The 230,686-nt window shown below is 47.7% G+C and carries 209 protein-coding genes, 9 tRNA genes, 3 rRNA genes, 1 pseudogene and 1 riboswitch (1 of these 223 running past the window's edge); of the genes and pseudogenes, 108 read left to right on the top strand and 114 right to left on the bottom strand.

Annotation, left to right across the window (positions count from 1 at the left end):
- Together BGX14_RS09045 and BGX14_RS09040 are read right to left on the bottom strand one after the other, a co-directional pair.
- Positions 1 to 1,531, bottom strand: partial view of a right-handed parallel beta-helix repeat-containing protein gene (locus tag BGX14_RS09045; RefSeq protein WP_143394205.1) — the 5' portion only. It extends 176 nt beyond the left edge of the window; 1,531 of the gene's 1,707 nt are visible here — the first part of the coding sequence; it begins with the start codon at positions 1,529 to 1,531; its stop codon lies off the left edge, out of view.
- A 17-nt stretch (positions 1,532 to 1,548) separates the two neighbouring features.
- A complete protein-coding gene (locus tag BGX14_RS09040; RefSeq protein ID WP_233126470.1) occupies positions 1,549 to 3,600 on the bottom strand; it encodes a family 43 glycosylhydrolase in 2,052 nt (683 codons plus the stop codon).
- 648 nt (positions 3,601 to 4,248) lie between these two features.
- On the opposite strand from BGX14_RS09040, the gene BGX14_RS09035 reads away from it, so the two are divergent.
- Positions 4,249 to 5,292, top strand: coding sequence for an Rpn family recombination-promoting nuclease/putative transposase (locus BGX14_RS09035; protein WP_158223280.1), 1,044 nt, complete (start codon positions 4,249 to 4,251; stop codon positions 5,290 to 5,292).
- 165 nt (positions 5,293 to 5,457) lie between these two features.
- Positions 5,458 to 5,682 (top strand): hypothetical protein, encoded by a 225-nt coding sequence (locus tag BGX14_RS15290; protein ID WP_143394204.1) that lies wholly within the window; start codon positions 5,458 to 5,460, stop codon positions 5,680 to 5,682.
- A 146-nt stretch (positions 5,683 to 5,828) separates the two neighbouring features.
- Here BGX14_RS15290 and BGX14_RS09025 read toward each other — a convergent pair whose 3' ends face one another.
- The 6 genes from BGX14_RS09025 to BGX14_RS09000 all read right to left on the bottom strand — a co-directional run bounded on the left by BGX14_RS09025 (position 5,829) and on the right by BGX14_RS09000 (position 9,657).
- A complete protein-coding gene (locus tag BGX14_RS09025) occupies positions 5,829 to 6,353 on the bottom strand; it encodes a YARHG domain-containing protein (protein ID WP_095879664.1) in 525 nt (174 codons plus the stop codon).
- The gene (locus tag BGX14_RS09020; protein WP_143394203.1) at positions 6,326 to 6,781 is read right to left on the bottom strand and encodes a toxin-antitoxin system YwqK family antitoxin; all 456 of its coding nucleotides are present in this window, start codon (positions 6,779 to 6,781) and stop codon (positions 6,326 to 6,328) included. The genes BGX14_RS09025 and BGX14_RS09020 overlap by 28 nt, the downstream gene beginning before the upstream one ends.
- A gap of 29 nt (positions 6,782 to 6,810) precedes the next feature.
- A complete protein-coding gene (locus BGX14_RS09015) occupies positions 6,811 to 7,479 on the bottom strand; it encodes a zinc ribbon domain-containing protein (protein ID WP_095879662.1) in 669 nt (222 codons plus the stop codon).
- Between the two features lie 138 nt (positions 7,480 to 7,617).
- Positions 7,618 to 8,268, bottom strand: coding sequence for a hypothetical protein (locus BGX14_RS09010; protein ID WP_073305708.1), 651 nt, complete (start codon positions 8,266 to 8,268; stop codon positions 7,618 to 7,620).
- 55 nt (positions 8,269 to 8,323) lie between these two features.
- Positions 8,324 to 8,533 carry a hypothetical protein gene (locus tag BGX14_RS09005; protein ID WP_143394202.1) on the bottom strand — a complete coding sequence of 70 codons (210 nt, stop codon included), beginning with the start codon at positions 8,531 to 8,533 and terminating at the stop codon, positions 8,324 to 8,326.
- 44 nt (positions 8,534 to 8,577) lie between these two features.
- Entirely contained in the window at positions 8,578 to 9,657 is a 1,080-nt protein-coding gene (locus tag BGX14_RS09000) for a site-specific integrase (protein WP_095879660.1), read from the bottom strand.
- Positions 9,658 to 10,006: 349 nt separating this feature from the next.
- Between BGX14_RS09000 and BGX14_RS15550 the strand changes: the two genes are divergently transcribed.
- Positions 10,007 to 10,168, top strand: coding sequence for a hypothetical protein (locus BGX14_RS15550; RefSeq protein WP_158223279.1), 162 nt, complete (start codon positions 10,007 to 10,009; stop codon positions 10,166 to 10,168).
- A gap of 379 nt (positions 10,169 to 10,547) precedes the next feature.
- Here the strand turns inward: BGX14_RS15550 and rpsG are convergent, their stop codons facing one another.
- From rpsG to BGX14_RS08910, 16 genes are all read right to left on the bottom strand, one after another.
- Positions 10,548 to 11,024, bottom strand: coding sequence for a 30S ribosomal protein S7 (gene rpsG / locus BGX14_RS08985; RefSeq protein WP_073305712.1), 477 nt, complete (start codon positions 11,022 to 11,024; stop codon positions 10,548 to 10,550).
- 12 nt (positions 11,025 to 11,036) lie between these two features.
- On the bottom strand, positions 11,037 to 11,420 hold the full coding sequence (rpsL, locus tag BGX14_RS08980) for a 30S ribosomal protein S12 (protein ID WP_073305713.1): 384 nt from the start codon (positions 11,418 to 11,420) through the stop codon (positions 11,037 to 11,039).
- A 72-nt stretch (positions 11,421 to 11,492) separates the two neighbouring features.
- Positions 11,493 to 15,968 (bottom strand): DNA-directed RNA polymerase subunit beta', encoded by a 4,476-nt coding sequence (gene rpoC, locus BGX14_RS08975; protein WP_095879657.1) that lies wholly within the window; start codon positions 15,966 to 15,968, stop codon positions 11,493 to 11,495.
- A gap of 1 nt (position 15,969) precedes the next feature.
- On the bottom strand, positions 15,970 to 20,346 hold the full coding sequence (gene rpoB, locus BGX14_RS08970; RefSeq protein ID WP_095879656.1) for a DNA-directed RNA polymerase subunit beta: 4,377 nt from the start codon (positions 20,344 to 20,346) through the stop codon (positions 15,970 to 15,972).
- A gap of 103 nt (positions 20,347 to 20,449) precedes the next feature.
- The gene (rplL, locus tag BGX14_RS08965; RefSeq protein WP_078776963.1) at positions 20,450 to 20,824 is read right to left on the bottom strand and encodes a 50S ribosomal protein L7/L12; all 375 of its coding nucleotides are present in this window, start codon (positions 20,822 to 20,824) and stop codon (positions 20,450 to 20,452) included.
- A gap of 60 nt (positions 20,825 to 20,884) precedes the next feature.
- Positions 20,885 to 21,400: a 50S ribosomal protein L10 gene (gene rplJ, locus BGX14_RS08960; protein ID WP_073305716.1), complete on the bottom strand. Its 516-nt coding sequence runs from the start codon at positions 21,398 to 21,400 to the stop codon at positions 20,885 to 20,887.
- A 10-nt stretch (positions 21,401 to 21,410) separates the two neighbouring features.
- Entirely contained in the window at positions 21,411 to 22,097 is a 687-nt protein-coding gene (gene rplA, locus BGX14_RS08955; protein WP_073305718.1) for a 50S ribosomal protein L1, read from the bottom strand.
- A gap of 37 nt (positions 22,098 to 22,134) precedes the next feature.
- Complete coding sequence (gene rplK / locus BGX14_RS08950; protein ID WP_095879655.1) at positions 22,135 to 22,560, bottom strand: 50S ribosomal protein L11; 426 nt, start codon at positions 22,558 to 22,560, stop codon at positions 22,135 to 22,137.
- Positions 22,561 to 22,584: 24 nt separating this feature from the next.
- Complete coding sequence (nusG, locus tag BGX14_RS08945) at positions 22,585 to 23,124, bottom strand: transcription termination/antitermination protein NusG (RefSeq protein ID WP_073305722.1); 540 nt, start codon at positions 23,122 to 23,124, stop codon at positions 22,585 to 22,587.
- 5 nt (positions 23,125 to 23,129) lie between these two features.
- Complete coding sequence (gene secE, locus BGX14_RS08940) at positions 23,130 to 23,318, bottom strand: preprotein translocase subunit SecE (RefSeq protein WP_073305724.1); 189 nt, start codon at positions 23,316 to 23,318, stop codon at positions 23,130 to 23,132.
- 24 nt (positions 23,319 to 23,342) lie between these two features.
- A tRNA-Trp gene (locus BGX14_RS08935) sits at positions 23,343 to 23,415 on the bottom strand.
- A gap of 10 nt (positions 23,416 to 23,425) precedes the next feature.
- Complete coding sequence (gene rpmG, locus BGX14_RS08930) at positions 23,426 to 23,578, bottom strand: 50S ribosomal protein L33 (protein WP_073305726.1); 153 nt, start codon at positions 23,576 to 23,578, stop codon at positions 23,426 to 23,428.
- Positions 23,579 to 23,587: 9 nt separating this feature from the next.
- Entirely contained in the window at positions 23,588 to 24,772 is a 1,185-nt protein-coding gene (gene tuf / locus BGX14_RS08925; protein ID WP_095879654.1) for an elongation factor Tu, read from the bottom strand.
- A 25-nt stretch (positions 24,773 to 24,797) separates the two neighbouring features.
- Positions 24,798 to 24,869: transfer RNA gene (locus tag BGX14_RS08920), tRNA-Thr, on the bottom strand.
- A 42-nt stretch (positions 24,870 to 24,911) separates the two neighbouring features.
- Positions 24,912 to 24,994, bottom strand: a tRNA-Tyr gene (locus BGX14_RS08915).
- 8 nt (positions 24,995 to 25,002) lie between these two features.
- Positions 25,003 to 25,075: transfer RNA gene (locus BGX14_RS08910), tRNA-Thr, on the bottom strand.
- 315 nt (positions 25,076 to 25,390) lie between these two features.
- Here BGX14_RS08910 and BGX14_RS08905 point away from each other — a divergent pair.
- Positions 25,391 to 25,840 carry a thioesterase family protein gene (locus BGX14_RS08905; RefSeq protein ID WP_073306004.1) on the top strand — a complete coding sequence of 150 codons (450 nt, stop codon included), beginning with the start codon at positions 25,391 to 25,393 and terminating at the stop codon, positions 25,838 to 25,840.
- 55 nt (positions 25,841 to 25,895) lie between these two features.
- Here the strand turns inward: BGX14_RS08905 and BGX14_RS08900 are convergent, their stop codons facing one another.
- Entirely contained in the window at positions 25,896 to 26,108 is a 213-nt protein-coding gene (locus BGX14_RS08900; RefSeq protein ID WP_073306005.1) for a hypothetical protein, read from the bottom strand.
- Between the two features lie 413 nt (positions 26,109 to 26,521).
- Here BGX14_RS08900 and BGX14_RS08895 point away from each other — a divergent pair, with 413 nt between their 5' ends.
- From BGX14_RS08895 to BGX14_RS08880, 4 genes are read left to right on the top strand one after another with little or no spacing between them, the layout of a single operon-like run.
- Positions 26,522 to 27,349, top strand: a complete 828-nt coding sequence (locus tag BGX14_RS08895; protein WP_073306006.1) for an LOG family protein — start codon at positions 26,522 to 26,524, stop codon at positions 27,347 to 27,349.
- Positions 27,350 to 27,363: 14 nt separating this feature from the next.
- Positions 27,364 to 28,473, top strand: coding sequence for a protein kinase (locus BGX14_RS08890; RefSeq protein WP_073306007.1), 1,110 nt, complete (start codon positions 27,364 to 27,366; stop codon positions 28,471 to 28,473).
- A 19-nt stretch (positions 28,474 to 28,492) separates the two neighbouring features.
- Complete coding sequence (locus tag BGX14_RS08885) at positions 28,493 to 29,899, top strand: hypothetical protein (RefSeq protein WP_095879653.1); 1,407 nt, start codon at positions 28,493 to 28,495, stop codon at positions 29,897 to 29,899.
- A 16-nt stretch (positions 29,900 to 29,915) separates the two neighbouring features.
- The gene (locus BGX14_RS08880) at positions 29,916 to 30,308 is read left to right on the top strand and encodes an NADH-quinone oxidoreductase subunit A (protein WP_078776791.1); all 393 of its coding nucleotides are present in this window, start codon (positions 29,916 to 29,918) and stop codon (positions 30,306 to 30,308) included.
- A gap of 176 nt (positions 30,309 to 30,484) precedes the next feature.
- On the opposite strand, the gene BGX14_RS08875 is transcribed toward BGX14_RS08880, so the two are convergent.
- Together BGX14_RS08875 and hemH are read right to left on the bottom strand one after the other, a co-directional pair.
- Entirely contained in the window at positions 30,485 to 31,573 is a 1,089-nt protein-coding gene (locus BGX14_RS08875; protein WP_143394201.1) for a BamA/TamA family outer membrane protein, read from the bottom strand.
- Complete coding sequence (hemH, locus tag BGX14_RS08870; RefSeq protein WP_158223278.1) at positions 31,563 to 32,543, bottom strand: ferrochelatase; 981 nt, start codon at positions 32,541 to 32,543, stop codon at positions 31,563 to 31,565. Before hemH ends, BGX14_RS08875 begins: the two co-directional genes overlap by 11 nt.
- Before the next feature lie 54 nt (positions 32,544 to 32,597).
- On the opposite strand from hemH, the gene BGX14_RS08865 reads away from it, so the two are divergent.
- A complete protein-coding gene (locus tag BGX14_RS08865) occupies positions 32,598 to 34,127 on the top strand; it encodes a hypothetical protein (protein ID WP_073306014.1) in 1,530 nt (509 codons plus the stop codon).
- 12 nt (positions 34,128 to 34,139) lie between these two features.
- On the opposite strand, the gene BGX14_RS15840 is transcribed toward BGX14_RS08865, so the two are convergent.
- Genes BGX14_RS15840 through BGX14_RS08855 form a run of 3 tightly spaced genes read right to left on the bottom strand, consistent with a single transcriptional unit; the run spans position 34,140 to position 35,462 of the window.
- Positions 34,140 to 34,292, bottom strand: a complete 153-nt coding sequence (locus BGX14_RS15840; RefSeq protein ID WP_198951182.1) for a hypothetical protein — start codon at positions 34,290 to 34,292, stop codon at positions 34,140 to 34,142.
- Positions 34,293 to 34,302: 10 nt separating this feature from the next.
- Positions 34,303 to 34,644 carry a DMT family protein gene (locus BGX14_RS08860; protein ID WP_181949982.1) on the bottom strand — a complete coding sequence of 114 codons (342 nt, stop codon included), beginning with the start codon at positions 34,642 to 34,644 and terminating at the stop codon, positions 34,303 to 34,305.
- A complete protein-coding gene (locus BGX14_RS08855) occupies positions 34,638 to 35,462 on the bottom strand; it encodes a hypothetical protein (RefSeq protein WP_095879650.1) in 825 nt (274 codons plus the stop codon). The genes BGX14_RS08860 and BGX14_RS08855 overlap by 7 nt, the downstream gene beginning before the upstream one ends.
- 148 nt (positions 35,463 to 35,610) lie before the next feature.
- Here BGX14_RS08855 and BGX14_RS16290 point away from each other — a divergent pair, with 148 nt between their 5' ends.
- On the top strand, positions 35,611 to 35,745 hold the full coding sequence (locus BGX14_RS16290; RefSeq protein WP_255404494.1) for a hypothetical protein: 135 nt from the start codon (positions 35,611 to 35,613) through the stop codon (positions 35,743 to 35,745).
- Between the two features lie 72 nt (positions 35,746 to 35,817).
- Here the strand turns inward: BGX14_RS16290 and BGX14_RS08850 are convergent, their stop codons facing one another.
- A complete protein-coding gene (locus BGX14_RS08850; RefSeq protein WP_095879649.1) occupies positions 35,818 to 37,314 on the bottom strand; it encodes a hypothetical protein in 1,497 nt (498 codons plus the stop codon).
- A gap of 62 nt (positions 37,315 to 37,376) precedes the next feature.
- Between BGX14_RS08850 and BGX14_RS08845 the strand changes: the two genes are divergently transcribed.
- On the top strand, positions 37,377 to 39,236 hold the full coding sequence (locus BGX14_RS08845; protein ID WP_095879648.1) for an ABC-F family ATP-binding cassette domain-containing protein: 1,860 nt from the start codon (positions 37,377 to 37,379) through the stop codon (positions 39,234 to 39,236).
- A 24-nt stretch (positions 39,237 to 39,260) separates the two neighbouring features.
- On the opposite strand, the gene thiM is transcribed toward BGX14_RS08845, so the two are convergent.
- From thiM to BGX14_RS08830, 3 genes are all read right to left on the bottom strand, one after another.
- Complete coding sequence (thiM, locus tag BGX14_RS08840; RefSeq protein WP_095879647.1) at positions 39,261 to 40,082, bottom strand: hydroxyethylthiazole kinase; 822 nt, start codon at positions 40,080 to 40,082, stop codon at positions 39,261 to 39,263.
- Positions 40,075 to 40,180: riboswitch (TPP riboswitch) on the bottom strand. It overlaps the preceding gene by 8 nt.
- Before the next feature lie 305 nt (positions 40,181 to 40,485).
- Positions 40,486 to 44,637 carry a fibro-slime domain-containing protein gene (locus BGX14_RS08835; protein WP_233126469.1) on the bottom strand — a complete coding sequence of 1,384 codons (4,152 nt, stop codon included), beginning with the start codon at positions 44,635 to 44,637 and terminating at the stop codon, positions 40,486 to 40,488.
- Between the two features lie 184 nt (positions 44,638 to 44,821).
- Entirely contained in the window at positions 44,822 to 45,010 is a 189-nt protein-coding gene (locus BGX14_RS08830) for a hypothetical protein (RefSeq protein ID WP_073306020.1), read from the bottom strand.
- Positions 45,011 to 45,090: 80 nt separating this feature from the next.
- On the opposite strand from BGX14_RS08830, the gene BGX14_RS15545 reads away from it, so the two are divergent.
- Positions 45,091 to 45,261, top strand: coding sequence for a hypothetical protein (locus BGX14_RS15545; RefSeq protein ID WP_158223277.1), 171 nt, complete (start codon positions 45,091 to 45,093; stop codon positions 45,259 to 45,261).
- A gap of 196 nt (positions 45,262 to 45,457) precedes the next feature.
- On the opposite strand, the gene BGX14_RS08825 is transcribed toward BGX14_RS15545, so the two are convergent.
- A complete protein-coding gene (locus tag BGX14_RS08825) occupies positions 45,458 to 45,700 on the bottom strand; it encodes a hypothetical protein (protein WP_083545898.1) in 243 nt (80 codons plus the stop codon).
- 27 nt (positions 45,701 to 45,727) lie between these two features.
- Between BGX14_RS08825 and BGX14_RS08820 the strand changes: the two genes are divergently transcribed.
- Complete coding sequence (locus BGX14_RS08820; RefSeq protein WP_095879646.1) at positions 45,728 to 46,552, top strand: prolipoprotein diacylglyceryl transferase; 825 nt, start codon at positions 45,728 to 45,730, stop codon at positions 46,550 to 46,552.
- A 111-nt stretch (positions 46,553 to 46,663) separates the two neighbouring features.
- Here BGX14_RS08820 and rrf read toward each other — a convergent pair.
- From rrf to BGX14_RS08775, 9 genes are all read right to left on the bottom strand, one after another.
- Positions 46,664 to 46,778, bottom strand: a 5S ribosomal RNA gene (gene rrf / locus BGX14_RS08815).
- Between the two features lie 116 nt (positions 46,779 to 46,894).
- A 23S ribosomal RNA gene (locus BGX14_RS08810) occupies positions 46,895 to 49,831 on the bottom strand.
- 180 nt (positions 49,832 to 50,011) lie between these two features.
- A tRNA-Ala gene (locus BGX14_RS08805) sits at positions 50,012 to 50,084 on the bottom strand.
- Between the two features lie 15 nt (positions 50,085 to 50,099).
- Positions 50,100 to 50,173, bottom strand: a tRNA-Ile gene (locus BGX14_RS08800).
- 90 nt (positions 50,174 to 50,263) lie between these two features.
- A 16S ribosomal RNA gene (locus tag BGX14_RS08795) occupies positions 50,264 to 51,791 on the bottom strand.
- Together the 16S, 23S and 5S rRNA genes with 2 tRNA genes alongside form the textbook arrangement of a ribosomal RNA operon.
- A gap of 695 nt (positions 51,792 to 52,486) precedes the next feature.
- Positions 52,487 to 53,446, bottom strand: coding sequence for an IS30 family transposase (locus BGX14_RS08790; RefSeq protein WP_095878741.1), 960 nt, complete (start codon positions 53,444 to 53,446; stop codon positions 52,487 to 52,489).
- A gap of 293 nt (positions 53,447 to 53,739) precedes the next feature.
- Positions 53,740 to 54,507, bottom strand: coding sequence for a sulfite exporter TauE/SafE family protein (locus tag BGX14_RS08785; RefSeq protein WP_073304774.1), 768 nt, complete (start codon positions 54,505 to 54,507; stop codon positions 53,740 to 53,742).
- Positions 54,504 to 55,682 (bottom strand): hypothetical protein, encoded by a 1,179-nt coding sequence (locus BGX14_RS08780; protein WP_073304772.1) that lies wholly within the window; start codon positions 55,680 to 55,682, stop codon positions 54,504 to 54,506. The genes BGX14_RS08785 and BGX14_RS08780 overlap by 4 nt, the downstream gene beginning before the upstream one ends.
- 14 nt (positions 55,683 to 55,696) lie before the next feature.
- Positions 55,697 to 58,864 (bottom strand): transglycosylase domain-containing protein, encoded by a 3,168-nt coding sequence (locus tag BGX14_RS08775; protein WP_233126468.1) that lies wholly within the window; start codon positions 58,862 to 58,864, stop codon positions 55,697 to 55,699.
- 105 nt (positions 58,865 to 58,969) lie between these two features.
- Between BGX14_RS08775 and BGX14_RS08770 the strand changes: the two genes are divergently transcribed.
- Positions 58,970 to 59,057: transfer RNA gene (locus BGX14_RS08770), tRNA-Ser, on the top strand.
- A gap of 111 nt (positions 59,058 to 59,168) precedes the next feature.
- Here the strand turns inward: BGX14_RS08770 and BGX14_RS08765 are convergent.
- The 4 genes from BGX14_RS08765 to BGX14_RS08750 all read right to left on the bottom strand — a co-directional run bounded on the left by BGX14_RS08765 (position 59,169) and on the right by BGX14_RS08750 (position 61,890).
- On the bottom strand, positions 59,169 to 59,837 hold the full coding sequence (locus tag BGX14_RS08765; protein ID WP_095879645.1) for a histidine phosphatase family protein: 669 nt from the start codon (positions 59,835 to 59,837) through the stop codon (positions 59,169 to 59,171).
- Positions 59,834 to 60,394 (bottom strand): phosphatase PAP2 family protein, encoded by a 561-nt coding sequence (locus tag BGX14_RS08760; protein WP_233126467.1) that lies wholly within the window; start codon positions 60,392 to 60,394, stop codon positions 59,834 to 59,836. The genes BGX14_RS08765 and BGX14_RS08760 overlap by 4 nt, the downstream gene beginning before the upstream one ends.
- A gap of 68 nt (positions 60,395 to 60,462) precedes the next feature.
- Positions 60,463 to 61,383, bottom strand: coding sequence for a hypothetical protein (locus BGX14_RS08755; RefSeq protein WP_095879644.1), 921 nt, complete (start codon positions 61,381 to 61,383; stop codon positions 60,463 to 60,465).
- 15 nt (positions 61,384 to 61,398) lie between these two features.
- A complete protein-coding gene (locus BGX14_RS08750) occupies positions 61,399 to 61,890 on the bottom strand; it encodes a hypothetical protein (RefSeq protein WP_078777183.1) in 492 nt (163 codons plus the stop codon).
- Between the two features lie 110 nt (positions 61,891 to 62,000).
- Between BGX14_RS08750 and BGX14_RS08745 the strand changes: the two genes are divergently transcribed.
- On the top strand, positions 62,001 to 62,738 hold the full coding sequence (locus BGX14_RS08745; RefSeq protein WP_095879642.1) for an SIMPL domain-containing protein: 738 nt from the start codon (positions 62,001 to 62,003) through the stop codon (positions 62,736 to 62,738).
- 2 nt (positions 62,739 to 62,740) lie between these two features.
- Here the strand turns inward: BGX14_RS08745 and BGX14_RS08740 are convergent, their stop codons facing one another.
- Both BGX14_RS08740 and BGX14_RS08735 read right to left on the bottom strand, forming a co-directional pair.
- Positions 62,741 to 63,922, bottom strand: a complete 1,182-nt coding sequence (locus BGX14_RS08740) for a glycosyltransferase family 4 protein (protein WP_233126466.1) — start codon at positions 63,920 to 63,922, stop codon at positions 62,741 to 62,743.
- Positions 63,923 to 63,931: 9 nt separating this feature from the next.
- On the bottom strand, positions 63,932 to 64,369 hold the full coding sequence (locus tag BGX14_RS08735) for a hypothetical protein (protein WP_073304759.1): 438 nt from the start codon (positions 64,367 to 64,369) through the stop codon (positions 63,932 to 63,934).
- A gap of 60 nt (positions 64,370 to 64,429) precedes the next feature.
- Here BGX14_RS08735 and BGX14_RS08730 point away from each other — a divergent pair, with 60 nt between their 5' ends.
- The 3 genes from BGX14_RS08730 to leuS all read left to right on the top strand — a co-directional run bounded on the left by BGX14_RS08730 (position 64,430) and on the right by leuS (position 69,702).
- Positions 64,430 to 66,307 (top strand): DUF4954 family protein, encoded by a 1,878-nt coding sequence (locus tag BGX14_RS08730; RefSeq protein WP_095879641.1) that lies wholly within the window; start codon positions 64,430 to 64,432, stop codon positions 66,305 to 66,307.
- On the top strand, positions 66,308 to 66,892 hold the full coding sequence (locus BGX14_RS08725; protein WP_095879640.1) for a M48 family metalloprotease: 585 nt from the start codon (positions 66,308 to 66,310) through the stop codon (positions 66,890 to 66,892).
- A gap of 101 nt (positions 66,893 to 66,993) precedes the next feature.
- A complete protein-coding gene (gene leuS, locus BGX14_RS08720) occupies positions 66,994 to 69,702 on the top strand; it encodes a leucine--tRNA ligase (protein ID WP_095879639.1) in 2,709 nt (902 codons plus the stop codon).
- A gap of 114 nt (positions 69,703 to 69,816) precedes the next feature.
- On the opposite strand, the gene BGX14_RS08715 is transcribed toward leuS, so the two are convergent.
- Together BGX14_RS08715 and BGX14_RS15835 are read right to left on the bottom strand one after the other, a co-directional pair.
- Positions 69,817 to 70,890 carry a Fic family protein gene (locus BGX14_RS08715; protein WP_095879810.1) on the bottom strand — a complete coding sequence of 358 codons (1,074 nt, stop codon included), beginning with the start codon at positions 70,888 to 70,890 and terminating at the stop codon, positions 69,817 to 69,819.
- Positions 70,891 to 70,983: 93 nt separating this feature from the next.
- Positions 70,984 to 71,136 (bottom strand): hypothetical protein, encoded by a 153-nt coding sequence (locus tag BGX14_RS15835; protein WP_178348746.1) that lies wholly within the window; start codon positions 71,134 to 71,136, stop codon positions 70,984 to 70,986.
- Between the two features lie 271 nt (positions 71,137 to 71,407).
- Here BGX14_RS15835 and BGX14_RS08710 point away from each other — a divergent pair, with 271 nt between their 5' ends.
- A complete protein-coding gene (locus tag BGX14_RS08710) occupies positions 71,408 to 72,418 on the top strand; it encodes a type I restriction enzyme HsdR N-terminal domain-containing protein (RefSeq protein ID WP_095879638.1) in 1,011 nt (336 codons plus the stop codon).
- Here the strand turns inward: BGX14_RS08710 and BGX14_RS08705 are convergent.
- Positions 72,402 to 73,361, bottom strand: coding sequence for an IS30 family transposase (locus BGX14_RS08705; protein WP_095878741.1), 960 nt, complete (start codon positions 73,359 to 73,361; stop codon positions 72,402 to 72,404). The genes BGX14_RS08710 and BGX14_RS08705 overlap by 17 nt on opposite strands.
- 134 nt (positions 73,362 to 73,495) lie before the next feature.
- Between BGX14_RS08705 and BGX14_RS08700 the strand changes: the two are divergent.
- From BGX14_RS08700 to BGX14_RS16110, 10 genes and pseudogenes are all read left to right on the top strand, one after another.
- A pseudogene (locus BGX14_RS08700) lies at positions 73,496 to 74,557 on the top strand (class I SAM-dependent DNA methyltransferase); the annotation flags it as partial.
- A 240-nt stretch (positions 74,558 to 74,797) separates the two neighbouring features.
- Positions 74,798 to 75,757, top strand: a complete 960-nt coding sequence (locus BGX14_RS08690) for an IS30 family transposase (protein WP_095878741.1) — start codon at positions 74,798 to 74,800, stop codon at positions 75,755 to 75,757.
- A 29-nt stretch (positions 75,758 to 75,786) separates the two neighbouring features.
- A complete protein-coding gene (locus tag BGX14_RS08685; RefSeq protein ID WP_095879635.1) occupies positions 75,787 to 77,028 on the top strand; it encodes a restriction endonuclease subunit S in 1,242 nt (413 codons plus the stop codon).
- A 23-nt stretch (positions 77,029 to 77,051) separates the two neighbouring features.
- Positions 77,052 to 81,173 (top strand): protein kinase, encoded by a 4,122-nt coding sequence (locus BGX14_RS08680; protein ID WP_095879634.1) that lies wholly within the window; start codon positions 77,052 to 77,054, stop codon positions 81,171 to 81,173.
- A gap of 13 nt (positions 81,174 to 81,186) precedes the next feature.
- Positions 81,187 to 82,743 (top strand): hypothetical protein, encoded by a 1,557-nt coding sequence (locus BGX14_RS08675; protein ID WP_095879633.1) that lies wholly within the window; start codon positions 81,187 to 81,189, stop codon positions 82,741 to 82,743.
- A 9-nt stretch (positions 82,744 to 82,752) separates the two neighbouring features.
- The gene (locus tag BGX14_RS08670) at positions 82,753 to 88,266 is read left to right on the top strand and encodes an ATP-binding protein (RefSeq protein WP_095879632.1); all 5,514 of its coding nucleotides are present in this window, start codon (positions 82,753 to 82,755) and stop codon (positions 88,264 to 88,266) included.
- 26 nt (positions 88,267 to 88,292) lie between these two features.
- Entirely contained in the window at positions 88,293 to 88,832 is a 540-nt protein-coding gene (locus BGX14_RS08665) for a HEPN domain-containing protein (protein ID WP_088637352.1), read from the top strand.
- Positions 88,833 to 88,837: 5 nt separating this feature from the next.
- A complete protein-coding gene (locus tag BGX14_RS08660) occupies positions 88,838 to 89,518 on the top strand; it encodes a hypothetical protein (protein WP_095879631.1) in 681 nt (226 codons plus the stop codon).
- A 189-nt stretch (positions 89,519 to 89,707) separates the two neighbouring features.
- The gene (locus tag BGX14_RS16115; RefSeq protein WP_233126463.1) at positions 89,708 to 90,163 is read left to right on the top strand and encodes a hypothetical protein; all 456 of its coding nucleotides are present in this window, start codon (positions 89,708 to 89,710) and stop codon (positions 90,161 to 90,163) included.
- Between the two features lie 185 nt (positions 90,164 to 90,348).
- Positions 90,349 to 90,918, top strand: a complete 570-nt coding sequence (locus BGX14_RS16110) for a class I tRNA ligase family protein (RefSeq protein WP_233126462.1) — start codon at positions 90,349 to 90,351, stop codon at positions 90,916 to 90,918.
- Positions 90,919 to 91,084: 166 nt separating this feature from the next.
- Here the strand turns inward: BGX14_RS16110 and BGX14_RS08650 are convergent, their stop codons facing one another.
- The 3 genes from BGX14_RS08650 to BGX14_RS08640 form a co-directional block, all read right to left on the bottom strand.
- Positions 91,085 to 91,459: a type II toxin-antitoxin system VapC family toxin gene (locus BGX14_RS08650; protein WP_095879630.1), complete on the bottom strand. Its 375-nt coding sequence runs from the start codon at positions 91,457 to 91,459 to the stop codon at positions 91,085 to 91,087.
- Positions 91,459 to 91,677 (bottom strand): DUF2281 domain-containing protein, encoded by a 219-nt coding sequence (locus BGX14_RS08645; RefSeq protein WP_073304744.1) that lies wholly within the window; start codon positions 91,675 to 91,677, stop codon positions 91,459 to 91,461. The genes BGX14_RS08650 and BGX14_RS08645 overlap by 1 nt, the downstream gene beginning before the upstream one ends.
- Positions 91,678 to 91,851: 174 nt before the next feature.
- Entirely contained in the window at positions 91,852 to 92,139 is a 288-nt protein-coding gene (locus tag BGX14_RS08640; protein ID WP_073304742.1) for a hypothetical protein, read from the bottom strand.
- Between the two features lie 86 nt (positions 92,140 to 92,225).
- On the opposite strand from BGX14_RS08640, the gene BGX14_RS16285 reads away from it, so the two are divergent.
- From BGX14_RS16285 to BGX14_RS08610, 7 genes are all read left to right on the top strand, one after another.
- Positions 92,226 to 92,354 carry a hypothetical protein gene (locus BGX14_RS16285; RefSeq protein WP_255404493.1) on the top strand — a complete coding sequence of 43 codons (129 nt, stop codon included), beginning with the start codon at positions 92,226 to 92,228 and terminating at the stop codon, positions 92,352 to 92,354.
- Positions 92,355 to 93,148: 794 nt separating this feature from the next.
- Positions 93,149 to 93,850 carry a hypothetical protein gene (locus BGX14_RS08635; protein ID WP_095879629.1) on the top strand — a complete coding sequence of 234 codons (702 nt, stop codon included), beginning with the start codon at positions 93,149 to 93,151 and terminating at the stop codon, positions 93,848 to 93,850.
- Positions 93,838 to 94,443 (top strand): ClpP family protease, encoded by a 606-nt coding sequence (locus BGX14_RS08630; RefSeq protein ID WP_233126461.1) that lies wholly within the window; start codon positions 93,838 to 93,840, stop codon positions 94,441 to 94,443. The genes BGX14_RS08635 and BGX14_RS08630 overlap by 13 nt, the downstream gene beginning before the upstream one ends.
- Positions 94,443 to 95,345, top strand: a complete 903-nt coding sequence (gene ftsY, locus BGX14_RS08625; protein WP_095879628.1) for a signal recognition particle-docking protein FtsY — start codon at positions 94,443 to 94,445, stop codon at positions 95,343 to 95,345. The genes BGX14_RS08630 and ftsY overlap by 1 nt, the downstream gene beginning before the upstream one ends.
- Positions 95,326 to 95,685, top strand: coding sequence for a hypothetical protein (locus BGX14_RS08620; RefSeq protein ID WP_095879627.1), 360 nt, complete (start codon positions 95,326 to 95,328; stop codon positions 95,683 to 95,685). The genes ftsY and BGX14_RS08620 overlap by 20 nt, the downstream gene beginning before the upstream one ends.
- On the top strand, positions 95,682 to 96,143 hold the full coding sequence (locus tag BGX14_RS08615; protein ID WP_073304732.1) for a thioredoxin family protein: 462 nt from the start codon (positions 95,682 to 95,684) through the stop codon (positions 96,141 to 96,143). The genes BGX14_RS08620 and BGX14_RS08615 overlap by 4 nt, the downstream gene beginning before the upstream one ends.
- Positions 96,128 to 97,777: a glycosyltransferase family 2 protein gene (locus tag BGX14_RS08610; RefSeq protein ID WP_233126460.1), complete on the top strand. Its 1,650-nt coding sequence runs from the start codon at positions 96,128 to 96,130 to the stop codon at positions 97,775 to 97,777. Before BGX14_RS08615 ends, BGX14_RS08610 begins: the two co-directional genes overlap by 16 nt.
- A 113-nt stretch (positions 97,778 to 97,890) precedes the next feature.
- On the opposite strand, the gene BGX14_RS08605 is transcribed toward BGX14_RS08610, so the two are convergent.
- Positions 97,891 to 98,175, bottom strand: coding sequence for a hypothetical protein (locus tag BGX14_RS08605; protein ID WP_073304730.1), 285 nt, complete (start codon positions 98,173 to 98,175; stop codon positions 97,891 to 97,893).
- Between the two features lie 24 nt (positions 98,176 to 98,199).
- On the opposite strand from BGX14_RS08605, the gene BGX14_RS08600 reads away from it, so the two are divergent.
- Positions 98,200 to 99,009, top strand: a complete 810-nt coding sequence (locus BGX14_RS08600) for a menaquinone biosynthetic enzyme MqnA/MqnD family protein (RefSeq protein WP_073304728.1) — start codon at positions 98,200 to 98,202, stop codon at positions 99,007 to 99,009.
- 59 nt (positions 99,010 to 99,068) lie between these two features.
- On the opposite strand, the gene BGX14_RS08595 is transcribed toward BGX14_RS08600, so the two are convergent.
- The gene (locus BGX14_RS08595; RefSeq protein WP_095879625.1) at positions 99,069 to 99,707 is read right to left on the bottom strand and encodes a bifunctional 4-hydroxy-2-oxoglutarate aldolase/2-dehydro-3-deoxy-phosphogluconate aldolase; all 639 of its coding nucleotides are present in this window, start codon (positions 99,705 to 99,707) and stop codon (positions 99,069 to 99,071) included.
- Between the two features lie 236 nt (positions 99,708 to 99,943).
- Here BGX14_RS08595 and BGX14_RS08590 point away from each other — a divergent pair, with 236 nt between their 5' ends.
- The 4 genes from BGX14_RS08590 (at position 99,944) to BGX14_RS08575 (ending at position 105,046) form a co-directional block, all read left to right on the top strand.
- Complete coding sequence (locus BGX14_RS08590; protein ID WP_143394200.1) at positions 99,944 to 100,687, top strand: hypothetical protein; 744 nt, start codon at positions 99,944 to 99,946, stop codon at positions 100,685 to 100,687.
- Positions 100,671 to 101,276, top strand: coding sequence for a hypothetical protein (locus BGX14_RS08585; RefSeq protein WP_095879623.1), 606 nt, complete (start codon positions 100,671 to 100,673; stop codon positions 101,274 to 101,276). Before BGX14_RS08590 ends, BGX14_RS08585 begins: the two co-directional genes overlap by 17 nt.
- A gap of 503 nt (positions 101,277 to 101,779) precedes the next feature.
- Entirely contained in the window at positions 101,780 to 104,140 is a 2,361-nt protein-coding gene (locus BGX14_RS08580) for a ribonuclease R family protein (RefSeq protein ID WP_233126459.1), read from the top strand.
- Between the two features lie 3 nt (positions 104,141 to 104,143).
- Positions 104,144 to 105,046, top strand: coding sequence for a rhamnan synthesis F family protein (locus BGX14_RS08575; RefSeq protein ID WP_095879621.1), 903 nt, complete (start codon positions 104,144 to 104,146; stop codon positions 105,044 to 105,046).
- Here the strand turns inward: BGX14_RS08575 and BGX14_RS08570 are convergent.
- Positions 105,043 to 105,984: a hypothetical protein gene (locus BGX14_RS08570; RefSeq protein ID WP_143394199.1), complete on the bottom strand. Its 942-nt coding sequence runs from the start codon at positions 105,982 to 105,984 to the stop codon at positions 105,043 to 105,045. The genes BGX14_RS08575 and BGX14_RS08570 overlap by 4 nt on opposite strands.
- A gap of 138 nt (positions 105,985 to 106,122) precedes the next feature.
- Positions 106,123 to 107,226: a glycoside hydrolase family 9 protein gene (locus tag BGX14_RS08565; protein ID WP_233126458.1), complete on the bottom strand. Its 1,104-nt coding sequence runs from the start codon at positions 107,224 to 107,226 to the stop codon at positions 106,123 to 106,125.
- A 134-nt stretch (positions 107,227 to 107,360) separates the two neighbouring features.
- Here BGX14_RS08565 and BGX14_RS08560 point away from each other — a divergent pair, with 134 nt between their 5' ends.
- Positions 107,361 to 108,320, top strand: coding sequence for an IS30 family transposase (locus BGX14_RS08560; RefSeq protein WP_095878741.1), 960 nt, complete (start codon positions 107,361 to 107,363; stop codon positions 108,318 to 108,320).
- Here the strand turns inward: BGX14_RS08560 and BGX14_RS08555 are convergent.
- Positions 108,304 to 109,062, bottom strand: coding sequence for a glycoside hydrolase family 9 protein (locus tag BGX14_RS08555; RefSeq protein WP_095879618.1), 759 nt, complete (start codon positions 109,060 to 109,062; stop codon positions 108,304 to 108,306). The genes BGX14_RS08560 and BGX14_RS08555 overlap by 17 nt on opposite strands.
- 336 nt (positions 109,063 to 109,398) lie before the next feature.
- Between BGX14_RS08555 and BGX14_RS08550 the strand changes: the two genes are divergently transcribed.
- Entirely contained in the window at positions 109,399 to 110,466 is a 1,068-nt protein-coding gene (locus BGX14_RS08550) for a glucokinase (RefSeq protein WP_073304714.1), read from the top strand.
- A 186-nt stretch (positions 110,467 to 110,652) separates the two neighbouring features.
- Here the strand turns inward: BGX14_RS08550 and BGX14_RS08545 are convergent, their stop codons facing one another.
- On the bottom strand, positions 110,653 to 111,405 hold the full coding sequence (locus BGX14_RS08545) for a hypothetical protein (RefSeq protein WP_073304712.1): 753 nt from the start codon (positions 111,403 to 111,405) through the stop codon (positions 110,653 to 110,655).
- A 138-nt stretch (positions 111,406 to 111,543) separates the two neighbouring features.
- The gene (locus BGX14_RS08540) at positions 111,544 to 112,494 is read right to left on the bottom strand and encodes an aldolase catalytic domain-containing protein (protein ID WP_095879809.1); all 951 of its coding nucleotides are present in this window, start codon (positions 112,492 to 112,494) and stop codon (positions 111,544 to 111,546) included.
- Positions 112,495 to 112,890: 396 nt separating this feature from the next.
- Between BGX14_RS08540 and BGX14_RS08535 the strand changes: the two genes are divergently transcribed.
- From BGX14_RS08535 to BGX14_RS08525, 3 genes are all read left to right on the top strand, one after another.
- A complete protein-coding gene (locus BGX14_RS08535) occupies positions 112,891 to 114,483 on the top strand; it encodes a hypothetical protein (RefSeq protein ID WP_095879617.1) in 1,593 nt (530 codons plus the stop codon).
- Positions 114,484 to 114,501: 18 nt separating this feature from the next.
- Positions 114,502 to 115,494 carry a Fic family protein gene (locus BGX14_RS08530; RefSeq protein WP_095879616.1) on the top strand — a complete coding sequence of 331 codons (993 nt, stop codon included), beginning with the start codon at positions 114,502 to 114,504 and terminating at the stop codon, positions 115,492 to 115,494.
- Positions 115,495 to 115,635: 141 nt separating this feature from the next.
- A complete protein-coding gene (locus tag BGX14_RS08525; protein ID WP_095879615.1) occupies positions 115,636 to 116,916 on the top strand; it encodes an O-acetylhomoserine aminocarboxypropyltransferase/cysteine synthase family protein in 1,281 nt (426 codons plus the stop codon).
- Positions 116,917 to 117,013: 97 nt separating this feature from the next.
- On the opposite strand, the gene BGX14_RS08520 is transcribed toward BGX14_RS08525, so the two are convergent.
- Positions 117,014 to 119,251 carry a M6 family metalloprotease domain-containing protein gene (locus tag BGX14_RS08520; RefSeq protein ID WP_158223276.1) on the bottom strand — a complete coding sequence of 746 codons (2,238 nt, stop codon included), beginning with the start codon at positions 119,249 to 119,251 and terminating at the stop codon, positions 117,014 to 117,016.
- A gap of 472 nt (positions 119,252 to 119,723) precedes the next feature.
- Here BGX14_RS08520 and BGX14_RS08515 point away from each other — a divergent pair, with 472 nt between their 5' ends.
- From BGX14_RS08515 to BGX14_RS08500, 4 genes are all read left to right on the top strand, one after another.
- Positions 119,724 to 119,969 carry a hypothetical protein gene (locus BGX14_RS08515; RefSeq protein WP_095879613.1) on the top strand — a complete coding sequence of 82 codons (246 nt, stop codon included), beginning with the start codon at positions 119,724 to 119,726 and terminating at the stop codon, positions 119,967 to 119,969.
- 9 nt (positions 119,970 to 119,978) lie between these two features.
- Positions 119,979 to 121,214: an IS256 family transposase gene (locus BGX14_RS08510; protein ID WP_095879753.1), complete on the top strand. Its 1,236-nt coding sequence runs from the start codon at positions 119,979 to 119,981 to the stop codon at positions 121,212 to 121,214.
- Positions 121,215 to 121,483: 269 nt separating this feature from the next.
- Positions 121,484 to 121,741: a hypothetical protein gene (locus tag BGX14_RS08505; RefSeq protein WP_095879612.1), complete on the top strand. Its 258-nt coding sequence runs from the start codon at positions 121,484 to 121,486 to the stop codon at positions 121,739 to 121,741.
- A gap of 17 nt (positions 121,742 to 121,758) precedes the next feature.
- Entirely contained in the window at positions 121,759 to 122,073 is a 315-nt protein-coding gene (locus BGX14_RS08500; protein WP_143394197.1) for a hypothetical protein, read from the top strand.
- A 25-nt stretch (positions 122,074 to 122,098) separates the two neighbouring features.
- On the opposite strand, the gene BGX14_RS08495 is transcribed toward BGX14_RS08500, so the two are convergent.
- The 8 genes from BGX14_RS08495 to rsmG all read right to left on the bottom strand — a co-directional run bounded on the left by BGX14_RS08495 (position 122,099) and on the right by rsmG (position 127,342).
- On the bottom strand, positions 122,099 to 122,530 hold the full coding sequence (locus BGX14_RS08495; protein ID WP_369833009.1) for a hypothetical protein: 432 nt from the start codon (positions 122,528 to 122,530) through the stop codon (positions 122,099 to 122,101).
- 25 nt (positions 122,531 to 122,555) lie between these two features.
- Positions 122,556 to 122,628 (bottom strand) — tRNA-Met (locus tag BGX14_RS08490).
- A gap of 57 nt (positions 122,629 to 122,685) precedes the next feature.
- Positions 122,686 to 123,420 (bottom strand): metallophosphoesterase, encoded by a 735-nt coding sequence (locus BGX14_RS08485; RefSeq protein WP_095879610.1) that lies wholly within the window; start codon positions 123,418 to 123,420, stop codon positions 122,686 to 122,688.
- Positions 123,421 to 123,848: 428 nt separating this feature from the next.
- Positions 123,849 to 124,208, bottom strand: coding sequence for a polymer-forming cytoskeletal protein (locus BGX14_RS08480; RefSeq protein WP_073304694.1), 360 nt, complete (start codon positions 124,206 to 124,208; stop codon positions 123,849 to 123,851).
- Positions 124,209 to 124,212: 4 nt separating this feature from the next.
- On the bottom strand, positions 124,213 to 125,010 hold the full coding sequence (locus BGX14_RS08475; protein ID WP_073304692.1) for a M23 family metallopeptidase: 798 nt from the start codon (positions 125,008 to 125,010) through the stop codon (positions 124,213 to 124,215).
- Positions 125,007 to 125,912, bottom strand: a complete 906-nt coding sequence (locus BGX14_RS08470) for a ParB/RepB/Spo0J family partition protein (protein WP_095879609.1) — start codon at positions 125,910 to 125,912, stop codon at positions 125,007 to 125,009. The genes BGX14_RS08475 and BGX14_RS08470 overlap by 4 nt, the downstream gene beginning before the upstream one ends.
- A gap of 1 nt (position 125,913) precedes the next feature.
- Complete coding sequence (locus BGX14_RS08465; protein ID WP_078776586.1) at positions 125,914 to 126,699, bottom strand: ParA family protein; 786 nt, start codon at positions 126,697 to 126,699, stop codon at positions 125,914 to 125,916.
- Entirely contained in the window at positions 126,692 to 127,342 is a 651-nt protein-coding gene (gene rsmG, locus BGX14_RS08460; RefSeq protein WP_158223275.1) for a 16S rRNA (guanine(527)-N(7))-methyltransferase RsmG, read from the bottom strand. The genes BGX14_RS08465 and rsmG overlap by 8 nt, the downstream gene beginning before the upstream one ends.
- 679 nt (positions 127,343 to 128,021) lie before the next feature.
- Between rsmG and BGX14_RS08455 the strand changes: the two genes are divergently transcribed.
- Entirely contained in the window at positions 128,022 to 128,408 is a 387-nt protein-coding gene (locus BGX14_RS08455; RefSeq protein ID WP_095879607.1) for a hypothetical protein, read from the top strand.
- A gap of 1,265 nt (positions 128,409 to 129,673) precedes the next feature.
- Here the strand turns inward: BGX14_RS08455 and BGX14_RS08445 are convergent.
- Both BGX14_RS08445 and BGX14_RS08440 read right to left on the bottom strand, forming a co-directional pair.
- The gene (locus BGX14_RS08445) at positions 129,674 to 130,201 is read right to left on the bottom strand and encodes a GNAT family N-acetyltransferase (RefSeq protein WP_233126457.1); all 528 of its coding nucleotides are present in this window, start codon (positions 130,199 to 130,201) and stop codon (positions 129,674 to 129,676) included.
- Positions 130,202 to 130,525: 324 nt separating this feature from the next.
- Positions 130,526 to 131,332 (bottom strand): lysophospholipid acyltransferase family protein, encoded by an 807-nt coding sequence (locus BGX14_RS08440; RefSeq protein ID WP_095879605.1) that lies wholly within the window; start codon positions 131,330 to 131,332, stop codon positions 130,526 to 130,528.
- Positions 131,333 to 132,066: 734 nt separating this feature from the next.
- Between BGX14_RS08440 and BGX14_RS08425 the strand changes: the two genes are divergently transcribed.
- Positions 132,067 to 132,456 carry a hypothetical protein gene (locus tag BGX14_RS08425; RefSeq protein WP_143159347.1) on the top strand — a complete coding sequence of 130 codons (390 nt, stop codon included), beginning with the start codon at positions 132,067 to 132,069 and terminating at the stop codon, positions 132,454 to 132,456.
- A gap of 101 nt (positions 132,457 to 132,557) precedes the next feature.
- Here BGX14_RS08425 and BGX14_RS08420 read toward each other — a convergent pair whose 3' ends face one another.
- From BGX14_RS08420 to rsmA, 3 genes are all read right to left on the bottom strand, one after another.
- Positions 132,558 to 133,232: an SDR family NAD(P)-dependent oxidoreductase gene (locus tag BGX14_RS08420; RefSeq protein ID WP_095879602.1), complete on the bottom strand. Its 675-nt coding sequence runs from the start codon at positions 133,230 to 133,232 to the stop codon at positions 132,558 to 132,560.
- Complete coding sequence (locus tag BGX14_RS08415) at positions 133,229 to 133,993, bottom strand: VUT family protein (RefSeq protein ID WP_095879807.1); 765 nt, start codon at positions 133,991 to 133,993, stop codon at positions 133,229 to 133,231. Before BGX14_RS08415 ends, BGX14_RS08420 begins: the two co-directional genes overlap by 4 nt.
- A 591-nt stretch (positions 133,994 to 134,584) precedes the next feature.
- Positions 134,585 to 135,367: a 16S rRNA (adenine(1518)-N(6)/adenine(1519)-N(6))-dimethyltransferase RsmA gene (gene rsmA, locus BGX14_RS08405; protein ID WP_095879600.1), complete on the bottom strand. Its 783-nt coding sequence runs from the start codon at positions 135,365 to 135,367 to the stop codon at positions 134,585 to 134,587.
- A gap of 180 nt (positions 135,368 to 135,547) precedes the next feature.
- Here rsmA and lptC point away from each other — a divergent pair, with 180 nt between their 5' ends.
- From lptC to BGX14_RS15825, 7 genes are all read left to right on the top strand, one after another.
- The gene (gene lptC, locus BGX14_RS08400) at positions 135,548 to 136,207 is read left to right on the top strand and encodes an LPS export ABC transporter periplasmic protein LptC (RefSeq protein ID WP_095879599.1); all 660 of its coding nucleotides are present in this window, start codon (positions 135,548 to 135,550) and stop codon (positions 136,205 to 136,207) included.
- Entirely contained in the window at positions 136,204 to 137,481 is a 1,278-nt protein-coding gene (locus BGX14_RS08395) for a hypothetical protein (protein ID WP_073303466.1), read from the top strand. The genes lptC and BGX14_RS08395 overlap by 4 nt, the downstream gene beginning before the upstream one ends.
- Positions 137,478 to 138,215: an LPS export ABC transporter ATP-binding protein gene (gene lptB, locus BGX14_RS08390; protein ID WP_073303464.1), complete on the top strand. Its 738-nt coding sequence runs from the start codon at positions 137,478 to 137,480 to the stop codon at positions 138,213 to 138,215. The genes BGX14_RS08395 and lptB overlap by 4 nt, the downstream gene beginning before the upstream one ends.
- A gap of 12 nt (positions 138,216 to 138,227) precedes the next feature.
- A complete protein-coding gene (gene rpoN / locus BGX14_RS08385; protein ID WP_073303462.1) occupies positions 138,228 to 139,745 on the top strand; it encodes an RNA polymerase factor sigma-54 in 1,518 nt (505 codons plus the stop codon).
- A gap of 233 nt (positions 139,746 to 139,978) precedes the next feature.
- Positions 139,979 to 141,256, top strand: a complete 1,278-nt coding sequence (locus tag BGX14_RS08380) for an ATP-binding protein (protein ID WP_073303584.1) — start codon at positions 139,979 to 139,981, stop codon at positions 141,254 to 141,256.
- A 199-nt stretch (positions 141,257 to 141,455) separates the two neighbouring features.
- A complete protein-coding gene (locus BGX14_RS15830; RefSeq protein ID WP_073303460.1) occupies positions 141,456 to 142,025 on the top strand; it encodes a transposase in 570 nt (189 codons plus the stop codon).
- On the top strand, positions 141,995 to 142,801 hold the full coding sequence (locus tag BGX14_RS15825) for an IS3 family transposase (protein ID WP_198951191.1): 807 nt from the start codon (positions 141,995 to 141,997) through the stop codon (positions 142,799 to 142,801). The genes BGX14_RS15830 and BGX14_RS15825 overlap by 31 nt, the downstream gene beginning before the upstream one ends.
- Before the next feature lie 3 nt (positions 142,802 to 142,804).
- On the opposite strand, the gene BGX14_RS08370 is transcribed toward BGX14_RS15825, so the two are convergent.
- Positions 142,805 to 144,121: an ISL3 family transposase gene (locus tag BGX14_RS08370; RefSeq protein ID WP_158223236.1), complete on the bottom strand. Its 1,317-nt coding sequence runs from the start codon at positions 144,119 to 144,121 to the stop codon at positions 142,805 to 142,807.
- A gap of 557 nt (positions 144,122 to 144,678) precedes the next feature.
- Between BGX14_RS08370 and BGX14_RS08360 the strand changes: the two genes are divergently transcribed.
- The 7 genes from BGX14_RS08360 (at position 144,679) to murJ (ending at position 152,939) form a co-directional block, all read left to right on the top strand.
- Positions 144,679 to 145,545 (top strand): FISUMP domain-containing protein, encoded by an 867-nt coding sequence (locus BGX14_RS08360; RefSeq protein ID WP_073303455.1) that lies wholly within the window; start codon positions 144,679 to 144,681, stop codon positions 145,543 to 145,545.
- A complete protein-coding gene (locus BGX14_RS08355; RefSeq protein ID WP_143394196.1) occupies positions 145,509 to 145,979 on the top strand; it encodes a hypothetical protein in 471 nt (156 codons plus the stop codon). Before BGX14_RS08360 ends, BGX14_RS08355 begins: the two co-directional genes overlap by 37 nt.
- Positions 145,980 to 146,224: 245 nt before the next feature.
- Positions 146,225 to 146,551 (top strand): ribosome hibernation-promoting factor, HPF/YfiA family, encoded by a 327-nt coding sequence (hpf, locus tag BGX14_RS08350; protein ID WP_073303451.1) that lies wholly within the window; start codon positions 146,225 to 146,227, stop codon positions 146,549 to 146,551.
- A complete protein-coding gene (gene hprK / locus BGX14_RS08345; protein ID WP_095879596.1) occupies positions 146,551 to 147,585 on the top strand; it encodes an HPr(Ser) kinase/phosphatase in 1,035 nt (344 codons plus the stop codon). The genes hpf and hprK overlap by 1 nt, the downstream gene beginning before the upstream one ends.
- Entirely contained in the window at positions 147,578 to 148,495 is a 918-nt protein-coding gene (locus BGX14_RS08340; RefSeq protein ID WP_095879595.1) for an MlaD family protein, read from the top strand. The genes hprK and BGX14_RS08340 overlap by 8 nt, the downstream gene beginning before the upstream one ends.
- Positions 148,496 to 148,594: 99 nt before the next feature.
- The gene (locus tag BGX14_RS08335) at positions 148,595 to 151,324 is read left to right on the top strand and encodes a CotH kinase family protein (RefSeq protein WP_095879594.1); all 2,730 of its coding nucleotides are present in this window, start codon (positions 148,595 to 148,597) and stop codon (positions 151,322 to 151,324) included.
- A 40-nt stretch (positions 151,325 to 151,364) separates the two neighbouring features.
- Positions 151,365 to 152,939 (top strand): murein biosynthesis integral membrane protein MurJ, encoded by a 1,575-nt coding sequence (gene murJ, locus BGX14_RS08330; RefSeq protein WP_095879593.1) that lies wholly within the window; start codon positions 151,365 to 151,367, stop codon positions 152,937 to 152,939.
- A 631-nt stretch (positions 152,940 to 153,570) separates the two neighbouring features.
- Here murJ and mscL read toward each other — a convergent pair.
- A complete protein-coding gene (gene mscL / locus BGX14_RS08325; protein ID WP_095879806.1) occupies positions 153,571 to 154,017 on the bottom strand; it encodes a large-conductance mechanosensitive channel protein MscL in 447 nt (148 codons plus the stop codon).
- A gap of 79 nt (positions 154,018 to 154,096) precedes the next feature.
- Here mscL and BGX14_RS08320 point away from each other — a divergent pair, with 79 nt between their 5' ends.
- The gene (locus BGX14_RS08320; RefSeq protein ID WP_073303582.1) at positions 154,097 to 154,969 is read left to right on the top strand and encodes an EamA family transporter; all 873 of its coding nucleotides are present in this window, start codon (positions 154,097 to 154,099) and stop codon (positions 154,967 to 154,969) included.
- A 16-nt stretch (positions 154,970 to 154,985) separates the two neighbouring features.
- On the opposite strand, the gene BGX14_RS08315 is transcribed toward BGX14_RS08320, so the two are convergent.
- The 3 genes from BGX14_RS08315 to BGX14_RS08305 all read right to left on the bottom strand — a co-directional run bounded on the left by BGX14_RS08315 (position 154,986) and on the right by BGX14_RS08305 (position 157,635).
- Positions 154,986 to 155,912, bottom strand: coding sequence for a hypothetical protein (locus tag BGX14_RS08315; RefSeq protein WP_095879591.1), 927 nt, complete (start codon positions 155,910 to 155,912; stop codon positions 154,986 to 154,988).
- A gap of 68 nt (positions 155,913 to 155,980) precedes the next feature.
- Complete coding sequence (locus BGX14_RS08310) at positions 155,981 to 156,451, bottom strand: TraR/DksA C4-type zinc finger protein (protein WP_073303437.1); 471 nt, start codon at positions 156,449 to 156,451, stop codon at positions 155,981 to 155,983.
- A 227-nt stretch (positions 156,452 to 156,678) separates the two neighbouring features.
- Positions 156,679 to 157,635 carry an aldose 1-epimerase gene (locus BGX14_RS08305; RefSeq protein ID WP_095879590.1) on the bottom strand — a complete coding sequence of 319 codons (957 nt, stop codon included), beginning with the start codon at positions 157,633 to 157,635 and terminating at the stop codon, positions 156,679 to 156,681.
- A gap of 608 nt (positions 157,636 to 158,243) precedes the next feature.
- Here BGX14_RS08305 and BGX14_RS08300 point away from each other — a divergent pair.
- The 3 genes from BGX14_RS08300 to BGX14_RS08290 all read left to right on the top strand — a co-directional run bounded on the left by BGX14_RS08300 (position 158,244) and on the right by BGX14_RS08290 (position 159,592).
- Entirely contained in the window at positions 158,244 to 158,477 is a 234-nt protein-coding gene (locus tag BGX14_RS08300) for a hypothetical protein (RefSeq protein ID WP_095879589.1), read from the top strand.
- Complete coding sequence (locus BGX14_RS08295) at positions 158,470 to 158,877, top strand: PIN domain-containing protein (RefSeq protein WP_198951180.1); 408 nt, start codon at positions 158,470 to 158,472, stop codon at positions 158,875 to 158,877. Before BGX14_RS08300 ends, BGX14_RS08295 begins: the two co-directional genes overlap by 8 nt.
- Positions 158,878 to 159,022: 145 nt before the next feature.
- Complete coding sequence (locus tag BGX14_RS08290; protein ID WP_073303581.1) at positions 159,023 to 159,592, top strand: flavin reductase family protein; 570 nt, start codon at positions 159,023 to 159,025, stop codon at positions 159,590 to 159,592.
- Positions 159,593 to 159,599: 7 nt separating this feature from the next.
- On the opposite strand, the gene BGX14_RS08285 is transcribed toward BGX14_RS08290, so the two are convergent.
- Positions 159,600 to 160,442 carry a flavodoxin gene (locus BGX14_RS08285; protein WP_095879587.1) on the bottom strand — a complete coding sequence of 281 codons (843 nt, stop codon included), beginning with the start codon at positions 160,440 to 160,442 and terminating at the stop codon, positions 159,600 to 159,602.
- Between the two features lie 598 nt (positions 160,443 to 161,040).
- Here BGX14_RS08285 and BGX14_RS08275 point away from each other — a divergent pair.
- Positions 161,041 to 162,501: a phosphomannomutase gene (locus BGX14_RS08275; RefSeq protein WP_073303492.1), complete on the top strand. Its 1,461-nt coding sequence runs from the start codon at positions 161,041 to 161,043 to the stop codon at positions 162,499 to 162,501.
- A gap of 36 nt (positions 162,502 to 162,537) precedes the next feature.
- Complete coding sequence (locus tag BGX14_RS08270; RefSeq protein ID WP_143159349.1) at positions 162,538 to 163,458, top strand: PorV/PorQ family protein; 921 nt, start codon at positions 162,538 to 162,540, stop codon at positions 163,456 to 163,458.
- A 27-nt stretch (positions 163,459 to 163,485) separates the two neighbouring features.
- Here the strand turns inward: BGX14_RS08270 and BGX14_RS08265 are convergent, their stop codons facing one another.
- The 3 genes from BGX14_RS08265 to BGX14_RS08255 all read right to left on the bottom strand — a co-directional run bounded on the left by BGX14_RS08265 (position 163,486) and on the right by BGX14_RS08255 (position 164,956).
- Positions 163,486 to 163,869 carry a hypothetical protein gene (locus BGX14_RS08265; RefSeq protein ID WP_095879585.1) on the bottom strand — a complete coding sequence of 128 codons (384 nt, stop codon included), beginning with the start codon at positions 163,867 to 163,869 and terminating at the stop codon, positions 163,486 to 163,488.
- Between the two features lie 68 nt (positions 163,870 to 163,937).
- Positions 163,938 to 164,717 (bottom strand): hypothetical protein, encoded by a 780-nt coding sequence (locus BGX14_RS08260; protein WP_095879584.1) that lies wholly within the window; start codon positions 164,715 to 164,717, stop codon positions 163,938 to 163,940.
- The gene (locus BGX14_RS08255; RefSeq protein WP_106198257.1) at positions 164,714 to 164,956 is read right to left on the bottom strand and encodes a hypothetical protein; all 243 of its coding nucleotides are present in this window, start codon (positions 164,954 to 164,956) and stop codon (positions 164,714 to 164,716) included. The genes BGX14_RS08260 and BGX14_RS08255 overlap by 4 nt, the downstream gene beginning before the upstream one ends.
- Positions 164,957 to 165,415: 459 nt before the next feature.
- On the opposite strand from BGX14_RS08255, the gene BGX14_RS08250 reads away from it, so the two are divergent.
- From BGX14_RS08250 to BGX14_RS08230, 5 genes are all read left to right on the top strand, one after another.
- Positions 165,416 to 166,249, top strand: coding sequence for a DUF2334 domain-containing protein (locus BGX14_RS08250; RefSeq protein WP_158223274.1), 834 nt, complete (start codon positions 165,416 to 165,418; stop codon positions 166,247 to 166,249).
- An 18-nt stretch (positions 166,250 to 166,267) separates the two neighbouring features.
- Positions 166,268 to 167,953: an AMP-binding protein gene (locus tag BGX14_RS08245; protein ID WP_073303515.1), complete on the top strand. Its 1,686-nt coding sequence runs from the start codon at positions 166,268 to 166,270 to the stop codon at positions 167,951 to 167,953.
- Positions 167,954 to 169,204 carry a beta-ketoacyl-ACP synthase II gene (fabF, locus tag BGX14_RS08240; protein WP_073303517.1) on the top strand — a complete coding sequence of 417 codons (1,251 nt, stop codon included), beginning with the start codon at positions 167,954 to 167,956 and terminating at the stop codon, positions 169,202 to 169,204.
- 14 nt (positions 169,205 to 169,218) lie between these two features.
- Entirely contained in the window at positions 169,219 to 170,412 is a 1,194-nt protein-coding gene (gene fabV / locus BGX14_RS08235; protein ID WP_073303519.1) for an enoyl-ACP reductase FabV, read from the top strand.
- 76 nt (positions 170,413 to 170,488) lie between these two features.
- Positions 170,489 to 170,854, top strand: coding sequence for a hypothetical protein (locus BGX14_RS08230; protein WP_078776690.1), 366 nt, complete (start codon positions 170,489 to 170,491; stop codon positions 170,852 to 170,854).
- A gap of 57 nt (positions 170,855 to 170,911) precedes the next feature.
- Here the strand turns inward: BGX14_RS08230 and BGX14_RS16510 are convergent, their stop codons facing one another.
- On the bottom strand, positions 170,912 to 171,049 hold the full coding sequence (locus tag BGX14_RS16510) for a DUF4372 domain-containing protein (RefSeq protein ID WP_078776691.1): 138 nt from the start codon (positions 171,047 to 171,049) through the stop codon (positions 170,912 to 170,914).
- Between the two features lie 379 nt (positions 171,050 to 171,428).
- On the opposite strand from BGX14_RS16510, the gene BGX14_RS08220 reads away from it, so the two are divergent.
- From BGX14_RS08220 to BGX14_RS08210, 3 genes are all read left to right on the top strand, one after another.
- Complete coding sequence (locus tag BGX14_RS08220; protein ID WP_095878741.1) at positions 171,429 to 172,388, top strand: IS30 family transposase; 960 nt, start codon at positions 171,429 to 171,431, stop codon at positions 172,386 to 172,388.
- 632 nt (positions 172,389 to 173,020) lie between these two features.
- Positions 173,021 to 174,064, top strand: a complete 1,044-nt coding sequence (locus BGX14_RS08215; protein ID WP_095879581.1) for an IS1595 family transposase — start codon at positions 173,021 to 173,023, stop codon at positions 174,062 to 174,064.
- Between the two features lie 231 nt (positions 174,065 to 174,295).
- Positions 174,296 to 177,106, top strand: coding sequence for a TIGR02171 family protein (locus tag BGX14_RS08210; RefSeq protein ID WP_158223273.1), 2,811 nt, complete (start codon positions 174,296 to 174,298; stop codon positions 177,104 to 177,106).
- 120 nt (positions 177,107 to 177,226) lie between these two features.
- Here the strand turns inward: BGX14_RS08210 and BGX14_RS08205 are convergent.
- Positions 177,227 to 177,298: transfer RNA gene (locus BGX14_RS08205), tRNA-Gly, on the bottom strand.
- Positions 177,299 to 177,450: 152 nt separating this feature from the next.
- On the opposite strand from BGX14_RS08205, the gene infC reads away from it, so the two are divergent.
- From infC to rplT, 3 genes are read left to right on the top strand one after another with little or no spacing between them, the layout of a single operon-like run.
- Entirely contained in the window at positions 177,451 to 178,062 is a 612-nt protein-coding gene (infC, locus tag BGX14_RS08200; RefSeq protein ID WP_073303592.1) for a translation initiation factor IF-3, read from the top strand.
- The gene (rpmI, locus tag BGX14_RS08195; RefSeq protein ID WP_073303525.1) at positions 178,055 to 178,252 is read left to right on the top strand and encodes a 50S ribosomal protein L35; all 198 of its coding nucleotides are present in this window, start codon (positions 178,055 to 178,057) and stop codon (positions 178,250 to 178,252) included. Before infC ends, rpmI begins: the two co-directional genes overlap by 8 nt.
- Positions 178,253 to 178,264: 12 nt before the next feature.
- Complete coding sequence (rplT, locus tag BGX14_RS08190) at positions 178,265 to 178,612, top strand: 50S ribosomal protein L20 (protein WP_073303527.1); 348 nt, start codon at positions 178,265 to 178,267, stop codon at positions 178,610 to 178,612.
- A gap of 34 nt (positions 178,613 to 178,646) precedes the next feature.
- Here the strand turns inward: rplT and BGX14_RS08185 are convergent, their stop codons facing one another.
- Entirely contained in the window at positions 178,647 to 179,852 is a 1,206-nt protein-coding gene (locus tag BGX14_RS08185; RefSeq protein ID WP_143394195.1) for a sensor histidine kinase, read from the bottom strand.
- Positions 179,853 to 180,038: 186 nt separating this feature from the next.
- Between BGX14_RS08185 and BGX14_RS08180 the strand changes: the two genes are divergently transcribed.
- On the top strand, positions 180,039 to 180,863 hold the full coding sequence (locus BGX14_RS08180; RefSeq protein ID WP_073303530.1) for an RNA polymerase sigma factor RpoD/SigA: 825 nt from the start codon (positions 180,039 to 180,041) through the stop codon (positions 180,861 to 180,863).
- A 138-nt stretch (positions 180,864 to 181,001) separates the two neighbouring features.
- Entirely contained in the window at positions 181,002 to 182,435 is a 1,434-nt protein-coding gene (gene mnmE, locus BGX14_RS08175) for a tRNA uridine-5-carboxymethylaminomethyl(34) synthesis GTPase MnmE (protein ID WP_083545734.1), read from the top strand.
- A 272-nt stretch (positions 182,436 to 182,707) separates the two neighbouring features.
- Here mnmE and ahcY read toward each other — a convergent pair whose 3' ends face one another.
- Positions 182,708 to 184,168 (bottom strand): adenosylhomocysteinase, encoded by a 1,461-nt coding sequence (gene ahcY / locus BGX14_RS08170; protein ID WP_095879578.1) that lies wholly within the window; start codon positions 184,166 to 184,168, stop codon positions 182,708 to 182,710.
- A 400-nt stretch (positions 184,169 to 184,568) separates the two neighbouring features.
- On the opposite strand from ahcY, the gene rpmH reads away from it, so the two are divergent.
- From rpmH to yidC, 4 genes are read left to right on the top strand one after another with little or no spacing between them, the layout of a single operon-like run.
- Positions 184,569 to 184,724, top strand: a complete 156-nt coding sequence (gene rpmH, locus BGX14_RS08165; protein WP_073303535.1) for a 50S ribosomal protein L34 — start codon at positions 184,569 to 184,571, stop codon at positions 184,722 to 184,724.
- Between the two features lie 8 nt (positions 184,725 to 184,732).
- Positions 184,733 to 185,071, top strand: a complete 339-nt coding sequence (gene rnpA / locus BGX14_RS08160; RefSeq protein ID WP_073303537.1) for a ribonuclease P protein component — start codon at positions 184,733 to 184,735, stop codon at positions 185,069 to 185,071.
- Entirely contained in the window at positions 185,068 to 185,325 is a 258-nt protein-coding gene (yidD, locus tag BGX14_RS08155) for a membrane protein insertion efficiency factor YidD (RefSeq protein WP_073303539.1), read from the top strand. Before rnpA ends, yidD begins: the two co-directional genes overlap by 4 nt.
- Positions 185,322 to 187,154, top strand: coding sequence for a membrane protein insertase YidC (gene yidC / locus BGX14_RS08150; protein ID WP_095879577.1), 1,833 nt, complete (start codon positions 185,322 to 185,324; stop codon positions 187,152 to 187,154). The genes yidD and yidC overlap by 4 nt, the downstream gene beginning before the upstream one ends.
- A 208-nt stretch (positions 187,155 to 187,362) precedes the next feature.
- Here yidC and BGX14_RS08145 read toward each other — a convergent pair whose 3' ends face one another.
- The 5 genes from BGX14_RS08145 to BGX14_RS08130 are packed head-to-tail and all read right to left on the bottom strand — an operon-like array spanning position 187,363 to position 192,119.
- A complete protein-coding gene (locus tag BGX14_RS08145) occupies positions 187,363 to 188,547 on the bottom strand; it encodes an ABC transporter permease (RefSeq protein WP_095879576.1) in 1,185 nt (394 codons plus the stop codon).
- Entirely contained in the window at positions 188,532 to 189,677 is a 1,146-nt protein-coding gene (locus BGX14_RS08140; protein ID WP_158223272.1) for an ABC transporter permease, read from the bottom strand. The genes BGX14_RS08145 and BGX14_RS08140 overlap by 16 nt, the downstream gene beginning before the upstream one ends.
- A gap of 17 nt (positions 189,678 to 189,694) precedes the next feature.
- Positions 189,695 to 190,435 (bottom strand): HlyD family secretion protein, encoded by a 741-nt coding sequence (locus tag BGX14_RS08135; RefSeq protein WP_233126455.1) that lies wholly within the window; start codon positions 190,433 to 190,435, stop codon positions 189,695 to 189,697.
- On the bottom strand, positions 190,324 to 190,671 hold the full coding sequence (locus BGX14_RS16105; RefSeq protein ID WP_233126454.1) for a biotin/lipoyl-binding protein: 348 nt from the start codon (positions 190,669 to 190,671) through the stop codon (positions 190,324 to 190,326). The genes BGX14_RS08135 and BGX14_RS16105 overlap by 112 nt, the downstream gene beginning before the upstream one ends.
- Positions 190,668 to 192,119, bottom strand: a complete 1,452-nt coding sequence (locus tag BGX14_RS08130; protein WP_073303547.1) for a TolC family protein — start codon at positions 192,117 to 192,119, stop codon at positions 190,668 to 190,670. The genes BGX14_RS16105 and BGX14_RS08130 overlap by 4 nt, the downstream gene beginning before the upstream one ends.
- A gap of 225 nt (positions 192,120 to 192,344) precedes the next feature.
- Between BGX14_RS08130 and BGX14_RS08125 the strand changes: the two genes are divergently transcribed.
- Together BGX14_RS08125 and BGX14_RS08120 are read left to right on the top strand one after the other, a co-directional pair.
- Entirely contained in the window at positions 192,345 to 193,877 is a 1,533-nt protein-coding gene (locus BGX14_RS08125) for a glycosyl hydrolase family 5 (protein ID WP_233126453.1), read from the top strand.
- A gap of 54 nt (positions 193,878 to 193,931) precedes the next feature.
- A complete protein-coding gene (locus BGX14_RS08120; RefSeq protein WP_095879574.1) occupies positions 193,932 to 194,771 on the top strand; it encodes a hypothetical protein in 840 nt (279 codons plus the stop codon).
- A gap of 6 nt (positions 194,772 to 194,777) precedes the next feature.
- On the opposite strand, the gene BGX14_RS08115 is transcribed toward BGX14_RS08120, so the two are convergent.
- Positions 194,778 to 195,656: an IS30 family transposase gene (locus BGX14_RS08115; protein ID WP_095879463.1), complete on the bottom strand. Its 879-nt coding sequence runs from the start codon at positions 195,654 to 195,656 to the stop codon at positions 194,778 to 194,780.
- Between the two features lie 359 nt (positions 195,657 to 196,015).
- Here BGX14_RS08115 and BGX14_RS08110 point away from each other — a divergent pair, with 359 nt between their 5' ends.
- From BGX14_RS08110 to BGX14_RS16095, 3 genes are all read left to right on the top strand, one after another.
- On the top strand, positions 196,016 to 196,912 hold the full coding sequence (locus tag BGX14_RS08110) for a hypothetical protein (protein ID WP_233126452.1): 897 nt from the start codon (positions 196,016 to 196,018) through the stop codon (positions 196,910 to 196,912).
- Between the two features lie 412 nt (positions 196,913 to 197,324).
- Positions 197,325 to 198,356 (top strand): endo-1,4-beta-xylanase, encoded by a 1,032-nt coding sequence (locus BGX14_RS16100; protein ID WP_233126451.1) that lies wholly within the window; start codon positions 197,325 to 197,327, stop codon positions 198,354 to 198,356.
- The gene (locus BGX14_RS16095; RefSeq protein WP_233126450.1) at positions 198,353 to 199,180 is read left to right on the top strand and encodes a carbohydrate-binding protein; all 828 of its coding nucleotides are present in this window, start codon (positions 198,353 to 198,355) and stop codon (positions 199,178 to 199,180) included. Before BGX14_RS16100 ends, BGX14_RS16095 begins: the two co-directional genes overlap by 4 nt.
- 306 nt (positions 199,181 to 199,486) lie before the next feature.
- Here BGX14_RS16095 and BGX14_RS08100 read toward each other — a convergent pair whose 3' ends face one another.
- From BGX14_RS08100 to BGX14_RS08090, 3 genes are read right to left on the bottom strand one after another with little or no spacing between them, the layout of a single operon-like run.
- Positions 199,487 to 200,452 carry an HAD family hydrolase gene (locus tag BGX14_RS08100; RefSeq protein ID WP_073303556.1) on the bottom strand — a complete coding sequence of 322 codons (966 nt, stop codon included), beginning with the start codon at positions 200,450 to 200,452 and terminating at the stop codon, positions 199,487 to 199,489.
- Between the two features lie 26 nt (positions 200,453 to 200,478).
- Positions 200,479 to 201,309 carry a M23 family metallopeptidase gene (locus BGX14_RS08095; RefSeq protein WP_073303558.1) on the bottom strand — a complete coding sequence of 277 codons (831 nt, stop codon included), beginning with the start codon at positions 201,307 to 201,309 and terminating at the stop codon, positions 200,479 to 200,481.
- Between the two features lie 8 nt (positions 201,310 to 201,317).
- A complete protein-coding gene (locus BGX14_RS08090) occupies positions 201,318 to 201,593 on the bottom strand; it encodes a hypothetical protein (protein ID WP_078776551.1) in 276 nt (91 codons plus the stop codon).
- Between the two features lie 66 nt (positions 201,594 to 201,659).
- Between BGX14_RS08090 and BGX14_RS15540 the strand changes: the two genes are divergently transcribed.
- Together BGX14_RS15540 and dnaN are read left to right on the top strand one after the other, a co-directional pair.
- Entirely contained in the window at positions 201,660 to 201,806 is a 147-nt protein-coding gene (locus tag BGX14_RS15540; RefSeq protein ID WP_158222164.1) for a hypothetical protein, read from the top strand.
- A 9-nt stretch (positions 201,807 to 201,815) separates the two neighbouring features.
- Positions 201,816 to 202,934, top strand: coding sequence for a DNA polymerase III subunit beta (gene dnaN / locus BGX14_RS08080; protein ID WP_078776553.1), 1,119 nt, complete (start codon positions 201,816 to 201,818; stop codon positions 202,932 to 202,934).
- 4 nt (positions 202,935 to 202,938) lie between these two features.
- Here the strand turns inward: dnaN and BGX14_RS08075 are convergent, their stop codons facing one another.
- The 4 genes from BGX14_RS08075 to BGX14_RS08060 form a co-directional block, all read right to left on the bottom strand.
- Complete coding sequence (locus tag BGX14_RS08075) at positions 202,939 to 204,711, bottom strand: ATP-dependent endonuclease (protein ID WP_073303564.1); 1,773 nt, start codon at positions 204,709 to 204,711, stop codon at positions 202,939 to 202,941.
- 260 nt (positions 204,712 to 204,971) lie between these two features.
- Positions 204,972 to 205,628, bottom strand: a complete 657-nt coding sequence (locus tag BGX14_RS08070; protein ID WP_073303565.1) for a TrkA family potassium uptake protein — start codon at positions 205,626 to 205,628, stop codon at positions 204,972 to 204,974.
- Between the two features lies 1 nt (position 205,629).
- A complete protein-coding gene (locus BGX14_RS08065) occupies positions 205,630 to 206,244 on the bottom strand; it encodes a potassium transporter TrkG (protein WP_158223271.1) in 615 nt (204 codons plus the stop codon).
- A gap of 23 nt (positions 206,245 to 206,267) precedes the next feature.
- Positions 206,268 to 207,020, bottom strand: a complete 753-nt coding sequence (locus BGX14_RS08060; protein WP_158223270.1) for a potassium transporter TrkG — start codon at positions 207,018 to 207,020, stop codon at positions 206,268 to 206,270.
- A 34-nt stretch (positions 207,021 to 207,054) separates the two neighbouring features.
- Between BGX14_RS08060 and BGX14_RS08055 the strand changes: the two genes are divergently transcribed.
- Entirely contained in the window at positions 207,055 to 207,993 is a 939-nt protein-coding gene (locus tag BGX14_RS08055) for a bile acid:sodium symporter family protein (protein ID WP_143394194.1), read from the top strand.
- A 100-nt stretch (positions 207,994 to 208,093) separates the two neighbouring features.
- Here BGX14_RS08055 and BGX14_RS08050 read toward each other — a convergent pair whose 3' ends face one another.
- Positions 208,094 to 208,468, bottom strand: a complete 375-nt coding sequence (locus tag BGX14_RS08050) for an Hsp20/alpha crystallin family protein (RefSeq protein WP_073303569.1) — start codon at positions 208,466 to 208,468, stop codon at positions 208,094 to 208,096.
- Positions 208,469 to 208,508: 40 nt separating this feature from the next.
- Entirely contained in the window at positions 208,509 to 208,871 is a 363-nt protein-coding gene (locus tag BGX14_RS08045; RefSeq protein WP_073303570.1) for an Hsp20/alpha crystallin family protein, read from the bottom strand.
- A 115-nt stretch (positions 208,872 to 208,986) separates the two neighbouring features.
- Here BGX14_RS08045 and BGX14_RS15535 point away from each other — a divergent pair, with 115 nt between their 5' ends.
- Positions 208,987 to 209,148 (top strand): hypothetical protein, encoded by a 162-nt coding sequence (locus BGX14_RS15535; RefSeq protein ID WP_158223269.1) that lies wholly within the window; start codon positions 208,987 to 208,989, stop codon positions 209,146 to 209,148.
- A gap of 503 nt (positions 209,149 to 209,651) precedes the next feature.
- Here BGX14_RS15535 and BGX14_RS08040 read toward each other — a convergent pair.
- A complete protein-coding gene (locus BGX14_RS08040; RefSeq protein ID WP_095879568.1) occupies positions 209,652 to 211,190 on the bottom strand; it encodes an Rne/Rng family ribonuclease in 1,539 nt (512 codons plus the stop codon).
- Positions 211,191 to 211,559: 369 nt separating this feature from the next.
- Between BGX14_RS08040 and BGX14_RS08035 the strand changes: the two genes are divergently transcribed.
- Positions 211,560 to 211,748 (top strand): 4Fe-4S binding protein, encoded by a 189-nt coding sequence (locus BGX14_RS08035; protein ID WP_073303573.1) that lies wholly within the window; start codon positions 211,560 to 211,562, stop codon positions 211,746 to 211,748.
- Positions 211,745 to 212,920 (top strand): NAD(P)/FAD-dependent oxidoreductase, encoded by a 1,176-nt coding sequence (locus BGX14_RS08030; protein WP_095879567.1) that lies wholly within the window; start codon positions 211,745 to 211,747, stop codon positions 212,918 to 212,920. The genes BGX14_RS08035 and BGX14_RS08030 overlap by 4 nt, the downstream gene beginning before the upstream one ends.
- Positions 212,921 to 213,280: 360 nt before the next feature.
- Here BGX14_RS08030 and BGX14_RS08020 read toward each other — a convergent pair whose 3' ends face one another.
- The 4 genes from BGX14_RS08020 to BGX14_RS15530 all read right to left on the bottom strand — a co-directional run bounded on the left by BGX14_RS08020 (position 213,281) and on the right by BGX14_RS15530 (position 215,780).
- Entirely contained in the window at positions 213,281 to 213,493 is a 213-nt protein-coding gene (locus tag BGX14_RS08020; RefSeq protein WP_095879565.1) for a hypothetical protein, read from the bottom strand.
- A complete protein-coding gene (locus BGX14_RS08015; protein ID WP_198951137.1) occupies positions 213,490 to 214,842 on the bottom strand; it encodes an IS5 family transposase in 1,353 nt (450 codons plus the stop codon). The genes BGX14_RS08020 and BGX14_RS08015 overlap by 4 nt, the downstream gene beginning before the upstream one ends.
- Before the next feature lie 103 nt (positions 214,843 to 214,945).
- Positions 214,946 to 215,368 (bottom strand): outer membrane beta-barrel protein, encoded by a 423-nt coding sequence (locus BGX14_RS08010; RefSeq protein WP_143394192.1) that lies wholly within the window; start codon positions 215,366 to 215,368, stop codon positions 214,946 to 214,948.
- A 268-nt stretch (positions 215,369 to 215,636) separates the two neighbouring features.
- Complete coding sequence (locus BGX14_RS15530; RefSeq protein WP_158223268.1) at positions 215,637 to 215,780, bottom strand: hypothetical protein; 144 nt, start codon at positions 215,778 to 215,780, stop codon at positions 215,637 to 215,639.
- Between the two features lie 53 nt (positions 215,781 to 215,833).
- Between BGX14_RS15530 and BGX14_RS08005 the strand changes: the two genes are divergently transcribed.
- The 7 genes from BGX14_RS08005 to BGX14_RS07970 all read left to right on the top strand — a co-directional run bounded on the left by BGX14_RS08005 (position 215,834) and on the right by BGX14_RS07970 (position 225,477).
- The gene (locus BGX14_RS08005; RefSeq protein ID WP_095879563.1) at positions 215,834 to 218,311 is read left to right on the top strand and encodes a glycogen/starch/alpha-glucan phosphorylase; all 2,478 of its coding nucleotides are present in this window, start codon (positions 215,834 to 215,836) and stop codon (positions 218,309 to 218,311) included.
- A 108-nt stretch (positions 218,312 to 218,419) separates the two neighbouring features.
- On the top strand, positions 218,420 to 219,586 hold the full coding sequence (locus BGX14_RS08000; RefSeq protein ID WP_073305980.1) for a ribose-phosphate pyrophosphokinase: 1,167 nt from the start codon (positions 218,420 to 218,422) through the stop codon (positions 219,584 to 219,586).
- 361 nt (positions 219,587 to 219,947) lie between these two features.
- On the top strand, positions 219,948 to 221,321 hold the full coding sequence (gene nhaA / locus BGX14_RS07990; protein ID WP_233126449.1) for a Na+/H+ antiporter NhaA: 1,374 nt from the start codon (positions 219,948 to 219,950) through the stop codon (positions 221,319 to 221,321).
- A gap of 213 nt (positions 221,322 to 221,534) precedes the next feature.
- Positions 221,535 to 222,218, top strand: a complete 684-nt coding sequence (locus BGX14_RS07985; RefSeq protein ID WP_073305978.1) for a DUF4956 domain-containing protein — start codon at positions 221,535 to 221,537, stop codon at positions 222,216 to 222,218.
- A gap of 9 nt (positions 222,219 to 222,227) precedes the next feature.
- Positions 222,228 to 223,325, top strand: coding sequence for an HlyD family secretion protein (locus tag BGX14_RS07980; protein WP_143159488.1), 1,098 nt, complete (start codon positions 222,228 to 222,230; stop codon positions 223,323 to 223,325).
- A complete protein-coding gene (locus tag BGX14_RS07975) occupies positions 223,322 to 224,629 on the top strand; it encodes a TolC family protein (protein ID WP_073305976.1) in 1,308 nt (435 codons plus the stop codon). The genes BGX14_RS07980 and BGX14_RS07975 overlap by 4 nt, the downstream gene beginning before the upstream one ends.
- The gene (locus BGX14_RS07970) at positions 224,626 to 225,477 is read left to right on the top strand and encodes a polyphosphate polymerase domain-containing protein (protein ID WP_095879562.1); all 852 of its coding nucleotides are present in this window, start codon (positions 224,626 to 224,628) and stop codon (positions 225,475 to 225,477) included. The genes BGX14_RS07975 and BGX14_RS07970 overlap by 4 nt, the downstream gene beginning before the upstream one ends.
- Before the next feature lie 73 nt (positions 225,478 to 225,550).
- Here BGX14_RS07970 and BGX14_RS07965 read toward each other — a convergent pair whose 3' ends face one another.
- Positions 225,551 to 226,759 (bottom strand): IS4 family transposase, encoded by a 1,209-nt coding sequence (locus BGX14_RS07965; RefSeq protein ID WP_095878730.1) that lies wholly within the window; start codon positions 226,757 to 226,759, stop codon positions 225,551 to 225,553.
- A 147-nt stretch (positions 226,760 to 226,906) separates the two neighbouring features.
- On the opposite strand from BGX14_RS07965, the gene BGX14_RS07960 reads away from it, so the two are divergent.
- Positions 226,907 to 228,472, top strand: coding sequence for a lamin tail domain-containing protein (locus BGX14_RS07960; protein WP_095879561.1), 1,566 nt, complete (start codon positions 226,907 to 226,909; stop codon positions 228,470 to 228,472).
- A gap of 228 nt (positions 228,473 to 228,700) precedes the next feature.
- Here the strand turns inward: BGX14_RS07960 and BGX14_RS07955 are convergent, their stop codons facing one another.
- From BGX14_RS07955 to BGX14_RS07945, 3 genes are all read right to left on the bottom strand, one after another.
- Positions 228,701 to 229,249, bottom strand: coding sequence for a hypothetical protein (locus tag BGX14_RS07955; RefSeq protein WP_095879560.1), 549 nt, complete (start codon positions 229,247 to 229,249; stop codon positions 228,701 to 228,703).
- Positions 229,250 to 229,257: 8 nt separating this feature from the next.
- Positions 229,258 to 229,788, bottom strand: coding sequence for a hypothetical protein (locus BGX14_RS07950; protein ID WP_143394190.1), 531 nt, complete (start codon positions 229,786 to 229,788; stop codon positions 229,258 to 229,260).
- A gap of 112 nt (positions 229,789 to 229,900) precedes the next feature.
- Positions 229,901 to 230,203: a hypothetical protein gene (locus tag BGX14_RS07945; RefSeq protein WP_143394189.1), complete on the bottom strand. Its 303-nt coding sequence runs from the start codon at positions 230,201 to 230,203 to the stop codon at positions 229,901 to 229,903.
- Positions 230,204 to 230,686: the final 483 nt, after the last annotated feature.

Genomic DNA, 230,686 nt, shown 5'->3' with positions numbered 1-230,686 from the left:
ACGAATTTTCCCCAAATCCTTGAGAACTCGACGATTCTACCGCAGAAGAACTTTCGGGCACAAGCGCTTCTGAGCTAGAAGAAAATTCAATCGAAGAGGAACTCTGCAAAACGATTCCGAATTCATAAGCTCCTAAATCCGGCGCGTTTCCCATGTAAGGCAAACCCACATCAACACCTTTGTCAATCATTTGACTGTTTTCTCGGAGCTTCAGGAAATCGAGATCCGGCAAACTGCCGTCGCTTTGGCGAGGTCCCAACATTCCGGCAATAAGGGAGAGGCCTTGACCGGTGATGGTCATACTGGGATCGTCCACGCTCAAAAAATCCGATTCTGCCGACGTGATGTTCAAATTCCAGGTATTGTATTCTCCGCTGACATAATCCCCGCCGATGTATGCGGTTTTATTGGGAAATGCGATATTGTTTTTCATGATATGGGCTTTGTCACCCGTGAGAATCACACCGTCGGTTCGGTTGTCGGATTCGTCCCAAGTGCTTGCCCACATGTTAAAAGCGGTGCCGTTGCTATAAGCGGTATTGTTATACCAGTAATTGCCGACGCTGCTGTGGTTTGCGTAAAAGCCGGATGCTTTGTTTTTCCAAGCGATGCAATTTTTGATGATGTGCCGACCGTTGCCAGTTTTGCTGCTGCCCGCCTTGAAACCGTTGCCATTGGCATTGGCGGGTTTCGCGGTTCCGTAATTGCTGTAGCCATGTCCCATCGCCCAACTGTTTTCCACGATTACCGGAAATTCCTGGCTGATAAAATCCCAGCCATCATCGCTATTCCACCAAGCGCGACAACCGTAAAAACGGGTGGTGTCCCCGGAACTCTGGTAATGTACGCCAAAGCCGTCTGCATTTTCACCGTCGCCCTGACGACCGTTAGGATCGTAATTGTCATGGCTATCGCAATTCAAGAAGTAATGACCGCCGCCGCTTCCTGTGCCTTTTTCGTTTACAAAGAAACCCGCTCCCTTGTTATGGTGGCTGTTAATTTGTTCTAAAAAGATATGCTTACTGCGGGCGATATAGACCCCCACATTGGAGTTGTATTTCATGGGGACGTTTCGGAATTCCAATCCCTTCAAATGCAAGTAGCGGGCTTGAATTAAAATGCCCGGCGTGTACATGATGCTGTCCACGCTGCCAATGTGACTGTAGGCCTGGCCAATTTTTAAATTCGAAAAATCAAAAATCGGTTGCTCGCCCGGATAAGCCATGTAATGGATTCGATTGTCGTCGCTGGTGCCGCTCTTGTTCAAAAAAATGCCGGCGGACATACCGTCATTTCGCACATAGGTAGTGTCCACAATGTTGTAAACACCGCCTCGAATCCATACCGTATCACCAGCGGTAACGATTGCGTTGGCCTTTGCCAAAGATGCAAAGGGCAGCTCCATGGTTCCCGAATTAAGGTCGTTACCGTCCACTGCGACATAGTAGGTAGATCCATAGGCATGGGCGACCGCCAAAATACCGACTGCAGCCCAAAGGCGAACGCCTCCGATTAAATGATTTTTCTTCATACAAACACTCCAAAAACTTATTTTAAATATACCTTCATTTTTGAAGGAAGGGGACGATTTTCATTAACCGTACGTCCGTTGATATAGAATGCACGGGCGTTTTTTCGCATTTTTAAACCAGCCGAAATATTTCTTTTTCGTATAGCGGTAACATTTTCGATTACATATTCGATGCGGTCTAAATTCGGAGTGCCCTCTGCCGTAAGGGATTGTATGGTAATGATGCTTTTGCCTTTAGGCAGTTCCAGCGAAAATCTTTCCTCGGTCCAATCCGTCCAAGAGCTGGTGATTGCCAAATCCAGCGAGTCTATCTGAAGGGTATCGTTAACAAGAATTTGTATCAGCCTGGAAGTTTTGCCACCGTTGGCATAAATCATTTTGAAATCCCGCTTGCCGGAAGTAGAATTCCATACGGCGATTTGTAAGAAACTTCCGACCTCGTTATCCAAATTCACATAGGCATCTCCCGAAAATCCTTCGTGCAAAGATTCTACAACCCCATTGCCGATGTAGCCTTCTTCCGCTTCATAAATCACAGAATCTTTACTGACTACGTCCAAATCCTTGATTTCGGGGGGATTTATTTCTGCGCTTTTTTCTTGAATCAGTTCCACATCGTCGATAGCGATCCATTGATCAGAAGAACCGTTCACCTCTAATCCCAAGGTCACCTTTCCCGAAGTTACTTCAAAAGAGTTCGTTTGAACTTTTACCCAGTTGGAGTTTGCGGTTATATTGGCTGCCGCTTCTCCACTTCCCATATCTTTAGCAAATAACTTGGCAGAATTTTGTCCTCCGCTACTTTGTACATAACCGCTTAATTTATATGTACCATTGGGAACATTTACCGTTTGATAAGCCGTCTGTTTCCCTGTCAAATAAAGGCTCCAGCGACCAGTGCGCTTTTTCTTGGAGTTATTGATGTTTTCACTGCTAGTACTTGCCAATTTCCATCCCGTTAGCCACGTTTGATTTACACGATCCGCTTCAAAAGAAGGATTCAAGCAATAATTGTTTCCTTGTCCCACCGACCATGTTCCTTCTTTCACATTGATATTCCATTGACTTAAGGAATGGAAAACCGGCTTTCCGCTTTCAAAAGAAATGGGAAGCCATTGGTTAAAGCCGAGACCGTTTCCTGCAAAGTCGCTCCAACGATCACCCGCATTCACGACAAAAGAACCCTTCGTGCCATTGACCATAATGAAGAATCCCGTTTGCGTCACATGGCTAAAATCGTGTTGCGTGCCTTCCAATACAAATTCCTCGCTATAAGGCCCAAAGATATTCGTCGCCGACATACAGTACGTTTGCGAGGTGTTCCAACCGTGCAAATCGGAGGAACAGAAATAATACACGCCATCGTGTTTGAACATGGCATTCCCTTCACGACCGCCCACGCGGCTCTTATGGATATTCACTGTTTTGGACGCCTCCATTTCCAAAAAATCGGAATCCCGGAGTTGGGATACATACAAATTAGTTCGACCTTTCACATTGGAGCAGATGATGTAAGCTTTTCCATCATCATCTTGAAAAACGGTCTGGTCACCTGTTCCGCCATTCACCAAGAAACTCAAATCCGTTTGAACGCGAGCGAATTTAAACGGACCTGTAGGAGAATCGCTGGTGGCAAAATATTCGCCAAATTCCCAACTGGGGCTTCCTCCTTGACCAGCCAGCACGTATTTTTTGGAATTCTTGTTATAAGCAACACCAATGCGACCAAACCACCCCGCAGCAGCCTGATCCGGTTTTAAAACAATACCTTCAAATTTCCAATTGACCAAATCCTTGGAAGAATAGCAAGTCACACCCGCAAAACCGATGTCGCTATTTTTACTCGTCGGGTTTGCCGCATAAGTGACCGCACCGTTATATTTGACGCCATACCAATAATAGGTATCGCCCACTTGCAATACTCCCCCACCCTGCGAGTAGATAAAATTTCCATCGGTATCTTTCCAAAATTCATCATTCTGTATCGTTTGCGCCATCGAATTCGTCGCAAGCGCAAGCCCTAGAAAAAGCACCGATTTCATCATTGCCGATTTTATAGACAACCACATTCCCATTGAATTACCCTTTTGATGTTAAATTTTTAGTTTAAAATTTTTGAAAAAAATGCCGACGTTTCTGCGGAATTTCCGCCACTTCGTTTTCTGATATTCATAAGCACTCCTTTTTGAACGATGAATTGTCACGTCTAATTACTACAACGTTTACTACAATCACAAAAGACAATATAAAACATTTTACTACAAATTGCACTACGTTTATAAAAATTTTCCTTTTGCCGGTTTAGACACTCTGCCCGATGTCGTAGACGCGTAACTTGTCAACAGCAAAGAAGAGAACAATTTTTCCATGGAGACCTCCTTGCATGAGTTCTTCTTTAATGTAAAAAACACACATTTGTCAATTCTTTATAAAAATCCGGTTTTGATCATTCACCAAAGGGAAGTCTCTTTTTGTGAAAGAAGTCGGCATTCTGCGTGAAACGGAAGATGCGGCTTTGCCTCTCCTTTCAGACACACGAAAATGCGCAAATCACTTTGTTGCCCACGCAGCTTGCTATAAATTCGGATGCGACATTCCCAGAAGGAACGTTGCAAAAAAAACATTTTACAGAAAAAATTTTTCCTAAAATCGCCCGTTCGCGCGTTGTACATCATGGGCTTTCGTTTGGGGAAGTCCGCATTCCAACGAGGAAATCCATGAAAGAAAACAACGCAAACGCCCGCACCGGGCACGATTCCTATTTCCGCTCCGTCTTCAAGGCTCCGGAACGCGCCGCGGAACTCCTGAGGCTCGCCGCCAGGCACAACGAAAGCCTCGCCGAATTCCTGAAGACCGTGGACCTCTCGACCCTCACGGAAATCTCCGAATCCTTCAGCGACACGGAAAGCTTCGGCTATGCGGACTTGGCGTTCACCGTCAGAATCGCCGACGGCGAAAGAAATCGCGATTCCGAACAATTCGGAAAAGAACGCACAGCCGACCTTCTCGTCGGCATCCTCGAGGAGCACAAGTCCTCAAAGGACCCGAACATCATTGCTCAGCTCGTCAAGTACTGGTACCACATCATGGCGAAAAACCAGAGGAACATCCCGACAGTCGCCATCGTCTTCTACAACGGCAGGGAAAGCTGGAATCTGGAAAATAAAACGATGTTCCCAAACTATCCGAAATACTACCGGAACATCGGATTGCCGTTCAGGCTTGAACTCGTCGATATCGGAAACGCCTTCGATCCGGAGGAAATCGGGAAGCTTTCCCCCAAAATTGCGCTCGCCCTCGTGGCGATGAAATACGTGTTCCACAGCAAGGCGATGCACGCGCACTTGCAAACGGCCATCCGAACTCTCAAGGAACTCCCCCGAGAGGAGGCGGAAAGCTTCATCACGGAAACATTTATATATTTGAAGGCGTTGATCCCCTCGGAGGAAAAGGAGGAACTCAAAATGGACTTCATCAAGACATCCGAAGCCTACGGCTACGAAACCATCGCCGAAGCCGAAGAAAAGGCCCTCGCCGCAAAATACGAGGAAGGCATCGGAATTGGATTTGAAAAGGGTCGCGACGAAGGCATCGGGATTGGTATGGAAAGGGGACGGGAGGAAGGTATTGAAATTGGTGTTGAAAAAGGCAGGTATGCAGAACGGCGGGAAATGGCGAAAGCTCTTAAAAACAATGGAGCATCTCTAGACCTCATTGCGAATGTTTCTGGCCTTTCCGAAGAGGAAATCCGAAATCTATAATTCACATTTTCAAATCCAAGCCTCGCTTTGTGCGGGGCTTTTCTCATTGGCACTCAGCTCTCTATTAAGCCGAAACTCCCCCGAAAGGAGGCGGAAAGCTTCATCACGGAAACATTTATATATTTGAAGGCGTTGATCCCCTCGGAGGAAAAGGAGGAACTCAAAATGGACTTCATCAAGACATCCGAAGCCTACGGCTACGAGAGCATCGCCGAAGCCGAAGAAAAGGCGCTTGCTGCAAAATACGAAGAAGGTCGTAACGAAGGAATTGAAATCGGCGATTTGAATGCCCGCAGGGAAATGGCGAAAGGTTTCCGCGATGCGGGAATTCCTGTAAATATTATCGCCAAGCAGACCTCCCTCTCCGAAGAAGAAATTCGAAATTTGTAACTCATATTTTTAAGACTTAAGCCTCGCTTTATGCGGGGCTTTTTTATTAAACGCGGCCCTTTTAAATAATCAAAAGATTTAGTGAGTCCCATTAAATGGAACATAACTATCTGATTTCAACGTTTTCATCTTTTATTTCGACCATTTTATACGATTTGCCAATCACGAATATTAGCTAAGCTAGATAAGTTCCCGTTATCTTCCGCTTGTTTCAGAATTTTGATGTTTTCTTTTTCAACGGAATTCAATTTATGATTAACGTTATTAAATTCCGGCTTATACCATTCAAATTGCGAAAAATACATCTTAAGATCCTCACTTTTAAATATGTATCCATGCTTGGCGAAAATGGAATTTCGTAAGATTCTAAGTTCACTTTTAGTATAACTCGATAAATCGGAACCGCTCAATCTGTGTTTTGAGAGATTCTCAAAGAGGGCTTCGCCAATTACCGGATGGGAACTATTTGTGAAAGTTTCTTTTGGTTGCTCCTTGTTGTTTGATTCTGAAACCACCTTTCCATTCTTGTAACGAATTTTCTCCCCGTTTTCATCCCATACACCATCTTTCTCATCGTTCTTGTAATTTCCTTTATAGGTCTCACCATCATAACTTTCTTCCCAAAAACCGTCTCTTTTTCCATTTACATAAGAACCTTTGACTTGTGACAAGGGAGATCTGGTCCAAACCTCTTTCCCCCTTTATATTTTCCCTTCGATTCGACTCCATTTTCTATTTCTCGCCAAAACCCTTCCTTTTCTCCATATTTAAAGGAGCCATCGTAAATGAGATTTCCTTCGCTATCCCATTTTCTCCAACGACCATGCTTCATGCCGTCTTTGTAAGCGCCCTTAGTTTTCATATTTCCATTGCTATAATAATCCGTAAATTTTCCATCTTTTTTTGTTTTTACAGTTTTATCCAAACCACGCTGAAAATTTTCCATGGCTACTACATTTACAATTTCACGCCCACAAGCCTCCCAATCGCCTTCTTTACATTTTTCTTCATCAGTTTTGCAAGCGACAAAAAGAAGCGAACTCATAAAAAACAACAGGGCTAATGACTTATTCGAAATAAAAGAAAAGATACGGATCATTTTTTCTCCATGAAGCGGTTTACCAACGATTATTGTCTTTTCTGCAGAATGAAGGACAACACGCTTGCACAAGCTAAAAGAATAATTGTTGTTACAAGCATTCCAATTAATTCAATATCAGTAACTACTCCGATTAGAATTGTGAAAATAAGCGTTAATCCGGAAAGAACAGCGAAGAGGATAAAATTGTGGCTATTTCTGGCAGTCTTTACCGCACATAGGGTGCCAAGTTCAAGAAAAACCGCAACCCAAATAACATAGATAATGTCTTCTGGAACATGATCCATCATCTTAAAAATATTGGCAATAAGTTTAAAACCATTGAACCTACAACCTGAAGCAATCATGATAAGTATTAGCAGTATTCCTAGGAGTACAAATATTGAAATTTTAAGAATCAAGTCAACATTCATATTCTGAAGTATCGGGGAATTGGCCGCAGCAGAAGATGTTCCAATTTTCCGCACTTTTTTCATTGAATCCGTTCCGCAAACAGGACAAAAACGCACACCTGATTCCAATTCTTTTCCGCATTTAAGGCAAGATGCGTTTATACCCTTCCCGCACTTAACGCAAAAATGCGATCCTTCAAAAATCGGGGATCCACATTCTGTACAAACTTTTCCCACAGATGCTCCGCAGTATGTACAAAATTCCGTTTCATTTGCAATTTCTTTTCCACATTGATTACAGTACATTTTATCTCCTTAAGATTATGAGTGAATATTTGTTTGATGTTTTATTCAATGCCCTTTGGGGAAATCTCAAAAAGTTTTGAATTGGTGAGTTAAATTTGTTGTTTCCTGATCTTTCCTTCGGCATTGGGAAGGCTGTTCCTAGAACAAGTTTTTTTTCAATACAAAATTGCGAATGCGTTTCCATAAATTCCGAATATTTTTATCACCTTCGAGGATTATGTGAATTCCCTGAGTTTGCTTTGTAACAAATGGATTTAGCCCTTTGAGGAAATTCAATTCTCTGATATCCAAATCTTTTAGACTGAGTTTTTCAAAGGATTGAATGGAGTCGTTCAACTGTACTTTCGCCGGGGAAAACGAAAACATCTCATCGAATTCCTTAAAGGTCGCACCGGAATAGAAAGTGAGGGGAATATTCGAATCGGTAAAGTTTAGGGTAACTTTTGAGTAAATGTCAAAATTCTTGCCAAGCATTTTCTTTACCTGTTCCCTATTATTTTGCCAATCGGAAATTGATTCTTTAACAACGAATACCGTATCCAAACAGAAAGTACCGTGAGAGGAGGAACCAAACAGAATTAGCGATCCGTTTGGCAAATTTCGCAAGGTTTTGAAAGCATCTTGATGACAGTTACAATAGCGAAAAGAGCTACCAAAAACGAAAGGATCCGTGTTGCAGTAATTTCCCAAATCACAAAGTTTATTCGAACCGCAGGAGTTTTTGGGTTCGCAAGCGCCCTTTTTCCCTTTTGTTTGGGCAAAGACCTTTTGGGCATCCTCGATATTCAAGTGGGGGAAAAGAACTCTACTAGAAATCTGACGGTTTTGCTTTCGAATTTGGATTTCACCATTCGCCTCCCATTCCCCCAGAACGCGAGCTTGCCCCGGAAAGTTTTCCGTCTTTTTGAACATATTTGCAGTTGTCCATGCAGATGAGGTTCCGCGTTTGCGGACCGACCTTCCATTCCTTTACATTTGGCTCTTTTTTGTTCGCATAGGGAGGGTCCGGGTGGAAGAACTGGACGACAACCGGATTTCTTTGTGTTTTATTCATATAAAGATAATTCCTTTTTTCGCAGAAGCGCACTTCTGCGAAATTCACCGTTGGGCCGGCTTGCGCCCGGAACCTCCCGATTTTCCAAAATTCCCGTCCCAATAATCACAATTTCTTTGCCCGCTATGCTTTTGTTTCCGCTTCGGGTTCTTCACGAACTCCCAGAACGCTTCCTGTACGCGCCGCTTGCTCTCGAAAGTCGGGTGCACGTAAAGATCCAGCGTGGTGTGGGTGCTGGCATGGCCGAGAAGCACCGAGAGCGTTTTCAGGTCCTTGTTAGAGGCCAGCGCATGGGTGGCGAAGGAGTGCCGCAGCGTATGGATGTGGGCGTCCACCTCAATTCCCGCCGCCTTCAGGAACTTTTTGAAATGGTTCTGCAAAGTCCGCTGGTCGTGCTTCACCAGAAAACTGTCCGGGGGATTTTCCCTCGCCATTTTCTTCAGCCATTGGAGCAGATTTTCCGGGATGGGGATTTCCCGATGGCCGCTTTCGCTTTTCGGTGGGCAGAGCTTGCGGATGGTTTTCGGGAACTTGGCATTTTCCATTTCGGCGGCGAGATTTTCGTCTGCGCCTTTTGTGTCCGCGTCATTTGCCGTTTCGCCCTTTTCATTCGGTAGCCGTTCCAGCGTCCCGTGAATTTTGATGGTGTTCCGCACAAAGTCAAAGTCCGAAAATTTCAATGCGCAGGCTTCGCCGAGGCGCATCCCGGTGAATGCGATCAGCAAGAGGCTCCGGGCCGAATTTTCATATCGTGGGTTTTTGTTCTTTTCCAGCGCACGAATCAGCGCGGCAATTTCCTCAGGCGAGAGGGGAACCGCTTCCCCCTTTCGAGGCGTCCCAGCATGGGGAAAATCCAGCGCGCCAAAATCCTCCGGCGAAAGCGACGCTTTCAAAATCTGCTGCAAAGTCGCCAGCACGAAATGCCGCGAGGAAACCGCAAGCTCTCCGAGAGTGCTTTCCGCAAAATTTCGCACGAGAGCCGAATCGAAACCGATCAACTCCACTTCGCCAAAATACGGCAGCAAATGCTTTTGCAAAATATTCCCGTATTTCGTCCGGGAACTCTCGCTCCAACTCGCACACTTCTTTTCAAACCACCTTTCCGCCGCTTCCTTGAACCGCATTGTGTCTCCTTTGTTGTATGACGGTGCAAAGTTTGCAAAAAATTCTCGGAAAAGAAACAGATTGCCACGGTGCTCTGCGCCTCGCAATGACGAGATGCCCGCAAGGATTGCCACGGCGTTAGCGCGCCTCGCAATGACGGAGCGCGCTGACGACTAGTGTTCCATTTGACAAAGGCCGGCTTTGCGTCGAAACAGGCATTTTTCATTTAATCGAAGTTCCAAAATGCGAAAAAAAGGACTTTGTTCGTTTAGTCGAAGGCCCAAAATGCGAAAAGATGCCTTTGTTCGTTTAGTCGAAGCTCCAAAATGCAAAAAAAAATGCCTTTGTTCATTTAATCGAAGACCCAAAATGCAAAAAAATGCCTTTGTTCATTTAGTCGAAGATCCAAAAAGCAAAAAAACGACTTTTTTCATAATCACTAACTTGCCGCCCCAGCCGTTTTCCAGCAAATATCAAACGATATTTATCGCCAGCGCGCCGAACAAAAGCGTACCCGTGGGGGCTGGATAGGGGGAGGCGAGCACCTCGCGACCCGCGAGAAGAAAATCATCTTGTAAAGAAACATTCCACTTTGAAGAAAAATTCTCTCTTGAGAAAAGACATTCTCGTTTTGAAAAAGAGTTCTCCTTGCGAAAGAAAATGCTCCATTTGAAAAAACGTCCTCCTTGCAAAAGAAGTTCTCTCGTTGAAAAAATTTAATTGAAATCGTTTAGTGAAGATTTGTTATAATTCTCCATTTTTCCCGCTAGAATAAATGACCTGCATTCGTCACGGTGACGAGAAATGTTCACAAATAGGGAAACTTAAACACATAAGGAAACAAGACGTTTGATAAAAAAAGCCCCGCCACAGGTGCGGAGCTTTTTCCAAAACAAGGAGTTTGATGAAATTAGAAACGGAAGTGGGCGAATGCGCGGTTCGCTTCGGCCATCTTGTGAACTTCCTGCTTCTTGCGAACGGCGTTGCCTTCATTGTTCTTGGCGGCAACAAGTTCAGCGGCAAGGCGTTCGGCCATATCCGCTTCGGTCCGATTACGAGCAGCGTTCAAAAGCCAGCGAAGGGCAAGAGCCTTGGCGCGATCCGGAGCGACTTCCATCGGAACCTGGTAGTTTGCACCACCGATACGACGGGACTTCACTTCGAGTCTCGGCTTGATGTTTTCCAAGCATTCTTCGAACTTTTCCAGCGGAGAGCCTTCGCCTTCCACCTTCTTGTTCAAAAGATCAAGAGCCGTGTAAACGATTTTTTCCGCGATGGTCTTCTTGCCCTGTTTCAACACGACGCCGATAAGTTCGGTGATTAAAACGGAATGATAACGCGGGTCAGCGATTGTGCGCTTGTGGATAGTCTTTCTTCTTCTAGACATGATGCCCTTCCTTTACTTCTTAGCCGGAGCTTTTCTCTTAACGCCGTATTTGGAACGCGCCTGATTGCGACCGTTCACCGCCTGAGTGTCGAGCGTTCCGCGGATGATGTGGTAACGCACACCCGGAACGTCCTTCACACGACCGCCACGGATAAGAACAATGGAGTGTTCCTGAAGGTTGTGGCCTTCGCCCGGAATGTAAGCGGTGACTTCCATCTTGTTGGAAAGACGGACACGCGCAATTTTACGCAGAGCGGAGTTCGGCTTTTTCGGCGTGGTCGTGTACACACGGGTGCAGACTCCACGCTTTTGCGGACTTTGTTTCAGAGCCGGCGAAGCGGTTCTGTTGAGGATTTTTTCACGGCCTTTGCGGACGAGCTGTTGTATAGTAGGCATTTTAGTTATTCCCTAATTTTGGAAATCCAAATATAGTTCTTTTTCGAATAATTTCAAGTTTACACCTTCGATTTATTCGAGATTATCTTCATTGTCTCCCGAGGCTTCGGAACCGGTATCCGGCATCGTAAAATTGACACCGCCGTTCAGGTCGTCAGCTTCCTGAGCGGCGCGACTAGCGGCATCCGCCTCAGCATCGGAATCGATGACCGTCACGCCACGCAGATGGCGAGCACCCGTTCCGCAAGGAATCAAGTGACCCATGATGACGTTTTCCTTCAGTCCCATCAACGGATCCTCACTACCTTCAATTGCAGCACGAGTAAGGATCTTGGTTGTTTCCTGGAAGGACGCCGCAGAAATGAAGCTGTCGGTTGCAAGCGAAGACTTGGTGATACCGAGGAGCATCGGGGTTCCCGTCGCTTCCTTGCGGCCTTCGGCCCTGAGCTTGTCGTTCTTCATACGCAGGCGCGCCTTGGAGATTTCTTCATCCGGAAGGAGATCGGAATCGCCAGGATCGGAAATTTTGATTTTGCGCATCATCTGGCGGACAATGCATTCGATGTGCTTATCGGCAATCGCCACGCCCTGCAAGCGGTAAACCGCCTGGATTTCATTCACCAGATGGCGCTGCACGGCTTCGGGGCCCTGCACACGGAGAATATCGTGCGGATCCACGGAACCATCGCAGATTTTTTGACCTCTGCGGACGCGGTCGCCTTCGAGAACGGCCAGATGACGGCCTCTCGGAACCAGCACGCTCGCTTCTTCTTCGGCATTCTTGATGATGACCTTCTGGTTGCCACGCTCTTCGTTGCCGTATTCCACGACACCGTCAATCGGAGCGATCACCGCGACATTCTTCGGAATACGCGCTTCAAAAAGTTCCGCGACGCGGGGCAGACCGCCGGTAATGTCCTTCGTCTTGCCGACTGCGCGAGGCAACTTGGCAAGGATTGCACCCGGAACGGCCATGTCGCCATCATGGACGGAAAGGACCGCACCATCCGGCAGGTAATAGACACCGAGGCGAGAACCGTCGCTATCGATAACGTTGATAGCCGGGCGACGCTTGCCGTGGCGGTCGCTGATGACAACCCACGTTTCCACGCCGGTCACATCGTCCTTATCTACACGGTAAGTCGTATTTTCGACCAAGTCCACAAACTGGATTTTACCGGCGGCGTTGCTGAGAATCGGGCTCGTGTACGGATCCCATTCAAACAGCTTGGCGTCCTTTTTCACCGAATCGCCATTGGCCACATAAAGCGTTGCGCCATACGGAATCTGCCAGCGGCCCTTATTGATGCCGGTAGAATCGAAAATGACCAGTTCGCCCATCCGGCTGACCACGACCTTGTAGCCGCCATGTTCCAGCGTATTGACGTTTTCCAGTTCCACTTTACCGTCAACGGGAGCGCTCTTTGAATTTTCGACCGTCAAGCGGCTAGAAGCACCACCAATGTGGAATGTACGGAGGGTCAGCTGCGTACCCGGTTCACCGATGGACTGGGCGGCAATCACGCCGACAGCTTCGCCCAAATCGACCGGACGGCCAGAAGCCAGCATACGGCCATAGCACTTGGCGCAGACACCGTTGCGAGCTTCGCAAGTCAGCACGGAACGCATGTGAATATGTTCCAGACCGGTCGCCGAAATCTTCGGGAGGTCGCGTTCCGTCACCAGTTCGCCGGCCTTGACAATGACTTCGCCCGTCACCGGATGCACAATATCTTCGACCGGAGCGCGTCCGAGCAGACGTTCTTCCAGCGTAATAATGGTATCGTCGCCGTCCTTATAGGCGGAAATGTCGATGCCCTTGTCCGTGTGACAATCTTCTTCCACAATGACCAGGTCTTGCGCCACGTCCACGAGACGGCGGGTCAAGTAACCCGCATCCGCCGTTTTCAGAGCGGTATCGGCCAGACCCTTACGGGCACCGTGCGCCGAAATGAAGTATTCCATTTCGTTCAAGCCTTCGCGGAAGCAGGACTTAATCGGGTTTTCGATAACTTCCTGACCGCCGAGCTGCTTGGTCGGCTTCTGCATCAGGCCGCGCATACCGGAAAGCTGCTTGATCTGTTCGCGGCTACCACGCGCGCCGGAATCCGCCATCATGTAAACCGGGTTGAAACCATCCCGGTCGTGAGAGAGCAAATCCCACTGTTTTGCAGAGACGTCGCTCGTCGTTTTGGACCAGACGTCGATAATCTGGTTGTAGCGTTCGCCGTCGGTAATCACACCGTCTTCGTAAAGTTCGCGAATGCGATGCACCTTTTCCGTCGCTTCATCCAAAAGCTGCTGCTTCTCGGGCGGAATGACCATTTCGGCAATCGCCACGGAAGACCCGGAAATCGCGGCCCACTTGTAACCGAGAGCCTTCAAATCGTCCAGATATTCCACCGTAACCTGGTTGCCCGTGCGGCGATACAGGTCGTCGATGGATTTCGCAATCACCTTTTTGCCGAAGGTCTCGTTCGCATAGCCCACGGCATTCGGAATGATTTCGTTCAAAATAATGCGGCCCATGGTCGTCTTGATGGTGGACGGTTCCAAAAGGGTGAGGAACTTGATTTTTTCGCCCTTCTTGACGAACACTTCGACATTTCCCTTGTCGTCGGGCTGCTCCATTTCGCAACGGGTGTCCGATTCCAATGTGCCCATATAGACTTTTCTTCCCGCAGGGAGACGCAGGTAGCATTCGGCGTTCAAATCGATACTGCCGTTGTCGTAAGCGCGGAGGGCTTCGGCGGCATCGTAGAAACGCATTCCTGCGCCCTTGCGATTGGGACGCGGCTTGGAAATGTAGTAGAGACCAAGAACAATATCCTGACCCGGAACGGCAATCGGCAAACCGGAAGCCGGGTGAAGAATGTTGTTCGAAGAAAGCATCAGCACGCGGCATTCCAGCTGCGTTTCAAAAGAAAGCGGAAGGTGCACAGCCATCTGGTCGCCGTCGAAGTCGGCGTTGAAAGCCGTACAGACGAGCGGATGAAGCCGAATGGCGTTGCCTTCGATGAGCTTCGGATAGAACGCCTGAATGCCCAAGCGGTGCAGGGTCGGCGCACGGTTCAGCATGACCGGATGGTCTTCAATGACGCCTTCAAGAATATCCCAGACTTCCGGCTTTTCGGCATCGACAAATTTCTTTGCGGCCTTCAGCGTGTAAACCGTTCCCGTTTCTTCCAGTTTCTGGATGATGAACGGCTTGTAAAGTTCCAAAGCCATGCGCTTCGGCAGACCGCACTCGTGCATTTTGAGTTCCGGCCCCACGACGATCACGGAACGTCCGGAGTAATCGACGCGCTTACCGAGAAGGTTCATGCGGAAACGTCCCTGCTTGCCCTTCAAAAGCTCGGAGAGGGACTTGAGCGGACGATTGGAACCCGCGCGGGCAACGCGACGTCCGCTGTCGAACAGCTGGTCCACCGCTTCCTGCAACATGCGCTTCTCGTTGCAAAGAATCACGTCCGGGGCCTTGATGTCGATCAGTTTTTTCAAACGGTTGTTGCGGTTGATGACGCGGCGATAAAGCTCGTTCAAATCCGAAGTCGCAAAGCGACCGCCGTCAAGCGGCACGAGCGGACGCAGGTCGGGCGGAATCACGGGAAGAACGTCCAGAATCATCCATTCCGGCTGATTGGAAAGTCCCTTGGCTTGCGCCGGATACATCTTGCGGAATTCGCAGAACGCATCGAGCAGGTTGAATTCCTTTCCTTCCGTTTTGGCAGCATAGCCGCCCTTGCGGTCGCCATCGGCATTCATCACGCCGAATTTGAAGTCTTCCACGGCGTCGGCGATATCTTTCACCCAGGGGAGGTCGCTGTTCTTTTTCCCGTCCAAATTCGCGTAATAGGAATAGAAATCGTCCATCTGGGATTTCTTGAACGCTTCGACAATCTTCAAGCGCTTAATGGCGTCGTCCCGTTTGGTTTTGGATTTCGAAGCGGCTTCCAAGCGGAGTTCGTCCGAAAGTTCGACAAAATCCACGTTGGCAAGAAGCTGTTTCAAAGCAGCAGCGCCCATCTTTGCCGAGAAATGACGGCCTTCCTTTTCCAAATCGAGATACTTGGCTTCATCGATCAATTCGTTCGGCTTCAGATCGGTATCGCCCGGATCCAGCACGATGTACTTTTCGTAATAGATGATGTTGTCCAGGGATTTGGTGTCGAGGTTCAAAATCGCTCCGAGGACGCACGGCTGGTTCTTCACGAACCAAACGTGAGCCAGCGGAATGGCCAGTTCGATATGCCCCATGCGTTCACGACGAACCTTGGAATGGGTTACTTCCACGCCGCAGCGGTCGCAGACAACGCCTTTAAAACGGATGCGCTTGTATTTTCCGCAGTTGCATTCCCAGTTTTTGACCGGTCCAAAAATGCGTTCGCAGAACAGGCCGTCGCGTTCCGGCTTGAAAGAACGATAGTTGATCGTTTCGGGCTTGGTTACTTCACCAAAGGACCATTGACGGATCAATTCTGGAGAAGCAAGGTGAATCGAAACTTCACCGCTGTTGTTTTCAGAATAATCGAAAGTTTCTTCTGACATATTACTTTTCTCCACTTGTCTTGATGTCGAGGCAGAGCGAACGCACTTCGCGGATCATCACGTTGAAGGATTCGGGGATTCCCGGTTCCGGAGTGTTCTTTCCGTGGACGATGGCGTCATAGATCTTGGAACGACCAATCACGTCATCGGATTTCACGGTCAAAAGTTCCTGCAGCGTATAGGCGGCGCCGTAAGCTTCCAAAGCCCAGACTTCCATTTCACCGAAACGCTGGCCGCCGAACTGGCTCTTACCGCCGAGAGGCTGCTGCGTCACGAGCGCATAGGAGCCGATAGAACGGGCGTGGATCTTGTCTTCGACCAAGTGACCGAGTTTGAGATAATACATATAGCCGATGGTGACCGGATTCAGGAACGCTTCACCGGTGCGACCGTCATAAAGCTTGGCCTTGCCGATAATCTGTCCGTGTTCCGGATCCATCTTGTAGGAAACGACGGGCATTTTCTGGTAAGCGCGTTCCAATTCGCCGACGATATCATCGAAAGAAGCACCGTCGAACACCGGAGTCGCTACTTTGATGCCGAGGACCTTGGCCGCCCAGCCCAAATGGACTTCGAGAACCTGTCCCACGTTCATACGGGAAGGCACGCCCAGCGGGTTCAGCAAAATCTGAATCGGACGACCGTCTTCGGTAAACGGCATGTCTTCGACAGGGACGATCTTGGAAACGCAACCCTTGTTACCGTGACGACCCGCCATCTTATCGCCGACCTGAAGCTTCTTCTTCTTGGCGATGTAAACTTTGACGGTCTGGAGAACGCCGGGCTTCAATTCGTCGCCCTTCGTCACCTTGTCGATTTCCTTTTCCATCGTCCGGGTCAAGCGATCGATCGAATCACGGGCAACGGAAAGAAGGCTGGAAGCCTTTTCCTGAACTTCCGCATCGTCCGCAGCAAACGTCGAAGACGGCGCAATCGAAAGGAAATCCAAGCTGTTCAGCATTCTTTCGTTCAAGGTTGTTCCTTCGGGAATCCGGACTTCATGCGTATCGAAATCCACGATATTTCCCGAGACCTTGCCAGAAAGCATTTCCAGCATTGCGGAAGCGCAAGTCATCTTGATCTTGTCGATATCCGCCTGGAATTTTTCCTTGATGTCGTTGATTTTTTCCTGATCTTCCGCACGGCTCTTCTTGTCGTTGTGGTCCTTGCGGCTAAAGACGCGGGTTTCCAGAACGATGCCTTTCATGCCCGGAGGCGCGACCAGAGAAGTGTCCCGCACGTCGCCGGCCTTTTCACCGAAAATCGCACGGAGAAGTCTTTCTTCCGGAGAAAGTTCCGTTTCGCCCTTCGGCGTCACCTTGCCCACGAGAATGTCGTCTGCGTGAACCTCTGCACCGACGCGAATAATGCCGCGTTCGTCAAGGTTCTTCAGCGCTTCTTCGCCGACGTTCGGAATTTCGCGGGTCAGTTCTTCCGGACCGCGCTTGGTTTCACGAACTTCCACTTCGTATTCTTCCACGTGAATCGAGGTGAAAGCGTCTTTAATCGCCAGCTCTTCGGAAACGATGACGGCGTCTTCGTAGTTGTAACCGTTCCACGGAATAAAGGCAATCAGAATGTTCTTGCCCAAAGCGAGTTCGCCGTGATCCGTCGAGGCACCGTCGGCGAGGACATCGCCCTTTTTCACAAAGTCGCCCACATTGACAACAGGCTTCTGGTTGATGCAGGAATCCTGGTTGGAACGTTCGAACTTGCGAAGAATATATTCGTCAATCGGTTCGTGATCGAGGAATTCAAAATTTTCGCCGAGGCCTTCCAACGGCTGGAATTCACCGGATGCATTCAAGGATCCGCGTTCCACGACGACGGTCATGGCATCCACGAATTTGACTCGGCCATCGTGCTTGGCGCGCACAACGGTACCCGAATCCAACGCAGCACGGCGTTCCAGACCGGTCCCGACCACAGGAGCTTCGGAACGGAGCAGCGGCACAGCCTGGCGCTGCATGTTGGAACCCATCAAAGCGCGGTTCGCATCGTCATGCTCCAGGAACGGAATCAAGCCGGCAGCGACCGAAATAATCTGCTGAGGAGAAACGTCCATCAGCTGGATGCGCCCGTCAAGAGCTTCGCTGTCCACCGAGTTCTCGTTGAACTTCGGCACAACGCCCTTTTCAAAGTCGTCGGATTCGTCGATTTCGCCGCCCGCAATCACACGGGCCTTCAACGGATATTCATCCTTTTCCCGCACCATGACGAAGTCTTCCACAAAGGAAGTCAGCTGATGCCTGTCGCGGATGTCCGCTTTTTCTTCTTCCGTAGAAGCGTTGTTCAGCATCGATTCGAAAAGCGGGTCGAACGCCGCATTTTTCAATTCGGTATTCGCCGGAGCGATGTTGAAAGCGTCTTCTTCGTCCGCCGTCAAATAAACGACAAAGGAAGAAACCACATCGTAAACCGTCGAAGATTGCAAAACGTAGTCCGCCTTGCCCTTGAAAGCTTCCAGCGGATTGCCGTTGCGAATAAAGTCGCTCGAGCCGTCTTCGTTTTTAAATTCAAAGACCTTGTTCACAAAAGAATCGAACAGAACGCGCTGATTGGCATCCAGATTCGAGCGAGCCTCGGCCATTTCCTTTGCGGAAAGTTCCAGTTGGACAAAAAGGCGCGGTTCGCGGACAAAACCTTTGAACAAGCCGAAATGCCACTTTTCTTCGGGGAAATAAAGCGTCTTCCCATTTGCCGCTTTGAACTTCTGCAATCCGACAATGCGGTAAGGCGTTTCGATAAATCCAAAGTGGTTTACCACAGCGTAAGTGGCCAGCGAGTTGATAAGACCGATGTTCGGGCCTTCCGGCGTTTCAATCGGGCAAAGGCGACCGTAATGCGTGTAGTGGACGTCACGGACTTCAAAGCCGGCGCGCTCGCGGGAAAGGCCGCCCGGACCCAATGCGGAAAGGCGGCGTTTGTGCGTCAATTCCGAAAGCGGGTTCATCTGGTCCATGAATTGCGAAAGCTGGCTGGAGCTGAAGAACGCCTGAACGACGGAATTCACCGTGCGGGTATTCACCAGGTCACGCGGCGTCGGGGTTTCATTGTCGCCCGAAGTAAAGTTTTCGCGAATGACGCGGCTCATGCGGGAAAGTCCCACCGAGAGCTGGTTGGCGACGAGTTCCCCGACAGAACGGGTGCGGCGGTTGCCCAAGTGGTCTATATCGTCCAAAACATAGCCCTCGGCACCGCAATACAAGCCGACCATGTATTCAAAAATACCGAGGAAATCGGCTTCGGTCATCGTCATCGTCGTCAGAGACGGTTTGGAAAGACCGGTGTCGGCAAGAATTTTTTCGATTGACGGCGTATAGACTTTGGCGTTCAAACGGTAACGCCCGACTTCGCCAAGGTCGTATTTACGAGGATCGTCCAGGAAAGTGCTTTCAAAAGCAATCTGCGCAGTCGCCATATTCGGCGCTTCTTCCTGCGACTGGTGCATCACAAAATAAATGAGCTTCAGGGCATCTTCCTTGGTCTTGCACTTGTCCACAAGCAAGGTGTTGTGCACCAGCATATTTTCTTCATCTTCCGCGATGAAAGAAATATCAAAAACTCCGCTTTCCGTCAAGCGAGCGGCGCACTTGTCGTCGAACACCCGGTTCGCATCCAGAAGCACTTCGCCCGACGATTCGTCAATGACGTCCGCGGCGACAATGCGGCCATAATACTCTTCCATATCACCCGCATGCAGGGTGACCTTTTCCAAATTCTTGTAGAAAAGCGAAATAATGTCGCCAGTCGTTTCAAAACCGATGCAACGAAGAAGCGCCGTCGCCGGAATCTTCTTTTTGCGGTCGATAATCAAATAGAGAACATCGCCGTCTGTATTAAATTCAACCCATGCGCCGCGATGAGGAATGATGCGGCTCTTGTAATTGGAACGTCCATTGGGAAGAATTTCTTCGTCAAAACTCACACCGGGAGAACGATGCAACTGGGAAACGACAACGCGTTCCGCACCGTTAATGATAAAAGTCCCGTTTTCCGTCATGATCGGCAAATCGCAGATCAGAACGTCATTTTTAATTTCTTCCTTCAGCTTGCGATCTTCGCCATCTTCTTCAAAAACCTGCAACGAAAGATTGGCGTGCAAAGGAACGGAATGCGTCAGCCCGCGTTCACGGCATTCCCGAAGGCTGTACTTGGGGATTCCAAAGAAGTATCCTTCGTACTTGAGGGCAAAAAGCCTTTTCAAGTCTGTGATGGGGAAAATGTCTTGAAAAACACGTTCCAAGCCTACTTTGAGACGCTTCTCAGGAGGAACGTCATTTTGGAGGAAGTGATCGTATGAAGCTTTCTGCACTTCGACCAGATATGGAAGTTCCAGTTGGAACTTATTGGAGGAATTATTCTTTCGCTCCGTCATTTTAAAACCTCATCCAGTGAAAAACTAAAACACGGGAAAAACACCAAAAGCCCACACAAGCGTGCAGGCGTTTTGGTGAATTCGAATTAGCGATTTGAAGGCATTACTTCAGAACGACCTTGGCACCAAGATCTTCGAGTTCCTTCTTCATCTTTTCGGCGTCAGCCTTCGGTGCACCTTCCTTGATGACACTGTCGGCCTTTTCGACCATTTCCTTGGCTTCCTTCAAGCCGAGGCCGGTGATGGCACGGACGGCCTTAAGAACAGCCATCTTGTTCGCACCGCATTCGGCGAGAACAACGTCGAATTCGGACTTTTCTTCAGCAGGAGCACCAGCGGCAGCTGCAGCGGCGACAACAACGCCACCAGCAGCGGCTTCAATGCCGTGCGCTTCTTTGAGGTAGTCCGCCAACTGCTTGGCTTCGAGGAGGGTAAGACCCGCGATTTGATCACCAATAGCCTTGATATCTGTTGCCATGATGTTTTTCTCCAATTATTCCGTTTTGAAAAGTTGTTTGTGAATGGTTGTGTTGAGAACTTAGGCGGATGCTCCGGCCTGTTCCTTTTCCAGTTTTTCCGTGAGAGACTTGAGCTGACCCGCAATAGTCGAACCCGGTCCAAGAATGATTGCGACCAACTGGGCAAGCATACCCTGACGATCGGGGATCTTGGAAAGTTCAACGACATCGGATCCCGGTCTGACAGCACCGTCGAGGTAAAGGCTCTTGGCAACGAGGAAATCCGGATTTTCCTTGTGGAAATTTTCGATTTCCCGGGCCGGGCTAATCGGATCATCTGCAGGACCAACCATAACAGATGTCGCACCCTTGAGCGCATCGTCAAGACCGACAACGCCCATCTTTTCGAGAACCTTCTTCAAGAGAGTGTTCTTGACAGCGAGATACTTGATGCCTTTGGACTTCAGATTCATACGGAGTTTGTTGTCGAGTTCAACCGGAATCTTCTCGTAGTTGAGAAGGAAGATTGAAGCTGCGCCTTCAAACTCTTTAACGATAGAATCAACTTTCTGTTGTTTTTTAACTACAGCTTTCATCGTTTATCTCCTATCGCGTAATGCTCAAGTCCAGCTTGAGGCTCGGCGTCATTGTTGCCGTGATAAAGAGGCTCTTGATATAAGTGCCCTTGGCGGTCTGCGGCTTGTTCTTTTGAACGGAATCGATGACAGCCTTAATGTTTTCAATCAGCTGTGCGTTCGAAAAAGACATTTTGCCGACCGGAGCGTGAATGTTCGCGCCCTTGTCCACACGGTACTGAATTTTACCAGCTTTGAGTTCCTTCACAGTCTGGGCGACGTTAATCGTCACTGTTCCGGATTTCGGGCTGGGCATAAGCCCACGAGGACCGAGAACTCGAGCGATTTTACTAATCACCGGCATCATGTCGGGAGTCGCAACGACCGCATCAAATTCAAGCCAGCCTTCCTGGATTTTTTGGACCAAGTCTGCACCACCAACGTAATCAGCTCCAGCATCCTGTGCCGCTTGGAAATTATTGTCCTTGCAGAACACGAGAACGCGAACCTGACGACCGGTACCGTTCGGAAGCACAACCGTGCCACGGACAGCTTGATCGGAGTTTTTGGGATCTACACCGAGATTGAAATGAAGCTCGACAGTCTGGTCGAACTTAACCTCGGATTTTTTAAGAATTTCGAGCGCCTGCTCCAGACCATACGCTTGCGCGCGGTCAAAAGCTTCAGCTACTTTCTTATACTTTTTTCCTCTGAACATGGTTTTCCTGTCAGAAATAGGGTTAAGGTCAGCCTGATTAGTCGACAACATCGACGCCCATAGAGCGTGCGGTGCCCGCAACCATGCGCATTGCGGCTTCAATGTCATTTGTATTCAAGTCAGGCATCTTTTTGGTAGCGATTTCCTTGACTTGCGCCTTGGTGATCTTGCCGACTTTTTTACGGTTCGGCTCGCCCGAGGCAGTTTCAATGCCGACAGCTTTCTTAACAAGAATCGCTACAGGAGGAACTTTCGTGATGAAAGTAAAGCTCTTGTCGGCATAAACTGTAATGACCACGGGGATGATCATTCCCTTTTCATTTTGAGTCTGAGCATTGAACGCCTTGCAGAACTGCATGATGTTCACGCCCTTTTGACCCAAAGCAGGACCTACCGGAGGAGACGGGTTTGCTGCCCCGCCGGGGATCTGAAGTTTAATATAACCTGCAATTTTTTTTGCCACTGTATTTCTCCGTTTCAGAATCTGCTATTGCAATGCAGCTTCCACCTGATTAAAACCCAATTCGATTGGCGTGGAACGGCCAAAAACAGAAACCGTCACACGAAGCTTGTTCTTTTCTGTGAGGATTTCTTCCACCGTGCCGACAAAGCCTTTGAACGGACCATCCTTAATGGAAACACTGTCACCGACAATATACGGATTCTGGATCACATCCTGCCCAGCGTCTTGAGTTTCGACGCCAAGCAGTCTATCGACCTCGCTCTGACGAAGAGGAATCGGTATCTTATTCAGACGACTGGTTCCTCCAAAATGGGTAACTCCCTGAACGGAGGTTACCAGGTGCTGGGTGAGCTCGTCCAGCTCCATCTCTATAATCAAATACGCCGGGAAAAGCTTCTGAGACACCGTCTTGCGCTTTCCTCGGACGTTTACTTGTACGGTTCTCTCAGGAATGAGAATCCGTCCAAACTTGTCTTGAACACCTTCGCGTTCAATCAACATTTCAATGTTTTTCTTGATGGTGCTTTCCTGACCGGAAAACGTATGGACCGCATACCATAACATAAGTATTACCCACGTCCTAACAGTTTATCGACAACAAAGGAAAGCCCTAAATCAAGCGCAGCAATATAGCAGCCCATGATTACGCTAAAAAGCATTACAACCAAAGTCGAACCTTTCAGCTCTTCCCAGCTAGGCCAATTGACCTTTTTCATCTCTTGGACAACTTCTTTGATGTATTGCTGTAATTTTTGCATATCATGACTCCGTAAGAAAGGAAGCAGGTCGGGAGGGACTCGAACCCCCAACCAACGGTTTTGGAGACCGTGACTCTACCAATTGAGCTACCGACCTAAAACCGTCCTTACTTGGTTTCCTTATGAACTGTATGCTTGCGGCAGAATGGGCAGTACTTCTTGTACTCCACGCGAGAGGGGTGAAGTCGCTTATTCTTGTCGCAATCATAGTTACGCTGATGGCAAACAGTGCATTCGAGCGTAATGAGTTCTCTTGGCATTGTTATTCCTTACTTGATGATTTCGGTTACGGAGCCGGCACCGACGGTGCGGCCGCCTTCGCGGATGGCGAAGCGGAGCTGCTGTTCCATCGCTACAGGGGCGATGAGCTCCACGTCGATGGTCACGGTGTCGCCCGGGGTCACCATCTCGACGCCTTCCGGGAGCTTGATCGTGCCTGTCACGTCCGTCGTGCGGAAGTAGAACTGCGGGCGGTACCCGTTCATGAACGGCGTGTGGCGGCCGCCCTCTTCCTTCTTCAGAACGTAGATCTGGCCCTTGAAATGGGCGTGCGGGGTGACGGACTTCGGGGCGGCGAGAACCATGCCACGGACGATGTCCTTCTTCTCCGCGCCGCGGAGCAAAAGGCCAACGTTGTCGCCAGCCTGGGCATCGTCGAGCAGCTTGCGGAACATCTCGACGCCGGTCACGACGTATTCGACCGTGTCGCCGAGGCCGACGCGCTCGACCTTGTCGTTCAGGTTGATCTTGCCGCGTTCGATACGGCCAGTCGCGACGGTGCCGCGGCCAGTGATCGTGAAAACGTCTTCGATCGGCATCAGGAACGGCTTGTCCACTTCGCGCTGCGGCTGCGGAATGTATTCGTCGACGGCGTTCATAAGTTCCATGATCTTCTCCTGGTATTCCGCGTCGCCTTCGAGGGCCTTCAGCGCGGATCCGCGGATGATCGGGGTGTTGTCGCCGTCGTAGCCGTACTGCTTCAGCAGGTCGCGGACTTCCTCCTCGACGAGCTCGAGGAGTTCCGGGTCGTCAACCATGTCGCACTTGTTCAGGAACACGACGATCTTGGGGACGCCGACCTGGTGCGCGAGGAGGATGTGCTCGCGGGTCTGCGGCATCGGGCCGTCGGTCGCCGCGACGACGAGGATGGCACCGTCCATCTGGGCGGCACCGGTGACCATGTTCTTCACGTAGTCGGCGTGCCCCGGGCAGTCGACGTGCGCGTAGTGGCGGTTCTCCGTCTGGTATTCCACGTGCGACGTGTTGATCGTGATGCCGCGGGCCTTCTCTTCGGGCGCGTTGTCGATCTCGTCGAACTTCTTCGCCGCTGCCAGGCCCTTCGCGGCAAGCGTCGTGCAGATTGCCGCCGTCAGTGTCGTCTTGCCGTGGTCAACGTGGCCAATCGTGCCGATGTTGCAGTGCGGCTTCGTTCTTTCAAACTTCTCTTTTGCCATAAAACATAGCCTCCGAATTGTTAAGAGCCCAGATCGGGATTTGAACTCGAGACCTCTTCCTTACCAAGGAAGTGCTCTACCACTGAGCTACCTGGGCATTACTCCCCTGCCGCATTCACGGCAGGGGAGATTTGAAACGTGGGCCGTCGTGGTTTCGAACCACGGTAGACGTAAGTCAACGGATTTACAGTCCGTCCCCTTTAACCACTCGGGCAACGACCCATTTGTCAAGCCAAAGATAGGAATCGAACCTACGACCGGCTGATTACAAATCAGCTGCTCTACCAGCTGAGCTACTTTGGCACGAGTAACGCCAAATCTAGATGAATCTTGCGCATTTGTCAAGGAAAATTCGCCGATTTCCCGCAAAAAAAATCTTTTTTCCCCTTTTTTCTTTTCATTTTTTTCGTTTTGTTGTGGACAAATTGTAAATATCCTCATTCATAATGTGGATAAATTTTAAAATCCTAAAATCGGAGCAAGACATTTCTTCCTTTCCTTATTTTCATGGTTGGCAAAAATTCCGACGAAACGCAGCCCTTTTCATAGCTTTATTTTTCCATTTCGAGTATATTTTGCCGGACAGCGGTCTCTCTTTTTCATTTTCAAGGAGGCGTTATGGCCACCGCCACTTCGCATGTGTTTTCTCCCAAAATCAGCCCCGTTGAATATACGGCCCACATTGAAGTCCGCTACGCCGAAACCGACGCCATGGGAATCGTTCACCATTCCGTCTATGCCATCTGGTTCGAGCAAGCCCGAACGGAAATTTTCCGGGAAAACGGAATTCCTTTCAGCCGATTTGAAGCCGAAGGCTACCACAGCCCCCTTCTTTCTATAGAAACGCAATTCATAAAGCCCTGCCGTTACGGAGAAGTCGTCGATATCCAATTACAATTAAGTCAAATCGATCGTCTGCGTTTTTGCTTTACTTATAAAGTGACCGTTGGCGGCGAGCTTCGCACGACAGGAAAAACGACGCATATCTTCACCTTCCATGACAAGCCTTGCCGTCAAGCGCCCCAGCCGGTACTCGACACCTTTTTTCCTTCCGAAAACCCGTCTTAAAAACCATGGATGGTCGGGAAACCGCCCCTCTTTGCTTCTCGCAGAAAGTTTAAAATTATTCCGCGGGCAAAATGATTTCAATATGATTCGTGCTCACATTTAAAAAATGTGTCCGAAAAAGGTCTTTTCCGGCGCGATCCGTTACATTGACCTGCGTCACCGCAATAAATTCCTTGTTCTCGCGAACGTAGTCGGTCAAGCGTTCGTCGCGCATCGTATCGATTTCACCCGTAATAATAAATGAGTCTGTCCAAATTTTTACCAGCATGGCTTAAATATAACCTTTCTGCGGTCATAAGGCCATCTCTAAAAATTCATTTTCAAAAAATCGCTTGCATTGGAGTTGTTAGTTGCCAGTGATTAGTGAAAAGCGACTAGAGCTCAAAACGGACTTTTTTCCAAACGGGGCATTTTCTTTCAGAAGCTAAATTCTTTTTCATAGGGGGATTTTTCTTCTTGCGGCCTGCGAAATGCCGCTTTTTAAACTGGCAGCCGTTTGTCGCCCATCGATTAGTTCGAAAAGCTCACTAACCAAAACTCAGAGACAGCCGGTTAGTGTGCTTCGACAAAGCCATTTTTAGAGGCGAGCATAAGAAATTTTTCTCCTTTGAAAAGGGAAGAAAAAAACTCCATCCCTCTTTTTTTGTTGTATTTTGATTTTGAATAAAAAAAGGAGTTTCTATGGCGACGAAAAAACAAGAACCCGTGTTGGCCTATCAAAATCAGCAGTTTCTAGAAAGCGATGCCGGACGGCAAATGCGGATTCTCTCTGAATTTCGGGCTCCCGGCGAAGTGCTGGACCAAGCGAACGTCCAAAACACCATCGTTATGTTCGGTTCCGCGCGGACGCTGGGAACACGGGATGTGAAAAAACAACTCAAAGCGGCGACGCAGCCCAAAGAAATCAAACGGCTGGAGCGCCTTGCCAAAGTTGCGGAATATTACGATGCGGCCAGAGATCTGGCAAAGCTTTTCGGAGCCTGGGCGAACAAGCACAAAGACGGGCATTATGGAATTTGTACCGGCGGCGGTCCCGGCATTATGGAAGCGGGCAATCGCGGCGCACATGAAGCCAAAATCCCATCCATCGGATTCAATATCAAATTGCCTTTCGAGCAGCACCCGAACCCGTATATCGACTCGCATTTGAATTTGCAATTCCGCTATTTCTTCATCCGCAAATTCTGGTTCCTGTTCAAAGCCCGCGCCCTGATCGCGTTCCCCGGAGGATTTGGCACTCTGGACGAACTGTTTGAAGCGCTGACCTTGATTCAAACCAACAAATTGCACGAACAGATTCCCATCGTCCTGTTCGGAGAAGATTACTGGAACAATCTGATTAACTGGGAATACCTTGTGGATACGGGCATGATCAGCGAAGAGGATTTGAACATCTTCCACCTGACGAGCGACATCGGCGACGCCTACGCCTACGTGACCCGCATTCTGGAAAAGCACAGCAAAGTGCCGTCCGCCACAGGAGTGCACCATTTCGGAAACCGCAAATAGCTAAATTGCGCCCCGTGATAAAAAATCGATTTGCCGAATTCTTTGACCGCTGGTCGCGAAAACTCGCCCTCCGCGAGCACTACTCGATGGACGATTACCAATGGTGGCTGGACCACAATCCGGTTTACCTGCATAGCGGAGCCGTTGAACGCATCCACCTGCAAGACCGCCTGACTCAAGACGGAACGAACGACTTGTTCCGCGCCAACTACTGGATTGAACGCCCCGGCGAAAGCGGAAAGCACGGAGAGCGACTTATCGTCGTAAAATTCTGCAAATACTATGTGACGCCCGGAGCGAACCGTCTGCATCGCCTAAATATGATCATCAGCTCCTTCGAAGACGAAATCCGCATCAACAACCTGATTCGGGCGACCAATATCGAAGGCGTGGCGCAAAGTCTGGGCGGCGGCATCGCGGGGCGGCTTCCCTACCTGAAAATGGAACTCATCAAGGGCTGTTCCCTGGACAAGATGTTCAAAACGGAACTTTCCGAAGAAGAATTGATTCCCCGCGTAGCGCAAATCGCCTACCTCGCCAACACGATAAGCCAGCTGCACTACTACCAGATTGTGCACAAGGACTTAAAGCCCAAAAATCTTCTGCTGTGCCAGGATCCGTCCCACATCAACAACCACAAGATTCTGGTCTGCGATTTCGGTTACGCGCAGGCGAAACTGCGGGAAAGCATCACGGAATATGGCGGGCAAATGACGCCGGCCTACAGCGCTCCGGAACAAGCGGTCATGGGGGAAAATCTTTCCAGCTCCGTCGATTATTTCAGCTTCGGCATCATCATGCACGAATACCTGACCGGCAAGAACCCTTTCCCCGAGACCATCAAAATTTTTGCAGAAGACAACTTCCGCATTACGGAACGCTACCTGGAATACCTGCGGACCGGACGGCAGAATGTCTTTGAAAGCGACCTGTTCCCCGAAATCCACGAATGGATTGACCAGCTGACGACTTTCGACAGCATCGAACGGATGCAAAAGAGCGAAAACCTTTTCAACATCGCCCATAAATTGCGGGAACGGGTGAACGCCCTGGGCTACCACGACGTCAATACCGACTTCCTGTGGAACCAGCTGCGAGAATACCGTGGCGAAAACAGGCAATAAATTTCAATCCGAGGTCGTTATGCTGCGCTTTTTCCATTTTTGCAAATCGCCATTCGCTTTCTATGTTCTTTTTGTCCTGCTGATTGGAGCCGTCCATTTGAACGTCCAATACGGGCCGGTTTTTGAAGAATGGTCGAAACATAGGAAGGCCGTTGCCGCATTCGATAAATATTGGGAAACCGAAGGTGCCGAGACATTCCGGAAAGTCGGCGTAGAACCAACCGAAAAAATTTACCAGGAAGAGCTGGGCGACTACCTGAAACGCTTTGACGCAGAAAATCCGTCGCGGGTGCCCGAAAAACGCATCGCCCAAATGAAAGAGGAATTCCGAGACTGGTGGGAAAAGACGGGCAAAAAATCCTACGCCGTCAATGAAATCGCTCCCGACGAAAAACTGTATCAGTCCGAACTGAAGCGTTACATCCAAGGCTACACGAAAAATGTCGCCATCTATCGGTTATCCTTTATCCCGGAAACATCGTCTTGGGTCGCGCTTTTCACCTGCTGGTTTTTATTCCCCGGCCTTCCCTCTTTTTTGCTTTTCGCCGTTGCGTTCCTGTTCGCCATCTGGATGCTCCAAAAACGCTGGGGATTTTTACAGCCCTTCCTTTTCTTTATCGCGGGAGTTTTCCTTTCCGGATTTATCTTTGCCGGGACTCTTTCCGCTTCTTATTTTGTTCGCTATGCGGACACGCCATATACGGGATGCAGCCTGGCTCTAGCTCTGCTTTTGGGAATGGTGGCTTTCGGTCCCAAGCGGGAAATCCCTAAAGCCGTGCCGTTTATCGCCATCGCCCTTTTCATCGCGGATGTCTTGCTGAACTGGAATGCCAATCCGAATTTGTTCGGCTGGGTCGCCATTCTGGAAATTCCCCTTTTCGGACTGGGAGCGTTTATCGGCTTGAAAGTCCCCAAACTGTTCGGCAATTCGAGCACGAAAAAATCGCAGAGCACCCCAAGCGGCGAAATGAGCAAGGAAAGCCCCAAAGTCCTTTTGCGGAAAAAGCTGGAAGACGCCATCGAACTGGCGAACAAGGCGGAATACGAGCACGCGTCCCAAATCTTTTCCAAAAATTTTGCTTCCCTGTTCCGGGAAAACCCCGTGGATTCGGAATTTTTGCATAAAACCGCCGAAGCTCTGCTTTACCCCCGCTACTTCTTTACCATTCCGGGAATCGAGTGGTTCGCCTGGGGTTCCGAAGCCGAAAAGAAAGGGCTTTTTGAACTCGCCGTCCAATTATTTGAAAAGGGCGCATCCGTGGAAAAGGACGAAAAAATCCGTCGGCGCGGGCTTTTTTATGCGGGCGACATCCGGCTGCGCGCGCATCTGGACGAAGAAAAAGGCAAAGAGGAAATGAAAGAGGTCCTCGAGCTGGATTCCACGGATATTTTAGCCGCCGAAGCGCAAAAATGGATCGGAAAATAACTATTTTAAAGGCATTATGAGTAACGTTCAAATTTTTGATACGACTTTTGCCATGACGATTCTCGTCATTTTGGCCGTTGCAGTCCCCCTGCTCCTGCTCCTTGCCAACTGGTTTCTGCATCCCGGAAAAATCAAACGGGTGCTTATCAAGAGTACCGCCTATGAATGCGGCCTCGCGCACGTCGCCGGTTCTGCCAACGAGCGTTATCCCATCAAGTATTACATGGTCGCCATGCTGTTCCTGGTTTTTGATATCGAAGTCGCATTTCTCTACCCGCTGGCTGTCGTCTTTTTGTCCAGCCCGTGGAGTCTGCTCTTTGTGCTGCTGGCGTTCCTGCTGATTCTGGAGAGCGGCTACCTTTATCTTTACAAAAAAGGAATTCTGGACTGGAACAAGCTGTCCGACTAAAGACTTTTGCATTTCTCCTTGGAAAAGGCTTCTGAAAGGAAGCCTTTTTTTGTTGCGGCAAAAGCGGCGATTATTTTTTGATTAGGGAAATCGACTGCCAGCAGCTTCTCCCATGCACTTTAACCACTAGCCTCTGACAACTGATAACTTCCCAACTAATTGCCGTCCACTATTCCCTAGAACGCTTCGCGAATATAAACGGTCATTCCCAGATACTTGCCGTCCACCAAGGAGAAGTCGCCCCGCACATACGTTTTTTCGCTTTTGTTCAGCAAAAAGCGTCCGCCAAATCCCGGCGCATAATGCCAGCGGTTACGGGCCAACTGCGAAAAATAGGGTCCCACTTTTCCCGCTTCGAAAAAAATCGTTCCTGCCAAACGCCAAAAAAGAGTTTTTCTCAATTCCACCTGCGCCGAAAAAACCTGCCTGTCCAAAAACATTCCCCGCTCCACGCCGCGGAAGCGTTTAATACCGTCCAACGTCGCCAGCATATCAAAAGGAACGTCGCCTTTTTTTACTTCGTAAAAAGTGCCCAGCGCCACAGAAGTTCCCCAAAACAAATAGGAATACGCCCGCAAATCCACCGTCTGCGAGAAGAAATCAAAATCGCTGCCGAACGACCCGGAATAAAACACCTGACGAAACTGCCCGAAAAATCCTGAAACCGGCCAATTCACATTATCCCGAAAGTCCAACGTAATCTGATAACCGGTGCCAAACCGCTTGCCTCCCGCATTTTCCGGCTTGTCCAAGTCTCCATGAGAAAACGAAGCGCGATTGTGCTCCAAATAAAAATAAGGGCCCACATGGAGAACCTGGGATAACGGCGAAGGAAAAAGGCGCATTTCAAAAGGAACGCTCAGCTTGAAAAGATCCATGTCGTAACGCGTGTACAAATCCCTGTCGGGGTCGTTCCCTATTCCGTAATACTTCGCACGCCAATTCCAATAGATAAACGAAATGTCCGAGTGCAAAAAGCCGGAGAACAAATACAAATCCGGCGAAACATCCACTTCCAGCTGGCCTTTGGTGGTTCCCATGACCGCAAAATCGATGGCGGTCGCATTTTCTCCCGGCGCATCCGGTCGGGTAAAAAGAATGACCATCGCACCGTATTTGAGTCCCGTTTCTTCGGCATAGCCCAAAACCGGCAAGGCGGCAAACCGCTGGAAACTTTCTTCGGATGAAGTTCCCGAGTTCTCGGCAAAAGCCACTCCCATTGCGACCAAAATCAGCAACGCCAAATACATCCATCTATTTTTCACATGGACTCCCTAAATTTTCCCGCATCATTTCTTCGGCAAACCGCTTTACCCAATTCGCGTCGTCATTCAGGCAAGAGACTCGTGTAAACCTCTGGCCTCCAGCGGCCAAAAATAAATTTCGCAATTCGACATCGATTTCATGGAGGGTCTCCAAATTCTCGGCGGTAAAGGACGGGCAGACCAGCAGCACTTCTTTTTGCTTTTGAGCGATTTGCGCAACGACATCCGTTGTGAAAGGTCCCAGCCACTTGCCATGCCCAAAGCGGCTCTGGTAAGAAAGAAGGACTTCGGCGTTCGGCGAAACTTCCCGTATTTTTTTTCGGAACCAGTCGAATTCCGCTTCGCAATCCCGGCTATACGGGTCGCCCTTTTTCGCCCAGGCAACAGGAGTTCCATGAAAGGAAAAAACGATTGGCGAAATGCCGTTCCAATGGCGCAAGACATTTTGAAAAGTTTCTTCCAGCCAGACCGGATTGAGCGCAAAGCCATCGACAAAATCCATGGAAAGCTGCGGAAATTTTTGAAAGCAGGCTGCGGCGATATCCCGGACGGCGACCGTCGTAACCAAGGAACGCTGCGGAAAAAGCGGAACGACCCGAATTTTCTTTTTCCCAAAATCGGCAAACTCTTGCAGAGCGTCCGAAATGGAAGGCTTCGTTCCAAATTCAAAAGCGTAGCGGACGGCAATGCGGGACTCCACGGCGGAAGCAATTCCTTCGGCAAATCGCCGGGTGTAATAGACCAGCGGCATTTCCCCAAGCCCCGCCTTCTGCACCATTTCTTGATATTTGCAGGCACTTTTCACCGAGCGTTTCGGCGCGATGATGCGTTTCAAAAGCCAGTTCCAAAAAAAAGGCGGATTTCCCAGAGTGTGCCAGTCACCCAAAAATTCGACCAGATACTTCTCTACGCTTTTCGGCGTAGCGTCTTCCGGGGAACCCAGCTGTACAAAAAGAATCGCATCGAACATATCGCCTATTTTAGAAAAATCGTTTATATTTTCTACAGGTTTTCTAAAAACGACATGACTACAGACCTTGGGGTTCTTGAAAATGCGCTTCAGGGAAAAGGAAATTTGATGACTCTCGCAGAACGAATGCATAAATTATTGGAAGAGCTGGATGGCGGCCTCATTGAACGGGAAGACATTTTTCGTTTGGCGTTTCTCGCCGTTCTGACAGGACAGCCCACCTATCTGTATGGGCGCGCAGGAGCGGGAAAGCGGGCGATCATCAACCATCTCCTGGCCGGATTTTCGAATTTGCAAGTCCAGACGTACGGGCTTCGCCATTTCGATTTGCCGCAAGCACCCATCGACTTGGCGATATTCACCAACTTCGACAGCGGCTTTCAGCAGATGACAAGTGCCATCGACTCTTTTCTCGGGGAACACCTTGCGCATTCGCTCATCCTTTCCGGGCGCGCAAGACCCGACGCCGCCCTTCCCGAAGCCAAACTGGCGGACAGCATCCATCTTGTCCTCACCTTTCCCGACTCGGTTTCGCCGAACGCCCTGGAAACGCTGCTTTCCAAAGCCGGAGACCCGCAGCGTTTTTCCGTCACCGAAGAGCTGAAAATTTCCAAAGAAGAAATGCGTTCTTGGGAAAAGGAACTGGAAAACGTCGCTATTTCCCAAGACTCGCTCTCCCTGCTACAGGCGATTGCCACGGAATGCGAGCAAGGCAACATCTACATTTCTGCGAGCCGCTGGCGAGGGCTTGCCAAAATCGCCAGGCTCCAAGCGCTTATCGCCAACCGATCCGAAACAAGCATTACCGATTTTCTTTTCCTTTCCAAAGATTTGTGGGGCAAGCGAGCCGCCAACGAAGCGATTCGCAAAGGATTTGACAAAGGCATAGAACATTTTTTAAACACCTACTCCCCCAATCAGGAAGATTTGAAAAAAACGTTTCAAAATCTTTTGAACCAGACCGAACATTTCAAAAATTCCAGCGGAAACCGTTATAAAACGGAAAACATCGATGGCGAAGAATACATCCGTTACAATGTCACCGTCTTCAACGAATCCATTGCGCTCTATGTCCCGCTTTCCCGGTTGGGAACCCACGAAGACTTCTTCCCTTTGAATTCCCTGCACCGCGAAGAGACGCGCGCCAAGTGCAACTTCATGGGCGGAGACATCTGCAAAATTTCCATTGACGCCAAGGCCAAGCGCAACGGTATGCGGGCCTCCAGCCTCATCGCCGGGAATCCATCCGCCAGCACCAACACCGTCTATGAAGATTACGCCAAGCTCCCCTCCGAAATTTTGCAAACCAACGTTCCGGAAATCATCGAACAAAACAAGATCGGACTGCAGAACGCCCACGAGCAACTCTTCGACATTCTCAACCAAGTGCGCCAAAGCATCAAAAATCTGAAAGCACTCTATCAAAAATACTCGGGCTACCAAAGCGACCCCTTTTTGCTCATGGGTTCCTACAAGGATTTTATGAATCTCATTTTAAAACGCTACAAAGCGTTGGGGGATTTCAGCAAGGAACTGCAACAATACGAAGCGCTTTTGGCTCAAGCATCCACGGGAATCGCATAAATCCCAAAAGGACTATCTGCTACAAAATGCGATCATCAGAAAAATCGCCACGAGCAAGAGAAACGGCAGAATTTTCAATAAGAGCGTAATCGCGCAAGCGTCTTTTGCTGTGCCAAGACCGAAAAGCGTCAAAACGCCGAGCACGATGAGAAAAGTCGTCAGCATAAATCCCCATTTAACGGAAAGCGAAATACACCGCTCCAATCAGGCACAACGCTGACCAGAGATAATCCCATTTCAGCGGCTGATTCATGACCAGCACCGCAAACGGCGCAAAAACAGTCAGCGCAACCGCTTCCTGAATCACCTTGAGCTGAACGACATTCAACGCCGAATAGCCGTAGCGATTGGCAGGTACCTGAAGCATATATTCAAAAAGGGCAATTCCCCAACTGACCACAGCGGCAATATACCACGGTCTGGAACCGAGAAACTTTAGATGCCCATACCAGGCAAATGTCATGAACAAATTGGAGCAGACCAAAACGCCCGCCGTAATCAAAGCGACTTTCAACATATTCGCGAAGCATCCTCAAGGCAGCGTCCATCCTGCCTATTTTGCTCGTCATTTTTACCGACAAAATAAAGAGCGCACAAAACAAAAAAAGCTGTCGCCATGGCAGAATGAAAAGCAATCCAAGCGGCAAAAAGCGCAGCGACCAGCGCAAACATCGAAAAGGAAACCTCTTGAATGTCAGCAAAGGATTCATCGTCCAGCGCATCAAATTCCGCCGGGGAAATCCCCCACAGCGAAAAAAGCAAGTCCCCGCCCGAAACGTCTTCGCCGACTTCTTCGGCAAGAGTGTGCTTGTCAAACAACGGCTGGATGTATTTGCAACCGTTGAAATCCGAAGCGACAGAAAGCGACGCTGTAATTCCTAAAAAGAACAGCAACCAGCGACGCCCCCGAAAAGCAGCCCGGGCAAGGCACGCGCCCATCAAAATTCCCACGAACCATTCCGCGCCAAAAAAGAAATTCCACAAGACGCGAAGCGAGACGCTTCCCTGAACAATGGAATAAAGCGGCGACAAGACCGTCAAAGTGACAGCCCCAAAGACGAACAAATTCCAAGTGTTTTGCAGCAATTTCTTTTCCCGAGTTTCTGTCGGCAAGCTCCGTAAAATCGCCCGGAACAAATAGGCAAATCCCCAAACCGAAAACAAAAACAGCAAAGGCAAAACGACATCCGCCACCGTGAACAAAGTCGAGAAAATGGAAAGCATAGCCAAAAAATCCAGAGCATAAAGCCCCGCATAATAAAGCGCGCAAATCGGGACTATCGCCGCAGAAAGCAGAGCGAGAAAAAGCGAAAATTTTACGGGATACTTTTTCATACTCTTCAAAATTAGCATTGTTTACAAAGATTTCGCCCTCTTTTTACACAAAGGCATTTTCTTTTCACCCTTATTTAAGTATACTATTTCCGTCTACTTGAGTTAAGAGACGAAATCGCCGGGAAGACAACCTCGGCAAGGAGAAAACATGAACGAAGAAAAAAACACCTATCGGGCAGAACGCCTGCTCGACAGGGAATACGAAACCTGGAACAGGGAATTTTCCGTCAAAAGCAATCCGATTGACGAAGATGACGGTTCCTGGTGGAACGACGAAAAATAGATTCGTCGTCCAAAAGCCCAAGCAGCCCTGGAGATGTTCTTCGGGGTTTGTTTTTTCTCCCTCCGGCAAAGTCTAGTTCCGGCGGGAAATTTTTCGCCATGGGGTTCCTTCTTTTCTGCCAGCCAATCCTGAATTATCTTTCGTAAAAAAAGGCTTTTTTAAAATTCCACAGCTGACGATAATCAAAGCAACGGAAACGGCCGACCAAAGAAAATAGGACTTCAGGCTCATGTAGGCTCCGAAATTCATAAAATACCGTTGAGCGGCAGGGAGTTCAAAGTTCCCCGTCTGCAATTGTCCCAAAAGATTTTCCGTATTGATCGGAAAGTAGAAATGCGAAAGCAGCAGTTGGAGAATCACGAGCGCCGCCACCTGAAATTTACCGAGATCCCACTTATCCAGAACGGTTCCAAGGGGCAAAAGTAAAACGGGGAGAAGGGACGCCAAATGGCGGCTTTCGCTGTCCAGCATCAAGACGAGAAACGCCCCAAAGAGGCATGCGAATCCGGCAGAACGGTCGACGAAGTCTCGGGAAAAATCCCGAAAACCAAAAAGAATCAGCATTGGCAAGATGCCGTAAAAAGCCACAAAACCAACGAACGAAATCAGCGGGTATTTCAAGGGGCGCAGCAGAATTTGCAGTCCGAAAATCGAACTGCTGCTGAAAAATTCATCGTTTGTATGCAACGACAAAAAATATTTGACAGCAAGCCACGCCACTAAGAAGCTTCCAAGAACTTTCCAACGGCAATTTTTCGCCGATTTCCAAAAATCCAGCGATATCGACGAAGTTTTGCGAAGCAAAAAGAAGAGTGCTACTAGAATCGAACAAAACGAAAACGCCGTCAAAGGCAAATTCGTTTCGCGCATGAGCAAATTCCGCACAACACCCAAGTGCCCAGCCAAGCACAAAGCGGTTATCGATAAAGCGGCAAAACTCCCGTAGAGAATCGGGAAAATTTTCCACAGTTCAAACTTCCTTCCTGTTTCGGATTGAGAAAGCGGCTTGTCCAACACCTGCATCAAAATGATTTGCACAGTCACGAGAGGCCACGTTATCATTCCCAAAACAGCGACAATTCCGTTGCAAAAGAGTGTGTTCTTCAAATAAAAATAAACACTCAGAAGCGAAAGAGTGACCGCGAATGCATCCGTTTGAAAGGGCTCGTATCCGCAATTTTTAAGAGTGAAAAAATTCAAGAAGAGGACAGCGAACAAAACCATTTCCGTCGCTGGTTGCCAGCGAAGGATTTTGGATATGGCAAAGAATAAAGCGATTTGCAGCAATAGATTAAATAGGTGCAGCCCGAACATGGCGGACATCAAATTTTCATCGGTCGCCGACACTCCTAAAATCTGAAAAACGTAGTGGACACCCAAAAAGGGAAACAGGCGCTGAATGCGAAATGCGTCGTATCCCGAATCCCAGAAATCAGCGGAAAAATTCTGCGCCACAGAACGGTAGAATTCGCCGTCAAAACCGGCACCGTTGTTGATCGGAATTTTTTCACCGTAAAGGCTTGCTCCAAAAAGGACAAGGAGCAATGCGACCATACAGAATTTTTTCATTTTGAACTCAGCCTCGATTTTAGAAATTTAACATTCCAACGCAATTTTCTATTTTTGTCCCCGTGATTCAAATTCAAAATATTACCAAATCTTTCGGGATTCAAGAACTTTTTAAGGACGCGAGCTTTTTGGTCGGGCCGCGGGAACGCGTTGGCATTGTCGGGCGCAACGGCAGCGGCAAATCGACTTTGTTCAAAATGATTCTCGGCGAAGAATCCTTGGACGGCGGAAAAATCGACATTCCCAAGAATTATACCCTCGGCTACTTGAAACAGCATATCGCGTTTTCGCACAAAACCGTACACGAAGAAGCCTGTTCCGTTCTGAAAAAAAACGAAGACGGATGGATGGACACGCACCAGGTGGAATCGATTTTGTTCGGTTTGGGATTCGATGCGGAATCCTTGCAAAAAGATCCGATGCTTCTTTCCGGCGGTTTCCAGATTCGGCTGAACCTCGCTAAAGTTCTAGCGAGCGAACCGAACGTGCTTTTGCTCGACGAACCGACAAACTACCTGGACATTATTTCGACACGCTGGCTCACGCGTTTTCTGCGCGGATGGAAAGGCGAAGTGCTGCTGATTACGCACGACCGCAATTTTATGGACAGCGTCTGCACACACGTCGTCGGCATTTACCGCAAGAAATTCCGCAAAATCCAAGGAACTGTAGCCAAATTCAAAGAGACCGTAGCGATTGAAGAAGAAATGGCGCAACGCACGCAGGAAAACGAAGCGCACAAGCGCGAGCAGCTGGAGCGCGTCATCGAGCGATTCCGTTTTAAGGCGAGCAAAGCGGCAATGGTGCAATCCAAAATCAAAGCGGTAGAAAAACTGGGAACGATAACCCGCCCGGAGCACGAACGCAATCTGGAATTTTCGTTCAACGAAGCGGGTTTTCCCGGCAAGCGCATGATGCAAATCAAGGATTTGCGTTTTCACTTTGACGGCGGTCCCGACCTCATCCAGAATTTGTCCGCGGAAATTTTCAAGGGCGATCGCATTGCGATTATCGGGCCGAACGGTCGCGGAAAAACGACCCTTTTGAATTTGATTGCCAACGAACTCAAACCCGTCAGCGGCGAAGTCGTCTGGAATCCGAACGTGCAGCTGAACTATTTCGGGCAGACGAATATCAACCGCTTGGACTTGACGAAAACCGTCGAAGAGGAATTGCAGTCAGCCATCACCAACGCCGAACGGGGGAAAGCCCGCAGCCTTGCCGGCCTGATGATGTTCAGCGGGGACGCCGCGCTCAAAAAAATCAACGTCCTTTCCGGCGGAGAACGCAGCCGTGTCCTTTTGGGAAAAATCCTCGCGACGCCCTGCAACCTGCTTTTGCTGGACGAACCGACGAACCACTTGGACATGGAAAGCATCGAAAGCCTGATCGACGCGTTGGAAGATTATCAGGGAACGGCGATTGTCGTTTCGCACGACGAAGAACTCCTTCACGCCTTTGCGAATAAGCTCATTGTATTTGACGGCGGGCGCAGTTTTGTTTTTGAAGGCAATTACGCCAGTTTCCTGGATAAAATCGGCTGGCAAGAAGAACGGGGCGAAAACGTTTCCAAAGTTTCCGTAGAAAAAAGCAACGGGGGATCTGCAAAGGCGGATATCCCTACTCCCAAAAGCAAGGAAAGCCGACAAGCCCGAGCTGCCTATATCGAAGAGCGGGCAAAAATTATCCGCCCACTGGAAAAAGAAATTCAAAGACTCGAAGCGGACATCCAAAAATCCGAAGAATCGGCAAAAAAAATCGAAGCCGATCTTCTTGCCGCTTCCGAAAAAGCGGACGGCGCACAAATTGCCAAGCTGGCTACAGCTCTCAATGCAGAAAAAGTAAAGGGCGAAGAATTGTTCGCCCAATGGGAAGAAACTTCTTTACGCTTGGAAGAAGCCAAAGAGAAGTATCCTCTATGACTTAAAACCGTTTTAAAAGCGAGCCTAACGGATTTTTGCCCGCTTTAAAATCGTTTCTGCTTGAAGCTGGGAAAGGGCGTCGATTAAAGAAACTCGAAAGCTTCCCGTTCCTTTGTCCGCTGATTTTTCATAAGCGATTTCTCCGGCAATTCCCATGGAAGAAACTCCCGCCAACGCCGCGACGAACATATCGTCCGAAGCACCTGCGTATGCGCCCGTAATCGCCGAAGTCATGCAGCCCGTGCCTGTCACCTTGGAAAGCAGAGCGACACCGTTATCGACTTTTGCCAAGCGGAGTCCGTCACTCACAAAATCCGTCTTGCCGGTAATCACGACAGAGCAATTTCTTTCTTTCGCTACTTTTTGGCAAATCGCCTGAGCATCATTTGCCGAGTCGCCTTCCGAAACATCGACTCCCTTCGTCGAAGCCGAAACGCCAGCGACAAAAGAAATTTCCGAAAGGTTCCCGCGCAAAATGGAAATTTTCAATTCCTGCAAAAGACGTTCCGTCGTCTTGTTGCGAAAAGCCGAAGCTCCCGCACCGACCGGGTCAAAAACAATCGGAATATTCTTTTCGTTCGCCGCACGCCCCGCGGCAATCATCGACTCAACCGTTCGGGCATTCAACGTGCCAATGTTTATCACCAACGCCGAAGAAATGGACGCGATATTTGCCGCTTCTTCTATCGCATCCGCCATGATCGGCGAAGCTCCAATGGCAAGTGTAGCATTCGCCACGTCGTTCACCGTCACATAATTGGTGATGTTGTGAACGAGGGGAGATTTTTCTCGCATCGCTGTATTCAATTTGGCAAATGCTTGCAGATAAGACTTGGTGTCTTCCATTATAACTCCTTTTTCGCTGGCATTACCCAGTTCAAGTTCGCGGGTCGAAAATCACATTTTCCTCTCAGCCGGTTGCACCAGCTCCCCGGGGGATTGTTCAGGCTTTCCGTTTGTAAAAAGCCGACACAAATATAGAAAACGACCGGCGAAAAAGAGTTCCTTTATTTTGGGTACTTATATACAGATTTGCTCGTAATCGCTTCGCGCAAGTTAGCGGTTCGTGAGCTTCGATTAGTTCGACAAGCTCACAAACCAAAACTCAGGAACCGCCTGCCGAAGGGCAGGGACCGGTTGAGAGTTGGAACTGAAAACTAATAACTGAATTCCCCTTGCGAAAAAGAAAACTCCCGCTTTGAAACAATTTTCATTGCGGGCATTTTGCGTAGAATTGTATAGAGTTTCTTTATTTTTCGGTCTTTCGACGAATGCCCCAGCTGCGCGTCACCTCTTTCTTTTGCGCATCGCCACCCAGAACGCCGATTTTCAAATCGAGCTTGGTGATGTAGGCTCCCGTAGAAACCAAGCGTCCTTTATTGCTGCGCATATTCCAAGCCAAATAGATGTAACCCGGATTTTGCGTGCAGTCGCCGCCAAAGATTTCGTCCGTGCAAAGAAGTTTTCCCTTTGCCGCATTCACATACACTCCCAAATTCGTGTAGAATGTCGCGTCGTATTTGACGTAGAGGCTTTCGGGGCTTGCTCCTGTCGATGCCGCCAGTTCGCCCAAGTCATAACGAATCAGGAATCCGGGCAGCCCGACTTCTTTTTCCATGCGTTCATAAGCGGAACCCAAAGCGACTTTGCGCGGAATGATCGTCTCCGCCTTTTCATACTCCGCAAGCTGTTCCGGGTCGGCTTCAAAAAGCTTCGCCGAAATAATATCGATGTATTGTTCGCCGACGATGCGAACCCAGCGGTTATTTTCCGCCGCCGCATTATTCGACAAGTCTTTTATTACCCCCGGAGCGAAGCGAATGCTGTCCCCCACGGAAGGAAGCGTCCCGTTTTTATTTGAATAGAAAACTTCATAGCGGGCGGTTTTCCGCGAGCCGGAAACCGGGAAAATATTCTGCGAACTTTCCAAGCCGTTTCTCCACGCTTTGAATTCAAAGATCGAATCCAACTCGAAGCTGTTCGAATCCACCGCTTCGCTAAAAACAATCGCCAGCTGGTAAATGTTTTCGCTTTTCGGGGTCACTATCGCATTGGTTATCACAGGTCCAATCCGGTCGTGAATTTTTCCAGAGACCCGGAAGTCCAACGTGTCCGTGGCTCCTGTCAAAGTGTCCGTCACCGCCTTGCGGAAAAGGCTAGAATAGCTTCCCGCATAAACCGATTTAGAAGTGTTTCCCGTAAAGAGGAACGACAGCAGAGAATCCTTTTCAAAAACCAGAAGCGAATCCCGGTAACGATGCTTTTCCACACTAGCGCGGTCGTTGCCGTGCCATGTCGAATCCCCAAACAGCCACGCAACCGAATCGGGCACATTGTCATCCACAATCGGCTCTCCGTAAGAAAGCACAAGACTGTCAGCGATACCGTCTCCATTGCGGTCGCGCATATAGCCGCCATTCGGAACAGGGACAGGCGGTTTTTCCAGCTGGATGTTCGACCACGTCAAAATGTTTTCATAGGCGGGTCCCAAAAGCTGAAAGCTACCGTCCACGACTGCAGCCGTCCCCATCACATACAGCAAAGCGCGTCCGCCGACAATTTTCACGGAATCCACAAAGCCGCCCGCTTCATCGGAAAGCACCAAAGAATCCGGAGTCAAAAAAGCCAGAGTTCCGTCACAACCGCTATCGCAAAGAGCACCCATGTAATAAGCCATCACGCGGACAGGGTAGGGAATAAACGCATACTGCCCCAAGCGAACGGAATCCGGGCTGATTTCATTCCACAGCGAATCGGCAAAGACCAGCGTCGGCAACGGATACTCCGGCACCGAGAAATGAATCGAGGAAGCCTGAGACAAATCCGATTCCAAAAAGAAGAAAAGCGTGTAAGAACCCGGAGGCAACGTCCTGGATCGCACAATCGCCGCCGTATCGATGGAGAATCCCGCCATCGTTTCCGAAACCAGAATGCCGCCGTAATTCAAACCGGGAACCAGCGTGTCTCCGTCATCGGGCAATCCCTGTCCCATCAAAATGAACAACGACGGTGCAGGAATCGTATCCACTTTCGCTACGCTGGATACGTCGCAGCTCAACGATTTATCGACAAGCATCTGCCAGATTTCGTATGAAATCGTGCCGTCCTTGGTCGGAATTTCAACAGGATAGTAGGTTTTTTCCGTTTCCAGATTGATGGAAGTGCGCATTTTGAAGTTGGAACCAGTCGCATTGCGCTCCGAGAAGAAAATGCGGAAAGGATAGGTTTCGCCTTCAATCAATCCCAGCGAATCCAAATCGACTGCGCCTTCGACAGGGCTGTGACAACCGCCGATATCGACCACCAGCCGATTGTTGATGAACACCCACACATCGTCGTCGCCGCGGAATTCAAAATACTGTCCCTTCACATATTGGAACTGCGCCGAAATTTTCATCGAAAAGCTGTAATTGTGTTTGCAGCCTTGCACGTCCCAATCGAATTTCGGATTCTTCACCGTCTTCGCCGAATCCAAGTATTCAAAATCGTCCAGCGGATAAAATCCCGGATTCACCGGGTCGTTGCAGCTGCCCGCTTCCGTAATGTCCGCAAGCCAAAAGCCTTCTTCATCCAAAGCCAAATCGATGTCCCGGCAAGTCGCATTCGTATATTTGTTTCCCGCCGCATCCGTCGCCAGCGTTTCGGGAACAAACCACCTTTCAATTTCATGCGCCGCCGCACACTGTCCCCACGGATAAAGCAAGGAATCCATCCGGGCAGGCAGACCGTCCACCAGCGTGTCCCGCACCATCCCGCGGACGTGCCCCTGGCATTTCTGGTTTGTCTGGAGGGTTCCCGTCGAATCCAGGAACGTTACCGAAGTAAAGGAATTGCCGTCGTAAATGCCGCCGAAATCCACATCGACATCGTTCGGGTGCGATTCCCCCGCCCAGTCGATAAGCATCGCCGAAATTTTCATCGTCGGGCAAATTCCCAAGCGTCCCGGAAACTCGGAATAAATCTGCGGCTTGCTAGCGCTCGTCGGATAAGGCAAAACCCACGCCATATCGGAAACGGCAAATACCGAATCCAGCGAAATCGGATCGCCTTCTTTAAGCCCATTCGCCGTATAGCGTTCAAAACCAAAAGTCTGCTTGAAGAGCACGCTCCAATCCGTCACGTGCTTGTAATAAGAAGCTTGGTACCAGCCGCAGGTATCCTTCGAGAAAGGACCCATTTTCACCGTATCGCTACCGACAAGAAGGGACGGCGTCATGTTGTCCCACGGACTCATCACCCGCACAATTTTCCGTTCCAGCGGCGCAAAGGAAATGTCCAATTGCCCGTTCACGCTTGTCGAAGTAAAAAGCCACGCTTCGTAAACACCCGTCGGGAAAAACTGCGAAATCGCCGGTTTCTCGGAATCCTTAAAATACACGACCTGCGGCCATTCGTTTTGCAGCCGATACAAATTCACCGTCGTCCCCGACGAAACCCACTCCGCTTTTGACGTCACCGAAGTCGGGAATTCGTAATGCCACCAATACGGATACTCGCCCGTCGAATCCATCGCCGTCGGATTGTTCAAAATGTTGTTGCCCACCGAAATAAAGAGCGGCTTGTCGCGGAAACTGGTATTCGTCCGCCACGGATGATAAACGTGAAGCACTCTCGTCGAATCAAAACATTCGCCCAGCGAACCCATTTGAGCGGAAACCGTCAAATCGCCCAGCGTTCCATCCACATAGACCGTGTCATTTGCCGAAAGCGCCAGCGACAAATCCAAAGTCCCCTCTGCAGGAGCCGTCAAATAAGAAGCATGCATCCGTTCAAAATACGCCGTTTTCAAAACGTTCGACTTCAACATCGCCGGCGTAATCGCCCCATAAAACCATCCGCACTGACTCGCATCATCCACGGCAAAGCGCATCATCACGGAATCCGCACCAAAAATCATCCGAGGGAGCGCCTTATTGCCCCAAGGGCTTTTGAACCAGACGACTTTAGAACCGGGCGCGATAAAACTTTTCGTGTAGCCGCCGTCCGCATCCGTCCAAAACCAGACCTCCGTATCGCTCCCGAAAGTCGAAGACATCTTGAACGCATACGCATTACCCCCGGCATCTTTCCACGGGACGCAATTGTTGTTATTGTAATTCCAATCCGAAGAATCTGGGCACGCCTTTACATCAAAGCTCTGCCAGTCCTGAAAATCGCCAACGGACTTGTCCCATGTATAAACAAACCAGCCATCGCCTTCAGAGGCCATTTTCGTCACCGATGTCGTTCCAAAGTCGGGATTATAACTCGTCGTCCCGCCCAAAATATGCAACTGATACGACGCTTTCGCCGCATCATTTCGCCACGGAAATTGAATATGAATCGTCAAAGCCGCCTGCGACGCCGAAATCAGGCACAGCAAGGCAACGCAAAATAAGCGATGCAAACGCATCCTGCCCATAAACACTCCTTTTCAAACACTCGCACCAAAAATAAATTTATTCGCCTATGCGCTCTGTAAATAATTGCAAAACCTTCCGGAGCAGGGAATCGCGGCACGAGAAAAGCAAAATGCGCCAAATGGAGAAGCGAAATGCGCTATCGTCGGAACGCCAGCCACACGACAATTCTTCTTATTCAGGATTTCATTTTCCGGACGTTGCGGCAAAATGCTTCGCCCTTTGCCGCCGCTCTCTGGCGTTATCGGCGGGAAAAAGCAAAAACGTCCCGCCCATCCGCCGTCCGTTCAGCCAAATTTCATGAAATTTGTCCGAACCCATCCGGGCTGCGGTCGCTAACGCAAAATTCGACACTCCAATCCCCCGCAAAATCATCCTCTCGAAAAATTAAGATTAACTCTTGACAATCTTTTTTTTTATTACATTATATAAAACAACTGAACAAAGAGGTTCCAATGAAAAAAATTCCCATCCTCCTTCTTGCCCTATTCATCTCCGGCTTTTTCATCGCCTGCAAATCGGATGAAGAAAGATGTCGAGATGGCGACCTAAACGCCTGTTCTAAAGTTTTAGTCAAAAAAAGCGTCAAAGCCCTCGAAGGCTTAAAAAATGAATTCAGCTTTTAACAGAAGGAGTCCCATATATGAAGAAAATCTTTATCTCTGCTCTGATTCTGACCTTCGCTGCGTTTTTTGCGCGGTATTGGTTCAACGCCAAAAAAGAACTTTCCATTTCCAAAAACAATACTCATTAGGAGAAAATCATGGCTGCAGCCTCCCTTGTCCTCAGCATCCTAGCCCTCATTTTCGCTTTTAGCCTCGTCTATGGATGGCTTGGTTTAATTTTGGGCATTCTAGCAATTATTTTTGCCGTCCTCGGGAAGAAATCGCTAGAAAACCAAAACAAATCTACAGGTGTCGCCACCGCAGGTCTTGTTATGGGAATCATCGCAACCTCTATTTGCGGAATCACATGGGGATACTGTGTTATATGCGCCGCCATTTTGTAGAGCGCTTTCTTATTCCTTTCGCCAGTTAAGAACCTTAACTGGCTTTTTATTTTCATTCTCTATCCTCCAAAAATTGACCGTTCATGTTACCCTTTCTTTCCATTGGCAGCTTAAACATCCCTTCTTACGGGATGTGCATCGTTTTCGGTATCATTCTGGCGTCCCTTTGGGTAAAAATCGACCCACATTGGAAGGACATCGACTTTGATTTTTTCATTCTGATTTCTGCCTGCATTTTTGGCACAGGCTTTTTAGGGGCAAAAATCGCTTTTATCCTCGTCTCCTTTCCCTTTTCTTTTCAGGCGTTCCTTTCTTCTTTTAGCGCGCCCGGAGGCTTCGTCTTCTACGGCGGACTTTTGGGTGGTGCACTTGGTTATTTAATCGGGATCAAAATATCCTGCCAGCGGAATGCGGATTATATCAAAATTTATGCAGTACTGATTCCGTTTTGCCATGCATTCGGGCGTATCGGGTGCTATCTTGCCGGTTGCTGCTACGGGAAACCTTACAGCGGATTCCTCGCGATTCCTTCTGAAAATGTAGCGTTTGGGAGGCCAGAAGACATTTCTTATTTTCCCATTCAGCTGGTCGAAGCTGTATTCCTTTTCGCCATTTCCGCATTCATCTATTTTTTTACATCGAAATACCAGCAAAGCCGCATGGCGAACTCCGCAGCAAAGAACGCCAACCCGTTTTTCATCTACCTTTTTCTCTATTCGCTAATCCGCTTTATCCTGGAATTTTTCCGGGGCGATTCCGTCCGCGGGATTCTTTCCTGCGGGCTGTCCATTTCGCAAGCCGTCAGCCTAATACTATTTATTCTGTCATCCTCCTACATTCTTTTCAAAATTTGGCTGGAATTCTTTGCGGAAAAACAATGCATGTTCTATAAAAATTTTTGGGAATAGGGGAAAACCCAAACGGGAACCGAGCGGGAGGGCTTCCCGGGGCGGCAAGGAACGTCGTCTTTTCGTTTTAAAACAAGGAGGGCCCCCGCGCGGATGCGCAGGGGCCCGTGGATCCGGCGGCGACCTACTCTCCCGGGCCCGAAGGCCAGGTACCATCGGCGACAGGTGGCTTGACTTCCGTGTTCGGAATGGGAACGGGTATGACCCACCGTCGATGACCGCCGAAATTGAAAACTCTCAGTACGGGATCCCAGAAAAGGAAAGTGCGGGGCGCGAAGCTCCGAACGGGCGCCTGCAGGGACCAAGCCGCCCACGCGCGGCAAAGCCACATCGCCGAAAAAAAAGGAAAAGCCTCACGGGCTATTAGTATCGCTCGGCTCAACGCGTCGCCGCGCTTACACCTGCGACCTATCGACGTCATCGTCTATGACGGCCCTTCAGGGGGTTGCCCCCGCGAGACCCTATCTTGGGAACGGCTTCACGCTTAGATGCTTTCAGCGTTTCTCCGATCCGCACATGGCTACCCGGCGGTGCCGCTGGCGCGACAGCCGGTACACCAGAGGTGCGTCCGTCCCGGTCCTCTCGTACTAAGGACAGGCTCCCTCAAGTCTCGTACGCCCACACCGGATAGGGACCAAACTGTCTCACGACGTTTTGAACCCAGCTCGCGTGCCGCTTTAATTGGCGAACAGCCAAACCCTTGGGACCTTCTCCAGCCCCAGGATGCGACGAGCCGACATCGAGGTGCCAAACCTCCCCGTCGCTATGAACGCTTGGGGGAGATCAGCCTGTTATCCCCAGAGTACCTTTTATCCATTGAGCAACGGCCGTTCCACGCTGTACCGCGGGATCACTAAGCCCTACTTTCGTACCTGCCCGGCGTGTCCGCCTCGCAGTCAGGCTCCCTTTTGCCTTTATGCTCTGCGCGCGATTACCGACCGCGCTGAGGGAACCATTGGATGCCTCCGTTACCTTTTGGGAGGCGACCGCCCCAGTCAAACTGACCATCAGACACGGTCCCCCGCCCCGGTCAGGGGCGCGGGTTAGGCCTCAAGCCTTGCAAGGGTGGTATTTCAAGGGCGGCTCCGGAAGGGCTGGCGCCCCGCCATCAAAGCCTCCCACCTATCCTACACATCCAAGGCCTAAAACCAATGTCAAAATTCAGTGAAGGTTCATGGGGTCTTTCCGTCCAGGTGCGGGATGCCGGCATCTTCACCGGCACTGCAATTTCGCTGAGTCTCAGGAGGAGACAGTGCAGAAGTCGTTACACGATTCGTGCAGGTCGGAACTTACCCGACAAGGAATTTCGCTACCTTAGGACCGTTATAGTTACGGCCGCCGTTTACCGGGGCTTCGGTTCAGCGCTTCTCCTCGCGGATGACGCCTCCCGTTAACCTTCCGGCACCGGGCACGTGTCAGACCATATACTGCCCATTGCTGGTTCGCATGGCCCTGTGTTTTTGGTAAACAGTCGCTTCTGCCATTTCTCTGCGGCCTCCCTCCGCTCGCCCTGCGCGGGGTCACGGAAGGGGGCTCCCCTTATCCCGAAGTTACGGGGTTAATTTGCCGAGTTCCTTCTCCTGGGTTGTCTCAAGCACCTTGGGCTTCTCGCCCCATCCACCTGTGTCGGTTTACGGTACGGGCTCCCTCTCGGCTCCCTTAGGGGGTTTTCCCGGCACCGGCTGGGATCTCTCGGGCTCGGGCCGAAGCCCTCCCCCGGTCCGGAGTCTGGGGCATGTGGAGGGGGGATTTGCCGCCCCTCCGCCTTGCGCTCCTTCCGCGGCGTCCATCTGCCGCTCGATCCTGCCCGATGCGTCGCCCCGTCGGTCGTATCGCCTCGAAGGAGGCCGGGGACTCTTGACCCCGTCTCCATCGGCTACGCCTCTCGGCCTCGTCTTAGGTCCCGGCTGACCCCGGGAAGATTAACTTTACCCGGGAAACCTTGGATTTTCGGTGCGCGGGCTTTCCACCCGCGTTTTCGCATACTCATGCCAGCATTCTCGTTTCCGGTACCTCCAGCGGGCATCGCCACCCGCCTTCCCAGGCCTGCGGAACGCTCTCCTACCGCTCCTTGCGGAGCCCACGACTTCGGTGACGCGCTTAGTCCCGATAATTTTGGGCGCGGGACCGCTCGACCAGTGAGCTATTACGCTTTCTTTAAAGGATAGCTGCTTCTAAGCTAACCTCCTGGCTGTCTGAGCAGTCCCACATCCTTTCCCACTCAGCGCGTACTTGGGGACGCTTAGTCGGTGGTCAGGGTTGTTTCCCTTTCGTCCGCGGATCTTATCACCCGCGGGCTGTCTGCCGCGAATCGGTGCGCCGGTATTCGGAGTTTGGTTGGGTTTGGTAAGCGGGTGTGCCCCCTAGTCCATCCAGTGCTCTACCCCCGGCGGCCTGTCGCGACGCCATACCTAAATATGTTTCGGAGAGAACAAGCTATCGCCCAGTTTGATTGGCCTTTCACCCCCACCCACAGCTCATCCGAACACGTTTTAATGTATATCGGTACGGCCCTCCACGGGGTGTTACCCCCGCTTCAGCCTGGCCATGGGTAGATCACTAAGGCTTCGTGTCTGCCGCGTACGACTGGACGCCCTGTTAAGACTCGCTTTCGCTGCGGCTCCGGCCCTTAGGGCCTTAACCTCGCCGTACACGAGCAACTCGCTGGCTCATTAAACAAAAGGCACGCCGTCAGGAGGATGAATCCCCCCTCCGACTGAATGTGCGCACACGGTTTCAGGCTCTGTTTCACTCCCCTCTCGGGGTGCTTTTCACCTTTCCCTCACGGTACTCATCGCTATCGGTCATTCGCTCGTATTTAGCCTTGGAGGGTGGTCCCCCCGGTTTCAGGCAGGGTTTCACGTGCCCCGCCCTACTCAGGATGCTGCCAAGCGCCCTACCAGGTCCCTACAGGCCTGTCACCTGCTGGGGGGGGCTTTCCAGCCCGCTTCGGTCCCCGGATGGGCGTCACGCGGCAGTCCTACAACCCCGGGATCGCTCCCGGTTTGGGCTCCTCCCCGTTCGCTCGCCGCTACTTGGGGAATCTCGGTTGATGTCTTCTCCTCCAGCTACTTGGATGTTTCGGTTCGCTGGGTTGGCTCCCCGTGGCCTATGTGTTCGGCCGCGGGGTGCCCGGGTCGCCCCGGGCGGGTTGTCCCATTCGGATCCCCGGGAGTCAATGGCTCCGTGCGCCTCGTCCCGGATTTTCGCAGCTTGTCGCGTCCTTCGTCGCCGACGAATGCCTAGGCATCCCCCGTGTGCGCTCTCTCGCTTAATTCCTCGTTCCAGCGATATAGCTCTCGCCTCGCATGAGCGGCTCGGGCCCCGTCTTCTCGACGCCCTCGCTCGAAATTGCTTCGCTTCTCGCTTGTTTCTATTCTCTGGAATTGCTTCCCGTACTGTCAAGTGGCTAACCAATTCAAAGATTGATTATTCAAAAACTTATTGCTTCAAAGAGTATGGAGCTAAGGAGACTCGAACTCCTAACATCCAGCTTGCAAAGCTGGCGCTCTACCAGTTGAGCTATAACCCCACGCTTTTCAGCGAATGGGCCTGAATGGACTTGAACCATTGACCCCCGCCTTATCAGAGCGGTGCTCTAACCAACTGAGCTACAGACCCTAGACTCATTGAAATGCTTAGAGATGTACTTGGTGACGCCGAGTCGAGGCGTGCCGGTAGCGGCCCTCTCGGAACCGCGGTTTACTCCTTAAAGGAGGTAATCCAGCCGCACCTTCCGGTACGGCTACCTTGTTACGACTTAGCCCCAGTCAAAGGTCTTGCTTTAGGCGCTGGCTCCCTTGCGGGTTGGCATCGCGACTTAGAGCACTCCCTTCTTCCATGGCTTGACGGGCGGTGTGTACAAGGCCCGGGAACGTATTCACCGTGGTGTGCTGACCCACGATTACTAGCGATTCCAGCTTCACGGAGTCGAGTTGCAGACTCCGATCCGAACTGAGGGCGGCTTTGGGGATTGGCTCGGCCTCGCGGCCCCGCTGCCCATTGTACCGCCCATTGTAGCACGTGTGTGGCCCAGGATGTAAGGGCCATGAGGACTTGACGTCATCCACACCTTCCTCCGGGTTGTCCCCGGCAGTCTCTCCAGAGAGCCCCCTTGCGGGCGGCAACTGGAAACGTGGGTTGCGCTCGTTGCGGGACTTAACCCAACATCTCACGACACGAGCTGACGACAGCCATGCAGCACCTGTGCGAACCGTTGCATTGCTGCAAAACGGCGATCTCTCGCCGCGGCGATTCCATGTCAAACCCTGGTAAGGTTCTGCGCGTTGCGTCGAATTAAACCACATGCTCCACCGCTTGTGCGGGCCCCCGTCAATTCCTTTGAGTTTCATACTTGCGTACGTACTCCCCAGGCGGCATACTTAACGCGTTGGCTGCGGCACCCCGGGTCGCCCCGGAACGCCTAGTATGCATCGTTTACCGCGCGGACTACCAGGGTATCTAATCCTGTTTGCTACCCGCGCTTTCGAGCCTCAGCGTCAGTAAGTCCCCAGCCGGCTGCCTTCGCCATCGGTGTTCTTCCTGATATCTACGCATTCCACCGCTACACCAGGAATTCCGCCGGCCTCTGGACTACTCAAGGCCGCCAGTTCGCTCTGCGGGTCCGGGGTTGGGCCCCGGGATTGCACAGAACGCTTGGCGGTCCGCCTACGCTCCCTTTACGCCCAGTGATTCCGAACAACGCTCGCACCCCTCGTATTACCGCGGCTGCTGGCACGAAGTTTGCCGGTGCTTCCTCTAATGGTACATTCAACGCCGCCGTGGCGACGCCTTATTCCCATCCGACAGTGGTTTACACACCGAAATGCTTCATCCCACACGTGGAGTTGCTGCGTCAGGGTTGCCCCCATTGCGCAATATTCCCTACTGCTGCCTCCCGTAGGAGTCTGGGCCGTCTCTCAGTCCCAATGTGGCCGATCGCCCTCTCAGGCCGGCTACCGATCGTCGCCTTGGTGGGCCGTCACCCCGCCAACTAGCTAATCGGACGCAAGCCCATCCCGCATCGATGAATCTTTCGTCAACGCCCCATGCGGGGCGCCACGGCTCCCGGCATTAGCCGCGCGTTGGCACGGTTGTTCCGGAATGCGGGGCAGGTTGCTTACGCGTTACTCACCCATTCGCCGCTCGGCTCGGCAGCAAGCTGCCGTCCTCGCTCGACTTGCATGTATAAGACACTCCACCAGCGTTCGTTCTGAGCCAGGATCAAACTCTTCATTGTTTTATAAGGTCTGTCCGGGCACGCTCTCTCTTTCCGTCAATGTTATTGACCGGAGCATCACTCAAGCACATCTCCAAATCCTTCAACGAGCACCCGGCCTCTTCGGGGCGGGCGTCCCGGACTTCTCGACCGGAACGACGCCAATTATAGAAATTCCTCGCGAACCGTCAAGGGGTCCTGGGCATTTTTTCCCGGCTTTCACGCTTTTTTTTCGCTTGCAATATGAATTCATTGAGTAACAACCGCAAAAATTCACTTTATGCACAAGATGTTCACAATCTAAATTCTCTTTTCTTCATTTTCTTTGAAAACTTTTTCTGAAACGAGGGCTTTTTCTCCGCATGATTCTCTCTATAGATGATAAAAACTCCCGATCAAAAGGCTTTTTAGCCGTCTTGTTTCGCATGACAAATCAGTGTCCGTCCGCAAATCCACCATCATTCTGCCAAATTTTTCAAATCTGCACCCAAAGACCGTCTCAAAAAATGGCTTTGATAAAGTGCTTCGACAAGCACACCAACCAGCGGCAAGGGAGAAGTGATTAGTGATTATTTCCCAAGACTCATAAGCACCTCGCAGCCCGCGAGAAAATTTCATCTTATGAAAAGAAATTTCTGCTTTGAAAAGAAGTTCACATTTTAAAGAAAAACTTAACGGCGAGTATTTCGTAGGCGGATTTTCGTCGCTAACGCGACTTAGGTTTGTAGTTTAACTTGCGTATAAATATACTCTAAAGGGGTCATAAAGTCAAGCCTTTTTCGAGGCCTGTTGTTCAGTTTATCCTGTATCCAGCGAACTTTCCGGGGAGAGATTCCCTTGAACGACTCCTTCTTGGGAAGATATTGGCGTATTAGACCGTTCATGTTCTCGTTGGCACCGCGCTCCCAGGAGTGGTACGGGTTCGCAAAGTAGTAATCCGCCTTCATAGCTTTCGCTATTTCTGCGTGACAGGCGAACTCCTTCCCGTTGTCCGAAGTGATTGTGAGAATCTTGACTTCGAACGTTTTCTCAAAGTCCTTCAGCGCCCTCACAAGCGTTCTCTTCAGGTCTTTCGCGTTCTTCGTCGGAAGATACCTTATCAGGCTGTAATTCGTCATCCTGTCGTTGATCGTGAGCAGGTTCGCGTCATGGTCCGCGCTGTTTATCAGGTCTATCTCGATGTCGCCTACGCGTGATTTCTCGTCCACGATTGCCGGACGTTCCTCGATGGGCACGCGGCCTACAATCTGGCCTCTCTTGTCCTTCTTCTCCCCGCGCTTACGGTATGGTTTCTTGCCGTGCCGCAAGTGCTTCTTCAGGTCCTCGTCCTTGTTCACATGCCTGTATATCGTGGCGACGCTAGGGACACCCATCCCATCGAGTTTCGCGCGTCCGTTCACCTGTTCGGGAGAGTAGTCTTCCTTGATTTTCCCGTCCACGATTTTCCAGTCGTCCTCGTCGTAGTCGTAATGCAGGTGACTTGTCGCGGCAAGGAGGTCTGCCCGTTCCTGCGACTTGACCGGGTCGTAATGCTGGCGGCCGCCGCCCCTGTTTAGTTCCCTGTAGATTGTGGATTTGTGGACCTTCAGCTGCAAGGCTATGTTTTTCGGGGGGATCTTTGCCGCATTGAGCGCTCGTATTTCGTATCTTTGTGCTTGGTTGAGACTCACCGCCATGTCCTTTTTTGGTAGAATCGGCAAGGTAGAAAAGTTTCGGCCAGGTTCCCCAGGGGCTAGCCCTAGGGAACTTTTTTTCTTCCCGATTCAACCTATATCAGTCGCATTGACGGTGAAAATTCGCGGTATATAAGCTCCTAATTTTACGCGAAAACCAACCACTGAGAACTAACCACACAATGCAACAATCTTTTGAAAATGAATTTTTAGAGGAGGCCATAAATCAAATTCAATCGTCCACAATTTTCTACGTCGAAACGCGCCTCTTTAAAATTGCGCACAAATTCATTTTATCACATCAATATATTTTTCAGCAGGATTACCGCCATAATCAAACTGGCGAACGAAATGAAATGCCGAATAAAAACATTTCCTTTTTTGCGCTGCAAACGACTCCCCATCAAGCCGCCCAAACAAGCCCCCACCGCAACGCAAACGGCCAAACCCCATTCCACTTTCCCTATGACAATTAGGCCCACGGTGCTGACCAGCAAAAACGTCGATGTCAAAGCGTTCTTAATCGCATTGACGTGCAAAAGATCCAGCCCCGTATAACGGGAAAGGGCAAAAATTTGCAAGAAGCCGACACCGACCTGCACAATGCAGCCATAAATGGAAATGGCAAAAAAGACGAGAAACGCCGGCAAGGAGAGTTTTTCGGGCGGATTCTCTGGCGGCTTGCCAAAAAGATTCCGATTCAAATTGCCCATCACGGCGACAGCAAAAATGGCGACCGAAAGAATGCCTTGAAAAACCTTGTCGTTTATTTTGAGCAAAAAGAATATCCCGAGAAGCGATCCGATCAAAGTGGGAAAAAATAAATTCGCATAGACCTTCTTGTTCAATAGTCCATGTTTGAACAAATTAACCGCCGACGTGCAATTTCCTACAAATAATCCAATCCGATTGGTTCCATTGGCAATCGTTGGCGGAAGTCCTAAAAAAATCATTATCGGCAAACTGATGGTACTGCCGCCGCCCGCAATGCTATTGATTACACTCGCCAGCATTCCCACCAAGAAAAAGGCGACATACATATACCATTCAAAGCCCAAAATCATTTTTGGAGTTCCGATTGCAAAAATTGCCGATTCGATATCACCGTAGAACGCTCTTTATATTCCGGCGCAAACTCCAAGCAAGCGTCCAGTTCGGCGATTGCCCGATGGAGCTTTTCCGCTTTATTTTGAACTTTGGCAGAAGCGCGCTTGTATTCCGCAAAATAGTTCGCCGCATTTTTGCGTTTTTCCGTACAATAATCCACATAAAGAGAATCCATATCCCGAAGCGCATCGCCGCGAAGATTACTCGATTTGAGTTTCTGATACATTTCCTTGGCCATCTGCCATTTTTTTTCTTTCGCCCATTTTCTGGCATTTTCAAGTTCTTTTTGTGGATCATGGGAATTCCAATAGGCAGCCGACGCCAAAGAGGTTTCCTGTTGCAAATTGGCAACGGTCACTAATGCGCCCCGCAGATTCAACGTGTCCGCAAAATCGGGAAAATGCAAAAGCAATTCCGTAAGCCGTTTTTCGGCATTGAGAAAATCCGCCTTTTCACGAGCTAAAGCCAAAGCCGAATCTCGAGCCGATTGCGCTTTTTGAAAAGAGCGAGCAAAGGCCACGTTGACCATGGAATCCAAATAAACCGATAGAGAGTCGTTGAGGGAAAAGGTGCGTACCGAATCGGCAATCTGTTTGATTTCCGCATACGCTGCTCGACGCGACTGCGCATTTTTCAAATCGATTAAAAGACGAAAGCATTTTTCCTCTTTTTGCGAATCCGACGCTTTGATTTTTTCGCTCAAGTTTTTCGCCTGCATTTGCCATTCTTCCCACAAGGGATTGAGTACCGAAAATTTTTCGAGTATCGCCAGTGCAGAATCTAAAGTTCCCGCCTTATAAAAGGAGTCCGCACGAGCCAAAGCCTGGCGCGCAAGCCTAGGAATGTCCACATAGATGTCCGCATCATCGACGGTTTCCGTCTCCGCCTCTATCCGTTTTTCTTCGGCAGGAATCGTCGGCGTCGAATCCAAAGGTGCCGCCACAACGGTATCGACACTCGAGGGGGGCAAATTTGGAGGCAATGAAATTTGCTCGGGCGTTTTAAAATCAGAAAGCGAATCCAAAGAAACCGGCACTTCGGATTTCGGAAAATTTTCCGTGCGAGGAGCCCCAGTACAAGCAGTCAGAACCAGAGCCAAGATGAGACCAAACGAAATCCACAAAGTCCGCATAAACTCCTCTATTTTTAAAATATCTCGCCCGGTTCAATCGGGACAAAGGCGTTGTCGCCCGAAAAATCCGCCGGCAATTCAAAATCGTCAACAGGCGGTGCGGAAACCGTTTCCTTTTTCAAAGAATCCATCGCGAACGATGGCATCGAAAGCGAAGTGACGATTCCGACATTTGCCGCACTTGCCGCAGCAGATTCCACTTGAGCCGGCGACGTGTAGCCCGCAATATCCAACAGAGGAATCGCTCTCAAATTTTCGGAAGCGGCGTACACGGGAAGCCCCGTCATCGGTCCTACCTGAATTTCACCCCGCTCCAATCCAAGCCGCAGCGGGACAGCACCTTTCGCCAGCATCGAAATGTCCAAAAAATCGATATGACGATTTTCTTCCCGAAGTTGAATCACCTTCTTCGCAAAATCCGCCCATTGAGGAAGCCCGCCCGAAGAACCCGCAATCCGAGTCCTTCCCGATTTCAGCGGGCGGTTATCATCAAAGCCCACATAACTGCCAATCGCTATTACGGAGTCCTGTCCGAATCCGTTTTTGTCGGGAACATAAGTCGGCATAGCTCCCAAAAAGGCCACGTTCTTATAATCGTTCGTCGTTCCGGTTTTTCCAAACACAGGGAATAAAAGCGAAGCGTCCTTTGACGGCGACAGCACAGTGAGATTTTTATACTGGCTACGAGCAGTGCCATATTCAAATACAGCGTGAAGCATCACGGCCATTTGTTCCGTCACCGAATCGGAAAGGACCTTTTTCACTTCGACGGCATTGGCAAAGATTTCCCGCCCTTCGCGATTCCGGATTTCTTTTATCAAGCACGGTTCATTCCAATCTCCGTCGGCGCACTTGTAAATGTTTCCCGAAAGCAAAGTCTGATACGCCGTCGTCATTTCCGACAAGGGTATTTCGTTCACTCCCAGCGGCATGCTCAAAACCTCGCGAAGTTCTCCCTGGATTCCAATTTCCTTGGCAAAGCGGGCAAATGCCGCCATAGAAACCGAGCGTCTAAAATCCGGCCAATAGCGGAGCGATTCCACTTTGGAATAGTCCGTTTCTTCCGAAGGAATTTCCACCATGCCGTTCAAACGCCGAATATCCGATAGTTTCAAATCCGGATAGACTTCCCGGTCCGCAATCGGTTCCGTCAGATTTTCATCGGGAGCCGTCGCCTTCAGATCTTGCTCCTTGAGAATGCCGAGATAGCGCAAAAAGTTGTGGTCAAATTCCGCAAAATACGACTTGTCTATTTTCCGATATTTCTTTTTCCCATTTTCCACGTTTCTTCCATAGAACATATTCCGCAAAGCCCGCGCGGCATTCGGGCGATTTTCGTAAATGAATTTTTCATAGAGATTTTTTTGCGCTTTGGTAAATTCCATCTCCTGTTTCGCCGTTTCGTTGAGATAGAGCCCATGTTTGTCCCGCAGACGCTTCCGGTAATCTTCCGTCGTTTCTTCTTCTCGCCTGAGGTAGCCGTTTTCTGCAGCGACTTCCGCAAATTCCTCATCGGAAAGCTTGTCCAAAAGATGATCGAGAAGCCAGATGGTCGCGATATTTTCCGAGCGGACTGTCGCCCACAAAATACTGACGGTTTCTCCCTTGTTCTTGTGATCCGGGCGCGGAAAATAAAAATCATTTTCAAATTGGAACAGGTTGAAGTCGTTTTCCAATTCATCGAGATAATGCCAATGGTACTTGAGCGCGAGCCCAAAAAGCAACGGCTTCCAGCTGGACCCCAACTGACGACGGGCTTTGAAAGAACGATCATAGCCTGTATTGTGAAATCCCGCCTGACTGGCGACAACTTCCCCATTCTGCAAAGCGACCAGCGCACCTTGCAAAACCGGCTCCGTTTCAATAGCGCAGGGAATCGCCCCATTTACAGGAACAGAATCTTTGACACTCACAAGCAATACGGAACCTTTGCCTAGCCTCGGCGCAAGGACCGTTTTCACGTCGGCGTTCATGCGCTTCCCCAAATCGACAAGTTCGTCTTTGTCCACCTGTCCGTGCAACTGCCCAAAAGAAAGGAAGATGCCCGCAAGATTTCCCTTGGCATCATACTGCACAGAATCGACAGCCCCATACAGATAGTCCCCGACGCGCGCAAACGCAGCCCTATTCGGCTGGTCGGACTTGGGAAGAGCGAAACCGCCCAACTTGACTTGCAGCTCCGAGATATTATTCTGGACAGCCCGCTTTGCCGCCATCTGATAATCCGCATCGATTGTCGTCACAATTTGCAGCTGCGCTTTACGCCAATCCGAAACGCCTTCTTTTTCAAAAAGATTCTGGTAAAATTCGGAATCGAATTTTTCTTCTATTCGGGAGAGCTGCGTCGAAAGGGAAAAACGGAATTTCCCGTGATTAAATTCCAGCGGCCTGGATAGCGCCGAATCCATTTGCGCTTGAGAAATAAAATCTTCGTCCACCATGCGACCGAGAACATATTTTAAACGTTCCTGACCACGCTTTAATGCCCGATCCCGACGTTCCTGATTCCGCTGGATGAAAGGATCATAATTGAACGGGCCTTTGACGGAACCCGCAATGAAAGCACACTCCGCCAAAGTCAAATCCTTCAACTCTTTGTTAAAAAAGTACTGGGCTGCAATCGCCACGCCCTTACCGGTTCCCGAAACATGGAACTGGTTCAAATAAAATTCCAGAATTTCTTCCTTGGAGAAAAAATGTTCCATCCGAAGCGCATTGATCAGCTCTTTCCACTTCGCCTTGACGCTTCTTTCCTCTCGCCCATAGATATTTTTGACCGTCTGTTGGGTCAGAGTGGAGCCTCCCTGCTGCAACCTTCCCGCCCGGATATTGTTGAACATCGCCCGACTAAATCCCGAGACATCAAATCCCCCGTGTTCAAAAAAACGGGAATCTTCCGCAGCGATTAGCGCATTCACAATATTTTCTGGAATTTCACCAAAGGGCACATAAATCCGATGGTTCACGTCAAAAAATGATCCGAGAAGGCGTTCGCCGTCCCGATAATACACCCGGGATTCGCCAGAAAGCTCGGAAAGAATATATCGGCGATTAAAAATGCCGTCGGGATCCTGCTTCGGCAGATACTTAAAGACAATCAGATATGCCGGAATCAGGCAAAGAAGGCCAACAATAAAGAGTGCTGCGGCAATTTTCAATAGTGTTTTTATCCAAGTCATCATGATTACCCGCTCTAAATCGGGTTAAAAAATAGATATTTGAGCCTTTTTTAAAATTTTAACTTGAAATTTTTTGAAATAATATGTAGAATTGGAATCCCCGAATTAGGGGAGGTGGCCGAGTTGGCCGAAGGCGCGTCCCTGCTAAGGACGTATAGGGGTAACCCTATCGCGGGTTCGAATCCCGCCCTCCCCGCTCTTAAAAGTCTCTGCAAAGCAGGGACTTTTAAGTTTTAAAATCCATCTCCAATAAAAATCCTCCCTCGCTTTTTTGCTTCAAAATGGCGAAACGGGCATTCACAAAGCCCTAAAAGCGCAAAAAGCCGTCGCCCAAAAATTTGACGGGGAAAATTCGCACTTTCTTTTGGGAAGAATTGAGCAGAACTGCCGCACCGCTCAAAAAATTCATCCAGCATTGCGAAGAAAAACGCAAACCGGTAAAATGCGCAAGAAACGGCACAATCCAAGCATCATGGGAACAAAATAAATTCAAATCGGCTCTGGAATTTTCCAAAAGGAAGGCCAGCAGTTTTTCGGAACCCTCTCGCACCGGCAAAAATCCGGCCAGAGTGCCTTCTTGAAGATAACGGCAAATCGCCGGATAAAAACCAGCCCGCAAATGCCTTTCGTAATCCACGCATTCGCTCACATAAAATTCCGCGAGGCAGTCAAAAGCCACGACCTTTTCCACCGAAGAAAATGGTTCGGCATCGCAAGCCTTTGCCACTAACGCCGCCGTCTGGCGACAACGAAAAACGGGACTTGCCCCAAAAAAGAAAGAACTCGCCTTAAAACGGGAAATTTCCTTTCCCGCAGCCAGAGCCTGCGATTCGCCCGTTTCCGTCAAAGGCACTTTGGAACCGTAATCTTCATCTGTCGGCAGAATATGCCGACGTTCTGCATGACGAATCAAAAACGTCACCCGTTCTTCGGGCTTCTTTTTTTCAAGGACCTGTTCCGATGTCAAAAAATTCATAGATACCCCGAAACCAGCGGCGAGAGCCCTACAACCCAAATCCAATGCCCCAACACAAAACTGACGATTCCCAACAAAAATCCGCCGACAACATCCGAAAGCCAATGCACTCCGAAATAGACACGCAAAAATCCCCAAGAGAGGGGCAAAGCCATCATCACAAGCCCCGCCGCCGGAACGGACAGCAAAAGAGTTGTCGCAATCGCCAGATTGTTCATCGTATGCCCGGAAGGAAAACTGTATTTATCCAAAGGAGGAACCCGCGCCTGAAATTCCGCAATCACTTCAAAGGGCCGCCGCCGCTTTACCGAAAGTTTCACAAGCCAATACAACGCTAGCGACATAACCAAAGAGGGAAAGACCTGTAGCAAAACCCCAAGCAAGGGTTTCCAGCCCATGCTCCACAAGATCCAAAGGACGATAACGCCCCAAACATAACCGTCTCCGAGACGCGTATAACGGCGCAACCACCGATCCGTCTTTTCCGAAAACCGATGCGAATACAACCGCCGAGAAACGTATTCATCTATTTTGGCAATTTCCTGCAACATCTTCATCAGGCCACTTTAGAGGAGACCATCATTCAATTCCGAAATGTCTATTTCCCAAAATCGCCCAGGCCGCATTACGATTCCTTTTCCAAATCCGCCAGTTGCTTTTGAATATCGGGCAAGAGTTCAAATCTTTCGTGATACATGGCGCCCACTTTTTTGCACAACAATTCCAACCGGGAACGCTCTTTGGCATTGTTTTCGTCGGCGCGCAGTTGGCAAATCGACAAACCGATTTGCTGCACATCTTTCTGTTCTTTGTAAGGTTCCATAAATTTGTAAAAGCGATCCAGACAACGCTGAAAAAGTTCTTCTCCGACCGCCTGATACAAAAGAAAAGGCACCACCCGACGTTCCAAAAGTTCCTGCAATTCGCCGACAAAAGAAAGCAGGTTTCCGTTGCCCGGAAGGAATTCGCCCGAATCGGTTTTACTCGAAATCAAATCGTTGGATTCGATTTGCGAAAGAAGTTCGTTGATATACGCCTGCTCTTCGGCATTTTGCTGTTCCCGGTATTGCGCCTGATAAAGAATGGGGACGCTCGTAATGCAAAGATGCGCCTGGCTCATGCCTGTAAATTCGCCGACATAATAGACATCGGCATTTTCCTGCAAAATTTCCTCTTCGTTATTGTAGAACATGATTTTAGCGGGAACGGGTATGATTTCCATGCTGGAAAGTTCTTCCAGACGTTCGCGGAAAGTATCCGCATCGACGCCATCGGGCAATTCGCCACCGGTTTCTTTAATATGTTCAATCAGGTTTGAAATTCCCTGATCCACGGAAGTTCCCATTTCCCGCTGCATAAAATGCTTGATGGTTCCGTTTTTTTCAAATTCGCCGCGGACGGCCAAGATCCCATTGCGAACCATCGATCCAAACGGAAAGCGTCCGGAATCCCCGTCTTTCATCGCGGACGGCGCAATCCTTGCATAAACGACAAGTCGCCCGCAAAGCCTATCGGAAGAACCTTTTTTTTGTTGAATGCCCAACATACACGCCACCTGCCATTAGTAAAGTTTTTTGGCGGAAATCAGTTCGCCGGCTTTTTCACCAAAAAGAACCGCCGAAGATCCCGGATAATTTTTGGCAAAAAATTCTTGCAGTTTTTGAACTGTCGCCGACGGTTCAAATCCGATTTCGTTCGACACATTATCGCCCATAACGATTCCAAAACGAGAAACGCCCGGAACGCGTTTTTGAATATAGGCCACAAGTTCTTCGTCGGAGTTCACCACATCTGTCGGCGCACGCCCGTCGATGTTCATCGGATCGCGAGTGCTGACGGAAAGCGGATACAGGCTTTCGGAAACCAGTTGCGAAGTCGCTATGTAAAGAGTATTCCCCACAAAAAGAGCGATCGAATCGTTCGGCATATAGCGTACTTCCACATTGAACTCGCACTCGGAAGACATCTCTTTGATTTCTAGGGCGGAAGGTCCGCACGCATAAAATACGCAGGCGGCAAAGACGAGAAGAGCCGAAAGACATAGATTTTTCATAAGACATCCTTTCCAAATTTTCCATAAAATACATTTTTTGAAAAAGCGAACAAACCCGCCCACACAAGCGGGAACAAAATTTGTATATATCCATCAAAAAGGAGGTTCCTATGAAATTTCTGGCCGCATTTATCACTTTCTGCATCACGACAGTGGCCATCGTCTATATCGTCCACTCCACCCCAAAAGCCACGCCCTCGTTTTCAAAGCGTTCCGCTCCGAGCGAAGTCATCGTTTCGGCATCGCATTCCAAAACTTACAGCCCTTCTGGCATCCTCATATCCCTAAATTACAACGCCCGCAACCAAAGCAAGGAACATCTCATCCAGGCAAGCGGCGAAAGCGTCGGAAAGCTCGTCGAATTCGCTTCCACATTGAACATCCCGCACGACAGCATTGTCGCCCAGCGCTTTTCTTTGGAAAAAGCGTGGACATGGGAAAACAACAAGCGCCATTCGGACGGTTTTGAAATTTCGCAGAATATCGCCGTCCATCTTTCAGATCCGCAAAAACTTTCCAAATTCATCGAAGGGATTGCAACCATTGCCGATTTGAGCGTTTCCAACGTGACGCCCGTCCTGAACGACGAATCCCAAAAGCGAATCGAAGTCTATCAAATCGCCATCGACGAAGCCAAAAGCAAAGCGAATGCCCTCGCCAAAGCGTCAGGGAAAAAACTCGGCAAAGTCCTATTTGTCAGCGACGGATCCGGCGATGGCCCAAAAGCCTACAGCGACGGCGTTGTCCTTGCCGCAGGCTCTTTCGCCCGCAACAGCAAAATGGCCGCGATTCCCGAACAAAAAATTCAAATCGACGCCAGCGTGCTGATGAAATTTGAATTGAAATAAATTCACCGAGAAAGCAACCGTCGATAAACGGCGATCTGCTTTTCGGCAATGCGATTCCAATTAAAATATTCGGCGATGCGATTCTCGGCTCCTTTGAGCAAAGCGGCTTCCATTTCGGGGTCGCTTTCCAATTTTTGAAACGCATCCGCCAGAGCTTGCGGATTTTTTTCGGGAACGAGAATTCCCGTTTCGCCCGACACCACCACATCGGGAATTCCTCCGACATCGGAAGCAACGACCGGCAAGCCGTACTGCATCGCTTCAATCAAAACGACGCCGAGTCCCTCGGTATCGCCCTTGGAGTCCACTATCGCCGGCAAGGCAAAGCAGTTGCATTCCGCATATTCCTTGCGCAATGCGTCCGGGGAAAGCGCACCCGTAAACACCACATTTTTCGGAGCGATTTGCTGCGTCAATTCCCGCAAAGACTCCGTCAAATTTCCCTTGCCGACAATCCGAATTTCAAATTTTTCGGCATCGAGCAATGCGGCGGCACGAATCAAAAATTCGATTCCCTTGCGTTCGATGTGCCTGCCGACAAAAAGAATTTTATAGCGTCCGTTCCGCGGATGCGCAGGCGGAACCTTGCCCGAAAATAACGGCGAACCGTAAGGACTCCAATCGATTTGCGCCGGTCGAAGCGCCGAAATTTTTTCCGCGGTAAAGCGACTGTTCGCAAAAATGGCACTCGCCCTTCCGATGATAAATTTCATTATCGGGCGAATCCATTTCTTTTTCCGAATCAAAAGCAGCTCCGCTCCGTGAAAATTCAGCACCAGCGGAATTCGGAAAATTTTGCAAGCACCCAAAGCGATTAAAGCGTGCGGAAAGGGCCAGTGCGCATGAATAATGTCAAACTTTTTTTGGCGAGCCAAGCGGATGCAGGAAAAAAATCCGCTGATACAATAGGGAATCGCAAGAAGCTGCATCGAAGGATGCTTGGCCATTTTGGTCGGCGCCCCTTCGTCATGGGTCAAAATTTCCAGCTGCTTGGGTGCATAGCGAAAACGATGAACCGGAACGCCATCAATCTCGTGGGATTTCAAACCCTTATAAGAAGGAGCCAGCACTTCGACTTCCACGCCCGATTCCCGCAACGTGGCGACGGACTTCCGAAGCCATGGAACTTCGTTGTCCTCCTGAAAGCGCGGATAGACCGAGCCGACGACCAAGACTTTTATCACTCCGCCCCCTTAGACCGCAGCAGACGCCGGATCGATATAAGCCGGATAAACAAACGCTTTAACGGTTCCCAGCAACTTGCCAAAATCCGTGACGCCATCCCTTCCAAATTCACGGATGCGACCAACAAGTCTGTCCCAGCCGTCCATTTTGGAATCCAGCAAAATCAATCCAAGACCCGAATCTTTTTCCAATAATCCCAAAACGTCGGAACCGCGTCCTTTGGTCGCCAGAGTTTTAAAAAAGGCTTCCCAAAATTTTTCTTCCTGGTCCGCAGGCAAATTCTTCCGGACGGATTCAAAATCCAACTCCGCATAGACGAAATAGCTTTTGTATTCGTCGGTGCGAATCATTTCTTCTTGTACGCGCTGTTCAAACAAATCGTTAGGGTAAACGACGATTTCCCTTTTTTGCTTACGGATGCAGGTCTTCAGATATTCAGAAATCATATAAGGAATTTAAGCTAAAAGAATTGGTTCATCACGGAAAATAGTATTTTATCAATACCTATGCAACGCTTGTTCAAATTAAAAAAAGTATTAAAGACCAGTTCGATGAACAGCTATGCGGAAAATTTTCGCACAAGCCGCGCTTCTATCAAAAGCCGCCCCCTTTCTCCGCAAGAAATCGAAACGTTGGAAAAAAACGGCAACCGCTGTGAAGACTGGTCCCAGATTTCCGTCGATCCCGCTTTTACGCCCAACCGCATTTCCGGATCTTCTTTTTCGGGAAAAGTCCACTTGCCCGCTTTTTACGGCACGCTTTTGATGCCTGGCGACGTTTCCGCGCCCACCGGAATTTATTCCAGTTCCATTCACGACAGCATTATTGAAAATTCGCTGATTCACCATGTGAGCCTTATGTCCAACATCTGGGTGATGCAAGGCGCGGTCGTGCAAAACGTCGGATCCCTTGTCGCCAATGGGAAATCCCACTATCAGATCGGTGCAGAAATCGCCGTCGGAAACGAGATGGGCGGACGCACGGTCCGAATTATCCCGGACATCACCCCCGAATTGGTCAAGATGCAGCTTTTTTCCAAAGTGGATTCCGAGACAAGCCGAGCCTTCATCCAGCAGATGGAAACCTGGCGGAACGAAGTCCTGCTGCCTTACGGAATCATTGGAAAGAACGCCATTGTCGCCAACACCAACATCGTCCGAAATTCCTGGATCGGCGAACAAGTGCGCATTGACGGTGCTTCCAAAATTCGCAACTCCGTCGCCCTGGGCAATCTGGAAAATCCGACATATATCTATGACGGCGTGATTCTGGAAAACAGCTGCGTACAAGAAGGCGCCAAAATTCATTCGACGGCTCTGGTCAAAGATTCCGTCTTGATGAAGCGGACCAAAGTCGGCAACAAGGCGATTATCAATTCGTCCATCATTTGCCCCTGCGTCCACATCGACGAAGCGGAAATCACCCATAGTTTTGTGGGGCCTCTCACCCAGGCGCACCACCACTCCCTACTCATTGCAGCACTTTGGCCAGAAGGTCACGGCAATCTGGGATACGGCGCGAACGTCGGTTCCAACCACACGGGAAGAATGCCCGACCAGGAAGTCATGCCCGCGCTGGGAATGTTTTTCGGTCTGGGTTCCAACATCAAATTTCCCGCCAATTTTTCGGAATCGCCCTATACGATAGTCTCCACGGGTGTCACCGCGTCCCCTCAGCGCCTACGCTTTCCCTTCAGCCTGATTTTGCCCGGAGATCCGCAGATTCGCGTCATCCGCTCCGACTTGAACGAGCTTCGCCCCGGCTGGTGCTATGGGAAAAACGCCTACGCTATCGCCCGCAACGCCTACAAATACGCTCTCCGGGGAAAAGGATTTGTCGCTCCGGAAGATTCGCAGGTTCTAAGCGACAAAAACGCTTCCTTGGTTTTGGACGCCCTTCGGCGGCTGCAAGTCCCGCAAATCCGCGAAATCTACACCGAAGAAAACATTCCGGGTCTGGGGAGCAACTACCTCAAAGAATCCGCGCGCCATTTTGCCAAAAGTACTTACCGCCAATTTCTGGAACGCTATGTGGCGACAAAAATGGCAATGGCCGCCGAACAAGACCGCAGCCTCCTGCTACAAAATCCTCTGGAAATCCGAAAGATTTTCCCCGGCGACTTGCTCCGGGAAATTCTCAAGGAAATCGCCCTTCCCAATTCCTTTGAAGAACTGTTGAAAACATATCGCGCTTTGGAAAAGCAATGGTCGGAATCCGTTTTGCACGGAACGGACAAGGACTTTGTCCGCGGCAGGGAAATTTTTGACGACTACGACGCTTCGCACCCGATTGATGTCGCATTCATCGAATGGGAAAAAATGCGTTTTGAAGAAGTCCTCCATCGGGTATCGACGCTTTCCAAAGAATTGAAAGGCGAAAATTAAATGACGATCGGCTGGGTCATCTGGGGATTTCTTGCGCTGGAAGTTTTTCTGCGGGCAGCTCTGGAAATCGCCGAAATCCGAAAATCGGGACAAAAGAACGACCGATTCGCCCTTGTTCGCATAATTCCTCTGCTGAACGATTTATTGCCTCCGGAATCGCTTTCGTCAAAGCCGCAAGCTCCGGAAAGCGCCTTTGCAAAAGCCCATGAAAGGGCGCATCAAAAATTTCATCACGGCATCATTCGTCAATTTTTCTGGGCCGGAATTCTTATCGCTATCGCTGTTTTTCTAGGAAGCGTCGGCATTCTGTTCCAATTAGGCCTCGTCGAACTTCTTCTGCTTTTTCACCTGCTGTTTGCCGCATCCCGAATTCTTTTCCATTTCGTCTGCTTTTCCCAAGAATACGAAGCGGACACTTTCGCCGCCAAATGCGTTTCCAAAAAAGTCGTCCTTCGAGCGATGAACACGCTTATCGCCGAAGAATTTCCCCGTTCGCCGCTTTTCGCCTATGTCTATAGAACGCACCCGACAGCCGTCATGCGCAAAAAACACCTGACAAAAAGGCAAATGCCCAAGTCATTTTAGCGACATCACCAAGGCCGTAGGCAAATTCATGCCGCTTCATTTATTAAATTAAAGGGCAAAAAACGCCCACAGCGTTCACGATTTTATTTCGGAGTCATAAAATGGCAAAGTATAATCCGCAACAAATAGAAACCAAATGGCAGTCCTACTGGGAAGCCCAAAAGACATTCAAAACAGGCGAAGACAAATCCAAGCCCAAGTATTATTGCCTCGACATGTTTCCGTATCCCTCCGGCGCGGGCCTGCATGTAGGACACCCGGAAGGTTACACAGCAACAGATATCATTTGCCGTTACAAACGCGCTCAGGGATTCAACGTATTGCACCCGATGGGCTGGGACGCGTTCGGGCTTCCGGCGGAGCAATACGCGATTCAAACGGGCACGCACCCGGCTATCACCACCCAAAAAAACTGCGACAATTTCCGTCGGCAAATCAAACGGCTCGGTCTGTCTTACGATTGGGACAAGGAAATCAACACGACGGATCCCAAGTATTACAAGTGGACCCAGTGGATTTTTACCCGCCTGTATAACACATGGTTCGACGAGGCCTTGCAAAAAGGTCGCCCCATCGCCGAACTTCCGATTCCCGCTGACGTGGAAGCCAAGGGAACTGCCGAAATTCGCAAGTACAAGGACTCCAAGCGTCTCGCTTACTACGCCGACGCTCAAGTATGGTGGTGCAAGCACTGCAAAATCGTGTGCGCCAACGAAGAAGTCCTGAACGACGGTTCTCACGAAAAGTGCGGCACCAAAGAAGTGGAACGCCGTAACCTGAAGCAATGGCTTATGCGCATTCCGCTGTATGGCGACCGCCTGCTAAAAGGCCTGGATAAACTGGATTGGCCTCAAGGCGTCAAGGACATGCAGAAAAACTGGATCGGCAAGAGCCTGGGCGCAGAAGTTGATTTTGCAATCGCTGATGCAAATGGCAACGCTACCGAAAACAAGCTCCGTGTTTATACTACCCGTTGCGATACCTTGTTTGGTGCAACCTACATGGTGGTGGCTCCGGAACACGCACTCGTTCCCACCCTCACTACTCCCGAACAGAAGGAAGCTGTGGAAGCCTACGTTCACGCCGCTGCTCTCAAGAGCGACCTTGACCGTACCGAACTCGCCAAGGAAAAGACCGGCGTTTTTACAGGGTCTTACGCAGTCAATCCGTTGACGGGTTCCAAAATTCCGGTGTGGGTAGCCGATTACGTTTTAACAGGCTACGGCACCGGCGCTATCATGGCTGTGCCCGCTCACGACACCCGGGACTTCGAATTTGCCAAGAAGTTCAACCTGCCCGTTGTCTGCATTATGACACCCGACGATTCCTGCCCGGCGGAAACCAAGGAACTGGTGCTGAAGGGCGAAGCCTGCTGGGCAGCCGACGGCACCTACATCAACAGCCAAAATGACACCCTCTGCCTGAACGGCCTGAATAAGGAAGCGGGCAAGGCCAAAGTCATCGAATGGCTCGAAGCCAACAAAATCGGTAAAGCCACCGTGAATTACAAGCTCCGCGACTGGCTCTTTAGCCGCCAGCGTTACTGGGGGGAACCGTTCCCCATTATCCACTGGGGAGATGGCGAAATCTCTACCGTCGATGATTCCGAACTGCCGGTGCTGTTGCCGGAACTCAAGGACTACAAGCCGGGTGACGGCGGACAGTCCCCGCTCGCAAACGCCACCGAATGGCTCCAGGTGACCGACAAGAACGGCCGCAAGGGTATCCGCGAAACGAACACCATGCCGCAGTGGGCTGGCTCCTGCTGGTATTACCTCCGCTACATCGATGCCTGCAACGGCGACGCATTTGTGGCAAAGGAACTCGAAAAGTACTGGATGCCCGTGGACCTCTACGTGGGCGGCGCCGAACACGCCGTGCTCCACTTGCTCTACAGCCGCTTCTGGCACAAGGTTTTGTTCGATCTCGGCCTCGTCTCTACCGACGAACCGTTCCAGAAACTCTTCAACCAGGGCATGATTCTCGCCTTCGCTTACGAAGATGCTGTTGGCTCCAAGGTCCCCACCGACGAAGTCGAAGAAAAGAACGGCAAGTTCTTCAAGAAGGGAACCGACATCGAGCTCAAGCAGATTGTGGCGAAGATGAGTAAGTCTTTGAAGAACGTGGTGAACCCGGATGATGTCGTTGCGAAATACGGGGCGGACAGTCTTCGTTTGTACGAAATGTTCATGGGCCCGTTGGATGCCGTGAAGCCGTGGCAGACCAAGGGAATCGAAGGCATGAACCGCTTCCTCAACCGCGCTTGGCGTTCCGTGGTGGGCGACGACGATGCTACTCCGGTCTATGTTGACGATGCTTCGACAGGCTCAGCAACCGGCATTCCGGAAGCGATCGAGAAGGTCATGCACCAAACGGTTATCAAGGTCACGAACGACATCGAGAACATGAGCTTCAACACCGCCATCAGCCAGCTGATGATCTTCAACAACGAAATGATGAAGATGGACAAGCGCTACCGCGAACCGTGTGAAACCTTCGTGAAGCTCTTGCACCCGTTTGCCCCGCACATCGCCGAAGAAATGTGGAGCATTCTCGGTCACAACGAATCGCTCACGAACGTCGCCTGGCCGGAAGCCGACCACTCCAAGGCCGTGGAAAACACCGTGGAAGTCGTGTTCCAGGTGAACGGCAAGGTCCGCGCGAAGGCAAGTGTTGCCAAGGACATGGACAAGGCTGCCCTCGAAAAGCTCGCCATGGAAAATGAAAGGATGAAGGAATTCATGAACGGCAAGACTGTCGTGAAGTCCATCGTGGTCCCCGGCAAGCTCGTGAATATTGTGGTTAAATAAAACCCGCTGTCATCCTGAGCGGAGGCGCATCGCGCCGAAGTCGAAGGATCTCGTGCTTTACAAAAGACCGTAGCTTAACCGCTGCGGTCTATTTTTCTATCAGAAAAAAGATTCCTAGCAAGATGGCACAATAAATACGTGCCAAGAACCTTCGTCTTTCCCTTTTTCAACATAGTGTTTGTCTATAAGGCTCTGCACCAGTTTCTTGACTGAAGTCGGCTGCAAACCGAGCTTGCGTTGTATGTCGGCTAGAGTCAATATGGGTTCGCTTTGCATCATGCTCAATATTTTTCCGTAGTTCGGCGTACGGAACTCGATGCATTCGCCGTCGTACCACCAGCGATTTTCTCCGCGCTTTGTCACGAATAAAACATCCGCATAGACTTCTTGAGCGACGGTGCTGCGGAAGTACCGAAGGAAAGGGCTGATGGATTGAATTGATGCTTTTGCTCCGTCACTTGGAGCTGACCCAACAGCCAAATCTGTTGAGTGCAAGGCTTCTAGGTATTCCGTTTTTTTGCGACTCCGAATGACAATCATCGGAATATCGTGCTTTGCCAAGATGTAGTTCACCAATAGTCGCGCGATGCGTCCGTTTCCATCTTCGAACGGGTGGATTCGAATATAACGGTAATGGAACAGCGCCGCCAATTCGATAGGCGAAAGCTTTCCCTCTTTTTCAGCCTCGTTGTACCAATCAACAAGATCGGTCATCAGGGCGGGAGTCTCTTCCGGCGACGCATATTCGAACCTGTCGCCGTAGTGAGTGATGACGCTGTTCGGGCGCGTCTTGTATTGCCCTGCGTGAACAGTGTATCCGATTTGCATCCCGTCGGGCAGGGTGCGGTGGACTTCGTAATCTTCGCGCAAAAGGGTACGGTGCAGACCTCGAATAAAGTTTTGAGTGAGCGGAGATTCCTTGATGCGGGATTCCGCTTCCATCATCTTGAGAGATACTTCACTTGCGACCATCTCCTGCACGCTTCTTACGTTCGCTTCGCCAATGACCTTTCCGAAGAGCAGAAGAATTTCGGTCTGCCCGTAGGTGAGCGTGTTGCCCTCGATATGGTTGCTGTTGTAGTTGAAATCCACCGAAAAACGGCGGGCAAGCCTTGCCTTGTCGTCGTCGGAAATGGGTTGGATTTTACGCCATGCATCGAGTGCCTTGTCTAGGGTCAGGTATCTCATATCCATAAATATAACCAAAATGTTGCTAAAAAGGTAGTGTAATACAGCCCTTTTTGATAACATTTTTATCAAAAAGGGCTAAAAAGCTCCTTTTTACCCTCCGCAGAACGCAAGCGACGCCACAATCCCCACGATAATCAGGAACGGCAGAACTTTCAACAGCAGCGTGATGGCGCATGCGTCTCCTGCGTCGCCAGCCCCGAAAAGGGCCAAAATCCCGAGCACGATAAGGAATGTTACCAGCATAGAACCTCGCCCTTACAAATATACATACCGCAAATGTCAGATTATGACAATTGGGTGCTTCGCGAGAAAAATTGCCTATTTTGACCTGTTTTCGCCACTTTTCGTTAATTATGCCCTTTTTACCCCCTTTTTTAGGCTAAGACATTCTTTGTCATGCACTTTTATTAAATTAAAAGCACATAGAGTTTTTGCTCTTGTTCCTGTAATCGAAATCGGCAAAAGTTCAAGTTCAATGACAAGTGCAATTCCTATTACGCATATTGGAGTTCCCATGGCTAAACGTTCCTCAGAACAAGAAACGGCTGAAGAAATCGTTCTAAACGAAGACCAGCTTATTTGCATCTTGACCAATAAAATTGTCAAGGCGACCGAAAAAGAGCGGAACTTGCAATACATGATTCAGATGATGTCAGAAGAATATGGCTTTGACATGTCTGACTTGCAAAGGGATTTCCAGATTGCGTTTGAAAACGACGAAGGCAAGAAACGTCGCGTCAAAATAGATTTGGCAGTTTTCGAAAATGGACGAGAACACGACCAAGCAAATTTGATTCGTGCAATCGTTGTCGTAAAAGATTCCAAAGTCAAAACAAATGATGCCAAGGCCGGTGTACATATTGTTCTAGACGATGTACTTTCCTATACGGATTGTGACTTTGGGTGCTGGACGAATGGCGAGGATTTGGCGTTTGTCTCGAAGACGGAAGATGCTTTCGGTCAAGTCGAAATCGAGGACATTTCTGATTTCCCGGCGGCAGGGCAAACTCTGGAAGATTTGGAAAAAGCGGGTGACCACGCGATGCCGCGAAAACCCGCCAACGAATCTTTAGTGAAGGCTTTCAAGCGTTGCCACGATTACATCTATGGTAACGAAGGAATGAAGAAGACTGCTTTCTGGGAATTGTTGAATTTAATTTTCTGCAAGCTCTACGATGAAAAGCGTCGTTTTACGGATGCTCGCGAAGGAAAATCTTATCGTCGCCAATTTTGGGTGGGTGTCAAGGAACAGAATACTCCTGAAGGTCAGAAGGCTGTTGCCGATAGAATCAAGGGTATTTTCCGCAAGCTGAAAGAAGATGGCTTGTATAGCGATGTCTTTGATGGGAACGAATCCATCAATCTGTCTGATCGAGGTTTGGCTTTTGTTGCGGCAGAACTTTCCAAGTATTCCTTTTTGGACGCCACTGTCGATGTAAAGGGAACTGCATACGAGACAATTGTGTCGAATACGCTAAAGCAAGGCGGATTTTCGTCGCTAACGCGACTTAGGTTTGTAGTTTAACTTGCGTATAAATATACTCTAAAGGGGTCATAAAGTCAAGCCTTTTTCGAGGCCTGTTGTTCAGTTTATCCTGTATCCAGCGAACTTTCCGGGGAGAGATTCCCTTGAACGACTCCTTCTTGGGAAGATATTGGCGTATTAGACCGTTCATGTTCTCGTTGGCACCGCGCTCCCAGGAGTGGTACGGGTTCGCAAAGTAGTAATCCGCCTTCATAGCTTTCGCTATTTCTGCGTGACAGGCGAACTCCTTCCCGTTGTCCGAAGTGATTGTGAGAATCTTGACTTCGAACGTTTTCTCAAAGTCCTTCAGCGCCCTCACAAGCGTTCTCTTCAGGTCTTTCGCGTTCTTCGTCGGAAGATACCTTATCAGGCTGTAATTCGTCATCCTGTCGTTGATCGTGAGCAGGTTCGCGTCATGGTCCGCGCTGTTTATCAGGTCTATCTCGATGTCGCCTACGCGTGATTTCTCGTCCACGATTGCCGGACGTTCCTCGATGGGCACGCGGCCTACAATCTGGCCTCTCTTGTCCTTCTTCTCCCCGCGCTTACGGTATGGTTTCTTGCCGTGCCGCAAGTGCTTCTTCAGGTCCTCGTCCTTGTTCACATGCCTGTATATCGTGGCGACGCTAGGGACACCCATCCCATCGAGTTTCGCGCGTCCGTTCACCTGTTCGGGAGAGTAGTCTTCCTTGATTTTCCCGTCCACGATTTTCCAGTCGTCCTCGTCGTAGTCGTAATGCAGGTGACTTGTCGCGGCAAGGAGGTCTGCCCGTTCCTGCGACTTGACCGGGTCGTAATGCTGGCGGCCGCCGCCCCTGTTTAGTTCCCTGTAGATTGTGGATTTGTGGACCTTCAGCTGCAAGGCTATGTTTTTCGGGGGGATCTTTGCCGCATTGAGCGCTCGTATTTCGTATCTTTGTGCTTGGTTGAGACTCACCGCCATGTCCTTTTTTGGTAGAATCGGCAAGGTAGAAAAGTTTCGGCCAGGTTCCCCAGGGGCTAGCCCTAGGGAACTTTTTTTCTTCCCGATTCAACCTATATCAGTCGCATTGACGGTGAAAATTCGCGCAAGAAGCAGGCCAATTCTTTACGCCACGCAACATTATCAAGTGTATGGTGGAAATGTTGGACCCTGATGAAAATACTCGCGTTCTTGACCCTGCATGTGGTTCGGGTGGATTTATCGTGATGGTATTGGACCATGTTCGCCATAAAATTGCGAAAAACATTTGGCCGGAATTAGATGATGTCCGCTTGGAAGCGAAATGCAATTCGGAAAAGGTTGAAGAGAAAGTTCGTGAATATGCGCAGAACATGATTTTCGGTTTTGACTTTGACCCTGATTTGAAGAAGGCCGCAAGAATGAACATGGTAATGGCTGGCGATGGCCATGCCAATGTGTTCAATATCAATTCGCTTGAATATCCGTATGGCTCCAAGCCTGATGTTCCCAAGGTTGCAGAGAAGGTCAATGAGAGTATTTCTGTAAGTAAGGACAAAAAGTTTAAGTTCGAAACGGCTGAAAATAATGCCCAGGGCAAGTTCGACATGATTTTTACGAATCCGCCGTTTGGTTCTAAGGTGGAAGTCGATAAGGAAATTGCCGAACGTTACTATTTAGGCCGTGAATTGGGGAGTAACGCTCCTGAGGTTCTTTTTATCGAGTCTTGTTATAATTTCCTGAAACCGGGTGGAAAGATGGCAATTGTCTTGCCGGATGGCATTCTTGGCAATCCGAATATGGAAGAAACCCGAATCTGGATTTTGAAGCATTTCAAGTTGCTTGCTTCTGTTGATTTGCCGGTAGAGACATTCTTGCCGCAGGTTGGTGTGCAGGCTTCGCTGTTGTTCTTACAAAAGAAGACTGCTAAGGAGCAATTGGTTCCTATCGATGATGAAGATTACGATGTGTTTATGTCAATAGTGGAGCATGTCGGCAAGGACCGTCGCGGAGTTCCTATTTACAAGAGGGATGATGATGGTGCCGAATTACTTTTCGACAATGTAAAGAAATGGCTGACTCGCGACGAACGCGGTCGTGAAGTTATTCGTGAGCGTAAGGAGCGGATAAAGAAATTGGACGATGATCTTCCTGAAGTGACTAAGGCTTATCAAGAATTCAAGGAAGCTCACGAATGAAAATAGAATCGGTAAAATATAGTGCTGTAAAAAATAGTGTATGGCGTTTTGACCCCTCGTTTCATTTGAGCGAAGCGGTGCATGTTCATCAGATTCTTGAGAAGTCTCCATATAACGCGAATTTTCACCGTCAATGCGACTGATATAGGTTGAATCGGGAAGAAAAAAAGTTCCCTAGGGCTAGCCCCTGGGGAACCTGGCCGAAACTTTTCTACCTTGCCGATTCTACCAAAAAAGGACATGGCGGTGAGTCTCAACCAAGCACAAAGATACGAAATACGAGCGCTCAATGCGGCAAAGATCCCCCCGAAAAACATAGCCTTGCAGCTGAAGGTCCACAAATCCACAATCTACAGGGAACTAAACAGGGGCGGCGGCCGCCAGCATTACGACCCGGTCAAGTCGCAGGAACGGGCAGACCTCCTTGCCGCGACAAGTCACCTGCATTACGACTACGACGAGGACGACTGGAAAATCGTGGACGGGAAAATCAAGGAAGACTACTCTCCCGAACAGGTGAACGGACGCGCGAAACTCGATGGGATGGGTGTCCCTAGCGTCGCCACGATATACAGGCATGTGAACAAGGACGAGGACCTGAAGAAGCACTTGCGGCACGGCAAGAAACCATACCGTAAGCGCGGGGAGAAGAAGGACAAGAGAGGCCAGATTGTAGGCCGCGTGCCCATCGAGGAACGTCCGGCAATCGTGGACGAGAAATCACGCGTAGGCGACATCGAGATAGACCTGATAAACAGCGCGGACCATGACGCGAACCTGCTCACGATCAACGACAGGATGACGAATTACAGCCTGATAAGGTATCTTCCGACGAAGAACGCGAAAGACCTGAAGAGAACGCTTGTGAGGGCGCTGAAGGACTTTGAGAAAACGTTCGAAGTCAAGATTCTCACAATCACTTCGGACAACGGGAAGGAGTTCGCCTGTCACGCAGAAATAGCGAAAGCTATGAAGGCGGATTACTACTTTGCGAACCCGTACCACTCCTGGGAGCGCGGTGCCAACGAGAACATGAACGGTCTAATACGCCAATATCTTCCCAAGAAGGAGTCGTTCAAGGGAATCTCTCCCCGGAAAGTTCGCTGGATACAGGATAAACTGAACAACAGGCCTCGAAAAAGGCTTGACTTTATGACCCCTTTAGAGTATATTTATACGCAAGTTAAACTACAAACCTAAGTCGCGTTAGCGACGAAAATCCGCCTAAGATGTCTAAAGTAGATTGCTGCTCTGACAATGTGTTTTTAGGAAATATTTTCTCACGAAATTTTGTCAAAGATAAGGAACATGGCATTCCTTATTTGGCGGCTTCCGATACGGTTCTAGCAGATATTGATACTGGTGCATTTCTATCCAAACGTCAAGCAAATGAGCTTTCTTATTTGATGCTTGAAAAGGATTGGATTTTGGTGACTTGTTCGGGAACTGTTGGTGATGTGACCTACACCAATAGGTGTTTTGAAAATCATATAGCAACACATGATTTAATTAGAATTATTCCAAGTGATAAGACGGTGAAAAGAGGTTGTTTGTATGCATACTTATCCTCTAGATATGGCCATTCCCTTTTGACACAATCAGAATTTGGCGGAGTTGTAAAGCACATAAATGATGGTTATGTTCGTAATGTTCCTGTGCCGCAATTTCCTGCGAAGTTTCAAGAAAAAGTAGATAATTTGATTAAGGAAAGTGCCCGCCTTCGCGAAGAAGCGACTGAACATTTGAACGAAGCGAAGAATAAAGTGAAAAAGGCACTGACAGAAATTTCGTGTGAAAAGAAAAATTCGTCTGTGTCTATTCGTGATATCAGTAAATCTTATACTAAGCGTTTTGAAGCGTCATATTTCATAAGTGAGAATAGAAATATGATGGATTCACTTTTGGGTAAGTATAAATGTCAAACGCTAGATGATTGGACAGAACGTATTTTTAGACCAGGGATTTTTAAGCGAGATTATGTAAAGAACGGAGTTCAATTTTTAGGTGGAGCCGATATAATGATGGCAATTCCGAGTAGTGGTAAAATGCTGTCGTTTAAACAAGTTTCACAGATGCCTGAACTACAAATACAAAAGAATTGGATTCTCGCTACATGTGGTGGAACGATTGGAAATGTTGTGTATGTTGATTCTCATTTAGAAAAGAGTGTGATATCGCAACATGTTATTCGAATTGTTCCGAAGAAGGATGAAAAGCAAGGCTTTTTGTATGCCTTCTTAAATTCGGAAATTGGATATAAGTTGATTACTTTATTTTCTTTTGGATCAGTAATTCCTCAAGTTGAACCGCATCATTTAAAACGAATACCCGTTCCAACGCTAAAAGAAAAAATTGTAGAGGAAATAGACTCTTTAGTTCAGCAATATGCGGAAAAAATTGATATCTCAAAAAGAAAAGAGTTGCAGGCGATTGACCTTGTCGAAAAAGAAATTGATAGCTGGAACGCATAACTTCTGTTAGAAAAGGTTTTTATATGGCTCAAGTTAAATATCCAATACATAGTGATGGCGCTGTCAACGCAGGCGAAAAACGCCTGATTGATTATTTGCAGAATAACCTTCCTGCCGATTATTGGATTGTTCCTAATGGTGAGTATGCTAGCAAGAATCCGCAAGGTCTTGTTACTAGCAACGAATACGATTGCATTGTGGTTGCTCCCCATGCCATTTACCATATCGAGAACAAGGACTGGAGTGGTTACCTGCAGGGAGATGACCACGCATGGTTTGTGAACGGGGCCGAACGAAAAAATCCTTTTGTGGCGGCTGAACGCAAAACGCGTATCTTGGCATCCATGTTAAGGTCGCATAACCCCATGTGGGGCGGAGCCTTTGTACAAACCGCAGTGACGTTGAGTTTTCCAAGTCAATCAAAAACGGGTATTGACCATTACAGCAAATCGTATGACCAGATTTTTTTGCTAGAAAAACCGCTTATTGATTTTATTAAAGATAACGCAAAAGTCCGTAAGGCTCCAGATGCTATAAAAGCATATCAGAAAGACATTGTCGAATTTTTAACTGGTAGTGCGTCAGTTGCAAAGTATCGTCGCAATCGAAAAGTTCTTCTCGATTACAAAATATTAGAAGTTCTTCAAGAAACGGAAACTTTCACGGAATACTTGTGCCAAACCAAATTCTTTGCCGATCGAAAATATAAGGTTCGTGAATTTCCGCTTGATTTCATAGACAAAAATAAAGAAGAACTTGAAATCATTCGAAAAAAAGCGGAGAATGCTTGGCTTGTTCATGAAAAGCTAGGATATCGAGGCAACATAGTTCCCTGTCGTAGTCAGTTGAGTCCAGATAATGATTTTTATTACGAAATCAGCCAATACATGGAAGAATCAACTTTACGAGCTTGTTTAAAGAAAAGGACATTGACCGATTTGGAAAAAATTCAGATTATCCTTGATATCGCAAATGCTTTGAAAGAAGCTCATTCTGAAGGAATCTTCCATCGCGATGTATGCCCGGAAAATATCTATGTGACAAACTCCGGTGCGGCACTTGCGAATTTTAGGCTTTCGTGGTTTACCGAACATCAGGAAATGGGCTATACCGTTGCAACCGAACTTGTGCCGACAAAGGACTCTCCTTATGTTTCTCCTGAACAAGATGACGACGATGTCTGTGCATCGAGCGACTTATTCTCTTTGGGAGTGGTCTTTTATGAGTTGATGACAGGAAAGTTGCCATTTAGTAATTCGCTGTCTTTCAGGTTGCATGGTGGACAACTGGATGAATCACTTATGCCATCGAAGATTATTCCTCAATTACCTTCATGGTTTGACGAATTGGTGAAGAAAACGATTGTTGTTGATGTTGATAAACGTTTTGCCTCTGCCGAGGAAATGATTGAGTTTATCAATCTCAATTTAAAGCCTGCTGCTCAGGAATCAATTCGCAAAAAGCAATCGGAATCTCCCATTGCGAATCAGACTCAGAAAAAAGTGGAAGATTTGAAACCTGGCGATCAAGTTACTCCAGATATTGTTCTTTATGAACCGCTTGGAAAGGGCGGATTTGGCCGAGTATTTAAGGCTAGGCATAATGTTCGAGGCATATTCTATGCAATCAAAATCTTTGACAGAAATGCGTCTGTTGAAGAAACGATGAATGAGTTCAATGCGTTAAAAGAGTTGAAACATAGCAACATTGTTCGTTTTGAATATAACGGATTGACCTTGCAGGGTTTCTTCTATACTTTGATGGAACTGCTAGAAGGTGATAATCTGAACAAGTTTGTCGAAGGTGATTTGAAGATGACGATGAGCGAATTGTACAAGATGGCTTATCAGATTCTTTCTGCTCTCAAGTATATGCAGGAACAAAATCCACCAATGTATCATCGGGATATTAAGCCTAATAATATTATTTGGGATAAATCGTCTCGGTATGTGCTGATTGACTTCAATATTTCTTCGCAAACAGATGATAAGGCTTTTGCAGGAACATTACCTTACTTAGCTCCAGATTTAATTCAAGGCTCGTCTGTAATCAATTGGGATTGCTCCGCAGATACTTTTGCTTTAGGTGTGTCTATTTATCAGTTGATAGCTCATGTATATCCTTGGCAGGGAAAATATAATCAGCCTGTCGTTGGCAAAGAACCTGCAGATATTACACAATTTGCGGAAAGGCTCTCTCCAGAGTTTGCTTCATTTGTCATGCGCTCCATCAAGACGGATAAAGCGGAAAGATTTGCGAATGCCGCAGATATGCTTGCTGCTCTTGAAAAAATCGGCATGAACGGAATGCTCAAGGAAACAGAAAAGATAATTCGTCCGGATCCCGAGGGAAATAGAACTGATTATGTAGATTATCTTAATACGCTTTATAGTCAGAGTAGTCACGGCAATAGCGGTGTTGTTGCAAAATCGAAAACAACTAATAATTTTGATGATTTGACCTATATCAAGACGAAGTTGGATAAACGTCTTATTGACGACATTACGAATTTGAAGTACAAATTGGTCGTAATTACCGGTAATGCTGGTGATGGCAAGACTGCGTTTATCAAGCAGATTGAAAGTCGGATTGCTCCGGTGCAGACGAAAGCTGTCGGTAATGGCAGTATATTCACAATCAATGGAGTGAAATTCGAAACCAACTATGACGGCTCACAGGATGAAGATACAAAGTTGAATAATGACGTTTTGAATTCCTTCTTTGAACCGTTCTTTGATTTGGATGATTATACCAAGGCTTCGGAAGGCCGCATTATCGCCATTAACGAAGGAAGACTTGTAGATTTCCTCAGCCAGCAACCAAGATTAAAGAAGTTTGAAACTAACATCGAAGAATTCTTCTTTAACGAAGGTCATGTGGAATTGCTTCCCGGATTGATTGTAATCAATCTTAACTTGAGATCGATTACCGCAAGAGAAGGTGACTCGCAAAGCTTGCTGGGCCAGCAAATTCAGAAAATGGTTGCAAGCGAATTGTGGACGAAGTGCGAAGGCTGCCCTATTGCTGAAAAATGCTTTATCAAGTATAATGCAGATACTTTCAGGGATAGTAGTGTCGGTCTTGAAGTAACGAATCGTTTGGAATGGTTGTTGCGAACAATTGTTTATAAACGCGAATTGCATGTGACGATGCGTGATTTGCGTTCGATGATTGCTTATATGCTTACTCGCGACTATTCTTGTGAGCAGGTGAAAAAGCTGATCGATATTGTGCAAACAGAAGGACTGCGGAGCTATTATTGGCTGTATTACTACTTCAATATTACGGCTCCGGCGATGAAGCCGAATATCGCTTCATTTGATTTGCCTACATTGGACTCAAACGATCGCTTGATTCGTATGCTGCGTGAAACGGATATTGCTGAAGTGGCTTGGCCTGCAGTTGATCGCGATTTGTATTATAAGGAGAAATCTTCGGAAAATTACTTGTTGTTTAGCGATAGAAAACAGAGTCTCATTGACGAATTTAATGCGGTGACGATGAAGCCGATTTGGCAAATGGATGATGAAAATGAACGTAATGAAATTGAATGCGTACAGAAGGTTTTTGTTCGACATCAATATTTTGAAGGTAACCTCAAATTCAAACGTCGCTTGCCGTATCGCTACATTACAGATTTTTACGAATCTCTACGTGATGAAAGTGCTGACAAGTTGGCAGAATCTAAACTGAATTTGGCAAAGGCTATTTCCATTAGCGAAGGTTGCGAAAATGCGGAATTGTCAAAGGCTCATCTTCTTTTGGCGAGCTTTCAGTCTAACGACCCAATATCTAAAAGCTATCGAAGATTCCCGATTGATGAATTTGAATTGTTTGTGAATAAAACAGACCATTTGACACAATATGTGGAGTACGAAAGTGATAGCTTTATTTTTAGGCATAAAACCGAGAAACATATTCAATTGACGGTTTCACTTGACTTGTACGAAATGCTCAAGTTTATCCAGAATGGTTTTAGTCCCTCTGTAAACGACTTACAGGGTCGATTTATTGAATTGCAAGTATTCAAGAATCTGCTACAGAGCAAGACCTACAAGGAAATTATTGTCACCAAGAACAACCAGAAGTTTACCATCATTCGGCTTGATGAAAATAAACATATTGTATTCGAAGCCTTAAAGTAGGAGAATAACTAGTATGATGTTGAAGTTGAAAAAAGGTACGGTGACATTCCGTAATCCTCAGATTTTTGCTGTTGATACTAAGTTGGTTGTTCTAGAGCGTGTTTTGACAAAATTGTTCATGCTTATTTATACAGATGGAGTTTCTCTAACGCTGAAGGTTAAAAAGGAGCATGATGTAAAAACATTAATTGAATATGTTGAATTGCTGGAAAAAGATGGGTTAGTTTCTAATGCCGAAAAAAATTTTGACGCAGTTGAAGACTGGCTACGTAGCAATCTACTTGAAATGGTTTTCCGAGGTAATGTCATTAAGGAAAAAGTATGTAGTCTTAAACCAATGCATTTGCTGAGTTTTAGAATTCAAAATCTAAAGTATTGCCGCGACTATAATACATCGGACCAATTGTTTCTCATGCTGCGTAGTTGCCCAGAGGTCCTTGCTGGATTAAAGCAGTATCTTTGTAAAGGGTGGGATGTAAATAGTAATAATCTTGTGAAATCTGCGGATCTTGATGTGGATACGGCGGGGATTCTTTATTTAGTTAAGGAATTGAAGGAAACAAAAACTCTTAATACAAAAGATACTCCTGAACCATTGTTGAAAAAACAATCTGACCTTTTCAATGATGATATTCGCCGCCTTCTTGTTTACCAAGAAAAATTGCCTAGATCGGTATTTATTGAATACTTCAAAATTCTTTGTGGATTTCATCTCGCTTTATATACGATGAAATTGATCTATCTATTGCCTCAAATGGTTGACCAAGGAAGAATCGATGTTGAAGATGATTGGACGATGATTGTTGATGTAACGGATAATTTGAATAGTAGGATTTCAAAATATGCTAAGGATGATTTTGAAAAGAACGAAAATAATTATCGTCGGTATATTAGAGCGACATACTCCATAGATGTTGTTCAAAATTGGCTTTCGAGAAATAATACAAAGGTGACTATCGCTCAGGTTCTTCAAAAGATTAAAGATGGGTTGAGCGAAGAATATTTTAATATCCGATTACAGGATGTGTTGAGCGATTTGCCTGATGTAAGCGAAAAGGAATTTGATAAAAAAGACTATGAAGAACAATTCAAATATTTTAAGGATTACTCTTCTTTCCAGAAATTTGTTTATTTATTAGAGTCTTCGAATTTAGGTTTTTCTCAATACAAATATCTCAGACAGTTTATTGATGCTGCAACAATGAAAAATTCGCCATCAAAATTACTTGCGGATGGCCGTTCCAGAAAATATCCGAGACGTGGAGCCTTAGGTTCAAAACTGCTGGAAACGCTGGTTCAAATTTTGGTTCTGGAACCTATTGATGGTGGAAATTATCAGTCCAAATCGTTGTCTATTGATGAATTGGCTCAACTGATTCGTTCTCGGTATGGCTTGATTATCAATGGCGTTGGTGATTCTCGATTTAAGAATGCAGATGTGGAAACATGTTCTGCATTTAAGGAAAATATGGATGCGTTCAAGAATAAATTGCGACAAATCGGTTTCTATACGGATTTGAGCGATGCCTGCTTGTTGCAAAAAATCCGTCCCCGTTACAATTTTAACTAAGGTGTTGTCATGAGTATTCAGGAATTGTATTACGACAAGTTTCTCGGATTCGTTGTTTCGCGTTATGAGAAAAGTATTAAAGAAGTTAAGCCGGGACACCGAATGAAAATTACGGGTTTGTCGCTTGACAAACTTCAAAGGATAATTGCTCCGCTGCGAAAAATAAATCCGTCTGTCAAGACGTTTATTCTTTCGGATTCACTTTCGGGTGATGATTATGTCCATGCTTCGAAATTGATTGAACTCAGAAATGAAAGCCCTGATGCAATTCTTGCCCTGATTCCATCGGATAGTTCAACATCTGCTGAAGATTCCTATGGTGCGGCGTTTCAGGAATTGTCTGTGTCGGATTTACAGAAAGAGTTCTTTGCCTTTTTGCTTTCCAAAATTCCCCAAGATAAAACACATTTGTTCCAGATTTTTTTTAACGCTTTTGCTGAATTTAAACTATTTGCATCGGATGATTTAAGCAATTTGGTAAACTATTTACTTTTTGTTAATTCCGAAAATTATTCTCTTGAATCGTGGGGCAATGGTATCCAATTCATGGGAATGATTCCTGATTCGGATTTGGCAAAAAATGAACAGGACTTGAAGCGTTATTTCAAGTTGAATTTTGAGATGTGCACATCTCTTCTTTGTGACTTTTCTCTAACAGAGCTGGATCGTGTCAATAAACTTCCTTTAAGCCCAGATTCTATACAAAACGAAGTTATTGATTTCTTGACAAAAGAAAAAGATGTTCGTGACAGCATTGAACTTTGCAAAAGAATTTATGAGAAATATCCTAAGCTTAATTTCTCCAGATGGAAAAGCTATCTCACTGTTGCTGTAAACAAGAAAAATGTTAAAGTCTATGCTGACCTGACACCTGGTAAAAAAGATGGCGAGGAATTAATAAAAGATCCCTCTGGAAATTTGGTGCTGAATATTAAGGATGGAAAGAAAAAAGGGAAAATCTCTTTTACAGTTGTTGTTGATCCGGCTCCAGCACAAAACCCAGACATTATGGCGTTTGAGATATGCTTGATAAGGCGAGAAGACTTTACGTTGGTGGATACGCTTAAAAAAGCGAAACTTGGAGCCAACAGAAAAAGTGCTAAACGAAAAATGTCTGTCAATATCGAAAATGAAGCGTACGAATCGGGCGATTACATGCTTCGTGTCAATGCTATTGACGAAAATGATGTTGTGCTTAATGTTGACAATGATTTTAAGGATGAAGAAAAACAAAGTAAATGGGAAGAAGAAAAGGCTGAAAATCCGAACAAATCAAAAGAACAATTTCGATTGGATAATCAAGCCGCCTATTGTAATGAAACAGTTGTGTTTACAATAAATAATGCCGTATCTTCTGACGAACTTGAAGAGTCTGAAGAAGTTGAAAAAAGGGCAAAAGTCAACACATTCTTGCAGGGGTTTATTCGTCAACGAGTGTCGCTGTTAGTGAGCGATAAAGAAATTGAACTGGATGAATACGATGAACCGAAAAATGGTTGGCAGCATGGTTCCTTGAATGACATTTTCCAGTTTGATTTGTCATCTAAGTTTGCTTTCCAGATACAGCTACCAAAGAAACTTATTGCTGTAGAAACATCATTTTTAAAGAATCGAAATTCGTTTGGATATATTAACGCAACGGTTGGTGCTAATATAACTGATGTGAAGTTGCAAAGTTTACGTTTCAATGCTCTGCCACAAGATAAAATTCCAGTCGAATTAAAAAAATTAAGGTCTGAATTGTTTGAGGTTATTTCGCAGTCGGCAAAAGAAGATTCTGGCTTGCTTGAAACATTTGATATTGCAAATAACCAAGACTTGATTATAAATTATTTGGCGGAATATAATTCCTGGTTGGCTGATTTGTCGGCTCAGAATCTTTCGGAAAGTGACTCTGTTGCCGTTCAGTTTATTGATATGGTTAAATTGGAGGTGAAACTTCCTAACGGGACTTACACTGATGTTTGCCTTATTTCGCCTTTGCATCCACTTCGTTTGGGTTGGATGGTGAATCTTTGGAGCTTATTCCAAAATTGGGAAAACAGTACAAAAGAGTTTGATGCATACCGGAAATCTTGGACAAAAAAACTGGACCAGCTTTTCTATGGCAAATTGAAAATGGATGTAGCTCCATTAATCTTGGCTGATGAAAAGTTGCAAGACCCGTATCAATATATTGGTGAAATAACATTTGGATGGGGAATTTATTCTCGCCCCGCAATAAGCAAGGATAAGTCTTTGTCTTCTGATGCAAGGCAAATAAAGGCTTATACATCGTCCTTGCTCAATATCTCCAGCGATAAGATTATTGACAGCGATGTTAGTGCTGAATTGGTGGAAAAATACATCAACCGATTTGCCAAATCGCATCCTTATGCGAAAAAATTGGTTCTGAACTTGTTCAATGCGGGTGATGCGATTTCTTTTGTAAATGCATTGAAGTCAATTGAATTGAAAAACTCTGCATTGACTTATGAAATAAGAATCTTTTCAGAGTCGAATTTGATAAAATCTGGAAGCGCTCTTCGAGAACTTATAAATCCGGAATCCAATGTCGCCGAAGGTGCAGAGGCCTTTTCGCAAGCATCGCGTAATCGACTTTTTCCAAAAATACGTTTTTCCTTGAATGATACGCAGCAATTTATTCAAGACCCAAACCATTATCAAGCCCATATTTCGTTCTTGATAAATCCGTTCCAGATTCAATCATCTTTGGTGCGACCCAATAAATTAGATCGATCTTTCTACTTGAATTCCTTGATTTGCCGTAGCGTAATTGCGTATGAGGAAAATGGTGGCGACTCCACGTGGTATCGCTATATATCTGAAAAAATCTTGCCGAATCCTGTAGAGGAATTTGCTAACACAGAAGTTGATTTGTTGAAAAACATTCAAAATTTGGTGGGTAAGATAATGTCTAATACCATAGACAGTTCGTTGCCTACGACAACATTAGTTTTGAAGGAATCCGACCGTGTTCTCCTTAATTTGGTTCACGATGTTTCTGATTGGGTGGTGACATTCGATAAAAATATGGGGCCTGAGTTCTTTGACCTTCCGTCAAATTCGGGAGAAAATCAAAAGATTCCTTATTTGCTGGATTATATTCCAGGACAAGAATCCGCAGGAACATCAGCTTTCTTGACTTCTAAACCTACAAGTGAAATTGAGGGGCTAATGAAGCCAATGTTTAGCGAGTATGGAATTGATTTGTCTGGCAATGAACAGTTCTTGGAATTACTTGAAGATGTAAGAACTGTTAGCAGTTCTCTCATAATGCAAGCAGGAACGACGAAAAATAAGGCTTTTGAAGTTTTAGGGACGACCCTGACAAAGCGGTTCCTGAAGAAGAAAGGTTTGTTGAACGAGGCTTTTATTATCCCGATTGATTTACATCAGGAACTGTTCGCAGATCTTGATACAGGTGATCGCGAACGCGCTGACAACTTGCTTGTGAATATTGATGTTGAATCTAAGGAAATTGTATTTACCGTTGTTGAAATAAAGTGTAGAAAATCTCTGAGTGAAAGCGAAGAAAATGACTTGAAGTGTAAGATTCAGGCCCAACTCATCAATACTGTGTCTGCATTGCAACAACGTTTCGGCAAACCATTGGATGGAAGTCCTGAAAGATTGGATAGAAAACTGCAAATTTTGGAATTAGTTGATTTGTTGAGTTTCTATATCAAGAGGTCTCAACGCTATGCCCAATTAGATCCGATTGTTGCAGAAGAATACCTGATGTTCTTGTCGGAATTGGAAAAACTTGATTACAATTTGAAGTTCAAGCAAATTGGTGTAATCTATAACTTTAGCCAGCATGAACGCCAAAAGAAATGCTTTGAAGGTGATAGTTGCATTTTCACGATGGGTGAATCTGTTATTGGAGAAATCCTGGGTGATAATGCAACCTTGAATACGGAACGCTTGAAACAACTTGATAACGATAAGGAATTCTGTGATGCATTTGAACCGAATCGTAAAGATTCTATTGTGCGAATTAGGACTTTACGAGATGGCGGTGATTTGCCGGAAGAACATCGGGAAGAGTCTGAGTTTGATGATGTTGAAAATGTCGAAGGGAACGATGAGAATGTCGACACGGTTGTAACTGAAGTTCCTTCGGATTCTACTCCGAATGAACCGGAATCTGTAACTTTAGAGGATGAGCCTGTTAAACCAGAAATTCCACCGCAGGATATTCAGGAAAACCCTGCAGCGGGATCAAAACCTGTTGTTGATAATTTGCCTAAGGAAGAAAAATCTAGTGATGAGAAAGTACAGGGAAATGTTGATGGTAATTATGAATCGCCTGTTTGTGATGTCCTAATTGGAAAAATAGATACGGACACTCCGCAATATGGCGTTATTGGAAAAACTGTAGATAACAAACGAATAATCGGTATTGATTTGAACGAATGCAACACCGTCAGTTTGTTCGGCGTTCAGGGTGCAGGAAAAAGTTATACAATTGGAACTGTTGCAGAAATGACATTGAAACAGTTTAGTAAAGTAAATAAACTTCCGGCGCCTCTTGCGAGCGTTATATTCCATTATAGTGAAAGTATGGATTATGCTCCGGAATTTACATCGATGGCTTATCCAAATGATGATGCAAGACAACTTGCTCGCTTAAAACAAGAATATGGTGCCGAAGCTGGATCTGTAAAAGATGTTTTACTCCTTACTCCCAATAGTCAAGTTGAAAAGAGAAAGAGTGAATATCCTGATATTGAAATTGCGCCAATTGGATTTGCTGCCTCGGAATTAAATGTTGCCGATTGGATGTTCCTGCTTGGAGCTATAGGTAATGAATCTACGTATGTGAAAGAATTGAAGCAAATAATGAAAGCGTGTCGCTATGATATGACGTTAACAAACATTAGGATGGGTGTTAATCAGAATGCATTCCTGTCAAATTCTCAAAAGAATTTGGCTTTGCAAAAATTGAAATTTGCAGAAGATTATATTTTGAATGATTGCTCGCTAAAAAAATATATGCGTCCCGGTCGCTTGATTATTGTGGATTTGCGTGATGAATTTATTGAAAAAAATGAAGCTTTGGGATTGTTTGTTGTGATGCTCAATATCTTTGCAAGTGTTAAAGATATTGACGGCAAACAGTTTAACAAGTTCATTGTTTTTGATGAAGCTCATAAATACATGAACGATAAAGATCTTGTCGGTTCTATTACTACCGCAATTCGTGAAATGAGGCATAAAGGCGTTTCGATTATGATTGCTAGTCAGGATCCGATGAGCTTGCCAAGCGAAATTATTGAGCTGAGCTCTATTGTCATAATGCACAAGTTTAGTTCGCCTGCGTGGGTAAAACATGTTCAAAAAGCTATTACCGCTTTGCAAACTCTGACGCCTATGGCAATGTCTTCGCTTACATCTGGTGAAGCTTTCTTGTGGGCGAATAAGGCTACGGATAGAATGTTTACGCAAAGGCCTGTGAAAATATCGATTCGCCCACGTGTCACCAAGCATGGCGGCGATACGATAAATGCGGTAAAGTAAAGAATTTATGAAAAAAGAGAAAGCCTATGTCTAAATCCCTAGAAAAATTTAATGTATCCATCCAAGATTCAAAGAATCTTTTAGATATGTTTGACAAACAGAGTAAATCAAATCCTGAAAATGCTGAGGTGTTGAAACGTGCCGGACTTGTCATGGCTTTTACGGCATGGGAAACATACGTGGAGGATCGCTTGACGGAGTCCTTGTCGCTGCAGATGAAGTTGATAAAAGGATGCTCGCTAGGAGATTTTTTCCAAAAGAAATTAGATGAAGAATTAAAACGATTCAATACGCCGACATCCGACAAAACAAAGAAATTATACAAGGATTTCTTGGGAATTGAAGATGTTACGGAAGGCTGGAAATGGAGTAATTATGAGCCAGCTAAATCGCGAGAACAATTGAACAAATGGATTGCCTTGCGTGGTGAGATTGTGCACCATGCAAAAGGTGTTTCGACAAATCCGCAACCTCACATTGTAAAGAAAGATGATTTGTCCAAATGCATTACTTTTTTAGAAGGACTTGTAAAAACTTTTGATGCATATGTAGAAAAGGTCCTTTGATATATATGGATAAATCCAAACTCATAAAAACAATCAATCAAAAGGGCCTACGCAATAGCCTTATCTCTATCTATTACAATAGCGGTAGAGCGTTGCCGTTCCGTGCGCAGCGCTTTCCTGATGGTCGGGTTTCCGATTGGTATCGGTCGCAGTTCGTTGAAGTCCATGAGGTAAAGCCTGGTGGTAAAGGCGGAAAGTACGGTTACGCTTATGGATTCTATTTCAGGAATGGAGAACGTGCGGATGCTACGGAAAACAACCCCGAGCAAAGTTGGTGCAAAATGAGTGATACCGAGCCGCAGGGAATTCCGTGTGCCGCTTGTGGTTCATGGGTGCTTCTTGATATTCTGGGAGAAGCGACGGCTGAGCCTACAAAAATTTATGGCGTAAACGATGTCTTGGAAATCGGCAAGCATAAGGGAAAGACTTTGGCCGAAGTTATCCGCTCTGATTGGGGGTGGGTAAAGTGGGCTAAAGAAAATGCGGAACACATCTTTTTTGATATGGATGAAGTGATGGAGGAAAGGAATAAAAGCATTAAGCCCCTTCATTCAGAAGATGTGTTGACCTATGGGAAATACAAAGGGCAAAGCATCAAGGAAATTGCTGGATTTGACATAAATTATCTTCGATGGCTTTCTGCGAATAATGATGATTTTGTCTTTGATTTCAAGGAATTGTCATAGTACGTTTTGATGTTCGCTTTCGCGTTAGGAATAGTGACCCCTTGGGGCTGAGACCATGGACTCGGTTTTAGGAGGCGGGCGGCGAGCGAAGCGAAGGTGGCGACCCCTAAAATATAGCCCGACCCACGCCAGTGGGAAACGCCCAAATGCAAAGGGGCGAACCGTTGCAGAAACCTCCTCAGTTCGGCAATGGGTCCGCAAACGGCCCCGCTGCACTTGCCTTGCGGGTTTTTCCCGATTATCCACTGGGAAGACGGCGAAATCTCTACCGTTGACGATGACCAACTGCCAGTAACGTTACCGGATCTGCAAAACTACAAGCCGGGTGACGGCGGACAGTCCCCGCTCGCCAACGCCACCGAATGGCTCCAGGTGACCGACAAGAACGGCCGCAAGGGTATCCGCGAAACGAACACCATGCCGCAATGGGCGGGTTCTTGTTGGTACTACCTCCGTTATATCGACGCCTGCAATGGCGATGCATTTGTGGCAAAGGAACTTGAAAAGTACTGGATGCCTGTGGACCTCTACGTGGGCGGTGCCGAACACGCCGTGCTCCACCTGCTCTACAGCCGCTTCTGGCACAAAAGTGGCAAGGCGAACGCCGCAAAAATATGCTCGCATATTTTTATGGCTGAGCCGTAGCCACGGACGCCGCAGGCGTCAACGTCTTGTTCGACCTCGGCCTCGTCTCTACCGACGAACCGTTCCAGAAACTCTTCAACCAGGGCATGATCCTCGCATTTGCTTACGAAGATGCCGCTGGCTACACAGACTGTTCGGCTTACGCCTCACTCTCGCCACCGCCTCAGCTTAACGCATGAGGCTATGTGGCTCACGGCCTCGGCCGCGCCTGGCGCTCCGTGGTGGGCGACGACGATGCCGATCCGGTTTACGTTGACGATGCTTCGGCAGGCTCAGCAACCGGCCTTCCGGAAGCAATCGAAAAGGTCATGCACCAGACGGTCATCAAGGTCACGAGCGACATCGAGAACATGAGCTTCAACACCGCGATAAGCCAACTCATGATTTTCAACAACGAACTTCTCAAATCCGCCGATCGCTACCGCGAATCCTGCGAAGTATTTGCCCTTCTCTTGCAACCGTTCGCACCGCACCTCGCCGAAGAAATGTGGCAAGTGCTCGGACACAAAGAATCGATGGCCTATGCGCCCTGGCCCAAAGCCGACGCTTCCAAAGCCGAAGAATCCTCCGTGGAAGTCGTTTTCCAGGTAAACGGAAAAGTCCGCGCCAAAGCGCAAGTCGCCAAAGACATGGACAAGGCCGCCCTCGAAAAGCTCGCTCTTGAAAACGAAAGAGTGAAGGAGTTCATGGCTGGCAAAACCGTCGTGAAGTCCATTGTCGTGCCGGGCAAGCTTGTGAACATCGTGGTGAAATAAAGGTCCCTGAGCAGGTTGGCGAGCGTCTGTCCTCGCTTGACGGGGATGCCGAACCAACCGAAGGTCCGAACAGCCCTTAGTGAGCCAAGCCTCCCTGCGGGGAGAAGGATCTAAAAGCATTGAAAAGGCGTTCCCTGTGGAACGCCTTTTTTGTGTGGAAATTATTTTACCAGGTCGTTTTTACTTCGTAAAGCGGAATTTTTGTGTCTCGCGTTATTATCGTCAAATCGTTTTCAATTGCTTGAGCGATAATGAATCTATCAAACGGATCTTTGTGGATGTCAGGCAACTTTTTTAACCTTTCTGCATCGTATTCCGTTGGCGGGAGATAAGCGAAGCATTCGTTTTCTAAAACATTTCTCAATTCAGGAATGCTGATGTTGAATTCAAGAGTTCCTTTCGCTTGCTTTATCGCGATTTCCCAAAGAGAAGCATAACTAAAAAAGCACTTGCGAGAATCCATTAACTGGCGGGCTTTCGCGGACAACTCGATGTTTCCGGAAACGTACCAGATAATTGCATGCGTGTCTAAAAGATACATTACATATACTCCGCGAACTCTTCGAGCGGTTCGTCAAAGTCGGGAGCCATTTTGCAGGGAATGTCCTTAAGACACCCAAAGCCTTTCTTCTGGGAAACGGACTTTGAGCTTTCCTCCGAGGCAAACTTGAAAAAAATGTAGTCCACATAGGAATCGATCTCGTCAAGAGCCGATTGCGGGAGTAATTTCAATTTTTTTTCTAGGAGTGCGTAATTCATAAAGACCTCCTTGCAACACCTCAATATACATTTTTCGTAATTTGAAGTCAATGTGGCCGACCGGGAAGGCTTGAATACGCTCCATTTCCGACCCGGAATAACACCGCTTTTCTTGCAATCGCGCGATTTCGAGCTGATAAACTTTTTGAACGAAATGCTCGGCTTTAAGTTATTTTACAGAGTGTAAACGAAGGAATGAGCAATGGATCTTAACGAGAGTATCAAATGCTGCTGCCAATAGAACTTTGTATGATTTAGGTTCCCGTTATGGCGAAGCCGCGTCTCTTGATTTAGCAGCTTACGATGGAAAGTCGCCAAGTCCAAAAATAGAACCACCTCTTCGCTCTTCTCTATGTATCTTTGGTTGAGAATATTTTGCGGAGCTGCGGCAATTCCCGCCGAATCAACAATGGCAGATTCTCCCGGAGCGAACGGACGATTCGCGTCAATGTAATCCCGCATGGTTCCCGGAAAAAACAACCAACTCCATAAGAAAAACGGTGAAAAGAGATGCTTTGGGACGCGCGATCAAAGATTCCATTTCCTACGTGTCTAAACAAACTCCGCAAAAAATAAAAGTTGTCGTTGATTATGAAAATCTGAATCATTTATATAAAACGGGGTTTAGTGGACGATATGAAATTTCGTCAAATGGTCGAGAAAAAAATTTTGGCTGAATGGAAAACTATTACAAGAAGATGCTTATTTTATTGAATTTAAAAAGAATTTAGCAAAACAAAGTGAAGAAGTTTCCCCTTCTCGCTATGGCGCAATATCCAATTCCGCCCCAGAATTTAAAATTTCCCACCGCCAAGCGTGGCGGGGGATAGGGTGAAGGGAAAAGGGGCTGCCCATAAGTCTTAAGAGTTTTACTCTTTTAGACGAATTGTCCCTGGAAGGGAGCCTTCGCAAAAGCGTGCAAGGCGAATGTTGCGCCGCAAGCTTGCTTGCAGGCATTATCTTCGAGGAGACTAGTAGTATTCGTCATTGCGTACCCACCAAGGAGAAAATCAGTCATATTTGAAAGCGACCGTCATTGCGAAACCCGGAGGGGTGAAGCAATCCTTTCCCGCTGACAAGATTGCCACGTCGCTACGCTCCTCGCAACGACGAGGTGCCAGCACAGATTGCTTCGGCTTTGCACAATTCGTCTAAGGGAACAAGTTCCCAAGACTCATGGGGCTTTGCACAATTCGCCTAAAGGAAGCGGAGCTTCCAAGGCTCATGGGCGTAAGCGAGCACCTCGCAGTATGCGAGAAGAAATTTTCCTTGTGAAAAAGAAATTCCTGTATTGAAAAAAAAGAGTTCCACTTTGCGAAAAAGATGTTCACACTTTGAAAAAATTTTTAATTGAGAGTATTTGGTGGAAGATCGTATATAATTCCCTTATCAAGCGTGTCCGTAATGCAAAAGCGGATAATGTAATTTTGGGATATAACTTTTTAAAAGTGAACTGATTTTGGAGGTTTCTATGAACATTTTCAAACTGCTCGCCATTTTCGCGATGATTTCTATCACGGCCTGCACTTCGGAGACTTCGCCCTCGGGCGCGGAAAAGCCGAACGAAAATTCCTCAACGGAACTTTCATCAAGTTCCGCATCTTACGGCATCGTTCCCATCGATACGACCATTCGGGATTACGTCGATCCGATTGAAGGCACGATTTCTTCGGCTTCGAAAACGAGTTACAACTTTTCAACGGAGCGGACGATTCTTTTTGATTCGACGAGAATTTTTGTCGCCGCATATTTTCAGGACAGGGCAATTCAAGGTTCCACGGATCGTGCGGGCGGCTCGGCGACATTCACCTATCGGCTTTTGAAATCGGCGAACTCGGGCAAGGACTTTGTCGGTTGGCTTCTTTCTGGCGGATATTGGAGCAACGACTGCATCTCGGATTCCGCATATTTTGTCTCCCGATGCTTGACGCAAAACGGCGAACTTGTAGATTACAACAACGGATGCTCCGTCAACAATTTGCAGCTTTCCTGCGTCTATCCATACGAAGCGGCAAACGATTCCGCCGAGTTACAGCAAAAGCTCCGCGTCAACGGCACCCGGACAGTGACCGAGAAAGAGCCTGAAATCACGACGGGGGCTTATGTCAAATTTTACCGCGGTCGAAAAATTTCTAAATTGTCCCCAAAACCATTTTCCCTATGGAGTTTTTGATGAACGCCGCTAAAAAAAACGAGCAAAATCCAGAAAAAGAACAGACTCCCGACTTTATGAAAAAAGCCGAAGAATTCTTTGCCAACAACCGCAAAATTTTCCTTTGGGCTCCCGTAGATGACGAAAGCGCCACCCGAATCGTAAAGCAGATGATGTATCTGGATTCGCTTTCCCACGACGACATCACATTTTATATCAACAGTCCCGGCGGTGTCATTTCCAGCGGGCTCGCCATTTACGACTGCATGAACGCCATCCAGAGCGACGTGGTCACAGTGTGCTGTGGACAAGCGGCTTCCATGGGTGCAGTTCTTTTAACCGCGGGCGCAAAGGGCAAACGCTACGCCTGGCCGTCGGCGCGCATCATGATTCACCAGCCGCTGATTCAAGGACAAATGGAGGGACCGGCAAGCGATATCAAAATCCAAGCCGAAGAAATGCTCCGCATCCGCTCCATTACAACGGGAATCATCGCCCAAACCACCGGAAAATCCAGCGAAGAAGTGGACAGGGATACCGAACGCGATAATTTTATGTCGGCAGAAGAGGCAAAGGCCTACGGACTTGTCGATGAAGTAAAGAGCGTCTTCTAATGGGATTTTTTTCGGCCATCAAAAGCGGACTTGCCAAAACCCGCGAAGCCATTCTCGGAGAACTTAAAGGCATCACCGGCAAAGGCAAAGTCACCGACGAAATGCTCGAAGATTTGGAAGAGCGCCTGATTAAAGCGGACGTGGGGACAAGTGCCGCATTCGTTTTGACCGACGCCCTCCGCGAAGAGGCTCTTGGCAAATCGCTTTCCCAAGAAGAGGTGCTCAACATTTTGCGGGCAGAAGCGGAACGCTTTTTAATCGATCCGCCGCCGTTTGCATTCAAAGGCAAGCCTCACGTGATTTTAGTTATCGGCGTGAACGGAGCGGGCAAAACGACGACCATCGGAAAGCTCGCCAAGAAATTTGCAGATGAAGGGCACAAGGTGATGATTGCCGCAGCCGACACTTTCCGAGCCGCGGCGATAGAACAGTTGCAGGTTTGGGCGGAGCGTTCCGGAGCCGAATTTGTGCACCACGCCGAAGGTTCCGATCCGGCTGCGGTCGCCTTTGACGCTTGCGCAGCGGCCAAAGCCCGCGGTTGCGACATCGTATTCATCGATACGGCGGGCCGCCTGCAAAACAAAGACTACCTGATGGAGGAACTCGCCAAAATCGTCCGCGTTCTCAAAAAACAGGATGTCGCGTACCCGCACGACATGCTTCTCGTGATAGACGGCAATACCGGTCAGAACGCCATCAATCAGGCGAAAATTTTCAACCGGAGTTTTCCGTTGACGGGACTCATCGTTACGAAATTGGATGGCACGGCGCACGGCGGCTCCGTCCTTTCGATCGCCAGCTCGCTCAAAGTCCCGATTCTTTGGGTTGGAATGGGAGAACGCATCGACCAGCTCGTGCCCTTTAAAAAGGCGGAATACGTCGATGGCCTCTTTAAGGAATAAAATCCTTTTCGGGACGCTGGCCGTTTTAGCGACGGCCTGCTCCGAAAACATTTCCGTCCCCGCGGAATTTGTTCGTCTCTATGGCGACTTGAGAATTGCCGAGCGAGAATTTGGCGAAACTTCTCCCGAAGGACGCATCGCCCGGGTTCAGATTTTGGAACGTTACGGCTACACCGCCAACAGGTTCGATTCCATTGCAGAACAAATCCAGAGCAACTCCGATTTGTGGGAACCCTTTCAGGAATCGGTTTTGGTCTATGTGGATTCCATCGCGGTTCTCGCCGGCGCAGTCACTCCGCAGCCCAAAGCAAACACGCTTCCCCAAAAGGCCAAAAAATGAAAAACGCGATTTGCCTTTGTCTTATTCTGTGCGGGCTGTCCTTTGCCAAGACGCCGACCGATTCCACACATTGGGAAAATTACTCCCAAGCCCTCGCCGAAGCAAAACGGGATCACAAAATGGTATTCGTCGATATTGTCGCCGACTGGTGCCTTCCCTGCCGCGAAATGGACAAGACAACCTATCGGGACAAAGGCGTCGCCACATTGCTAAACACCCGCTTTCACCCGGTGCGCATCAAACAAAACTCCCAGGACACGATTTTATGCGACACTCTGCGCCTGCCCGTGGAACGCTGTTTTTTTGACGTGTGGAATCTGCAAGCGGTTCCCTCGTATGTGCTGATCGCGCCAAACGGACTTTCGATTCTGACCTATTCTAAAGGCCTGGATGCCGACGAGATGCGAATGCTCTTAATGCAATTCCTGTCAAAGGAAAAGGAATGGATAGCCAAATGAATTTTTCCCCTCTGGAAATCGCTTTTTGGATTCTGCTTTTTTTGCTGGTGCATTGCTATGTGCTGTTTCCTGTAACGCTTCCCTTTTTAAGCGAGATTTTTTACCGGAAGAACCGCAAGACAACCGAGAAAAGGGAGCTGCCCAAAGTTTCAATCCTGGTTTCGGCATACAACGAAGAAAGCGTGATAGAAAAGAAAATCCAAAATTTTTTGGAATTGGATTATCCCAAGGACAAACTTGAAATCCTCATCGGCGACGACGGTTCCGCAGACAAAACTGCCGAAATCGTATCCCGCTATGCGGACAAAGGCATCACGCTGGTCAAAGCCCCCAAAAATGCGGGCAAAGCCGCCATGCTCAACCGTTTACAGAACCTGGCCAAAGGTGAAATTCTGGTATTCTGCGACGCCAACACGATGTTTTTCCCAAACGTGGTGCGCAAGCTCGTCGCGCCGTTCTGCGATCCGAAAATCGGCTGCGTCTGCGGGCACTTGATTTTGACCGACCAGAGCGGAAGTCCTCTCGGCTCCGGCGAACGCAGCTACTGGGATCTGGAATCTGAAATCAAAAAATTTGAAGGGATTCTGGACAGGCTCGTAGGCGGCAACGGTGCCCTTTACGCCATCCGCAATTCCCTGTTCACCCCGCTACCCACCAAGAAAAGCGTCATGGACGACTTCTTTATTGCTGTCAAGGTTTTGCAAAAAGGATTTTTTTGCACCTTCGACCCCAGCGCCATCGGAACCGAACAAACTTCAAAAGAAGGCATTGGCGAATATCGCCGCAAGGTCCGCATCGGGCGCGCGAATTTCAACTACCTCCATTCCTATTTGCCGCTCCTTAACCCGCTCCATCCCGTAACAGCATATCTGTTCGCTTCGCATAAACTTCTCCGCTGGCTGACCCCGCATATCGCCATCGCCATCCTCATCCTGAACTCCATTCTTTTGACAACACAAAAGCCCATCTACTTTGCAACTTTCGGGCTGGCTTTGCTCTTCTTCATCATCGCCGGTTTTAAAATTTCCAGCAGCGCCTACTATTTTCTGCTGATGAACTTCGCCATGCTCAAAGGCAGCGTTCTTTCGTTTGCAAAGGAACACGGCGGCGGCTGGCAACGCGAAGCCCGCGGCGACGAAGAAACGCCTTCGCCCACATCCTCCAAAACGCCACAGACTCTCGCCCTGATTCTTCCGACAGTCCTGTCCTTCATGTTGCTTTCTGCATCCCCGGCAAAAGCTCTGACCGCGGATGTCAGTGTGGGGTCGTCAAATTGGACCGAAGACGTTACGGAATTCCATTTTTCGACATCCATGCATCTTTGGCATCCCATCGATCAGATGGTCTTTATCGGGCTCGGACTCGACTACCAGCGTTACGGAAGCATTTCGTTGGTTCCAGCGATGGCGAGCGCCTATATGCGCTTACCGTTCGGAAGCATAATCATGCCCGTGGCGACTTTCGATTTTGGATACGCCTTTGGCGACGATTCGCAAATGATTTGGAAAGTGGGCGGCGGACTGGATATTAAACTGGGACGCTACTCGTCCATTCTGGTTTTAAGCGGTTACCAGAATCTGAAAAAAAGCGGGGATTTGATTTATCTCCGCTGCGGCCTGCTTCTGGAAATCTAAAGACTATCGCTAAAAATCGCTTTGGTAATGCTTCGGCTAGTCGCTAATCACTGACAACTAGCCACTCTAACGCAACCGATTTTTTGAAAATGAATTTTAAAGGCGGCCTAAGGCTATTCGACGGCCACGTCTTCGTCGGCGACATTCAACGCCGCCACAATGTCGAGGGCTTCGGGCTCTTCAAGAAACCGGGCGACGAGGCCCGTCCGTTTTTCTTGGGTTTCATGCGATTCGAGTTCCACAACGTCGTCAATCTGCACATCGATAACGGCCTTGTCCGTAATCGGAATCTTGAGGGACATTCCCTGACGAACGTCGCCGTCCAAGACATTTCCACGAAAAACAAGACTCTTTTGATCTTCACCAAACAATGTTCTTTTTACATGAAATTTTGCCATACGCGAAAAAGTTAAATTATTCTCATGAAGTTGCGAGTCGGAAAAATTCCTTTTTTGGTTTGCGTCCCCTTTTTTCATCGTTTTTTAGAAGAAAATCGTCATTTCGAGGCGTTTTCATTTGTCGAAGGCGTCCCAAGTGCGCTCAATCAAAAGCTGTGGTCCGGAGAAATCCACTTGGCCCCGGCGTCGTCCATCGCCTACGCCAAGGATCCGTGCAACTTGCGGCTCGTGCCCGATATTTGCACCAGCTGCAATCTCGAAGTGCATTCCGTCGAACTCTTTTCCCGCTTCCCCTTGGAAAATCTTTCCCACAAGAAAGTCTATCTGACCCGACAGAGCGGAACCTCCGTAGCGCTTTTTCGAATCCTCTGTTCCCAGTACGCACAAGTGCATCCAGAATATGTGGACGCCGCCGAAAATGCGGACGCCATCCTGCTTATCGGGGACGAAGCGCTTCTAGAAAAATCTCAAAACCGATGGCCGTTCCGCTACGACCTGGCAAAGCTTTGGGAATCGTGGCAAGGCTTGCCTTTTGTGTTTGGCGCATGGAGCGTTCACCAATCCGCGCTCTCCAACGAACTACGCCCGCTTTTGGACTATTTTCTTTCAAATGTCCGGGAATCCATTTCCACGTTCCGCGCCGACCCGGCAAGCGCACTCACCGTTTGGACGAAACGATACGAAGTCCCTTTTTCCATGGGGCAATTACAGGCCTACTACAATTCTTTGGACTACGAATTTACCGACGAGCGCAAACGTTCGCTGGAACTGTATTTTAATTTGTGCGCAAAAGAAGGAATTTTGCAAGGCCCCGTCACGTTGCAGTTTATTTAAAGGTGTGACAATCTGCGCAGCGTACCGCCACTTTTGAAATGAATTTTTAGAAGCCTTTTTTAGCGATCTTTTACCGCTCGCAAAAATTCGGACAAATTCTTTCCGATCGTTTCCCAATCATTTGCCCGCATGAAATCCGGCTTGAAAATGCTCGCCCCGAACGCGACCAGATTCGCGCCGCTCCGCAAATAATCGCCAGCATTTTCCTTGGAAACGCCACCGCACGCGAGAAGCGGAATATCGCGGAATGGGCCGCGCAAAGCCTTGATATAGGAAGGGCCACCGACGCAATTCACCGGGAAAATTTTAACGCAGGTCGCGCCGAAATCGTAAGCGTTCTGCACCTCCGTCGGAGAAAGCGCACCGGGAATATCCGGCACATTCCTCTGCGCACAAGTCCGAATCACACTCTCTACCGTATTCGGCGAAACGATGAATTCCGCGCCCGCATCCAATGCCGCCTCCAAATCCCGCATATTGCGCACCGTTCCCGCACCGACCCGGATTCCGAAAGGCTTCGCCGCCGATTTCAACGCCGAAATAATTTCTGCCGCACTGTTCGTATTCATAGTGACTTCGATTGCTTTGAGTCCGCACTTCGCAGCGGTTTCTGCACAAAGGCTTTCCGAACCTTGGGGAATGTCGCGAAGGATTCCCACCACGGGAACATCCTGAAGAAACTCTAAAAATTCAGACATACGGCAAATATAGTTAGCTCGCGAATTCTAACGCACAGGTCAGAACTTTTTCTGCATCGGGAACAGGCGATTTTCGGGAAAGAAGGATTTTTTTTGGGGAAAAATCAGAAAATGGCAAAAAACCCTTGACAATGTTTTTTTTTGTTTACCTTTACATCGTAAAAAGGAAAACTCAACGAAAAGAAACGATGAATTTTGCGCTATGACGGCGTTTTCAAATGGAGCGGATTGCCAAAATGATGAAAAAGAGTTCTCTTGGTAGTATTCCTAATAAAGAAGAATATTTGAAACTATTTATGGGTTCGCCCCATCTAGGAGTTTCGCAAAATTCGGGCGAGGATGATTTTTCCTCAAACGCAAAAGAAGATTTGAGCAGGATAAAAGCCGCCTATGAGCAAGCCACAAAGACTCGCGAATTTGAAATAAAGCTTTATTGGGAACGTGCCAAATATTTTTGGGCGTTTATAATCTCCATCTATGTGGCCTATTACAACGTTCTGGTTTCCATTCATGGTGGTCACCATGGTACATATTCCTTGCTGGGGCTGTCCGGGCTCGGTTTTTTCTTTTCCGTCGCTTGGGTTCTGGTTTCAAAAGGTTCCAAGCAATGGCTTGAAAATTGGGAACATCATATCTACCTGCTGGAAGATTACGTGACAGGCCCGCTTTTTAAAACGCATAAGATTGACACGTGTTCCGTATCAAAGGTGAATCTTTATGCGGGGTATATCGTAGAGTTTTGCGCGGCTTTACTTTTTTATTATGAAAGTACCATTTTCTTTTACGACTGGCTTGGAGAACTTCCTTCGGCTTTTGGGTTTGAAGTTAATGTTGGAATTTTGTTTGCTCTGTGTTTTGGCGGGCTAGTTCTCTTCATTATTTTTTGGTTTGAAGAGAAAGTCAAAGGAAACGCTTATTTTAAACACGAGAAAATTGAACTTACTAGGTTTTATATTCAGGAATATGGCGAAGATGATTAAAAAAATTAAAGCAAAATTTTGGGAAATGGCTCGTGACTGGGGCATCCCTATAGGTATTTGGGCGATATTGGTTTGGATATTGGTTTGGATTTTCCTAATATTCATAAATATTCATGAAAAAGAAATTTATGAAAAAAGGATGCTAACGCTTAAAGTCAATGGGCAGGTTTGGATGGTGGGGGATTTAAGTTACGCATGGACAAAAGCTGTACAAAAACTTCCTTTTTGCATAACATTTGGGCAATTGTTGGGCTATACTCCTCAAAAGTGCGAAAACAAACTTAAAAGATCCGTCGTCGCCGATAGATGGAAAAATATGTTAAATGCTTGCCCCATAGGTTGGCATTTGCCAAGTTTAAGCGAATTCCGAACAGCGTTAGAATATGGAGAAGATGATATCGCTCACGACAGGCGGAATGATTGCGAAATTGTTGGCGAAAAGAACAATGCAATTTTTTGGATTGGCGAAAAGATTTCTCCATTAACCGCATATTGCGACATACCTACTAGCAGACGACGAATCATTACAGGTTCTTCTCCTCTTGCCTCGTTGGATTACGCATTCATAGTCCGCTGTATCAAAGACTAATCCATTTCCGCCCCCCAAGGCGAATTGAAGAGAGTTGCGTCGAAAAGGCTCAAATTCTGAGTCCAGCCTTTGAAAGTTTCGCTGGCGAATTGCCGATTTCCAGAACAGTCGAAGCATAGGCTCCGTGGATAGTGCCTCTCCTGAAGAAACCACTAACAACTATCCACTATTAGCCCATTTCCGAACACCTGTGTGGAGAGATGTCGTCTCCACCTTCACTTTTAGGAACTCCTGTGCGATGAGTCGCCGCCGATTTTTTGAAAATGAACTTTTAGAAGTGGGCTGTACAGCATTTTTCTAAAAAATATCCTAACGATGTATTTGATTTCATTTTAGCGAAAGCCAAACAGTTCTGGAATACTACGACTGTTTGAAACTTTTCCTGTTTCCCTTCCAAAACCCATATAAATCCTCGAAATCTCCCATTCTCCGTTTCTTTCACCAAGAAAATCTTTGCCTTTGCCCAAGCATTAACCTATTTTCTGGATGTAAGGAGATTCATTATGGAAAATTTGCCCTCTAAAGAACAGATTATCGCCGTCGTGCGCGATGAACCGATGATAGGCAGCCAACTACGCAGAGCGATGGGCATTACCAAGCACAAAAAATTGGCATTCAAACAGCTCCTCGCCGAAATGGTCAGCGAAGGTTCGCTCGCCCGAACAAGCAGCAAAGAATACACGCCGGGAACAGGAATCCCGAAAGACAAGAACGAAGCGGAAGAATTTGAAAGCCAAAGACCCGCAGCCGCCAGCCGACGAAAAGCGTCTGCAAAGGACGAAGAAACCCGCGTCCGCCGAGGCGTTTTAAGTCCCGACGGAAAAGACTGGTGGCAAGTCACGGAATTAGAAACCGGAAAAATCTACGAAATGGCGCACCGCAGCAAAGCACCCGGAAAAGACGGAGAAACGATTGCGTTTACACTCTATCCGCACCCGAAATTAAAACATTCGATGCTCGCCAAAGTCGATCGTTCCGCTTCCGAAAGCGAACTTTCCTGGAAAGATGTCACCGCCCAATTTATGAAGGACGCTTCGCTTCCGTCCAAATTTTCCGATTCCATCATGGACTTCGTGAACAAGCAGAAAGAACCGACCGAAGCGGATTTAAAAAATGGGCGACTCGATTTGCGGAACCTGTACATCCTCTGCATCGACCCGGACGGTGCCATGGACCACGACGATGCCATTTCCGTGGAAAAAAGAGCTGATGGCGGATTCCATCTGGGCGTGCACATTGCGGATGTCAGCCATTATGTTCCCGAAGGCAGCGAGCTCGACGACGAAGCGATTACGCGCAGCTTTACGCAATATTTGCCGTGGACAGCCGTGCCCATGCTTCCCGATCGCCTTTCCAGCGACCTCTGCTCTTTGCATCAGGGCGTGGATCGTCTGGCATTCAGCTGCCTGATAGAACTCGACAAAGACGCCAACGTACAATCTTTTGAATTCAAAAAGAGCCTGGTGAACATTACGGCAGGCATCACTTACGGCGAAGCGGTGAAACGTCTGGAAGCCGGAGACGAACACGTCAAAGCTCTTCAGGAAGTCGCCGATCTTTTGCGAGCAAACCGGCAAGCCTCTGGAATTTTGGAACTGGGCAGCACCGAACTTGGCTGTAAATTCGACGAGAACGGCGAACCCGAAAAAATCGTTCCGAGAGAGGGCAACGAATCCGACCATTGGATTGAAGAATGTATGCTGATTGCAAACCGTTGTTGCGCACAGGAATTGCAACGCCGCCATTTGCAAGGAGTCTATCGGATTCACGAAGCTCCCGATACCAAAGACATTATGGAGCTGTATTACCAGCTGCCGGACTTGTTCAAAGACAGCCCGATTTCTTTGCGGGAACTCGGCAAGCCCCGGCGTGGGGACACCAACCTGAATCCGGACGTATTTAAACTATACCAGCATCTGGTCGAACGCGCCAAAGGTGACGAAGAACTGACCGTGCGCATTCTTCGCAGTATGCAAAAAGCCCATTACGACAGCAACTGCTTTGGACACTTCGCTCTTAACTGGCAAGACTATGCGCACTTCACCAGCCCGATTCGCCGTTACGCCGATCTCTGGTGCCACCGTGAATTGTCCCGCCAATCCGCCGCAGAAACCGACGCCAAACGCGCCTGGGACGTGGTCGCCGTCTGCTCCGAAATTTCGGCAAACGAAGTCAAAAATCAAAAGACAGAAAGAATGTCCCTCAAAGTCTGCGCGACATGGCTCCTTCGCAAACACTTGGGCGAAGACTTCGACGCGACCGTGACAGGCATTCAGGAATGGGGCGTTTACGTTGGCGTCGATGACCCGCGCGCCGAAGGCCTTGTGCGATTCCGCGACATCGCCGGTTCCGACTATTACGTTTTCAACCCGGACAAAGGAATCGTCTATGGCAAACGCAGCGGCAAAACTTTTGCCCGTGGAGACAAAGTCAAAGTTCGATTGCTTCGGGCCAATCCTGTCCGCGGCGAAGCGGATTTTGCCATCCTCGAAAAAATTTCGGACGGTCGCCTCTCCAAAATTCCCACAAAAGACCGCGCAGAAGCTGCCGAAGAATTGGGACTGGTTTCGCAGCCCGACGAAAACGAACTCGAAAGCATCCGTCCCCGAGAACGCAAAAAAATCCGTGAAGCCTACGGCAAAGATCGGAAAGCGAACAAACGCAAATCCGACCGCGCGCCGAGTTCCCGAAATTCGGAAAAAGGCTCTCGGAAATCCCGAAATAAAAACAGCGGGTTCGACGAACGGGAAAACGCTTTTTCGGAGCGCAAAAATTCGCGGCGGAAAAAATTCACCCGAAAGAAAAATTCTACTTTCGGAAACTCCCGCCGGGATTCCGGAAAAATCCACACGAAGAAACGCTAATCCATGCCCCAGCCCTCCCCTTTGCGCAAAATCCTGTACGCCTCCTACCAAACAGGCGAATCCCTTCCGGGATATATCCGTTACGCGCTAGAAGGACTTTGCCAAACGGGATTTTCCGTGGCGTATCTGACCAATTCCCGCGACTTGGATGCTTCGGCGCACGCCTTCTTCAAATCGCATCAAATCGAATTGTTCTTTACAGAAAACCGCGGCTATGATTTTGGAATGTGGCGGCGCTACATCGCTTACACGGCCAAATTCCGCAGGGAAGAATGGGAACGCCTGGTTCTCATCAACGATTCCATTGTCTATTTTCAAAACCGCTTTGTACAGATATTCCACGCTGCCGAAAAAAATGCCGCCGACATCGTTTCCCTTACAGAAAACGACGAAATGGCTCCCCATTTGCAATCGTTTTTCCTGTATTTAAAAGCTTCGGCAATCGGCACTTTTTGCGAACGCCTACTGAACGAACCCGACAGCGAAAGCTTTTACGAAGCAGTCGCCCAAAAAGAAGTGGGATTCAGCGTGGCCATGCGAGATCTGGGATTTTCCTTGGAAGCGTTAATTCACACGGAACGTCCCGTGCTATTTTCTTACCCGGAACTCATCGCCGACAAGCGCGGCTTTGTCAAACGGAAACTTCTGCAAAAAAGATGGACACGCGGCGAAGCCTATTTTTTTTGGGATGGCAACGCCGAAACCGCCCTCTTGACGGATTATGAAAAGTGGATTCGAGAAAAAGGTTCTCCCGACAGCGATTTCGACCTCCGCTGGCTCAATGAATCCAAACATCCGCTTCGCCAAAAAATAGCGGACAAATTTCGATTCGCCTATTACAAATTCCGTTGGCGGCTCCATTGCCTAAAACGAAAACGGCAGGAGCGTCAAAACGCCAGACTTTAACTGATGCGGATTTTTTCTGCGTCGGCTTTCACCTTGACGCGAACGGTAAGGCAATCGGCAAGATGCATTTCCGTTAAAAAGGCTTTTAAGATTTCATATTCGCCAGCCGCTTCCAAGACCGCAAAATCTCTTTCAAAGATGCGGAACATTTTTCCGGCTTCGGCAACGCGCTCTTCAGAAATAGCAAACAGTTCAACCATATTGATGGCGTACAGCTTTTTAAAAAGGAATGCCGGCAGAACGAAAAGCGTCCGGAACCAATCCGAAACGGTCTGCGATTTTTGAGGCTTGGCATTTTGCTGCGCCACCACATTGATATAAGTCCGAATTTCCTTTCCCATAGCGTGAATTTGCAACGGGCGAAATCTCTTCGACTTGTAAATTTTCGCATCGGCTATCATATCCAACGAACCGCGTACAAAAAAATCAAAAAAATCGGAATAAAGCGAGTAGCCAATGGAATTTAAAACTTCCTGCTGGGATTCGGGAACTATCTGCTTCAGCTCTTCCCGAAATTTGCCCACAGCCCGGGAAAAATTTTCTTCGGTAGAACAAATTTCATATTCTTTCCCACAAAGAATCGCTTGATGCCGCATTTCAAAACGAACAAGTTCCCGCAATCTTTTATACGCATCCCCGTTTTCTTCGGGTTCGGGAAATTTTTCCCCGAATTTCTTTTCTGCGTCATCGATCATTTGATCTATTGAAGAATCATAATCCGTCGATGCACAAATTTTTTGCGAAGAGGCGAATAAAAATTTCAACAGACGATTGTAGCATTCTTCGGAATGCGTATCGGTATGCTTAAAATGCAGCAAACCGTCCAATGCGGAATCAAAGGAATTTTCAAAATCGCCCTTTTCGGCAAAAGTCTCCGCCGCTTGGCAACTCGCCTCTAAATCCCATTCTTTTTCGGCACATTCAAAGTTTTCCATCATCCTCTTCGCCATTTTAAAACGCCGATTCCATACCGGCGAATGTTCCGAAAATATAGGATAATTTTTGAGCGGAATCGGTTTTGAAGCCGATTCCCAAAGCGTTCCGTTTCCAAGCAAAAGCGCGATTTCATCCGCGGATTACGGAATGCGCATCCCTTTCAAATCAAAACGCTTACCATTCTTTTCCACAAAGACTTTTTCTCCGTTAAAGTAGAGACGAACAGACTGCTTGTTTACTTTTGAATTCGCCAAAACGGGCTTCAGCGCGGTGCTTCCTTCGGCAAAATCCGGCTTATGCCCGCTATTCAAAGCTTCAATAGCGCCAGCCAAATAAGCAAAGGGCGCATTCCAATTGATGGCCACTTCATTCGAAGCATAGCTGCAGCGGTTATCTACATAAGACGTCGCCGGAAATCCCGTCCGATAATCGGAACATTCCCAACTTTCCGACCCGATATCTTCGCCACCCGGCTGAGGGCCGCCCACCAGCATTCCCGGCACAGGGGCCGCAATTTTATCGGCGGTGCTCGGACGGTGATGCGGATACTTCGGCGATACGGTTCCAAATCCCGTCAAGAACGACAGATTCAAAGGATTCTTGCCCAACAGATAATCCAAAACCTTTCGAGCCGCATCGTAATATTTCTTCTCGCCCGTCAAATAGTAAGCATACAAAAGCCAGACGCCCTGATTTGCCGCCACCGCATTGGAACCCCACACAAAATCCCGCTCGTCCATGACAACGCCAAAACCGGAATTCGCCCTATCCACAAAGGCATCGCTTTTTTCCAAAAGGACTTGCCTTGCCGAAAGCGCCGTATTCCCCATTTCCGTTTCATGAGTCGCCGCGCCATAAATCGCAAGTCCAGACACGTCGCCCCAATTCGGCACGTTGCCTTCATTTACATTTTGCTTGTAAGAAGCGTCTCCCGTCGAAATAAAAATCTCCGTTCCGGCAAAAAGTTTTTCATCATCAAAATTGCCGTCACCATATTCCCCCGTCGAAACGTCCGAAGGATTATGGAAAGCGGCATCCGGATTTTGCACTCCCCAAGCATACGCCTTTTTTGCCGCCTCCAGACATTGAACAGCAAAAGCCTCATCCAATTTTTTATAAACCCGATAAGCCGCCGCCATCACTCCCGCAAAATCAAAAGATGCCGCAGTTCCCTTTCCAATCACATAAAGGGCCGACTTGTCGCTGCTGGGCATCACATCGCCAGGAAAACTTAAAGAAGTCAATTTATGATACGCGAATTTTCACCGTCAATGCGACTGATATAGGTTGAATCGGGAAGAAAAAAAGTTCCCTAGGGCTAGCCCCTGGGGAACCTGGCCGAAACTTTTCTACCTTGCCGATTCTACCAAAAAAGGACATGGCGGTGAGTCTCAACCAAGCACAAAGATACGAAATACGAGCGCTCAATGCGGCAAAGATCCCCCCGAAAAACATAGCCTTGCAGCTGAAGGTCCACAAATCCACAATCTACAGGGAACTAAACAGGGGCGGCGGCCGCCAGCATTACGACCCGGTCAAGTCGCAGGAACGGGCAGACCTCCTTGCCGCGACAAGTCACCTGCATTACGACTACGACGAGGACGACTGGAAAATCGTGGACGGGAAAATCAAGGAAGACTACTCTCCCGAACAGGTGAACGGACGCGCGAAACTCGATGGGATGGGTGTCCCTAGCGTCGCCACGATATACAGGCATGTGAACAAGGACGAGGACCTGAAGAAGCACTTGCGGCACGGCAAGAAACCATACCGTAAGCGCGGGGAGAAGAAGGACAAGAGAGGCCAGATTGTAGGCCGCGTGCCCATCGAGGAACGTCCGGCAATCGTGGACGAGAAATCACGCGTAGGCGACATCGAGATAGACCTGATAAACAGCGCGGACCATGACGCGAACCTGCTCACGATCAACGACAGGATGACGAATTACAGCCTGATAAGGTATCTTCCGACGAAGAACGCGAAAGACCTGAAGAGAACGCTTGTGAGGGCGCTGAAGGACTTTGAGAAAACGTTCGAAGTCAAGATTCTCACAATCACTTCGGACAACGGGAAGGAGTTCGCCTGTCACGCAGAAATAGCGAAAGCTATGAAGGCGGATTACTACTTTGCGAACCCGTACCACTCCTGGGAGCGCGGTGCCAACGAGAACATGAACGGTCTAATACGCCAATATCTTCCCAAGAAGGAGTCGTTCAAGGGAATCTCTCCCCGGAAAGTTCGCTGGATACAGGATAAACTGAACAACAGGCCTCGAAAAAGGCTTGACTTTATGACCCCTTTAGAGTATATTTATACGCAAGTTAAACTACAAACCTAAGTCGCGTTAGCGACGAAAATCCGCCATAGACTCCGCCGTCCGCCGCCTGCATCGAAAGCATCCAATCCAAATTGTATTTGATTTCGGCGAGCAAATCGGGCAAAGCGCCATCCGCCGGAATGTTCCATTTCAACGTGCCAAAATAATTCGGAAAATGTTCATACAAAGAAAGCAGCGTGTAGGTCGTAATGCCGGAATTCACAATGTAGCGACCGTAATCGCCCGCATCATACCAGCCTTTCAAAGATTGGATGGTTCCGGACTCCCCTGTAGAACTGTGTAAAGAAATGCTGCCCGTCGTATGCCCCGCAGACCGCTTCCACTGCCCCGCATAAGTTTCTTCCAAAGCCATAGACGCCCGCTGATAATAATACCACTTGAGCGAAGCTTTCAAAACTTCTTCAAAAGTATCATCGACTATTTTCAAATCGCTACGAACAATCTGGCCGCCAATTTGAATGGAATACGTTCCCGGCTGTTTCAATTCCGAAAAATCCACCCGCTGCACATTTTGCCCACTCGGCGCCCAATAAGAAACTTCCGAAGGCACAGCACTCAACACCACCTGTCCTGACGCATCCAGAATTTTCACTGCGCCAGAAGCATCTGCAATAGTGAACTCCTTAGCATCGTTGGAACGGTAACCGATTTGATTAATAAAAGCGGTCGCTCCAAAAGCCGAAGAAACCGCAAGCAGAGAAGCTACCGAAATCGGCGCACAACGTTTAACAGAAAAAATCATAACAGCCTCCTTTTGAGGGGAACGTTTTTAAAATAATCCCACATCCCCGTATGGAATCCAAGCGAAGCCCAAATTTGTTTACGAACGTGTCCAGCATAACAGATTCCCCTTGTGGCAAGAATCAAAAATCGATTCAAAGCCGGAATCGTTCCCAAAAAGGCAGCGGCGAATTTCAGAAAGTTCCTTCCATTCTAAATTTTAGATATATTACTTTCAGGCGATTTTAAAAACAAATTTGAAAAAATCGAAAGAGACCAAGCGATGCTTCGACAAGCTCTGCGACCGATTTTTTGAAAATGAATTTTTAGAAGCGGCCTTTAACATGATGGAGTTTTTATGGACTTAAAATGGTGCAATCCCGAAGCGGAATTTGAACGACTGGTCTTGGCAATCGATGTGGGCGGAACCAACACAAACATTGGACTTGTCGCCTATAAAGAAGGAAAATTCACTCTGGTTTTAAAAGCGGACTATGCTTCTGGGAATCTTTCCGGTTTAGAAGCCCCGATTACGGAAACCCTTCACATTGCCGCCGAAAAACGCGCGGACTTGAAACCCAGCCATTGCTGCATCAGTGCCGCCGGGCCCGTTTCCGAAAATCGCTGCGTCATGACAAATCTCTCCTGGCGCGTGGACGGAAACGAACTCACCACAAAACTCGGCATTCCCGTTCTGGTCGTCAATGATTTTGTCGCCATCAGCTACGGCATTCCGACTTTGAACGTAAACGATTCGGAACAGATTTACAAAATGCCCCATTTAGACGGCACCACTCCCGATTCCAAGCCTTCCACAAAAGCGGTCATCGGACCGGGAACCGGAATGGGCGTATCCTTTTTGGTTTTCGACGGGAAAAAATACATCCCGGCAAGTTCCGAAGGCGGGCATATCTCATTTGCGCCGTTCGACAAAGATTCCCAGGATTTCAGAGACTACATGCAAAAGCGCATCGGCCAAGTTCCCGGCGTAGAACCGCTCTGCGCAGGGCAAGGGCTTGCGCACCTGTATGAATGGTGGCGCGACACCCGCGGCATTCCGGACAACGACGCCTTCCGGAAAATTGAAGCGACCGATTGGAGCGACCGCCCCAAATACATCAGCCGGGCAAGCGATACCGATCCCGTCGCCGCAGAAATGATGACTCTCTGGGTCAAAATGCTCGCCCGTTACGCCAGCGACGTCTGCGCCATGCTCTTGCCTTTCGGCGGATTCTACCTTGCCGGCGGAGCCATGCAAAAAGATTTGCGCTGGCTCATCAAAGAAAACCTGTTCATGAAATATTTTGAACAAAATTACAACCCGAACATCTTGCCGCTTTTGAAGAAAATGCCGATCTATGTCATCAAGGATTACAGCATCAGTTTATACGGCGCAGCAAACGCCAGCGTAAACCTGCAAAATTAACATTCCCAAAAAGAAAAGCTCGACAATTTTTTGCCGGGCTTTCTTGTTTTTAAACCCATAGCGTTGTCCGCCTGCGGCGTGCCGTGCCCTCGCGTTATCGCCGCACATTCTGCGCGCCGTCCGTTCAGCCTCGCCTACGGCGAGTCCGAACCCGTCCGGGCTTCGGTCACTAACGCCATTTCAAAATCAAAATTCTTTCAACACGCCCAATGCGCGCTCAATGGTCTCCCGCCCAATCCCGAAAATCGCATTCAACTTTTCGATTCGCTCCGACGGAGCAATTTGTTCCAAACGCGAACCGTTCTTATCGCGAACAAGCAAGTTTCCTTTTTGATAATAATACTGGATGCCGTTTTTTCTATCGAGTTTGTTCAACACCGGATAAGTCATCATTTCCTTATCAAACGATGCGCTCCAGTGTTTTTGAAATTCCTGTTCGCCAACTCCCCGAATATCAAATTCAAAACGCAATTTCAGCGGTCCCTTGGCAGAACCCGTGAAAAGCCCGAGAACGCCGTTAAAAAGTTCCAAGCGCACCGCATTCGGAACCAGCGGGAAAAATGCCTGCGTCTTTTGCATCGGAATTTCGGCAGGGATTTCCAACGGATCAAAAATCAAATAGCCGGGATCCAACAGATAGCGCTTTTCGGAAAGCGGCAAAAGCAATGCGCAGTGCACATTCTTTTCAATACGCTTGTCGCCCATCAAAAGTTTCGGCTTGTATCCCATGCGAAGAAGTTCCTGGTATAAATGCCAGGTCAAACTGAAGCACGTTCCGCCGCCCATCCAGGCGTCCAAATCATTTTCATAACTGTCGTCCAATTTGCGTGCCGCATCAGCGCTTTTCGCTTGAGAATAGCGGATGATTTTTGTCAGATTTTCGTAGGTGACATGAGAAACGCGTTCACAGAGATCGAGAATTTCTTTTTGCATAGCCATTTCGATAAAGTCCAATATCCAAGTCAAATTTATTATTTTCAACGAAATCCATTTTAGCTTTATCGAGAGCGGTCAATAGCCAAAATTCCGTGAATTTAAAAAGCCGCTTTGCAGCGGCTTCGTTTTCCTTTTCAACTGTTAGATGTTCAATTCGTTCATCATCATTTCGTAGAACTTTCGATACATATCCTTTTCCGGTCCCTTGCGGAAATCGATCGCCGAAGAAGGATGCAAGTTCAAAGAACCCGTAATCATTTGCGGAATGATATAGCCCCATTCGTATTTCTGGCGAAGCGGCACAAACAATTCCGTAATCGCATCCAGTACGGGACGCACATCGTATTTGGGATTCTTTAAGAAGCTCAAAAGAAGTTCCGTTGTGCAGTTTCCCGCGCCGCGACCCATTCCCGTTACCGTGCAATCCAGATAATCCACATGGTTGATAATCGCCTGAATGGTATTGCTAAAAGCCAGCTGCTGGTTGTTATGCCCGTGGAATCCGAACTTTTTCGTTTTTACATGTTCCCGATAGCGTTTCACGGACTGGTCGATGTCTTCCTGATAGAAATGCCCAAAGGAGTCCACCAGATAAAGGACGTCCGCCTTGCACTCGTTTTCCACCTGGTCAAGCGCTTCGTCGAGTTCCGGACCGCGATCGCGACTGACAGCCATAATATTCAAGGTCGTTTCATAGCCCATATCATGGAAGGTGTTCACCAAGTCGATGCCCTTGTCGATATTCTTCACGTAGCTCGCCACGCGGAACATCTGGTATGGAGATTCGGAAGCGGGTTTGATCGCTTTCAAATTGACACGACCGACATCCGCCATCACGGCAAATTTCACAGAGCTTTCAATGCCGTCGCGCACTTTCCAAAGCAAATCGTCATCGCAGAACTTCCACGGACCGTAATCTTTCGGGTCAAAAAGATCGGGAGAATTTTTGTAGCCCATTTCCATGTAGTCCACGCCAGCAGCGGTCAAAAGCTGATAAAGGCGACGGACAAATTCCAAACTGAAATCGTGCTTGTTTACAAGGCCACCATCACGGATGGTGCAATCGAGAACTTTAATAGAAGGATAGTACATTTGAATTCCTTTTCCCGCCATGCGGGATTTCTATGACAACGGAAAGATAAATCGCTTTTGGGCAAAATCCAATAGGTGATTCAAAGATTTTACAAAATTCTTTATTTTATACGCAATTTATGCGTAGAATGACTAAATATTTCAAATTTTATTAAAATTTAGCCAATCTTGTTTTTTGCAAAAAAAACAATTCAGACATTCAGAAGAGCTTCAACAGCTTTTCCTCTCACTATTTTCAAAAGAAATTTTATTTAGTCAATGTTTTATATTTGTTTTCAACGCAAAATTTGCGTTGAAAATATACAAACAACCGATGCTACTCTAGGGAAATAGTTTTAAATTTAAACGGAAAGTTGACAACAACTTTAGCCATCCCAGCTAGAAAGGAAACCCTCCATGAAAGCGACAAATTTTGCAAGCAAGCAAGCGGCTATTCTCCTCTCCATTTTCGCCCTGAACGCCTGTTTCGACAGCGACTCCGCAACAGGAAACGTTCCTGCGGATTCCGATACAGCGATGGAATGTACAGCTAAAAAAATAGAGGGAGGCTCCGATTTTGAATTTATCTGCAACGGAACGGTCGTAGGCTCCATCGGGAATCTTGCGGAGAGCTCCTGCAAGTTCGAGGAACTCGGCGACAGTACAGGCTATGAAATCATCTGCGGAAGCGATACGGTCGGCACTTTCTATGGTTCGCTTGCGGACACGATTCCCACAACCGATTCGACGACGGCGAATCCCGCCAAATGCTCGGAAGGGGATCTTTTCCTACAGGCAACCCCCGCAAAAAAATACGTCTGTTTCCATGAAACGTGGAAAGCGGCGGACTCGCTGGATGTCCTCACCATTTGGGCATACGACACCTACGGAATTGCTTGCAACGATTCGAACAAGGGGGAAATTATCCAAGGAAAAATCTCCGGGCTGGACAAGGTTTGCAAATCGAGCGGTTGGGCAAGCCCCAATCAAGCGGATTACGCGATGGAAGGTCAAAAATGCACTGCGGAAAACGAGGGAAAAATAGAGGAGAGTAAAATTTCCGAAGAATATTACAAATGCGAGAACGGTTCCTGGATTCAATCTTACAGACTGGACTACGATACGCAAGATAAAACATGCGACGAATCGAACGAGGGCGAAATAATCGAAGTAAATCACTACAAATCTTGCGTTCACTATATCACTTCGACAAATTACTACAAATGCAGCCAAAACAATTGGCAATATTTGTCTTTGCTAGAAAGGGACATCTACGAGGGAATGATCTGCGATTCTTCGAACATCGGGAAAATGGAAATTGGCCCTTACAGCAACATCGCCTATGTATGCCAGAAAAACGGATGGGAAGAACTCGTTTCCGAAATGTCCTGGTACGGCAACGACAGTGAATTCCGAGTAAAGACGGAATACAACCAGTACAGTGAAAACGCTGGTGGATGGTTCGTGTACTCGGACAGCTCTCTCGGAGGAAATTCAAGAATCAAATGGCCGGTGGAAACCGGGAACGAATACGATGACAAGGCTCTGGATCCGGTTATCGAGCATTGCAATGGTCTTTGCGGCGAATTCGTTCTGGGCGACTCTTTGCATTTTAACGACAGCAGCTATCAAAAACCTTTCATCGGCGTCGGATTCAACGTCACGGACAGCGATACCGTCGGCGGGGATATTACCGGTTGGGGCGGAATCAGCATCGCCTACAGCGGTCCGGCAGCAATCATTGAATTAGTCCCTGAAAATGAAAAAAACTATCTGGAAAGCGACAACTATTTTGCAAATATCCCCCGCCAGGGCAGCATAAACGCCATAAAAATTTCTTGGAACGATTTTAACTCTTGGGCGAGCCTTGATAGTCAAACAGAAGTTCCCCTGAACGAATTTTTGAAAAAAGTCGTCGCCATCAGAATCTACACACAACTCGAACCGGGATCCATCGAATCTTTCAAAATCATGGCCATCGGCTCCTACAACACACCGGTTTATTATTAGGTATATTGTTCAGCGAAAATGCTCTATATTTACCAATATCCCGATTGGACAAAATTCCGTTACAAGCAAAAGGTAACCACTTCGCTTGGGCGCGTCCGGATGGCACAAGGTTATTTGACGGGAATCGCTTCCCTGGCTCTGGACAAGTGCGACGCAGAGGAATGTTCCCGCAGGGATTTGGTAGCATCCTTCGAAGCGGAATCGGCAGAACTTTCAAAAAAAGCTTTCGATACCTTCATGGGGGCTTCCCGGAATTTTCAGAAGGAAATCTCCGAAGAAAACCTGCTCGAATGGCACGCAGCCTGCGTAAAAGGCGGCGGGCATTTTAGGACTTCTGAAAGCGCGGAACCCGGAGTGGAACCGGAGCGCATCGCAAAGGAAATTTCCCTTTTTCTGAAATTTTTCAATGCGGCAGAAATGGACTATGTATTAAAAGCGGCCATCGCGCATTTCTGGTTTCTCACCATCTGCCCTTTTGAAAAAGGGAACAAAGCTATTGCCGGACTTCTTTCCGACATCCAACTTTCCCGTAGCGAAAATTCGCACAATCGGTTTTACTCCCTGTTTTCCGAACTATTGAAAAATCCTGCGGATTATGCCGAAAAACTTTTAAAAGTTCAGCAAGGGGACGGGGAAATTACAGAATGGCTTTTGTGGTTCATCGAAAAATTAAATGCCGCCATAGAGTGCGCCACCAATCATTTTTCGCCACAATTTTCAGAGGCGGCAATGTCGCTATCCATTGAAGGAATTGCTCTTTCCGACCGTAAAATGCGCCTCTTGAAAATTTTGCGCCAAGACAACGGTTTTCTGCAAAACTCTTCTGTGGAAATTTCCTCATCGGAATGGGCAAAGATATCCGGCATTTCGCACGATTCCGCCTTACGCGATTTGACGGATCTCGTCGAAAAAGGAATCCTCAAAAAAACAAAGGCAAAAGGACGCAGCACCAGATATCGGCTGGTCGGTATTTCTAGCCAAGATGAAAAAAAGGAATTTATATACAAATGAATCCTTGGAGGCCTGGAATTTCCGCTTCTCCAAGTTGCTTCAGTCCCAACATCCCCTAAATTGCCTTGTATATGTCAAATCGGCTTTCATATATAATTTTCAATTTTTTATTTTATTTCGGCATTTACAAAAGGATTCAATATGAAACTGAACAAAGAAACCCTATGCGTTCAAGCCGGATGGACTCCGAAAAAAGGAGAATCCCGGATTCTTCCGATTTACCAGAGCACGACTTTTAAATACGATACCAGCGCGCAGATGGCGGACCTTTTTGACTTGAAAGCGGACGGCTATTTTTACACTCGCCTTCAAAATCCGACCAATGATGCCGTCGCTGCCAAAATTGCGGCACTCGAAGGCGGCGTTGCCGCGATGCTCACCAGTTCCGGTCAAGCGGCAAATTTCTACGCTATTTTCAACATCTGCGAAGCCGGCGATCATTTTGTGAGTTCCTCTGCAATTTACGGCGGCACTTACAACCTCTTTTCCGTCACGATGAAGAAATTGGGAATTGAAGTCACCTTTATTGATCCCGATGCTTCCGAAGAAGAAATCGACAAAGCTTTCCGACCGAATACAAAAGCCTTGTTCGGAGAAACCATTTCGAATCCGACCTGCCACGTCACCGACATTCGAAAATTTGCCGACATCGCCCACAAGCACGGTGTTCCTTTTATCATCGACAATACATTTGCCACGCCGGTTCTCTGCCGTCCGTTTGAATTCGGAGCGGACATCGTCACGCATTCCACCACTAAATACATGGACGGACACGCAATGACTGTAGGCGGTTGCATCGTGGATAGCGGTCGTTTCGATTGGTCTGCGCATGCCGACAAATTTCCCGGCATGACTGAACCCGATCCCTCTTATCACGGTCTCGCTTACAGCAAAGCTTTTGGAGAAAAAGGTTATATCGTCAAAGCGACCGCCCAGCTGATGCGCGATTTGGGAAGCATTCAGGCTCCCATGAATTCCTTCCTCTTGAATATCGGTTTGGAAACGCTAGCTCTCCGCATGCCAAAACACTGCGAAAACGCCATCAAAATTGCTCAATTTTTAAGCAGCCATCCCAAAGTGGCGTGGGTCAATTATGCAGGCCTTGAAAAAGACCCTTATCACGCTCTTGCCAAGAAACAATTCGACGGCGGCCTCCCCTGCGGCGTCATGGCGTTCGGAATCAAAGGCGGGCGGGAAGAATCCATAAAATTCATGGACTCACTGAAATTGATAGCCATCGTAACCCACGTGGCCGACGCGCGCTCTTGCGTTCTTCATCCGGCAAGCCATACCCATCGCCAGCTTTCCGACGAGCAGCTTTTGGAAGCCGGCATTCGCCCGGATTTAATCCGGCTTTCCGTGGGCATTGAAAATGCGGACGACTTGATTGCCGACTTGACGCAAGCCTTCGAAAAAATCTAAAATGGAAATCAACTGATGAACAAAAACGCAGGCGTAAAAGTCTGCGTTTTTTTCAAATTTAAAATTGCCAATTCCCGATAAAAATCCGCTTTAAAATTCAGCGCAGATAATGCAAAGATTCTGTGATGACTATTTTCCCATCGATTCGCAAAACCGCCCGATAGACTCCATTTTTTAAAGAGCGCATTTCAGAAGAAACATCCGCAGAATACGGATGGCGAATACCGACTTTCAGATTTCCATTCAAATCGTAAATGTTCAACACCGCGTTTCGTTTCTGCAAAAGCATAAAAATATTTTCATGTAAGAACATTCTCTTTGCAAAAATGCGTTTCTGTCCAAAAATTTCAAAAGGCTGCGCCAATGTTTCTGTCGGTTCCGGCAAAACAATGGAAACTTGAAAAGAAAGAATCGCTTCCTTTGCGCCGTAGGAAAATCCCTGACGGAAAGAATAGACATCGCCTGTTTGCGCTCGGGACGGATAATGCCCAATTTTAGCTTTCGCTGAAACAAGATCTATTTCCGAAAAAATTCTGGCTTTTTCATTTTCCCATGAAGTGCTGTAGCCCAAAGAATCAAACCAGTTTCCGGGTTCTGTCGCCGTCGAAACAAAATCCTTGGTATCGTTCGGATTCAAAACAAAATACGAAAGGCCGTTACCCAATAAATTTGCCATTTCCGAAGAAACAAATCCCAAAAAATCAAAAATTTCATTTTCCAACGCAACTTCAACCGTTCCATAAGAGGAATCCAACGGCAATGAAACCGCATAGATAAATTCTTTTTGTTCCATTTGGATACTGCTACTTGAAGAGACCTCACTGCTTGATGAAAGCATAGAGCTTGAAGAAGTGACGCTGCTGGACGATAGCGTAGAACTCGAAGAATTTTTTGGCGGACATTCCTCTAAAACAGCATTGCCGACGGTAAAACAGATGTAGCCGTTTTTTTCCGTGATATGGGAAATTTTGTTATAAATTTTATTTCCGCTCCAGTTGTAAAAATGGTCAAAGTCCGTTATCTTTTGAATGCCAGGATAAGAATACGCATCAGCGGACGAAAGCGAAGCTTCTTCAATATCTACATATTGCGTATAATTGTTCACCCCTTCCGAATCCCAAATTTGCTGATCATAGTCGATGTGCCAAATAAGAAGTCCATGTCCCGGTAGCGAGGCATCCCAATTGCTTTTTTGCCGATTTTCCAGTACAAACCATTGATTCGCATCCTCTGCGTCCACAATCTGATAAGCAAAATTACTGGAATCAAAAGAAGGTATTGCATAAACGCCATCATTATCCGGCAAATCGATAGGTTTATGCCAGCCCAGCCATTCTCGCTCCATAGAACTCATATTGGGAACGTGCGTTCCATAAATCTGTCCGGTCGCAGTATTTACCCAATGATTATAACAGCCCACATCCATTACATCGTATTCGCCAGGAGTTGTAAAAGTTCCCTTATCTGTATTCGTTTGATAAAGATCCGGAAGCCCAAGAACGTGTCCAAATTCATGGGCAAATGTTCCCATACCATCGATGGATGCATTATCAAAATTGCCTTTGCCCGGAATATAAACGTATCTGCCCACTTTTCCCGGTTTGAAATTCTTATTCATCCAGCCCATATAAATAACATTGTCCATCTTGTAATCCGCTGTAGAACCAGCAAGAACCAGGCCTACAAAAGTTCCATCGCTATTTTTTGCATAAGAATCCAATGAGGTCAGCTCTCCAGCATTATAGGCAGCATTCAATACGGCTTCCATGACATTCACATCATTTCCGCTGGGCGTCCCGTTATAATCATAAGGTCCAATAACCTGAAACGTGGGTTTAAAGATACCGCCGGATTGCCGAATATAATAATCCCGGACACTTCCAAAATGCGAGTTGTCGCTGTAACCCGTTTCATTCAACATCCGCTTAAAATTTTCCGCATCCGTATTCGTCCAGGATTTTAAACTGTGATTAACCAAAACAATTAAAAAAGTTTGCTCCCCTTTTGTCCAACTTTCTGCCGAAGGTTTTCGGCGCACTCCTTTGTCTGTTTTCAGAAAACTTCCATAAGGCCGCCGCGAACGTTTTTCCATTTTTTCTTGCAGATAAATTTTTCGTACTTCCGTTTTATTTATCCCGTTTAAAAATTTTTGTATAGCGGCATCCCGTTTATCAGAAGCTTTTATCCCGGAATTTTCTCCTTGCGAATTGGCAAAGCACAAATCTTTATCGCAAAAAACCAGAATATATCCATCTAAAGTTTCTTTATAATGTTCAAATTCATCGCCACGTTGATAAAATGTCAGCGTATCACCATTAGATTGTATATGCTGCATAGGAAAAGGGGGCATCGGCTTTGTCAAAGAAAAAGAAACACAGCCGAAGAAAACAGCAAACCAAATCCATTTATGCATAAAAACACTCCTCATCAAGAAAATTAATATGCGAAAAAAGGAAAATGATTTTTATTTTCAAATTTTCTGTGTTGAATCCGTGCAAAAAAATTCACTAATCCAAAAAATGGAAATTTATACGGTCCTCCACTAAATATTCGCAATTAAAATTTTCAAATATGAACTTCTTTTCGCAAGGGGAACTCGGTTATTAGTTTTCAGTTCCCAGTTCCAACTAGTCGAAGGGTGGTCCCTGAGCCTGTCGAAGGACACTAATCATTAATCACTGATTGCTAATATTAAAATTTAACGCCTATTGAAAAAACATAGCAATGATAATAAACGATTTTTTTTTTAATAATGGCTCTGTAATTTTACTATATATGATTATATATGTATAACCACGGAGGGATTTATGAAAACAGAAAAAACAAGATTGCAGGAGCTCGCGGCAGGTATCGAAGATGATATGAAAACCACTCTGGGTTCTTTGTACAAGGGCATTTCCATTGAAACGAAGGGATTACCTCTCCACAGTCAGGAATCTATAAGCATTCATGAGAGCGGCTCATATTCTGCCGCCGATATTGAATTGCGTGACTCTATCCATAAAACTGTGTCATTCACCACCAAGCATCATTTGAAAAATGATGTAAATTGAGGAACTATGATGACACACGAAGAATATAAAGAGATGATCAAAAAAGCAGCATCTCAGTTCAAAACAGGAAAGCCAATTTTTGGCAAAGACGGAGCATTTCACCAAGTATTGGAAGATTTTTTGAATGCTGCATTAGAAGCGGAAATGGATGTTCATTTGGAAAAAACAAAGCCCGAAAATCGAGAAAATCGGCGCAATGGGAAAATGCCGAAAGAGATAAAAACGGCATACGGAGCAGTCCAAATAAACACGCCTAGAGACCGCGAAGGAAGCTTTAATCCTGAGATTGTGAAGAAACGTCAAACCGTGCTTGCCGAAGGTCTTGCAGACCGAATTATCGGCCTTTACGGACTCGGACAAAGTATGCGCGATATTCAAAAATATTTGGAAGATGATTTTGGCGAATACATTTCAGCCGATACCATTAGCAACATCACAGAACGCGTGTGGCCAGAGATTAACGAATGGAGAACGAGACGTTTAGAAACGGTTTATCCCATCGTTTGGATGGACGCAATTCATTACAAAGTAAAAGATGAATCAGGCATCGTAACAACGCGAGCAATTTACAATGTCATCGGTGTTGATTCAAATGGTTACAAAGATTTGCTAGGCATGTATGTGTCGCAAAGCGAGGGTGCAAAATTCTGGATGCAAGTCCTTTCCGATTTGAAAAATCGCGGAGTGGAAGACATTCTCATCGCTTGTGTAGACGGACTTTCAGGCTTTCCGGACGCAATAGAATCCGTGTTTCCAAAGACCAATGTTCAGTTGTGTGTAGTGCATCAAATTCGAAATTCACTCAAGTACATTAACGCAAAATCACAAAAAGAATTTTTGAAAGAACTGAAGTTAGTTTATGCGGCATCGACCAAAACGGAAGCCGAAATTGCACTAAAAAAATTAGAAGAAAATTGGGCAAAAAAATATCCAATCGTCATTCAATCTTGGAAAGAAAAATGGGATAAACTTTCGTGTTATTTTGATTATCCAAGTGAAATTCGTCGCATTATTTATACGACAAATACTGTCGAAGGTTATCATCGCCAAATTCGAAAAGTGACAAAAACAAAAGGTCTGTTTCCAAATGATGACTCGCTTGTAAAACTCGTGTACTTGGCGTATCGAAATATCAAAAAGAAGTGGAAAAAGCCATTGCAAAACTGGACAACTTGCGTACAAAAATTATCGATTCTTTTTGGTCAAAGATTTAATCCACTCAACTTAAATCAAATTCCAAAATGAATTTTCTCCGCCCCCAAACGGAAACACAAAAACTTTAATTGGATGATTTTTTTTCAAACAAGGAATGATAATTTTATCATTTCTTGTTATATTTGAATTGCTTCAAAAGGAGAAATTTGAAGTTGTCGCAAAGACAAAATCGAGTTGAAAAAACATCGCTTTGATTTTGCTTTTCGCTTCTTCAATTTTGAAATTTCAAAGCTCTTTTTTTAGCTAACAAAAACTAAATGACACAGTTTATTTGACAGAACCAATTGCGTAAAGACTATGTGACAGAAGTCCTCAAAGCTATGGGAATAGCCAAAAGCAAATACATTATGGAACATAGTGAGAGTCGTGACGGCCTTACGATAGATATTAAGTTCAAACAACCGCTTAAGTCACGTGAAGGGTTGGGCGTGGACGATTGGGGGGATGATGATTGGGAGAGTGAGCCCTATCATGATGGAGAAAACCCCTATGACCCGGCACAATATATTTCTTTTGACGCGTTTAAGGCTAACTTAAAGAAAACCTTGGGCCTGTAAAAGAGAGGAAATCCGTAATGGAAATCAAATTCACTTCTAAATTTAATGATAACTTGCAAGAATTTTGCGATTACATGGCCGGATTTCATCTAAATGATCCCAATTATAGTTCTAAACTACGGGATGCTATATTAAAATATCTGGGTAATCCAAAAGCCAGATACAATGAGGCACACTATTGTGACTCCAAAACATTAGGAAAAGTCCCATCAGGGTCTGGAGCGGAAACTCCGGAAAATAAAAAACTAAAGAAATTTGAAATCATTGAATTTCCCAAAACTTCTGGGAAATTCTATAAACCAAAAAATCCTTTGGCACGTATCTATTACTAAGATAATTTTTTAAAATAACTCGTACTTAATTCAGTACGATTCCCACTTTAGCAAAAATTTCCATATTGCTGGAATCTTTTACTGCGACTTCTGTAATCCAGTTAAATTCTGCAATTCCGGCAAGCCCCATTCGGCTGCAAACCTGATTTCGCGCTTCTCCGTAATTTTGAAGAATTTTCACTTTTTCTTCACCTTGCGCCTGATCAATTTTAGAAGACCATTCTTCACCCAAAATCACTAGTGCAGCACTTGCATTTGCATATTGCTGGGCTTTTTTTTCGTCAATGGCACTCGACGCAGGCGCAGAAAATGTGGGAACAGAAACGGGAGCGGCTACATTCTGAGAACTTTTGGTAGGAAGAGTCGGCGTCAAATTGGCATTTTCATCTTCCCCGCAGCCAATACAAAAAAAGGAAGAAATCAACAAGAACAAGAAAGCAAAACGCATTTTATTCACATTAAATTCCTTCGCTTAAAAATAATAGCGGTTTGTGGGGTCGAACCACAGACACACGGATTATGATTCCGTTGCTCTACCGACTGAGCTAAACCGCCAGATGCCACCTAATTTAGATAACTATTCTAAAAAATCAAGGGTCTTCTATAAAAAAATCAAAGATAACGCACCTCTGTTCGTATTTTTCCCTCTTTATATTCAATATAACGCCAACCGGGAACCGTACTAAGAATATCGAACGAAGAAACTTCCGGATTTAATTGCATTTGTATTGAAGGGGTCAAATAAAGCATTTTCCCTTTTCCTAAATCCAAGGTCATTTCGGAATGATAATGCCCCGCAAAAACGGCATGGAGATTTGGAATTTCCAAAATTTCCTTTTTGACTTCTTCCCAATTTTTGAGCGGATACAAAGAATCCATAAAAAGATGTCCGCAAAGGCAAGGTGGATGATGCATAAACAAAAAAATTTCACCCGTTTTCTGTTTCGCTTCTTCTTTCAGCCACACCAACTGCTGCTTAGACACGCTTCCCAAGGAAGTATCCAAAAAGAAAAAAGGAACACCTTTCACTTCCCGCTGATCAAAATATTCCCCATTTTGAAGTTTTAAAGGAATGGAGGAATAACGCACCAAATCCTCGGAACAATCGTGATTTCCTGCCATCACACACCACGGATGAGAATACGTTTTCATCACTTCAAAGAAAATTTCGTATTCTCGGCGATAACTATGTTCCGTTATATCTCCACTTAAAACCAGAAAATCTAAATCGAACTTTTCGGCATCCCGTAAAGTAACCTGAAATTTTTCCACAGAGACGTTCTCTTTTTCTCCAAAATCCAAATGGAGATCTGATATTTGCCCAATTCTAAAATTTCTCTGATCCATAATTCAAATCTAGTTAAATTTTAATCCCAATTCATCACTTTCAGTAAGTCTTTATAAATCAATGTGATACAGATTAATTCAACAAATTTATCCACAAATCAAATCCAAAATTTTTCAAATTTCATTTTCAACATCCCTTTTTTGAATTAAATAGGGAAAGATGTTGAAAAAATCGACGGATACGGTTTTCAACGTTGAATCCTGTGAATAAAATTCAGGGTTTTCACCAAAAAAAATCTATCCACAATTGTTTTATCTTTTTAAAAATCAACCACTTACGTTTACAATAATCCGATTTTTCCACATATTCACATTATCTAAATCATTCTCTTTTATATATATATAGACTATTTAAAGAAGATGTGAAAATCCCTCTAATAAAAAACAGCTCTGCAAAAGAGCTGTTTACCTTTTGAAAGAGCAATTCTTTATTTCTTGGGAGATTCCAATTCTTTTTCTGTAGAAACATGACAATTCCCATTCAATTTAGCACCGCATTCGATGACTAAAAGTTTTGTCTTGATATTGCCTACAAAAAAAGATTTGGACTCCAGAACTAATTTTTCACTGCATTCGATGTCTCCATTGACTTTTCCCGCAATCATGGCGTTTTTAGATTTGATGACTCCTTCCACATAACCGGAATTTTCAATGACGACATCGCCTGTTGTTTCGATATTTCCTTTTATTTTTCCGGCAATGCGAATATCGCTGGAACCGGATATATCGCCAGTCAGATTCATGGATGAACTGATTTGTGTAAACTGGCCGTCGTTTTCTTTTGCCATATTTTTATTCCTCGATAAAAAGTTCTGGATCGATGGGTTCGTTGTTTTTCAAAATTTCGTAATGGATATGCGGCCCTGTCGTTTTTCCGCTGGAACCGACAGTTCCGATGGCTTCGCCTTTTTTTACGCTTTTCCCTTTTTGCACATATTGTTTTTGCAAATGGGAATAACTGGTCACATATTTATTTCCATGATCAATGACGATGTGCAAACCGCGGTCTTTACTTTTGGAAACAGAAAGCACTTTTCCATCGGCAGTAGCAAAAACAGGTTCGTCCAATTTCGCAGAAATGTCGATGCCCAGATGATTGTCTTCCTTTGAAAAATTTTTACTGACAATGCCGATGGTGGGAATGATGCTGGGTATGTTTTCCCAGTTCTGCCTTTTTTCCTCTGTAAAGTAACCTTTCAACTCGGCGGTAAATCTATTTTTTGAACTGGGCTGGAAGTCGAAACGATTTTTTTCAATAACAGCCGCCAATTTTAAAGAATCCGTTTCATAAAAGGTGTGAAGTATATTCCGGATTTGCCTTTCCATGGTGGATATGGAATCCAATTCGGAAAAGAACAATTCATATTCTTGCTGTTTTTTGAGAAGAACTTCGTTTTGCTTTTGGACTTGACGCGAGCTGACGATAATGGAATTGATTAAAGTGAATTTATAAAAAATAAATCCGCCTAATGCTAAAATAACAATCCACAGTATCCAGAATAATTTCCAAAGAATGGAATTGACTTTAATGGAAACTGTCCGTCCCGAATCCGATGGGATGATTTGAATGATATGATAGCGATTTTTCAATTCAGCCCTTCCATTTTTTCCTGAATTCGGGTCAAATCTTCAAAAGAATAGTAATCGATAATCAATTTTCCTTTAGAAGAATCGTCTGCGGTTTGCTGCAATTTGACTTTGGTGCCAAAAAATTCTTCCATTTTCTGGATGAAAGCCTGAATGTTGGCATCCAAAGGTTTGATTTCCTTTTTAGTTTTTTCCGGATTCTGTTCTTTAGGTTCGTTATTTTTAGCCAGATTTTCAATATCGCGGACGTTCAACCCTTTTTCGATGATGTCTCGGGCGACGGCTTCCGGATCGGAAATGCCAGGACTGAGGAGGGCACGGGCTGCGCTTTGAGAAATTTTTCCTTCGATAATCCAGGTTTGTACTTGTTCGGGGAGTTTCAAAAGCCGAAGGGAGTTCGTGATGACTGCGCGGGATTTGCCGACGCTTTTGGCTAGATCATCATGGGTATAGCCGTAATTTTCCAAAAGTTGCGTATAGGATTTGGCAACTTCGATGGCGTTTAAATCCACGCGCTGAATATTTTCGATGAGCGACCATTCCGCCATTTTTTTGTCGGAAAGAAGTTCGTGGACGTAGGCGTCGATGGTTGTCCATCCGGCGAGTCTGGCAGCGCGGGTTCGGCGTTCCCCACTGACGATTTGATAGCGCCCATTGAATTTGCGAACGGTAATGGGTTGAATTAAACCCTGTTCTTGAATGGTTTCCGCCAATTCAAGAAGTTCTTCTTCGTTGAATTCTGTTCGGGGCTGGTATGGGTTCGCGTCAATCAAATCCAAATTGATTTTTTCAATTTGAATGCTGTTTCCATTTTCATCTTTGGAAATGGATTCGTCTAAAGGAGTGGAATGATTGCTGATAATGGAGTTGAGACCGATTCCGAGTGCGTTAGATTTTTTTCCCATATTATTTTGCCCCGTTGATGATTTCTTCTGCGAGTTTCATATAGGCTTGCGAGCCTGGACTTTTGACGTTATAAAGAATAACCGGTTTTCCATGAGAAGGTGCTTCGCTCAAAGTCACATTCCTTGGAATCATGATTTTAAAGACCCTTTCCGGAATGACATTTCGGACTTCTTCGGCGACTTGTCTGGACAAGCTGAGTCTGGCATCGTACATGGTCAAAAGGGCGCCTTCGATATTCAAGGAACTGTTCAAGTTTTTTTGAATCAGCCGGATGGTGTTGAATAATTCGGCGAGTCCTTGAAGAGCGTAATATTCGCATTGGACGGGAATGAGTACGCTATCGGCTGCCGTGAGGACATTCAATGTCAAAAGGTTCAAGCTAGGAGGAGCGTCTATAATAATATAGTCGAAGTCTTCTTTTAAAACATTGGTGATTCTTCTGAGGCGATGTTCCCGACTCATGGCATTGACCAATTCCAATTCCATAGCGGAAAGATCCGGACCGGCGGTAATCACTTTTAAATAGTCCAGTTCCGTTTTCAAAATGAATTTTTGAAGAGAATCCTTTGTAATGGAATCTGGGCTTTCTGCTAGTTTCAACGCTTCATGAATATCTTCTTCTTGGCTTTCCAGATAACCCAGACCTTGAGAAGCATTTCCCTGAGGATCCATGTCGATAAGAAGAGTTTTCTTTTCTAAAGCGGCAAAGTTTGCAGCAAGATTGATTGCCGTTGTTGTTTTGCCTACTCCACCTTTTTGGTTGCAAATAGCGATAATTTTACCCATAGATTCCCTTAATGACTAATGAGTATTCTTGAGTTTCCAGAGGAAGATGATAATCGATAAAATGAATGTCGGAAAGATTCATTAAATCTTTGGTCATTTCTTTGCTTTTAAAGGTGATGAAAAGACCATTTTTTTTGAGTCCGAGTTGAGCGCGATCGTAATCGGCTTCAAAACGAGAAAGAGCCCGACAAGAAATAATATCACAATTGGTTATTTCCGAAGTTTCAAAACGTTTTCCCACGATGGTCAAATTATCCAATTTTAAAGTTTTTTTGGTCTCTTCTAAAAAAAGAACTCTTTTGTGGCGAGGTTCTGAAGCGAAAAATTGAATTTCAGGACAAACAATAGATAATGGAAAAACGGGACATCCACCACCGGCACCCATATCTGCCCAAATCATTCCTGATTTTAAATATTGTTTTTGAGAAAGAACAATAAAGGGCATTAACGAGTCGGCAATATGGCGGGATAAAAATTTTGAAATGTCGTTTTTAGAAATTAAATTGACTTGCGTATTACCTTGAATAACCAGATTGGCGTATTCATACAATTTTTCCAATTTATCATCGGATAAAGTAATTCCTTTATCGGAAAGAAATTGTAAAAGAAGGTTTTCTTGTACAGAGTCAAAGTAGTGTTTCACGTGAAACAATTTAAAAAACTAAATAGAAAATAAAATACGATAAAAGAAAAATTTTTCATTTTGTATAGGATAAATTGTGAATAAAAGTAAAAATGTTTCACGTGAAACATTTTTATTCTAAAAATTGAAAAAATGATGTGAATTTCAATAAAATTATTTTTTATTGAAATGTGAATAATTTTGGGTTAAATCTCTTGTGGTAATATAAAATTTGAACATAGTATTCACAATTTTCTTTAAACAGAGAATGAAAGTTTTCTGTTTGAGTGATGAATGTGAATAAATCAGATGGAAAATAATATAGGCAATTCTATTTGATGAATATGAAAAATGGAAATGAAATATTGCCGTTAATTGGATGTGAATAATTCAAAATGTGAATAATTTAAGATGAAAGTGCAATTTCAAAATGAATATAGGAGGTTCTAAAAATTGCTTTGTAAAGTGGTTCAGCAGACGGTTGCTGAGTTTATCGAAGATACCTACAATCTTCCAACAAATACTCGCAATTAAAAATTGGCTCTGTAGGCTAAAAGTGTGTACGCATAGATAAAAAAGGGAATATACATTATTACCATAGTATTTGTAAACGTTCCTAAATACGCAAACAACCTTAGCACACCCTGATATGTGGTTATATTAAGTTTGTAGTTGTCTTGCTATAGATATAGCCACATAAATGGAGATTTATTATTACATTAAAAATCAAGTTGCATTACAGAACACAAAATGCTGGCAAACATATTCAAGTTTGCGGAAGAAACGAACGGGTCTGCCCGTAAATATCTATGTAGATGATAGTGGTACTTGGAAAAAAATGAGGCATGCTAACAGAATCAAAATACAATGCAATAAAGGCGACCACCCAAATGCACACGGGATGATTCCGATGTCCATAGACGACAACCCCCGTATATTGGTAGATAACCCTAAAATGGAATTATCAGCTGCGGACATAAATGCAGTAAAGAAATTCGTCATCGCCAACAAGGACTTGCTTATAAGGCTAGGCTCCGACGATAACTTTGATATTGTGGATTTTACAGGGGCTATGGTACTTCCGTAGTATTCTGGTATTATCTAATACGTCCATTTTTAACCAAATACACGCTTTCGTCCTATAGAACCTAAAAATTTTTCAAAAGTGGAATTTTTTTTGGGGGGAATTATATACGATCTTCCACCAAATACTCTCAATTAAAAATTTTTTCAAAGTGTGAACATCTTTTTCGCAAAGTGGAACTCTTTTTTTTCAATACAGAAATTTCTTTTTCACAAGGAAAATTTCTTCTCGCAGACTGCGAGGTGCTCGCTTGCGCAGCGGGCGGAAGGGATAAGGGGGCTTCTGAGTTGCGAAGGCCAGCCCCCTTTTCCCTTCACCCTATCCCCCGCCACGCTTGGCGGTGGGAAATTTTAGGTTCTGGAGTAGAATTGGATATTGTGCCATGGCGAGAAGGGGAAACTCGGTTATCAGTTATTAGTTTTCAGTTTTCAGTTGTCAGTTTCAACCCTCAACCCTCAACCCTCAACCCTCAACTCCCAACTCCCAACTTTCAACTAACCACTAATCCCTAACCATGGTTCGACAACCGGTTGCTGAGCCTGTCGAAGCACACCAACCAAGCAAATCGAGGTGGAATTTTATATATAAATCCCATTATTTGGGGAATTATATACGATCTTCCACCAAATACTCTCAATTAAAATTTTTTTTTAAAACGAGAATTTCTTTTTCACAAGGAAAATTTCTTCTTGCAGAGTGCGAGGTGCTCGCCTGCTCGGCGGACGGAAGGGATAAGGGGGCTTCTGAGTTGACGCGTTGCGTCCGCGGCTGCGGCTCAGTAATGCCTGCAAGCAAGCTTGCTGCGCAACATTCGCCTTACATGCTTTTGCGAAGGCTCCCTTCCAGGGACAATTCGTCTAAAAGAGTAAAACTCTTAAGACTCATGGGCAGCCCCTTTTCCCTTCACCCTATCCCCGCCACGCTTTGCTGTGGGAAATTTTGGATTCTGGGGAGGAATAAAGTGTGTTACATTGCGAGAGGGTGAACTTCTTTTCAAGCGGGGCTTTTTCTTTCACAAGGGGAACTCAATTATCAGTTCCAACTCCCAACTTTCAACTAACCCCTAATCACTAACTACTTACAAATAAATCGTGGTGGAATTTTGTATATAAATCCCAATTTATTTTCGCAGATCTCAAAGTATTTTGCATTCTGGCTAGTCGTTTCTCCTACATTCCACTCTAACCATGGTTCGGCAAGCTCACCAACCGCTCGCCGCTAGTCGCTAATGCGTGCAAATCGGGTGAAACAATCTGCGAATGTGTATTTTATAATTCATGAAAAAATAAAAGCAAATTTTCGAATGTTCCATCTTTTTGGCGATAACATTTCGGAATTTCTCCAAGAGTTTTAAACCCGAGTTTTTGATATAAGTGTATAGCACCGATATTGGATTTGACAACTGCGTTGAATTGCAAAATATGAAAACCTTGAAGAGTTCCCTGCCGTAAGCTGTCTTGGACAAGCTTTTCGCCGATTCCTTTTCCTCTGTGTTTTTGTAAAACGGCATAACTTGCATTAGCGATTGAAGAGCAGCGACCGATATTGTTTGGGTGTAAAATATAAAGACCTAAAATAATTCCTTTTTCTTCGGCAACGGCGGTATAAGTTTGATTTTTGAAAAATTGAAATGCTTCCTCGTCGTTTTCAAATTCGGTCTCTTGAGGAAACGCGTTTCCTTCTTTGACAATTTCATTCCAAATGCTTCGCATAGAAGGAATGTCATTGGAAGTAAACTTTCTAATTTGCATTTTTTTTTCAATCCTTTCGTAAATAATGAATTTCAGTAAATTCATTCGCACATATTGTGCTGTTTTGCTTTTAAAATAGCTAATTCATTTAGGATTATTTGTTTTTGATTTTTGAAATTATATACTTCTACTAAGTAGTCGCAATTTAATTTTTTAAAGTGTGAACATCTTTTTCACACGGTGAATTTTTCTCGCAGACTGTGAGATGTTTTGCATTCTGGTTAGCTGTTTTTCCTAACGTCCCAACTACCCACTGATCGCTAATCACTAACTAGTTGCCTTATTAGAATAGATAAAATTGTTTCACGTGAAACATTCATTGTCGAACTAATCGAAGGGCACTAGTCGCTAATCTTTTTTCTGTGCCCACTATTTTTTACTCTCGTCATTTAAAGCGGATAAATATCTCCGATGCAACCATCCGTACCATCTTTCCGGAGCGATTTGAATTTGAAATTCTAGCCATTGGTGGTACATTTCAAAAAGTTCTTGTCCATTTTGTGGATAAATTTCTTTAGCAAACAAAATATGTTTGTGATTTTGTGGATAAATCCAGCAAATAAATATGGGCAATTTGGGACGATGATTTAAAATAAATTGTGGAATAGGATTGCAATGAACCGTTTTTTTCAGCAATTTTCCCAAAATAAAGCGATTTTTTCGAAAATCCTGATCGGCAATCAAACAAAATAATTTTTTTTCATTTAGGAATTGAAGAATATCGCGCGGGTTGTTTATAAAATGTGAATAATTAAAATTATCAATAGAACGAAGATGTTTGTAAACCCACCGATTGAGATATTCAGGGTGCAATTTTGCATAGCTGGCTGTAAGGGGAATTCCAAGGCGAACGAGCCAGGGACCGATGGCTTCATAATTGCCAAAATGAGCGGTAAGCATCAATCCCCCATTTTTCATTTTTTCTAGAACAGGTATGCTTTGCGAATCTATTTGAAATCGTTTATCGTTTGAAGAATAAATACAATTCCGAGTTAAAAAATTGGCAACATCGAAACTCAGATTTTGGAGGATTTTTTTTCGGAAAGTCCGTTTTTGATGCAGAGAAATTTTTGGATAAATATAATCCAGATTGAAAAATAGGACTTTTCTTTTCCACCCGGAAATAAGCAGAATGCGGTATAGAATTTTCTGAAGAATAACTGTATAAATGGGCATTGTATAAAAGGAAAAGAGTGGATTGCTTTGATAAAAGTAAAAATTTTCAAAAGAAGAAAATCCATAAAATTCGCATGATTGTTTTTTATGAAGCGAATGAAAATATTTTAAAAATTTCGAAGACAAAAAAATTATATTTGGATTGTGATAGGAAAAAGCAAAACAGTTGCCTTTTTCATTTTTCCGCTTTGCATTCTAGCGGCGGGAATTTTTGCTGGTTCATTTTTCAGCTCGTTTTTTCAGCAAAAAAAATTCGTTTTAGAACTTTCCTCGGATTCCATTGCGGCGGAACAATTTATTTATGCACAGGATAATGTTCCTGCTCTTCCTATTTTTGCTTGGAAAAGACCTTGTTTACCTGCCTTTTTTAGAAGCGAAAGAGAAGGTTCTGTTTTTGAATTTGGCGGTCGAGATTCCGGTTTTTTACATCGGCCAAAATTTTTAGAATCGAAAATTTTCTCTTTGGGAAAAGGCGTTGACGAATCGCTTTCTCCCCATTTTTTCTGTTATCCTAAAGAATATTACGTTTTTACTTTAAAACGCATTCTCTGTTAATCGTCTCTTCAATTTGTTTTGGACAATTTCTAAAAATGCAAAATCGGAGGCGATCGCGGTTTCCTTCGATTTTCAGCACAGCTATTTTTAGAAATCGTCTTTGATCTTTTTGGCACCGAATTTTTCCAAAACAGAAATGGAAAAAAGTGCTTCCCATTTTAAAAACAGAAGAGAAATTTATGGAAAATGTGAAAAGCATGGAGTTGGCAGAAGCTCTCTTTCAAAAAAACTGCATTAAAGTGGAAAAGGCATTCTTTGGATTGAAAACAAAAGTGTCTTATGTCCCGACGAATTCTCCCGTTGTCGGGCTTTATTTGGAATATGATTCCGATGTAGGAAACCAAATAAAGCAGTTGGTTTCTGCGGAATGGAAAAATTTGAAAAATGAAAAAGCTCCTGACGACTGTCCAAATGGGCATTATCGGTTGGCGATTTGTTTTTCCAAAGACAGGCAATTTGTCGCTTTACAGCTTTCGCAATATGTCGATTTTGAATATCATCCGATAAGCGAAATTCGTTTTGCAGAAGGTTCGACAGCGGAAATGGTTCTTCGCGTTTTTATGAAGTAGAAAATTGACGATTCATCAAATTGCTTTAGCGGGCAACGGTCATTGGTGAAATGGCCGCTGTTCTGCGAATTTTAAATTTGTCGAGTTCACTGGATGCGGTTTTAGAGAAATTTTGAATCTGGCCAAATAAAATGGCTATTCAAATCCTTTTCGCCGTTATCAATGAGGATGTCTTGCCCTGTACAATTTTTATTGACGACGGTTAAAAACCAGACCCATTCCGCAATGTCTTCCGGACTTGCCCATCGCTTGAGAGGAGTCACTTGCATAATTTGATTCCATAAATCCGGATTTTCCATTACGGGCTTGTTCAAATCGGTGGTTACGCCGCCTGGAGAAATGCTATTGCAAGTCGCTCCAAAACGAGCGAGCCGCAGAGCCGCATTTTTCATATAGGCCAGAAGTCCGCCTTTGGAAGCGGAATATTCAGGAAATTCCGCGCCGGAATGAGCGCTTGCCGAAGATACCAGCAGAACGGATTGAATGCTGGGCTGAAAGGCGTATTTTTCCACGAAATAGATGGAACCTTTCAAATTCACTTCAATGTCCTTGCCGGAATTTTGAACTCCCGCGTTGCTAATGACGATATTTGCGGAACAGGCGATTTGAGGAAAGGAAAATTTATCGGCGACATCGACAAGGTGATGTTCATAATCTGGATGCTGGATGCTGGATTTTAAAATGTCGAAGCCGACAACACGATGGCCATCTTTCAAAAAGCGTTCCGCGACGGCCTTTCCGATTCCCCGACTGCTCCCGCTGATAAAAATATTCATTTTGCCTCTGCTTTAAATTGGATGTATGGATTGCCAATTCCATTTTTTTCCCAGTATCGACATATTTTATAACCGAGGGGACTGAAGACGATTTCGCAAAGCAATTCCATAAGAGCTCCCGTTAGCGAACAAAGAATGACCTGCGTCATGCTCCAACCAAAAAATACATAGCTGACGATTCTCGCAAAAATAAGGTTGTCTATAAATTGAGCAATCATTGTCGAAGCGTAAGATCGAATGGCAAAATTTTTGAATCCTTGAAAAGAGATGAATTTGGAAATCCAATGATTCGTGATAGCATTGACGAGAGAAGAAGAAAACATGGCGATGGCGGATCCGAATAAAACATACCAGCTTCCGCCGAAGGTTGCGTTTAGTGCGTCGTTGGCAATGGCTGCTCCATCGGGATTTGTTTCCAGAAGAGTGTAAAATTCTCCCCACATTCCCGGCGTTCGGGAAAGCAAGTTGAAAAGGGAAAATGTACATAAATTAACAAACAGGGCCAGAATGGAAATTTTCATCGCCGCTTTCGGGCCGAAACGCTTGCATATCATATCCATGCAAAGAAAAGAAATCCAGCTGAGGGTGAATCCGCAATCCAATGCGAGATACTGGAATGAAAACAGTTCCTTGTTGGCGAGCAAGTTCATGCAGACCACGGAGAGAATGAAAATGCTGACGACAAGGGAAGGGACGTTTCGCAGAAGGAGGATGAAGTCGTTCCATTCGCGAAGAATAAAGGCAGAAAGATTCTGTTTCATTTGTTTTTTTAGGAAGGTTAGACAATGACTTCCGGAAAAATTTCGCCCCATTGCGAAATTCTAACGGTGAAAATATAGCAAAGAAAATTTTGGGAATGATATACGATCTTCCACTAAATAATTTTTTTAAAGCGTGGATTTCTTTTTCACAAAGAGGAACGTTTTTTTTCAATACAGGAATTTCTTTTTCACAAGGTGAATTTCTTCTCGCAGGCCGTGAGATGCTTTGCGTTCTAGCTAGCCGTTTCTCCTACGTCCTCAACTTTCAACTAATCACTGATCACTAGTCGCTAACCTCTAATCCCTAACCATGGTTCGACAAGCTCACCAACCAAGCAAATCGGGTGGAGTTTTGTATATAAGTCCCAAATTAAAGAATAGAGATGGTTAATCGGTTAGAAGTTGAGGGAGTTTTGAAAACGAGGGAGTCTGTTTAAAAGTGATTTTTTATATTTCGCGTTAGTGACCGATGCCCGGATGGGTTCGGACTCGACGTAGGCGAGGCTGAACGGACGCCGTGCAGAATGCGCGGCGATAACGCCAGGGAACGCCACGCCTTTTCAAAGGCGGGGAACGCCCGGAAACCGATTTTTATTTTACTTCAAGGATTTGGTAAATGGCAAGCAGTTCTTCGGGGAAGAGTTCTTCTGCCCGCGTGTTCGTAGAAAGGCCGCAGGCGTCGAGAGCGTGGACAACGTCGATTTTGTCGTATTTGGATGCTAGCGAATTGGTGATGACCTTGCGCTTTTGGGAAAAAGCGGCTTGGACAAATTCAAAGAATTTGGGCGGCGCATTGAGCGGTTCGGAAAGCGGAGTGAATAGGACTGTCGCGCTTTCTACGTTTGGGCGCGGTGTAAAATGTTCCGGCCCGATTTTTCGAAGCATTTTGCAGGTGGCGTGGGCGCGAATCCAGACGGTAAGGCTGCCATAATGGCGCGTGTGCGGTTCGGCACAAAAACGTTCCGCAACTTCTTTTTGTACCATGCACATGAATCCGTGCGTTTTTTTCAAAAGCGGCATGACTTTGGCAACGATGCCTGTCGATACGTTGTAAGGTAGATTCCCCGCTAGCCAGGGTTTGGGATTTTCTTTTAGCCAGTCGTCGATGGGAAAACGCAAGAAGTCCTGGTTTACTATATGAAAATTGGAACGGGAAGCGAATTTTTCTTGAAGCACCTTGACGCATTCTTCATCGATTTCCACGGCGGTGACGGGCACTCCTCGCGAAAGTAGAGGTTCCGTAAGCGCTCCGTGTCCAGGCCCAATTTCCAGAATAGCGCTGTCGCCGGAAAGCGGAATGTCGGCAGCGAGAAGATGGGCGGTTTCCTTGTCCAAAAAGTTTTGCCCAAAACGGCGTCGGCGGTCTCTGTCCATAGAAGGAAAAGTAGAATTTATAGGAGGATTTTGCGGGAAAGGTTATGAGAATCGTTCTAAATGAAAATGTCATGGCGAGGAACGCTGTGGCGAAGTTCCACTTTTCAAAAGGCCACTATCCACGAATCACTATTTGTTCCCCTACTCCCTTTTCCGTGAATTATTGTATTTTTAGTTCCGATGGCATATTTTTTGCTACACATCGGAAGGCGTTTTTATCGGGCGGTTCTTTTCGCCTGTTTTTGTGGGCTTTTTCTTGTAGCCTGTAGCGAATCGGATGAAGAGCCGCCTTTTAACGGAGAAATTGCCGAACGCCCGATGATGCTGTTTACCGATACGACCTTGCTGGATTTTTACGAAAAGGAACGCCTGTCGTGGAAAGTCAAGACCGCCTATCTGGAACGTTGGGGAGGCAAGGAAAAAATTTTCGCGAAGCCGATCCTGGTCGATATTTTCGATTCCCTTGGCGAAAGGTCCGCTTTTTTGCGCGCGGATTCGGGAACTTTGGACGGACGCATGAATTACGTCTATGCCTACGGCCATGTCTATGCGATAACGCCGAAGGGAGCATCCGTTCGTGCGGATTCTTTGCTGTGGAATAAAAAAGACGATCTGGTAAAGACGGAAAGCTATGTCCGCGTGGTGAGCGAAGACGGCGATGTTCTGCAAGGAAAGGGTTTTGTCAGCGATGCCAAAATGGATAACTGGCACATTCTGTCGGAGGTGACGGGCATTTTTCAGGATGCGGCAAAACGCCTGAAAGAAGAAGACGAAAAACAGAATGCGGAACAGGTGGAATCGGTAACGCCGCACAGACCGCCCACGAGGAATTCCCGATGACGCGGCTCGGCATCTGGCTTTGCCTTTTGGGAATCTTTTTTCAGCAGGTGTGTGCGCAAACGTCGCCGCTGGTGATGCGCCATGCCGACAGCCTTGCCGCTATGCGAAAATCGGGATTTCTCCTTTTGCACGGGCGTGTTCGCTTTACGCACGATTCCATCGAGTTTCGGACGGGGCGCGCGACCTGGAACAAAAATCTGGATAAAGTGGATTGCGAAGGGAATTTTCTTTTTCGGCATCCCGACGGCTATATGAAAGCGAAATCGGGGAGCTACCAGCGCAAAACGGAAATCGCTATCGCTGTCGGTTCTGTGGAGGCAAAGGATTCGGCGGGGACCTACGCCTTTTTTGGGAACCATCTCGTTTACAATAAAAAAGAAAAAATTTTGACTTTGACCCAAAATCCCCTGCTGCACCAGTACCAGGTTCAAAAAAACGGGAAAATCGACACGACGGCAGTTCGCGCGGAATACATTTATTTTGACCAGAACGCGGAATTCGCCAAAGCGTTTCAAAATGTCGTCATCACGCAGGGAAATATGGTCGTCACTTGCGATTCGGGATACTTGGACAAAAAAAATAATTGGGTCGCTTTGAAAGGTTCCCCCAAATTTACGATGGATGGCTACGAGCTGACCGGAGATTCCATCTATCTGACGATTGACGCCGACGAGCGGACCCTGAAAAGCGCGCTGGTGATTCGGAACGCCCAAGGCAAGCAATACGAAAAGGGAAAGCGTGGCAAGCCGGATCAATTTACCGAAGCCCGAGGGGACACTCTTTACGCCGAATTTGACAAGGACAAAATCCAGAGCCTTTATGTGAATTTGAATGCGAACGGTTTTTTTTACGAAGGCGATTTTGTCGATTATAAAAACAAAATGGAAGGCGGGCGTTTGGACTTGACATTTAAAAACGGCAAGCTGAAAGGGGCGCTGATTTCGGGAGATGCGCAAAGCACTTATTTTCACGTGATGGAAAAAAAGCGGCAGATCGAAGGAAAGAACGAAGCGGCGGGCGATACGATTCGCATTGCGTTTGACGACGGCAAAGTGAAGCATTTAAAACTTTCGGGCAAAAAGACTCTTGCCAGCGGGCGTTATATCGACCTGACCAAGGAAAATATCTTGCCGCAAATTTCCAAGGACACGACGATTAAAAATTTTACCAAGCAGTCGTTGGAAAAGATAAAAGAAGAAAGAGAAAAACAGGTAAAACAACAGGCAAAGCCAAAGGGCAAAAGCGCCCGGGACAAAAAGGAAGGCCGCAAATGAAAAGCCTTATCCGCACGATTCGTACAGATAAAATCTGCAAAATCTACAATGGCCGCAAAGTGGTCAATAATGTTTCCATCAGCGTTTCGCAAGGGGAAATCGTCGGGCTTCTGGGACCGAACGGAGCCGGAAAAACGACATCCTTTTATATGATTGTCGGCATGGTGCGTCCTGATTCCGGCCATATTTTTTTGGACGACGTGGAAATGACGGAAAAGCCGATGTTTCGCCGGGCGCGATTGGGTGTCGGCTATTTGCCGCAGGAAGCGTCGATTTTTCGAAAGTTGAGCGTTCAGGACAACATTATGGCGATTCTGGAAACGCAGAACTACAAACGTTCCGAGCGCAAAGAACGGTTGGAGCAGCTTTTGGAAGAGTTCAAAATCACCCATATCCGAAAGACGAAAGCGATGAGCTGTTCCGGCGGCGAGCGCAGGCGTTTGGAAATTGCGCGGGCTCTTGCGGCTAATCCGGATTTTCTGCTTTTGGACGAACCTTTTGCAGGAATCGACCCCATTGCTGTGGGCGACATTCAGGCGATTATTTCCAGCTTGCGGGAAAAGGGAATGGGCATTTTGATTACGGACCACAACGTGCGCGAAACGCTTTCCATTACGGACAGGGCTTACATCATGTATAAAAGCCAGGTCCTTACCGAAGGCTCGTCGGATTTTCTCGCGAACAACGAAGAGGCAAAACGAATTTATTTGGGCGAATCTTTTCGCTTGGATTAGAAAGGGCGTAAAATGGATTTAGGCATTCAATTAAAGCAAGGGATGAAACTGGAGCAGAATTTGTCTCCGCAAATGCTCCAGTCGATAAAACTTCTCCAGATGAACTCCATGGAACTGGAAACGACCATTTCGCAAGAACTGGAAACGAATCCCCTTTTGGAAATGGACGAGACTCCGGACAGCCGCTTGGAATCCATCGACGCCCCGACTCGGGAAAGTTCGCGTCAGGATGGCGACGACAACAGCCATGATCTCATGGAACCGGGAATGGAAAATACCATGGACTGGGCGCAGTATATGGAAGACGGTTTTCGCAACGCCGAAGCGCCGTTCAAGGATTTGGGCGGCAGGGATCCCGACGAAGAATGGCGACCGGAACCCACGCGCGGGCTCAGTATGCAAGAGGTTTTGCGGAATCAGCTGCGTGAATGGAAACGCCCGGCCCGCATTGTGAAAATTGTGGAATATCTGATAGACTGCGTCGGGGACGACGGATTTCTTTCGCCGGCAGACAAGAATTTATTGGATGCGGAAACGGAACAAATCCAGCAGGATCCCGATATTGCCGAAGTCGAAGAGGTTTTGCAGCAGAAAAAAAGATTGGAAGACGCCTCGTATCCTGTTCAGGAAGCTTTCCATGTTTTGCAATCCTTTACGCCGCCGGGAATTGGCGCGCGAAATTTGCGGGAATGCTTTTTGATTCAGGCGTATCGGATTCCCGATTTTTCGCCGCTCGCGATTCGGATTCTCGAAAAAGAATTTGACGCGTTGAAAGATTTGCGCTATGCCTCCATCGCCAAGGCGTTGGGGGTTTCTTCCGAAGAAGTACAGAAAGCGGTTCGGGAACTGGCCGTTCTTTCGCCGCATCCCGGCTCCCAAATAAACAATACGCCGACGCAGACGATTACCCCCGACATGGAAGTGGTGGAAACGGCGCCGGGAAATTTCAAAGTGGTCATGCGTCGCGAGCATATCCCGCGTTTGCGCATCAATGAAACGTATCGGAAGTTGCTCTTGAGCCCGACCGCATCCAAGCAAGACAAAAATTTTGTCCGGGAAAAATTGAATGCGGCAAATTCCTTTATCAAAAGCGTGGACAATCGGCGCAGCACGATAGAGCTGGTCATGAACGCGATTCTCAAAAAACAGCACGATTTTTTTGCCAAGGGACCCGAAAATTTGAAGCCGATGATTTTGCAGGACATCGCCGACGAAGTGCATCGCGATCCGAGTACGGTGAATCGGGCGACAAACGGAAAATACGTGGACACGCCGTTTGGAGTCTATGAATTAAAGCAGTTCTTTAGTTCGGGCGTCCCTCAGGAAGACGGCAGTGCTGTCGGTTCAGCAAAAATTTTGGATTCCATCAAGGACCTAGTGGCCAATGAAGATTCTTCCGCTCCGCTTTCGGACCAAGCGATTACGGATGCTTTGATGCGCATGGGAATGAAAGTCGCTCGCCGGACGGTCGCCAAATACCGCGAGGAACTGCGCATTTTGCCGGCAAGATTGCGGAAAACGGTAAAATAGCCTTCCCTTAAAAAGTCGGTTTGCGAACGCGATGCAAGGCTTCGAGGCGAATGCTGTGGATATGTTTGCATAAGCATAGCCATGCTTATGGGACTCAAAATCGTCTTTTTTTGAACGAAAATCGCCATTTTCTCAAAATTATACCGATTGAAATCTCCAAATCTCACGGATTAAAAACTCGAAATCTTACGGAATGAATTGGCAAAATCACACCGATTGTATATATTATGGGCATGAAAAAACAGGATTACATGCCAAGAATTGTGGATGATCAGATAAAGTCATCCCTGTCAACTTTTGGAGCATTATGTGTGGAAGGTCCAAAATGGTGCGGAAAGACCTGGACATCCAAATATCACTCCGCCAGCGAAATAGAACTGGGCGACCCTAGTGGAAATTTTCAGAACCGAAGGCTTGCGGAAATGGACCCGAAACTGGTTTTGGAAGGTGATACCCCAAGACTCGTTGATGAATGGCAAGAAGTTCCGCCAATATGGGATGCAGTTCGTTTCGAAGTTGACAAACGTACCGAAAAAGGGCAGTTCATTTTGACAGGTTCATCAACTCCCGCTCGAAAAGGAATCCTGCATAGCGGCGCCGGCCGTATCGCAAGACTTCGCATGCGCCCGATGACCTTGTTTGAAATAGGGACTTCTAGTGGAAAAATTTCTTTGCTGGACATTTGCAGTGGATGCGCTCCACAGGCGATGACGGGCGAAGTTGGTTTGCAAACGATTATTGATTTAATTGTACGGGGAGGCTGGCCCGGAAGCCTTGGACTTTCTACACAGCAGGCGATGACCGTTCCTAAAGCCTATATCGATGCCGTCATTGAAGACGACATTGACCGCCTTGACGGAATCAAGCGCAATAAGAGCAAAATGCGGCTTTTGTTGAAAAGTCTTGCCCGCAATGAATCTACGACTGCAACAAACAAGGTGTTGAAAAACGACATCAAATCAATCGATGACGACGACATTGACCTAGATACGATAGCGAGTTATCTGGACGTATTGAAGCGTTTGTTCCTTGTTGAAAATCAGCCGCCATTCTGCAACAGGATTCGCTCGAGCATGCGGATCAAACAGGCCGAAAAACGCCATTTAGCAGACCCTTCGCTTGCCGCAGCCTTGCTAGGTGCAACACCTGCGAAGTTGATTCAGGATTTGAACACTCTTGGATTCCTTTTCGAGGCCCTATGCGAAAGGGATTTGGATGTTTATGCGCGCAGTTTCGGAGGGAAACTGTACCACTATCAGGATTACGGCAATAACGAAATTGATGCCGTTGTAGAAATGCCTGACGGCAGCTGGAATGCTTTTGAAATAAAGCTCGGCGCCAACCAAATTGACGAAGCCGCCGCAAATTTGTTGAAAGTTCGTGATGCTATTGCGAAAGACCCGCAGGGCAATCCCCCCGCAAACCTCTGCGTGATTTGTGGACTGAGTAACGCCGCCTACCGCCGCCCGGACGGAGTTTTCGTTGTACCTATAACGGCACTAAAACCGTAAGAGAAATAGCTTCATCAATAGAGATAAGTGTTTTTTTTGTGACATAATTCTCTAAATGTACTATATCGTGTTTTGTACTTTTTGTATTTTAGTCCATTTGGGCGAAAGCCGTGTCGAACTTGTAAAGGGAAGACTATAAAAAACGCCCTGCCATAACCGGGCCTGCGGACAAAAAGTTGGACACAATTGAGGTCCGTACATGCCCTATTACTCCTTATCACAGATAGCCAAGGCGCTGAAAACATATCACGAATTGAGGTCGGTCTCCCGAACGGTCCAGGTGCTAGGCTATCCGACAAGAGCTCGACTTTATTTCTGGATTCACGAGGAAGGAAAGGTCAAGACAAGAAAGCGGAAATACAGCTATAAAAACATCCGGGAGCACCCAAGGAATCCTTCGGCAAATATTAAATTGGAGGCGATTCGAAGATGTTTCGAAAATGGCGAGAATGTTGTAGATGTCGCCGAAGGACTCGGGTATTCGACTGCCAGCATCTATAAATGGAGACGCCTGTATCTGACAAAAGGAGCCCTGGCCTTGCAAAGTTGCAACCGTAAAAAACCAAGAGGACCTCTTGAAGAGGGGAAGGACGATTTTTCCTCCGCCGAAGTTTCCGCACTGAACAGGAAAGTCCGCGACCTGGAGATGGAAGTGGCCATCCTGAAGGAGACTTTGAACATATTAAAAAAAGACCCCGGCGTTGACGTTTCCGCCTTGAACTACTTGCCAGGCTTGACCTGCCCCGCAGCGTATTCTATTACAACCTGAAGCACGCAAACGACAGGACGATTAAGGACAGGGATTCCCTTGAATTTGTACAGATTGCCTTCCAGGCATCCAAGAAGAGGTACGGTTACAGAAGGATCCGAAAAGCATTGAAAGACGAGGGAAAGACCTTGTCTGAAAAAGTCATCCGGAGGGTGATGCGCGAGAACGGACTTGCGGCCTACCGTCCCAGAAAACGGAAGTACAGCTCGTACAGGGGCGAAATTTCGCCCGCGGTGCCCAATCTGATAAACCGCGATTTCCATGCCGACAGGCCCAATGAGAAATGGCTTACAGACATCATGGAGTTCCCCCTTTCCGACGGCAAGTTGTACCTGTCTCCGATGATAGACTGCTTCGACGGAAAACCCGTATGCTGGACTATAGGCGAAAGCCCCGATTCGAGGCTAGTGAACCGAATGCTGGACAAGGCCTTAGGGCAGCTCCACGACGGAGAAAAGCCGATCGTGCATACGGACCGGGGATGCCATTACAGATGGCCGGGATGGATAAAGCGGATGAACGATGCGGAGCTGAAACGGTCAATGTCGAAGAAAGGCTGCTCTCCCGACAACTCCGCCTGCGAGGGCTTCTTCGGCATCGTAAAGAACGAATTGTTCTACAATCGTGACCTGGCTGGCGTCACCAAAAACGAATTCAAAAAGGAACTGAATGAATATTTGGAGTGGTTCTGCAAGGATAGAATAAAGATGAGTCTTGGCGGAATGAGCCCCGATGATTACAGAAAAAGTCTGAGGCATCATCAATATGTGTGGTAGCATTTAGGCAGCCTTGCTAGATGATTCTCTCGATACCGATTCCCATTCGTAGGCTATCTTTACATCTACATAGGAACAGCTCAACATTATCAGCGACAGCATGTTGTTCATGTTCCTGAAGCCATAGGCAGTCCGTATCAGTAGCTTTATCTTGTTGTTCGTCGCCTCGATCCTTGCGTTTGACACGCCCAGCCTGATTGTGTTGAGGATTCCGTCGTAGTTGCGCTTGATCTTTGCGTACAGATCCTTTACTGAGCCGATGCGTGAGTGGCTTGCACGCCACAGCCACCTGTCCAGATTTTCCCTGGCATCGTCATAGCCCATCTTCAGGATGATGCGCAGTTCCTCCTTGAGCTGGTATGCCCTGTAGAGACGCGGATAGCGGCTTGCTATGAGTTCTATTTTTCTCTGCTGGCTTTCGTTAAGGTTCTCTGGAGCCTTGCCCAGAGCGTACCTGGAGTTCTTTATCCCCTCCGCGGTGCGGTCCTTCGGGACGCTATCCTTCGTGGGCCTGCCTCGGCCCCGTTTCTGATTGCGGTTTTCCTTGCGGGCCTCCTTCCAGGCTTCCACACGGACCTTGTCCAGGGCTTCTGTCGCCCACTGTACGACATGGAAGCTGTCCACGCACCGTTCGGCATTGGGCAGGAACTCCTCGATGCTTGACCTTATCCACTTGGCTCCGTCACAAGTCACAAGCTCCACGCCCTTGCGCTGCTCTTCGCTGAGTTCCCTCATGAAGAGGTCCAGCACCTCCTTCCCGTAGCCCTCGTGGACCCAGATCACGCAGCGCCTGTCGTGATCCACTACCACCGTTATGTACTTGTGCCCTTTCTTGTAGCTGGTCTCGTCGATGCCTATGCGCCTGAAGATGCAGCCTGCCTTGATCGGCCTTGTGTCCAGGCGATCCCATACGCGGTCGGCAATTTCCCCCACGGTATTCCAGGCGATGCGTAGCTGCTTTGCGACAGCCTTTTTCGACATGCTGCATACGGCCCATGCGACCTGCTGCTCGAAGGCGTCGGTGAAGCCTGACCTGTGGCTTGCCCACGGCACCTTCACCGTTTTTACGCCGCATTTCTTGCACTTCACCCTGTAGGTGTCCATCCTGATGAAGCCCATCTTCGTGCCGAGATCGAGCGTCCGCCATACCCTCTGTTCCCGGCCGTTGTCGTAGAGCTTCCCTTTTCGCCCACAACAGCCGCACCTGCTGGCGTTGCCCTTGGTGAGTCTTACCGTGATGGTGACCGTGGTGTCGGTTTGCTCCTGCTTGACGACTGAACAGCCGTTGACATTGAAGATGGATTTGTATAATTTTGACATGGGCTTTTTCTTCTGTTTTTTTTGGCGATTAAATTTTAGAAAATAGCCCATTTTTTTTGTTTGATTTAGGCGAAAGTCAACAAAAAAAGGGGGGCGAAGCCACCCACACATGTTGATGAAGAGCCAAAAGTCTAAATTTAATCTAACTAATCTGTCCAAGAAAAAGTCCGCAGCCTCCAATCGTGGTGTAATTTATATGAAAAAATTGTACTAATTCTATTATCCGGCTTTATTCTAGGCTTTTTAATGACATTCTTTTCAATAGAACCCTATTATAAAAAAGTCAGAATGACTAAGGCTTTATCCATAGTTGTGGAGAAAGCGAGATGGTGTAGCGCTAACGCTCGTCGTCTAGACGAAGAGGGCAACTACATTTGCGGCGATGTTGCTAACGATTGGGTGTCTGCTATAGAAACAGATTCTTCGGTAATAAAAGTCGGTTTCCACAAGCCTGGTAATACCTTTCATATAAAGTTTTTAGGATTTGATTTGGGACCATGGTATTCTAGCGTTGACCAATGTTTTGTAAATGTCAAAATTGAGGAGGGGGCCGTATTGTGTCAATAAAAAAGTTCTTTTTTAGATGGTGCAGAATCCATCTCTTTGCGCTGGTATTCCTGATTGGTTTTATTTGTGGCGTAATCGTTGTTTTTTTATTGTGCGATATAGATTTTTTAATAGGTGTAGACGTTCAATCGGAGAAAATCGACAAAATTCGAACGAGTGAAATTGCCGAAGGGAATTATGAAATTGAAAATTGGACAGCTTATGAGAAAAAAGGCGATCGACTGTTCTTTTGCGACGGATCTTTGTATGAGTTTAGTCCTAAATATGTGTTTTTTCGCCTTACAAACGGCCTTTTATTTGGAAATTCATTCAAAGAATCTACGTTATATGAAGAAAGCGAAAAGGATTCTCAGGAATATCCTTATATGAGGATTGGTAATCTTTTATGGATGGCAAAAAATCTTTCAACTCAGCCCAAAGAAAAGGACCTTGTTTTCTTTGATGCTGTCGCTGGATTGAAAATTATGCCAAGATCTGCTTGTTTATATAATAAAGAAAGTAATTGTGGAAAATATGGTAGGTTCTATGATTACTCTTTGGCTTTGTCGATATGTCCTGATGGCTGGCGATTGCCTAAAAATGAAGAATGGGCTACGCTAAAGGGAAAAGTTGGAAAATTAAAATTTGTAAATGAGTTTGCTGGTTTTTGTCGGAAAAATGATTCGGGAATTTACGAATACGTTCATGAGGGAACTGCCGCTACATGGTGGAGCGATGGCCCCGTAAACACTGACGAAGATTCGGGAATTTTTCTAGATGACAGTGAATTTTATTACATTTACGCGGAAAATAAAGATGATTTTTCATTGCGTTCTGTTAGATGTGTAAAAGAGGTTTCAGACTTTCCAATGCGCTGAAGTATGACGCAAACGGTAATGTGTGGCTTGACGGATACAATAAGTCTGCATATATTTTGAATTCCATAGGGATGCCGGAACATATTGCTTTGTATAGTGAAGTCCCTTCAAAATTGAGTCCCATCGACGTTGATCAGGAAACCGTGTATGACGAGGAGTTTGCAAACATAAGGATGGCCCCTGCGCCCGTAAGGGCCGTGAAGAAAGAATCCGTTGGCGTTCCCGCAGAACCCGTTCGGAAGGCTCCGCCTCCATCCATCACGCTGGACGTGATCCTGTCCGGTTCCAATCCTGTTGCAATCCTTAAGTTCCGCGGTGAAAGCGCCGTCGTAAGCGTCGGCCAGGAAATTTGGGGCGTGACCGTGAAGGAAATCGGTGCCACAAGCGTCACCCTGGTGTACAAGGATGGCGAATTCACTTTGACGGGCAATTGATTTTTCAAAGAACGGCATTGTGAATGCTCAAAAATCGCCAAATTCAGCAAAGATTCGGCATAAGTACCTGAAACGTCAAAAACAACGAAAAAAAACGAATTTCAGACTTCATTCCAAATTGGATGAAAAATCCAAAAATTTTTGCAAAAAACGTTCTTTTTTGAACAAGAAAGATGTATATCTTTGAAAAGCGAGGACTTCGGGTCCTCTAAAATTTATTTCACCCTTAACAGGAAGGTTCGCCTATGGATGTTCAAATTTCTGCTCGCCATTGCACTATTTCTGACACACTTCAGGATCATCTTAAAGAAGAAGTGGAGGCTCTCGGAAAATTCTACCCCAATATCACTTCGGCTTCGATTGTTCTCGACCGCATCAGCGATCTCAGCCGCCATTGCGAAATTTCCTTGAATGTGAAAGGTGCCGTTGTGGTCGCTTCCGCCGACGAGGAAAATATGGGGAAGGCGATTGATACCGCTCTTGAACGCGCGAAAGTGCAGCTCAAAAAGGCGAATGAAAAGCAAAAGGCCCATCAGGCCGAGCCGGTTTCCAATGTCACTACACCCCAGTAATGTCTTATAATCCGTTCCACCATTTAAATATCAAGCACCGAACTTCGTGTCCGGTTCTTGTTTTTTTTAAACATTTTCGGCAATCCTTAAAATTGACCCTTCACACTCCGGAAGAGTCGTTGCGGACGAACCTGACGCAAATCGGAGTGCATCGTCCCGGACTAGCGATGTCCGGCTACACGGCTTCTTATAAAGAAAGCGCATCTCAAATACAGATGATTGGATCGACGGAGTGGAATTATCTGGAAAGCGTCGGCAAAGAGGAGCGGGAGCGGATTTTTGCAAAACTTTCCGAATATGAATCCCCGATGTGGGTGCTTACGCACAATTTGCAGCCGCATCCCGAATTGCTCGAAATGTGCAAAAGGAAGAACATTCCGCTGATGACGACGGAACTTTCGACTTTTCCTTTTGCCAAGGAAATCCAGCAGTTTTTGGAAATTTATTTTGCGGAATTTACATCGGTTCATGCGAGTCTGGTCGATGTCTATGGCGTGGGAATGCTTTATGTGGGGGATAGCAACGTCGGCAAATCCGAGTGCGTTTTGGATTTGGTCGAGCGCGGGCACCGCTTTGTGGCGGACGATGCAGTTCGGATTATTCGCATTGGCGATATGCTTGTCGGCAGGTCCGATTCCGTAATACAGCACCACATGGAAATTCGAGGCATCGGTATTGTCAATATGAAAGAAATGTTTGGCATTGCCTCTGTCCGTCGGCGTAAAAAGATTGAAGTGGTGGTGGATTTACAGCCTTGGCGTCAGGGTTCTTCGTATGAAAGGACAGGGCTTTTTCATGCGTCCGAAACGATTTTGGGCGTGAAAGTCCCCAAGGTTTTAATCCCTGTCGCTCCGGGGAAAAGCCTAACGGTGATTTCCGAAGTGATTGCCATGAATACGCTTTTAAAGTTGAACGGCGTGGATGCCGCCAATGAATTTAACAAATCGTTGATGAAAATTATACAGGATAAGGCGAAGGGCGTTTTTGTAGAAGACGGCTTCGACGAGTTTTTAGGCGGAGCGACGTATGAATAGCAAAATTTCTCGGCGCGGCAACAAGAGAATGCTTTTTTTCGTCTTTATGCTCGGCTGCATCATTTTTTGCCTTTGGTATTTTTTTCATCCGTTGAGCCCTTATAATGAAAGGCTGCGCTATGTGGCCGCATTTAGCGAAGTCGGTCCGCTGGCCAATGGAAGTAATGTAAAAATTGGCGGTCTTCCCAAGGGGCGCATTCTCGGAATGCATAAAACGGATTCCTGCATTTATGTCGCTTTTGAAATCGGCAGAAACGTGCGCCTTGCCAAGGATTCCAAAATTCATTTTGCGTCGGCGGGATTTTTGGGAAATCGGGAAATTCTGATTGAACTCGGCGAATCTCCGGAGTATTACAGAGACGGCGATACGATTCGGCAAACGCTTTTTGACAAGGGACTCAATACGGCGAAAGCCGATTTGGACGAAACCTTGGCGACTTTTGAAGCGGTGATGAAGACACTTCGTTCGGTGTTGGATTCGGCGAAGGACGGCTCGGGCAAAAAGCATTTTGACCGGATTGTCCGCAAGGGGGCGACTTTGAAAAAGGATGCCGAAAATGACCTGGTCCGCTGGAAAACGGATTTGCAAAATAGTCTGGATTCTCTGGATATCGCAATGGGCAACTTGAAAACGGAGGTGGGAAGCGTCTCTTCGGAATCGAAAGAATTGAAAAATAGCGGCGAAGAAATGCTTGCCCGGTTGGAGCATTTGCGCTCTTCCGCACAAGAGGTCCATGCCCGCATTCAGCAGGTGGTTTCCAAACTGGACGAAAACGATAATTCTGCGGCGCTGGTTTTGCAAAAAGACGGCGAAATCGTTCAAAAAATGGAACAGATTCGTGGCGACGTGGAAAATATGATGAAAGATATGAAAAAGAACGGCATTAAATTGAACGTGGATATTTTTTGATTTTCCCGCTTCGCTATGGGATGCTTGCGGCTTTTCTGCCGCTGGGTATTTTTTCGTGTCAATGAGGCTTTGCGCCTAGACTAAGACTATTTTCATTGTATGAGATGGTTTGGATTTAGTCTCCTCTTTTTTATTTTTTTTGCGGTTTCTTGCAGCTCGAATACGGAACCTACATTTGCCGATGACGATACGCCTTCTGTTCCGGAAGTATTTGTTCGTTCGGCTCCCGTCGTTTTTACTGAAATCAATCCGAAAAATATCTCTCTTGAAGATGAAGAGGGCGACAAATCCGATTGGATCGAACTCTTCAATCCTGCGGACACGGCGGTAAATCTTTCGGACTATTTTTTGTCGAATGACCCGGCAGAGCCTTTCAAGTGGCATTTTGGAAATGTCGTCGTTCCTCCGCAGAGCTTTGTTCTTGTTTTCTTTTCCAAAAAGGATAGGCCGGATTTGAAAACGCCGTCGGATTCCCTGGATATGATGGGCAAAAATGTCTGGGGCTGGGCGGATTCCGACAATTCCCCTGTTGCGGGGACGAGCGTCGCAGAACCTTGGCTTTACAGTAAATTTTTGGCGGAGGAAAACGGTTCTCGCGTCATTTCGGGGCAAATGCAGCTGGGAGAGAACGAGGAACTCGGCTGGAGCAGCGCCTGCATTTTTGTGGGAATCGAAGGAGCTTCCAAAGATTCCCCGCAGGATCTGGGAACGGCTAACCAGTTGCTGCTGACGGGCTTTGTGACCAAAGACGAAGTTTTGGAAATTCGGCTGGTTCAATCCGACATGGAAGACTGGAAAGGATGGCCCGCGCGGATTACGGGAACGGGAGATTCCTTGACGACGTATTCCATTTCCCTGCCGACGGGATCCCGTTTTCCGGATTTGGCAAATATCTACGGCATCCGTTTTTCGGCGGTAAACAGCTATAAAAGACCCGTCCAGTTCAAATTCAATTCCCTCCTTGTTCGAAATCAGGGAAATTATCCCCATGTGAATTTTAAATTGCCGCAAGAAGGCGGAAACGTCTTTTTGTTTGACGCGGCGGGGACCCTGCGCGATTCCATCGCCTACCCGAAAGTCCCGAACGGCAAAAGCTATTCCTTTTCGGGCACAGGCTGGGGTTTTGCGGAACCGAATCCTCTGGGCGTTGCCGACTATGCCTATGCGGGGCAAATTTCGGATTCTTACCGTCTTCCGGCGTCGGGATTTTATTCGGCTCCGTTTGTCGTTTCGTTTTCGGGAGACCCGCAAAGCGTTGCCCGCTGTGAAGTCGGCGGAAAGGCTCCTACGGAAAACAGTCCCGTGATGATGGGGGATTTGACCATTTCCTCGACGACGGTTTTGCGTTGCGCGACCTTCCGGGATGGGATGCTCCCGAGCGATATTTCAACGCGCACTTATGTGTTTGAACAAGCTCCGACGATTGCGGCGGCGTTTATCACGGCGGACCCGGACCAGCTTTTTGACCCGGATTCCGGCATTTACGAAGAAGGGCCCAACGCCAGCTCTACAAGTCCGCATTTCGGAGCCAATTACTGGTTGGACAAAACGATTCCGGCGGAGATAACTTTTTTTGAACCGGGAGCGAACACGCCCGCATTCAGCGCGAATGTCGGCTATGAAATTTTTGGCAATTACAGCCGTGCCAATGCCAAAAAGTCCTTTGCGCTCAAGTTCCGAAAAAAATACGGCGATGCCCATTTGGACTATCGGATTTTTCCGGAGCACCCGAATTTGAAAAGCTTCAAGGATCTGGTGTTCCGCAACAATGGCGGAAACTGGTATCAGGATTATATCCGCGACCGGCTGGCGTCGAGCATTTCCCGCGGGCTAGGCGTGGACTATCAAAAAGCGCGTCCCTCCATTGTCTATTATAACGGTGAATACTACGGCATTCACAACATTCGGGAACGTTTGAATGAAAATTACTTCACGACGAATTACGGCTACGACGAAAATGCCATCGACTTGTTGAAAGCGGACAATTCGGTATCGGCGGGCAGTTCCAAGGATTACGAAGCTCTGGAAGATTATATCGAAAGCCATGATTTGGCGGATGCCGAGGCGTATGCGTTCGTGGCGTCGCAGATGGATATTGACAATTATACCAATTACATCCAGACGGAAATTTTTGTGGCGAATCAGGATTGGCCTGCGAACAATATGAAAAAATGGCGCTCCACCGCTCCGCTCACCAAGTGGAAATGGGCACTTTACGATTTGGATTTTGGATTCAACAATGGGCATTCGGAGTATTCGGATATCGATATGTTCCATTTTGTGCTGGATTCGACGGTATCGGGCTACCCGAATGGAGCCGAATACACGATTCCCATTCGGAATCTTTTGCACAATCCCGATTACCGAAATCGCTTTGTCAATCGCTTTAGCGCGCTCCTCTCGTCCAAATTCAGCCCGGATACGATTCTTTCGAGAATCCATTTGCTCGTGCAGGAAATTTCGGCGGAAACCCCGAGGGATATGGATCGTTGGAACCACAGCGCAAGCTTGATGGAAAACCAGCAAGGCGTCATCGAAACTTTTGCGGCGACAAGACAAAGCGAAGTGCTTGCGGAAATGCAATCGGCTTTGGGACTCGGCGATGTGCAAAACGTGACGGTCGCTCCCCAGGGATGCGGAACGGTTCTTGTCGATGGCATCGCCCTGCGAAAAACGACCGCGCTAAAACTTTTTGCCGATGTTCCCGTGACGCTTTCGGCGGAAAATGGCGCGGGCTGCACATTCCAAAGCTGGAGCGACGGCGAAACCTCTCCGGTTCGGATTGCGCTTCCTGTCGAAGGCGATTCTTATACGGCAATCTTCCGCTAGCCCGTTTTTTAACGGAAAACTTTTCTAGAATTGCGACCGCATGAATAACGCTACCATTATCATTGCGGCGAGTATGCTCGCCAGCCGCGTCCTGGGAATCCTCCGGGAAATGCTCCTTGCTAGGGCCGCAGGCGTTACCGCCGAGAAAAACGCATTGGATTTGGCGTTTTTGATTCCCGATATTTTAAATCATGTCGTCAGCACGGGTTTTCTTTCCATCGTATTCATTCCGATTTTTTTTGGCTACAAGGCAAAAAATGACGAAGAAGGGTCGTGGAAATTTTTCAGCAACGTGCTGAATACATTGGGAATCGTTTTTTTGCTTTTAATAGTGCCTTCCTTTATTTGGATGAAGGAATTGATTTCGCTTTTTACGATGGCGGCGGATTTGCCTACGGAACTTTTGGACAGGGCGACTTATTTGGGTCGGATTATTTTGCCGGGGCAGCTGTTTATTTTTGCCGGCGGTTTTCTGGTCGCCGTGCAGCATACGCGTAAACAGTTCGCCATTCCTTCTTTGACGGGCGTCATTTACAATGCGGCGATTATTATTGGCGGCATCTTGGGAAGAAATCACGGGTTGGAAGGCTTTGCGTGGGGCGTTCCGGTCGGTGCCTTTATCGGCTTTTTCGTGTTGCAGCTGTTCGGCGCATTCCGCAGCGGAATCCATTACAGGCCTTACATTCGTCCGTTGCATTCGGATATAGTCCGCTATGTAAAAATGATGATTCCAATGTCGTTTGGCGTTGGCAGCATGTTTGCTTTTGAATTTGTCATCCGCAGTTTTGGCGGCATTTTCGGAAGCAGCGGCATTTCCAGTTTGAATTATGCGTATCGGGTGATGTACACGCTGGTTGCGGTTTTTGGATTTTCTGTCGGGGTTTCCAGCTATCCCGATATGGCGCGCTTGGTGAAAGAAGAAAAATTCACCGAATTAAATCGCAAAATCTGGTCCAGCCTTTCCCGGATGTTCACCATTCTGATTCCGGCGGCGATTACGGTCTGGGTACTTTCGTTTCCGTCGGTGCGGATTCTTTTTGAACGGGGGGCGTTCACCCGAGAAAGTACGGAATATGTGGCAAAGCTTTTGCATTGGTATCTGCCGGCGAGTTTTGGATTGTGCTTGCAGGCGGTTCTTGTGCGCTCCTTTTACGCCAGGGAAAAAATGTGGACGCCGACCCTTATCAATACGGGCGTTTTTTTGCTGACGATTCCCGCGTATTTGTTCTTTGCCGAAGACCTGGGCATTTATTCGGTGCCGATTGTCGGGGCTTTGGGTGCGATTGCTCAAGTGGCGGTGATGGTGTGCCTATGGGTGCGTCAGACGGGAACGGAGGGCGTCACGCGTGCGTTTAGGAATATGGGACGGGCACTGGCGAGCTTTGCGGCGATGGTCGTCGTGGCGATTGCCATTGAAAACCTTTCCTACGATTTTGTTCGGGAAGCGTCTGTCTGGAGCCTTCTCCTTTATTCTGGAGTGGTTGCGTTATTGCTGTTCCCTTCGAGTTTGCTTTTGCAAAAGGCAATCGGTTCTGATGACGCCGGAGATATTTTTGATGAGCTTTGCGCCAAACTTTTGCAGAAATTGCATTTGAAGAACGTCCTGAAGAAGTAGCGGCAAGTGCCCTTCGACTAGTTCGACAAGCTCACTAACCAAGGCTCAGGGACCGACCTTCGGCTACTTAACACACGGATTTGCTCAGAACTAACGTTCTTCGCTTTTTGTGGTGAGAGCCGTCAGGCGCGAACAAATCCGTTTGTCCTTTTTTAACTTTCTGCATTTTTAATTTTTTTAATACCCGGATTTGCTCAGAACTAACGTTCTTCGCTTTTTGTGGTGAGAGCCGTCAGGTGCGAACAAGTCCGGTTGTTTTTCACCTTTCCGTGATTTTATACAGTTTTTCATATATCTTGAACAGCTCCGTGACGATTTCGTTTTCGGTCTTCTTTTTCTGTGTGGAGTGATTCTTTCTTGGACGGTCGGGAGACCGTCCTTCCCAGTGGTTTCTCGCCTTTCATTCCTTATTTCTTTCCCCTCATCACGAATCCCTAACCATGGTTCGACAACCGGTCCCTGAGTTTGTCGGCCAACCAAGCAAATCGGGTGGATTTTTATATATAAGCCCACAAAATTATTCGTGCCCTGAATGAAATTGGCGGTGAGTTGTTTTTCTGCGATATTTTCCAGATGCAAAAAATCCCCGCATTCAAACGGGGATTTCCAAAGAATTCATCTAAAAGCAGATTTATTTGTTTTTCAGCAAATCGCGGATTTCGGTAAGCAGGACTTCTTCTTTGCTCGGGGCCGGGGGCGCGGGCGGCGCGGCTGGGGCCGCTTCTTCTTTCTTGCGCATATTCTGCATAAAACCGAGGAATTTTTTCATGACCAAGAAAACGACGACTGCGACGATGATGAAGTCGAGAATGCCACCGATGAAATTGCCGTAAGGAATGACGACTCCCGCATTCGTTGTGTAGGAAAGCGCTTTGAGTCCTTCGCCGGCGTCTTTGGCGCCACCCATGGCGATGAGAGCGGTAACTCCAGGCATCACGATGTCGTTTACAAAGGATGTGACGATCTTGCCGAAGGCTCCACCGATAATCACACCGATAGCCATATCGACGATGTTGCCCTTGAATGCAAAAGCCTTAAATTCTTCGATCAGGCTAGACGCCTTTCCTTTTATATCCATGAGGAGACTCCTTTTTGAAATAATCGAGGACAAGAATACATTTTTTTGGAAACGCTGTCACTATTGCTATTTTTGCGGTATGTTTTGGGTCACATTGGCTTTGGGTTCCGCCCTGTTTTTGGGTTTTTACGATATTGCTAAAAAGAAAGCACTTACCGGCAATGCGGTTTTGCCGGTTTTATTTTTTGTCAGCCTGACTTGTGCGGTTTCGCTTTTCCCTGCTTTTTTGCTGGGGAAAATCCCGTCGATTTCGGTTTCGGAACATGGAATGCTGCTTTTAAAAGCGGCGATTGTGACTTCCAGCTGGGCGTTTACATTTAATGCGGTTTCCCGCTTGCCGTTGAGCATTACGGCGCCTGTTCGGGCGAGCGCTCCGGTTTTTACGATTGCGATGGCGGTGGCTTTTATGGGCGAGAGGCCGTCGGGGATGGAATGGCTCGGAATCGCGCTTTCGCTTGCCGCTTATTTGACCATGAGCTTTGCTTCTCGAAAAGAAACCGGGCATTTTTGGACGAACATCTGGATTTTGTCCATGTTTTTGGGTACGTTTCTCGGTTCCGTCAGTGGAATTTACGATAAATTTCTGTTGCAGCGGGCGCACTTGAATCCGCTTTCGATTCAGTTCTATTACAACATCTATATGGCTTGCTTGCAGGGGCTGGGAGTTCTCTTTTTGCGGTTTTGGCATCGCGACAAGCCGAATCGGATTCGTTTTGAATTTCGAAAAGTGATTTTGGCGGTTGGCGTTTTGCTGGTGATTGCGGACCGGTTTTATTTTTTGGCGGTGCATGAACCCGATGCGCTGATTTCTGTTGTTACGGTGATTCGCCGTTCCAATGTGCTCATCAGTTTTTTGGGCGGCTTGATTTTCTTTCACGAAAAACGTTCGGCGCTCAAGTATGCGGCAATGGCCGGGATTCTTTTGGGGCTTGTCTGCTTTGCGGTGAAATAATGCCAGTTATTAGTTGTCAGTGGAAACTCTGGGGAAATAGGCGGCTTAAGAATTGCTTAGCGTCCTCGCAAACGACGATTCCTTTGTCGAACAGACGTTCGAGTCTGGCGATGGAAGCGTCCCCCGCCGATTCGAAAACGACGACTTGGCGAATGCGATCTCGGTGCTTGAGCAAAAAGGGAAAACTGTTCCAGTCGGTTTGTGGAAAACCGTAACCAATCACGTAAATTTCGTCGGCGTTGGAAAGGTAATAGTCCGCTTTTGCCCAGAGTACATTGAACAGGCTTCCCCGCAAAAAGGAATCTTTGGCGTGCGCCATGGGAATGAAAATCGGATTGTCCTTTTGGTAGAGCGGATAGCTGCGGTCGTCCGCTTCGATGCGGCAGACGTTTTTCAAATCCAGTTCCCCGCCGGATCCCTTGATGGAATACCAGTTTAAAGAACCGTGCAATTTGAGAAGGTCGATGCTCTTTGGACGGTTGCCATGGCAAGCGGAGCGGTCTGCGGGTTCGATGTTTACGCCGTAATCGACGGCGATGGTGGAAAAAAGATTTGGATCCTGCCGAATCTGGTCTTCGATCAGCGTGTCGTAATTAAAAGAAAGAATCAGATTTTTCCGGCCTTCGTTTTCTTTGTCGTTGGCGATGGCATTTAAAAATGCGGAAAGCATTTGGGAAGCCGCCGAAGAAAGCGGCACCGTCCGGTGCATGGCTTGGGCGATGAATCGCAAGAGTTCAAAACGGAGTTCCGCATTGCGCAGGCGTTCTTCTTCGCTCGGAAAAATTTGAGCCGTCAAAATGTTGGTGGCGACCGATTCGATGTTGAGATATTCCGGAGCGCCGTGGCAGAGTTCCCGTAGCCAGTAGCAATAATGGCGCAAGGTCTGGCATTCCGCATGAATTCCATCTGGAATGCGGCTGTTCAAATCTTTGATCGTCGGCATTTCGGGGCAAAAGGATTTGCTGAATCCGGAACCGACGAGAAAAATCCGACGATAGAGATCCGGAGAACTCAGGAATCGTTCCTTTGCGCCATCCGCTGCTGTTGGGCGTAAATTCTCGCCATTTCCAGCCGGGTTTCTTCGTGTTCGCGCTTTTTGGTTTCGGATTTGCAGCTCACGCATTTGGTCGCTGTGGGAACGGCTTCCAGTCGGGCTTTGGGAATCAATTTTTTGCAGACTTTGCAAATTCCATAAGTGCCGTCTTCAATCCGTTGTAGCGCTTCTTCTAGATAGACAAGGTATTTGCCGTCTCGGGCGGCCAAATCAAAATTGGTTTCCAAAGAATTGTAATCGGAGGCGACATCGGCCGGGTGTGTGGCATAGCTGGCGGATTCCCCGCCTTGTTCCCTTTGCCCATGGAAAGAGCTGCTGGCGGTTGTATCGCCTTGTGCGGATACGAGCTGCCGACGACGATCTTGTAAAAGAGCCTTGAAGTATTCCAAATCCTTCGCGCTCATTTTCTCTTGCTTTTTTTCTGCCATTCCTTACCATTCCTCTCTTGGAGTGCCCTTCATTGAGCAAGTCCAGCCCGCATAAACTATTCTTTTTTTTTAAAAGTGGATAACAATTTGTAAAAAATTATTGAGGTTTAGAGAGGAGTGGTTAGAGTATAGTGGGGATAGGTTTGTGGAAAGTTCGTCCACAATCCGTCATGGCGGAGCGATTCCGTCTTTCAAGCGAAAAAAAATGCGCTTCGGCAGGAAAATTTTTAGACGGAAAATGTGGCTCCCCAAAGCAAGCTAGTGAATCCTTGGGGTGGAATTTCGATGAGTTCCCGGTGGTGGTTTAGCACGTCGGGAGCCGAGGTCATAGGTTCCAGGGCGATGCTTTCGCGGTCGGGCGGCGTGTAGATTTGAATTCCCCGCCAAAGGTTTTTGCCCGTTTTTTGCCAAACGTCCAAACGGTAGCCGTTTTCGGGATCTTTGAGGGTGACGGTCTCCCGCTCCGCGGTTTCGGCGTCGAAGGCGAAATAATCGTTGATAAAGGTTTCGCCCAGAACGGACTGCCCGCTGAATCGGTTTTCTTTTTCAAATTCGCCAGTCGGAATGTCGGCGGAATCCAAAAGGGCTTTCTGGCATTGAGGAAGGGCGAGGGTCAAGAAATCGACTTTTTTCCCCAGCGAAAAATACGGATGGAATCCTTCGGCATACGGAAGGGATGTGCTGGAGGCATTGAAAACGGTGGAGCGCACGGTAAAAGCGTTGCCGCTGAACGCATAGTCGTTTGTGATTTTGTATGTGAATGGGTAGCCCGCCGGATCGCCGTAAAATTCGCATTCTAGGGAAAGAACCGCTTCTTGAGCGTTCGATTCAAAGCTCTTGAATTTCCAAGCTCGCGTTTGCAAAAAACCGTGGAGGGCGTGCGGTGCCCAGCTGACGTTGTTTTCCAGTTGGTAGGACTTGCCTTTCCATGTCCATTTAGCGTTGGCGGTGCGGCCCGGAAAAGGCGAGAGGCACACGCCCGCATTTGTATCGGCTTGGATTTGGCGGAATGTTTCGGCGTCTTGATAGCCGTAAAGAAGGTTTAAAATTTTGCCGTTTACGGGAATGCGCCAGGCGTTTAATCCGGCTCCCCAGCCCGCGAGAATTTCCAGTTCGGCATCGCCCGCGTGGACGATAAAACGTTCGACGCTTCCTAAAGGCTTGGATTCGAGTGAAAAGTGCATAGGGACAATATAGCTTCTTGACGTTTCTTTTGGGAATTATATAAAATCCTCTACTAAATACTCGCAATTAAAAAAGTCCGCCGCCCAAGTGTGGATTTCTTTTTCACAAGGGGAATTTCTTCTCGCACTCGCTTATGCCCATGAGTCTTGGAAGCTCTGCTTCCCTTAGACGAATTGTCCCTTCCAGGGATACTTCAACTACGGAATCGGAGATTCTAAGTTTCAGGGAGCCTCGTGGGAGGCTGCCGATTCTCCCAACTTTCAACTTTCAACTAGTCACTAGTCGCTAACCCCTAATCCCTAACCATGGTTCGACTAGTTCGACAAGCTCACTAACCGACGGTCCCTGAGTTTATCGAAGGGCACCAACCAAGCAAATCGAGTGGAGTTTTGTATATAAGTCCCTTTTTTTAAGGGACTAGAGTTAAGCTCTTTTACGCTCTGTAAAATAACTTAAAGTTGAGCATTTTGCTCAAAAAGTTTATCAGCTCGGAAACGCGTGATGGTAAAAAAAACAGGGCTGTTCCGAATTGGAATATGGAGCGGCTCATTTGCTTTTATAGTACTGAAAAGGTATATTTAGAGAGCAATTTTGATCGGAGTCATCTATGATAGCAACAGCAAAAGGGTTCTTTGACGGACAGCAAATTGTGCTGGATCCACCTGTTCGGCTTGAAGCAGGACAGGAGGTTGTTGTTGCATACGCTATTGCTTCCTCCGCAAAAAGCAAGGAGATGAAATCGAAAATCGTTGATTCGCTGATAGGAGCCATTCCTAATACAGGCAAAGCACTGGACGACTATCGTTCGGAGAGACTTGAAAAGTATGCAGATAATGCTTGACTCCAACGTTGTGTTGGACGTCCTGCTAAATCGTCCTGCATTCGTTCAAAATTCCGCAGAGATTCTTAGGGTTGCGTCTGAAGAAATTCAGGAATTCATTACAGCCTCGGCTATTACTGACATCTACTATATCGCACGCAAAGAATTGAGGGGTTCCCTGCAAGCAAAAGCTCTTATCAGAAATTTGTTGCAAATCGTTCATGTTGCAGCAGTATCAGAAGTGGATATATGGGCTGCCCTTGAGAGCGATTGGAAGGATTTTGAAGACTCTGTTCAAAATACAGTCGCCGAGCATCAACGATTTGACTACATCATTACCCGCAATCCATCTGATTTCAAGGATTCGAATCTGCCGGTATTGACTCCGCAAGAATTTGCGAATAGGTTTATCGCAAAATAGACCTTGTTCAAAATGAGCAAATTGAATTTTGGTTTGAACACAGGGATGCGCTGCCCGTGGCGAGTGGAAGGGATAAGGCCCGCCCTTTTTTGTGCTTGCCGGAAGGTTTTATTTTTTAGATATTGACGGAAAAAATGAGGTCAATATGCGTAAAAATTTTGGTTCCAAAGCGATTATCACGCCGCTTCCCGTTTTGATTATTGCCACATATAACGAAGATGGTTCGCCGAATGCGATGAATGCGGCTTGGGGCGGCCAGCGGGAAGAGGATCAGATTGCGATTTGTCTCGCTACAAATCACAAGACGACGGAAAATATCAAAGCGCGCAAGGCGTTTACAGTCAGTTTTGGAACACGAAAAACGGCGGTGATTTCCGATTTCTTTGGTGTCGTGAGCGGAACGAAAATGCCGAATAAAGTCGCAAAGTCCGGTGTGCACGTGATAAAAAGCCAAAATGTAGATGCGCCGATGTTCGAAGAATTTCCGCTGACTTTGGAATGCAAACTGCTGGAATGCAGCCCCGATATGGATGGCAGCACTTATATTGTGGGGCAGGTCGTGAACACCAGCGCCGACGAAAGCGTCTTGGATGAAAAAGGCAAAGTGGATTTGGGAAAAGTCGAGCCGATTTCCTACGATTCCGCAGCACACGCCTATCGCGTCCTTGGCGAAAAAGTTGGGAACGCTTTCCGGGATGGTTTGGCGCTAAAATAAACCGAAACTATTTTTCGACGGCGATCAGTTCCGCTTCCCCATTTTCGGAAAGCGACTTGAAAACTTGAACCGTCACGTTTTCTTCGGCACCGAACGCCCGCATCCTGCAAGAAAAGAGAAATCCCGTTCCAGCGGAATCCTTAGCGACGCGTATTGGCTGCAAATTCAGATAGGCGTATTCCTTTACCGCCGAAGCGAATACGGAGGAATCCTTGCCGGAAAGCTCTTGAGAATCTCCGAAAGAAGCGAGCCGCTCTTCCTCTTGAATTCCCGCACGGACAAGGTTTAAGAAATTTCGGATTTCTTTTGTGAGGTCCGTATTCGGCGAGAGAACCCGCCGCTTGGAAATGCCAAAGGAAAGAAGGCTCCGGGCGTTGGATGCGAGACTGGCGAGTTCCCGGGAACTGCTCTTCCGTCCGCCGCTTCCATAAGTGCAGAACGGGACGAGATATTTGCCGCTCAATTCGTTGGAATCCAAAAAAGTGTAAAGTGGAGGGGCGAAGGTGCCGAATATGACCGGATAGCCGACGTAGAGTGTGTCGAATTTCGATAAGTCGAAACGGGCCTTCTGGAGTGCAGGCCAACTCTTATTTTCGCGTTCTATCCGTACAGCGGAAACGGTGCTGTCGTAGGTCGAGGGGTAGGGGGTTGTCATTTGCAATTCGACGAGCTCCGCGTGGGTCTGCTTTGCCAATTCCCGAGCGACAAGGGCGGTCGTTCCGGTCTGGGAATAAAAAATCACGGCGGATTTGCCCGTAGTCAGGCTGGGCTGTTCGTTCGTTTTTTCTTGGTTTTCGTTGCAAGCGAATAAAAAAGTTACCGCTGCGGCAATCGTCAAAACTTTTTTCATCGGAATTCCTCTTTGTTCTAGGCAAATAATGGGATTTATATATAAAATTCCACCTCGATTTGCTTGGTTGGTGTGCTTCGACAGGCTCAGCAACCGGTTGTCGAACCATGGTTAGGGATTAGTGGTTAGTTGAAAGTTGGGAGTTGGGAGTTGAGGGTTGAGGGTTGAGGGTTGAGGGTTGAAACTGACAACTGACAACTGACAACTGAAAACTAATAACTGATAACCGATAACCGAGTTTCCCCTTCTCGCCATGGCACAATATCCAATTCTACTCCAGAACCTAAAATTTCCCACCGCCAAGCGTGGCGGGGGATAGGGTGAAGGGAAAAGGGGGCTGGCCTTCGCAACTCTGAAGCCCCCTTATCCCTTCCGCCCGCTGCGCAAGCGAGCACCTCGCAGTCTGCGAGAAGAAATTTTCCTTGTGAAAAAGAAATTTCTGTATTGAAAAAAAAAGAGTTCCACTTTGCGAAAAAGATGTTCACACTTTGAAAAAATTTTTAATTGAGAGTATTTGGTGGAAGATCGTATATAATTCCCCAAATAATAATTAAAGGTTCAAAATTTCTTTAACGCCTCTATTTGTATATTTCATTCCATGAAGATTTTTGTTGGCGATATGATGAATTCGAGCGGGGTCGGCTTTGGAACGAGCGGCGCCCGCGGTCTTGTATCAAGCATGACGGACCTGGTTTGTTACAGTTACACCCACGCTTTTCTTTCTTATTGCGAAAAGAATTATCCGTCGCCGAAAAAAGTGGCGATTGCGGGGGATTTGCGTCCGAGTACCGGGCGGATTTTACAGGCTCTGGCGACGGCGGCTGTCGATATGGGTTGGGAAGTTGTTTACAGTGGGCGCATTCCGAGTCCGGCGATTGCGCTGTATGGCATCGACAAAGCGTTGCCGACAATCATGGTGACGGGAAGCCACATTCCCGCAGACCGAAACGGCATCAAGTTCAATCATCCCCAAGGTGAAATTTCCAAGCAGGACGAACTCGGCATCCGCGAAGAAGTTTTTGAAGTGGACGACGCCAAATTTGATTCCGACGGCATGCTCCGATCCGCAGTTCCGCTTCCGGAAGAAAATCTGGAAGCCCGAGAAAATTATGGCCGGCGTTATCTGGAGTTTTTTGGCGACCGGGCTCTTTCCGGCCTGACTGTCGGCGTGTATCAGCATTCCGCTGTGGGACGGGATTTGATGACGGAAGTCCTTCAGGGTTTGGGGGCTTTTGTCGTTCCTCTCGGACGGTCCGATTCTTTTATCCCTGTCGATACCGAGGCCGTGCGCCCCGAAGATGTGGAATTGGGTGCTAAATGGGCGAAGCAGGGATTGGATGCGATTGTCAGCTCTGACGGCGATAGCGATCGCCCGCTTTTTGCGGATGCGACCGGACGCTGGATTCGTGGCGATGTCCTTGGCATTTTGGCGGCGTCGGCTTTGGGAATAAATCGCGTGGCGACACCTGTCAGCTGCAACACCGCTCTCGAAAAATGCGGACTTTTTGAAAAGACGCTCCGCACTCGCATTGGCAGCCCGTATGTGATAGCGGGAATGCAGGCTCTGGATGCGGAAGGGAAGACCGTTGCGGGTTACGAAGCGAACGGTGGATTCCTTTTGGAAACGGATATTGTCCAAAACGGAAAAACATTGAAAGCGCTTCCGACACGGGACGCCCTGCTTCCGCAGCTTGCGGTTCTTGCTCGCGCGCGCGAGGAATTGACTGGCGTGGAAGATTTGTTCCGGAAACTGCCCAAGCGTTTTACGGCAAGTGACCGCGTTAAGGAATTCCCCACCGAAAAGGGAAAGGCAAAAGTCGCCGAAATCGCCGAGAAGAAAACGGGCGAAAAAATCTTTGGAAATCTTGCCGGGAAACTTGTCGCCGAGGATTTAACGGACGGCTACCGGATGACTTTCGACTCGGGTGACGTAATCCACTTGCGCCCGAGCGGAAACGCCCCGGAACTCCGCTGCTATGTGGAATGCGATACGCCTTCCCGCGCCGAAGAGTTGAAAGGAAAGGTTCTCTCCGTCATGCAATCCTGGAAACAAGTCTGACGCCCCTCCTCCCCGCTTTCTTTTTATATAATTGCTATGATGAATTTCAAATGTCTTTTCGCTTTAGCGTTCTTGGTCTTTCCGGTGCTCTGCTTTGCGGGCGGTAAATACTGGAATGTCGACAAAGGCGGAACGACGATGAAGTTCCTTTCGCTGGCGACCTCTCCGCGTTCTGCGGCTTTGGCGGGTGCTGGCGTGGCGACTCCGCAGAGCTTTGCCGAAGTGACGCGAAACCCATTGGCAACGACTTCCCAAAAATCTTCCCAGCTCGGCATTTCGCACGTTTTGTTTTCGGACAACGTGGATGCTAAATTGACTTCGGTCTATTTCGGGCACTCCTTTTCTTATGTCAATGCGAGTGCGGCTTTGGAATATCTGGGTTACGGCGACATCGAAGGCCGCGATGACGAAGGTTTCAAATTGGAAGATTATGGCGCTATGGCGTGGGCTGCGCAACTCGGCATTGGAAGCAACCCGTCGATTTTTAATTGGGCTTTGACCGCTCGATTCGCGTCGCAGACCATCGACAATTCCACGGCGATTGCGGTTCTTGCCGATGGCGGTGCAAGCTTGCGCTTGAATCGCTATTTCGCATTCGGAGCGACGGTGACGAATTTCGGCTGGGTTTCGGATTACGAAAGCGAAGAGGAATCCGCGCCGATGGCGCTTCAGGCGGGAATTTCGGGAACGCACCCGATTCTGGATATTTTTGATTTGGCTCTTCATGCGGATGCTTACCGCCGGGCGGACTACGATGCGGAATGGCGTTTCGGTTCCGAGTTAATTTATAAGAAGTCGCTCTTTTTCCGGGTGGGCTACGCCTACAAACCGAACGACGACAACGGCGTTTCTGCGGGACTCGGAATCGTCTTTGGGCGTTTCCAGTTCGACTATGCTTACCAATCGAATCCCGTGCTGGATGGAAACCACCTTTTCCACTTGGGAATCGGATTCTGACTACAGCTCGCCGCTAGGCGAATTCGTTCAATTCCAATGAAAATCATTTCCGTCTGCAATAGCGGAATCCAGTTTGTCGAGTGGGAACTTGAGAAGGTTTTCCCAGTTTGCGTTATAAAGCGTATCCCCGACGATATCGATAGAGTTCGTTCCCCCAGTTTGAAAGCATTGAAAATTTTTACACCAGGAGCCAATTGTGCGCCATCCTTTGGAAATGTTTCCGTAAGGCTCTCCGTAATCGCCCATATAAACATAGGGTTCATCGCTTATGCCCCCAGAAACAAAAAGATGTTCCCCGTCGGAGATTAAAGTCGTTGGGGAGGGGGTGTTTGTATAAATCCAGCAGTTGCGAATATCGGTCGTATCCCCTCTATAATGGAGACTGTCGATAGAAATCCATTTTTCAGCCAACTCATCGAAGGAATAAACCCTACCGGAAACAATCGTATGTAATATCCCTTTATGAACAGCAATATCGTTTACCTTTTGAGAAAACCAAGAGTGCGGTTCGGGAAAATCAGGAAGATGTTTCCATTGTCGGGACGTAATATCCCATGTCCAAACCCATACATAGTCGCTGCATAAAACTTGTTGTTTAAAGTAACTCCTTTATGGAATTGAGTTTTTATGTATTCGGCAAACTTTTTGGGAGTCACATCGATCCAGACCGAATTTTCTTGCAGAAATTGCAAAACTCGAATGCTGTCGTAAACTTGAACATTCGTATCTTGATATCCGCTCATACTGACAAAAAGATTTGTTTTATATTTCGATATGCCGAAAACGTGAAATCCTTCTCGCTCTTTTAATTTGCAAGGGCTCAAATCCGTCCACTCTTTATTATCTAGATCGTATTTCCATACTTCTCCAGTAAAATATGTGCCTATATAAATTCCCGAAGAATCCACATAAAGGCTTTTGATATCTTCCTTTGCCGGCGGGACAATAGTGTCCCAACGACCGGAGCCTATTTTCGAAACAAACAGTCTAGGCGTATAGGCGGAGTATTTTTTTAATATGGAACCGCTCTCGATAGGAGTCGTCCAATCATCCATTAATACGAGCCAATTTCCAGAATGGGCTACTTTTTGAAGCCCGCCGCCACGGTCTGCACTTATCTCGGGAGTGAATCCCCCTTCCAGCCATCCGAAAGGCGTATTGTCCTCTGGCTGTGTGCTGGAAGACGTTGCCGAATTTTCTGTGCAAGCGAAGACGGCAAGCATAAATAAAAACGTCACGCAGTACTTTAATTTTTTCACCGTTCGTCCCCTCCCCATGCAAATTCGGTCAGCAATTTGGAACCATCGTAGGATTTGCATTCTTCCACCGAAGGAACTTTTCCAAACAAGACATTTCCTTCGGAATCTGTCATATATTTCGCCGCCTCTTCGCCACTTTTCGGTTCGCTTACAAATTCCTCTTTTGCGTTGTCAAAATCCTCTTCCGCAAAGGAAAAAGCGAACATTGTCAAAAAAATGCACAGGATTTGTTTTGTCATTCCATACTCCGTAAAAAACGTTTCAAAAAACAGCAAAAAAGTTTATTTTGCCAATGATCGTGTTGAAATTGCTTTCATAAAGCCATCTTTAGCGTGAACCATCATGGCGAAGAGAATTTGATAAATTTATCGATTATTCTTCAACTAGTTCGGCAGACTCGTGAACTGAAATTCCATAACCGTCCATTATCGAAGGGATTGAGGCTTTTTTAGGATATAAGGAGCGGTTTTTAATGGTTCCAGTAGAATTTGTGAATCCTTCATTTTTTCAGACCTTTACTAAATCCTCGTTAATTAAATCCCTCGTTAATTACGGAAATGCGGTTTGCGAAATCGGCGAAAATAATCCCGTCGTTTTTGAAAAAGGGATGGGAAACGCTTTTGCAAGCGAAATGCGTTTTTATTTTGAAGGCACTTTTTTGCCGCTTTTTCTATTTTACCGCAAAAAGGAGATTTGGAATGGAATTGAACAAAGACATCGCCGACATTTCTGCTGCGGAAGCGGAAAAATTCAAAGGCAAGCGATTTATCCTTTGCTATCACGATTTCAACATCAAGAATTTTAAAAAAGCCCAGTCCCAGATTGAACAAATCGCACGCACGGTCGGCTCGCCGATTTCGGTAGCGGTGGTTCCTGCGGTGGGGGCGGTCCCCGAAGAGGAGCGGGAAAACTTTTGCGAAGCGGTGGAAAAGCTCAAGACCGATGGACACGAACTGCTGTTGCACGGGGCGAGGCATTTCGCCAACTTGGGCAAGGAGCGTTCCGTTTTCGGTAAGAGTGCGCTGATGCTTTCGGGAAATGTGGCGGAGTTTGCTGGGCTTTCCAAAGAGGATTCGCAGGCGCTTCTGGATCGTTCCATCGCTTTGTGGAAGGCTCTTGGGCAAGAGGAGCTTCCGATAGGCTATGTGCCGCCCGCCTGGTATGACAATAATTTTCTCAAGGACCAGATTCTTGAAAAGTTCAAAACCTACGAGGACCGTTCGACGATTTTCAAAAAACGGGACTTGATTGTTTCGGTAAACGAAGACGCCGATGAAGCGGAAGACGAAAAAAAGGCGGATGAAAAGACGGTCGAAAAATTCTTCTCGGTCGGAATCAGTTTTGCGGGGCTTCCCGATATTTCCCTCGGCGTGGCGCAGACTTCCGCTTGCTTGACGATCCAGGCTCCGGTGGGGACTCCGCGTTTGACCGTCCACTGTTCGGACTTCAATTCCATTGGCGAAAAGCGGGTCCTGAATTTAATCCGCTATGCCATATCGAAGCGAGAAAAAATCTTTTACCGAGATCTTTAACCCATTCTTTAGGTTTGTATGAATCAACTTCTCAAATTTATCGATCGCGTGGATTACAGTTCTTATAAAGATTTATACGAGAATTTTAAAATCCACGTTCCTGAAAATTTCAATTTCGCCTACGACGTTGTGGACGAGTATGCGAAAAACGATCCCAAAAAAGAAGCGCTGGTCTGGTGCGACGACAACGACGAAAGCCATATTTTCACGTTCAAGGATCTTTCTTTGGCGTCCAAGCGCACGGCGAATTTTTTGGTGGCGAACGGCATTCAAAAGGGCGACCGTGTTCAGCTGATGCTCCGGCGTCGCTATGAATTCTGGTTTTTCCTTTTGGCTCTGCACCGGATTGGCGCGATTGCCGTTCCCGCGACGAATATGCTGACCTCCGCGGATTTGGAATACCGGTTTAAGGCGGCGGACATTAAAATGGTCGTTTCATACGACGACCCGAATTTGCAAAAGGAAATCGAGTCCGCAAAGGAAAAAGCGCCGTCGGTCCAGAGTCTGGTCGCCATCGGCCAGCCGCGTCAGGGCTGGATTTCTTTCTATGACGATTACGAAATCTGCTCTTCCAAGTTTGAACGTCCTTCGGGCGAAAATGCCATTCGGAACGACGATATCATGGTGATTTATTTTACCAGCGGAACGTCGAGCAATCCGAAGATGGTCGCCCACACTTTCACTTATCCGCTAGGGCACATCATTACGGCGAAGTATTGGCAGAATGTGGTTGATGGCGGACGTCATCTGACGGTTGCTGAAACCGGTTGGGCTAAAGCGCTCTGGGGAAAAATCTACGGGCAGTGGATTGCGGGCAGTGCCGTGTTCGCCTACGATATGAACACGTTTATTCCGGGAAAGCTCTTGGAAAAAATGGCCGAATATAAAATCACGACGTTCTGTGCGCCGCCGACGGTTTACCGCTATCTGCTGCAGCAGGATTTGACCAAGCACGACCTTTCCAGCTTGCAGTTCTGCGTGACGGCAGGCGAAGCGTTGAATACCGACATCTACGATCGCTGGCTGCAAAAGACCGGACTCAAATTGTATGAAGGCTACGGGCAGACGGAATTGACGCTGACGATGGGAAATTATCCTTGGGACGATCCGCGCCCGGGTTCCATGGGAATGCCGTCGCCCGGTTATCGCATCGATATTGTCAATCCGGAAGGCGATTCCTGCAAGGTGGAAGAAGTGGGCGAAATCATCATCCGCATCGACGGAGGAAAACCCTTTGGAATGTTCGGCGGCTACTACCGCGACGAAGAACGTACGCAAAAGGTTTTCGAGGGCGGCGTGTATCATACGGGCGATACCGCATGGCGCGACCAGAACGGTTATTGCTGGTTTGTCGGGCGCACGGACGATTTGATTAAAAGTTCCGGCTATCGCATCAGTCCGTTTGAAGTCGAAGAAGTTCTTTTGAAGCACCCGGCGGTATTGGAAGTCGCCGTGACAGGCGTCGAGGACGCATCCCGTGGGCAGGCGATTAAAGCGACGATTGTTTTGCAGAGCGGTTACACGGCGTCGAAAGAACTCGCGAAGGACATTCAGCTTTTTACCAAAAAAGTGGCGGCTTCTTACAAGAGTCCGCGCATTATCGATTTTGTGACCGAGCTGCCCAAAACCATCAGCGGAAAAATCCGGCGGGTGGCGATTCGTGAAAAAGACAAACAGGAACGACCGAAAGACAAGGCGAATTAAATGAGCAAAAGACGCGTTGTAATCACGGGAATGGGCGCAGTTTCTCCGATTGGAAAAACGGTTCCTTCGCTGTGGAAGTCCATTCAACAAGGAAAAAGCGGAGTCGCTCCGATAACGCTTTTTGATGCGGCGAATTGCCCGGTAAAAATTGCCGCCGAAGTCAAGGATTTTAAACCCGAAGAACACGGCATCGATCCGAAAGAAGCCCGCAGAATGGCGCGCTTTACGCAGTTCCTGTTGGCCGCTGCAAATGAAGCGGTTGCCGATGCGAGGCTTTCTCGCGAATTGCTCGCGGGCGATAAGACGGGAATCGTCGCCGGTTCAGGACTTGGCGGGTTGGACGTTGTGGACTCCACTTATATGCAGTATGTAAACGGTGGCAAACGGAAAGTTTCACCTTTGGCTATGCCTCAGTTGATTCCGAACGAAGCTTGCGCTAACGTTTCCATTGCTTTGGGCATTACGGGTTCTGCGTGGACTATCGCTTCGGCGTGCGCATCGGGAACGGATGCCATTGGAATCGCGCTGGACACGATTCGTTCCGGACGTTTGGACGTTTGCCTCGCTGGCGGTTCGGAAAGTGCCATTACGGATTATTCCATCAAGAGTTTTGCCGGAATGCACGCCCTGACGGATAAATTTAACGATGCTCCCGAAAAAGCTTCTAGGCCATTTGACAAAGACCGCTCCGGTTTTGTGATGGGCGAAGGCGGCGGCGTGCTGGTTTTAGAAGAATGGGAACACGCTAAAGCTCGCGGCGCAAAAATCTATGCGGAACTTGCCGGCTATGGCGCTTCTGCGGATGCGTACCACATCACGAGTCCTCGCCCGGGTGGGGAAACTTGCGCCAAGGCTCTTTTGCGCGCAATGCAAGATGCGGAAGTTCGCCCCGAAGAAATCGATTATTACAATGCCCACGGCACGTCCACGCATTTGAATGATTCGACGGAAACCGCCATGTTGAAAGTGGCGCTCGGACCTCATGCTTACAAAATCAAGGTTTCCAGTACCAAGAGCATGACCGGGCATTGCGTCGGTGCCGCCGGAGCCATTGAAGCCATCATTTCGGCTCTCGCTATCAACGATTCCTATTTCCCGGCAACCATCAATTTGGATTCGCCGGATCCGGAATGCGATCTGGATTATACGCCAAATGTCGGCGTTTCGGGAGAAATTCGCTGCGTCGCTTCGGCCTCTTTGGGATTCGGTGGGCATAATGGCGTTGTCATCATTAAAAAGTTTAAAGATTAACAAGGAGTAAACTTATGGTTATTAAACCGCTTATTCGCAGCAATATGTGCATCAACGCCCATCCTATCGGTTGTGCGAAAGAAGTTGAAAATCAAATCGCCTATGTCGAAAAGAAAGCGTCGGAACGCGGAAAATTGCCCTGCGCTCCCAAGAACGTCTTGGTCCTCGGCTGTTCGACGGGTTACGGGCTGGCTAGCCGCATCGCTGCCGCTTTTGAATTTGGTGCGAACACCATTGGCGTTTCCTTTGAAAAGGAAGGCTCGGAATCCAAGAGCGGGACGCCGGGCTGGTATAACAACATGGCGTTCGACCAGGCGGCAAAAGCCAAGGGACTCGGCTGCGTCACGTTCAACGGCGATGCCTTCTCGGACGAAATGCGCCGTCAGGTCATCGAAGCTTCCAAACAGTTCGGCAAAATCGATCTCGTGATTTACAGCGTGGCGAGTGCGGTTCGCGTAGATCCGGTGACCGGTGAAAAGTATCGCAGCGTCCTGAAGCCCCTTTCCAAAACTTTCTCGGGTGCGACAATGGATGTCGTGACAGGGAAATTTTCCATCATCACTGCCGAAGTTGCGAACGAAGAAGAAAAGCGTCAGACGGTAAAAGTGATGGGTGGCGAAGACTGGGCGCGTTGGATTCAGCAGCTTTCCGAAGCGGGAGTTCTCGCCGAAGGCGTCAAGACGGTCGCCTATTCCTACATCGGCCCGACTTACACTCACGCCATCTACCGCGACGGTACCATCGGCGCCGCCAAAAAGGATATTGAACGCACTGCCCGCGAAATCAACGAAAAGCTGAAGCAGACGCTCTCCGGCGAAGCCTACATTTCCGTAAATAAAGGCCTCGTAACCCGTTCTTCCGCCGTCATTCCTCTGATTCCGCTGTATATCTCCATTCTCTTCAAAATCATGAAAAGAAACGGAACGCACGAAGGCTGTATCGAACAGATGGAACGCCTTTTTGCCGAACGCCTTTATATGGGCAAGCCTGTGCCGACCGACGACGAAAACCGGATTCGCATTGACGAACTGGAACTCGACCCGAAAGTGCAGGACGAAGTGGCGAAGTACATGGCCATTGTAAACGAAGACAACATCGCCGAGTTGGGCGATTTGGAAGGCTACCGCCACGACTTCCTTGCCACGAATGGATTTGACATTGCCGGAGTGGATTACGACAAGGATGTCGCTCGAATGGATACCATCTAGTCTTCTGTAAAATTTTCTTTCTTTTTGCCGCCCGGAAAGGCGGCTTTTTTATATTCTTTCAAAAGGAGGAATCACGATGATTGTAGATATTGGGCGGATTAGCAACTGGAATGCATCGAAGCACGAGGGAAGCGTTTACTCGGACGCGACGCACAGGACGTATTTTGTGCAGAAACGGGCATTTGGGCGCATTCGTCGGGAACCGATTGTGGGGGACTTCGTCACGATTGACCAACTGGATTCTCGGCTGAAAAATCGGGTTCTAGCCGGGCGGATTCGCGGACTGGAAACAAAGAAGTCCAGCATGGGGACGGTTTTGCTGGTTCTGCTCTTTTTTGCTGCCGTATTTTTGGTGTGGAAGTCGGGAATTTTGGATTCGTTTTCCATTACAAAAACAGAAGCTCCAGGAAAATTAGAGGCTCCCAGTTTGCTGCACCGCTGATGAAAGCGAGAGGGTTTTGAAAGTCGGGAGAAGTTGCCTTTTGCAAAAAAGTTGCCATCATGAAAGAGAGGGGTGTACCCCGGCGTGCGCTAGGTACCGCGCATCGGTGTTTACGGACATAAGGATGTCGCGCAGGGACCTGAAGTCCTTCATCACGGCGAACAGCAGCACGAGCAGGTGCTGGTAGCCTGACATAGCGTTCCCCGCCGACGCTACAGGAGAGTCTTAGGATTTTACTTTTCGGGAGGTGTTTTGCGACTTGTGCAAATAGCGGCTATCCGGTAAAATTTCTATTGTATATGGTGCTTTTGGCCTTGTCCTTTGTTGTAGACTGAACAACAGTCAAAAGTGGCGACTCTCGGAAACGGAAGCCGCCTTTTTTGTTTGATTTCAGGTTGAATTATCAAGTTTTACTGGACACTAATAATTCTAAATGATTCGGCATATCTCGCGAATTTTCACCGTCAATGCGACTGATATAGGTTGAATCGGGAAGAAAAAAAGTTCCCTAGGGCTAGCCCCTGGGGAACCTGGCCGAAACTTTTCTACCTTGCCGATTCTACCAAAAAAGGACATGGCGGTGAGTCTCAACCAAGCACAAAGATACGAAATACGAGCGCTCAATGCGGCAAAGATCCCCCCGAAAAACATAGCCTTGCAGCTGAAGGTCCACAAATCCACAATCTACAGGGAACTAAACAGGGGCGGCGGCCGCCAGCATTACGACCCGGTCAAGTCGCAGGAACGGGCAGACCTCCTTGCCGCGACAAGTCACCTGCATTACGACTACGACGAGGACGACTGGAAAATCGTGGACGGGAAAATCAAGGAAGACTACTCTCCCGAACAGGTGAACGGACGCGCGAAACTCGATGGGATGGGTGTCCCTAGCGTCGCCACGATATACAGGCATGTGAACAAGGACGAGGACCTGAAGAAGCACTTGCGGCACGGCAAGAAACCATACCGTAAGCGCGGGGAGAAGAAGGACAAGAGAGGCCAGATTGTAGGCCGCGTGCCCATCGAGGAACGTCCGGCAATCGTGGACGAGAAATCACGCGTAGGCGACATCGAGATAGACCTGATAAACAGCGCGGACCATGACGCGAACCTGCTCACGATCAACGACAGGATGACGAATTACAGCCTGATAAGGTATCTTCCGACGAAGAACGCGAAAGACCTGAAGAGAACGCTTGTGAGGGCGCTGAAGGACTTTGAGAAAACGTTCGAAGTCAAGATTCTCACAATCACTTCGGACAACGGGAAGGAGTTCGCCTGTCACGCAGAAATAGCGAAAGCTATGAAGGCGGATTACTACTTTGCGAACCCGTACCACTCCTGGGAGCGCGGTGCCAACGAGAACATGAACGGTCTAATACGCCAATATCTTCCCAAGAAGGAGTCGTTCAAGGGAATCTCTCCCCGGAAAGTTCGCTGGATACAGGATAAACTGAACAACAGGCCTCGAAAAAGGCTTGACTTTATGACCCCTTTAGAGTATATTTATACGCAAGTTAAACTACAAACCTAAGTCGCGTTAGCGACGAAAATCCGCCTCTTTATAATACTGCAAGTTATTGCAATTTCAAAAAGTTGGGGAAAATCTTATCCGACCCGAAGTCAAAAATGCAGGAAAATAAAAACTTGAAGAAGTTTGAAAACAATAAATTTCCATTAGCAAATTGTATTGGTAACCCGCTTACGGCTGCGGTGGTATTTTCTATATAAGTCCCCAAAAATTCATTTTCAAAAAATCGGTTGCATTAGAGTGGTTGGTTGTCCGTTGCCAGTGGTTAGAGATGAGTTGTCGGTTTTCGCATAAAATTAGGGGATTATATAAATCTTCCTCGGAATACTCGCGATTAACTCTTTTTTCAAAGAGAGAACTTTCTCTCGCAAGGGGGGGGGCTTTTTTCAAATGGGGCGTTTTTTCGCAGAATTTCTTCTAGCGGGCCGCGAGATGCTTCGCCTTTCCCATGGAAAATGGATTTTGGCTTGAACACAGGAGAAGCGGCAGACTCAGGGACCGGTTCTTGATTTTGAATTTTGACAGGCTTTCTCAAAAATGTAAATTATATTTTTGATTGGCTCTGTTCCCTCAAATGGTTGTTGACAAGTTTAAAATGACATAATTTGTCATTACTAAAATGTATATTTGTGGCGATGGACGAGATTGCGCCACAGATAGCCCTGCTCAGGCAGATGTACATGGGACTGGACAAGAAGTCCCGCAAGGCGTTCCTCGCCTCCATCGGCCACAAGGAAAGCCATGAGGAGAGTCCCGCCGGGAACAGTACCATAGACGCCTTCCTGCACGAGAAGCTCGGCTGCCATATCGCGTGTCCCGACTGCAAGTCCGAAACGGTTGTCAAGTGGTCCGTCCGCAAGGACGGAACCAGGCGATACAAGTGCAAGGCCTGCGGACGCACGTTCGTACTCGCGAGGAACACCGTGTTCTACCATGCAAAAATCGGGCTCGATATCATAAGGAAGTTCGTGGAGGGCATGAAGGAGAAAGATGTCCTGCGTCTTGCCGCGGAAAAATGCGGCATCGGGCTGAAGACCTCCTTCTTCTGGCGCCACAAGATCCTGGACTCCCTTCGCGGGGTGATGGACGGTGTCCGGCTGGACGGCATCGTGGAATCGGACGAGACGTTCTTCGCCATATCCTACAAGGGTGCAAGGGCGCTTCCCAGGGACGCCCACGATAGGGGGGTGCCGGCCTCGAAGCGGGGCCTCTCGGACGAGAAGACGTGCGTACCCTGCGCCGTGAACCGCGACGGGAAAAGCGTCTCGATGGTGTCGAACCTGGGAAAGGTCTCCGGCGCGGATCTGGAAAACGTCTTCGCCGGCCACGTGGCTGAGGGCGCGGTGTGGTGCTCGGACAGGGACCGTTCCCATCCAGGTTTCGCCGAGCGTCACGAACTCTACCTTATCCAGATCAGGAGCGACGGCCCGAGGACCAGGGGCGCATTCCACATACAGCATGTGAACGCCTACCACTCGGGCATAAAGAGGATGGTCAACGGGCACTTCCGCGGGGTCGCGACCAAGTACCTGAACAACTACCTGCTCTGGTACAATTTCTTCAACTACGGCGGGGGAACCCTCGACGAGCTGACGGACCGTCTCGCGGTCGACTTCACGCGCCAACGCAGGCGCGACATCTGGTCCCGCCCGGCCCTCCCGCTCCTGCGGGCCGCCTAGAACCCGTATCCGGCCCCGAATCCGGACGTCATCCACACAAGTCCGATGCCGCCGCCGGGCGATTTTGCGTTGGGCGTACCCTGCGGGCGATTCCTACGTATTTCCGGCGTATGTCCATGTTTTTTTGAAGGCGTATTTCCTCTTTTTCAGAGTAAAATCTATATTCACGCTAGATGTCTACAACCATAATGGCTAACAGAGCCTTTTGATTGTTCTAGCTTGGGAGGATGTGTGAAACTTTTTATCGGCATCTTGGCTGTTTTCTTTTTTATCGCTTGCAGTGACGATTCCGCGGGAACTTCATTGTCCAATGAAGAATCTTCCAGTTCCATAGCGGAAATCCCTACGGGAATGCTTCTTGTTGAGGGGTCTTCAGATACGGTTTTTCTCGGAACGGACAATAAGAATGCCAAGGAAAGCGAAAGACCGCGAATGCGGGTCGTTCTCGATTACGATTTTTTCTTGGACATCCACGAAACGACTTGCGGGGATTTTCTTGCCCTGATGGATTCCGTCAAGATTTCCGGCTGCGAAAGCGATAGTCTCCCCGTTTCCAATGTGACATTTTACGATGCGGCCCTCTTTGCGAACAGAAAAAGCAGACGGGCAGGGCTTGACACGGTCTATGAATATTCGGGCGCGATCTTTGACAAAAATGGAAGTGCGACCGATCTTTCCGGATTTTCGGTTCGCTTGGACCGCAACGGCTTTCGTCTTCCTACTGAAGCGGAATGGGTGAAGGCGGCTCAAGGGAATTTCTCGTTTTCGAAAAGTTTTCACAATTCCAATTCGGGTTTCAAAGCGCATCCGGTTTGTGAACTGGAAAAGGATTCCGCAGTGTTCTGCGATTTGTCGGGAAATTTGATGGAATGGGTGAACGATCCGCTCGGGCACCTCGTCGATACTCTGGTCGTTAATTTCGCAGGAGCTTCAAACACGAACGATTTGAATGAACGCGTCGTTAAGGGAGGACACTTCTCGCTGGATACGGCGAGCATCCACCTTTACAGTCGTGGCGACGTCTATGCGGTTACGCCTGCATCCTCTGCGGACTATGTCGGTTTCCGCCTTGCGCGCGGCAAGATTCCGAACGCCGTCTATCTGGATTCGGACGGCAAAATTTCCAGCGATCCGATTAAGCTTTTGGCCGACGCCGCCGAACTTTATACCTATTTCAAAACCTCCAACGTCAAACTCGCCTTCCGCAATGATCAGACGGGAAATCTGGTTTATATCGATTACTCCGCCGAGAGTCCTTCGCCTGTTGAAATTGAGGACACTATTGGCGTTTACCATCCGGTCATATCGCCGGACGGCAACTTCGTCGCGTTCTGTACGGGTCTCGAAGGGATTTCGGGCAAGTCCGCTCTCTATGTTCGCCATCTCGATTCCGCAGGTTCAAATCTTGTGAAACTTGGCGTCGAAAGTGCCGCGATTCCACGCTTTCAGGTTCTTGAAAACGGCGATACGGTTGTCCTCTACGTGACCGATGCCGGGAACAACAAGGAAAATGCCGATTTCAAGGCAAGGAGCACTTGGCAAGTTCCGTTTTCTAACGGAAAATTTGGAACGCCGCAAAAACTTTTTGATGGAGCTTTTCACGGTGGCGTTAGCTACGACAGAAAGCTTGCCGTAACGGGCGCAAGGCTTCTCCGTGCAAATCTCGCCGACAGTGGATCGACTCTTTTGGAAAACGCCGACGATACGGTCTGGTATAATGGCGAACAGGCGTGTAACGCATCGCTTGCGATGCTTGGTAAGCGTACTCTTTTTCTGGATTTCGCAAGTGCTACGGGCAAGAAGTTTGTCGGTGGTTCCTACCAGCCGCACGAATTTCTCTTCGTCGCGGACAGTGCGGGAAAACTTGTTCAGTCTGTCAAGGCTCCGGGCGGATACGCGTTTGATCACACCGAGTGGGCGGATGGGCTAGGCGAACATTTTGTGGCGAGTCTTACGAATGCGGATGGCGCACATAACAGAATGGTTTTGATTCGCACAAGCGATTCCTCTTTGCTGAATCTGGTCGAGGGTTCCGAACTCTGGCATCCGAACCTTTGGACGGATCGCGTGGAAAAACGACCCGAATCCGAACGAGACACGCTTCCTTCGGATACGACGAAAGGCTTTGTCCTCGATCCCGACAGCGCGGGCCAGTATTACAATACCTCGGGCGCCTGTCCCTGGGCCCTGCAATTCCGTTACAAGATGGAGTTGCTATGGCAGTATCGCGATTCGGCGAATATGGTCATCATGGGCTCTTCGCGGGCTTACTTCGGCATTTCTCCCGAATACTTCTCGGAGCCTTTGTTCGCTATCAATTTGGCAACGCAAGCGCAAACTCTTTATGGAACAAATCAATTTCTTGAACAATACATCTTTCCTCATCTTAAAAAATTGAAAGTAATTGTTCTGGTTATTGACCCAGATAGAGGTTCAATCAATAACGGATATAATAAGGACAATATGTTCTATACGGCCTGGGAAAGCTATCCGGGATATGTGTACGATAAAAACCATAATTACTGGGTTGATGGCGTTCCCAAGGGTTTAGACTCCCTGACTTACAATTCTCCCGGCAATGCGTCTTCGGCGACAAAGCTTCGGAAAAATCGAGGTTTTTGGCCGAATAGTTCCAAATCTTGGGGAGAGGCGTCCCTAGGTAGTGATACCGTATGGAATGAAGTACGCTTTGCAATTTATTACACGCATTTTGCCACTTTGACCTCTCTTCTTGAAACCTGTCGGGAAAAGAACATTACGGTGATTGGCGTTCTTACTCCGATGCATCCGGGCTACAGGGAAACAGGTGCCTACGGCTATCGCGGTCTCCAGCGCAGCAAGGCGGTTGAACTGATTGAAGAGCTTTCCGCTTTGCACGAAACCTATCCGAATTTCTATCTGATGGATGAAAACAAGATGGGCAACCATGATTACACGGACGAGATGGCGAACGACCATTCTCACCTTTCTGGTTTGGGTGCAGCCCAGCTTTCCCGCCGCATCGATTCCCTGATTACCAAATTGGGAATTTCCGTCGAATAGCGGTTGGCAAAGTTCTTTCACCCCGTTCTAAAAGCCGAGTGCGAACGCCAAATAAAGCGCAAACTTCAAGCGATTCGGAGCATTTAAAACAAAAAACTCCGAAGAACTCGGAGTTTTTAGAGCGGCGGACCGGGATTGAACCGGCAACCATTAGCTTGGAAGGCTAAAGCTCTACCATTGAGCTACCGCCGCAGCAATCCCAATTATACAAAAAAAACGGCAAAATCCAAAGGGGAATTTCTGGAAAAGTTGAACTTTTTGCAACTCTTTGCTAAATTTTCTGCGGAAATCAACCATTTTTCATGAGGTAGCATAACTTGTTTCCCAATCCGCGTTTGAGGCAAATGCCAAATCGTCCTGCTGACGGCACTCGTATCAACGAAGCCATTCATATTTCCCCGGTCCGCGTTATCAAGGACGACGGAACCCAGGAAATCATTGATACGCGCAAAGCTTTGCAGATGGCCAAGAACGCCGGACTGGATCTGGTGGAAGTCTCGCCGAATGCGAAACCCCCGGTTTGCCGAATTATCAATTACAGCAAATACAAGTTTGAACAGGCCAAGAAAGCGAAGGCGGCAAAAGCCAAGCAGCACGTGGTCAAGCTGAAAGAAATCAAGATGCACCCGAAGACCGCAGAAAACGATTATCTCTATCGGATTAAGCAGATGCGCGGTTTTTTGGAAAGTGGGATGAAAGTTCGTTTAATTATGCAGTTCCGTGGGCGTGAAATGGCGCACATGGACTACGGTCGCCGACTGATGGAACGCGCCAAAGAAGATTTGGGCGATGTCGGCGAATTGGAAACGGACTCGCGGATGGAGGGCAATACGCTCCTTTACATCTACGGTCCACGTCGCGGTGCCGCCCCAAAAGCGGCGCAGCAAAAGCCCGCAACCGAGCCAAAGGCAGCAGGTGAGGCTAAACAACAAACCCAAGAGGTCAATAATGCCTAAGATGAAAACCCACGGCGGTGCCAAGAAGCGCTTCCGCGTGACCGGCAGCGGCCACGTGAAGTTCAAACGCGCTGGTCTTCGCCACATTCTTACTAAGATGACGACAAAGCGCAAACGCAATTTGCGCAAAGCCGGAACCATCAAAAAATCCGATGAATACAGAGTCAAGCGTCTGCTTGTCAAAGCATAAGGAGTTGTAAGAATGCCACGTTCTAAGACTAGAGTTCCTTCTCGCGCCCGTCGCAAAAAAATTCTCAAGGCTGCCAAGGGCTACTTCGGCCGCCGCAAGTCGAATCTTCGCCTTGCGAAAGAAGCCGTCGCCCACGCAGGTCAATACGCATACGCTCACCGTCGTGACAAGAAAGGCGCATTCCGCTCCCTGTGGATTACTCGCCTGAATGCCGCTGTGCGCGAATACGATTTGAGTTACAGCCAATTCATCCATTTGCTTTCTCAGGCAAACATCAGCATCAACCGCAAGGTTCTGGCTGATCTCGCCGTTAGCGACCCGGAAGCGTTTGCTGCCGTCGTCAAGCAGGTGAAGGCTTAATCTTTAGAGAATGTTTTCTCGAAAATGCTTCGGTTTAAGCCGAGGCATTTTTTGTATCGACAGGAATTTCTTCCTGGAAATTTTTGAAACCTTTGAGTTCGATTTGTAAATCCGCTTTGTAGATGCCGTCTGCATTTTCGGTTTCGTAGCGGTATTTCCCCGGGTAGCAAATTTCCAGACGCTGTTTCAGATTGGCCAGCCCGATTCCGCTTTTGATGCGTGTCGATGCCGTTTGTGGCGTAATGGTGTTTTCTACGTGGCAATGCAGAATGTCGTTGTTTTCGGAAATATGGATTTCGATTCGGCTCGGGGATGAAGGGTGATAGCCATACTTAAAAGCGTTTTCGATTAAGGGCAGCAGCAGAAGCGGCGCAATTTGTTTGTCCTGTTCTTGGATTTTGGTTTCAATGATGCATTGCATATTGGGACCAAAGCGCAATTTCTCCAATTCGCAATACTTTTCCAGAAGGTCGATTTCCTTGTCCAAATCTACGGAAATTCCCTTGTTTTCGTGAAGCATTTGCCTTAGAATCGAAGATAGCCGAATCATCGATTTTTGCGCTTGTTTGGGATCGATATCGACGAGCGCGGTGATATTGTTCATAGTGTTGAACAGGAAGTGGGAGGAAAGCTGTTGTTTTAAAAAGGCGAGATCCGCCTGGATGTAGAAATTTTCCTGCACGTGTTTCAAGTAGGCGTTCTTGGTGTGGATGGCCCCCAGCTGCATTAGCACATTGAAAATGCAAATGATGATTGTCAGAACGCAGAAGGTCAAGAGAAATGTTGCAGTCGTCCACAGAGAATTAGGCTTGGTGATAAATTCAAAAAAAGTACTGTTTGTTCCGGATATCCAATGGATGGACAATTCCTGGAGAAGATAGCTTTCGATGAGGCAGATAAAGTTTAAAAGGCCAAATAGCTTGAAACGCTTTTTTAAGAACAGACGGGGGACGAAAAGAAACTGGTTTAAAAAGAAAATAGCGATGTAGTTGGTCACGGCGACAAGGGAAATGAGAACCTTTCCGCTGTGTTCGTGTTGCCGCGGATCGATTCCCGTCATAGCGGCGACATAACCGATGGAGAGCAGGAACAGCACCGTGATAATGCGCAGATAAATGGGCGATGGAATTTTTTTTATGGGAAGCCAAGCGGGCAATTTTTTCAGGGTTGCAACCTGTGCATTCATCGTTTCAAAATCGAGGCGGGAACGGTTCTTTTCTTCTGGAAAACTGCTTTTCATGTGCCTCAATATAAGGAGTTTTGGAACGAAATGACAAAAAAATGACAAAAACACGATAAATACGGACAAAAAGACGATGAAGCTTTTGCGAAAACGGGAGTTCTCTTTGACACTTCCCAAAAATGGAGGCTTTATATTGCAAAGTGCAGTGAAAAGGTCGCTGCCAACAAAAAGAGGTAAAGACAGATGAACTCCATTTACTTTCAGTATTTGAACGATATCGCCAAATATCCGCTACTCACACGTGAACAAGAAAAAATTTTAATTCAGCTCTCTGCCAAAGGAAATCGAGAGGCGCAAGACCTGCTCGTCAAATCCAATCTCAAATTTGTAGTGAATATCGCCAATCTTTATAAGGGGCAGGGACTCGACGCTTTGGAACTTATTAACGAGGGCAATATGGGCTTGATTGAAGCCGCCCGCCGTTTCGACCCCAATCAAAAAATCAAATTTATCAGTTATGCGGTCTGGTGGATTCGCCAGAATATTACCCGCGCCATTTCTGAAAAAGCCCGTCTGGTTCGGATAAGCGCCGAAAAAGAATTGGTCTTGCGTCGCTTTAATCGCGTTTCTTCCCAGACTCGCCAGGTTGTGGGTGGCCAGGTGACCATTGATCCGGAAAGCCTTGAAGGAGTCAGCCGCTACAAAGCGAAGGAAATCGAGAAAATTTTGCAGATGGGCACTCGCGCAGCGTCTTTGGATGCTCCGGTCGGGGAAGACGGTGACACGCCTTTGAGCGATTGCTTGGCTGCGGATTCCGAAGCGACTGACGCTCTGGCTGCTAAAAACGGGGAACAGGCTTCGTTGGATTTGCTCTTGAAAGAAAATTTGACGGACCAGGAACACCGTGTCATCGGGCTTTATTATGGCTTGGATATGGATGCCGACTTGAATTTGAAAGAAATCGGCAAAATGGTGGGACTTTCTAAAGAACGGGTTCGCCAAGTCAAGGAAAAAGCCTTGGCAAAATTGCGCAATACCAAAATCGACGAGGTCTTGGACGCCGCTTAAAAATTTTGGATTTTTACTCAAACGTTTTTTCTCTCCTATTCTCAAAACCCGGCTTCGGCCGGGTTTTTCTGTGTATTGGTCGTGCGTTTGTTCCGAATGGCATTTTGTTGCCGAAACGATTTGAGTTCGCTCGTCCAGATGCGAAATTTGCAAGACTCGCCCGTAAAGAATTTTTCGTACATTGGAGCGAAAATCTATATTTGCATCGTGGAACAGACTATTGTAGCTCCGGCGACTCCGAACGGGATTTCGGCTTTGGCCGCAATCCGTGTCAGTGGCGGGGAAACCGTTTCGATTTTAAAGCAGATGTTCGGCTGTGCAAATCCGACGCCGCGTCAAGCCGTTCTCGCTACGGCTCGCCACCCGAAAAACGGAAAATTGCTGGATAATCTGGTCTATATTTTTTACAAAGCGCCCCATTCCTACACCGGCGAGGATTCTTTGGAACTTTTTCCTCACGGGAACCCGCTCATCGTCCGGAACTTGCTGGACGCAATGTGTCAAATTCCAAATGTTCGTATTGCTTTTCCTGGCGAATATACGAAGCGTGCTTTCTTTAACGGAAAAATGGATTTGGTGCAGGCGGAATCTGTGGCGGATGTAATCCACAGTCAGACCCTTGCCGGTGTCGAAAATGCGCAAAAGCTGCTTTCCGGAAAATTTTCGTCGGATATTCGGCAGCTGGCACATCAGGTAAAAGATGTTTCTGCCCTGCTGGAATTGGATGTGGACTTTGTCGAAGAGGAAGCGGATCCCAATGTGGGAGGCTGGAAGGAACGCTTTTTGGAAATTCGAAATCGCATCCAATATCTGCTGTCGCATTTTAAAAATGCTGGGAGCTTGAATCGTGCGCCTCGCGTGGTTTTGTACGGCGCACCCAATGCGGGAAAATCGAGCTTGCTGAATGCCCTGCTGAAAGAAAATCGGGTCTTGGTAAGCGATGTGCCGGGGACTACGCGCGATTTCATTGAAACTCGATTGGCGTTGCCTTCGGGGGAAATCTCTTTGATTGATACCGCTGGCATTGCGGATGTGGCTCAAAGTGAACTGGACAGGCGTTCTATGGAACAGAGCGCTGCGGCAATTGAATCGGCGGATTTGGCGATATGCCTTGTCGATTCGGCGACGGAGTTTTCGGAAGACTCCCAAAAGCAAATCGCTTGCGCACGTTCCAAAAAACATTGGGTCGTTTTTTCAAAATCGGATTTAAAGGATGCGGAGTCTGGTGTGGGCAAGGCCAAAGGAAATGTCGCATCGGCAGAACGGATGGAGCTTTCTGCGAAAACCGGCGAAGGCTTGGACGCCTTTGTACAAAAATTGGAAAAGGCTTTGTTTCCGCAGGGAGAATCCGGCGAGGAGTATTGGATTACGAACGAGCGGGAATGCGCAGCGCTTCGGGACGCCGACCGTGGAGTCGAACGGATTTTGGATTTGCTGGATAAAAATCCGGCTCCTGAATTGCTCGCTTTTGAAATGCGTCAGGTGACTGCTGCGTTGGCATCGATAATCGGGGAAATTTCCAGCGAAGATATTTTGCAGACGATTTTCAGTGGCTTCTGCATTGGGAAGTAATTGTTCGCAGACAAAATCGGGGCGTTGTATAAATCCTCCACGACAGTTATTCGTTTTCAGTTCCAACTCCCAACTTTCAACTAACCACTAATCCCTAACCATGGTTCGACAACCGGTTGCTGAGCCTGTCGAAGCACACCAACCAAGCAAATCGAGGTGGAATTTTATATATAAATCCCAATCGAAGGGCACTAATCCCTAACTTGCTAAGCTCTAAAAAACAAGCCGCCGAACTGGGAGAAATTCGGCGGCTCGAATCCAAATGTGAAAAATCAGTACCGGTAAAATTCCACTTTATAAGGGCCTTCGACCGGAACGCCAATGTAATCGGCTTGCACTTGGGTCAGTGTTGTCAAATGAACGCCGAGTTTTTCTAGATGGAGGCGCGCCACTTTTTCGTCCAGAATTTTCGGGAGAGTGTAAACGGTTCCGGACTGGTAATGGCATCCGGCGACAGTCGGCTTGTTGTTGGCGTTGAGCCACAAGTCGATTTGGGCAATGGTCTGGTTTGTAAAGCTAGCGCTCATGACAAAGCTCGGATGTCCGGTTGCGCAACCCAAATTCAAGAGGCGGCCTTCGGCGAGCACCAGAACGCTGTGTCCATCGGGAAAGATCCATTCGTCGTATTGAGGTTTGATTTCGTTGCGGATAATGCCCGGGATTTTCTTTAATCCGGCCATGTCGATTTCGTTGTCAAAATGCCCGATGTTTCCCACGATGGCGCGGTGTTTCATCTTGGACATCTGTGCTGCGGAAATGATCATGGTGTTGCCCGTCGTGGTGACGAAAATATCGGCGAATCCGACGACTTCATCGAGAGTCTTGACTTCATAGCCTTCCATAGCGGCCTGGAGTGCGCAAATCGGATCGATTTCCGTGACGATGACGCGCGCGCCTTGACCGCGAAGGGATTGCGCACAGCCTTTGCCTACGTCGCCGTAACCGCAGACGACGGCGATTTTTCCGGCCATCATGACATCTGTCGCTCGGTTGATGCCATCGATCAGGGAATGGCGACAGCCATAGAGGTTGTCGAACTTGGACTTGGTGACAGAATCGTTCACGTTGATGGCGGGGAATTTTAAGCGGCCTTCTTTTGCCATCTGGTAAAGGCGATGCACGCCGGTCGTGGTTTCTTCGGAAACGCCCTTCAACGCTTCACGGGCGCGGGTCCACTGTTTCGGGTCTTTTTCAAAAATCTTTTTGCAGGTGGCCAAAAAAACTCCCCATTCTTCGGAATCTTTAGCGGGGTCGAAGTCTGGAACTTTCCCGGCGTCTTCAAATTCCGCACCGCAGGTGACGAGCATGGTCGCGTCGCCGCCGTCATCGACAATGAGATCCGCGGTTTTGCCATCCGGCCAGACAAGAGCTTTGGCTGTGTTTTCCCAGTATTCTTCGAGGGTTTCGCCCTTCCATGCAAAAACGGGAACGCCCTGCGGATTTTCCACGGTTCCTTTTTTGCCGACGACGACCGCCGCTGCCGCGTTGTCCTGGGTGCTAAAGATGTTGCAGCTGACCCAGCGGACGTCTGCGCCGAGTTCGGTCAAAGTTTCAATCAGGATGGCCGTCTGCACGGTCATGTGAAGGGAACCCATAATGCGGGCTCCGGCAAGGGGCTTTTGCCCTGCGTATTCTTTGCGGAGCGCCATGAGGCCCGGCATTTCGGTTTCGGCGAGGTCGAGTTCCTTGCGGCCTTCGACGGCGAGATTCAGATCCTTGACTTTAAATTCCATCGGTTCCTCTTGAAAAAGAAATTTATATGCGTAAATATAAAAAAACGCATAAACCTTCGGAGGCTACCATTTGATTTTTTCAAGAATCGTGCCGATGGTCAGGGAATCCCGGTAAGCGCGTTTTTTTTTTGGGGGGGGGGCGAATGGTTCATCGGACATGCTAATTGTTCGTTTTGCGATGAGGAATAAAATCGGCAAATCTTTGACAAGAAATTTTTGTCAATGTCTTCTGGTGGAAAATTTCTTTGTATTCAACATTTTTTCAACGTTTTGTCCACATTTGATGGCGAAAACGCCCGCATTCCCCAGAACGCTATCCCTTGTGAAGTGGATTTTTTTTACTATCTTTAGGGCTCAAAAGTTTTTCATGGCGATTACTGTCGCCTAAGGGTTTAGAATTATGAAAAGAACATTCCAGCCGCACAATCGCAAGCGTAAGAACACTCACGGTTTCCGTTCTCGTATGGAAGACCGTTGGGGTCGTGCCGTACTTAGCCGTCGTCGCGCTAAAGGCCGCAAACGCCTCACCGTCAGCGATACCATTTATAAAAAGTAGGGCTTCGTATCCCCAGCCTTCGCTCTTTTAGGCTCGGTTCGGAGTCTAATTACCGACAAATAGCCCATCAAGGAAAGCGCGTTCACGCATCGTCTTTGACAATGCGCTGGATGGAAAGCCCGGATGGGGTTTGTCGTTTTTGCTTTTTAGCGAAAAAAAAGAATGGAAATGCGGTTTATCGCAATCGTTGCCGTCGCATTCTCCGCCCGATTTTTTTTGAAATGTCCAAAACGATTTCCGTTCCTGTCTGGGCGATGATTATTGTCAATGACAAAGAGGACGAAATGACTTCTGGGCGACTGCACAAGGCGTCGCGAAAGATTTTTGAAAAAATGGGTTGGGTATGAGCAAGTTCGACGGACGGCGTTTTCTGGAAGAGGCCTTGATTTTCCCGATTCGCGTTTACCGGAAAATTCATCCTATTTTTTTTCGTGGAGTCTGTCGCTTTACGCCGACTTGCTCCGCTTATGCGATAGAAGCGGTTCGGGTGCACGGGATATGCAAAGGTTTTTATCTTGCTGTTTTTCGAGTGTTGCGTTGCAATCCCTTTTGTAAGGGAGGCTACGATCCTGTTCCGCCAAAGAAAGAGAAGCTAATATGAACAAGAACACCTTAATCGGACTCATTCTTCTGGTCGGCCTGTTTATTTGGTCGATGTCCTTATCCACGAATCGCGCGAAAGAAGCGCAAGCCGTTGCGGCGCAAAAAGCGAAAACGGAACAATCGGAAAATCAGCGCAGCGGCGCACTTCGGACTCCCGAACTTTCTCCGCTGGATACGGCGAATCTTGTCCCGGCGACATTGGCTCCGGCTGCGAAAACTCCGGAAGTGGCTGCGGATTCTGTGAAGGACTCTTCGGTTGCGCTTGCACCGATTGCCCGTCAAAAAATCAAAGTGGAAACCGAACATTTTACGGCGGTCTTTGACAATCGTGGAGCCAAGATTACGAGCGTCGTGGTCAAGGCTCTCAAGGATTCTGCCGGAAACTATCCTGAAATTATCGCCGATACGACTTTGGGTGCTTTAGCGCTGAAAGTGGACGGGGTCGATCTTTCCGAACAGATGTTCTCCGTGCCGGAAAATACGCCGGATTTTATTCGCGTCGAAAGGGACACGGCTCTCTCCTTTACGTTCCAAGATCCCAACGGAAACAAAATCATTCGCCATTTCGCCTTTACACCAAAGGGCGTTTCCATTCAGCAAAAGATTTTCTTTGAAGGATTCAAACCCAACGATTACGAATTGCTTTGGTTGGGCGGCATGAAGGAAACCGAAGAATTTCCAAAGGGAAAAAGCTTTGGCGGTGGCAGCTATTTCTTTAGCGAAGTCGTCTTTAACGATATGGTCGGCGTGGAACGGGAAACGGTCCGCGACCGCGAAAAATTCAATGCCGAAACGGGAAAAATGCTTTGGGCGGGAATGCGTCGCAAATATGTTGCTGCCGTCATTAAATTCCCCGAAGCTTCGGAAGCGACCCTTTTGGCGGAACACTTTACGGCGCGAGGTTCAGATAGCAAGGATCCGGGCACGTACAAACTAACTGTTTCCGACAATATGAACGGAGCCAACTCTCTAGCGTTTGACTTTATGATTTTGCCGCTGAATTGGCAAGACATCAAGAGCTTTGATTTGGGATTTGAAAAAATCATCGTGAGCGGTTGGAGCTGGTGCGGTGCGGACGTTTGGTTTGTCGCCCTCTGCGGATTTTTGCTCTGGCTTTTGAAGTTCTTCTATTCCATTATTCCGAATTACGGTGTTGGCATTATTCTGATTACCATTCTGGTGCGCATGATTACAACACCGCTGACGCTGAAGCAACTCCGTTCGACGAGCGCGATGAGCAAGCTGAAGCCGGAAATCGATGCCATCAATGTGAAATACCGTTCGGATCCGCAAAAGAAGCAGGCGGCGATTCTGGAACTCTATACGAAGAATCACATCAATCCGATGGCGTCTTGTACGGGCGGCTGCTTGCCCATGCTGATTCAGATGCCGATTTTCTTTGCGCTCTTTATGGTGTTCGGTCGAGCGATTGAATTGCGCGGAATGCCATTTATCGGTTGGATTACGGATCTTTCTCGCTCCGATGTGATTTGGAACGGCATAACGATTCCATTCATCATGCCGGACGGCATTGCGATTCTCCCGATTGTGATGGTTTTCACCACTTATTTCCAGACGAAACAGTCCATGTCTTCGATGACGGATCCTGCGCAACAGAAAATGATGGTCTGGATGATGCCCATTATGATGTTCCTTTTCAGCGCGGTCATGCCGTCGGGATTGGTGCTCTACTGGATTATTTCGAATCTGTGGGGAATTGGCCAGTATGCCTTGGTCAATCGGGCGCGCCGGAAAGCAAATGAATTAGAATCTGGAAAGCTCAAGGGCAAAAATGTTCAAGATGCCGTGATAGTGAAAAAGAAATAAGGTTGTTTTTTTGATTTTGAACTGCTCGATATTCGGGCAGTTTTTTTGTTTGTCGAGGAAGGTCTCCAAGGGTTCTTTGTTTTGAATAATTTGGATGCTTCGTCTTCCCATGGAAAACGGAATGCTAGATCCGTTTCTTCTATTTTCCCAACTTTTAACTTTCAACCAATCGAAGGGCGCGGACCACTTGTAATAAGCCCCGAAATTTTTACCCCTTATTCTTCTCTTTCAGCAAATCATGCCTTTTGGCGTGGATAAGCCCGAGTGCCAAATAGAAAACGGAAAGCAAAAACAGCTTGAGCAAATTCGGAGCGACTTCTTGAAAATCGGCACCGATGTTTTGAATGCTAAGCCAAGCGGGAATGGCATAAGTCGAGGGAAAGAATGCTCCAAGCACTTGAAGCCATGCGGGCATATTTCCTTGGGGCCAGCTGAATCCCGAAACGAATAGCACCAAAATCGGAACGGCGGCGAACAAGGCGAGAGCCGATTCTCGGCGGGAAAAGAATTGCGAAATCCACATTCCCATATTGACGACGCTTCCCAAAAAAAGGATTCCGAAGAGCAACGTCAAAAAAATGTTTCCGCGATCGGGAAAATCGAAAATCGGGTAAATTACGGTTTTATAAAAGAACAGGGCGCAAAGATAGTGCAGAATAAAAGCGGAGGATCGCCCGAAGTAACGCAAGAGCAAAGGAGCGTTTTCCGTGTCTTCGTGCCCTTGGAGCCATTTAAAGGGACGATTTTTTTGAGGACCGCCCATGACGCAGATTCCGATGAGGCATGTCTGTTGCAAAATAATCATGAGGACCGCGCAAACCGCATAGATGCCGTAGCCTCCAGAACGGTTGAACATCCGGAAAAACTGGGTTGGGATGGGGTCGCGAATCGCTTTTGCTTCGGCCAGAGTGTGCCCATTTGCGACGATGCGCTTGACTTGCGTGGTTGCGCCGACGGTTCCTGCGGCTGTTGCAAAGGCACTGGCGATGTTGCCGTATAAAAGGATGAATGCGCCGTGGCAGTAAACCCCCAAAGAGAGATTGTTTCCTTTGATAAGGTCCGATTCCATGCCTTCGGGAATTTTCATGTAGCAATAGATGGTTTCATCGGTCAGGGCGCGTTGAGCATCGAGTTCTTTATCGTAAATGGCGACAAGAGTGTCTTCTTGCATTGCCGAAGCCATTCGGATAATTTGCCGGGAAACGGCTGAATGGTCTTCATCGACAATGGCGGCGGGGGCTTTATTGACGATTTCATGAACGTAAGGATACGGATAATAGAATGCGTACAAAAGAACGCCGACGACAATGACGAGAAAACATGCGGGATCCCGAAAGAACATTTTCCATTCGGTCAGGACGATGCGAAAGAACTGCTCTATTCGATGGAACATTTTTCGCTCTCCCGATTCAGATTTTTGCGGATTCGAAATCCTTGAGCCAAAACGGCGACCAGAATCCAAAACAGAAATTCCATGGCGAGAATTTCAAAAGAATGTCTTGCCCGCACTGTTCCTATCTGCCCGAAAAAAAATGCCGACTGGAGCTGCATAAAATGGGTGATGGGTAGCACGAATGCCCAGCAGCGAATAGGAAAGGGCATCGCCATCAACGGAAAAGTTTGCCCGCAAAAGGCGAATGCAGGGCCTCCGCTTACCGCCGCGGAACTCAAGGCGACTCGCATTTCCCCGACGATGCCGGCGAAAGCAGCTCCTGCGGCAAGGCAAGTCCCCACCATTAAAAATGCGCCTCCGAACAAAAGGACCTGTTGAATGGCTCCGAGTTCTGGCATGCCGTTTCGGGCAAGCAAAAGCATTCCGCAAAATTCCGTTCCGAGAATGAAAAATGCCGGAAGGAATCTTCCCCCGAATGCACAAAGCAGAGAATTCTGTGCTGCGATTTCAAACCATTCCCGAGTTTGTTTTTCCCTTGTCGGGTACGAAAAAATGTAGGCCCCTAAAAGCATCGCGATGACGTGAAAGAGGGCGACCACCAATCCGATTCCCAAAAAGCGTTCGTAGTTTCCCGTCGGATTGCCGATGAGATGAATTTCTGTAGTGATCGGCGGGGCGACGACGTTCTTGACCAAGACCGCTCCGACGGTGGCAACGGCGATGCGCAGGTCGTTTGTAATCAATTTGCTGGTCAGCAGGGATTGGCCGTTGGTGTAAACGCTGACGGTTGGCGTTTCGTAACGGAGCGCGTACTTTTCCAAATCGACGGGAATATCGACAAAAGCCAGAATTTCTCCACTTCGCATTGCCGATGCGCATTCCGAAATGCTTTGGCAGCGTTTGGATATTTTGACTGTCGGGGTTGCTTCGATGGCGCGCAAAAGGCGGTCCTGCAAGGGTCCGCCCCCTTCGGCAATGACTCCTACTGGCAGGTTGCTGGGCGATTCTTCGGAAAAAAGCGACAGGATGCCCAGGCATAAAAACAAGGGGAAAATAAACAGCAAAATGTGCAGCAGGGGGTTCCACTGCAAATAGGCGTCTTTTACTACGGCAAAAAACTTTTGCGGCAAAAGAATATTCTCCCGAATTATTTTTTCCAAAGAGCGGTCATGCCGGGGCGCAGTCCTTCGACGGGAGCTTTCGGGCGCAGGCGAATTTCAAATGTCTTCAGGTCAAAGCCTCCGCTTTCCCGGCTGCTTTTCCAGATGGCGTAATTTCCGGCGCTGGCAATGTAATAGACTTCCATCGGTATGGTCTTTTCTAAAGCGGGAATGAAAATGGAAAATTCTTTTCCTTTGGATACGTTTTTCAACGCGTCTTCCCGGATGTTGAAAACCGCCCAGGCTTCTTTTAAATCGGTGATGGCGACGACGGGCATTCCGGCTCCGACGACTTCGCCTTCTTCTGAAATTTTAAGCGTGATTTCTCCGGAAATCGGGGCGAGGATTTTTGTTTCTTTCAAATAAGCATTGACTTCGGCTTTGGCTCCATTCGCTTGCAGAACGAGAGCGTTTGCTGCCGCTTTGTCTTCGGAACGAGCACCGTTTAGAGCCATCGTGTATTGCGCCTTGGCCGCTTCCCATTGGGCGTCCGCCGCATTTTTTTGGGTTTCCGCTTCGTCGCGCTTTTGAACGGGGAGCACGCCGTCGTCGTATAGTTGCTGCACGCGCTCGTAAGTGCTTTTGGCCAGTTTCATCGCCTGCTCCGCTTTTTCCATCATGGCTTTGGCGGCATCGATTTGTTCGCTGCGGGAACCGTTTTTCGCTTTGGTCGCTTGCGCTTTGGCCGCTTTGTATGCGCCTTCCGCCTGTAATTTTTTGGCTTCCACTTCGGGGAGTAGATTTCGGCGATGATATCGCCTGCGGTTACGCTGTCTCCTTCGTGAACGGAAAATTTGCTGATGCGCCCGGCGAGTTTTCCCGCGACCATGACGCGTCGGGCATCGATTTGCCCTTGCTGATATTCCTGCTGTGGGACAAAGGCAAAATGCCGAATGGCCCCGAATGCCGCAATGATTAAAGCGACAATGACTGTCAACATCAAAATGGCCGGAATCTTTTTCATTTTCGATTCTCCAGATATTGGCTGATTTTTTCGACTTCTCCGCAGGTTTCCAAAAGCCCGACAAGGGACATCACCGCTTCATAGTTCGCTTTGAGGGTTGCCAGACGCAAGCGCGAAAGGGAAAGTTGCGCATCAACGACAGCGAGGCTCGTTCCCATTCCTGCATCAAAGGCTTTCTGTTGGTCTTGCAAAGATTCCTTCGCCAGCTCTTCCGTTTTTTGAAGGCTTTCCAGCTGACCTTTGGCGTGTTCGTATTCGCGGTAGCGTTTTTCCACCAGCAGGGAAATGTTTTGTACTGCCTGGTGCTGCAAACTTTCGACTTCCCGCTCCTGCGACTTGGCTTCGGCGATTTTCCCTGTGGTTTCTCCGCCGTGAAAAATGTTCCATTCTACGGCGACTCCCAAAGCCCATTCCGGTTCCAAGATGGTCAGGTCCTTGGTGTAGAGTTCTTTTTTGCCAAAAAGGGCGACGGTCGGAAAATAGTCGCTGCGAGCTGCCGTAACCGCTCGACCCGCCCGCTTTTTTTCTTGTTCAAGTTGTTTGATTCCCGGATAATTTTTTTGCGCCCGTTCCTTAAATTCTTTCAGGGACGATTTTAATTCTACAGGTTGAATGGATGTCGTCGCGGTCAATGCCGTATCGCTGGATCCCAGCGAATTGGCCAGAGCCAACCGGGAAAGCGAAAAATCCCGTTCGGCGTTTTCTTTTTCCGTAACCGCTTCGGCCAAGGCGACTTCTGCCCGCAGGCGTTCTGCTCGGGAAATTTGTCCGGCGGCTTCTAGCTTTTGCGCGTGTTCCAAATGCGTTTGAATCGTTTGCAACGCTTCGTTACGGAGTTCCAGCATTTCTTCGGCCAGTCGCATGGTAAAATAGCGCGCGCAGACTTCGGATAAGACGGCGTTCTCTGTCATGGCGAAGGCGAATTTTTGGGCGTCGATATTTTCGGAAGAAGCTTTGTATGCCGACAGGATTTTCCCTCCGGTAAAAATCGGCCAGACGAGGGTTGCCGTTGCATTCCAAAACAGGTCGTCTTGAACTTGGATTTTGAATTTGTCTTCGGGAAGTTGTGCGGCGAATTGATTGCTTCCGGTCCCCGCCGCTTGTTGTGCAAGCATTTGGGCGGTCGCATCGCCGACTGTGGGTGCGGTCATCCCATAAACGCTCGCATAGGTGGATGCGTAATTGGAACCGACAATTGCCGTTCGGACGGGGGAAAGGTCAATGGTTATCGGGTCGTTGATTTTGGTTACTTTGCCGGACAGGGTCAGGGAAGGCATCAAGAGGGAACGCGCTGAAGTTTTCTGGCTTTCCGCTTTTTCTAGATGAGTGCGATTGACAAGTATTTGCGGATTTTTTTGTTTGGCGACCGCGATGGCGTCGTCGATGGATAAGGGGCTGGCAAAAACGCAAATCCCCCAAAAAGCGATTGAGGCAAGTACTCGTTTCATCACGATGAAATTAAAAAAAAGTTCAATAGGAGACAAGCGGGGCTCGCTGCTTTTTGTATGGTTTCATTCTGCTTTTTTAATGCTTACTTTACAAGAAAGCGTGATTCTGGGAACGTTCGCGGAACACTTCTGCAAAGTGTCTATGGAAAATTTACATGGATTTTGGAATTTAGGATTTATTTTATAGGCTGTTCGAATTTGATTGTCCGACGGGACGAGGTGTTTATGAGTGCTCCATTTTCCAAAGCCTTTCTGGCCAAGAATTTTTTGATTTTGTCTTCCGCCATTTTTGCATGGAATTGTTCGAGCGATTCCGATTCCAGCACGGGTGGCGATGTAAACCTGCCGGTGGCGGAGTGTGATTTAAGTAAAATTTCTGCGCAATATCCCATTTGGACCGGAGCCTATTTTATTTATGCGGACGGTTCGGTGACGGATGGCGCAAATGCGGTCGGCGTTTTTGATTTTGAAAGCGGCAACTTGATGGACGCCGCGGGCACGGTTATCGGCAATATCCCGAATGTTTTGGAGCAGCCTTATTTTGATGGGACTCATCTGATTTATCGGGATTGCTCGGTGAAGGCTTTGGATGGTTCTAACGTAGGCATTGTGGATGAAGGCGGGAACATCGTGCCAAATCCCGAATCCTCGTCGTCGGTGGCGGGTGAAGAAAACCCGGCATCTTCTTCGAGCGAAGCGATGCAGCCCATCGAACCGCAATCTTCATCGTCCGAGGGGATTTCTATACCCGAATCTTCATCGTCGCAAAATGTGGAAAGCTCTTCGAGTGCAACGAAACCGTCGGGCTCCGGTGAAATGGATCCGAGTGGCTACGAAATTATGAATTACGCTTCGCTTTTAGGAAACGGAAAAGAAGGCTGGAGTTCCCGCTATTGGGACGCTTGCAAACCGCATTGCTCTTGGCCTGGAAATGTCGATACTTCTAGTCAGGCTGTTTTTGAAGCGAACCACTATGCCGCCAGAAACTGCAACATCCACGATTATGAAATCCCCGCCTGGACTTTGAGCTACAATGTTCAGCAGTATTGGAAAGGCTACCAAGGTACGACGAGCGCCTGTTCAAGTGATCGCGGAGGAGGAGCGGGCGGCGCTTTTACTTGTACTGACATGGCTCCGGTTGCCGTGAACGACACTTTGGCCTATGCTTTTGTGGCGGCTCCAGGTTCGGGAAATGACGGATGCGGAAAATGCTATCACATCCAATTCAACGGTGGAAATCATGACGGCAATATTAAAGCTACTCACAAGGCTCTTTCTGGCAAACACATGGTCGTCATGGCGTCTAATATCGGGCATGATGTGGAACAGGGACAATTTGATATGATGGTTCCGGGCGGCGGAGTCGGGTTATACGATGCGCTTTCCACCATGGTCAGCGGATCGAATGTAAACTGGGGAGCTCAATTTGGCGGATTCCTTACCGAATGCCAAAAATCCCTCGGTTACGACAACACCGTCGCCAAATACCAATCTTGTATCAAGAGCATGTGCGACGCTGCATTCACCGGTTACAACAACCTGCTCCGCGGCTGCCATTGGTTTGCTGACTGGTATATGGCCGCTGACAATCCTACGTATAACTGGGAAGAAGTGGAATGCCCGCAGTATCTGATCGACAAGTATATGACGACTATCAACCGGACGATTTCGACGGATATCGCTTGGCAAGACGACTGGTCGAGTTATACCGGCGGAGATTTTGAAACGAAGGATTGCGACGACACTGGCTGCCCTTAAAAAAATGTCTGGTAAAGTTTTTGGTGAGAGTGTGTTGGGAAACAAAGAGGATCTATGAAAAAACGTTACTTAGTCACCATTCTGCTGGGCGCTGCGCTTTTGGCGTGGAACTGCGGCGAAAACTCCAGTTCTTCAGGGACATCGGGCAGTGAAAATCTGCCTGCCACTTCCGACTTTCCTTATTATGTTGGAGGCTTTACCATTGACGCTTCTACGGGTGCCGTCTTTGATGCGGGCGGGAACGTTGTCGGGCAGCTGAATCCCGATGGCAATGTTCTCAATATGGAAGGGAACATCATCCTTGTCGCCGACACGACGATTCTTCCCGTGATTACGGATGCGGGATTCCTTGTCAATAAGAATGGTGTTGTCACCGATTTGGAAGGAAACGTTATCGGTTCCTTAAACTCGGACAATTCAACGATTACCAAAGAAGATGGTTCGATTATAGATCTTTCGGGCAATGTCATTCAGGAAGGCGACGTGGCGATTTCTAGCGAGGCTATTGAAATTTCGTCGTCGAGCATTGTCGCGGATACGAGCGCAACCCTCGTTGCTCAAGTTCCTGTCGGGGATGTCTATTCCGATTTGACGGTTCGCGATGCAAATGGAAATGTCATCGGTACATTTAATCCGGACACGGGAAATATCACGTTGAACGACGGTTCTGTCGTTACGGTGGATGGAACGCTGGTTTCCGCTCCGTCATCCTCATCCCTCTCGTTGCCACTTTCTTCGGCGGTGGACGTGCCTATCTCCAGTTCTTCGCAGACGGCTAGCATTTCGAGCAGCTCGATGGATACGGGAAACATCACTGTGGTGGGCGAATTGACCCAAACGGTTGCCAAGAATGCGCCGATTTCGACGGTGACTTTGGCGGATTTTCGTCGCTAACGCGACTTAGGTTTGTAGTTTAACTTGCGTATAAATATACTCTAAAGGGGTCATAAAGTCAAGCCTTTTTCGAGGCCTGTTGTTCAGTTTATCCTGTATCCAGCGAACTTTCCGGGGAGAGATTCCCTTGAACGACTCCTTCTTGGGAAGATATTGGCGTATTAGACCGTTCATGTTCTCGTTGGCACCGCGCTCCCAGGAGTGGTACGGGTTCGCAAAGTAGTAATCCGCCTTCATAGCTTTCGCTATTTCTGCGTGACAGGCGAACTCCTTCCCGTTGTCCGAAGTGATTGTGAGAATCTTGACTTCGAACGTTTTCTCAAAGTCCTTCAGCGCCCTCACAAGCGTTCTCTTCAGGTCTTTCGCGTTCTTCGTCGGAAGATACCTTATCAGGCTGTAATTCGTCATCCTGTCGTTGATCGTGAGCAGGTTCGCGTCATGGTCCGCGCTGTTTATCAGGTCTATCTCGATGTCGCCTACGCGTGATTTCTCGTCCACGATTGCCGGACGTTCCTCGATGGGCACGCGGCCTACAATCTGGCCTCTCTTGTCCTTCTTCTCCCCGCGCTTACGGTATGGTTTCTTGCCGTGCCGCAAGTGCTTCTTCAGGTCCTCGTCCTTGTTCACATGCCTGTATATCGTGGCGACGCTAGGGACACCCATCCCATCGAGTTTCGCGCGTCCGTTCACCTGTTCGGGAGAGTAGTCTTCCTTGATTTTCCCGTCCACGATTTTCCAGTCGTCCTCGTCGTAGTCGTAATGCAGGTGACTTGTCGCGGCAAGGAGGTCTGCCCGTTCCTGCGACTTGACCGGGTCGTAATGCTGGCGGCCGCCGCCCCTGTTTAGTTCCCTGTAGATTGTGGATTTGTGGACCTTCAGCTGCAAGGCTATGTTTTTCGGGGGATCTTTGCCGCATTGAGCGCTCGTATTTCGTATCTTTGTGCTTGGTTGAGACTCACCGCCATGTCCTTTTTTGGTAGAATCGGCAAGGTAGAAAAGTTTCGGCCAGGTTCCCCAGGGGCTAGCCCTAGGGAACTTTTTTTCTTCCCGATTCAACCTATATCAGTCGCATTGACGGTGAAAATTCGCGTTTTAAAAATGTCACTGCAGAACCTTCTCGCAGTTGGAATCTTTACTGGCTGAATACGAGTTATGACAAAAATGCGGGAACATATACGGTTTCGGGAACGGTTCCCGAATACTTCTCGGACGGCACGACTAAAGACAATTTTGTTTTTGACGGCGTGACGATTACTTTGACCATCCATGTTGGCGCAGCTTCCGAAAAGTCTTCTTCTTCGATTCAAGCGGTAAGTTCCAGTTCTTCTGTCCGCTCCAGTTCTTCGATAGCTCGCAGCAGCTCTTCGGCAAGGTCCAGCTCGTCGGCAAAGAGCAGTTCTTCTGTGATTTCGGGCAGCACCGATTTGGAATACATTTCGGGCGGCGCTTCGGGAAGCGGATTTGCCTCGCGTTATTGGGACTGCTGCAAACCGAGCTGTTCTTGGACAGAGAACGCGGGCGCAGGCAACGAAGCTAAAATGTGTTCGGTGAACGGTAGCGTTATCAGCGATAAAAATGCGAAAAGTGTTTGTCAGGGAGGTTCTGCGGCGACCTGCACCAGTCAGATTCCTATCATTGTGAACGACAATCTCGCTTATGCCTTTGCGGCGGTGCCGGCTTCTAACGGCGGCCAGTGCGGGCATTGCTATGCCTTGACTTTCGATGGAACAGGCAAGCATGAAAATAAAGCCCCTCAGCAGGGTCTGAAGGGAAAGGTCCTTGTGGTAATGGCGTCCAACGTGGGGACCGATGTGGCACAAGGTCAATTTGATGTGATGATTCCGGGTGGCGGCGTCGGTATTTATAATGGTTGTGCAAATATGGGCTGGGGCGATATGGGAAAGCAGTATGGCGGACTTTTATCGGATTGTGAAGATGAAGTCGGTTATAGCAAAACGGGATCGGCTTTAACGAGCGCTCGCAAGACTTGCTTGACCAAAAAATGCAATAGCGTGTTTGCCAATGACGCCGTGGCTAAAGAGGGCTGCCTCTTCTTGGCGACTTGGATGAATGCTGCAGGCAACCCGAACCACACTTATCGGGAAGTGAAATGCCCTGCAGCTCTTAAAGCGCAATACTAGTCGAATCTGACAATTTTTGTTTTTCAAATGCTCGGCGAAAAGTCGGGCATTTTTTGCGTCTGGAGTTAAAATTCCGGCAACCGGAGCCATATTGCAAAGATTAGTATGGAGCACTTGATTAGAGAGGCTCGTTTTCAATGGTTAGGTGTGAGTTCTATTTTCTAATCGTTGTATTCTTTCTCGATTTTTCTTAACCAAAGCCATTTTTAGAGATAGCCGTTAAAAATTCAGCTATAAAAAGAGCTTCTCTTCAATAAGCTTTGAGCCGCTTCCCGATCGTACAAAATCAGTTCGCGGGAGATTTCTTGTTTGCGAAGAAGGATTTGCCGTGGATTATTTATCCATAAAATCTGTTTTGGCGGAAAAGCGTGGGAAAGGGTTTGAAAATAGATTGGAAAAAAAAGGTGTCAATATGAAAAAAATTCTTTTATTTGTGAGCTTCGCCATGTATTCGATGGCTGTGGCTGCACCTCTTGCGCAAGGCGGGGCGAAATTTCTGGGAAATATCACAACGAGCGGCCAGATTCGCAGCGACATGGGCGATCTTTGGAATCAGATTACGCCGGAAAACGGTTGCAAATGGGGTTCCATCCATTCGCTTTCTAATGGCAACAGTGGTACGAGTCGGTTCGCCTGGGACAATTACGACAAGTGCGAAAGCGCATACAACTGGGCAAAAGAAAAGCCCGGCGAGCGGCATTTTAAATTTCACGCGCTGGTCTGGGGTTCGCAATACCCGAATTTCCTTTGCAAAAAGAAAAATCCCGGCATTACCGTGGAGCAGACCAAGCGATACATCACGGAATGGTTCGATGCTGTTGCTGCCAAATTTCCTGATTTGGAATATATCGACGTAGTGAATGAAGCCATTTGGGCGGGGGACAATTATCATTCCGGTTACGGAAAACCTGCTCAAGGTGCAAATGGCATCAGCACGGACGATACGGAATGCGGAGGCTCTTACATTATTGAAGCGCTCGGCGGCGACTCAATTGTGAATGGCAAGCACCAGTACAATTTTATCACAACGGCGTTTAAGATGGCCCGCGAACGCTGGCCGAAAGCGGTGCTGATTTACAATGATTACAATACTCTCACATGGCAGATGAATGAAGGCATCGAACTTATCCAGACGATTGTCAAGAACGGTGCGCCGGTCGATGTTTATGGCCAGCAGGCGCACGATTGCAAGGGCATGAGCAAAACCGATTTTGAAAACAAGCTGACCAAGATCCATCAAGAAACGGGACTTCCGCTATTGATTTCGGAATACGACATAGGTGAAGCGGACGACGAGAAACAGAAAACCGACTATGCAAATCATATTCCCTTTATGTGGGAAACGCCGTGGATTGCAGGTATTACCATCTGGGGTATATTGACGGGGCGACTTGGGCAGCGAATACCGGACTTATTAAGAATGGGCAGGATCGCGCAGCGATGACTTGGCTGAAGCAATACTTTGCGGAAAATTTGGACAAGGGACGCAATGAAGTGTCGTTCGATCCAGTGGAACCAGAATCGCAGAAACCTTTTAAAGGAATTGCTTCGGCGATTCCAGGGAAAATTGAAGCGGAAGATTTTGATATTCCGGGCGTCGGGAGCGGGAACGAGTCCTATAGCGATGATGCGGAAAATCACGGCGATTCGGATTATCGCGAAGGAACCGGTGTAGATCTTTATAAGAAGGCGACGGGTATCGTTGTCGGCTACAATGCCAAAGGCGACTGGCTTGAATGGACTGTGAATGTGCAGAAAGCCGGAACATATACTTTTTTTGCGGCTGTGGCTGCGGCGAATAGCGGTTCCAGTTTTCAACTCTCATTGGATGGCGTAAATATCTCTTCGGAAATCGCAGTGCCAGCGGCGTCTTCGGGCGAAGAAAATTACGAAGATTATAACAAGGTTTCGGAAAATGTGGAACTCCCTGCGGGCGAACATATTCTGCGATTGACGGTGACGGGGGCGTGGTTTGATATTGACTATTTCACTTTTGTCGCTGGAGCGAATGCGACCGATCCAGAGCCGATTCAAAAAGAAGAACCTTCGGCGATAGCTTCTGACAATCTGCATTTTGATGCGGCTCATGTTTTGGCGGACTATGATGTCTTTGATATGCAGGGAGTGCGTATGGGACGACTCAGCGCCTACGGCATTCACGAAGCGGTTCGTTTGGTCAAGGAAAGCGATTACTTGAAAAATCAAGGCGTCTATTACATCCGTTCCAGAAAGACAAATCAAATGAGGGCCGTTCGCGTCGTCCGCTGATTTGGCAAGATTCCCATCTCTCACACCAAAGAACTCCGCAGAAATCCTGCGGAGTTTTTGGATGTTATGTCCTACACGGAAAAAACGGGAATGATGGACTGTCCTTCACCAAATACATACAAGTTAATTTTTTTTCACGTCTGAACTTCTTTTCGCAAGGGCAACTCAGTTATTAGTTCCCAGTTCCAACTTCCAACTTCCAACTTCTAACTCCCAACTCTTAACCGGTCCTTAGGCCTGTTGAAGGGCACTCGCCGCTGGTCGCTAATCACTACCAGCATTCGCTATTTCTCGTTCTTTGGAAAATCAGGTGTTCAAATGCGAAGGTGGACGGGATGCACTTTGCTGTATATTTTGCTGTTGTTTTTGTACCAGATTTTCTGCAATGCGAGTCACCTGTTCAAAGAGCCACATCCCCGTCATCGAATCTTCCCGGTAATCCGCTTCGCCATACATTTGAATCCGACGGTCTTGGCGGAGAGAGTCCACCTGGCGCATCGCTACCCGATCCTTTGCCGGATAAATGGCGTAAGTTACACCGCCCGATTGGTTCAAAATGCTGAACGCAGGCACGTCGGACGGTCCATCGGCAATGTAAATCATATTTTCAAAAGGAATCCGACGATTGCTTTTTTCTATTTGGGAATTGACGTCAATGCTATCGGGAAATTTATTGGAACCTTTATTTATTTCAAAAAGGTAGCGCGTTTTGGACGTGTTGTCCAGAGCCGTCGCAATCTGTGAAATCTCTCCCTCTTCCGCCGGTTTTCCGCTTTGCAAAAATCCGGGTTGAGCAGGCTCTTCAATAAATTCGCAGCCAAAAATGCCATCGACAAAAGGTGCCACAGCACTGCCCCGAATCGTTTCGGCAAATCCCGTGCTGACCACATAATGCTCCAGCTTGATTCCGGCTTTCTGAAATTTCTCGTCTTCTTCAATCCGTTTTTTGATGAGCGGGAAAAATTCTGGAAGCCCCGGAAAATATTCCAGCTCTTGCCCGCACTCCCGTAAGATTTTATTCGAAAGCCCTTTCATTTTTCCCGACTTGACGTAGGTTAAAATATGATTCAGGTACGATGTGTCCCGATTGACGTGGATTCCTCGGGCGGCGTAAAATCCGGGGAGCGCATTGACTTCTTTCCAAAACGCTGCGCCGTCTATCCCGAACCGTTTAAAAAGCGGAACCTGCATATAGTCCCGAATAAGGGTCTTGTCAAAATCCCAGACCATCGCGATGATGTTCTGTTCAAAGGGCCTTGCCGTTTCTGCCATTTTAAATCTCCGCGCGTTGGGAAAAATTACCGTTCGATAAAATAATCTTCTGGATTGATGGGTTCGCCGTCCATGCGAATTTCATAATGCAGTACGGAACCGGCAGTCCTGCCCGAACGCCCCGCAATGGCAATCGGTTCACCGCGCCGAACGGTTTCTCCTTGCTTGACAAGAACCCAGTCGAGGTGCGCATAGAATGTGCGAATCCGGTCGGAATGCTGGATTTTCAAGGTCTGGCCAAATCCTCGGTGGGCGCGGATTTCTATGACTTTGCCCGCTCCGGGCGCAATAACGGTGTCGCCCTCTTCTGCGAAAAAATCCACTCCGCGATGCGGCAGTTCCTGATCCGTAAAATGATCGAATACGATGCCAAAGCGATTGGTAATGTATGTCTTTTTTTTGAGCGGTCGTAAAACCGGAATCGCTTCTGCCAGATTTTTATTGTCGTTCAACGCCTTGCGGAATGCGGAATAAGTTTTATAAGTCTGAAAAAGCGCTTCTGTACGCTCTTGCCTGTAAACGGAATCCGACGAATCCGAAGATGTCGGCAAGGGAATGCCTCCGATTTTGTAAACGCTGTCCTGGTGGTTTGCCGTTCGAGTCAGATAATTTTCTGCGCTGTCGTTGTTTTCCTTCAGCGTTTTGATGTTCTGCCGAATCGACCGGTTCTGCGCTCGCAAATCCACCAGCGTGCCGTCGCTGACCTTTTCCCAAATTTGAAGCGGAGAAAAGAAAACGAAACCGCAAATGGCGACCAGGGCGGCGACAATCCAAAAAATCGGTTTCCACAGAGGGATCCGTTTCGATTTTACCTTGCCCGTTTTTTCCGAAAAGATGTGAAATTTCAGTTTTTTCAACGAACGTCCTAAAGATGAAAACCGTTTTTCTCTTGTTTTTTCATGTCGCGAATCCGTTTGCGCATTTCCGAGATGCAGCCCACGAGTTCCACCACATCGGGATCGTTTTTAAGTTCGTCCAAAGCATCGTTTTCCAATGCGGGCAGCAGGCGTCGCCCCAAAGCTTCGTATTTGGATTTCAAACGCGATTCTTCGGTGGCGATGGACACTTTGTTCAGCATGGTACTGGCGCAATTCAAAGCACCGGATTTAATCTTGTTCCAAGTTTCGGTCATATTTTTCAAATCCTTTTTCCATTTTTCCCAATAAAATAATAGTTTTTAGCTTGAAAAAAATATGGAGATTTTTTTATGAGCCGTAGAGAACGCAGAAAAGCAAAGCAGGACGCCAAGCACTTTACTCCGCCGAAACGAAACAAAATGAGTTCCGCGGGCATCGCTATCCTTGCTGTCATTGTGGTCGTCGCTTGGATTGCTTTTGTCATGGTCAGGAATTAAGGAGAACTCATGAAATTTCAGATTGAAAAGACAAAATTTCTCGCCGCCCTGAATATGGTCATCGGAGCGGTGCCGAATAAAGCCACCATTCAAGTCCTGAATAATTTTTCCCTCCGGCTCGAAGGCAACTCGTTGGAAGTCTGCGCTACGGACTTGGATTTGGGAATTCGCGTTCGACTGGACGTTCAAGGGGAAATCGATGGCGCGGTCGTTGTCAATGCCCATAAGCTCTTGGATTTAGTCAAAAGCCTTATCGATCCGAAAATCGAAACCATTGCCGTCGAAGTTGTCGATTATCTGGTCACGATTCGCTGGAGCGAACGGGGCAAGGCTTCGATTACGGGATTTGATGTCAGCGATTTTCCGGTGCTTCCCGAGGTGGATGACGGTTCTTCGTTCCAGCTGGGAAAAAGCGAACTGGAATTTCTGGCCTCCAAAACGCTGTTTGCGATTTCTACGGACCCGACCCGCCTGAGCTTGCACGGGGCATTTATCGAAATCAAGGATGGCAAGCTGATTATGGTGGCGACGGACGGGCATCGTCTGGGAAAATCCTTCATCGATGTCGAAGACGCCGCGTTGGATAAAGGTGTTATCATTCCGCCCAAAGCCATGCAATACGCGTTGAAAAGCGTGTCTCCCGAAGCGGCTATCGAAGTCCGTATTTCGGACACCTACATTCTTTTTGCCAGCGAAGGCGTTCAGATTATTTCCAAGCTCATCGAAGGCCCGTATCCCAAATACGACGCGGTTATTCCGACCAATTTCCAACGGACGATTCAGGTCAATCGCACGGATCTGTATAATAAAATCACCACGGTGCTTTCCATGGCGAATATCCGCACTCGCATGATTCGCTTGCAAATCGACGGGAACCAGATGGAGCTGTCCGCCAACGACCCGAATGTGGGAGGCGATTCCACGGAAGCGATTTCCATTATGCACGAAGGCGAAGGCGTTTTCTGCATCGGTTTCAACGGGCAATACTTGCTCGAAGTTCTGAAGCTTTGCCAGAGCGACGATGTCGTTTTAAAGATGAACGGTCCTGTTGCGGCAAGCATCATCGAGCCTGTCGGTTCCGACATGAACAGCATGTTCCTGTTGATGCCGCTCCGCCTCGTGGAGTAAGCGCTTACTGTAATCCCTTGGATCCTTCGATAATCCAATCGCAAAGAGAACGGATTTCGTTGTAATTCGGCAGGAACCGGTGCGGATCTTCTCGCCGGACGCGTTCTGTAAATTGATGCCAGACGTGCTCGTTCTTGCCGTTCAAACCGAGATGCTGCTCGATGGCTCCTCGGGTCCAGACCCAGATTCCGATATCGGCCAATTTCCGATGGATGTTTTTTAAAGGTTTTTGCGCTTCGGGCAGAGCGGCCATCATGGCATAAGCTTCACTTGCACTGACCCGCGATTTTTTGCTGACCGGGATTCCATGGACCAGGCGGATGTGTTCCTGCAAGGCGAGCTCCCGAAACAGGGATTTACAGTATTCCACATCCGGATCGTCGCGAGAGATGAATCCATCTTGTTGGGCATTGTTGAACGCGTAATCCAAATCGACAATCGCCCGGACGGGCAAATCCATGGCCGACAGTACTTGCATACTTTTTCGGGTATTGCTGACCCCGCCTTGATGAACCAGAGCGCAACGGATCAGAGCAAAAGAGAGTCCCGTCATTTTTTCAAACAGTGTAGGCAAAACCCGCCATTCCGTTTTTCCTTCGGTCAAAAGAACGTAGTCCGCAAAAAGCAGTTCGTTGGAATTGGACAGGGAAAAAAGCATTTGCAGCTGCGCTTGCGCATCGGTAATCACTGAATGTACGGCGTCTTCCATCCGGCGGCGCATAAAAGTCCCGCGTTCCTTGTTTTTGCGAATCAGAAGGGACGTGCTGACATCTTCACTCGTTACCATCTGCGCGGAATGCGTGGCAAATACGACCTGATATCCCTCGTTGGAAAGATTTTTTAAGGCGACCCGCACCAGCTCGACCGCCTGTGGATGCAAAAAAAGTTCTGGAGAATCGATGAGCAAAAGAGTTCGGCTCAAGTAGTGATTGTGATGGTGCTTTTTCACTTGGTCCAAGTAACGGATAAGTGCCATCTGAATCGCTCGTTTGGAGCCGGCGCCCATCAACTGAATGTCCCGTTCAAAGCCGTCGTCCTCGTCGAAAACGTTCAGCTGCGCCGAAGAAAGGAAGGTGTCGAGGGTCGGGGCCGGAATATCCAGCCGAACATTGACCGATGGGAAAAGCGGACGCAGCTTCTGATTGATTCCGCGTTCAAAAAGTTTAAATTCCTCGGCTCGGGAATCGCTTTGCGCATCGAGCAGCGTACTGAATTTTTGTATCAACTCGTTGAATTCTTTGCCCAGTCGTCGCTCTAACGGCTTGAAAATTTCATTCAACAGTTTGGCAAAAGCCTTGTCGCCTTCAAAATCCCAAATTTGAATCGGCGGCGGGAAAATTCGGGAAAAAGCTTCTTCAAAACCGAAAGGCGCTTTTACCCATTCGCCGCGCCCGTTCGCCCCTTGCCAATCCAAAACCCAAAATTCCACGTCGGCGGAATTTTCTCCCGGAAGTTTTTGAGATCTCTGCACGCGCACTTTGCCGTCTTTTACAAAAGGCGTAATCACTTTGCGCTCGTCTTCTTCCAGCTTGCCGAGAATCGCTTCGGAAACGCCGGCAAAAAGTCCTTCGGCTTCGACAGGCTGGCTGGGATTGTCGAAATAGGAATTGTTCAGCGACGATCGAAACAGAAGCCAACGAATCCCCATCAGGATATTTGTTTTGCCTGCATTATTGTAACCGATTAAAGCCGTAAAATCGCTGAGAGGAAAAGTCTCTTCTCGGATGGAACGGAGATTGCGAATAGTGATGGATTTCAGCTGTAGCGATTCTTGCATATTGGTAAATTACACAAAATCGGCGCCAATGCGCAAACATATTATTATGGGCGGCTTTAAAAATCCATTTTCAAAAAATCGGTTGCCGAACTAGTCGAAGCATGGTTGGTGCCCTTCGATAAACTCAGGAACCGCCGGTTGGTGAGCCTGCCGAAGCATTCACCAAAGCCATTTTTAGAGGAGCACGATGGAATACGATAATGGGCTGCGTCTTGAACGCTGCCCTCGTTCAAAATCCGAAATTCAAAAAGGGGTTCCCGTCAATCGGGCAAGTCGTTCAGGACGCTGTCCGGCCCCAGCACGAAAAGGATGTCGTTTTCCTTGATCTGGTAATCCGCCAAGTTGCCGATAAGCGCGTGAGGTTGCAGCGGATCCCGAATCGCGATAATCTGAATGCCGTATTTGGCGGTGAGCGCCAGTTCTTTTAGAGTTTTGTCCTTGAACTTTTTCGGGCATACGATTTCGATTATCGAGAATCCTTCCAGAAAAGGCAAGCGGTCGAGCATATTCGGGTGAATCAAGCGTTCCGCCAAGGATATCGCCATGTCCCTTTCTGGCTGGAAAATATCCGAAACCCCGAAGCGTTCCAGAATAGAAGTGTGCTGGGAACTGGAACTTTTGGCAATGATGTGTTTGACACCTAATTCCTTCAAATTCAGAATGGTCAAAAGGGAGGCTTCCAGGTCGGCTCCGATGCAGCAAATCACCGCGTCCACTTTCGTCACGGGAAGGGCCGAAAGTTGCGCCTTGCGAGTCGTGTCAGCGACGACGGCCTGCGCTACGTTCTGGGTGATATCTTGCACTTTTTCGGGAGTATTGTCGACGGCAAGGACTTCGCAGCCGAGACTTGTCAAATGATTGGCCAGGAAAATTCCCGTATTGCCTAGCCCGATGATGATAAATTGTTTTTTGGCCATATTAACCTACCATAATGTCTTCTTCCGCATACCAGGCACCGCCTTCTTTCTTTTGAATCACTGCGGAAATCAGGAAGAGCGCGCCCATACGCCCGACGAACATAAAAATACAAACAAAAATCCGGCCAAAGATGGAAAGCTCCGGAGTTAGCCCCAACGAAAGTCCGCAAGTAGAAAGCGCACTGGTCACTTCAAAAAAGACAACCAGCAAGTGCGACGGCGACGACCCGACCGATGTCCCGGGAAATTCCGTCAACAGCAGAACCAAGGTTCCCACGAACGTCAAAATAATATAGACGATAACGACCCGAATCGCTTTGCCTACGGTTTCTTCGGGGATTGTCCGCCCTAAAATTTGAGTCCGTTCCCGCCCAAACAAGCGGTTGATTCCGAGAATCGCAATTACCGCCGCCGTCGTCGTTTTGACGCCTCCGCCGCAACTGCCGGGACTCGCCCCGATGAACATACAGATAATTAAAATGATTACGCTGGTCTCCCGCAGCGAAAGCATGTCGAAACTGTTGAATCCCGCTGTTCGGGAAGAGAATGCGATAAACGCCGAGGATTGCAATTTTTGCCCAAAACTTAGACTGGAAAAAGCACCATTCCATTCCAAGGCGAAAATCGAAAAGAGCTCAATCAAGGATATAATCGCCGTCGAGAGCAGGACGATTTTGGAATGCAACGAGATTTTTTGAATCGCCCGCGTTGAAAAATTGAAAAGATTCTTGATTTCCGACATTGCCAAAAAGCCGACGCCCCCGAAATAACCATAAGCATTATCACCGTGTTCACTACAGGATTGAATTGGTAGTCCGTCAAAGAATTGGCGAACGGCGAAAATCCCGCATTGCAGAATGCGCTCACGGAATGAAACACCGCATAGAGGATGCGTTCGTCTAAAGGAAGGTCGCCGAACTGGGTAAACAGGGAGGCCGTCCCGAGCCCTTCGAGAACAAAGGTAAACGGCAAAATCGCAATCAGAATTTTTTTAGGTTCTATGTCTTCTTGCGAAGTGAATCCCGACTTGAAAAGAGCCTGCTGATTGAATCCGGGTCGGATTCCCGAAAAAAGCAAAATCGCCGTTGAAAACGTCATGATTCCCAAACCGCCGACCTGAATAAGCGCAGCTAGAATCCAGAGTCCCGTATAAGAGAGGACGTTGCCGATGTCGATGACGGAAAGCCCCGTCACGCAAACCGCCGAAGTCGCCGTAAAAAAAGCATCCACAAAAGAGAGTTCCTGCTTCAGCGAAAACGGGCATTTTAAAAGAATGGTTCCCAGGACGATCAGGATGAGATAACCCCGAATCAAAAAGATCATCGGATTGGATGATTTCTTTTTGACGACGGTTCCTGCCGTCGGGATGTCTTTATAGCGCGAAAGTATCATTTCTCGCCCCAATTTAACTAACTTTCGGCGCACTATGGCGAAATTGCGTTCCATTTTAATGCTGCTTGCGATTCTTTTAGGCGTTTTGCTGCCGCAAGCGCATATTCTTTCTCCTCTGATGCCATTTTTCATCGGCCTGATGATGGCTTTGACTTTTGTTTCTAAAGTGCCTCCGCAAAAACACGGTTACACTTTTAAAATCGAACTCCGGGCACTCTTGATGGGAATTTTCCTGTGCGGCTGTCTGCTTGGCATGAAAAAATTTTTCGGGCTTTCGCTTCCCATCGTACTGGGCGGCATGTTGATTTGCTTGTGTCCGCCGGCGAACTCGGCGCCTGTCATGACCAAAATGCTCGGTGGCAATCCCATTCTCGCTCTCAAAATTTTTCTGGTCGGAAGCATCTTCGCCTGTTTTTCGATTCCTCTGATTTTCGGCTACTTTTGCCCGCCACCCGTCGGTATGGAACATCTGGATTTCATGGGGCTTTCCAAAACGATTTTCAATTCAATCCAGCCGATTATCACCATTCCTTTGGCTATTGCGCTTGGGCTTCGCAGTTTTTACCCCGAAGTCGCCGACAAAATTGAAAAGCTCCAAAAATACACGATGTTCATCTGGATTTTCAATGTCTTCATTCTGCTTTCCAAAGCGAGCTACGATGTCCGGGCGATGGGAGTCCAGAAATTGTGGGAAGCCGGCGACTTTCAAAAGACAGCCCTGCTTTCCCTTTCCCTGTGCGTTCTGCTCTTTTTTCTGGGTTGGGTATGCGAACGGAAGTCACATCCGATTGAAGGCTCGCAAAGCATGGGACAAAAAAATACGATGCTCGTCATTTGGCTTGCCCAACTTTATGCGGGACCCATTGCCGCTCTTTGCCCGACATTTTATGTCGTATGGCAAAATCTGGTTTTAAGCTGGATGAGCCGAGGAAAAAGATGTCCGCGAGAGGTTGGGTGTGCCCAAAGAACATAGGGATAGTGGCATCAAATCGTAAACGCGATTGCCCTAAAGCACATTCTACTAAAATAAAAACCGCCGGTATTTGCCAGCGGTCTTTGTGAAATCTTGGGATTTACTGGATTTCCAGCTTGTGCGGTTGTGCGCTCTGCTTCTTGACGAATTTGAAAGACAGAATGCCATCTTCCAAAAAGGCGTCGATATTTTCCAGATTCAAATCCTCGGACAATTTGAACGCCCGTTCGAACTTGATTTCGGATGTGGCTTTTTTGCGAACGGCTCGAACAGAAAGCGTATTGCCCTGCACATCGACGTCGATATCGCTCTTTTTTACGCCGGGAAGTTCTACTTCCAAAGTGTAGATTCCGCCCTTTTCCGAAACGGAAGCGTGCGGCGAGCAAGTATCGCAGGATTTGACGTCTTCATTGAGCGAATCGAACCAGTCGTTCAATCCAAAGATATTTGTAGGAAGCATCTTGGTCAGTAACATATTCATCTCCTTTTTTCAATTTTCATTTTTAATCGATTGCTTACTTGATTGCGATTTTGCGTTTTTCTTCCGCCGGTTTCTTCGACAGTCTGAAGCTCAAAACGCCGTCTTCAAATGCCGCTTCCGCTGTAGAAGGATCCAAGTCTTTGGCGAGCTTGAAGGTGCGCTCGTAAGACGCCTGCGAGGTTTCCGTTTTGCGAACCGCCTTGATGGAAAGCGAATCGCCCTCAACATGGACGTCGATGTTTTCCTTTTTGACGCCGGGAAGATCGATTTCCAATGTATAGACGCCATCTTTTTCGACGACCGCAGCACGGGGCAGATTGGCGTTATCGCCATTAAAAGCGTCCATAAAGCGATCCAGTCCAAAGAAACGAGTCGGAATGATTTGTGTGTTGTACATAGTGTATCTCCTTTTTTTTGTTTTCATTCCTGTTAAAAGCAAAAGCCGTGCCAAACAAAGCCGGTTCGCTAAAATCAGATGGATTCGCCGAAAAGAAAGGCGCGGATATTTCAAAATGGCACAAAAGGTTTCAAAACGAAATGATGAATTGATTCGTTTTGAAATTTCACTGGGAGCTGACTTCTCATTTTTTTTTCGCTTCTCGCCAAGACGATTGCGCAAAAGCAAAACGGCTGGAACTCGTTTCTCTTGTGTACAAACCGAAATTCAAGGTTAGGGATTAGGGATTAGAGAGAAGTGATTAGCGACTAGGGATTAGAAGTTGGGGGCCTTCGACCAGTTCGACAAGCGGTTACCGAGCTTGCCGAGGTGCACTAACTAGCGGATTCTGAGCCTGCCCGAAGGGCAGGGACCGGTTGGGAGTTGGAACTGATAATTGAGTGAAAGAAAAAGCCCCGCTTGAAGAAGTTCACCTTCTCGTAACGTAACACATCTTATTCCGCCCCAGAATCCAAAATTTCCCACAGCAAAGCGTGGCGGGGGATAGGGTGAAGGGAAAAGGGGCTGGCCTTCGCAACTCAGAAGCCCCCTTATCCCTTCCGCCCGCCGCGAAGGCGAGCACCTCGCACTCTGCGAGAAAAAATTCATCTTGTGAAAAGAAATTCTTGTTTTGAAGAAAAAAATTTAATTAAGAGTATTTGGTGGAAGATTGTTCATAATTCCCAAATCAAAAAAGCCCCGCAGAATTTCCGCAGGGGCTTTTGCTGTTTTAATGGAAGGCTACACGAAATTGTATTCTTCCGTAATGTCTTCGTCCTTGTCGTTGAACATGTAGAACTGGCTCGGATACATCTTGTCGTCTTCGACCAGTTCCAGCTGGAGTTCGTGCTTGTATTCCAGGTAGTGGAACATCCGCGCCATATCTTTGCAAAGGAGATCCACCATTTCGGAACTGACGACCATCTTGACCTTTTTGAACTTGCCTTTGGAGCGGGCGCGCGAGAGCCAGCGGTCGATGGCGGAAAGGGTCGTTTCCAAACGGAAAACGTGTCCTGTTCCGCGGCAGATCGGGCAGACATGGGTCTTTTCGGTCATCAGGTTGGTGCGCACGCGCTTGCGGGTCACTTCCATCAGGCCGAATTGCGAAAGCGGCGTTGGCGTAATCGGAGCCTTGTCCTTGCGAATGGCCTTGCGGAATTCCTGGTAAATCGCGTCGCGGTTTTCCTGAAGTTCCATGTCGATAAAGTCGATGACGACCAGACCGCCGATGTCGCGCAGGCGAAGCTGCTTGGCGATTTCGTAGCAGGCGTCGATGTTGGTTTCAAAGATGATTTTTTCCTGATCCTTGCCGTAAACCTTGGGACCCGTGTTCACGTCGATGGCGACGAGCGCTTCGGTCTGGTCAATCACCAGATTGCCGCCGTGGGGAAGCGGGACGGAGCGTTGCAGGGAACGGGCGTAGTCGTCTTCGATTTTGAAATATTCGAACAGGCTTTCTTTGGAAGTCCAGAGTTTGACCTTGTTGATTTTGTCGGAGGACAGCTTTTGCAGCTCCTTGCGAATCGCGATGTATTCGTCGCGGTCATCGACATAGACGTAATCCGTGTTGTCGCTAAAGTACTCGCGAATGGTCTGGGCCACGGAGTCGGATTCTTTGAAAATGCAGGTCTCGGCGGGCTGGTTTTCGAAATTGGTTTTGGTTTCTTCCCACTTGGCTTCCAGTTCGCGCATCTGCTTGGAAATTTCCAATTCGCTTTCAGAGAGTCCGTTGGTGCGGACGATGTAGCCGACATCCGGTCCTTTCAGGCGGCGCACGACCTTTTTGAATTCCCGGCGCTTTTTGGGGTCGCGTTCCCGCTTGGAAACGCCGATAAAGTTGGTGTTCGGCATGCAGACGAGAAAACGACCGGCAAAGCTCAGGTGCGTTGTCAAACGGGCACCCTTGGTGCTGATGGGCTCCTTGACTACTTGAACCATAATCTCCTGTCCTTCGTGGAGAATCTGGTCGATGGAAAGTTCCTCGCCCACGGTTTCGTCGTCGTCCTTGTCCCCATATTCTCGGGAAAGGAGGATGTTGCGGTCGATTGCGTCTTCCTGATGAAGAAAACCGGCCTTTTCAAGCCCGATGTCGATAAATGCGGCCTTTAGCGCCGGAAGTACTTTTTGCACGACCCCCTTGTAGATATTGCCGAGGACACGATTGGATTCTGCGCTTTCCACAACCAGTTCAGCGAGATCTCCACCTTCCATCACGGCAATTCTCTTTTCATAGGGCGTCATGCTGATCAAAATGCCGCGCTTTGAATTTTGGATAGCCATTAAAACTCCTAAAAACAAAAAAATCTTTGGGCTTTTGAACAAAACCCACTGAAATGCAGAAATATAGAATTTCTTTAAAGATGCCTTGGCGATGTCGGGCGAGTCGCATTGAAAAAAGAGACTTTTGGTCTTCTTGGCTCCGGCATTTTAAAATAGGCGATTGAAAGACTCAAAGGGGTCACCGTCTTTGGGGGACTTATTTGAACAAATAGATTCTATATTTCCCATCATGGCTGCCTCTAAAAATTCATTTTCTTGTCGTTTTATTCTTTGCCATGACGGCTCTTGTCGCTTGCGCCTTGACTGGCTTGGCGAAGCATCGCTCTGTCGCTCGCGATTTTTTTTCACCGAAGATTTTGAGGTAGCCGAATGAAAAAGTTGTATCACGATCGGGAAAAATGCCTGGAATGCGCGGGCTGCGTCGGAGTGTGCGCTTCGATGGCTCTGGATATGTTTGGCCTGGATTTGCAAATCGATGATGCGAAATGCGTGCGCTGCGGTTTGTGCTGCAAGGCGTGCCCGGCGGGAGCGCTGACGCTGCGGGAGGTCGAAGAATGAAAAAGTCTTCTTATGATGTGCTGGTTATCGGTGCGGGCCCTGGCGGGAGCGTTGCGGCAAGGAATTTGGCAAAGCAGGGCTTTTCGGTTTTGCTGATTGAAAAACGGGAAAAAATCGGTTATCCTGTGCGTTGCGGTGAAGCCAGCACCAAATTGGAACGTCTCCAGGAAGAATTCGGCCCGATTGAACCGGACTGCATCGAAACGGAATTGAACGGGCTCTATGTTTACGGTCCGGGCGGTGTGGAACTCGACTGCAAAATGCCGGGCGTCGGCGTGATGCTGAACCGCGAAAAATTTGACCCGTGGCTTGCGCATTTGGCCGAGGAAGACGGCGCGGAAGTCGAGACGAACGCTCGGGCTTCTGCGGTGGGCGAAGTGCAGAACGGCTATCGTACAGTAACCGTGGAAACCTCCCGAGGAACCGAATTCATCCAAGCGAAAATGGTCATCGCCGCCGACGGCGTGGAAAGCCGCATCGGGCGCATGGTCGGCTTGAACACCCTCCAGAAACCGGCGACGACTTGCACTGGCGTCGATATTCAAGTCAAAGGGATTTTGACAAAGCCCGATTACCTCACCTTTTGGCAGGGCGTCGATTACATTAACGACGGCTATATCTGGAGTTTTCCGAAAGTGAAAAGCAACGTGACGAATTTCGGTGCTGGCTTTTTGATTTCGACAAAATCCGACAAGTGCATAGAAGAAGTGGCGTTCGACTGGCTGAAAAAATTGTTCCCGAATGCGAAAGTCGTAGAAAATCACGTAGTTGGCGGACTCATTCCCGTTTCCGGCAATTTGGAACGGACTGTCAAAGACCGCTTCTTGCTTGTCGGCGACGCGGCGCACCATACAAATCCCTTGACGGGCGGCGGCATTGCGACGGCGATGCGCGCGGGGCTTTTAGCTTCGGCGGTCGTGGGCGACGGGCTTCGCTCGGGGGAACTTTCGGAATCGTCCTTGCGCCTCTACGAAAAACTTTGCCGCGAAAATTTTGGGCAAAAGCACTTGCGGTTGATGAAGTTCCGCCGCTTTTTGCTGTCCCAGACCCGCGACGACCAGATTCGCGTGTATAAACTGATCCGGTCCTATCTCCAGTCGGGCAAAAAATTCATATTCGGAATGCCGCTGGAACTGGCCAAATACGCGTTTCGTTACCTGAAGTTCCATTGACCCTCATTGGCGGGAGTTCTTTTTTGGGTGTGCCCCGCTTTCGCGGGTCGGGCTATATTGCTCCAAGGCAAAAGCCTTTCCGCAACGGAGCCGCAAGCGTCTCCGCCCATCCGGGTAACTATCCCTCACGCAAAATTCGGGCGGGGGAATGCGCCACTCTTGTGAACCTGTCGCCCTTCGATTGGTTCGACTAGTTCGACAAGCGGTTGCTGAACCCGTCTAAGCATGGTTGCTGAGCCCGTCGAAGCACGCCAACCAACGGTCCCTGAGCCTGCCGAAGCATTCGCCGAAGTTGTTTTAGCGAATTCCTTTACAAAAAAGCCCGCCATGCAGGCGGGCTTCCCAAAATAGCGGCTCTGGTTACAGGAACCAGTAGGTCGCGCCAATGGACAGACGCAGGTTTTGAACATCCGAGGAATAAGAATAGCCATCTTCTTCGTAATCTTCCGCAATAGAGGTGAGGCCCAGCATCAAGCGGAAATTGACATCTAAATTGGGAATGATGGACCAGCCAGCACCCAAAGCGAGGCCGAATTCAAAGGTGCTTATATAGTCGTCCCTTAAAAAGGTCACTTTGCGAACGCAAGATAAGGACGTTCGCATTTTTTGTTCATTCCGTTCCACAGAAGGCAAAAAAAGTATAGCCATTCCAACAGGACAAAAAAGCGCCTCATGGCCCTCTTGAAGTTGAACGCCGCTGCTGCAAGCTTTGCATTGAGCATATCGCCAAAGATTCCCTTGTAGAAATTTCTGCCCATACGGTGATCGCTTTTCAGATGGCCGTTGATAGGCTCGATGCCAGCCCTCTTGCAAAAAAGATTGTGTGCCTTTTTCTTCTGGTAGTAAGTCGCGTTTTTCTTCGGGACGTCGGGTATCACGATCTTTGTCGTTCCGGATTCCTTTTGTCCGCGGTAGCCTCGGTCGCATGCGGCCTGGCTCGGCCTGAATCCAAGCATTTGTTCAACATGGTCAAGCGTATCGTCTATCGTATGTCCGTCATACTCGTCCCTGAACGCGACTGCGCCGACGATGATGCCGTTGTAGCTCCGGGCAATTGACACCTTGTTGCCGAACTCGTATTTCTTGTGTTCCTTGCCCTTGCCGATGCATTTCACTTCGGGTTCGTGTAGCGAATAGATTTTGTCCTTGTCGCATTTCTTCTGTGCCAGAACTTTGTAGAAAAGTTCAATTTTTCCTTTGTACGTACCCGACAGATTTTTCTTCGAAAGATTCCGTTCCATTTCGCGGACGAGCCGTCCCGCGATGGTTTTCAACCTGCGATCCGCCTTGTGAGCCTTTTTGGCGTTTTTCGGGTGATTGCGGAAACGCTGGTCACGATGAATCTTCTTCAAGGTTCTCTTGTAGGACTGTCTCTGCGGAAGGCCGTGTTCTTCCACGATTTTCTGCACCTGCTCTATTATCTTGTTCGCAAGTTTGGCGTCTGTAGGGAACGTGATGTTCTTTTCCTGCACGGTCGTGTCAAGAAAGACCGTGCCGCATCCTGTCGGTCCTTGTTTATCGTGGTCATCGTTGACGAGGATACTTTCCTTGAGGATCATGTCCAAGCCTTCCTCGCCGATCTTATGCCGGAAGTGGACAAGTTCGCTCGGGTCGCAGGGTTGCTCCGTCGAGAAGAACCGTTCTCCGCAAAAGTACTGGTAATAGGCGTTTTCCTGGAACTGCTCCACGACGGACTCGTCCGATACGTTGCGGATGTGCTTCAGGATGATGAGCCCGGTCATGAGACGGATCGGCTTGTTCGGCGCACCCATTTTGTCGTCAAACAGTTTCGAAAACTCGGTCTCGAACTTGTTCCAGTCAATCTTGTTCGCAAGAACGTAAAGGGGATGCTTGTGGTTCAACTGCTCCTCAAGGGAACAGAAAAGGCTTGTCTGGGCGGAGGATTTTGGCGGTCTGTACATGGGAAAAATTGCAAGGTTTTCAGTCATATTTTAGAAAACCTTGCAATATTTTCACAGGGTAGAAATCAATTTTTCCCAATAGTTATGCGGGCTGGGCGGGATTTTAAGGGACGACTATATAGTCGTCGAGATCTGCTGTAACCTCTACGTCGCCGACTTCCTCTTCGATTTCGGAGGACAAGTTGAATGCGAAGGTGGGACCTGCTTCCAAATAGAATTGCGGAATTGGGGTCACGCGGGCCAAAACGGGAATTTCCAAATACCATTGGCGAACGGTCACATCGTCATCGGAAACACGGCGGAGGGCGATGTCGATTTCAGGAGTGACGGCGAATATGGGAAGAATTTCGATCCCGCTAGTAAGACCGGCGCTAAATCCGAATCCCCAAGGGACGTCTTCGGCGTCATCTCCCCACCAGGTTCCGAATGTTCCGGCGGCTCGGGCACCGAAATGAAATTCTCCGCCGGCAAAGGACAGGGTTGCTGCTACAGCGACCAGGGCGAAAATTTTGAAAATGCGGTTCATAGTTTTCCTTCTGTTTGTGAATTGTTGATTTAGAATCCATTGTTGAAAATAAATGTAGTAAAGCGTAAACAAAAGCGGACTAATTTCTTTCTTTCTTTTTACAAAAATCTCTTCTAAAAAATCGATCCCATCGAAAATCGGTTGCGTTAGAATAACTTGTTGTCAGCTATCAGTTGTTAGTTTTCAGTTGTCAGTCCGAATTGTCTATCTGGCCACTATCCACTATTTACGGATCACTTTTCCTTTCGCCTGGTTTTCTGAACTTAGGTTAGTGCGCTTCGACCGGTTTGACAACCGGTCCCTGCCCTTCGATAAACTCAGGGACCGCCGGTTGCTGAGCTAGTCGATGCACAGAGCACCAAACGCCGTCGTTGCCCGATTTACAGCGCAAATGCCGTTTTGTAAACGGCATTTTAAGAAATTTTCTATCTTTGGGGAAAATTTAAAACTTTGCAAAGGTGACTTATGGCAAAAAAAGAACCGTCCAAGAAACATTCCGAAGTTCTGGAAAATACTGTCCAGGCTTTCAAGAACGCTTTTGATAATCACATTCACCATTCTCTTGCCCGTGATGAACACACGGTGACAAAACACGAAAAATTTTTGGCCGTGGCATATGCTGTGCGCGACCGCCTGATCGATCGCTGGATCAAGACGCAGGAAACCTATTACGAAAAGGACGTCAAGCGCGTTTACTACCTGTCTCTGGAATTTTTGATTGGCCGCACCCTGGGCAATTCCGTTTTGAATTTGGATGTGGAAAGCGCTGTGGAAGAAGCGGTTGCCGAACTGGGCATGACCCTTGAAGAACTTCGCGAAGAAGAAGTGGACGCGGGGCTTGGCAACGGCGGACTTGGACGCTTGGCCGCTTGCTTCCTCGATTCGATGGCGACTTTGGAACTCCCGGCGACGGGTATGGGCATTCGCTATGAATACGGCATGTTCAACCAGAAAATCAAAGACGGCCAGCAGGAAGAATTGCCGGACAATTGGCTCCGTCTCCCGAATCCGTGGGAAATCGCGCGTCCGGCGAATGCGATTAAGGTGCCTTTCGGCGGTTACGTGGTGACCTGGACGGACGACAAAGGCAAGCTTCGCAACCGTTGGGAAACGAAGGATTACGTGCTGGCTCTGCCGTATGACACGCCGATTCCCGGCTACCGCAATAACACGGTGAACAACCTCCGTCTTTGGAGTGCGCAGAGTGCCGACGAATTCGGACTTGCCTATTTTAATAATGGCGACTATTTGGCCGCAGTCCAGGATATGGAACTTTCGGAAACGATTTCGAAGGTCTTGTACCCGAACGATTCCTCCGTGAACGGAAAAATCTTGCGCTTGCGCCAGCAGTATTTCCTTTGCGCCGCTTCTTTGCAGGACATTGTCCGCCGTTTCAAAAAGTTGCATGACGGCGAATGGAAGCTTTTCCCGGACAAGGTCGCCATCCAGTTGAACGATACGCACCCGGCGATTTCCATTGCGGAACTGATGCGCATTCTTTTGGACGACGAAGGCTTGGAATGGGACGAAGCTTGGGACATCGTGACGCGTACCTTTGCTTACACGAACCACACGCTCATGCCCGAAGCTTTGGAAAAGTGGCCGGTGAGCTTCTTTGAAAAACTCTTGCCGCGTCATTTGCAGATTATTTACGAAATCAACGCTCGCTTCCTTGCAAAGGTTTCCCTCAAGTGGCCGGGCGACACGGCGCGCCTTTCCCGGATGTCTCTGATTCAGGAAGGCAATGAAAAGATGATCCGCATGGCTTACCTTTCCATTGTGGGTTCCTATGCGGTAAACGGCGTGGCGGCACTCCACAGCGATCTTTTGAAGACTAGCCTCTTCAAGGATTTCTACGAGTTCTGGCCGGAAAAGTTCAACAACAAGACGAACGGCGTGACTCCGCGGCGTTGGGTGCGCAAGGCGAATCCGGCGATGTCCGCTCTGGTTTCTTCTAAAATCGGCGACAACTGGGTCAAGGATTTCAGCGAAATCAAAAAGCTCGAAAAGTTTGCTGAAGATGCCAAGTTCCGCAAGGAATTTATGGCTGTCAAATTGGAAAACAAGAAGCGTCTGGCGGCGTATCTCAAGCAAACGCAAAATGTGGATGTCAATGTGAACACCCTCTTCGACATTCAGGTCAAGCGCATTCACGAATACAAACGCCAGCTGTTGAACATTCTCCACGTCATTTATCTCTATCTCCAAATCAAGGACGGCAAGAAGGTTACGCCTCGTACGGTGATGATTGGCGGCAAGTCCGCTCCGGGCTACTGGATGGCCAAGCAGATTATTCGCCTCGCCAACGCCGTGGGCGCTATTATCGACAGCGATCCGGATTGCAAGGGCAAGCTCCAGATGATTTTCTTGGAAAATTACCGCGTGAGCTTCGCCGAAAAAATCATTCCGGCTGCCGACCTTTCCGAACAGATTTCGACTTCCGGAACGGAAGCTTCTGGTACGGGCAATATGAAGTTCGCCATGAACGGCGCGCTGACGATTGGCACTCTCGACGGCGCCAACGTGGAAATGCGCGAAGAGATTGGCGCGGACAATTTCTTCCTCTTCGGCCTTACCGTCGAAGAAGTCCAGGAACTTTTGGCGAAGGGATACCGTCCGCGCGACTTCTACGAAAAGGACGACGATCTGCGTCGCGTGCTGGATCTCATCAACAGCGGATTCTTCTGCCCGGACCATCCGGAAACCTTCCGCCCGATTGTGGAAAAGCTCCTTTCGAGCGATCCGTTCCTGCTGCTTGCGGACTTCCGCTCCTATGTCGAATGTCAGGAAAAAGTCGCTAAGGCTTATGCGGATAAGGACAAGTGGGCGAAAATGGCGATTCTCAACGCCGCTCGCATGGGCAAGTTCAGTTCGGACCGCACCATCGAACAGTATGCCAAGGAAATTTGGCAAACCAAAGCCTGTCCGATTTCTATCAAGTAAGCCGGCTTTTAAAAAAGGCAGCGGTTAATCCGAAAATTTTAGGCGAAAGCGCGTTAGTGCTTTTGCCTTTTTTTATCTTTGTTACACCTTTAAAAAAGGATTTCCCGGATGCAAGATCGATTCATAGTGACTGGAACCTTTACGGACGACCCGTTTGCGATAGATATGGCGCAGTATATCGGGCTTCGCGAAGATATTTCCGATACCGTTTCGCTCAAAACTTATGCGAATACCGAATTCTGTCCGCGTTACATGCTGGATGTTTTCGACGATGAAAATATCGGCAAGCGCTTGGAAGGCAAGATTGTGCTCATCTGCTCGTCCACTACCCACGAGTGGAGCCGCAACGATCTTGCTATGCGCGCTTGTATTCTAGCCCGTGCTGCCAAAGAGAACGGAGCTAAAAGCGTTGTTTTGATTGAACCGGATTTGTTTTACAGTGCACAGGATCGCGGTGCTCATCGCTTTGGCGATTTGGAAAAGGACCGCCCGCTTTCGGACTTGAAAAAGTTTGACGGCCAGCCGTTCACCGCCCTCCTTTACGCCCAGCTTCTCAAAACTTCCGGTGTAGATGCTGTGGTGACGGTGCACAACCATTCGGTCAAGGTCCAGAATCTTTACGGCGATATTTTCGGCGGGCATTTCCACAACATGATACCGACGGAAGTGTATGCGCATTACATCAAGACGTCGAATTTTGTCCAGACCGGCAAAGACGGCGACAATCTGGTCATCGTTGCTCCGGATAAAGGGGCGACTCCGTTTGTGAATGCGATGTTCGACGCTTTGGAATTGCCGAAGTGCAAACGCGTCATTATGAGCAAGGTGCGTTCCGGCGAACGGGAAGTCAGCATGTCGCTTTCTCCGGATAGCGAAGTGCAACTGGATTACCTGAAAGGCAAGGATGTCATCGTGTTCGACGATATGGTTCGCACGGGTTCGACGATTGTCCGTTGCTGCGACTACTTGAAGACCGGCAAACCGAATCGGGTCTGCTTCTGCGTTTCGCATTTTAATTCCAGCCCGGAAGCCCGTGAAAAGCTGAACAGTCCGGCTATCGACGAAATTTTGACGACGAATACTTTGCCCGATATTACGAACCGGGATTGCCAAGGCCGCTTGCGCCACAAGCTTACCGTCCTGAAAATCGCCAAGTGGATGTCTCGCTATGTCATGCGCCTCTACGGTGAAGACGATGGCCGTTACAGCAAGAATTTCTACAAGGTCGATATGAGTTCCAAGAACCCGCGTTGGCCGCCTCCGCACTTGTATTGATGCAAAGTCGAAAAATCGGTTGCGATTCGTCGCGCCGATACGGCTTCAAGGCCGTAAAGGATTTTTTCCTTTAAAAAGACCGTCATATTTGTGGCGGCCTTTTTTTGTTGCCGACAACTTGAAGAGGAAACTTTTTGTTTTCAGATTTTCCGTTGTAGAACGGAGAGCCTATTCTGCGCAGGATGACGTTCGCGTTTTTTTAGTTTGCGGATTTGTGAATCTAGTCGCTGCGTTTATTTTACAAAGCGAAAGTGCCGCACTATTTCGACTTTAGGCGTTTCATCGTCTTTTTCTAGAATGGGAATTGGATATGACCGTTCTTTTTTTATTTTTTAGTCCCCTTCATTATAAAGGAATCGCGATGGCAGAAAAAAATGTTTTCGATACGGCTATGCCGCATGCGGCTATCGATAAATTTGTCGCTCCCGTTCAGCGCTTTTTAAAAGTGGAATCGACGGCGGGCATTGGCTTAATTGTTGTAACGTTTTTGGCTCTTCTGTGGGCGAACCTGTCTCCGGAATCCTACAGTGCTTTTTGGAACCTGCCTTTTAATTTTACTATAGGTCCGTGGAGCATCGACAAGGCTTTGCACGGTCATGTTCCGACCATCGGCTGGTTTGTGAACGACGCCCTGATGACGATTTTCTTTTTTTCCGTCGGGCTGGAAGTCAAAGGTGAAATCGTGCAGGGGGAACTCCATGACGTGCGCAAGGCTCTTTTGCCGATTCTGGCTGCTGTCGGCGGGATGATTTTTCCTGCGATTATCTATTTGTTGATTTGCCCTCCCGCAGCGCACCACGGCTGGGGAATTCCGATGGCGACGGATATTGCGTTTACGGTCGGTTGCATGGCTTTGCTCGGCTCTCGCATTCCGCATGGGCTTCGGGTCATGATTCTGACTTTGGCGATTGCCGATGATATCGGATCGATTATCGTCGTGGCGGTCGGGTATTCGAGCGGCGTGCAATGGGCAGCCTTGGCGGTGGCTGCTCTGTTCCTGTTCTTGACGTGGCTCTCCTTTAAAGTCGGTATCCGCAATCTGTTTGTCCATGGAACGCTGGCTTTGATTTCCTGGCTCTGCTTTGTGCAAAGCGGCGTGCATCCGACGATTTGCGGTGTGATTATCGGGCTTTTGACTCCGGTGACGCCGATGGTCGCCAAGACCTACATGGACAAGCTTATTGTGACTGTGGGGGATGCGGTCAAGGCGAATCGTCCGATGACAAACGATCAGCGCAAAGAAGTTCTGGATATGCTGGAACGGACTTCTCGCGAGAGCGGTTCTTTGCAGGGACGCTTGAATACGCACTTGCAGCCCTGGGTGAATTTTGTGATTATGCCGCTTTTCGCTTTGGCAAATGCGGGCGTTGTGATTGAACCGGGCGCAATCAGTGCTGTCACTTTGTCCGTTGCCTTGGGACTTTTAATCGGCAAGCCGCTGGGCATATTCCTTGTGTCCTTTGCGGCGATTAAAGCGAAGATTTGCAAATTGCCTGCGGGCGTGAACTGGAAAGCTCTTCTGGGCGGGGGAATGCTTGCCGGTATCGGATTCACCATGTCTTTGTTTGTGGCGGGTCTGGCGTTCAGCGATGCGGACCATGCGCATTTCCTTGCCGCGGCCAAGGTTGGCATTCTTTCGGGCAGTTTTGCTTCGGCAATCCTCGGAATTGTTTATATGCGCCTGGTGTCCAAGTCGCCGGTCGTTTCGGACGCTCCTTTGGGACCTACGGAATAGTCCTGCTTGTTTAGAAAATCGGGGCGGATTATCCGCCCTTTTTTGTTTTTCTTTCCCGCGAATTTTTGAAAATCCCCAAAAAAAGAACGAAAATTCCCGAAAAACGCAAAAAGAACGTAAAAAATCGCTTAAACCCCTTTTTTAAATTTTATTTAGGGTGTTTTCTGGAAGATGGATATTTAATTTCAAGTTAGGCAAACATTGGAGCTTTTTATGCTAGATCTTCTCACGGTGCAATCCAGCGCCGCTTATCCGACAGTCATCACAATGGTATATACCCTGCTTTTGGCGTTCGTATGCTCGACGGCGATAGGATTTACCTACGAACACACTTTTTTGGGACTTTCCTATTCCCGGAATTTTGTCCAGGCCCTGGTGCTGAGCTCCGTTGTGGCCGCCACCGTGATGCAGGCGATTGGCGATAACGTCGGTCGCGGTTTGGGAATGCTGGGCGCACTTTCGATTGTGCGCTTTCGGACGAGCTTTAAGGACCCGCGGGACATTATGTTCTTGTTCGCCGCTCTGGGTGCGGGCATCGGCTGCGGCGTTTTCGCTTGGGGAATCGCTGCGGGTGGAACGCTGACTTTTTGCGTTATCGCTTTTGTACTTTCCCGCTCGGGTCTCGGCACCAAGAATTTTTTTGACGGGATGCTCCGCTTTGCCATGACAAACGATTCCGCTTCCCGGGAAGCACTCGAAAAAGTTTTGCGGGCAAATATCAAGACCTTCGTGCTGATTACAATGCGAGAGGTCGATGGCGGCGAACGTATCGATGTCGCCTACCAGGTGCGCTTGCGCCGCAAGCGTCCGGCAAACGAAGTGCTCAAAGAGCTGACGAAAATCCCCGGAGTTTCCAACATTCACTTTATGATGCAGGACGCAACGACGGAAGTCTAGGAGATGGGAATGTTTTTTAAGAAATTGGACGAATTGGCGGACTTGAATTCTTCTCGTTTTCATGCCATTGAATCGCACAAGATGCTTTTTGCCTGGATTGTCGCTGTGGTAGCTATCGTCGTTCTCGGGTATTGTTTTCACGGACAGAATATCGTTTTTTCGGGAATCGCCGAAGCGGACGAAACCATCATCAGTATGCCGGAAGCGGTGGAAGTCGTTAAAATTCACGTGATTCCGGGGCAAGAAGTCAAAGCGGGCGACACTCTGGTCGAATTGGCTCGCCCCGCCCTTGCCGTGCGCATGAATGAGCTCCAGCGGGAACTGGACGCCATCGAAGGGCGCGGAAACATCAATTCGGCAAGCATCGATCAGAAAGTCGCGGAAGTCCAATCCGATTTGAATATGCGCCGCAACACCATCAATTTGGAAATCGAAAAACTGAATACGCAGTATCAGCAGAATCAGGCACTCTCTTCCAAGCTCAAGAGCATTTCCGGTTCGGTCAAAGCGGACAGCAACAGCGGCATCCTGTTGAGCATCCGGAATCTCAAAAAGGAATTGCGCGTTGCCGAAGCGAATGCGGCCTCGCAAATCCGTCTTTTGAGGGGGAGCAAAGGCTTGGAAAAAACGAGCAACAAGGCGGAAATCGAAGCGCTCCATCGCGAAATGGAAATGATTAAACGGCAGATTGACGAGCAGACGATTGTCGCCAAGGAAAATTGGATTGTCGCCAGTGTCGATGTGCGTGACGGGGAAAAGGTTTCGAGTTTTAATCCGATTATCACTCTCACGCATAAAGAGGTGACTCTTGTACGGGGCTACATCAACGAGAAGATTGTGGCGCGTCTGGAAGTCGGCGATGCAGTCGAAGTCATTTCCAATAGCGGCGAGCACATGATGGGTGCCATTTTAGGAATGTCCAGCCGGATAGTGCCTTTTCCGATTCGTTTGTTGAAAATGGTAGATATGCCGCTTTACGGGCGAGAAGTGACGATTCGGGTTCCGCAGGGAAATCGGTTGCTTTTAGGCGAAAGGGTTTCCATTGCAGAAAAAACAAAAATTCCCCAGATTTTCAAGGAATCCGTGATGCAGGGAGATGAAAAATGAGATTTTCTGTTTGGGGTCTCGTTCTTTCGGTGTCGGCTTTTGCGACCCCTCTGACTTGGGAAAAGCTGATTGCGTCTGCGGAAAACGATCCGGTTTTGCAAGCGTCGGGGAAAAAACAGTCTGCCATTGCTCACCGTTCAGGGACCAAACTTTGGGACGATTTGGAGTTGGAGTACACATTGGACGGTTTCGGCTTTATGGAACACGATTTTGAATTGAAAATCAAGCCGAAAGCCTTTGGTGAAGGTTCTGCCGACGATGCTTATTGGAAAAGTCAAGCGGAATACCAGCGGGCGCACCAGAATCTGGATCGGGCGCTCGTCCTTTATGAACGCTACGAACACGCGCTTCGATTTGTCAAGTGGCAACAGATTTTGCATTTGCATTTGCAGCTTTCGCAAATCGCGGCGGATCGTATAGAAGTTTTGCATGCGCAGAGCGGCTCGGAAGAATTCCGTTTGCAGGATCTGGTTTCGGCTTTGGAAGAGCAGGTGTCGATTTCGGCAAAGCTTGTCGCCGACTCCAATGCGATTCGGGATTCTAAAATGAAACTGCTTTCATGGGTCGAAGGCTACGATGAAGTGGATATTGATTCCACATTTTTACCGTCGATTGAGGAATTGAAAAAAATTCTGACCGAGATGTCTTTGAATGCAGAAAGATATTCCGAGGTGGCGACGGCTCGCGCAAAATGGGCCGTGGATGAAAAACGCGCCGAACAGGAAACGGCGAGCGATCGCAATTACATTTCAAAAATCGGCGTGGGGTACAAGTATGTGCACGGACGTTACAAATACAAATGGATAACAAAGGAATGCAGCGGTTCGAGTTGTGTTGAAGAGTGGCAGTTGCAGCGCACCGATGACGACCGCAGAACGCAGGATAAATTTTACGCATCCATCGCGGTGCGGCTTCCGTTTTTCAGCAATGACAATTCCGGCAATTTAAAACGGCAAATCGATGTCTTAGAAAGCGAACGGGATTACCAGAAGACCAAGCGAGACGTCTCGCAAAAAGTGGAACGCCGCCGCGAAGAAATTCTAGGGCTCATCACCCAGCGGGAAGTGCAGCAGAAATTTGTGGAACAGGTCGATCAGGGTGCTTTATTCGAAGACTTTGCGAATCGGGCTGGAAACGATCCCCTTCTTTTGCTGCGCGCCAAGCAGAGCTCTGTGGAAAGCCAGCTCAAAATCGTGGAATTGGACGACAATATTTTTACCGTGTATCTGGATCTTCTTTTTCAGACCGGATCGCTCGGCAGAACGGATGTGAACAATCATTTGAAAGCGGGACCTGAAAAATGAGCGAAGCGCGCGGTTTCAGTCTGCTTGAAAGGTTTGAACTCAAGTATCACATTCCTGTGTCCCTCGCCGACGAAATCGGGGATTTTCTGAAACCTTATTGCGAAGAGGATTTCTATTCCAAAAAGACGCCGGGCGGGTTTTACTGGATTACGAATTTGTATCTGGATTCCCCGCGGTGGACTTTTCTTAGTTGGAAAAAAGCGGGCAAGTTGGACCGGTTCAATATGCGGGTGCGCTGTTACGGCGAACATCCGGACAACGAGGGCTCTTTTCATTTTGAAGTCAAGCGGAAAGTGGCGAATGTCGGCTATAAAAGTCGAGGAACGATTAAAGGCGTGAATCCTTCTTTTGTGTGGTCCCATCCCGAAGAGGAGTGGCCCTGCAAAACGGAAACGGACAAAATGTATGTGCGTCAGTTTATCGGCAAAACGCATATTTATAATGCGCAACCGAGGCTTTTGACGCAATACAAAAGGCGCGCCTGGTTTGGCTTGAACGAGGAATATTCCCGGGTGACAATCGACATGGGGATGCGCTTTCGCGAAGAAAATGGATTTGATTACAGCGTCGATTCGGCGGAGATGTGGTCCACCAGCCTGCCGCGATTTTTTCAAAGGGATTGCAACGCCGTTTTGGAATTGAAGTGCCCCGCTTTACAGGTGCCGTTCTGGATGCTCGATTTGATTCACCGGTTCAATTTAAAACATGGAGCGTTTTCTAAATTCGGGAATGCTGCCGCCGAATGGAAGCGGGTTTATGAAAATCCCCGAGATTTTCGTGACGCGCGTTTCCCTTATCTGGCTGGCGATTTTGAAGATTCCAAGGTATTGTTATCCGCTAAACTTTAATTCATGAATTCATAATCCCCAAAACGTCCCGTTTTCAAGGAAAACGGGACTTGTTTCAAAATACGAGCCCCCTTCAGTTCAGTTGGGACAGGAATGACTGCTGTGATTGCGGTGGAGCGAGTCCACCGACGTATGCATCCCTTACAGCCTTTATTGGAGATTCCAGGAGTTTGTACAGGTCTACGTAGTAGGTTGCACACTGGCGTATCAGCAGAACCGTGCTGGAGAAACTCAGCTTCCTTTTTGTCTGCGCACGAACAATGGCTGTCAGCAGGTTAGCTATCATTACTATCCAGATCTGTATCCGGATCGCATTCTCGCTGTCTCCGTAAAAGAAATGAAGCGGAAAATTCTGCTTGAGACTGCGGTAGAAGGTTTCTATCTGCCAGCGTCTTCGATAAATTTCGACTATTTCCTTGGCAGGAAGTTCATTGTTGTTCGTAAGCAGCCGCCATGTCTTTCCCGTCTCCTCGACATAATGTTCGACTATGCGGGCCCTGTGAACTCGCTCCTTCTTGCGGGAGACAAAATGAAATTGGACATTCTCGTCCCGAAGTATGTTGTCTGAAACGGGGTTGTCCGACACATGGTCGTACTTGAGGTTCTTCTTCATCCTGGTCACGTAGGTCGTTTTCTTTTTGGAGAAGCTCTCGAACAACTTGTAGTCGATGTATGCCCTGTCTATAGCAAGAAATGATTCCGAGGGAAGCTTGACTTTCTTGAGTTCAGTGCTGTCATGTTTCGCTGCCGGGGTCACGATGACGAACTCCGGCGCTCCAGACGAATCCTTCATCACGGTGTGCGCCTTGACTCCGCCCTTCTTCTTGCCCAGCTTCGGGTTCCTGCCGGCACCCTTCATCACGTCGGTGAAGAGGGAGACAGTCGTCGAGTCCATGACATAAAGCCTTTTGGACCAAAAATAGTCCCGGCTGTCCGCTAAACAGTGCTCGTACTTCTTGTGCAACTCATGGTAGAGCCGTTCGAATATCGCGGCCGGTCTCCGTCCGTTCGCGTCAGCGAATGTGCTTCTTTTGGGGATCTCCGTAAGTCCGGCGTGGACTAGCCGTCTCGATTCCGCTTCGAGCCCCAGCAAGATTTGATTGATGGACTTGTACTGCTCCATGACGGAAAACAAGAGCACAAGCAAATGCTGGTACGCATCGAACTTCTTGACATAGCGTTCCCCGCCGTTCTGTCTAGATAGGGACAGGACAAGGTTCTTGGGAATAAGCTTCATTATCTGGGAAAATACCGGCTGTCCGCTAAAGTTGCTATCTTTCATACTGCTTTTGGTTCCTTTTATTTGTGGTTATTTAAAACGATACCAAAAGTGACGGCTCTCGATTATCGGGAACCGTCTTTTTTTATAACTTTTCTACGAAATTGATTAACTTTTAGCGGACACTATTAATTCCAAGGAGGTTTTCGCATGAAAAAAGAATGGCGTTTACCGTTTTCGACGGTGACTTTGACAGCGGCTTTTGCCTTCGCTTTTATCGGTTGCAGTGACAGCAGCAGCGGAAAGACGCGGGAAGTGGGAATTGCCGCGATGACTTGCACCGAACTGATGTACAATCCAGCGCCCGGCTATCCGGAATTTGTCGAACTCAAGCTGACGGGGAAATCGCTTTCCAGTATGTCGGCGGTCAATTTGCGTTTGGACGGTGCCGTGCAGTATTCTTTTCCCGATGAACCTTTGGATATCGATGAAATTATCGTCGTGACGGAAGATGCGTCGCTTTTCCGGGAGAAATATCCCTCTTTCACGGGACGGCTTTTCCAATGGGACGCCGGGTATAAACTTTCCAATTCAGGAGATGTTTTGGAAATCAAATTGGACGGGAAGGGGGATTTTGACGCCCGCTTTGACAACAATCCGCCTTGGCCGAGTCTTGCCGACGGAAACGGCAGCTCCCTCGTTTTCATTGGAGACAATCCCGCTTATGCGGAATCGTGGGCGGCGAGCAAAACCGTGAACGGCAATCCGGGTTCTATCGAGGACCCGTATTACGCCGCTTCGTCGGTGCGCATCAACGAAATTATGCCGTATCACGGTGGCGAATCGAAATCGTGGATAGAATTTTACAATGCGGGTCCTGCGGAAGCGGATATCGGCGGTTGGAAGCTTATCCGTGCCGATGTCAAGGATAGCGTACGCTATATTCCGGCGGGGACAAAAATTGCGGCGGAAGGCTATGTCGTATTGGATTCCTTGGAAAGCGAATCGGGAAATTTGGAGGCGGTTTCTTTTGTCGCGCGTGGTGAAGCGGTTTATTTGCGTGAAGTGCAAGCGGGAAAGGTGACGGGAGTGGAATCCGGCTTGGAATATGCTGCGGTTCTTCCGGGGCATTCTGCGGGCGTGATTTCGCTTTCCGACGAGACGAGCCAGCAGGGAATGCTGCAAAAACCGACAAAGGGTGCAGCCAATTCGGAAATTTCCCTGGGACCGCTTTTCATCAGCGAAGTCTTTTACAATCCTCTTGATGGCGACGTGGAATTTTTGGAAATCGTTAACAACTCGGATTCTTCCGTCACTCTCCGCACGATGCTGAATACGCTGTTCGTCGGTTGGAAAATTTCGGGAGTCGGTTTTGAATTCGGGGAGAGCAATGTGCTTTTGCCGCAGGAAGTCGCCGTTCTTATCCCTACCAATTATACGGCAGCCGACGGATTTTCTTCGGTTCCCGTAACGGTGGAAGAATTTCGCGCCAAATGGAAGTTGCCCGAATCGCTGCAGATTTTCCAGTATGCGGGAAAACTTTCCAACCGCGGGGAAAAAATCTCCGTGGAAAATCCGCTGGAAATCGCCAAGAATTTGAAAGATTCTTCGGTCGTCTATTATCAGGTTTCCGATGCGATACTTTACTCGGATCGGGGGCTTTGGCCCGAAGACGCGGACGGTTACGGCTACAGCCTCCATCGTCGGGATTACGCGGTTTCGGGTTACGAGCCGTCGAATTGGGATGCGAAGGAGCCTACTCCGGGCAAAATCTGAATTTCAACGGCTTCTAAAATCTGACCACTAGCTACTTTTTCTTTGATAGAATAGATCTGGTCTTTGGATTTTTTGTCTTGGAATCAATTATTTCTTCAATCGTTGAAGAAAAGGTGGCTTGCAGAGATGGTTCTTGATTTTTAAGTTTAGAAGTTTTGCAAGGTTTTCATGAATGTCTATAAATCCTTGCGAATTTCAAACATTCGCTACAGCTAAAATTTTTTCCTTTCAAAACGCCACGAGCAAATTCAGCCCGCCGCCCGCATTCGCCAAATTCACCGACGGAACAAGCATCCATTGCACGGAATTTTCACGCCGATCCTTGTAACGCTTGAGCGCATCGATATACTCGTCTCGGCGATTCGCATGGCCTTTGCAATCCCTATACTCATCGATGTTGGAAATCAGGATAGGAACACCGACCAAATAAAAAGGAATAGCAACGACGATAAATGTTACACCAAGTAAACGGTAAAAGCTCTCGTCGCCAAAAGAGTTAAGCAGGCCAATCCCTCCCGCAAGCAAGCCAGATCCAAGCCCGACATAAACGCCTCCGAAAATCATGCCAGTCACATTCGAACGATAGTCGGCATTCAAACTTTCTTCAACAATTAAAGCGTTATAGATGGATAGGCTGTCATCCACCCCGCCAGTCGAAAGCTCTTCACCCTGTTTCAAAGGAAACTCCCCATTCGCCAAAGTGGTTTCCTCCGCATTGGCAAATCCCCAAAACAGACTCCACAACAAAAACAACAGCATCCGTTTATTCCGCATCATTCCATACCTCAAAACGCCACGAGCAAATTCAGCCTGCCGCCCGCATTCGCCAGATTCACCGAAGGAACGATTGTCCATTGCACGGAATTTTCTCGCCGTTCCTTGTAACGCTTGAACGCATCGATATACTCGTCTCGCCGGTTCGCATGGCCTTTGCGCACGACAAATTTATACGTGTTGTATAAAAAAACAGGAAGACCAACTAGATAAAATGGAATAGAAATTGCAGAAAAGAAGCCTACCGAAATTGCCGACGCAAAATCATTTTTTGAAACGTCATTAATGGCCACACTCAAAAAAAATGTTCCTGAGCCAATCAAAAATCCTCCAACAATCATCCCGGCGACATTGGGACCATAATGGGAATCGTAATTTTCTTTGGCTATCAGGTCATTATAAATTTTCACGCTGTCGCCATTGAATTCAACGGAAGTTTTTTCATTTTGCTCCAACGGATTTTCCGCCAACGGCATAGCAACAGCATACTCCAAAAGCAGATGCAGCAGTAAAAAAAACAGGAGACATCCATTTCGCATCATTTCAAAGTTTTCTCCAACCGAAGAATCCCGCCGTGTTTGGTTTTTAAATTAAAAAACATCTCGATGTTTTTTGCAGAGATACTCGAAAAATCATCGCAGACATCTTTTAGATTTAGGTGAAAAGGTACACCCAAAAATTTTTTCTCGCATTCGCATCCAATGTCCCATCCATGCTAAATTTCAAATCATCGTCGCTCAAATCCATCTTAAAGTTGTAGAAATAATACTCATTTACACTCTTAATTTCCTTTACATTTTCCAACATATCTGTTGTGCCGAAATCATGATATCCGGAATTTTCATAAACCGATAGCAAATTTTGCAGGCTTTCCCCATCCATAGAAATAGAAACCATCCCAGCATCCGAATTTGGCGCAAATTCGGCTTTACATAACGATAATGCAATTAAAAACAATAGAACGGGTTTGCAAATTTTAAACACATCAAAAAGATAATACGATTTTTTTCGTTGTCAATGCTTTTTAGGTTGTTTTTCGTTGCGTTATTTTTGTCTTCAAAATTTAAAAATATAAAACGCTTGGAAAAATTCGACGGACGGTGCTGATACCTTGCTCCATTTTTTTATATCTTTCCCTAAAAATTATGCAAATCGGAATCCGCTTTTCTTTGGACGGAAAAACTCAGACGGAAATAAGCAAATCCAAAATAGGGAACAAAAATTCCTCATGGCTCTTTTGAAATTGTAGGTGGCAGGGCGTCCTCGAATATCCACAAAGCCTTGTAAATTTCAAACATTTTTTCGTCATAAACCTAACAAATACTGGGATGGGCAATTATTTGAAGGACGACTCGTCAAAGCCCGTTTTAGCTTGCCTTTCGTAAAATTTTATTTCATGGTGAACAAATCGCCGTGAAAAACGTTAATCCCATAGGGGTT

Origin of the sequence: Fibrobacter sp. UWS1 (assembly GCF_002300445.1) — a bacterium.
GTDB classification, from domain to species: domain Bacteria; phylum Fibrobacterota; class Fibrobacteria; order Fibrobacterales; family Fibrobacteraceae; genus Hallerella; species Hallerella intestinalis.
Note: the sequence above shows the minus strand (reverse complement) of the source record. Positions and strands in the feature narration are given on the sequence as shown.

Coding starts and splice junctions, on each gene's coding strand:
- fabV (WP_073303519.1), top strand. CDS start 169,219: ATGGTTATTAAACCGCTTATTCGCAGCAATATGTGCATCAACGCCCAT.
- BGX14_RS08765 (WP_095879645.1), bottom strand. CDS start 59,837: ATGAATTTTTTGACATCGGAACAGGTCCTTGAAAAAAAGAAGCCCGAA.
- hemH (WP_158223278.1), bottom strand. CDS start 32,543: ATGTTCGATGCGATTCTTTTTGTACAGCTGGGTTCCCCGGAAGACGCT.
- BGX14_RS08830 (WP_073306020.1), bottom strand. CDS start 45,010: ATGATTTTGCGGGGGATTGGAGTGTCGAATTTTGCGTTAGCGACCGCA.
- BGX14_RS08690 (WP_095878741.1), top strand. CDS start 74,798: ATGGCGGTGAGTCTCAACCAAGCACAAAGATACGAAATACGAGCGCTC.
- BGX14_RS07960 (WP_095879561.1), top strand. CDS start 226,907: ATGAAAAAAGAATGGCGTTTACCGTTTTCGACGGTGACTTTGACAGCG.
- BGX14_RS08340 (WP_095879595.1), top strand. CDS start 147,578: ATGAATAGCAAAATTTCTCGGCGCGGCAACAAGAGAATGCTTTTTTTC.
- BGX14_RS08705 (WP_095878741.1), bottom strand. CDS start 73,361: ATGGCGGTGAGTCTCAACCAAGCACAAAGATACGAAATACGAGCGCTC.
- BGX14_RS08335 (WP_095879594.1), top strand. CDS start 148,595: ATGAGATGGTTTGGATTTAGTCTCCTCTTTTTTATTTTTTTTGCGGTT.
- BGX14_RS16510 (WP_078776691.1), bottom strand. CDS start 171,049: ATGTCAGGCTACCAGCACCTGCTCGTGCTGCTGTTCGCCGTGATGAAG.
- BGX14_RS08295 (WP_198951180.1), top strand. CDS start 158,470: ATGCTTGACTCCAACGTTGTGTTGGACGTCCTGCTAAATCGTCCTGCA.
- BGX14_RS07980 (WP_143159488.1), top strand. CDS start 222,228: ATGTTTTTTAAGAAATTGGACGAATTGGCGGACTTGAATTCTTCTCGT.
- BGX14_RS08570 (WP_143394199.1), bottom strand. CDS start 105,984: ATGATGGAAAACTTTGAATGTGCCGAAAAAGAATGGGATTTAGAGGCG.
- BGX14_RS08480 (WP_073304694.1), bottom strand. CDS start 124,208: ATGGCAAAAGAAAACGACGGCCAGTTTACACAAATCAGTTCATCCATG.
- BGX14_RS08275 (WP_073303492.1), top strand. CDS start 161,041: ATGAAGATTTTTGTTGGCGATATGATGAATTCGAGCGGGGTCGGCTTT.
- BGX14_RS08895 (WP_073306006.1), top strand. CDS start 26,522: ATGGCGACGAAAAAACAAGAACCCGTGTTGGCCTATCAAAATCAGCAG.
- BGX14_RS08780 (WP_073304772.1), bottom strand. CDS start 55,682: ATGCGGACTTTGTGGATTTCGTTTGGTCTCATCTTGGCTCTGGTTCTG.
- BGX14_RS08075 (WP_073303564.1), bottom strand. CDS start 204,711: ATGCAAGAATCGCTACAGCTGAAATCCATCACTATTCGCAATCTCCGT.
- BGX14_RS08465 (WP_078776586.1), bottom strand. CDS start 126,699: ATGGGTAAAATTATCGCTATTTGCAACCAAAAAGGTGGAGTAGGCAAA.
- BGX14_RS08050 (WP_073303569.1), bottom strand. CDS start 208,468: ATGTTACTGACCAAGATGCTTCCTACAAATATCTTTGGATTGAACGAC.
- BGX14_RS08455 (WP_095879607.1), top strand. CDS start 128,022: ATGGAGATTTATTATTACATTAAAAATCAAGTTGCATTACAGAACACA.
- BGX14_RS08850 (WP_095879649.1), bottom strand. CDS start 37,314: ATGAAAAAATTCTGTATGGTCGCATTGCTCCTTGTCCTTTTTGGAGCA.
- nhaA (WP_233126449.1), top strand. CDS start 219,948: ATGGCAGAAAAAAATGTTTTCGATACGGCTATGCCGCATGCGGCTATC.
- rpsL (WP_073305713.1), bottom strand. CDS start 11,420: ATGCCTACTATACAACAGCTCGTCCGCAAAGGCCGTGAAAAAATCCTC.
- BGX14_RS08730 (WP_095879641.1), top strand. CDS start 64,430: ATGCAACGCTTGTTCAAATTAAAAAAAGTATTAAAGACCAGTTCGATG.
- BGX14_RS15530 (WP_158223268.1), bottom strand. CDS start 215,780: ATGCCGTTTACAAAACGGCATTTGCGCTGTAAATCGGGCAACGACGGC.
- BGX14_RS09020 (WP_143394203.1), bottom strand. CDS start 6,781: ATGATCCGTATCTTTTCTTTTATTTCGAATAAGTCATTAGCCCTGTTG.
- BGX14_RS08230 (WP_078776690.1), top strand. CDS start 170,489: ATGATTGTAGATATTGGGCGGATTAGCAACTGGAATGCATCGAAGCAC.
- BGX14_RS08905 (WP_073306004.1), top strand. CDS start 25,391: ATGGCCACCGCCACTTCGCATGTGTTTTCTCCCAAAATCAGCCCCGTT.
- BGX14_RS08220 (WP_095878741.1), top strand. CDS start 171,429: ATGGCGGTGAGTCTCAACCAAGCACAAAGATACGAAATACGAGCGCTC.
- BGX14_RS08315 (WP_095879591.1), bottom strand. CDS start 155,912: ATGCCGACGATCAAAGATTTGAACAGCCGCATTCCAGATGGAATTCAT.
- yidD (WP_073303539.1), top strand. CDS start 185,068: ATGAGCAAGTTCGACGGACGGCGTTTTCTGGAAGAGGCCTTGATTTTC.
- BGX14_RS08015 (WP_198951137.1), bottom strand. CDS start 214,842: ATGTACAGACCGCCAAAATCCTCCGCCCAGACAAGCCTTTTCTGTTCC.
- BGX14_RS08045 (WP_073303570.1), bottom strand. CDS start 208,871: ATGTACAACACACAAATCATTCCGACTCGTTTCTTTGGACTGGATCGC.
- BGX14_RS08070 (WP_073303565.1), bottom strand. CDS start 205,628: ATGGCCAAAAAACAATTTATCATCATCGGGCTAGGCAATACGGGAATT.
- BGX14_RS08670 (WP_095879632.1), top strand. CDS start 82,753: ATGAGTATTCAGGAATTGTATTACGACAAGTTTCTCGGATTCGTTGTT.
- BGX14_RS08855 (WP_095879650.1), bottom strand. CDS start 35,462: ATGAAAAAGTATCCCGTAAAATTTTCGCTTTTTCTCGCTCTGCTTTCT.
- BGX14_RS08035 (WP_073303573.1), top strand. CDS start 211,560: ATGAAAAAGTTGTATCACGATCGGGAAAAATGCCTGGAATGCGCGGGC.
- BGX14_RS08215 (WP_095879581.1), top strand. CDS start 173,021: ATGGACGAGATTGCGCCACAGATAGCCCTGCTCAGGCAGATGTACATG.
- lptB (WP_073303464.1), top strand. CDS start 137,478: ATGAAAAGCCTTATCCGCACGATTCGTACAGATAAAATCTGCAAAATC.
- BGX14_RS08125 (WP_233126453.1), top strand. CDS start 192,345: ATGAGTGCTCCATTTTCCAAAGCCTTTCTGGCCAAGAATTTTTTGATT.
- BGX14_RS08530 (WP_095879616.1), top strand. CDS start 114,502: ATGCTCTATATTTACCAATATCCCGATTGGACAAAATTCCGTTACAAG.
- BGX14_RS08580 (WP_233126459.1), top strand. CDS start 101,780: ATGGAAAATTTGCCCTCTAAAGAACAGATTATCGCCGTCGTGCGCGAT.
- BGX14_RS08395 (WP_073303466.1), top strand. CDS start 136,204: ATGACGCGGCTCGGCATCTGGCTTTGCCTTTTGGGAATCTTTTTTCAG.
- ahcY (WP_095879578.1), bottom strand. CDS start 184,168: ATGGAATTTAAAGTCAAGGATCTGAATCTCGCCGTCGAAGGCCGCAAG.
- BGX14_RS08525 (WP_095879615.1), top strand. CDS start 115,636: ATGAAACTGAACAAAGAAACCCTATGCGTTCAAGCCGGATGGACTCCG.
- BGX14_RS08535 (WP_095879617.1), top strand. CDS start 112,891: ATGAAAGCGACAAATTTTGCAAGCAAGCAAGCGGCTATTCTCCTCTCC.
- BGX14_RS08650 (WP_095879630.1), bottom strand. CDS start 91,459: ATGTATCTTTTAGACACGCATGCAATTATCTGGTACGTTTCCGGAAAC.
- BGX14_RS08370 (WP_158223236.1), bottom strand. CDS start 144,121: ATGTCAAAATTATACAAATCCATCTTCAATGTCAACGGCTGTTCAGTC.
- BGX14_RS08645 (WP_073304744.1), bottom strand. CDS start 91,677: ATGAATTACGCACTCCTAGAAAAAAAATTGAAATTACTCCCGCAATCG.
- BGX14_RS08680 (WP_095879634.1), top strand. CDS start 77,052: ATGGCTCAAGTTAAATATCCAATACATAGTGATGGCGCTGTCAACGCA.
- BGX14_RS08585 (WP_095879623.1), top strand. CDS start 100,671: ATGGCGAAGATGATTAAAAAAATTAAAGCAAAATTTTGGGAAATGGCT.
- BGX14_RS08005 (WP_095879563.1), top strand. CDS start 215,834: ATGGCAAAAAAAGAACCGTCCAAGAAACATTCCGAAGTTCTGGAAAAT.
- BGX14_RS08635 (WP_095879629.1), top strand. CDS start 93,149: ATGAACATTTTCAAACTGCTCGCCATTTTCGCGATGATTTCTATCACG.
- fabF (WP_073303517.1), top strand. CDS start 167,954: ATGAGCAAAAGACGCGTTGTAATCACGGGAATGGGCGCAGTTTCTCCG.
- rpoN (WP_073303462.1), top strand. CDS start 138,228: ATGGATTTAGGCATTCAATTAAAGCAAGGGATGAAACTGGAGCAGAAT.
- BGX14_RS08285 (WP_095879587.1), bottom strand. CDS start 160,442: ATGAAAAAAGTTTTGACGATTGCCGCAGCGGTAACTTTTTTATTCGCT.
- dnaN (WP_078776553.1), top strand. CDS start 201,816: ATGAAATTTCAGATTGAAAAGACAAAATTTCTCGCCGCCCTGAATATG.
- murJ (WP_095879593.1), top strand. CDS start 151,365: ATGAATAACGCTACCATTATCATTGCGGCGAGTATGCTCGCCAGCCGC.
- BGX14_RS07965 (WP_095878730.1), bottom strand. CDS start 226,759: ATGAAAGATAGCAACTTTAGCGGACAGCCGGTATTTTCCCAGATAATG.
- BGX14_RS08355 (WP_143394196.1), top strand. CDS start 145,509: ATGTGTAAAAGAGGTTTCAGACTTTCCAATGCGCTGAAGTATGACGCA.
- rpmG (WP_073305726.1), bottom strand. CDS start 23,578: ATGCCAAGAGAACTCATTACGCTCGAATGCACTGTTTGCCATCAGCGT.
- BGX14_RS08745 (WP_095879642.1), top strand. CDS start 62,001: ATGAAATTTCTGGCCGCATTTATCACTTTCTGCATCACGACAGTGGCC.
- BGX14_RS08100 (WP_073303556.1), bottom strand. CDS start 200,452: ATGGCAGAAACGGCAAGGCCCTTTGAACAGAACATCATCGCGATGGTC.
- BGX14_RS08555 (WP_095879618.1), bottom strand. CDS start 109,062: ATGATTTTTTCTGTTAAACGTTGTGCGCCGATTTCGGTAGCTTCTCTG.
- BGX14_RS08420 (WP_095879602.1), bottom strand. CDS start 133,232: ATGAATATTTTTATCAGCGGGAGCAGTCGGGGAATCGGAAAGGCCGTC.
- BGX14_RS08185 (WP_143394195.1), bottom strand. CDS start 179,852: ATGAAAAGCAGTTTTCCAGAAGAAAAGAACCGTTCCCGCCTCGATTTT.
- BGX14_RS08615 (WP_073304732.1), top strand. CDS start 95,682: ATGAAAAACGCGATTTGCCTTTGTCTTATTCTGTGCGGGCTGTCCTTT.
- BGX14_RS16290 (WP_255404494.1), top strand. CDS start 35,611: ATGAACGAAGAAAAAAACACCTATCGGGCAGAACGCCTGCTCGACAGG.
- rpoB (WP_095879656.1), bottom strand. CDS start 20,346: ATGACGGAGCGAAAGAATAATTCCTCCAATAAGTTCCAACTGGAACTT.
- BGX14_RS08660 (WP_095879631.1), top strand. CDS start 88,838: ATGGATAAATCCAAACTCATAAAAACAATCAATCAAAAGGGCCTACGC.
- BGX14_RS08595 (WP_095879625.1), bottom strand. CDS start 99,707: ATGTCTGAATTTTTAGAGTTTCTTCAGGATGTTCCCGTGGTGGGAATC.
- BGX14_RS08610 (WP_233126460.1), top strand. CDS start 96,128: ATGGATAGCCAAATGAATTTTTCCCCTCTGGAAATCGCTTTTTGGATT.
- BGX14_RS08685 (WP_095879635.1), top strand. CDS start 75,787: ATGTCTAAAGTAGATTGCTGCTCTGACAATGTGTTTTTAGGAAATATT.
- BGX14_RS09015 (WP_095879662.1), bottom strand. CDS start 7,479: ATGTACTGTAATCAATGTGGAAAAGAAATTGCAAATGAAACGGAATTT.
- BGX14_RS09000 (WP_095879660.1), bottom strand. CDS start 9,657: ATGCGGTTCAAGGAAGCGGCGGAAAGGTGGTTTGAAAAGAAGTGTGCG.
- BGX14_RS07985 (WP_073305978.1), top strand. CDS start 221,535: ATGCTAGATCTTCTCACGGTGCAATCCAGCGCCGCTTATCCGACAGTC.
- BGX14_RS15545 (WP_158223277.1), top strand. CDS start 45,091: ATGAAAAAAATTCCCATCCTCCTTCTTGCCCTATTCATCTCCGGCTTT.
- BGX14_RS08620 (WP_095879627.1), top strand. CDS start 95,326: ATGGCCTCTTTAAGGAATAAAATCCTTTTCGGGACGCTGGCCGTTTTA.
- BGX14_RS08735 (WP_073304759.1), bottom strand. CDS start 64,369: ATGATTTCTGAATATCTGAAGACCTGCATCCGTAAGCAAAAAAGGGAA.
- BGX14_RS08775 (WP_233126468.1), bottom strand. CDS start 58,864: ATGATGACTTGGATAAAAACACTATTGAAAATTGCCGCAGCACTCTTT.
- BGX14_RS08540 (WP_095879809.1), bottom strand. CDS start 112,494: ATGTACTATCCTTCTATTAAAGTTCTCGATTGCACCATCCGTGATGGT.
- BGX14_RS08640 (WP_073304742.1), bottom strand. CDS start 92,139: ATGCGGGATTACATTGACGCGAATCGTCCGTTCGCTCCGGGAGAATCT.
- BGX14_RS08425 (WP_143159347.1), top strand. CDS start 132,067: ATGGAAAATGTGAAAAGCATGGAGTTGGCAGAAGCTCTCTTTCAAAAA.
- BGX14_RS15290 (WP_143394204.1), top strand. CDS start 5,458: ATGGACTTCATCAAGACATCCGAAGCCTACGGCTACGAGAGCATCGCC.
- yidC (WP_095879577.1), top strand. CDS start 185,322: ATGAACAAGAACACCTTAATCGGACTCATTCTTCTGGTCGGCCTGTTT.
- BGX14_RS08440 (WP_095879605.1), bottom strand. CDS start 131,332: ATGCCCATTTATACAGTTATTCTTCAGAAAATTCTATACCGCATTCTG.
- BGX14_RS08860 (WP_181949982.1), bottom strand. CDS start 34,644: ATGTTGAAAGTCGCTTTGATTACGGCGGGCGTTTTGGTCTGCTCCAAT.
- BGX14_RS08270 (WP_143159349.1), top strand. CDS start 162,538: ATGATGAATTTCAAATGTCTTTTCGCTTTAGCGTTCTTGGTCTTTCCG.
- BGX14_RS08820 (WP_095879646.1), top strand. CDS start 45,728: ATGTTACCCTTTCTTTCCATTGGCAGCTTAAACATCCCTTCTTACGGG.
- BGX14_RS09005 (WP_143394202.1), bottom strand. CDS start 8,533: ATGAATAAAACACAAAGAAATCCGGTTGTCGTCCAGTTCTTCCACCCG.
- BGX14_RS08760 (WP_233126467.1), bottom strand. CDS start 60,394: ATGAAGATGTTGCAGGAAATTGCCAAAATAGATGAATACGTTTCTCGG.
- BGX14_RS08510 (WP_095879753.1), top strand. CDS start 119,979: ATGACACACGAAGAATATAAAGAGATGATCAAAAAAGCAGCATCTCAG.
- BGX14_RS08790 (WP_095878741.1), bottom strand. CDS start 53,446: ATGGCGGTGAGTCTCAACCAAGCACAAAGATACGAAATACGAGCGCTC.
- BGX14_RS08030 (WP_095879567.1), top strand. CDS start 211,745: ATGAAAAAGTCTTCTTATGATGTGCTGGTTATCGGTGCGGGCCCTGGC.
- BGX14_RS08600 (WP_073304728.1), top strand. CDS start 98,200: ATGAAGTTGCGAGTCGGAAAAATTCCTTTTTTGGTTTGCGTCCCCTTT.
- BGX14_RS15535 (WP_158223269.1), top strand. CDS start 208,987: ATGGCACAAAAGGTTTCAAAACGAAATGATGAATTGATTCGTTTTGAA.
- rsmA (WP_095879600.1), bottom strand. CDS start 135,367: ATGGACAGAGACCGCCGACGCCGTTTTGGGCAAAACTTTTTGGACAAG.
- BGX14_RS08130 (WP_073303547.1), bottom strand. CDS start 192,119: ATGAAACGAGTACTTGCCTCAATCGCTTTTTGGGGGATTTGCGTTTTT.
- BGX14_RS08755 (WP_095879644.1), bottom strand. CDS start 61,383: ATGTTGGGCATTCAACAAAAAAAAGGTTCTTCCGATAGGCTTTGCGGG.
- thiM (WP_095879647.1), bottom strand. CDS start 40,082: ATGGAAGACACCAAGTCTTATCTGCAAGCATTTGCCAAATTGAATACA.
- BGX14_RS08000 (WP_073305980.1), top strand. CDS start 218,420: ATGCAAGATCGATTCATAGTGACTGGAACCTTTACGGACGACCCGTTT.
- BGX14_RS08415 (WP_095879807.1), bottom strand. CDS start 133,993: ATGAAACAGAATCTTTCTGCCTTTATTCTTCGCGAATGGAACGACTTC.
- BGX14_RS08250 (WP_158223274.1), top strand. CDS start 165,416: ATGGAATTGAACAAAGACATCGCCGACATTTCTGCTGCGGAAGCGGAA.
- BGX14_RS16105 (WP_233126454.1), bottom strand. CDS start 190,671: ATGAAAAAGATTCCGGCCATTTTGATGTTGACAGTCATTGTCGCTTTA.
- BGX14_RS08445 (WP_233126457.1), bottom strand. CDS start 130,201: ATGAATTTACTGAAATTCATTATTTACGAAAGGATTGAAAAAAAAATG.
- BGX14_RS08605 (WP_073304730.1), bottom strand. CDS start 98,175: ATGGCAAAATTTCATGTAAAAAGAACATTGTTTGGTGAAGATCAAAAG.
- rplL (WP_078776963.1), bottom strand. CDS start 20,824: ATGGCAACAGATATCAAGGCTATTGGTGATCAAATCGCGGGTCTTACC.
- BGX14_RS08630 (WP_233126461.1), top strand. CDS start 93,838: ATGGAGTTTTTGATGAACGCCGCTAAAAAAAACGAGCAAAATCCAGAA.
- BGX14_RS07955 (WP_095879560.1), bottom strand. CDS start 229,249: ATGATGCGGAATAAACGGATGCTGTTGTTTTTGTTGTGGAGTCTGTTT.
- BGX14_RS09040 (WP_233126470.1), bottom strand. CDS start 3,600: ATGTGGTTGTCTATAAAATCGGCAATGATGAAATCGGTGCTTTTTCTA.
- BGX14_RS15840 (WP_198951182.1), bottom strand. CDS start 34,292: ATGCTGACGACTTTTCTCATCGTGCTCGGCGTTTTGACGCTTTTCGGT.
- BGX14_RS08865 (WP_073306014.1), top strand. CDS start 32,598: ATGACTACAGACCTTGGGGTTCTTGAAAATGCGCTTCAGGGAAAAGGA.
- BGX14_RS08550 (WP_073304714.1), top strand. CDS start 109,399: ATGGACTTAAAATGGTGCAATCCCGAAGCGGAATTTGAACGACTGGTC.
- rplT (WP_073303527.1), top strand. CDS start 178,265: ATGCCACGTTCTAAGACTAGAGTTCCTTCTCGCGCCCGTCGCAAAAAA.
- BGX14_RS08885 (WP_095879653.1), top strand. CDS start 28,493: ATGCTGCGCTTTTTCCATTTTTGCAAATCGCCATTCGCTTTCTATGTT.
- BGX14_RS08180 (WP_073303530.1), top strand. CDS start 180,039: ATGAACTCCATTTACTTTCAGTATTTGAACGATATCGCCAAATATCCG.
- BGX14_RS08575 (WP_095879621.1), top strand. CDS start 104,144: ATGCCCCAGCCCTCCCCTTTGCGCAAAATCCTGTACGCCTCCTACCAA.
- BGX14_RS08590 (WP_143394200.1), top strand. CDS start 99,944: ATGATGAAAAAGAGTTCTCTTGGTAGTATTCCTAATAAAGAAGAATAT.
- BGX14_RS16115 (WP_233126463.1), top strand. CDS start 89,708: ATGGGTCCGCAAACGGCCCCGCTGCACTTGCCTTGCGGGTTTTTCCCG.
- BGX14_RS08245 (WP_073303515.1), top strand. CDS start 166,268: ATGAATCAACTTCTCAAATTTATCGATCGCGTGGATTACAGTTCTTAT.
- BGX14_RS08675 (WP_095879633.1), top strand. CDS start 81,187: ATGATGTTGAAGTTGAAAAAAGGTACGGTGACATTCCGTAATCCTCAG.
- BGX14_RS08750 (WP_078777183.1), bottom strand. CDS start 61,890: ATGAAAAATCTATGTCTTTCGGCTCTTCTCGTCTTTGCCGCCTGCGTA.
- rpmI (WP_073303525.1), top strand. CDS start 178,055: ATGCCTAAGATGAAAACCCACGGCGGTGCCAAGAAGCGCTTCCGCGTG.
- BGX14_RS08120 (WP_095879574.1), top strand. CDS start 193,932: ATGAAAAAACGTTACTTAGTCACCATTCTGCTGGGCGCTGCGCTTTTG.
- BGX14_RS08665 (WP_088637352.1), top strand. CDS start 88,293: ATGTCTAAATCCCTAGAAAAATTTAATGTATCCATCCAAGATTCAAAG.
- rplA (WP_073305718.1), bottom strand. CDS start 22,097: ATGTTCAGAGGAAAAAAGTATAAGAAAGTAGCTGAAGCTTTTGACCGC.
- hprK (WP_095879596.1), top strand. CDS start 146,551: ATGTCTTATAATCCGTTCCACCATTTAAATATCAAGCACCGAACTTCG.
- infC (WP_073303592.1), top strand. CDS start 177,451: ATGCCAAATCGTCCTGCTGACGGCACTCGTATCAACGAAGCCATTCAT.
- BGX14_RS08305 (WP_095879590.1), bottom strand. CDS start 157,635: ATGCACTTTTCACTCGAATCCAAGCCTTTAGGAAGCGTCGAACGTTTT.
- BGX14_RS08785 (WP_073304774.1), bottom strand. CDS start 54,507: ATGATTTTGGGCTTTGAATGGTATATGTATGTCGCCTTTTTCTTGGTG.
- rpsG (WP_073305712.1), bottom strand. CDS start 11,024: ATGTCTAGAAGAAGAAAGACTATCCACAAGCGCACAATCGCTGACCCG.
- BGX14_RS15540 (WP_158222164.1), top strand. CDS start 201,660: ATGAGCCGTAGAGAACGCAGAAAAGCAAAGCAGGACGCCAAGCACTTT.
- BGX14_RS08320 (WP_073303582.1), top strand. CDS start 154,097: ATGTTTTGGGTCACATTGGCTTTGGGTTCCGCCCTGTTTTTGGGTTTT.
- secE (WP_073305724.1), bottom strand. CDS start 23,318: ATGCAAAAATTACAGCAATACATCAAAGAAGTTGTCCAAGAGATGAAA.
- BGX14_RS08560 (WP_095878741.1), top strand. CDS start 107,361: ATGGCGGTGAGTCTCAACCAAGCACAAAGATACGAAATACGAGCGCTC.
- lptC (WP_095879599.1), top strand. CDS start 135,548: ATGGCATATTTTTTGCTACACATCGGAAGGCGTTTTTATCGGGCGGTT.
- BGX14_RS08825 (WP_083545898.1), bottom strand. CDS start 45,700: ATGAAAATAAAAAGCCAGTTAAGGTTCTTAACTGGCGAAAGGAATAAG.
- hpf (WP_073303451.1), top strand. CDS start 146,225: ATGGATGTTCAAATTTCTGCTCGCCATTGCACTATTTCTGACACACTT.
- BGX14_RS08515 (WP_095879613.1), top strand. CDS start 119,724: ATGAAAACAGAAAAAACAAGATTGCAGGAGCTCGCGGCAGGTATCGAA.
- mscL (WP_095879806.1), bottom strand. CDS start 154,017: ATGGATATAAAAGGAAAGGCGTCTAGCCTGATCGAAGAATTTAAGGCT.
- rpoC (WP_095879657.1), bottom strand. CDS start 15,968: ATGTCAGAAGAAACTTTCGATTATTCTGAAAACAACAGCGGTGAAGTT.
- leuS (WP_095879639.1), top strand. CDS start 66,994: ATGGCAAAGTATAATCCGCAACAAATAGAAACCAAATGGCAGTCCTAC.
- BGX14_RS08040 (WP_095879568.1), bottom strand. CDS start 211,190: ATGGCTATCCAAAATTCAAAGCGCGGCATTTTGATCAGCATGACGCCC.
- BGX14_RS08715 (WP_095879810.1), bottom strand. CDS start 70,890: ATGAGATACCTGACCCTAGACAAGGCACTCGATGCATGGCGTAAAATC.
- BGX14_RS08145 (WP_095879576.1), bottom strand. CDS start 188,547: ATGTTCCATCGAATAGAGCAGTTCTTTCGCATCGTCCTGACCGAATGG.
- nusG (WP_073305722.1), bottom strand. CDS start 23,124: ATGTTATGGTATGCGGTCCATACGTTTTCCGGTCAGGAAAGCACCATC.
- BGX14_RS08485 (WP_095879610.1), bottom strand. CDS start 123,420: ATGGATCAGAGAAATTTTAGAATTGGGCAAATATCAGATCTCCATTTG.
- BGX14_RS08470 (WP_095879609.1), bottom strand. CDS start 125,912: ATGGGAAAAAAATCTAACGCACTCGGAATCGGTCTCAACTCCATTATC.
- BGX14_RS08300 (WP_095879589.1), top strand. CDS start 158,244: ATGATAGCAACAGCAAAAGGGTTCTTTGACGGACAGCAAATTGTGCTG.
- BGX14_RS07950 (WP_143394190.1), bottom strand. CDS start 229,788: ATGATGCGAAATGGATGTCTCCTGTTTTTTTTACTGCTGCATCTGCTT.
- BGX14_RS08500 (WP_143394197.1), top strand. CDS start 121,759: ATGGAAATCAAATTCACTTCTAAATTTAATGATAACTTGCAAGAATTT.
- BGX14_RS08835 (WP_233126469.1), bottom strand. CDS start 44,637: ATGGGCAGGATGCGTTTGCATCGCTTATTTTGCGTTGCCTTGCTGTGC.
- BGX14_RS08055 (WP_143394194.1), top strand. CDS start 207,055: ATGGCGAAATTGCGTTCCATTTTAATGCTGCTTGCGATTCTTTTAGGC.
- tuf (WP_095879654.1), bottom strand. CDS start 24,772: ATGGCAAAAGAGAAGTTTGAAAGAACGAAGCCGCACTGCAACATCGGC.
- BGX14_RS08520 (WP_158223276.1), bottom strand. CDS start 119,251: ATGCAGCATATACAATCTAATGGTGATACGCTGACATTTTATCAACGT.
- BGX14_RS08545 (WP_073304712.1), bottom strand. CDS start 111,405: ATGGCTATGCAAAAAGAAATTCTCGATCTCTGTGAACGCGTTTCTCAT.
- ftsY (WP_095879628.1), top strand. CDS start 94,443: ATGGGATTTTTTTCGGCCATCAAAAGCGGACTTGCCAAAACCCGCGAA.
- BGX14_RS08900 (WP_073306005.1), bottom strand. CDS start 26,108: ATGCTGGTAAAAATTTGGACAGACTCATTTATTATTACGGGTGAAATC.
- BGX14_RS08290 (WP_073303581.1), top strand. CDS start 159,023: ATGCGTAAAAATTTTGGTTCCAAAGCGATTATCACGCCGCTTCCCGTT.
- BGX14_RS16100 (WP_233126451.1), top strand. CDS start 197,325: ATGAAAAAAATTCTTTTATTTGTGAGCTTCGCCATGTATTCGATGGCT.
- BGX14_RS08060 (WP_158223270.1), bottom strand. CDS start 207,020: ATGATACTTTCGCGCTATAAAGACATCCCGACGGCAGGAACCGTCGTC.
- mnmE (WP_083545734.1), top strand. CDS start 181,002: ATGCGAAATTTGCAAGACTCGCCCGTAAAGAATTTTTCGTACATTGGA.
- BGX14_RS08010 (WP_143394192.1), bottom strand. CDS start 215,368: ATGAACCGCATTTTCAAAATTTTCGCCCTGGTCGCTGTAGCAGCAACC.
- BGX14_RS07970 (WP_095879562.1), top strand. CDS start 224,626: ATGAGCGAAGCGCGCGGTTTCAGTCTGCTTGAAAGGTTTGAACTCAAG.
- BGX14_RS15835 (WP_178348746.1), bottom strand. CDS start 71,136: ATGCTGGTAACATTCCTTATCGTGCTCGGGATTTTGGCCCTTTTCGGG.
- BGX14_RS08380 (WP_073303584.1), top strand. CDS start 139,979: ATGAAAAAACAGGATTACATGCCAAGAATTGTGGATGATCAGATAAAG.
- BGX14_RS07975 (WP_073305976.1), top strand. CDS start 223,322: ATGAGATTTTCTGTTTGGGGTCTCGTTCTTTCGGTGTCGGCTTTTGCG.
- rpmH (WP_073303535.1), top strand. CDS start 184,569: ATGAAAAGAACATTCCAGCCGCACAATCGCAAGCGTAAGAACACTCAC.
- BGX14_RS08880 (WP_078776791.1), top strand. CDS start 29,916: ATGAGTAACGTTCAAATTTTTGATACGACTTTTGCCATGACGATTCTC.
- BGX14_RS08310 (WP_073303437.1), bottom strand. CDS start 156,451: ATGGCAGAAAAAAAGCAAGAGAAAATGAGCGCGAAGGATTTGGAATAC.
- BGX14_RS08725 (WP_095879640.1), top strand. CDS start 66,308: ATGACGATCGGCTGGGTCATCTGGGGATTTCTTGCGCTGGAAGTTTTT.
- BGX14_RS15830 (WP_073303460.1), top strand. CDS start 141,456: ATGCCCTATTACTCCTTATCACAGATAGCCAAGGCGCTGAAAACATAT.
- BGX14_RS16095 (WP_233126450.1), top strand. CDS start 198,353: ATGACTTGGCTGAAGCAATACTTTGCGGAAAATTTGGACAAGGGACGC.
- BGX14_RS08255 (WP_106198257.1), bottom strand. CDS start 164,956: ATGACAAAACAAATCCTGTGCATTTTTTTGACAATGTTCGCTTTTTCC.
- BGX14_RS08710 (WP_095879638.1), top strand. CDS start 71,408: ATGGCTAAACGTTCCTCAGAACAAGAAACGGCTGAAGAAATCGTTCTA.
- rplJ (WP_073305716.1), bottom strand. CDS start 21,400: ATGAAAGCTGTAGTTAAAAAACAACAGAAAGTTGATTCTATCGTTAAA.
- BGX14_RS09035 (WP_158223280.1), top strand. CDS start 4,249: ATGAAAGAAAACAACGCAAACGCCCGCACCGGGCACGATTCCTATTTC.
- BGX14_RS15550 (WP_158223279.1), top strand. CDS start 10,007: ATGCAAAAAAATGCCTTTGTTCATTTAGTCGAAGATCCAAAAAGCAAA.